180 protein-coding genes and 4 tRNA genes (2 of these 184 running past the window's edge) are annotated in these 230,686 nt (G+C 66.7%); 51 read left to right on the top strand and 133 right to left on the bottom strand.

What is annotated here, in order from left to right:
• From WFK36_RS02095 to WFK36_RS02005, 19 genes are all read right to left on the bottom strand, one after another.
• Positions 1-10,721, bottom strand: the 5' portion of a protein-coding gene (locus WFK36_RS02095; RefSeq protein ID WP_336789255.1) for a non-ribosomal peptide synthetase. Its footprint begins 2,794 nt before the window's first position; the window shows 10,721 of its 13,515 coding nt (coding positions 1-10,721); its start codon is at positions 10,719-10,721; its stop codon lies off the left edge, out of view.
• A gap of 14 nt (positions 10,722-10,735) precedes the next feature.
• Positions 10,736-50,614 (bottom strand): non-ribosomal peptide synthase/polyketide synthase, encoded by a 39,879-nt coding sequence (locus tag WFK36_RS02090; protein ID WP_336789253.1) that lies wholly within the window; start codon positions 50,612-50,614, stop codon positions 10,736-10,738.
• Positions 50,611-58,743 (bottom strand): amino acid adenylation domain-containing protein, encoded by an 8,133-nt coding sequence (locus tag WFK36_RS02085; protein WP_336789251.1) that lies wholly within the window; start codon positions 58,741-58,743, stop codon positions 50,611-50,613. Before WFK36_RS02085 ends, WFK36_RS02090 begins: the two co-directional genes overlap by 4 nt.
• Positions 58,744-58,914: 171 nt before the next feature.
• Entirely contained in the window at positions 58,915-59,736 is an 822-nt protein-coding gene (locus WFK36_RS02080) for an ABC transporter permease (RefSeq protein ID WP_008376007.1), read from the bottom strand.
• Positions 59,733-60,569 carry an ABC transporter permease gene (locus WFK36_RS02075; RefSeq protein WP_336789249.1) on the bottom strand — a complete coding sequence of 279 codons (837 nt, stop codon included), beginning with the start codon at positions 60,567-60,569 and terminating at the stop codon, positions 59,733-59,735. Before WFK36_RS02075 ends, WFK36_RS02080 begins: the two co-directional genes overlap by 4 nt.
• Entirely contained in the window at positions 60,566-61,990 is a 1,425-nt protein-coding gene (locus WFK36_RS02070) for an ATP-binding cassette domain-containing protein (protein ID WP_336789247.1), read from the bottom strand. The genes WFK36_RS02075 and WFK36_RS02070 overlap by 4 nt, the downstream gene beginning before the upstream one ends.
• A gap of 371 nt (positions 61,991-62,361) precedes the next feature.
• Positions 62,362-62,643 carry a 30S ribosomal protein S17 gene (rpsQ, locus tag WFK36_RS02065; RefSeq protein WP_008376011.1) on the bottom strand — a complete coding sequence of 94 codons (282 nt, stop codon included), beginning with the start codon at positions 62,641-62,643 and terminating at the stop codon, positions 62,362-62,364.
• Complete coding sequence (gene rpmC / locus WFK36_RS02060) at positions 62,640-62,873, bottom strand: 50S ribosomal protein L29 (protein WP_008376012.1); 234 nt, start codon at positions 62,871-62,873, stop codon at positions 62,640-62,642. The genes rpsQ and rpmC overlap by 4 nt, the downstream gene beginning before the upstream one ends.
• Positions 62,873-63,289, bottom strand: coding sequence for a 50S ribosomal protein L16 (gene rplP / locus WFK36_RS02055; RefSeq protein ID WP_008376013.1), 417 nt, complete (start codon positions 63,287-63,289; stop codon positions 62,873-62,875). The genes rpmC and rplP overlap by 1 nt, the downstream gene beginning before the upstream one ends.
• 3 nt (positions 63,290-63,292) lie before the next feature.
• Entirely contained in the window at positions 63,293-64,105 is an 813-nt protein-coding gene (gene rpsC, locus WFK36_RS02050; protein WP_008376015.1) for a 30S ribosomal protein S3, read from the bottom strand.
• Positions 64,106-64,108: 3 nt separating this feature from the next.
• On the bottom strand, positions 64,109-64,516 hold the full coding sequence (gene rplV / locus WFK36_RS02045; RefSeq protein ID WP_008376016.1) for a 50S ribosomal protein L22: 408 nt from the start codon (positions 64,514-64,516) through the stop codon (positions 64,109-64,111).
• A gap of 2 nt (positions 64,517-64,518) precedes the next feature.
• Positions 64,519-64,800 carry a 30S ribosomal protein S19 gene (gene rpsS / locus WFK36_RS02040; protein WP_006895647.1) on the bottom strand — a complete coding sequence of 94 codons (282 nt, stop codon included), beginning with the start codon at positions 64,798-64,800 and terminating at the stop codon, positions 64,519-64,521.
• A gap of 16 nt (positions 64,801-64,816) precedes the next feature.
• Positions 64,817-65,653 carry a 50S ribosomal protein L2 gene (gene rplB, locus WFK36_RS02035; protein WP_008376017.1) on the bottom strand — a complete coding sequence of 279 codons (837 nt, stop codon included), beginning with the start codon at positions 65,651-65,653 and terminating at the stop codon, positions 64,817-64,819.
• Between the two features lie 30 nt (positions 65,654-65,683).
• On the bottom strand, positions 65,684-65,989 hold the full coding sequence (rplW, locus tag WFK36_RS02030; RefSeq protein WP_008376018.1) for a 50S ribosomal protein L23: 306 nt from the start codon (positions 65,987-65,989) through the stop codon (positions 65,684-65,686).
• Positions 65,990-65,991: 2 nt separating this feature from the next.
• Positions 65,992-66,648 carry a 50S ribosomal protein L4 gene (rplD, locus tag WFK36_RS02025; RefSeq protein ID WP_008376019.1) on the bottom strand — a complete coding sequence of 219 codons (657 nt, stop codon included), beginning with the start codon at positions 66,646-66,648 and terminating at the stop codon, positions 65,992-65,994.
• Complete coding sequence (gene rplC / locus WFK36_RS02020; RefSeq protein WP_336789240.1) at positions 66,645-67,301, bottom strand: 50S ribosomal protein L3; 657 nt, start codon at positions 67,299-67,301, stop codon at positions 66,645-66,647. The genes rplD and rplC overlap by 4 nt, the downstream gene beginning before the upstream one ends.
• A 16-nt stretch (positions 67,302-67,317) precedes the next feature.
• A complete protein-coding gene (rpsJ, locus tag WFK36_RS02015) occupies positions 67,318-67,623 on the bottom strand; it encodes a 30S ribosomal protein S10 (protein WP_003938093.1) in 306 nt (101 codons plus the stop codon).
• Positions 67,624-68,101: 478 nt separating this feature from the next.
• Positions 68,102-69,094: a type IV toxin-antitoxin system AbiEi family antitoxin domain-containing protein gene (locus tag WFK36_RS02010; protein WP_336789237.1), complete on the bottom strand. Its 993-nt coding sequence runs from the start codon at positions 69,092-69,094 to the stop codon at positions 68,102-68,104.
• A gap of 83 nt (positions 69,095-69,177) precedes the next feature.
• Positions 69,178-69,912 carry an SAM-dependent methyltransferase gene (locus tag WFK36_RS02005; protein WP_336789235.1) on the bottom strand — a complete coding sequence of 245 codons (735 nt, stop codon included), beginning with the start codon at positions 69,910-69,912 and terminating at the stop codon, positions 69,178-69,180.
• A 208-nt stretch (positions 69,913-70,120) separates the two neighbouring features.
• On the opposite strand from WFK36_RS02005, the gene WFK36_RS02000 reads away from it, so the two are divergent.
• The 4 genes from WFK36_RS02000 to WFK36_RS01985 all read left to right on the top strand — a co-directional run bounded on the left by WFK36_RS02000 (position 70,121) and on the right by WFK36_RS01985 (position 72,943).
• Positions 70,121-70,618, top strand: coding sequence for a hotdog fold domain-containing protein (locus WFK36_RS02000; RefSeq protein WP_336789233.1), 498 nt, complete (start codon positions 70,121-70,123; stop codon positions 70,616-70,618).
• 20 nt (positions 70,619-70,638) lie between these two features.
• Positions 70,639-71,364 (top strand): DsbA family protein, encoded by a 726-nt coding sequence (locus WFK36_RS01995; RefSeq protein WP_336789231.1) that lies wholly within the window; start codon positions 70,639-70,641, stop codon positions 71,362-71,364.
• 153 nt (positions 71,365-71,517) lie between these two features.
• Positions 71,518-72,273 carry a DsbA family protein gene (locus WFK36_RS01990; protein ID WP_008376032.1) on the top strand — a complete coding sequence of 252 codons (756 nt, stop codon included), beginning with the start codon at positions 71,518-71,520 and terminating at the stop codon, positions 72,271-72,273.
• A 7-nt stretch (positions 72,274-72,280) separates the two neighbouring features.
• Positions 72,281-72,943: a vitamin K epoxide reductase family protein gene (locus tag WFK36_RS01985; protein ID WP_008376034.1), complete on the top strand. Its 663-nt coding sequence runs from the start codon at positions 72,281-72,283 to the stop codon at positions 72,941-72,943.
• 72 nt (positions 72,944-73,015) lie between these two features.
• Here the strand turns inward: WFK36_RS01985 and mftG are convergent, their stop codons facing one another.
• Genes mftG through mftE form a run of 3 tightly spaced genes read right to left on the bottom strand, consistent with a single transcriptional unit; the run spans position 73,016 to position 76,364 of the window.
• A complete protein-coding gene (mftG, locus tag WFK36_RS01980; RefSeq protein WP_336789228.1) occupies positions 73,016-74,230 on the bottom strand; it encodes a mycofactocin system GMC family oxidoreductase MftG in 1,215 nt (404 codons plus the stop codon).
• On the bottom strand, positions 74,227-75,654 hold the full coding sequence (gene mftF, locus WFK36_RS01975) for a mycofactocin biosynthesis glycosyltransferase MftF (protein ID WP_336789226.1): 1,428 nt from the start codon (positions 75,652-75,654) through the stop codon (positions 74,227-74,229). The genes mftG and mftF overlap by 4 nt, the downstream gene beginning before the upstream one ends.
• Entirely contained in the window at positions 75,651-76,364 is a 714-nt protein-coding gene (gene mftE / locus WFK36_RS01970) for a mycofactocin biosynthesis peptidyl-dipeptidase MftE (RefSeq protein ID WP_008376038.1), read from the bottom strand. The genes mftF and mftE overlap by 4 nt, the downstream gene beginning before the upstream one ends.
• 155 nt (positions 76,365-76,519) lie before the next feature.
• On the opposite strand from mftE, the gene WFK36_RS01965 reads away from it, so the two are divergent.
• Positions 76,520-77,635 (top strand): CaiB/BaiF CoA transferase family protein, encoded by a 1,116-nt coding sequence (locus tag WFK36_RS01965; RefSeq protein WP_008376039.1) that lies wholly within the window; start codon positions 76,520-76,522, stop codon positions 77,633-77,635.
• Between the two features lie 58 nt (positions 77,636-77,693).
• Here WFK36_RS01965 and WFK36_RS01960 read toward each other — a convergent pair whose 3' ends face one another.
• From WFK36_RS01960 to mftA, 7 genes are all read right to left on the bottom strand, one after another.
• A complete protein-coding gene (locus WFK36_RS01960; protein ID WP_336789222.1) occupies positions 77,694-78,494 on the bottom strand; it encodes a mycofactocin-coupled SDR family oxidoreductase in 801 nt (266 codons plus the stop codon).
• A gap of 150 nt (positions 78,495-78,644) precedes the next feature.
• Positions 78,645-79,748 (bottom strand): serine/threonine-protein kinase, encoded by a 1,104-nt coding sequence (locus WFK36_RS01955; RefSeq protein ID WP_336789220.1) that lies wholly within the window; start codon positions 79,746-79,748, stop codon positions 78,645-78,647.
• A gap of 15 nt (positions 79,749-79,763) precedes the next feature.
• Positions 79,764-81,185: a serine/threonine-protein kinase gene (locus tag WFK36_RS01950; RefSeq protein ID WP_336789217.1), complete on the bottom strand. Its 1,422-nt coding sequence runs from the start codon at positions 81,183-81,185 to the stop codon at positions 79,764-79,766.
• Positions 81,186-81,526: 341 nt separating this feature from the next.
• Complete coding sequence (gene mftD / locus WFK36_RS01945; protein ID WP_336789215.1) at positions 81,527-82,744, bottom strand: pre-mycofactocin synthase MftD; 1,218 nt, start codon at positions 82,742-82,744, stop codon at positions 81,527-81,529.
• Between the two features lie 108 nt (positions 82,745-82,852).
• On the bottom strand, positions 82,853-84,121 hold the full coding sequence (gene mftC, locus WFK36_RS01940) for a mycofactocin radical SAM maturase (RefSeq protein ID WP_419717266.1): 1,269 nt from the start codon (positions 84,119-84,121) through the stop codon (positions 82,853-82,855).
• On the bottom strand, positions 84,118-84,456 hold the full coding sequence (gene mftB, locus WFK36_RS01935; RefSeq protein WP_336789213.1) for a mycofactocin biosynthesis chaperone MftB: 339 nt from the start codon (positions 84,454-84,456) through the stop codon (positions 84,118-84,120). The genes mftC and mftB overlap by 4 nt, the downstream gene beginning before the upstream one ends.
• A complete protein-coding gene (mftA, locus tag WFK36_RS01930) occupies positions 84,456-84,548 on the bottom strand; it encodes a mycofactocin precursor MftA (protein ID WP_132992091.1) in 93 nt (30 codons plus the stop codon). The genes mftB and mftA overlap by 1 nt, the downstream gene beginning before the upstream one ends.
• Positions 84,549-84,689: 141 nt before the next feature.
• On the opposite strand from mftA, the gene mftR reads away from it, so the two are divergent.
• The 3 genes from mftR to WFK36_RS01915 all read left to right on the top strand — a co-directional run bounded on the left by mftR (position 84,690) and on the right by WFK36_RS01915 (position 86,946).
• Positions 84,690-85,322, top strand: coding sequence for a mycofactocin system transcriptional regulator (gene mftR, locus WFK36_RS01925; RefSeq protein ID WP_008376053.1), 633 nt, complete (start codon positions 84,690-84,692; stop codon positions 85,320-85,322).
• Between the two features lie 139 nt (positions 85,323-85,461).
• Positions 85,462-86,520, top strand: coding sequence for a ferredoxin--NADP reductase (locus WFK36_RS01920; protein WP_008376055.1), 1,059 nt, complete (start codon positions 85,462-85,464; stop codon positions 86,518-86,520).
• Between the two features lie 27 nt (positions 86,521-86,547).
• Positions 86,548-86,946: a DoxX family protein gene (locus WFK36_RS01915; RefSeq protein ID WP_336789208.1), complete on the top strand. Its 399-nt coding sequence runs from the start codon at positions 86,548-86,550 to the stop codon at positions 86,944-86,946.
• Between the two features lie 97 nt (positions 86,947-87,043).
• Here WFK36_RS01915 and WFK36_RS01910 read toward each other — a convergent pair whose 3' ends face one another.
• The 11 genes from WFK36_RS01910 to WFK36_RS01860 form a co-directional block, all read right to left on the bottom strand.
• Positions 87,044-87,772: a DNA alkylation repair protein gene (locus WFK36_RS01910; RefSeq protein WP_336789206.1), complete on the bottom strand. Its 729-nt coding sequence runs from the start codon at positions 87,770-87,772 to the stop codon at positions 87,044-87,046.
• Positions 87,769-88,965, bottom strand: a complete 1,197-nt coding sequence (locus WFK36_RS01905) for an NAD(P)/FAD-dependent oxidoreductase (RefSeq protein WP_336789204.1) — start codon at positions 88,963-88,965, stop codon at positions 87,769-87,771. The genes WFK36_RS01910 and WFK36_RS01905 overlap by 4 nt, the downstream gene beginning before the upstream one ends.
• A gap of 37 nt (positions 88,966-89,002) precedes the next feature.
• Entirely contained in the window at positions 89,003-89,521 is a 519-nt protein-coding gene (locus WFK36_RS01900) for a hypothetical protein (protein WP_336789202.1), read from the bottom strand.
• Positions 89,518-90,120 (bottom strand): hypothetical protein, encoded by a 603-nt coding sequence (locus tag WFK36_RS01895; RefSeq protein ID WP_336789200.1) that lies wholly within the window; start codon positions 90,118-90,120, stop codon positions 89,518-89,520. Before WFK36_RS01895 ends, WFK36_RS01900 begins: the two co-directional genes overlap by 4 nt.
• Positions 90,117-90,620, bottom strand: a complete 504-nt coding sequence (locus tag WFK36_RS01890; protein WP_336789198.1) for a hypothetical protein — start codon at positions 90,618-90,620, stop codon at positions 90,117-90,119. The genes WFK36_RS01895 and WFK36_RS01890 overlap by 4 nt, the downstream gene beginning before the upstream one ends.
• The gene (locus WFK36_RS01885) at positions 90,617-91,198 is read right to left on the bottom strand and encodes a hypothetical protein (protein ID WP_336789196.1); all 582 of its coding nucleotides are present in this window, start codon (positions 91,196-91,198) and stop codon (positions 90,617-90,619) included. The genes WFK36_RS01890 and WFK36_RS01885 overlap by 4 nt, the downstream gene beginning before the upstream one ends.
• Before the next feature lie 46 nt (positions 91,199-91,244).
• The gene (locus WFK36_RS01880; protein WP_008376064.1) at positions 91,245-92,135 is read right to left on the bottom strand and encodes an SDR family oxidoreductase; all 891 of its coding nucleotides are present in this window, start codon (positions 92,133-92,135) and stop codon (positions 91,245-91,247) included.
• A 22-nt stretch (positions 92,136-92,157) separates the two neighbouring features.
• On the bottom strand, positions 92,158-92,751 hold the full coding sequence (locus WFK36_RS01875; protein WP_008376066.1) for a TetR/AcrR family transcriptional regulator: 594 nt from the start codon (positions 92,749-92,751) through the stop codon (positions 92,158-92,160).
• Positions 92,751-94,091, bottom strand: a complete 1,341-nt coding sequence (locus tag WFK36_RS01870; protein WP_008376068.1) for a cytochrome P450 — start codon at positions 94,089-94,091, stop codon at positions 92,751-92,753. The genes WFK36_RS01875 and WFK36_RS01870 overlap by 1 nt, the downstream gene beginning before the upstream one ends.
• A 214-nt stretch (positions 94,092-94,305) precedes the next feature.
• Positions 94,306-95,361, bottom strand: coding sequence for an o-succinylbenzoate synthase (locus WFK36_RS01865; RefSeq protein ID WP_336789191.1), 1,056 nt, complete (start codon positions 95,359-95,361; stop codon positions 94,306-94,308).
• A 16-nt stretch (positions 95,362-95,377) separates the two neighbouring features.
• Positions 95,378-96,046, bottom strand: coding sequence for a hypothetical protein (locus WFK36_RS01860; RefSeq protein ID WP_336789189.1), 669 nt, complete (start codon positions 96,044-96,046; stop codon positions 95,378-95,380).
• Between the two features lie 360 nt (positions 96,047-96,406).
• On the opposite strand from WFK36_RS01860, the gene WFK36_RS01855 reads away from it, so the two are divergent.
• Entirely contained in the window at positions 96,407-97,324 is a 918-nt protein-coding gene (locus WFK36_RS01855) for an oxygenase MpaB family protein (protein ID WP_336789187.1), read from the top strand.
• 95 nt (positions 97,325-97,419) lie between these two features.
• On the opposite strand, the gene WFK36_RS01850 is transcribed toward WFK36_RS01855, so the two are convergent.
• From WFK36_RS01850 to WFK36_RS01835, 4 genes are all read right to left on the bottom strand, one after another.
• A complete protein-coding gene (locus tag WFK36_RS01850) occupies positions 97,420-97,650 on the bottom strand; it encodes a hypothetical protein (RefSeq protein WP_336789185.1) in 231 nt (76 codons plus the stop codon).
• Positions 97,651-97,770: 120 nt separating this feature from the next.
• On the bottom strand, positions 97,771-98,163 hold the full coding sequence (locus WFK36_RS01845) for a VOC family protein (RefSeq protein ID WP_336789183.1): 393 nt from the start codon (positions 98,161-98,163) through the stop codon (positions 97,771-97,773).
• A gap of 75 nt (positions 98,164-98,238) precedes the next feature.
• Positions 98,239-98,694 carry a flavodoxin domain-containing protein gene (locus tag WFK36_RS01840; RefSeq protein ID WP_336789181.1) on the bottom strand — a complete coding sequence of 152 codons (456 nt, stop codon included), beginning with the start codon at positions 98,692-98,694 and terminating at the stop codon, positions 98,239-98,241.
• Between the two features lie 38 nt (positions 98,695-98,732).
• The gene (locus tag WFK36_RS01835; RefSeq protein ID WP_336789179.1) at positions 98,733-99,485 is read right to left on the bottom strand and encodes an alpha/beta fold hydrolase; all 753 of its coding nucleotides are present in this window, start codon (positions 99,483-99,485) and stop codon (positions 98,733-98,735) included.
• Positions 99,486-99,540: 55 nt separating this feature from the next.
• Here WFK36_RS01835 and WFK36_RS01830 point away from each other — a divergent pair, with 55 nt between their 5' ends.
• Complete coding sequence (locus WFK36_RS01830) at positions 99,541-100,485, top strand: EamA family transporter (RefSeq protein ID WP_336789177.1); 945 nt, start codon at positions 99,541-99,543, stop codon at positions 100,483-100,485.
• On the opposite strand, the gene WFK36_RS01825 is transcribed toward WFK36_RS01830, so the two are convergent.
• The 6 genes from WFK36_RS01825 to WFK36_RS01800 all read right to left on the bottom strand — a co-directional run bounded on the left by WFK36_RS01825 (position 100,482) and on the right by WFK36_RS01800 (position 106,834).
• Complete coding sequence (locus WFK36_RS01825) at positions 100,482-101,294, bottom strand: SHOCT domain-containing protein (RefSeq protein WP_336789175.1); 813 nt, start codon at positions 101,292-101,294, stop codon at positions 100,482-100,484. The two genes, WFK36_RS01830 and WFK36_RS01825, sit on opposite strands and share 4 nt — an antisense overlap.
• An 84-nt stretch (positions 101,295-101,378) precedes the next feature.
• On the bottom strand, positions 101,379-102,569 hold the full coding sequence (gene tuf, locus WFK36_RS01820; protein ID WP_205329429.1) for an elongation factor Tu: 1,191 nt from the start codon (positions 102,567-102,569) through the stop codon (positions 101,379-101,381).
• A gap of 176 nt (positions 102,570-102,745) precedes the next feature.
• Positions 102,746-104,863 (bottom strand): elongation factor G, encoded by a 2,118-nt coding sequence (fusA, locus tag WFK36_RS01815; protein WP_336789171.1) that lies wholly within the window; start codon positions 104,861-104,863, stop codon positions 102,746-102,748.
• 103 nt (positions 104,864-104,966) lie between these two features.
• Entirely contained in the window at positions 104,967-105,437 is a 471-nt protein-coding gene (gene rpsG / locus WFK36_RS01810) for a 30S ribosomal protein S7 (protein WP_008376088.1), read from the bottom strand.
• Positions 105,438-105,440: 3 nt separating this feature from the next.
• On the bottom strand, positions 105,441-105,812 hold the full coding sequence (gene rpsL, locus WFK36_RS01805; RefSeq protein ID WP_008376090.1) for a 30S ribosomal protein S12: 372 nt from the start codon (positions 105,810-105,812) through the stop codon (positions 105,441-105,443).
• Positions 105,813-106,168: 356 nt separating this feature from the next.
• Positions 106,169-106,834 (bottom strand): FadR/GntR family transcriptional regulator, encoded by a 666-nt coding sequence (locus tag WFK36_RS01800; protein ID WP_336789166.1) that lies wholly within the window; start codon positions 106,832-106,834, stop codon positions 106,169-106,171.
• A 57-nt stretch (positions 106,835-106,891) separates the two neighbouring features.
• On the opposite strand from WFK36_RS01800, the gene WFK36_RS01795 reads away from it, so the two are divergent.
• Positions 106,892-108,136 (top strand): CynX/NimT family MFS transporter, encoded by a 1,245-nt coding sequence (locus WFK36_RS01795; protein ID WP_336789164.1) that lies wholly within the window; start codon positions 106,892-106,894, stop codon positions 108,134-108,136.
• 3 nt (positions 108,137-108,139) lie between these two features.
• On the opposite strand, the gene WFK36_RS01790 is transcribed toward WFK36_RS01795, so the two are convergent.
• From WFK36_RS01790 to WFK36_RS01760, 7 genes are all read right to left on the bottom strand, one after another.
• Positions 108,140-108,868, bottom strand: a complete 729-nt coding sequence (locus WFK36_RS01790) for an anti-sigma factor (RefSeq protein WP_336789162.1) — start codon at positions 108,866-108,868, stop codon at positions 108,140-108,142.
• Positions 108,861-109,424 carry an ECF RNA polymerase sigma factor SigK gene (gene sigK, locus WFK36_RS01785; RefSeq protein WP_223291407.1) on the bottom strand — a complete coding sequence of 188 codons (564 nt, stop codon included), beginning with the start codon at positions 109,422-109,424 and terminating at the stop codon, positions 108,861-108,863. The genes WFK36_RS01790 and sigK overlap by 8 nt, the downstream gene beginning before the upstream one ends.
• Before the next feature lie 91 nt (positions 109,425-109,515).
• Positions 109,516-110,796, bottom strand: coding sequence for a cyclopropane-fatty-acyl-phospholipid synthase family protein (locus tag WFK36_RS01780; protein ID WP_336789158.1), 1,281 nt, complete (start codon positions 110,794-110,796; stop codon positions 109,516-109,518).
• Positions 110,796-111,542 carry a DUF1365 domain-containing protein gene (locus WFK36_RS01775; protein WP_336789156.1) on the bottom strand — a complete coding sequence of 249 codons (747 nt, stop codon included), beginning with the start codon at positions 111,540-111,542 and terminating at the stop codon, positions 110,796-110,798. Before WFK36_RS01775 ends, WFK36_RS01780 begins: the two co-directional genes overlap by 1 nt.
• The gene (locus WFK36_RS01770) at positions 111,539-112,861 is read right to left on the bottom strand and encodes an NAD(P)/FAD-dependent oxidoreductase (RefSeq protein WP_419717258.1); all 1,323 of its coding nucleotides are present in this window, start codon (positions 112,859-112,861) and stop codon (positions 111,539-111,541) included. The genes WFK36_RS01775 and WFK36_RS01770 overlap by 4 nt, the downstream gene beginning before the upstream one ends.
• A 64-nt stretch (positions 112,862-112,925) precedes the next feature.
• Positions 112,926-114,269: a TIGR01777 family oxidoreductase gene (locus WFK36_RS01765; RefSeq protein WP_336789154.1), complete on the bottom strand. Its 1,344-nt coding sequence runs from the start codon at positions 114,267-114,269 to the stop codon at positions 112,926-112,928.
• A 46-nt stretch (positions 114,270-114,315) separates the two neighbouring features.
• The gene (locus WFK36_RS01760) at positions 114,316-114,987 is read right to left on the bottom strand and encodes a fasciclin domain-containing protein (protein ID WP_336789152.1); all 672 of its coding nucleotides are present in this window, start codon (positions 114,985-114,987) and stop codon (positions 114,316-114,318) included.
• Between the two features lie 138 nt (positions 114,988-115,125).
• On the opposite strand from WFK36_RS01760, the gene WFK36_RS01755 reads away from it, so the two are divergent.
• On the top strand, positions 115,126-116,862 hold the full coding sequence (locus tag WFK36_RS01755; protein WP_336790925.1) for a cytochrome c biogenesis protein DipZ: 1,737 nt from the start codon (positions 115,126-115,128) through the stop codon (positions 116,860-116,862).
• Here WFK36_RS01755 and WFK36_RS01750 read toward each other — a convergent pair whose 3' ends face one another.
• Positions 116,863-117,747 carry an exodeoxyribonuclease III gene (locus WFK36_RS01750; protein WP_336789150.1) on the bottom strand — a complete coding sequence of 295 codons (885 nt, stop codon included), beginning with the start codon at positions 117,745-117,747 and terminating at the stop codon, positions 116,863-116,865.
• Between the two features lie 98 nt (positions 117,748-117,845).
• Between WFK36_RS01750 and WFK36_RS01745 the strand changes: the two genes are divergently transcribed.
• From WFK36_RS01745 to WFK36_RS01735, 3 genes are all read left to right on the top strand, one after another.
• Positions 117,846-119,453, top strand: a complete 1,608-nt coding sequence (locus WFK36_RS01745) for a helix-turn-helix domain-containing protein (RefSeq protein WP_336789148.1) — start codon at positions 117,846-117,848, stop codon at positions 119,451-119,453.
• A gap of 148 nt (positions 119,454-119,601) precedes the next feature.
• A complete protein-coding gene (locus WFK36_RS01740; RefSeq protein WP_161893768.1) occupies positions 119,602-121,098 on the top strand; it encodes an aldehyde dehydrogenase family protein in 1,497 nt (498 codons plus the stop codon).
• A 29-nt stretch (positions 121,099-121,127) separates the two neighbouring features.
• Positions 121,128-122,240, top strand: coding sequence for an NDMA-dependent alcohol dehydrogenase (locus tag WFK36_RS01735; RefSeq protein WP_336789145.1), 1,113 nt, complete (start codon positions 121,128-121,130; stop codon positions 122,238-122,240).
• 434 nt (positions 122,241-122,674) lie between these two features.
• Here the strand turns inward: WFK36_RS01735 and WFK36_RS01730 are convergent, their stop codons facing one another.
• The 8 genes from WFK36_RS01730 to WFK36_RS01695 form a co-directional block, all read right to left on the bottom strand.
• Complete coding sequence (locus WFK36_RS01730; protein ID WP_336789143.1) at positions 122,675-123,298, bottom strand: TetR/AcrR family transcriptional regulator; 624 nt, start codon at positions 123,296-123,298, stop codon at positions 122,675-122,677.
• Positions 123,277-124,074 (bottom strand): enoyl-CoA hydratase family protein, encoded by a 798-nt coding sequence (locus tag WFK36_RS01725; RefSeq protein ID WP_336789141.1) that lies wholly within the window; start codon positions 124,072-124,074, stop codon positions 123,277-123,279. The genes WFK36_RS01730 and WFK36_RS01725 overlap by 22 nt, the downstream gene beginning before the upstream one ends.
• Before the next feature lies 1 nt (position 124,075).
• The gene (locus WFK36_RS01720) at positions 124,076-125,233 is read right to left on the bottom strand and encodes an acyl-CoA dehydrogenase family protein (RefSeq protein ID WP_336789139.1); all 1,158 of its coding nucleotides are present in this window, start codon (positions 125,231-125,233) and stop codon (positions 124,076-124,078) included.
• A gap of 20 nt (positions 125,234-125,253) precedes the next feature.
• Positions 125,254-127,251, bottom strand: coding sequence for an ATP-binding protein (locus tag WFK36_RS01715; RefSeq protein WP_336789137.1), 1,998 nt, complete (start codon positions 127,249-127,251; stop codon positions 125,254-125,256).
• An 8-nt stretch (positions 127,252-127,259) separates the two neighbouring features.
• Positions 127,260-128,855 carry an acyl-CoA carboxylase subunit beta gene (locus WFK36_RS01710; protein ID WP_008376124.1) on the bottom strand — a complete coding sequence of 532 codons (1,596 nt, stop codon included), beginning with the start codon at positions 128,853-128,855 and terminating at the stop codon, positions 127,260-127,262.
• 34 nt (positions 128,856-128,889) lie between these two features.
• Positions 128,890-130,050, bottom strand: a complete 1,161-nt coding sequence (locus WFK36_RS01705) for an acyl-CoA dehydrogenase family protein (protein ID WP_336789134.1) — start codon at positions 130,048-130,050, stop codon at positions 128,890-128,892.
• Between the two features lie 112 nt (positions 130,051-130,162).
• Positions 130,163-131,860: an acyclic terpene utilization AtuA family protein gene (locus tag WFK36_RS01700; RefSeq protein ID WP_336789132.1), complete on the bottom strand. Its 1,698-nt coding sequence runs from the start codon at positions 131,858-131,860 to the stop codon at positions 130,163-130,165.
• Position 131,861: 1 nt separating this feature from the next.
• On the bottom strand, positions 131,862-132,644 hold the full coding sequence (locus tag WFK36_RS01695) for a TIGR03084 family metal-binding protein (protein WP_336789130.1): 783 nt from the start codon (positions 132,642-132,644) through the stop codon (positions 131,862-131,864).
• Positions 132,645-132,740: 96 nt separating this feature from the next.
• Here WFK36_RS01695 and WFK36_RS01690 point away from each other — a divergent pair, with 96 nt between their 5' ends.
• Positions 132,741-133,625 carry a PaaI family thioesterase gene (locus WFK36_RS01690; protein ID WP_336789128.1) on the top strand — a complete coding sequence of 295 codons (885 nt, stop codon included), beginning with the start codon at positions 132,741-132,743 and terminating at the stop codon, positions 133,623-133,625.
• Positions 133,626-133,632: 7 nt separating this feature from the next.
• Here WFK36_RS01690 and WFK36_RS01685 read toward each other — a convergent pair whose 3' ends face one another.
• Entirely contained in the window at positions 133,633-134,436 is an 804-nt protein-coding gene (locus WFK36_RS01685; protein WP_008376132.1) for an SDR family oxidoreductase, read from the bottom strand.
• A 201-nt stretch (positions 134,437-134,637) separates the two neighbouring features.
• Here WFK36_RS01685 and WFK36_RS01680 point away from each other — a divergent pair, with 201 nt between their 5' ends.
• From WFK36_RS01680 to WFK36_RS01670, 3 genes are all read left to right on the top strand, one after another.
• On the top strand, positions 134,638-135,855 hold the full coding sequence (locus WFK36_RS01680) for an acetyl-CoA C-acetyltransferase (RefSeq protein WP_336789125.1): 1,218 nt from the start codon (positions 134,638-134,640) through the stop codon (positions 135,853-135,855).
• Positions 135,856-135,943: 88 nt separating this feature from the next.
• Positions 135,944-136,654: an SDR family oxidoreductase gene (locus tag WFK36_RS01675; protein WP_336789123.1), complete on the top strand. Its 711-nt coding sequence runs from the start codon at positions 135,944-135,946 to the stop codon at positions 136,652-136,654.
• Positions 136,651-137,709, top strand: coding sequence for an isochorismate synthase (locus tag WFK36_RS01670; RefSeq protein WP_336789121.1), 1,059 nt, complete (start codon positions 136,651-136,653; stop codon positions 137,707-137,709). Before WFK36_RS01675 ends, WFK36_RS01670 begins: the two co-directional genes overlap by 4 nt.
• Positions 137,710-137,732: 23 nt before the next feature.
• Here the strand turns inward: WFK36_RS01670 and WFK36_RS01665 are convergent, their stop codons facing one another.
• The 9 genes from WFK36_RS01665 to WFK36_RS01625 all read right to left on the bottom strand — a co-directional run bounded on the left by WFK36_RS01665 (position 137,733) and on the right by WFK36_RS01625 (position 144,789).
• The gene (locus tag WFK36_RS01665) at positions 137,733-138,029 is read right to left on the bottom strand and encodes an EthD family reductase (protein WP_008376139.1); all 297 of its coding nucleotides are present in this window, start codon (positions 138,027-138,029) and stop codon (positions 137,733-137,735) included.
• Positions 138,030-138,227: 198 nt separating this feature from the next.
• Positions 138,228-138,422, bottom strand: a complete 195-nt coding sequence (locus WFK36_RS01660; RefSeq protein WP_336789118.1) for a hypothetical protein — start codon at positions 138,420-138,422, stop codon at positions 138,228-138,230.
• A 334-nt stretch (positions 138,423-138,756) separates the two neighbouring features.
• Positions 138,757-140,013, bottom strand: a complete 1,257-nt coding sequence (locus tag WFK36_RS01655; RefSeq protein ID WP_336789116.1) for a hypothetical protein — start codon at positions 140,011-140,013, stop codon at positions 138,757-138,759.
• The gene (locus WFK36_RS01650) at positions 140,010-140,567 is read right to left on the bottom strand and encodes a nuclear transport factor 2 family protein (RefSeq protein ID WP_336789114.1); all 558 of its coding nucleotides are present in this window, start codon (positions 140,565-140,567) and stop codon (positions 140,010-140,012) included. Before WFK36_RS01650 ends, WFK36_RS01655 begins: the two co-directional genes overlap by 4 nt.
• A 1-nt stretch (position 140,568) precedes the next feature.
• On the bottom strand, positions 140,569-140,760 hold the full coding sequence (locus tag WFK36_RS01645; protein ID WP_008381700.1) for a ferredoxin: 192 nt from the start codon (positions 140,758-140,760) through the stop codon (positions 140,569-140,571).
• 3 nt (positions 140,761-140,763) lie between these two features.
• Entirely contained in the window at positions 140,764-142,167 is a 1,404-nt protein-coding gene (locus WFK36_RS01640) for a cytochrome P450 (protein ID WP_336789111.1), read from the bottom strand.
• Entirely contained in the window at positions 142,164-142,952 is a 789-nt protein-coding gene (locus WFK36_RS01635; RefSeq protein ID WP_336789109.1) for an SDR family oxidoreductase, read from the bottom strand. The genes WFK36_RS01640 and WFK36_RS01635 overlap by 4 nt, the downstream gene beginning before the upstream one ends.
• 5 nt (positions 142,953-142,957) lie before the next feature.
• On the bottom strand, positions 142,958-144,208 hold the full coding sequence (locus WFK36_RS01630) for a cytochrome P450 (protein WP_008381695.1): 1,251 nt from the start codon (positions 144,206-144,208) through the stop codon (positions 142,958-142,960).
• Entirely contained in the window at positions 144,205-144,789 is a 585-nt protein-coding gene (locus WFK36_RS01625; protein ID WP_040520776.1) for a TetR/AcrR family transcriptional regulator, read from the bottom strand. The genes WFK36_RS01630 and WFK36_RS01625 overlap by 4 nt, the downstream gene beginning before the upstream one ends.
• 153 nt (positions 144,790-144,942) lie before the next feature.
• On the opposite strand from WFK36_RS01625, the gene WFK36_RS01620 reads away from it, so the two are divergent.
• From WFK36_RS01620 to WFK36_RS01600, 5 genes are all read left to right on the top strand, one after another.
• Positions 144,943-146,406 (top strand): aldehyde dehydrogenase, encoded by a 1,464-nt coding sequence (locus WFK36_RS01620; protein ID WP_336789104.1) that lies wholly within the window; start codon positions 144,943-144,945, stop codon positions 146,404-146,406.
• Between the two features lie 204 nt (positions 146,407-146,610).
• Positions 146,611-147,354 carry an SDR family oxidoreductase gene (locus WFK36_RS01615; protein ID WP_008381690.1) on the top strand — a complete coding sequence of 248 codons (744 nt, stop codon included), beginning with the start codon at positions 146,611-146,613 and terminating at the stop codon, positions 147,352-147,354.
• On the top strand, positions 147,351-148,235 hold the full coding sequence (locus WFK36_RS01610) for an NAD(P)-dependent oxidoreductase (protein ID WP_336789101.1): 885 nt from the start codon (positions 147,351-147,353) through the stop codon (positions 148,233-148,235). The genes WFK36_RS01615 and WFK36_RS01610 overlap by 4 nt, the downstream gene beginning before the upstream one ends.
• Positions 148,232-148,618, top strand: a complete 387-nt coding sequence (locus WFK36_RS01605; protein ID WP_336789099.1) for a carboxymuconolactone decarboxylase family protein — start codon at positions 148,232-148,234, stop codon at positions 148,616-148,618. Before WFK36_RS01610 ends, WFK36_RS01605 begins: the two co-directional genes overlap by 4 nt.
• A gap of 10 nt (positions 148,619-148,628) precedes the next feature.
• Complete coding sequence (locus tag WFK36_RS01600; protein WP_336789097.1) at positions 148,629-149,294, top strand: PaaI family thioesterase; 666 nt, start codon at positions 148,629-148,631, stop codon at positions 149,292-149,294.
• 25 nt (positions 149,295-149,319) lie between these two features.
• On the opposite strand, the gene WFK36_RS01595 is transcribed toward WFK36_RS01600, so the two are convergent.
• Positions 149,320-149,997, bottom strand: a complete 678-nt coding sequence (locus WFK36_RS01595) for a GAP family protein (RefSeq protein ID WP_336789095.1) — start codon at positions 149,995-149,997, stop codon at positions 149,320-149,322.
• A gap of 61 nt (positions 149,998-150,058) precedes the next feature.
• On the opposite strand from WFK36_RS01595, the gene WFK36_RS01590 reads away from it, so the two are divergent.
• The gene (locus WFK36_RS01590) at positions 150,059-150,973 is read left to right on the top strand and encodes an amidohydrolase family protein (protein ID WP_336789093.1); all 915 of its coding nucleotides are present in this window, start codon (positions 150,059-150,061) and stop codon (positions 150,971-150,973) included.
• Between the two features lie 5 nt (positions 150,974-150,978).
• Positions 150,979-152,001: a TIGR03617 family F420-dependent LLM class oxidoreductase gene (locus tag WFK36_RS01585; protein ID WP_336790923.1), complete on the top strand. Its 1,023-nt coding sequence runs from the start codon at positions 150,979-150,981 to the stop codon at positions 151,999-152,001.
• 180 nt (positions 152,002-152,181) lie between these two features.
• Here the strand turns inward: WFK36_RS01585 and WFK36_RS01580 are convergent, their stop codons facing one another.
• From WFK36_RS01580 to WFK36_RS01570, 3 genes are read right to left on the bottom strand one after another with little or no spacing between them, the layout of a single operon-like run.
• Complete coding sequence (locus WFK36_RS01580; RefSeq protein ID WP_336789091.1) at positions 152,182-152,919, bottom strand: ABC transporter ATP-binding protein; 738 nt, start codon at positions 152,917-152,919, stop codon at positions 152,182-152,184.
• Positions 152,919-155,633 (bottom strand): branched-chain amino acid ABC transporter permease/ATP-binding protein, encoded by a 2,715-nt coding sequence (locus WFK36_RS01575; RefSeq protein ID WP_008381676.1) that lies wholly within the window; start codon positions 155,631-155,633, stop codon positions 152,919-152,921. The genes WFK36_RS01580 and WFK36_RS01575 overlap by 1 nt, the downstream gene beginning before the upstream one ends.
• A 58-nt stretch (positions 155,634-155,691) precedes the next feature.
• Entirely contained in the window at positions 155,692-156,936 is a 1,245-nt protein-coding gene (locus tag WFK36_RS01570; RefSeq protein WP_008381674.1) for an ABC transporter substrate-binding protein, read from the bottom strand.
• A 409-nt stretch (positions 156,937-157,345) separates the two neighbouring features.
• On the opposite strand from WFK36_RS01570, the gene WFK36_RS01565 reads away from it, so the two are divergent.
• The gene (locus WFK36_RS01565; protein ID WP_336789089.1) at positions 157,346-157,996 is read left to right on the top strand and encodes a hypothetical protein; all 651 of its coding nucleotides are present in this window, start codon (positions 157,346-157,348) and stop codon (positions 157,994-157,996) included.
• Between the two features lie 22 nt (positions 157,997-158,018).
• Here WFK36_RS01565 and WFK36_RS01560 read toward each other — a convergent pair whose 3' ends face one another.
• Complete coding sequence (locus WFK36_RS01560; RefSeq protein ID WP_336789087.1) at positions 158,019-158,987, bottom strand: NADPH:quinone oxidoreductase family protein; 969 nt, start codon at positions 158,985-158,987, stop codon at positions 158,019-158,021.
• 45 nt (positions 158,988-159,032) lie between these two features.
• Between WFK36_RS01560 and WFK36_RS01555 the strand changes: the two genes are divergently transcribed.
• Positions 159,033-159,689, top strand: coding sequence for a class I SAM-dependent methyltransferase (locus WFK36_RS01555; protein ID WP_008381669.1), 657 nt, complete (start codon positions 159,033-159,035; stop codon positions 159,687-159,689).
• A 259-nt stretch (positions 159,690-159,948) separates the two neighbouring features.
• Here WFK36_RS01555 and WFK36_RS01550 read toward each other — a convergent pair whose 3' ends face one another.
• From WFK36_RS01550 to WFK36_RS01530, 5 genes are all read right to left on the bottom strand, one after another.
• Positions 159,949-160,788 (bottom strand): LLM class F420-dependent oxidoreductase, encoded by an 840-nt coding sequence (locus WFK36_RS01550; protein ID WP_336789084.1) that lies wholly within the window; start codon positions 160,786-160,788, stop codon positions 159,949-159,951.
• Positions 160,789-160,855: 67 nt separating this feature from the next.
• Positions 160,856-161,914: a prenyltransferase gene (locus WFK36_RS01545; RefSeq protein WP_336789082.1), complete on the bottom strand. Its 1,059-nt coding sequence runs from the start codon at positions 161,912-161,914 to the stop codon at positions 160,856-160,858.
• A 3-nt stretch (positions 161,915-161,917) separates the two neighbouring features.
• Complete coding sequence (locus WFK36_RS01540) at positions 161,918-162,631, bottom strand: class I SAM-dependent methyltransferase (protein WP_336789080.1); 714 nt, start codon at positions 162,629-162,631, stop codon at positions 161,918-161,920.
• Positions 162,625-163,881 carry a glycosyltransferase family 4 protein gene (locus WFK36_RS01535; protein ID WP_336790920.1) on the bottom strand — a complete coding sequence of 419 codons (1,257 nt, stop codon included), beginning with the start codon at positions 163,879-163,881 and terminating at the stop codon, positions 162,625-162,627. Before WFK36_RS01535 ends, WFK36_RS01540 begins: the two co-directional genes overlap by 7 nt.
• A gap of 29 nt (positions 163,882-163,910) precedes the next feature.
• Positions 163,911-165,578: an FAD-dependent oxidoreductase gene (locus WFK36_RS01530; RefSeq protein ID WP_336789078.1), complete on the bottom strand. Its 1,668-nt coding sequence runs from the start codon at positions 165,576-165,578 to the stop codon at positions 163,911-163,913.
• 164 nt (positions 165,579-165,742) lie between these two features.
• Between WFK36_RS01530 and WFK36_RS01525 the strand changes: the two genes are divergently transcribed.
• Positions 165,743-166,552: an acyl-[acyl-carrier-protein] thioesterase gene (locus WFK36_RS01525; protein WP_336790918.1), complete on the top strand. Its 810-nt coding sequence runs from the start codon at positions 165,743-165,745 to the stop codon at positions 166,550-166,552.
• Positions 166,553-166,672: 120 nt separating this feature from the next.
• On the opposite strand, the gene WFK36_RS01520 is transcribed toward WFK36_RS01525, so the two are convergent.
• From WFK36_RS01520 to WFK36_RS01510, 3 genes are all read right to left on the bottom strand, one after another.
• Positions 166,673-167,227 carry a DUF3558 domain-containing protein gene (locus WFK36_RS01520; RefSeq protein ID WP_336789076.1) on the bottom strand — a complete coding sequence of 185 codons (555 nt, stop codon included), beginning with the start codon at positions 167,225-167,227 and terminating at the stop codon, positions 166,673-166,675.
• A complete protein-coding gene (locus WFK36_RS01515; RefSeq protein WP_336790916.1) occupies positions 167,224-168,084 on the bottom strand; it encodes a DUF3558 family protein in 861 nt (286 codons plus the stop codon). Before WFK36_RS01515 ends, WFK36_RS01520 begins: the two co-directional genes overlap by 4 nt.
• A 180-nt stretch (positions 168,085-168,264) precedes the next feature.
• Entirely contained in the window at positions 168,265-168,654 is a 390-nt protein-coding gene (locus WFK36_RS01510; protein WP_008381659.1) for an SHOCT domain-containing protein, read from the bottom strand.
• Between the two features lie 157 nt (positions 168,655-168,811).
• On the opposite strand from WFK36_RS01510, the gene WFK36_RS01505 reads away from it, so the two are divergent.
• Both WFK36_RS01505 and WFK36_RS01500 read left to right on the top strand, forming a co-directional pair.
• Positions 168,812-169,330, top strand: coding sequence for a DUF4333 domain-containing protein (locus WFK36_RS01505; protein ID WP_336789074.1), 519 nt, complete (start codon positions 168,812-168,814; stop codon positions 169,328-169,330).
• A gap of 106 nt (positions 169,331-169,436) precedes the next feature.
• The gene (locus WFK36_RS01500) at positions 169,437-169,889 is read left to right on the top strand and encodes a flavodoxin domain-containing protein (protein ID WP_008381657.1); all 453 of its coding nucleotides are present in this window, start codon (positions 169,437-169,439) and stop codon (positions 169,887-169,889) included.
• Between the two features lie 9 nt (positions 169,890-169,898).
• Here the strand turns inward: WFK36_RS01500 and WFK36_RS01495 are convergent, their stop codons facing one another.
• Positions 169,899-170,750 carry a DMT family transporter gene (locus tag WFK36_RS01495; RefSeq protein WP_336789071.1) on the bottom strand — a complete coding sequence of 284 codons (852 nt, stop codon included), beginning with the start codon at positions 170,748-170,750 and terminating at the stop codon, positions 169,899-169,901.
• Positions 170,751-170,822: 72 nt separating this feature from the next.
• Complete coding sequence (locus tag WFK36_RS01490; RefSeq protein WP_040520764.1) at positions 170,823-171,341, bottom strand: OsmC family protein; 519 nt, start codon at positions 171,339-171,341, stop codon at positions 170,823-170,825.
• 166 nt (positions 171,342-171,507) lie between these two features.
• Here WFK36_RS01490 and WFK36_RS01485 point away from each other — a divergent pair, with 166 nt between their 5' ends.
• The 4 genes from WFK36_RS01485 (at position 171,508) to WFK36_RS01470 (ending at position 173,601) form a co-directional block, all read left to right on the top strand.
• Complete coding sequence (locus WFK36_RS01485; protein ID WP_336789068.1) at positions 171,508-171,774, top strand: hypothetical protein; 267 nt, start codon at positions 171,508-171,510, stop codon at positions 171,772-171,774.
• On the top strand, positions 171,771-172,253 hold the full coding sequence (locus tag WFK36_RS01480; RefSeq protein ID WP_008381650.1) for a SixA phosphatase family protein: 483 nt from the start codon (positions 171,771-171,773) through the stop codon (positions 172,251-172,253). Before WFK36_RS01485 ends, WFK36_RS01480 begins: the two co-directional genes overlap by 4 nt.
• A gap of 74 nt (positions 172,254-172,327) precedes the next feature.
• Positions 172,328-172,813 (top strand): cytidine/deoxycytidylate deaminase family protein, encoded by a 486-nt coding sequence (locus WFK36_RS01475; RefSeq protein ID WP_336789065.1) that lies wholly within the window; start codon positions 172,328-172,330, stop codon positions 172,811-172,813.
• Positions 172,813-173,601 (top strand): ankyrin repeat domain-containing protein, encoded by a 789-nt coding sequence (locus WFK36_RS01470; RefSeq protein ID WP_336789063.1) that lies wholly within the window; start codon positions 172,813-172,815, stop codon positions 173,599-173,601. The genes WFK36_RS01475 and WFK36_RS01470 overlap by 1 nt, the downstream gene beginning before the upstream one ends.
• A gap of 63 nt (positions 173,602-173,664) precedes the next feature.
• Here WFK36_RS01470 and WFK36_RS01465 read toward each other — a convergent pair whose 3' ends face one another.
• Both WFK36_RS01465 and WFK36_RS01460 read right to left on the bottom strand, forming a co-directional pair.
• Positions 173,665-174,087, bottom strand: a complete 423-nt coding sequence (locus WFK36_RS01465; protein ID WP_336789061.1) for a DUF1801 domain-containing protein — start codon at positions 174,085-174,087, stop codon at positions 173,665-173,667.
• Positions 174,088-174,170: 83 nt separating this feature from the next.
• Complete coding sequence (locus WFK36_RS01460; protein ID WP_336789059.1) at positions 174,171-175,172, bottom strand: alpha/beta hydrolase; 1,002 nt, start codon at positions 175,170-175,172, stop codon at positions 174,171-174,173.
• Between the two features lie 92 nt (positions 175,173-175,264).
• Between WFK36_RS01460 and WFK36_RS01455 the strand changes: the two genes are divergently transcribed.
• Complete coding sequence (locus WFK36_RS01455) at positions 175,265-176,392, top strand: DNA polymerase IV (protein WP_336789057.1); 1,128 nt, start codon at positions 175,265-175,267, stop codon at positions 176,390-176,392.
• Between the two features lie 59 nt (positions 176,393-176,451).
• Positions 176,452-176,898: an SRPBCC domain-containing protein gene (locus WFK36_RS01450; protein ID WP_336789055.1), complete on the top strand. Its 447-nt coding sequence runs from the start codon at positions 176,452-176,454 to the stop codon at positions 176,896-176,898.
• Positions 176,899-176,989: 91 nt separating this feature from the next.
• On the opposite strand, the gene WFK36_RS01445 is transcribed toward WFK36_RS01450, so the two are convergent.
• The 16 genes from WFK36_RS01445 to rplJ form a co-directional block, all read right to left on the bottom strand.
• Entirely contained in the window at positions 176,990-177,211 is a 222-nt protein-coding gene (locus tag WFK36_RS01445) for a hypothetical protein (protein ID WP_336789053.1), read from the bottom strand.
• A gap of 316 nt (positions 177,212-177,527) precedes the next feature.
• On the bottom strand, positions 177,528-181,484 hold the full coding sequence (locus WFK36_RS01440) for a DNA-directed RNA polymerase subunit beta' (protein ID WP_336789051.1): 3,957 nt from the start codon (positions 181,482-181,484) through the stop codon (positions 177,528-177,530).
• A gap of 60 nt (positions 181,485-181,544) precedes the next feature.
• Entirely contained in the window at positions 181,545-185,045 is a 3,501-nt protein-coding gene (rpoB, locus tag WFK36_RS01435) for a DNA-directed RNA polymerase subunit beta (RefSeq protein WP_008377551.1), read from the bottom strand.
• A gap of 344 nt (positions 185,046-185,389) precedes the next feature.
• Positions 185,390-186,139, bottom strand: coding sequence for a hypothetical protein (locus WFK36_RS01430; RefSeq protein ID WP_336789049.1), 750 nt, complete (start codon positions 186,137-186,139; stop codon positions 185,390-185,392).
• A complete protein-coding gene (locus WFK36_RS01425) occupies positions 186,139-186,975 on the bottom strand; it encodes a hypothetical protein (protein WP_336789047.1) in 837 nt (278 codons plus the stop codon). The genes WFK36_RS01430 and WFK36_RS01425 overlap by 1 nt, the downstream gene beginning before the upstream one ends.
• 80 nt (positions 186,976-187,055) lie before the next feature.
• Positions 187,056-188,297: an MlaD family protein gene (locus WFK36_RS01420; protein WP_336789045.1), complete on the bottom strand. Its 1,242-nt coding sequence runs from the start codon at positions 188,295-188,297 to the stop codon at positions 187,056-187,058.
• Positions 188,294-189,628: an MCE family protein gene (locus WFK36_RS01415; protein WP_336789043.1), complete on the bottom strand. Its 1,335-nt coding sequence runs from the start codon at positions 189,626-189,628 to the stop codon at positions 188,294-188,296. Before WFK36_RS01415 ends, WFK36_RS01420 begins: the two co-directional genes overlap by 4 nt.
• Entirely contained in the window at positions 189,628-190,872 is a 1,245-nt protein-coding gene (locus tag WFK36_RS01410) for an MCE family protein (protein ID WP_008377546.1), read from the bottom strand. The genes WFK36_RS01415 and WFK36_RS01410 overlap by 1 nt, the downstream gene beginning before the upstream one ends.
• Positions 190,869-191,948 (bottom strand): MCE family protein, encoded by a 1,080-nt coding sequence (locus WFK36_RS01405; protein ID WP_336789040.1) that lies wholly within the window; start codon positions 191,946-191,948, stop codon positions 190,869-190,871. Before WFK36_RS01405 ends, WFK36_RS01410 begins: the two co-directional genes overlap by 4 nt.
• 1 nt (position 191,949) lies before the next feature.
• The gene (locus tag WFK36_RS01400) at positions 191,950-193,038 is read right to left on the bottom strand and encodes an MCE family protein (RefSeq protein ID WP_008377544.1); all 1,089 of its coding nucleotides are present in this window, start codon (positions 193,036-193,038) and stop codon (positions 191,950-191,952) included.
• Positions 193,035-194,351 (bottom strand): MCE family protein, encoded by a 1,317-nt coding sequence (locus WFK36_RS01395; RefSeq protein ID WP_008377543.1) that lies wholly within the window; start codon positions 194,349-194,351, stop codon positions 193,035-193,037. The genes WFK36_RS01400 and WFK36_RS01395 overlap by 4 nt, the downstream gene beginning before the upstream one ends.
• A gap of 6 nt (positions 194,352-194,357) precedes the next feature.
• Entirely contained in the window at positions 194,358-195,230 is an 873-nt protein-coding gene (locus WFK36_RS01390; RefSeq protein WP_008377542.1) for an MlaE family ABC transporter permease, read from the bottom strand.
• A gap of 2 nt (positions 195,231-195,232) precedes the next feature.
• Complete coding sequence (locus tag WFK36_RS01385) at positions 195,233-196,039, bottom strand: MlaE family ABC transporter permease (protein WP_008377541.1); 807 nt, start codon at positions 196,037-196,039, stop codon at positions 195,233-195,235.
• Positions 196,036-197,328, bottom strand: coding sequence for an ABC transporter ATP-binding protein (locus WFK36_RS01380; protein WP_336789036.1), 1,293 nt, complete (start codon positions 197,326-197,328; stop codon positions 196,036-196,038). Before WFK36_RS01380 ends, WFK36_RS01385 begins: the two co-directional genes overlap by 4 nt.
• Positions 197,329-197,726: 398 nt before the next feature.
• Entirely contained in the window at positions 197,727-198,113 is a 387-nt protein-coding gene (gene rplL, locus WFK36_RS01375) for a 50S ribosomal protein L7/L12 (RefSeq protein ID WP_008377539.1), read from the bottom strand.
• 107 nt (positions 198,114-198,220) lie between these two features.
• Positions 198,221-198,751: a 50S ribosomal protein L10 gene (gene rplJ, locus WFK36_RS01370; protein WP_008377538.1), complete on the bottom strand. Its 531-nt coding sequence runs from the start codon at positions 198,749-198,751 to the stop codon at positions 198,221-198,223.
• A 287-nt stretch (positions 198,752-199,038) separates the two neighbouring features.
• On the opposite strand from rplJ, the gene WFK36_RS01365 reads away from it, so the two are divergent.
• Together WFK36_RS01365 and WFK36_RS01360 are read left to right on the top strand one after the other, a co-directional pair.
• On the top strand, positions 199,039-200,205 hold the full coding sequence (locus WFK36_RS01365; RefSeq protein WP_336789031.1) for a glycoside hydrolase family 76 protein: 1,167 nt from the start codon (positions 199,039-199,041) through the stop codon (positions 200,203-200,205).
• An 88-nt stretch (positions 200,206-200,293) separates the two neighbouring features.
• Positions 200,294-202,315: a CocE/NonD family hydrolase gene (locus tag WFK36_RS01360; protein WP_419717466.1), complete on the top strand. Its 2,022-nt coding sequence runs from the start codon at positions 200,294-200,296 to the stop codon at positions 202,313-202,315.
• On the opposite strand, the gene WFK36_RS01355 is transcribed toward WFK36_RS01360, so the two are convergent.
• From WFK36_RS01355 to WFK36_RS01280, 16 genes are all read right to left on the bottom strand, one after another.
• Positions 202,293-202,784 (bottom strand): TIGR04338 family metallohydrolase, encoded by a 492-nt coding sequence (locus WFK36_RS01355; RefSeq protein ID WP_336789027.1) that lies wholly within the window; start codon positions 202,782-202,784, stop codon positions 202,293-202,295. The genes WFK36_RS01360 and WFK36_RS01355 overlap by 23 nt on opposite strands.
• Before the next feature lie 59 nt (positions 202,785-202,843).
• A complete protein-coding gene (locus WFK36_RS01350; protein WP_336789025.1) occupies positions 202,844-203,800 on the bottom strand; it encodes an L-lactate dehydrogenase in 957 nt (318 codons plus the stop codon).
• A 53-nt stretch (positions 203,801-203,853) separates the two neighbouring features.
• Entirely contained in the window at positions 203,854-204,690 is an 837-nt protein-coding gene (locus WFK36_RS01345; RefSeq protein ID WP_336789024.1) for a DUF2786 domain-containing protein, read from the bottom strand.
• A 62-nt stretch (positions 204,691-204,752) separates the two neighbouring features.
• The gene (locus WFK36_RS01340; RefSeq protein WP_336789022.1) at positions 204,753-206,036 is read right to left on the bottom strand and encodes a hypothetical protein; all 1,284 of its coding nucleotides are present in this window, start codon (positions 206,034-206,036) and stop codon (positions 204,753-204,755) included.
• Positions 206,033-207,394 carry a condensation domain-containing protein gene (locus tag WFK36_RS01335; protein ID WP_336789020.1) on the bottom strand — a complete coding sequence of 454 codons (1,362 nt, stop codon included), beginning with the start codon at positions 207,392-207,394 and terminating at the stop codon, positions 206,033-206,035. Before WFK36_RS01335 ends, WFK36_RS01340 begins: the two co-directional genes overlap by 4 nt.
• Positions 207,391-208,797 carry a condensation domain-containing protein gene (locus WFK36_RS01330; protein WP_336789018.1) on the bottom strand — a complete coding sequence of 469 codons (1,407 nt, stop codon included), beginning with the start codon at positions 208,795-208,797 and terminating at the stop codon, positions 207,391-207,393. The genes WFK36_RS01335 and WFK36_RS01330 overlap by 4 nt, the downstream gene beginning before the upstream one ends.
• A gap of 424 nt (positions 208,798-209,221) precedes the next feature.
• Positions 209,222-209,932, bottom strand: coding sequence for a 50S ribosomal protein L1 (rplA, locus tag WFK36_RS01325; protein WP_008377529.1), 711 nt, complete (start codon positions 209,930-209,932; stop codon positions 209,222-209,224).
• A 97-nt stretch (positions 209,933-210,029) separates the two neighbouring features.
• Positions 210,030-210,464 carry a 50S ribosomal protein L11 gene (gene rplK / locus WFK36_RS01320; RefSeq protein ID WP_008377528.1) on the bottom strand — a complete coding sequence of 145 codons (435 nt, stop codon included), beginning with the start codon at positions 210,462-210,464 and terminating at the stop codon, positions 210,030-210,032.
• Between the two features lie 77 nt (positions 210,465-210,541).
• A complete protein-coding gene (gene nusG / locus WFK36_RS01315) occupies positions 210,542-211,288 on the bottom strand; it encodes a transcription termination/antitermination protein NusG (protein ID WP_040519652.1) in 747 nt (248 codons plus the stop codon).
• Positions 211,289-211,389: 101 nt separating this feature from the next.
• Positions 211,390-211,761 carry a preprotein translocase subunit SecE gene (gene secE / locus WFK36_RS01310; protein ID WP_008377526.1) on the bottom strand — a complete coding sequence of 124 codons (372 nt, stop codon included), beginning with the start codon at positions 211,759-211,761 and terminating at the stop codon, positions 211,390-211,392.
• 38 nt (positions 211,762-211,799) lie between these two features.
• A tRNA-Trp gene (locus tag WFK36_RS01305) sits at positions 211,800-211,872 on the bottom strand.
• Between the two features lie 137 nt (positions 211,873-212,009).
• Positions 212,010-213,056, bottom strand: coding sequence for a fused (3R)-hydroxyacyl-ACP dehydratase subunits HadA/HadB (locus WFK36_RS01300; protein WP_008377525.1), 1,047 nt, complete (start codon positions 213,054-213,056; stop codon positions 212,010-212,012).
• Between the two features lie 231 nt (positions 213,057-213,287).
• The gene (gene rpmG, locus WFK36_RS01295; protein WP_008377524.1) at positions 213,288-213,455 is read right to left on the bottom strand and encodes a 50S ribosomal protein L33; all 168 of its coding nucleotides are present in this window, start codon (positions 213,453-213,455) and stop codon (positions 213,288-213,290) included.
• 90 nt (positions 213,456-213,545) lie between these two features.
• Positions 213,546-213,619 (bottom strand) — tRNA-Met (locus WFK36_RS01290).
• A gap of 35 nt (positions 213,620-213,654) precedes the next feature.
• Positions 213,655-213,727: transfer RNA gene (locus WFK36_RS01285), tRNA-Thr, on the bottom strand.
• 121 nt (positions 213,728-213,848) lie between these two features.
• Positions 213,849-213,929, bottom strand: a tRNA-Tyr gene (locus WFK36_RS01280).
• Between the two features lie 93 nt (positions 213,930-214,022).
• On the opposite strand from WFK36_RS01280, the gene WFK36_RS01275 reads away from it, so the two are divergent.
• Positions 214,023-214,514: a YajQ family cyclic di-GMP-binding protein gene (locus tag WFK36_RS01275; RefSeq protein WP_040519631.1), complete on the top strand. Its 492-nt coding sequence runs from the start codon at positions 214,023-214,025 to the stop codon at positions 214,512-214,514.
• Between the two features lie 168 nt (positions 214,515-214,682).
• Here WFK36_RS01275 and htpX read toward each other — a convergent pair whose 3' ends face one another.
• Together htpX and WFK36_RS01265 are read right to left on the bottom strand one after the other, a co-directional pair.
• Positions 214,683-215,552: a zinc metalloprotease HtpX gene (gene htpX / locus WFK36_RS01270; RefSeq protein WP_336789010.1), complete on the bottom strand. Its 870-nt coding sequence runs from the start codon at positions 215,550-215,552 to the stop codon at positions 214,683-214,685.
• Between the two features lie 94 nt (positions 215,553-215,646).
• Complete coding sequence (locus WFK36_RS01265) at positions 215,647-216,663, bottom strand: polyprenyl synthetase family protein (protein ID WP_008377521.1); 1,017 nt, start codon at positions 216,661-216,663, stop codon at positions 215,647-215,649.
• 103 nt (positions 216,664-216,766) lie between these two features.
• Here WFK36_RS01265 and WFK36_RS01260 point away from each other — a divergent pair, with 103 nt between their 5' ends.
• Positions 216,767-218,038: a geranylgeranyl reductase family protein gene (locus tag WFK36_RS01260; RefSeq protein WP_336789007.1), complete on the top strand. Its 1,272-nt coding sequence runs from the start codon at positions 216,767-216,769 to the stop codon at positions 218,036-218,038.
• Positions 218,039-218,359: 321 nt separating this feature from the next.
• Here WFK36_RS01260 and WFK36_RS01255 read toward each other — a convergent pair whose 3' ends face one another.
• From WFK36_RS01255 to menD, 3 genes are read right to left on the bottom strand one after another with little or no spacing between them, the layout of a single operon-like run.
• Positions 218,360-219,061, bottom strand: coding sequence for a demethylmenaquinone methyltransferase (locus WFK36_RS01255; protein WP_336789005.1), 702 nt, complete (start codon positions 219,059-219,061; stop codon positions 218,360-218,362).
• Between the two features lie 10 nt (positions 219,062-219,071).
• Positions 219,072-219,500 carry a hypothetical protein gene (locus tag WFK36_RS01250; protein WP_008377518.1) on the bottom strand — a complete coding sequence of 143 codons (429 nt, stop codon included), beginning with the start codon at positions 219,498-219,500 and terminating at the stop codon, positions 219,072-219,074.
• 11 nt (positions 219,501-219,511) lie between these two features.
• The gene (menD, locus tag WFK36_RS01245) at positions 219,512-221,182 is read right to left on the bottom strand and encodes a 2-succinyl-5-enolpyruvyl-6-hydroxy-3-cyclohexene-1-carboxylic-acid synthase (RefSeq protein WP_336789003.1); all 1,671 of its coding nucleotides are present in this window, start codon (positions 221,180-221,182) and stop codon (positions 219,512-219,514) included.
• A 26-nt stretch (positions 221,183-221,208) separates the two neighbouring features.
• On the opposite strand from menD, the gene WFK36_RS01240 reads away from it, so the two are divergent.
• The 3 genes from WFK36_RS01240 (at position 221,209) to WFK36_RS01230 (ending at position 223,769) form a co-directional block, all read left to right on the top strand.
• Complete coding sequence (locus WFK36_RS01240) at positions 221,209-221,826, top strand: class I SAM-dependent methyltransferase (protein WP_336789001.1); 618 nt, start codon at positions 221,209-221,211, stop codon at positions 221,824-221,826.
• Positions 221,827-221,961: 135 nt separating this feature from the next.
• Positions 221,962-223,212 (top strand): saccharopine dehydrogenase family protein, encoded by a 1,251-nt coding sequence (locus WFK36_RS01235; protein WP_336788998.1) that lies wholly within the window; start codon positions 221,962-221,964, stop codon positions 223,210-223,212.
• On the top strand, positions 223,212-223,769 hold the full coding sequence (locus WFK36_RS01230; protein WP_336788997.1) for a sugar O-acetyltransferase: 558 nt from the start codon (positions 223,212-223,214) through the stop codon (positions 223,767-223,769). The genes WFK36_RS01235 and WFK36_RS01230 overlap by 1 nt, the downstream gene beginning before the upstream one ends.
• Here the strand turns inward: WFK36_RS01230 and WFK36_RS01225 are convergent, their stop codons facing one another.
• A complete protein-coding gene (locus tag WFK36_RS01225; RefSeq protein WP_336788995.1) occupies positions 223,770-224,426 on the bottom strand; it encodes a PaaI family thioesterase in 657 nt (218 codons plus the stop codon).
• Positions 224,427-224,557: 131 nt separating this feature from the next.
• Between WFK36_RS01225 and WFK36_RS01220 the strand changes: the two genes are divergently transcribed.
• Together WFK36_RS01220 and WFK36_RS01215 are read left to right on the top strand one after the other, a co-directional pair.
• Positions 224,558-225,058 carry a hypothetical protein gene (locus WFK36_RS01220; RefSeq protein WP_336788993.1) on the top strand — a complete coding sequence of 167 codons (501 nt, stop codon included), beginning with the start codon at positions 224,558-224,560 and terminating at the stop codon, positions 225,056-225,058.
• A gap of 21 nt (positions 225,059-225,079) precedes the next feature.
• Positions 225,080-226,027, top strand: coding sequence for a 1,4-dihydroxy-2-naphthoyl-CoA synthase (locus WFK36_RS01215; RefSeq protein ID WP_336788991.1), 948 nt, complete (start codon positions 225,080-225,082; stop codon positions 226,025-226,027).
• Between the two features lie 106 nt (positions 226,028-226,133).
• On the opposite strand, the gene WFK36_RS01210 is transcribed toward WFK36_RS01215, so the two are convergent.
• Positions 226,134-226,319, bottom strand: a complete 186-nt coding sequence (locus WFK36_RS01210; RefSeq protein WP_336788989.1) for a hypothetical protein — start codon at positions 226,317-226,319, stop codon at positions 226,134-226,136.
• Positions 226,319-227,377 (bottom strand): LLM class F420-dependent oxidoreductase, encoded by a 1,059-nt coding sequence (locus WFK36_RS01205; RefSeq protein WP_336788987.1) that lies wholly within the window; start codon positions 227,375-227,377, stop codon positions 226,319-226,321. The genes WFK36_RS01210 and WFK36_RS01205 overlap by 1 nt, the downstream gene beginning before the upstream one ends.
• 259 nt (positions 227,378-227,636) lie before the next feature.
• On the opposite strand from WFK36_RS01205, the gene WFK36_RS01200 reads away from it, so the two are divergent.
• The 5 genes in view from WFK36_RS01200 to menE are tightly spaced (at most 38 nt apart) and all read left to right on the top strand, a layout consistent with a single transcriptional unit that may run on beyond the window.
• A complete protein-coding gene (locus WFK36_RS01200; protein ID WP_008377509.1) occupies positions 227,637-228,866 on the top strand; it encodes an inorganic phosphate transporter in 1,230 nt (409 codons plus the stop codon).
• A 32-nt stretch (positions 228,867-228,898) separates the two neighbouring features.
• The gene (locus WFK36_RS01195) at positions 228,899-229,171 is read left to right on the top strand and encodes a hypothetical protein (protein WP_008377508.1); all 273 of its coding nucleotides are present in this window, start codon (positions 228,899-228,901) and stop codon (positions 229,169-229,171) included.
• 12 nt (positions 229,172-229,183) lie between these two features.
• Positions 229,184-229,495, top strand: coding sequence for a DUF3349 domain-containing protein (locus WFK36_RS01190; protein WP_008377507.1), 312 nt, complete (start codon positions 229,184-229,186; stop codon positions 229,493-229,495).
• An 8-nt stretch (positions 229,496-229,503) separates the two neighbouring features.
• The gene (locus WFK36_RS01185) at positions 229,504-229,836 is read left to right on the top strand and encodes a DUF3349 domain-containing protein (RefSeq protein ID WP_336788983.1); all 333 of its coding nucleotides are present in this window, start codon (positions 229,504-229,506) and stop codon (positions 229,834-229,836) included.
• A 38-nt stretch (positions 229,837-229,874) separates the two neighbouring features.
• Positions 229,875-230,686 carry the 5' portion of an o-succinylbenzoate--CoA ligase gene (menE, locus tag WFK36_RS01180; protein WP_336788980.1) on the top strand. 319 nt of this gene lie beyond the right edge of the window, so the window shows 812 of its 1,131 coding nt (coding positions 1-812); its start codon is at positions 229,875-229,877; its stop codon lies beyond the right edge, outside the window.

Here is a 230,686-nt window from a genome sequence, read left to right as displayed (position 1 = left end):
GTCCAGTCGCCCGAGCCTGCCGCGAGCTCAAAAGCGAGGTCGAACTGGGCGGGCTTCTCCGGAGCGTCGACGGGTCGGACCGTCAAGTCTCCGAGCTCGACCGGGCCGCTGTCACCGCTGTCGCCGAACGACAGAATCACCTGGGCCAGCGGCGAGAACGCCTCCGACCGTGTCGGATTCACCGCCTCGACGATCGCCTCGAAGGGCACTGTCGCGTGAGCGAACGCGTCGACGTCGGCAGCCCGTGCACGCGTCAGAAGGCCGTCGAACGAGTCGTCGGGATCCATCGTCGTCCGCAGGACGAGCGTGTTCACGAACATGCCGACGAGAGGATCGATCTCACGCCGGCCTCGGCCCGCGGTGGGTGTCGCGATGGCGACGTCGCACTCTCCGGACAACCTCGCGAGCACCGCGGCCAGCGCGGTGTGAATGACCATGAACGGAGTGACCGACCGCTGGGCTGCGAAGTCGGCCACCCGCGCGGCGACGTCGGCGGGAACGCGCAGCGGGACCGTCGCGCCTCGATGAGACGCGACCTCGGGGCGAGGACGGTCGGTCGGGAGACGCAGCACATCGGGCAGGCCCGCGAGCCGATCGGTCCAGTACGCCAGTTCCCCGCCGAGAACCGAACGCGGATCGTCCGGGCTTCCCAGCACGCGGTGTTGCCACAGTGCGAAGTCGGCGTACTGCACGTCGAGCGGGACGAACACCGGGGCACGATTCTCCGACCGGGCCGCGTACGCCGAGATCAGGTCGGCGACGAGCGGCCGCACCGATTCGCCGTCGGCGGCGATGTGGTGTGCGACGAGCGCGAGCACGTGCTCGTCGTCTCCGGTGGTGAGGAGACGTCCACGGATCGGGAGACCTCGCGCGAGGTCGAACCCTGCGGTGACGACGCGCTCCACCTCGGAGGTGTCGGTGACGACCCTCCAGTCGAGCATCTCCTTCGCGGTCGCGATGTCGTGCACCTGCTGGAACGGCACCCCGTCGTCAGACGGGAACGAAGTCCGCAGCACTTCGTGTCGGCCGATCACGTCGAGCAGCGCAGCGTGCAGCGCCTCCGCGTCGAGCGGCCCCGACAGCGAGACCACGGCGGGCACGTTGTACGTCGCGGCATCCGGCTGAAGCTGGTTGATGAACCACATGCGCTGCTGCGCGAACGAGACCGGAATCCGCTCGGGTCGCGGATGGACGGCGGTGATCGCCTCGAGTGCGGCTCGGTTGCCCGATACCTCTGCCACCAGGTCGCGAACGCTCGGAGAGCCGAACACGTCGCGCACCGACACGTCGACGCCGAGAGCCTCCGACACCCGAGCGACCAGACGGGTCGCCGACAGCGAGTTGCCGCCGAGGTCGAAGAACGACGCGGTGACGCTCACCAGGTCGGTCCCGAGGACGTCGGCGAACACCGCGGCCACCGTCTCCTCGTCCGGTGTTGTCGGCGCGACGTACTCGGCGTCGGCGAACTCGGGTGCGGGGAGCGCACGACGGTCGAGCTTGCCGACGTTGTTGATCGGGATCTCGTCGATCACCATGATGCTCGCAGGCACCATGAACGCGGGCAGTCGATGACGTGCCGCCGTGCGCAGGTCGTCGACCGTCAGGTCGGCGCCCACAACATACGCGGCCAGTGCGTTCGCGGGCTCCCCGACACCCACGACCACCGCGGACACCACACCGGGCTGCTCACGCAGCACGGTCTCGATCTCCCCCAGCTCGATGCGCTGGCCCGCGATCTTCACCTGGAAGTCTGCGCGCCCCGCGAACTCGAGTTCGGCGGCGTCATTGATCCGCACGAGGTCGCCTGTCGCGTACATGCGGCCGCCGTCGCCTGCGAACGGATCGGCGACGAACCGCTCGGCGGTCAGTCCGTGTCGGCGCAGGTAACCCCGGCCGAGGCCGGCGGGCGCCGAGAGATAGAGCTCGCCGACGAACCCGTGCGGCACCGGCTGCAGGCGCGAGTCGAGGACGTACCCGGTGAACCCGCGCACGGAGGTGCCGATGTTCACCGGCTTGCCCGGCCGCAGGGTCGCCGTCGACGAGATGACGGTCGCCTCGGACGGCCCGTAGAAGTTGAACATGTTCTTGCCCGCCGACGTCCATTCGTCGGCGAGTTCCTGCGGGCACGCCTCTCCGCACACGATGAGGTTGCGAAGCTCGACGGCGTTCCCGACGTCCAAGGTGGCGAGCACCGACGGAGTCAACACGAGATCGGTGATCCGCTGCTCCCGCAGAATCGTGTCGAGTGCCGGGCCCGCGTAGTCGGACGCGGGTGAGACGACCATCGTGTGACCGGCGCCGAGTGCCCAGATCATCTCGAAGAACGAGGCGTCGAAGCTCGGCGACGACAGATGCAGGATCCGCGTGTGCTCGTGGTCGGTGCGTGTCCCGGTGATCTGAGCGAGCCGGTCGGCGAGAGTCGCCAGACCTCGGTTGATGTTCGAGGCGGCCTTCGGTCGGCCGGTCGTGCCCGATGTGAAGATCAGGTACGCGAGATCGTCTAGGTGGACGATTCCGTTGCGTTCGGCGTCGGTCACGTCGTCCTCGCCGACACCGGACGCGGCGAGGTCGTCGACGAGCAGCCACCGCGTGTCGAATCCCGACAACCGGTCGACGTGGCCGGGGACCGTGATACCGATCGGTGATCGGGTGTCGTCGAGCATGCCTGCGATGCGCTCGTCCGGGTGCGTCGGGTCGATCGCGACGAACGCCGCGCCGGTCTTGACCGCACCCCACACCGCAGTCACTGATTCGACGGACCTGTCGATGACAACGGCGACGACGTCGCCCGCGCCGACCCCCTCGGCGATGAGACGGCGCGCGACCCGGTTGGTGCGCGCCTCGAACTCGGCATAGGAGATCACCTCGTCGCCCGCGATGATCGCAGGATGTGCCGGGTCCAGGTCGCGGGCGGCGAGCATGTCGACGAACCGAGCCGGGCTCACCGCGTCCGCCGGCGGGGGCAGCACGGCGCCCGCCAGCGACTCATGCGCGACGAGCGGGATGTCGCCCACGCGGCGCTCGGGGTCGGCTGCGATCACCGTCAGGATCTGTCCGAGCGCGTCCGCGAACACCTGCGCCTGTCCGTCGCTGAACGCGGCAGGCATGTACTTGAGGGTCAGCAGGATGCCGTCGGCGGTCGGCGCCGCCCCCAGGTTCAGCGGGTAGTGCGTCGCGTCGGTGACCTCCGCGCCGCGGATCGTCAGGCCTGCGCCCATCGACTCGGTGTCGGCGCTCTCCAGGCTGTCGGTGTCGACGGGATACGACTCGTACACCGTCAACGTGTCGAACAGCGTCGGCAGTCCGGTGAGCGCGGTCAGCTCGGGCAGGCCGATGTGCTGGTGATCGAGGACCTTGACCTTGTCCGCTTGCAGCGCGGCGAGGACGTCGACGGCCTGAGCGTTCGGGTCGACGTCGACGACGGCGGGCAGCGTGTTGATGAACAGGCCGACCATCGACTCGACACCGTCGAGATCCGCGGGGCGGCCCGACACCGTCTCGCCGAACGTCACGATCCGGTTGCCCGTGTACCGCGAGACCAGCAGCGCCCAGGCGAACTGCAGGACGGTCGACACCGTCGCACCGCTGCGGCGTGACAGTCCTTCGATCGCCTCGGTGAGGTCGGCGCCCAGCGGTACCCGCAGGTCCCGCGGCATCGTGTCGGCAGTTGCCTCCACCTGTGCGGCGACGAGGGTCGGTTCGGCGATCGGTGCGAGCACGTCGCGCCACGCGTCGAGGCCGACTTCGTGGTCGGCCCTGCCGACCCGCCGGGCGTAATCGGCGAAGTCGTAGCCGGACGACCCGGCGAGACCGGTGTACGCCGCGCCCGTCGCATAGAGCGCGAGCAGATCCGCCATCACCAGTGGGCCCGACCAGCCGTCGAACAGGATGTGATGGTTCGTGATGACCACACTCGCGCCGTCCGGGTGGCCGACGAGCACCACCCGAAGCAGTGGTGCGACCGACATGTCGAACGGCACGAGCTTCTCGGCGGCGGCGATGTGCGCGGTCTGCGCCGAGTCGTCGACCTCGACCACTCGCCACGGGACGTCGACGCATTCTGGAACCACCGCCACGACGGCTCCGCTCGACGTCTGGACGAACGCCGACCGCAACGACCGGTGGTGCGCCAACAGATCGTTCGTCGCGCGGTGCAACCGATCGGTGTCCACGTCGCCGTCGAGATGCAGCACCGCCTGCGTCACGTACACGTCGACGGCGTCCGCCCCTGCCAGCTGCGACTGGAAGTAGAGTCCGCGCTGCAGCGGCGTGAGCGGCCAGATGTCACATCCGGGGTGTGCCGCGCTGATGGTGTCGAGGTCTGTCTGGGTGACACCGCTGCCGGGGACATCGGACGGAGAGAGCCCGACGTCAGTGCGGGAGGCCGCCACGATCTCGGCGAGCGTGCGCGTCCAGTTCTCGGTAATCTGCCTGACGTCGTCGCCGGACAGGATCGTCGGGCTGTACCGGAAGTCCGCCGACAGGGTGGGCCCGTCCGGGCCTGCGACGGTCGAGGCGTTGATGACCAGGGGCGCCATCGCTTCCAGCCCGCTGTCGATGACCGACGGGAGGAACGGCGCATCGGGGGCGGGCAGGAAGCCGACGTCCTGCGCCGACTCGGCGAGCTCGGGTCCGTCGACGACTGTTCCCGATCCGCCGAGGTAGTTGAACGCGATCGACGGGAGCGGCCGTGTCGACAGTTCAGTGGACGCTCGGTAGCGCAGCAGTCCGTACCCCACGCCGTGTCCCGGCTGGGCGAGTCGCTCCTCCTTGACCGCCTTCACCGCGTGCACCGGATCCAGTGCCGGGTCGACGAGGATCGGTGCGATCGTGGTGAACCATCCAACGGTGCGCGACAGGTCGGCCCGGGTCGGTTTCTCGGCGTCGGCGAGCACGTCCTCATACCGGCCGTGGCCCTCGGACAGGATCGCGACGGGACCGTCGTCGGAGATGCCGACGGCGGTCTGCCAGTCGCGGACCGCCGTCGCGAGCGCCGCCAGCAGCACGTCGGTCGTCGCGCCGCCGAAGGCGTCGGGGACCTCGGAGACCAGCGGTGCGGCGATGGCGGGCTCCACCCGGTGCACCAATGATTCGGTGGCCGAGTAGGCGCCCTTCTCGACGCCGCGGCCCGCTCCGCGAGCGGAGTCGAGCGGGTTCGCCGTGTGCGGGGAACGTGCCAGCCAGTAGTCGAGTTCGCCGGCGCGGTCTGCGGCGTGTGCGTCGAGGGCCGTCGCCCATGCACGAGCCGACGACACCTCGGAGCGGAGACTGACGGGCTGTGATGTGGAGTGCTGCGCCCATGCGGTGACGAGGTCCTCGATGAGGATCGGCCAGGACACGGCGTCGACGGCGAGGTGATGGACGGTGAGGACGACTCGGTCGCCGACGATGCTCGCCCGGACCATCGCCCCGGCGGACGGGTCGAGACGGGACGCGTCGGCTGCGTGCGCGGCCACGATGTCGTCGGCGGTGGACACCGCGGACGCGGGGTCGAACGGGCCTCCCGCGGTGAGGGTCCAGTGCCCGTCGACTCCGCGTTCGAGGACAGCCGACAGCATGGGGTGTGCGTCGACGACCGCGCCGAGCACTGCCGCCAGGCGGTCGACGGTGAGGCCGTCTGGCGCGGTCAGGACCATCGCCTGATTGAAGTCGTTCAAGTCTGTCGGTGTCGGTGACGCGTCGATCAGCCACGACACGATGGGCGGCAGCGGCATCGAGCCGGTCGGGGTGCCGCCCGGCTCGTCGATCATGGGGAGTCGGATCGCGCCTGCGGCTGCGGCACGTGCCATCCCGCGAACAGTCTTGTGTTCGAAGATCTCACGGGGCGTCAGCTCGATGCCTGCCGCTCGGGCTGCGGACGCGAGCTGGATCGACATGATCGAGTCGCCGCCCATGCCGAAGAACGAGTCGGTGACACCGACGCGGTCCCGTCCGAGCAGGCCCGAGACGATCGCCGCCAGCGCCTCTTCGGCAGCGGAGGCGGGGGCGACGATGTCGTTGTCGCCGCCGAGGACCCCGTCGAGTTCGTCGGGGGCGCGCACTGACAGCGCGCGACGGTCGAGCTTGCCGCCCGGGGTCAGAGGCAGTTCGTCGAGGACGACGGCCACGTGCGGAACCATGTGAGCGGCGAGCCGGTGTCCGGCCTCGGCGAGCACCGCGCCGGTGTCGATCGTCTGGCCTGCGGCCGGAACGAGGTAGGCGACGAGCCTGCTGCGGCCGGAGACGTCCTTCGCGCCGATGACGACTGTCGAGTCGACCGTCGGAAGCGACTGCAGGACCGCTTCGATCTCGCCGAGTTCAACACGTTGACCGTTGATCTTGACCTGGTGGTCGGCGCGGCCCGCGAACTCGACCTCTCCCCGGCTGTTCACGCGTACGAGGTCGCCGGTGGCGTACATCCGCGCACCCGGGGTGCTCGAGAACGGGTCGGCGACGAATGCGCCCGACGTCTGACCCGGTCGTCCGAGGTAGCCGCGAGCAAGAGAGTCGTCGGATGCGAGATACAGTTCCCCGACCACTCCGCGGGGCACCTGATGCAGGCGGTTGTCGAGGACGTACGCGGCGAACCCGCGGACCGGATGTCCGATGGTGACCGGCTGCCCCGGAACCGAGACACCGGTCAACGACCAGACCGTGGCCTCGGACGGGCCGTAGAAGTTGTACATGGTGCGGGTCGCGCCGGTCGGTGTGGTGCGGGTCGCGCCGGTCGGTGTGGTCCAGCGGTTGATGAGTTCGGGCGGGCACGCCTCACCGCCGGTCACCAGGTTGCGGATGGTTCGACCGCGCGCCGGGTCGACGGTGGCGAGGACCGTGGGAGTGATGAGGGTGTCCGTGACGGCGTCGCGGTCGAGGACGCGGCCGAGTGCGTCGCCGGCGTACTCGGAGGCGGGAGCGATCACCAGGGTGTGGCCGAGCCCGATCGACCACATCATCTCGAGTACCGATGCGTCGAAGCTGGGTGATGCGACGTGGAGGACACGTGTGTCGGGCGCGTCGGCGGGAGTCCCGCTGACCTCGCGGAACTGGTCGATGAAGTTCGCCATACCCCGGTGGCTCACGCCGACGGCTTTGGGTCGGCCCGTGGATCCGGACGTGTAGACGAGATAGGCGAGATTGTCGACGGAGACGGCCGTGACGGGAAGCGTCGCGGTCGCACTCGACGAGCCGGTTGCGAGGGAGTCGACGTCGATCCACTCGCAGTCGCCTTCCCCGAGGCGGGGGCGGGTAGCGGCGTCGGTGAGGCCGAGGCGCACACCGGAGTCGGAGACCATGTAGTCGATGCGATCCTGGGGGTACGCCGGGTCGATCGGCACATACGCGGCACCGGATTTGATGACGCCGAACACTGCGACGACGGAGGCGATCGAGCGTTCGAGGCCGACCGCGACAACGTCGTCGGGACGCACTCCCCGACCGATCAGGGTGCGCGCGACGGCGTCTGTGCGTTGATCGAACTCGCCGTACGAGACGGTCTGGCCGTCGCAGATCAGCGCCGGGTGGCTCGGATCGACATGACGTGCGGCGAGGCGGTCGGGAAGCGGTGCCGGCACGCTGGCGCCACCGTCGATCGCCGGAGTGGTGCCGCCGACGGAATTGCGCGACTTCACCACGCGAGGTGTTCCGACGAGGTCGATGTCGCCGGTCGCGATCGCCGCGTCGGTGATCATCGCCGCGATCACCTGTACCCAGGCGTCGGCGATCAGCGCGACGGTCGCTTCGTCGAAGAGCGTGGTGGCGTACAGGAAGTCGGCCCGCATCGGACGTTCCGCAGTCGCCTCGGACACCGCCACGGTGAGGTCGAACTTCGCGAACGCCTCTGCGGTGCTCAATGGGGACGCGGTCAGTCCGGGGAGTTCGATGGGGCCGAGATCGGCCCGATTGTTCGCGGCCGTGTGGGTGAACGCGATCTGCACGAGCGGCTGGTGCGAGGTGGACCGTTCCGGCGCCAGATCGTCGATGAGGTCGTCGAACTGGACGTCGGCGTTGGCGAAGGCGTCGAGGTCGACGCTGCGCACCTCGTCGAGGAAGTCGGCGACGGTCTGTGCGGAGTCGACTGGGGTGCGCAGGACGAGGGTGTTGACGAACATGCCGACGAGGTCGTCGAGGGCGGCGTCGGTGCGGCCGGCGATGGGTGAACCGATCACGACGTCCGTCGTGGAGGCGAGTCGGGCGACGGTGATGGCCAACGCTGCGTGCGTGACCATGAATCCGGTGGCGCCGTGCGCACGTGCGAGTCGGTCGACGCCTGCTGCGAGCGCCTCGTCGACGTCGACGCTCAGGACGGCGCCCGCCGTGTCGAGCACGGCCGGGCGGGAGCGGTCCATCGGGAGATCGGTGACGGCGGGCAGGTCGACGAGCTGTTCGCGCCAGTATGCCGTCTGCCTCCCCAACGGGGAGGTGACGTCGTCGGAGCTGCCGAGCACGTCGCGCTGCCAGAGCGCGAAGTCGGCGTACTGCACGTCCAACGGCGGCTGGGGCTCCGCAGCGGCACCGGTTCGCCGCAGGTAGGCCGCCAGGAGGTCACGGACGAACACCGGCGTCGACTCGCCGTCGAACGCGATGTGGTGCGCCGTGATCACCAAGTCGGCGCCGGTCTCGGTTTGCCGGAAGGCGCCGCGGATCGGGAGGTCGGCACTGACGTCGAAACCGCGTGACGCCGATTCGACGAGCCCGTCGAGGTCTGCGGACTCCGCCCACACGAATGCGGCGCGCGCCTGATCTGCGCCGAGCACCTGTTGGAACGGTCCATCGGTGTCGGACGGGTAGATCGTGCGCAACACCTCGTGGCGCTCCAGCACGTCGCCGAGTGCGTCACCGAGAGCGGGGAGATCGATCTCTCCGCTCAGTGCGAGTCCCATCGGGATGTTGTAGGCGGCGGAATCGGTGTCGAACTGGTTGATGAACCACATGCGCTGCTGCGCCGTCGACAGCGGTAGCCGTTGTGGGCGTTCGCGGGAGGTCAGTGCCTCCACGCTGCGCCCGCGACCGGAGAGCGCCGCTGCCAGCTCGCGGACGCTCGGTGCGTCGAAGACGTCGCGGACGGTCACATCGACGTCCAGAGCGGCTGCTATCCGTGCTGCGAGTCGAGTGGCGGCGAGCGAGTTTCCGCCGAGGTCGAAGAACGATTCGGCTGCGCTGACTCGATCCGCGCCGAGCACCGCCGCGTACACGAGGGCGATCTGTGTCTCGACGCCCTCGGCCGGTTCGACGTGTTCAGCGGCGACCAGCTCGGGTGCGGGCAGCTTCCGGCGGTTGACCTTGCCCGCACTGCCCAGTGGCATCTCGTCGAGGGTCATCCAGACGGTGGGACGCATGTACTCGGGCAGTCGCGCGGCGACGACGGCCTTGACCGCGTCGACGTCGACGGTTCGCGGAGCGAGGTACGCGACGAGTTGGTCGCCCGCGGGGAGTTTCGCGACAGACGCTGCGGCGTGCACCACCCCGGGCGCGGACGACACGACGGCCTCGATCTCGCCGAGTTCGAGTCGCTGGCCGCGAAGTTTCACCTGGAAGTCGGTGCGGCCGAGGTATTCGATCCGTCCCGCGGAGTTCCAGCGGACCAGATCGCCGGTTCGGTACAGGCGGTCGCCCGGCTCGCCGAACGGGTCGGCGACGAACCGTTCGGCGGTGAGGTCGGGTCGTGCCGCGTAACCACGTGCGAGCTGCACTCCGCCGAGGTACAGCTCACCGGGGACACCGCGCGGCACCAGCTGGAGCCGCGGGTCGAGGACGAATGTGCTGGTGTGCGGAACGGGAACGCCGATGGGGACGGTCGGGTCGTCGACGGTGACCTGCTGTGCGGTCACGTCGACGGCGGCCTCGGTCGGCCCGTACAGGTTGTGCAGTTCGAGCTGCGGGAGGGCCGTCAGCACGGCCCTGGAGACGGCTGTGGTGAGGGCTTCTCCCGAGGTGAACAGGACCCGAAGAGACGTGAGGTCGGTCAGCCTCTCGCCGAGCACATCGGCGAATGCCGAGAGCATCGACGGCACGAAGTGAATCGCGGTGACGCTCTTCGACTCGATCACGTCCGCGATGTACGAGGGATCGCCGTGGCGGTCGGGTTCGGCTACCACCAGTGTCGCGCCGACGGTGAACGGCAGGAACAGCTCCCACACCGACACGTCGAACGTGACCGGTGTCTTCTGCAGGAACACGTCGGTCGCGTCGAGGGAGTACCAGTCGCGCATCCATTCGAGGCGGTTGACGATCGCGCGATGCGAGACCGTCACGCCCTTGGGACGTCCCGTCGATCCCGAGGTGAACAGGGTGTACGCGGCGTGATCACCACGCAGCGGGCTGATGCGGTCGGCGTCGGTGACCGGTGCGGCGGTCGCCGAGTCGAGGTCGACGGCCGTGTCGGCATCCACCTCGACGAGTTGCACCGCCCCGAGGCCCGCGGGGAGCACGGCGCCCGCTTTGACCAGGGCGATCTTCGCCGCGGATGTGGACAGCATGTACTCCACGCGGTCGGCCGGCGCGTCGGTGTCGACCGGCATGTAGTGGCCGCCCGCTGCGGTGACCGCGTGGATGGCGACGAGGAGTTCCACTGAACGAGGCATCACGACGGCGACGGCCACGTCGGGCCCGACGCCCTCGGTGATCAGCTGACGTGCGAGCACGCTGACACGTCCGGCGAACTCGCGTTGCGACAGTCGCCGATCGCCGAAGACCAACGCCGTCCGGTTCAACGACGTTGCTGCGAGCCCTACCACGTTCGGCACCTGCTCTGTCTCCTTCACTTGTCGGTCTCGGTCGGTCGGTTGTCTGTCAGGCGGGGATCGATCATCGTGGCGAGGGTGACCTCCGGCCGCGCGCGCGACGGTGCTCCCGTCGACCAGTCGACGAGTTCGTCCGCCTCACCGTCGGCGAGGAGCGGCGCCGCGCCCACCGGGGCGTACGGCGACGCGGTCAACGCGTCGAGCAGCGCCACGAACCGTCGGGCGGTTGCCGTGACGGTGACCTCGTCGTACAGGTCGGTCGCGTAGACCAGGTTCAGCCGCCAGTCTCCTCCTGGTTCGGCTGCCACCGCGAACTGCAGGTCGAGTTGCGCGGCGACGGCGAGCGGTTCAAGAGGGGTCACCTCGATGTCGCCGCTGAACACGGGGCCGGTGGGGCCCGGTTGAACCATCGTCAGCATCACCTGGGCCAACGGCGAGAACGCCTGGGACCTCGTCGGGTTCACCCTCTCCACGACTGCCTCGAACGGCACGTCGGCGTGTGCGAACGCTTCCAGGTCGACGTCACGGACCTCGTCGAGCAGGTCGGCGAACGACATGCCCGGCTCGACTCCGGTGCGGAGCACCAGCGTCCCGGCGAACATGCCGACGAGATCGTCGAGCACCGATTGGCCGCGACCGGCGATCGGCGTGGCGACGGTGATGTCGTCGGTTGCCGACAACCTGGACATCAGCACTGCGAGCGCGGCGTGCACCACCATGAACGGGGTGACACCGTGATCGCGTGCGACGTCGGCGACCTTCGCACCGATGGGCGCGGAGATGTCGACGCTCACCATCTCCCCTCGCCCGGATGCCACCGCGGGCCGCGGGCGATCGGCGGGCAGGTCGATCACGTCGGGAACACCGGCGAGCCGGTCTGCCCACTGCTCGAGTTGACGGCCGATCACCGACCCCGTGTCGGACGGGTCGCCGAGTACCCGGTGCTGCCACATCGCGAAGTCGGCGAACTGGACGGGCAGGTCCGTGAACTGCGGCGTCTCACCTCGACTGCGCGAGAGGTACGCGGTCACCATGTCGGTGACCAGGGGCCGCATGGATTCACCGTCACCGAGGAGGTGATGCAGCACCGCGAGGAGGATCCACTCCCCGTTCGTGGACTGCAGGCGGACGCGGAACGGCACCGACCCGGACACGTCGAAACCGGTGGTGGCGGCCGCGAGGAGCTCCTCGTGGGTGTCGACGATCGCGATGTCGGGAACAGCGGCAGACGAATCGACCGGATGGATCCGTTGGTACGGTTCGCCCTCGTGTGCCGGGAACGACGTGCGGAGCACCTCGTGTCGCGCCACGACGTCGCCGATCGCGGTGCGCAATGCGTCGACGTCCAGGTCTCCTGTCAGTTTCAAGCCGATCGGGATGTTGTAGGTCGGCGCCTCGGGTTCGAGTTGACTGATGAACCAGATCCTCGACTGCGCGAACGACAGCGGAATCCGGTCGGGTCGGTCGACGATCGCGGTGACCGGGGCGAGTGCGGCGGCCCGATCGGCCACCGCGGCGGCGAGGTCGCGGGCCGACGGCGCCTCGAACACTTCGCGCACCGACACGTCCACGCCGAGTGCCTCCCCGACGCGGCCCGCCACGCGGGTCGCCGACAGGGAGTTGCCGCCGAGATCGAAGAACGATGCGGTGACACTCACGCCGTCGATCCCGAGCACGTCGGCGAACACCGCGGCGATCGCTGCTTCCGTGTCGTTCGCCGCGGCGACGGACTCCTCGACGACGACTTCCGGCTCGGGCAGAGCGCGCTTGTCCAGCTTGCCGACCGGAGTGAGGGGCAGCTCGTCGAGCAGCGTGATCGTCGACGGCACCATGTAGGCGGGCAGTCGGGTCGCGAGGTGGTCTCGCAGGTCGGCGACGGTGACGTCAGTGGAGGCCACGACATAGCCCGCCAACGCCGTCGCGACCGAACCGCCCGTGCTGACGACGATCGCCGTCTCGACCGACGGATGCGACGCCAGGACCGCTTCGATCTCGCCGAGTTCGATACGCAGACCACGCAGTTTGACCTGATCGTCGCTGCGACCCGAGTACTCGACCACGAGGGCGCCCGCACGATCGACGACCCACCGGACCACGTCACCGGTGCGGTACATGCGGTCGCCGGGCTCGCCGAACGGGTTCGCGACGAACCGTTCGGCGGTGAGGCCCGGGCGATCGAGGTAACCGCGCGACAGCGCACATCCGGCGACATACAGTTCGCCCGACACGCCGACGGGCGCCGGACGCAGGTTGGCGTCCAGCACCAGCAGGCCGACACCGCCGATCGGAGGTCCGAGGCGCACCGGCCGGCCCGCGGCCATCGGCTCGCTGATCGTGATGCCGATCGTGGTCTCGGTGGGTCCGTACAGGTTGCGGATCTCGGTGTGCGCCGACCACTGTTCGACGACGCCGTCCGGGACCGCTTCCCCACCGGCCGCGAGCGACACCAGATCGGGCAGCGTCGACGCGTCGACGGTCGACAGGACCGTCGGTGTGAGGAACGTGTGCGTGATCTTCTGCGCCGCCATGAACTCGCCGAGTGCGGGACCGCCGACGGCGTCTGCGGGGCGGTACACGAGGGTGCCGCCGTTCCGCACCGCGAGGAGGTACTCGAGGACGGACGCATCGAAACTCGGTGATGCGAAGCCGAGCACCACCGGTGCATCGCCTGCGCGCAGGCGGACCGACTCCTGGGCGCCGAAGTTCGCGAGACCGGAGTGCGTCACCGACACGCCCTTGGGCCTGCCGGTGGAGCCGGAGGTGTAGATGACGTACGCGGTGTTCGCGGTCCGGACCGGTCGCAGCAGTTCACTCGAGTCGATCGGGTCTCCGCCGAGCTCCGTGAGGTCGAAGCCCGACAGGTCGAACCAGTCGAAGCCCGTCGACGGCAACTGCCCCGACGCCGGTGTCCGCAGACCGAACGTGGCGCCGGAGTCCTCGACCATCGCGCGGACGCGGTCGGCCGGATAGTCCGGGTCGATGGGCACGTACCCGCCGCCGGTCTTCGCGACCGCCCATACCGCGGTGAACAGTTCAACGGACCGCGGAATGGCCAGTGCGATCAGCGTCTCCGCGCCCGCACCCTGACTGATCAGCGCTCGGGCCAGCCGGTTCGAGCGTTTGTCGAGTTGAGCGTAGGTGAGCGATCCGCCGTCGGCGTCCGTCACCGCGACCCGGTCCGGATGGGCTGCGGCCGCCCCGGAGAACATGTCGGCCAACAGGACCGGCTCGGTGCCGTCGCCTCCGCCGACCGGCGTGAGACCTGCGGCCTGCTCGTCGGTCAGCAAGCTGATCGATGATGTCAGCGCCTGCGGTTCGGCGACCATCGACGTGAGGATCCGAACGAACGCGGCCGACAGCATCGCCGCCTGCTCGTCGTCGAACGCCGACGGCAGGTACTTGAGCTTCAGCGCGAGCAGATCGCCGGACATCATCGTCGCGAGGTTCAGCGGGTAGTGCGTCGCATCGGTCGCATCGACGCCGAGGATCTCGAGTCCCCCGGTCATCGATGCGTCCGCGGTCGACAGCGACTCGTTGTCCACCGGGTACGACTCGTGGACGGTGAGCGTGTTGAACAGCGTCGGCATGCCGGTGAGCGCCGTGATCTGCGGGAGGCCGAGGTGCTGGTAGTCGAGCACCGACACCTTCGCCTGCTGGAGTCGCCCGAGCACCTGGGCGACGCTCGCGTGCGGATCCACGTCGACCACGGCCGGCAGCGTGTTGATGAACAGGCCGACGACCGACTCGACGCCGTCGAGGTCCGCCGGACGACCCGACACCGTCTCGCCGAAGGCGACGACACGGTTGCCGGTGAGCCGCGACAGCAGAACGGCCCAGGCCGCCTGCAGCACCGTCGACAAGGTGACGCCCTGAGCGCGCGCCAAGTGTTCAACCGCCTTGGTCGCCTCGGCGTCGAGGGTGGCGGTGAGGTCGCGAGGCATCGCGTCCGACGACGCTTCGGCCCCGACCGCGACGAGGGTCGCGTCGTCGAGCGGTGCGACGACCTGCGCCCACGCCGCGAGTCCGGCTTCCTCGTCGGTGTCCGCGATGTACCGGAGGTAGTCGCCGAAGCCGGTCCGCTGACCATCCGACGGGGTTCCGGCCGCTGCAGTGAACGGCGATCCGGTCACGTACAACGCGAGGACGTCGGCGAGGACCAGGGGGCCGGACCAGCCGTCGAGCAGGATGTGATGGTTCGTGACGACCAAGCTGTAGCTTCCCGCCTGACGGACCACGACGAACCGGATGAGCGGCGGCGTCTCGAGATCGAACGGGAGCAGACGCTGTCTGCGCGCGATGTCCTTCACGCGCTCGGCTGCGGCCTCGGCCGACTTCTCGTCGAGGTCGATCACCGACCACGGCAGGTCCACGTGACAGGGGACGACGGCGACGGTCTCCCCCGACTCGGTCCGAACGTATCCCGTCCGCAGCACCTGGTGGTGAGCGAGCAGGTCGGTCGCAGCACGTCGCAGCTTCTCGACGTCCAAGCTTCCGCCCAGCGTCAGGACCGCCTGCGTCACGTAGACATCGACCTGCGAAGAGGTGAGCTCGGACTGGAATGCGAGACCACGTTGCAGCGGCGTCAGCGGCCACACGGCCGCCCCGGGGAACCGGAGGTCGAGAGTGTCGAGGTCCGCCTGTGTCACGGCTACGCCGGGAACGTCCGACGGCGACAGTCCGGGACCGGACTCTGCGGCGTCGACGACTGCGGCGAGCTCGTGCTCCCAGCGTCGAGCGAGATCGGCGACGGCATCGGCGTCGAGCAGAGCCGACGGGAACGAGAAGTTCGCCGAGAGCACTCGCTGATTCCCGCTCGGATCCGAGACCACCGCGGTCCCGACGTTCACACTGAGTGCGTTCAGGACGGGCATGGTCCCGGTCGCGGACGGCGGGAACGACGGCGCGTCGACTGCTCCCGAGAACGCCAGCGGTTCGGGTGTCTCGTCAGACGACGATCCGGCGCGGCCTGCGCCGAAGAAGTTGAACCCGATGCTCGGCAACGGCCGCGCGCCCAGTTCAGAGCCCTCGGTGTAGCGCAGCAGACCGAATCCGACTCCGGCGTCCGGCTGTCCGAGACGTTCCTCCTTCGCCGCCTTCACCGCGTGCGCCGCATCGGCGCCGGGATCGACCGAGATCGGCGCGATCGTGGTGAACCAGCCGGCGGTTCGCGTCAGGTCGGCGCGGTGCGGATCACTGCTGCCTGCGACGATCGCCTCGTCGCGTCCGTGAGTCTCGACGAGGAACCCGACGGGCGCGTCGTCGACGATGCCGCGGTCGGCCTGCCACGACCGGACCGCGCGGGCCAGTGCACCGAGCATCGCGTCGTTGGCGCTGCCCTGGGCGCCGGGAGTCCCGAAGGCCTCGGGAACAGTGGTCAGCAGCGCTTCGGTGAGGGCCGGCGACACCCGGTGGATCACCGACTGCTCGGTGCCCATCGTGTCGCGTTCTGGGTCGAGGACGCCGCCGAGATCGGTGGCGGTCTCCGGGAGTCGGTCGAGCCAGTAGTCGGCCTCGACGAGCCGTTCGGTCTTCTGTGCGGCGATCGCACCGAACCACGCACGGCCCGACGTCACCTCTGGACGCAGCGCGATCGGAACGCCGGATGCCCGCTGCGCCCAGGCGGTCACGAAGTCTTCGATCAGAATCGGCCACGAGACGGCGTCGACGCCGAGATGGTGGATCACCACGACCACTCGACCGTCGCCGGTCGGGTCCATCACGGCGATCGCCGACACGAGCGATCCGCTCGTCGGGTCGAGTCGCCGCGACGCCGCGGCGAACGCATCGTGCAGAGCACTGGTGTACTCGTCCGATCCGACAGCGTGGTCGACGGAGACGAGGTCGGTGAAGGCCGCACCCGCTCCCGCGGTGAGCGTCCACGCCGGGGTGAGGCGCGCCGCCAGCATCGGGTGCGCGGCCACGACCGCGTCGACGACCTCGGCGAGACCGTCGCGGTCCAGACCCTTCGGTGCGGTCAACGTGGCCGATTGCGAGAGGTCGGCGTACGCGGAGACCGCGCTCGACGTGCCGCCCGTGAGCTCGATCATCCACGAGACGACAGACGGGATCGCCGAGTCGCCCGCACCGCCACCCGGCAGTTCCGCGAGCACAGGCAGCCGCGCGGAGTCGTCGGCGACGGCTGTCGCCATCGCCCGGACGGTGCGGTTCTCGAAGATCTCACGCGGCGACAGCTCCAGGCCCGCACCGCGTGCTGCCGACGCCAGCTGGATCGACATGATCGAGTCGCCGCCGAGTGCGAAGAAGCTCTCAGTGACGCTTACCCGCTCCAGCCCGAGCACACCGGCGACGATCGACGCCAGCGTCTCTTCGATCGTGGTCGCGGGTGGCACGTAATCGGAGACCGTGGTCGTGAAGTCGGGCTCGGGCAGCGCCTTGCGGTCGAGCTTGCCCGCCGAGCCGAGAACGACGTCGTCGATGAGCGACCACACCGACGGACGCATGTATTCCGGCAGTGCCGCGTCGACGACGTCGCGGACGGCGTCGAGGTCGACCGTCGACGGAGACAGGTACCCGACGAGATGCTCACCGCCGCCCGGCGCGGTGGCGACAGTCGCGGCTGCGTGAACCACTCCTGGTGCACTCGCCAGCACGGACTCGATCTCCCCCAGCTCGATGCGCTGACCGCGCAGCTTCACCTGGAAGTCGGTACGGCCGAGGTATTCGATGTTCCCGTCGAGGCCTCGCCGCACGAGGTCGCCGGTGCGGTAGAGGCGAGAGCCCGGCGCTCCGGACGGATCGGCGACGAAGCGTTCCGCGGTCAGGCCGGCCTGCGCCGCGTAGCCGCGCGCCACCTGAACGCCGCCGAGGTACAGCTCGCCGGGCACACCCACGGGTACCTGCTGCAGGCGGGAGTCGAGGATCACCATCGACGTGTTCCACACGGGTCGACCGATCGTCACCAGCGCAGGGACATCGGACACGTCGGCCCAGCCGACCTCGACGGCCGCTTCGGTGGGGCCGAACAGGTTGTGGATCTGCACGTGCGGCCACACGGCGTTGGTCGCGGCGACCGTCGCGGGCGGAAGTGCCTCGCCAGACGCGAACACCCATGTCAGCGACGTGAGACGGGACAGTCGCTCGGAGTCGACGACGTCGAGGAACACCGACAGCATCGACGGGACGAAGTGCACCGACGTCGCGGCCGTCTCCTCGATGAGGTCGGCGATGTACTCGGGGTCGGTGTGACCGCCCGGCTTCGCGATGACCACGGTGGCCCCGGTCAGGAGCGGTCCGAACAGTTCCGGCACCGACACGTCGAAGGTGTACGGCGTCTTCTGGATCACCCGGTCGCCGCCCGAGGTGTCGGACGGGCCGGCCCATGGGAACGCGTCGAGGCCCCACCACAGACGGTTGAGAACGGCGCGGTGCGACACGGTCACGCCCTTCGGCCGTCCTGTCGAACCGGACGTGAAGAGGGTGTACGCGGCGTCGTCTGCGGCGCACGACTCGGTGATCGGACCCGGATCAGCGGGAACAGGGCCGGAGGCATCGACGGAGATCACGGGCACGCCCGCCAGACCAGCGACCGGTGCGGGCGCCTCTCCCGTCGAGGTGAGGACAAGCGCGGCGCCTGCAGTCGACATCATGTACTCGACCCGATCGGCGGGGGCTGCCGTGTCGATGGGCACGTACTGTCCGCCCGCGGCGATCACCGCGTGGACGGCGACGACCATCTCGATCGACCGCGGCAGGCACACGCCCACGGCGACGTCGGGGCCGACTCCGGCCGTGGTCAGTTCCCGCGCCAGGGTGTTCACGCGGGCGCCGAGCTCCCCGTACGAGACCTCACGTCCGTCGAAGGCGAGCGCGACGGCGTCCGGTGTCGCCGCGATCTGCGCGGCGACGGCGTCGCCGATCGTCGCGAACGCCGGGACCTCGACGATCTCACCCCACGACGCGTCGGCGATGGCGCGCTGCTCATCGAGCGGGATCAGCGGGGCGTCGCCGATCGGCGACTCCGGGTCGGCCGTCAGTTCCGTGAGCAGTGCGACGAATCGGGTCGCGAACTCCTCGACCGTCGACGCGTCGAACAGATCGGTGGCATATGTGAACGACGCCGCCCAGTCCTCGCCGTCTTCGGCGACGGCCAGATTCACGGCGAGGTCGAGTTTCGCCGGCGGGACGATGTCTTCGACCGGCGCGATGCTCAGTCCGCCGAGGGCGCCGTCGGTGTCGTCGAACGACGGACCGCTGCCCTGGGCGAACGTCAGCATAACCTGCGCGAGCGGCGCGAACGCCTCACTGCGCACCGGATCGACCGCTTCGACGATCGTCTCGAACGGGACGTCGGCGTTTCCGAAGGCGTCGAGGTCACCGACGCGGACCTGGTCGAGCAGCTCGCTGAATGACTGTCGTTGGTCGACCACCGATCGCAGTACGAGGGTGTTCACGAACATGCCCACGAGCGGGTCGAGCGCCGCGTGCCCGCGGCCGGCGACAGGTGTCGACACCGCGATGTCCTCGGTGTCGGTCATCCGGGCGAGGAAAGCGGCGAGAGCCGAGTGCACCACCATGAAGGCGGTGGCCCCGGTGGTCGCGGACAGGTCGAACACTCGGTCGGCGACCTCGGCCGGCACGGTGAACTCGACGCTGCCGCCCTGTTCCGACGCCACCGCCGGACGCGGACGGTCGGACGGTAGTTCGAGCACGTCCGGCAGCCCGGCGAGACGCTCAGTCCAGTACGCGAGCTGACGGCCGAGCACCGAGTCCGCGTCGGCGGTGGAGCCGAGGACTTCACGCTGCCAGATCGCGTAGTCGGCGAACTGCACCTGCAACGGCGCGAATTCGGGGGCACGGCCGCCCACCCGTGCGAGGTAGGCGATCACGGCATCGGTGATCAACGGCGCCATCGACTCGCCGTCGGCCGCGATGTGGTGGGCGACCACTGCGAGGACGTGCTCGTTCTCCGCAGCCGCCCAGATCCGTGCCCTCAGCGGCAGGTCGACAGACACGTCGAATCCCGTCGAGACAGCCGCCTCGATGCCGTCACGACTGTCGACGACGGCCCAGTCGAGACCCGCACCGGCGGGGTGAATCTGCTGGTACGGCACACCGTCGAGGGCCGGGAAGGTAGTCCGCAACACCTCGTGACGATCGACGACGTCGGTGAACGCCGCGTGCAGTGCATCGACGTCGAGTGGTCCGGACAGTCGGAGGGCGATCGGAACGTTGTACGTCGGCAGGCTCGGGTCGAACTGGTTGATGAACCACATGCGCTGCTGCGCGTACGACAGGGGTACCTGTTCCGGTCGCGGGTCGACGACTGTCACCGGCGGCAATGCGGAACCGTGACCTGCGACGGCTGCGGCGAGTTCACGAGCGCTCGGTGCGTCGAACACGTCGCGGATCGACACCTCGACGTCGAGTGCGTCGGAGACGCGGGCCGCGACTCGCGTGGCCGACAGCGAGTTGCCGCCGAGGTCGAAGAAGCTCTCCGTGACCGACACCTGGTCGGTGCCGAGGAGGTCGGCGTACACGGCGGCGACCGCCCGTTCGGCGTCGGTCGCGGGTGCTACGTAGACGGCCGCCTCGATCACCGGCGCGGGCAGCGCCCGCTTGTCGAGCTTTCCGACCGGCGTCAACGGCAGTGCGTCGAGGACCGTGATCGATGCGGGCACCATGTGCGACGGGAGTCGTTCGGACAGGAAGTCCTTCAGCTCCGCGACATCAATCGTCTCGACTGCACTCGACGTTCGGGGGACGACGTACCCGGCGAGTGCGGTCGCGACCGAGCCTCCTACTCCGACGACTACTGCGGAGTCGACGGCCTGATGCGAGGCCATGACGGCCTCGATCTCGCCGAGCTCGATGCGCAGACCGCGCAGCTTCACCTGGTCGTCGCTGCGGCCCGAGTACTCGATGACCATCTGGCCGGTGTCACCCTTGCGCCACCGGACCACGTCGCCCGTGCGGTACATCCGGTCGCCGGGAACGCCGTAGGGGTTGGCGACGAACCGGACCGCGGTGAGGCCCGGATGGTCCAGGTAGCCGCGTGACACCGCGTTGCCGACCACGTACAGCTCGCCGGGTACCCCGACCGGGACCGGCTTGAGGCGGTTGTCGAGGATCAGCAGACCCACACCGTTGATCGGGCCGCCGAGGTAGACCGGAGTGCCCGGCTGCATCGGTTCGCTGATGGTGACACCGATGGTGGTCTCGGTGGGCCCGTACAGATTCTGGATCCGGCGCATCTGCGACCATTCGTCGCGCAGCGCCGCCGGGACGGCTTCACCGCCGGCGTACACCACGCGCAGCGCGGGCAGACCCGCCGATTCCAGTGTCGAGAGGACCGTCGGGGTCAGGAACGTGTGTGTGACGGCCTGCCTCATCATGAAGTCCTGCAGGACCGGTCCGCCGACGGCGTCGTCGGGCCGATAGATCAGGACGCCTCCGGAGACGGTGGCGAGCAGGTACTCGAGGACTGACGCGTCGAAGCTCGGCGACGCGAAGCCGAGGACTCGTGCGTATTCGTCGGCGCTCGAGCGGCGACGCTCCTCTTCCGCGAAGTTCGCCAGGCCCGCGTGGGTCACGGCGACGCCCTTCGGGCGGCCGGTGGATCCCGATGTGTAGATCACGTAGGCGGTGTTGTGAATCCGAACCGGCGCGATGGTCTCCGCGTCGGTGATCGATGCCGTGGACGCGCTGTCGATCGCGTCCGCGACCTCGGTGGAGTCGAGGCGCAGCCAGTCGAAGCCCGGGTCCGGAAGGTCACCGGACGCGGCGACTGCGAGCCCGAGCATCGCGCCGGAATCCTCGATCATCGCCTGCACACGATCGGCCGGATAGGTCGGATCGACGGGTACGTAACCGCCGCCGGTCTTGGCGACCGCCCAGATGGCGGTCAGCAGGTCGACGGACCGCGAGATGGCGAGTGCCACGAGCGATTCGGTGCCGACGCCCTTGCCGATCAGCCATCGCGCGAGCTGGTTCGATCGTGCATCGAGATCGGAGTAGGTGAGCACCGTCCCCGTCGCGTCCACGACGGCCTGTCGCGACGCGAACTCGGCTGCTGCACGCGCGAACATGTCGCGGAGCAGAACCGGCTCGGTGGAGAGGCCGCTGACGACCATCGGCCCCTTGACGCCGTTAGGGGCACCGGGTGCGCCGTCGAGCGGATCGGTCACCCGGTACTCGCGACCCGGGGTCGCCGTGACCGGCGTGACGGCGGACGGCACGGCACCGTGGTCGAGTTCCACCAGTGGCAGATCGCCGACCGGAAGACTCGGGTCGGCCAGTGCCGCGTCGAGGATGCCCACCAGGTAGTCGGCGAACTGCTGAACGGTCGACGCGTCGTACAGGTCGGTGGCATAGCGCATGGCGCCCTGCCATCCCTCACCGTCGGCGCCCTGTGCAATCGACACCAGGAGGTCGACGCGGGCCGGGTTCACCCCGGTGTCGACCGGTTCGACGGCGAGGCCGCCGATCTCACCGGCTGCGAGGTTCGCTCCCGCCATCTCCGGCAGGGTGGACTGGTCGAAGGTGAGCCACACCTGGCTGAACGCCGCGAAGGCGTCCGACCGCGCGGGGTTCACTGCGTCGACGATCGTCTCGAACGGGACGTCGGCGTTCGCGAACGCGTCCAGGTCGGCGTTCTTCGCCGCCGAAAGCAACTCGGCGAAGCTGCCGTTGCCTTCGACGAGTGTGCGCAGCACCAAGGTGTTGACGAACATGCCGATCAACGGGTCGAGTTCGGCGTGGCCGCGACCGGCGATCGGTGTCCCGATCGCGATGTCGTCCTGCGCGGTCAGCCGGGCGACCATCGCAGCGAGGGCGGCGTGCACCACCATGAACGGGGTCGCCCCGTGCTCGTGGGCACGTTCAGCGATCCTCGCGGCGACATCCGCCGGGATCTCGAATCGGACGTTGTCGCCGCGGCGGCTCGCCACCGCCGGACGTGGCCGGTCCGCGGGCAGCTCCACCAGGTCGGGCAGGCCCGCGAGGCGTCCCTGCCAGTGTGCGAGCTGCTGCCCGGCGACCGAGTTCGGATCGTCGGGTGAGCCGAGCTGATCCTGTTGCCAGAGCGCGTAATCCGCGTACTGGACGGCCAACGGAGCGAACTGCGGTTCGGCGTCCTCGACGCGCGCCAGGTAGGCGGTCACGAGGTCGGTGATCATCGGGGTCATCGACTCGCCGTCGGAGGCGATGTGGTGAGTGATCAGTGCGAGCACGTGCTCATCCGGAGCGATCTCCGACACCCTCACGCGAATCGGGAACTGGCGTGTCACGTCGAAACCGGTGGCCGCCGCCTCTTCGATCTCGGCGAGCGAGTCGACGATGCCCCAGTCCAGGCGGGCGGCCACTGCGGACGCCCGAGCGATCTTCTGTCGCGGTTCGCCGTCGACTGCCGGGAAGGTGGTCCGCAACGGCTCGTGCCGCGCCACCAGGTCGAGGACCGCGACGTGCAGGGTGTCCGGGTCGAACTCCCCGCGCACGCGCAGCACGGACGGCAGGTTGTAGGCAGGCGAGTCGGTGTCGAGCTGGTTGATGAACCACATCCGTCGCTGTGCGAACGACAGCGGGATCAAGTCGGGTCGCGGGTCCACCGCGACGATCGGCGCCAGCGCAGCCGACTTGCCGCCCGACGCGGCCACCAGTTCACGCACCGACGGGGCGTCGAACAGATCACGCACCGACAGTTCCACGCCGAGCGCCGCACCGGCCCGCGCCACCAGGCGCATCGCCGACAGCGAGTTGCCTCCGACGTCGAAGAAGTCGTCCGTCACCGACACCTTGTCCACACCGAGGACATCGGCGAACGCCTGCGCGACCGCGGCCTCCACGTCCGATGCTGGAGCGACATACTCGGTGTCCAGCGACCCGAACTCGGGTGCAGGCAGCGCCTTCCGATCGATTTTGCCCGCCGTGTTCAGCGTGATGTCGTCGAGCACCATCCACACTGTCGGCACCATGTACGCGGGCAGTGCCTTCGCCGCCGCAGCCTTGGCACCATCGACGTCCACATGCTGTCCCTGAGCACCCGCGACGTAAGCGACGAGATGCTCACCGCCACCCGGAGCCGCCGCGACCGTCACAGCCGCGTGCACCACTCCCGGCGCACCGGCCACCACGGCTTCGATCTCCCCAAGCTCGATGCGCTGACCCCGCAGCTTAACCTGGAAGTCCGTACGGCCCAGGTACTCGAGCCCACCGTCTGCCAACCGGCGCACGAGGTCGCCTGTGCGGTACAGGCGTGCACCCGGCTCACCGAACGGATCGGCGACAAAACGCTCCGCAGTCAACGCACCGCGCGCAGCGTACCCGCGGGCCAACTGAACGCCTCCGAGATACAACTCTCCCGGAACACCTGTCGGCACCCGCCGCAGACGCGAGTCCAGCACGACGGCCGACGAGTTCCACATCGGGACACCGATCGGGACCGTCGGGTCGTCCGCCGAGATCGCACCGATCTTCTCGTACGTGATCTCCACGGCTGCCTCGGTCGGCCCGTACAGGTTGTAGAAGTCGATGTCCGGCCAGATCTCGCGGACCTGCGCCGCCATCGACGGGGGAAGCGCCTCACCCGTGCAGGAGACGATCCGCACCGAATCCAACTCTCGAATCCGGTCGGCTCCGACAACCTCGAGGAACACCGACAGCATCGACGGAACAAAATGCACCATCGTCGCCCGCGTGCGAGCGATCTCCGACGCCACGTACTGCGGTTCCAGATGGCCCCCGGCCTTCAACACCACCAGCGTCGAGCCGGCGATCAACGGCGCGAACAGCTCCGGAACCGAACAGTCGAACGTGTACGGCGTCTTCTGCAGAATCCGATCGGTCTCGTCGATCGGCAGCTCGTCGAGTCCCCACCACAGGCGGTTCAACACCGCCTCGTGCGACAAGGTCACACCCTTCGGCATACCCGTCGAACCCGACGTGAACAACGTGTACGCAGCGGAATCACCACCGACCGATCGATAGACCGGTGGCGTCGACGCATCCACCGGCCCCGAAGCGTCCACCCGCACCAGCCGCACGCCACTCGACGCCGCGGCGAACACGACGTCCGACACGTCGGCCGGATCGGCGACGAGCAGCAGCTTGGCGTCGGCGGTGGTCAGCATGTACTCGGCACGATCACCCGGCACCGCCGTGTCGATCGGCACGTACTGGCCGCCCGCCGCGAGGATCGCGTGAATGGCGACCATCATCTCCACCGAACGCGGAATGCACAGTGCAACCGCCACATCCGGCCCGACACCTGCCGCGACAAGCTCAGCCGCCAAAGAGTTCACACGGTCGCCGAACTCTCGGTATGTCACCTCACGGTCTCCGAACACGAGTGCCGTGGCGTCCGGGGTCTGCGCGACCTGCGCTGCAACCGCCTCCGGAATCGACGCAATCGCGGGCAGTCCCCTCTCGGGACCCCACTCCCGTGCCGCCTCCGCAGCCAGATCCGCATCGGTCAGCAGCGACACGTCGCCCACGGCCGCGGCCGGTGCGGCGGTCAAGCCGTCGAGTGCGGCGACGAAGCGCCGATTGAACTGCTCGACCGTGGAAGTGTCGAACAGGTCCGTCGCAAAGGTGATCGATCCGGCCCAGTCACCGCCGTCGCGAGGCGAGACCGTGATGTACAGGTCGACCTGCGCCGGCAGGTGCTCGGTCTCGACCGGTTCGATGTCCAGGCCCGCGACCGACAGATCCACATCGGTGACGGATGCTCCCGGAGCGAACGACAGGATCACCTGTGCGAGCGGCGCGAACGCCTCGCTCCGGACCGGGTCGACCGCGTCGACGACCGATTCGAACGGGACGTCGGAGTGGGCGAATGCGTCGAGGTCGGACGCCCGAACCTGATCGACGAGTTCGTCGAACGACATCGCGGGGTCGACTGTCGCACGCAACACGAGAGTGTTGATGAACATCCCGACGAGCGCGTCGAGTTCACGCTGACCGCGTCCGGCGACGGGTGTCGCGACGGCGATGTCGTCGGTCGCCGACAGCCGCGCCAGAACTACCGCCAACGCTGCGTGCAGGACCATGAACGGCGTCGCACCGCGAGCCTTCGCCACTGCTTCCAGTCGCTCACCGATCGCCGCGGGGATCTCGAATCGAAGGTTGCGCCCGTCGTGGGTCGCGATCTGCGGCCGGGCCCTATCTGTCGGCAGGTCGAGCACGTCGGGCAGGCCGGCCAGTCGATCACGCCAGTAGTCGAGTTGACGGTAGACCACCGAGTCGCCGTCCTCGGGTGATCCGAGGACGGCGTGCTGCCACAGGGCGACGTCGGCGTACTGGACGGGCAGCGGCGCGAATGCCGGAGCCTCGTCGTCGACCCGTGCCAAGTACGCGGTCAACAGGTCGCTGACGAGCGGCAGCTGCGACTCGCCGTCAGACGCGATGTGATGGGTGATGACGGCGAGAACGAACTCGGTCGACGAGATCTCCCACACCCGGACACGGACCGGCCACTGTGCGACGAGGTCGAAGCCCTCCATCGCCGCCGTCTGGATCTCGGCCTGCGAATCTACGATCGCCCAGTCCAAACGCGCGGCGATCGCCGACTTGCGCGCGATGTCCTGACGTGGCACTCCGTCGACATCGGGGAAGGTCGTGCGGAGCACCTCGTGTCGGCCGACGACGTCGATCACCGCTGCGTACAGCGCGTCCACGTCCAGTGCTCCGCGAATGCGCAGCACAGCCGGCAGGTTGTACACCGGCGACTCCGGTTCGAGGCGGTTGATGAACCACATGCGAGTCTGCGCGAACGACAACGGAATCACATCCGGCCGCGGGACCACAGCGGTCACCGGCGGCAACGCAGCCACACGACCGGCGAGGGCGCCCACGAGCTCCCGCACCGTCGGCGTGTCGAACACGTCACGGACGGATACCTCGACGTCGAGCACCTCCTCGACACGCGCGGCGATCCGGGTCGCCGAAAGCGAGTTGCCACCGAGTTCGAAGAAGGACGACGTCACGCTGATCTCGGAGAGTCCGAGGATCTCCTCGAACAGTCTCGCGACCTTGCGTTCGGCGTCGGTCGACGGGGCGACCATCTCATCGGCTGTCGCGGCGAAGACCGGCTCCGGCAGAGCACGGCGGTCGAGTTTGCCCGCGGAGTTGAGGACCACGTCGTCGATCAGCATCCACACGGTGGGACGCATGTATTCGGGTAGTGCCGCAGCGATCTCCGCCTGGACCGCATGGAGGTCGACGGTCGATGGCGACGCGTACGCGACCAGGTGTTCACCGCCGCCCGGCGCGCTGGCGACTGTCGCCGCAGCGTGCACCACGCCGTCCGCTCCCGCGATGACCGACTCGATCTCGCCGAGTTCGATCCGCTGGCCGCGGAGTTTGACTTGGAAGTCGGTTCGCCCGAGGTACTCCACCTTGCCGTCGCTCGTACGACGCACGAGGTCACCCGTGCGGTAGAGGCGATCGCCCGGGTCGCCGAACGGGTCGGCGACGAACCGTTCCGCGGTGAGGTCCGGGCGGCCCGCGTATGCGCGAGCGAGCTGGCGTCCGCCCAGGTACAGCTCACCTGGCACACCCTGCGGGACCGGCCGAAGTCGCGCGTCGAGCACCAGCAGGGAGGTGTTCCACACGGGGTTGCCGATGGTGACGAGTGCCGGCGCATCGGATACGTCGTCCCAGCTCACCTCGACCGCAGCCTCAGTGGGGCCAAACAGGTTGTGGATCTCGACATGAGGAAGAAGTCGGTGTGCGGCGGCGACCGTCGCCGGGGGAAGCGCTTCTCCGGAAGCGAAGAGCCACTTGAGTGAGGTCAGCGAACCGAGCGTCGCCGCGTCGACGACGTCGAGGAACACCGACAGCATCGACGGCACGAAATGAACAGATGTGGCCGACGACGTCGCGATGAGCGACGCGATGTACCTCGGGTCAGCGTGACCGCCCGGCGACGCGACCACCACGGCCGAGCCTGCCATGAGCGGACCGAAGAGCTCGGGCACGGACACGTCGAACGTGTACGGCGTCTTCTGAACGATCCGATCTCCCGCCGTCCACGCGAACGCGGACAGACCCCAGCGCAGTCGGTTGAGCACGGCACTGTGGGAGACCGTCACGCCCTTGGGCTGCCCCGTGGAACCCGAGGTGAAGAGAGTGTAGAGCGCCGTGTCCGGCATGATCGTTCCGCGGCGCTCGGAGGCTGTGACGGGACTCGACGTGAGGACGGGGCCCGACGAGTCGACGCGGACCATCCGGATGCCCAGTTCAGCAGCGGCGGAGACCGCATCGACCGGTGACGCGGTCGAGTCGACCAGGAGCACTCGCGCAGCGGACGTTTCGAGCATGAACCGCACACGGTCGGTCGGTGCTTGGGTGTCGATCGGCACGTACTGTCCACCCGCCGTGACGACCGCATGCACGGCGACGATCATCTCGACGCTCCTGTCCATGCACACGCCGACTGCGACGTCGGGTCCCACGCCTAGGGCGATGAGGTCGCGGGCGAGGCTGTTGACGCGGTCGCCGAGTTCGGCGTACGAGACTTCCCGCTCCTCGAACATCACCGCGGTCGCGTCGGGAGTCTCGACGATCTGAGCTGCGACGGCGTCGGCAACCGACTCCTCAACGATGTCGACGACCGAGCCGCTCGCCGCGGCGATCAACGCATCCTTCTCATCCGCGGTGGTGAGATCGATATCGACGAGGTCCGCGTGCGGGTCTGCGGCAACATGGTGCAGCACACGGACCACTGCATCGACCAACGTCTGAGCCTGGTCGCGGTCGAACGCGGACGGAAGGTACTTGATCTTGACGACGTACCCGTCCTCGTAGGGCGCCGTCAACATCGTCAGCGGGTAGTGCGTCGCGTCGCTGAACTGTGCATGGCGGATATCCAGTCCGCCGGTCAGCGCCGCATCGGCCGTCGACAGCGAGTCGGCGTCGACGGGGTACGACTCGTGGACGGTGAGAGTGTCGAATCCGATCACGGCGTCGGCTGCAGCCGCAATCTCCGGAAGTCCCAGGTGCTGGTGATCGAGCACCGACACCTTGTCGTGCTGCAAGGCCGCGAGTGCGTCGCCGATCGACTTCGACGGATCGAGGTCCACGACGACTGGAAGCGTGTTGATGAACAGTCCGAGCATCGAATCGACACCGGCCAAGTCACTCGGCCGGCCTGACACCGTCTCACCGAAGGTGACGACCTGGTTTCCGGTGAGCCGTGACAGCAGGACGCCCCAGGCGAACTGGAGAACTGTCGCGAACGTGACACCGTGCTCACGAGCCGCCGCCTCGACGGCACCGGAGGCCTCGGCGTCGAGAACAACTCCGACCTCCTCCGGCTGACTGTCTGCCGTGACTTTGGCGTCGGTGGTGACGAGTGTCGGCCCCTCGACCGCGCTGAGGAGCTCCCGCCAGGCCTGGACGCCTGCCGCCCGGTCTCGCTCGGCGAGCAGTGCCAGGAAGTCCGCGAAGTCGCCAACCGTCCCGACCGACTGCTGAGCTGTGAACGTGTCCCCGGTGGCGTAGAGGGCGAGCAGATCCGCCATGGCGAGCGGGCCCGACCAGCCGTCGAGCAGGATGTGGTGATTGGTGACGACAAGCGTCGCGACGCCGCCGTGACGCACGAGCACAACACGCAGGAGAGGCGGTGATGCGAGGTCGAACGGCCGAAGACGTTCGGCGTCCCGGATCTCGTCGATGGCTGCGGCGACCGATTCGGGTGCGGCCTCGCCGAGGTCGATCTCGGTCCATCCCGGCTCGACGATCGGATCGACCACGGCCACGACTTCACCGCTCGGGACCGGCACGTAGCCGGATCGAAGAACTCGATGACGTGCGAGCAGCGCACGGGCCGCGTCGTGGAGCCTGTCGGTGTCGATCCGACCGCCGAGTTCGAGGACGGTCTGCACGACGTACACGTCGACGGCATCATCACTGGTGAACTGCGATTGGAAGTACAGGCCACGCTGCAGGGGCGCAAGCGACCAGATGTCCGCGCCGGGGTGGGCGGCGGAGAGCACATCGAGGTCGTGTTGGGTCAGTCGCGCACCCGGAACGTCGGACGGTGACAGGCCGAGGGCGGTGCCGTCGTCGACGATGGCGGCGGCCGCGGCGAGTTCGTTCTCCCAGCGGCGTGCGATGTTGCGTACGTCGTCCGCGTCGAGCACCGCGTTCGGGAAGCGGAAGTCGGCCCAGACGGCACGACCGTCCGCGCTCGACGACGTGCCCGCATTGATCGTCAACGCGGCCAGTGACACCATGCCGCCGCTGACAGTCGCGGGGAAGGCAGGCGAGTCGGTGCTCATGAAAGGCAGTTCGACCGCCGGCGCGGGAGAGCCTGCTGTGCCCGCGCCGAGGAAGTTGAACAGGATCGACGGCAGTGGACGCTGTGCGAGGTCGGTGTCGGCGAGGTAGCGGAGCAGACCGAACCCGACTCCGGCGTCGGGCCTTCCGAGACGTTCCTCCTTAGCCGCCTTCATCGCGTGGACGACGTCGGTGGACGGGTCGACGATCATCGGCGCGATCGTCGTGAACCAGCCGACGGTGCGTGACAGGTCGGCGCGATGGGGCCGCGGCCCGGTCGCGAGGAGTTCCTCGGTACGACCGTGCGCTTCGCGAAGCACTCCGACGGGCCCGTGGTCGGCGATTCCGCGGTCGTTCTGCCATCCGCGGACGGCACGCGCGAGCGCACCGAGCAGAACGTCGTCGACGCTGCCGCCGAGGGCCTCTGGCACTGCGCCGAGGATCTTCTCGGTGAGCTCGACAGGCAGGGTGTGAAGGACGTTCTCGGCGGTCGCCTCGCGGTCGCGCGTCCGATCGAGCGGACTTCCGAACGAGGTCGGCGCAGTGGGCACTCGATCGAGCCAGTACTCCACCTCGGAGTTCCGGTCATGGGCCTGGTCGGCGAGAGCCGCGGACCACGCACGGGCGGAGGTGCCCTCCGGGCGGAGATCGAACGACCCCGTCTCGGTGAACTGCGCCCACCCGGTGACGAGATCTTCGATGACGGACTGCCACGACACGGCGTCGACGCCCAGGTGGTGGATCACCAGGACCACCCGGCCCGCACCACTCGGATCCACGACGTGGACGGCCTGCACAAGTGCGCCGGCCGCCGGGTCCAGTCGCCCGGCTGCTCCCGCGTGCGCCCGCAGGAGCTCTGCGTTGTAGTCGGCCGTGCCGACCACCGCGTCGACCCGTTGCTGCGTCACCGCTGCGGACGGGGCGAACTCAGTGCCCGCTGTCAGCTCCCACATACCGGACGCATCGCTGAGCTGCGCAGACAACATCGGATGTGCGGTCACGACCGCATCGAGGAGTCGTTCGAGATCGGCCCGATCCAGATTCTCGGGTGCGGTGACGACGGCGGTCTGAGAGAAGTCCGCGAAGTCGCTCGGAGTCTCGGCGTGTTCGATCATCCACGACACGACGGGTGGGATCACGGCAGCGCCGCGGCCCGCACCGGGCAGTTCCGGAAGCATCGGGGCCACTGCTGCGCCGGCGCCGACTGCCACCGCCATGTCGCGGACGGTACGGTGCTCGAAGATCTCGCGGGGCGAGAGGTCGAGTCCCGCGGCACGCGCGGCGGACGCCAACTGAATCGACATGATCGAGTCGCCGCCGAGCGCGAAGAAGCTCTCGGTGACACTGACCTTCTCGAGTCCCATGACGCCTGCGACAACCGCGGCGAGACGTGTCTCGACATCGCCGACTGGGGCGACGTATTCGGCCTCGTCGACCGTGAAGTCGGGCTGCGGCAGAGCGCGGCGGTCGATCTTGCCCGCCGAGTTGAGAGCGATGTCCTCCAGAACCGTCCAGACAGACGGCCGCATGTACTCGGGCAGACGATGCGCGACGGCGTCGCGTACCGCATCGAGGTCGACGGTGGCCGGCGAGATGTAGGCGACGAGGTGCTCCGCACCGGTCGGCGCCGTCGCAACGGTGGCCGCAGCGTGGACCACGCCGGGCGCAGCCGCCAGCACGGATTCGATCTCCCCGAGCTCGATGCGCTGACCACGCAATTTCACCTGGAAGTCGGTGCGTCCGAGGTACTCGATGTCGCCGCCGGATGTCCTGCGCACCAGGTCGCCGGTTCGGTACAGGCGCGAGCCGGGCTCGCCGAGCGGATCTGCGACGAAGCGTTCGGCCGACAGTCCCGGCTGCGCGGCGTAGCCGCGCGCCACCTGGGCTCCGCCGAGGTACAGCTCACCGGGGACGCCTTCGGGCACAGGCCGCAGACGCGCGTCGAGGACGTGGGCGGACGTGTTCCACACGGGCCGACCGATCGTGACGAGCTCGGGCGCGTCGGTGACGTCTGCCCAGGTGACCTCGACTGCGGCTTCTGTCGGTCCGAACAGGTTGTGGATGCCGACGTTCGGCAGCGCGCGATGTGCGCGAGCAACAACGGCCGGAGGCAGTGCCTCACCGGAGGCGAACAGCCATTTCAGCGACGTGAGACGGTCGAGCCGCTCCTGTGCGGTCACGTCGAGGTACACGGCCAGCATCGACGGCACGAAGTGCACGGACGTCGCCGCGGACTGCTCGAGCAGGTCGGTGATGTAGTCGGGATCGGTGTGCCCGCCTGGGCGGGCGACGATCACTGTCGCGCCGGCGACCAGCGGTCCGAACAGTTCGGGCACCGACACGTCGAACGTGTACGGCGTCTTCTGGACCACTCGGTCGTCGTCCGACCATGCGAACTCCGCCAGGCCCCACCGCAGCCGGTTGAGGATTGCCCGGTGGGACACGGTGACGCCCTTCGGACGGCCCGTGGAGCCGGAGGTGAACAGCGTGTACGCCGCGTTGTCCGGCCGCAACGCCGACACGCGTTCGGAGTCTGAGACCGGTGGCGTCGAATCGTCGACGGGACCTCGCGCGTCCACCCTGATCAGGCGTGCGCCCGACTCCGCCGCGGCGAAGACGACGTCGGTGACCGGGTTGTCTGCCGCGACGAGGAGGACCCGGGCCTGTGACGTCTCGATCATGTACCGCGCGCGGTCGGTCGGCGCGGCGGTGTCGACGGGCACGTACTGGCCGCCCGCCGCGATCACCGCGTGGATCGCGACCATCATCTCGACGCCGCGGTCGATGCAGATCGCGACGGCGGTGTCCGGTCCGACGCCCGCTGTGATGAGGTCGCGCGCCAGGGTCGACACTCGTGAGCTGAGTTCGGCGTACGAGACACTCCGCCCCTCGAACTCGACGGCCGTCGCGTCCGGTGTCCGTTCGATCTGGGCTGCGACGGCGTCGGCGAGTGTCGAGTCCGCGACATCCACTGCCGGTCCGACGCCGCCGGCGACGGCGGTCGCCCGATCTGCGTCGTCGATGATCGGCGCATCGGCGATCGCCGCATCGGGATCGGCGCAGAGTCCGTCGAGGAGTCGGACGAACCGACTGCCGAACCGGTCCATCGTGGCGGCGTCGAAGAGATCTGTGGCGTATACCAGAGTTCCGACCCAGTCGGACTCGGGAGCCGCGGCGACGTGGACGGCGAGGTCCAGCTGTGCCGCGATCGACGGCGGGTCGACAGGTTCCACGGTCAGGCCGCCGGGCGCCTCGATGACGTCGCCGGCGCGCTGCTGGTCGAGACCGAGCATCACCTGGGCCAGCGGCGCGAACGCCTCGCTGCGGACGGGGTCGACGGCGTCGACGATCACTTCGAACGGCACGTCGGCGTTGCCGAACGCATCGAGATCGGTGACTCGGACCTGTGCGAGGAGCTCGGCGAACGACGCAGTCGGGTCGATGCGGGACCGCAGAACCAACGTGTTCACGAACATGCCGATCAGCGGATCGACAGCAGCTTGTCCACGACCGGCGACAGGGGTGGCGACGGCGATGTCGTCGGTCGCGGTGAGACGCGACACGAGCACGCTGAGCGCTGCGTGCAGAACCATGAACGGGGTGGTGCCCGTGGTCGACGCGATCGACTCGATGCGCGACGCGAGCTCCGCGGGCACAGTGAACGACGAATGAGCGCCCGACTGCGACGCGGTCTGCGGGCGTGGACGGTCCGCAGGCAGATCAAGGACGTCCGGAAGTCCCGCGAGCTGTGTCCGCCAGTAGTCGAGTTGTCGTCCGGCGACGCTCGTGGTGTCGGACGGGTCGCCGAGCGACTCGTGCTGCCAGATCGCGTAGTCGGCGAACTGCACGTCCAGCGGCGAGAACGGCGCACCCGCGTACGCGGTGAGGACGTCGGTGATCAGCGGTGCGGTCGATTCACCGTCTGCCGCGATGTGGTGTGCGACGACGGCGAGCACGCACTCGTCGGCGGAGACGTGCCAGATGCGCACACGCAGCGGCCAGTCGACGGTGACGTCGAATCCGGTTCCCACAGCGGCCTCGAGCTCCGCGCGGCTCGCGACGACCTCGAAATCGAGCTTCGCGGCGATGTCGCCGACCGGGTGGATCACCTGGGCGGGTGTTCCGTCGACGGACGGGAACGTGGTGCGCAGGATCTCGTGGCGTTCGACCAGCGCCACGAACGCGGCACGCAATGCCGTGTCGTCGAGGCGCCCTCGCAGCCGCATCACCGACGGGATGTTGTATGTCGCGACGTCCGGGTCGAACTGGTTGATGAACCACATGCGCTGCTGGGCGAACGACAGCGGGATGTGCGCGGGACGCGGCGACACGGCGGTGACCGGTGGAAGTGCGGGCGCCAGGCCCGCGACAGCGGTGGCCAGTTCTCTGACCGACGGCGCATCGAACACGTCACGGACTGAGACGTCGACGCCGAGCGCCTCCCCCACCCGCGCGGCGATCCGAGTCGCGGCGAGCGAGTTGCCGCCGAGATCGAAGAACGACGCGGTGACCGACACGGTCTCGAGGCCGAGGATCTCGGCGAACACCTGCGCGATGGTCGCCTCGTCCGCAGTGGCGGGCTCGACGGCGTCGACGGTCCCGAACTCGGGTTCGGGCAGTTCCCGGCGTGCGACCTTGCCTGCCGAGTTGAGCGGCATCGCGTCGATGCTCACCCAGTGCGTCGGGCGCATGTACTCGGGAAGCGCCTGGTCGACGGTGGCGATCACCGCGTCGAGATCAACGGTCGACGGTGCGATGTAGCCGACGAGCACCTGTCCTGCACCGGTGTTGACGACGGTCGCCGCAGCGTGGACGACACCCGGAGCCGATGCGACGACGGCCTCGACTTCGCCGAGTTCGAGGCGCTGGCCGCGCAGCTTCACCTGGAAGTCGGTGCGGCCCAGGTATTCGATACGGCCCGCGTCCCACCGGACCAGGTCGCCGGTGCGGTAGAGGCGGTCGCCGTCCTCGCTGAACGGATTCGCGACGAACCGCTCGGCGGTGAGGTCGGCGCGTGCGGCGTAGGCGCGCGCCAATTGGACGCCGCCGAGATACAGCTCTCCCGGAACACCTTCGGGGACCGCCTGAAGACGGTGGTCCAGGACCCATGTGGTGGTGTTCGCGACGGGTCGGCCGATCGGGACCACGTCGTCCGACGGTGCCACCCGGTGCGCCGTCACGTCGACGGCGGCCTCCGTAGGCCCGTAGAGGTTGTGCAGCTCCACGTTCGGCAACGCCGCGAACAGCGGCGCCGCGGCCGCCGCCGTCAACGCTTCGCCCGAGGTGAACACCAGGCGCAGCGACTCCAACGTGCTCAGCGACGCTCCGACGACGTCGTTGAACGCCGACAGCATGGACGGCACGAAGTGAACGACCGACGTGCCCGTCGACCGGATCAGGTCGGCGACGTAGTCGGGTTCACCGTGTCGCCCCGGCTCGGCGATCACGAGTTGTGCGCCCACTATCGCGGGCAGGAACAGCTCCCACACCGACACGTCGAACGTGATCGGCGTCTTCTGCAGGAACACGCTGTTGTGGTCGATCGGGTAGTCGTCGCGCATCCACACGAGGCGGTTGAGCGCCGCTCGGTGCGTCACCGTGACGCCCTTGGGGCGCCCGGTGGAGCCCGAGGTGAAGAGCGTGTACATGGCCGAGTCGGGGCGGATCGGGGCGCTCCGCTCGACGTCGGTGACCGGCGGAGTGTCCAGGTCTACGTCGGTGGTCTGCTCCACGCGGATCAGACGTGCGCCTGCCTCGGCGGCGCCGACGATCACATCGGAGACCTCTGCGGGGTCGCTCACCAGGAGGGTCGTGGCGCCCGCCGTCTCGAGCATGTAGCGCGCGCGTTCGGCCGGTGCGTTCGTGTCGATGGGCACGTACTGTCCGCCTGCCACCACGATCGCGTGGATGGCGGTGAGCATCTCGACACTGCGGTCGATGCACACGCCGACCGCGACGTCGGGACCGACGCCTTCGCCGATGAGGCGGCGCGCGAGCACGTTGACGCGGGCGCGGAACTCTGCAGACGAGACCTCACGGTCGCCGAAGACGACCGCGGGACGCGCGGCGTCGACGGCGAGTCCCGCCTCGACTGCCTCGGCGACGGACGCTCGGCCGTCCGCGGTGAGCAGACTGGCGACGTCGGGCTCGGATTCGACGATGCGCTGCACGTCCACGACGTGTCCCTCGGACGCGTCGGACAGCGTCCAGAGCTCGGCGTCGGTCACGAGGTCGACGTCGCCGACCGGACCGTTCACATCTCGGAGTGATTCGCGGAGGATCGTGGTGAGGCGGGCCACGAACAGTTCCACGGTCGCCGGGTCGAACAGGTCGCGCGCGTAGACGACCTGGCCATGCCAGTCGCCGACGCCGCGGTCGCTGACGGTGATCGTCAGGTCGCGCTGGGCGGGTAGGTCGGTCAGCATCACCGGCTCCACGGTGAGGCCGGGAAGCGACGTGGCGCCCGATGCTCCCGATACACCTTGTTCGAAGGTGAGCAAGACCTGGGCGAGCGGCGCGAACGCCTGCGATCGGGTCGGGTTCACCGCTTCGACGACGGCCTCGAACGGCACGTCGGCGTTCGCGAGCGCGTCGAGGTCGGCGGCGCGGACCTGGTCGAGCAGGTCGGCGAAGCCCCTCGCCGTGTCGACCGAGGTGCGGAGGATCAGCGTGTTCACGAACATGCCGACCAAGCCGTCCAACTCGGCCTGACCACGGCCGGCGACCGGTGTCGCCACAGCGATGTCGTCGGTGGCCGACAGTCGGGCGAGGAGCACGGCGAGCGCCGCGTGCAGGACCATGAACGGGGTGGCGCCGCGCTGCGCGGCGACGTCGGTGATCTGTTTCGCGAGGGCCTCGTCGATCGCGAAGTCGACCACGGACCCGACACCGGACGCGACGGCCGGACGGTGCCGGTCCGCGGGCAGTTCGAGCACGTCGGGAAGTCCGTCGAGCTGCTCGCGCCAGAACCCGAGCTGGTCGGAGACCACCGACGAGGGATCGGTGGCGGAGCCGAGCACGTCGTGCTGCCAGATCGCGACGTCGGCCATCTGCACCGGGAGCGGCGAGAAGACCGGCGCGACGCCCTGCGCCCGTGCCACGTAGGCGGCGAGCACGTCGGCGACGAGCGGCGGCATCGATTCGCCGTCTGTCGCGATGTGGTGCACGATGACGGCGAGGACGCCGTCCGCGGGTGACCATCGGACTCGCACCGGCCAGTCGGTCGTCACGTCAAAGCCGGACGTGATCGCCTGCTCCACGCCGTCCCGATCGACGATGGCGAAGTCGAGTCTCGCAGAGATCTCGGCGAGGTCGTGGACCTGCTGGCGCGGTTCACCGCGATGCGACGGATACGTGGTGCGAAGGGTCTCGTGGCGTGCGACGACGTCGGCGAGCGCAGCGCGCAACGCGTCGACGTCCAGGTCGCCGGTGATCGCCAGCAGCGCCGGGATGTTGTACGTCGCGGTGCCGGGTTCGAGCTGGTTGATGAACCACATGCGGGTCTGCGCGAACGACAGCGGGATCACGTCGGGACGCGGGACCACAGCGGTCACCGGCGGCAACGCTGCGGCATTGCCCGCCGTCGCGACGACCAGATCCCGCACCGTCGGAGCCGCGAACACATCACGCACCGACACCGCAGAGCCCAGCACGTCCGCCGACCGCGCCGCAAGACGCGTCGCAGACAACGAATTGCCGCCCAGATCGAAGAAACTCGTCGTCACACCGACCTGCTCGAGACCCAACACCTCCGCGAAGACAGCGGCGACCGCGGCCTCACGAGAATCAGCAGGTGCCACGAACTCCTCGTGCACGTCACCGACATCAGGCACCGGCAACCCCGCACGATCGAGCTTGCCGTTCCCCGTCAACGGCAATCCGTCGACGGCGACGACCAGGTCCGGAACCATATAGGCCGGGACAGCACGCCCCACACTCGCCCGAACGGCCGACGAATCCAGTTCCGCACCCTCACCGAGCACCACGTACCCGACGAGCTGCTCCCCGCGGCCCGCCATCTCCACCACCGATGCCGCAGCACCGGTCACGCCGGCCGCGGTCAGCATCGCGGCCTCGATCTCGCCGTACTCGATGCGATAGCCGCGCAACTGCACCTGCGAATCGCCGCGACCCAGATACACGACATCGTCGCCGACGCGCTTAGCGAGGTCACCGGTCCGGTACATCCGCGACCCGTCCGGGCCGAACGGATTCGCCACGAACCGCTCCGACGACAGCCCCGGCCGATTCAGATACCCCTGCGCCAGCTGACCACCGGTCACATACATCTCACCGACAACACCAGCCGGCACCGGCCGCAACCGCGAATCCAAGACGTGCAAGCCCAATGACGCCAACGGACGACCCACAAACGAAGGGTCGTCAGCACGAACAGTCGCCGGATCGAGCTCACGGAACGTCACATGCACCGTCGTCTCGGTGATGCCGTACATGTTCACAAGGACCGCCGGGTCGGCGGGGAAATCGTCGAACCAACGCCGGACGTACTCGAAGTTGAGCTCCTCGCCGCCGAAAACGACATACCGCAACGCCAGCTCCAGCGGGCCGGCCTCCCGACGAGCCTGCGCGAACTGGTAGAACGCCGACGGAGTCTGCGACAACACCGTCACACCCTCGTCCGCACACAACCGCAGGAACGCGACCGGATCCCGCGCCAGCAGACGATCCACGATCACCAGGGCGCCACCGGAGAGCAGCGGCCCCCACAGCTCCCACACCGAGAAATCGAACGCGTACGAATGGAACATCGTCCACACGTCAGACGACCGGAAATCGAAGTCGCCGGCCGCCGAGTCCATCAACGTCACGACGTCCCGGTGCGTCACCTCCACGCCCTTGGGCCGCCCCGTCGAACCGGACGTGTAGATCACGTACGCACGTGCGTCCGCCGAGACCGGCGCCGCGGCGAACGAGACACCTGTCCCCTGCGACACCAGGTCGTCGACCGAAACGACAACCACCTGCGGCGGAAGCGACAACCACAGATCCAGACCAGCCGTCTCACCGTCGACGATCACCGCTGACGGCAACGCATCCTCCACGATGAACCGCAGACGATCCTCCGGATTGGTCGTGTCCAGCGGCAGGTACCCCGCACCCGCCTTGAGGACACCCAGGATCGACGCCGCGAGGTCGACACCACGACCCGTCGCCACCGCGACGAGATCTCCCGGAAGGACACCGGTGGCCCGCAACGACGCTGCCACCGCCGACGACCGCGCATCCAACTCCGCGTAATCCACCGACACAGACCCGTCCGACACCGCACGATTCGCACCGAACGCGACAACCGAGTCGGCGAACAGATCCACCAGACTCCGACCCGCATTCACCGTCGACACCACCGGCGCAATCAACGAATCGACATAACCCGACTGATCAGCCAGACCAATCGACACGACGAGTGCATCGGGATCGGCCACCACAGCTGCCAGAATCCGACGCAACGCCTCCACGAAGACCTCCGCCTGCGCGTCGTCGAACGCCGACGGCAGATACTTCAGCTTCACCTCGATGGATGCGCCCGCCTCGCCGGTGACCAGAGTCAGCGGGTAGTGGGTCGCGTCGACCACGTCGACACCGTCGACGGTCAGCCCGCCGAGGTCTCGTCCGGTGAGCGACTCGGTGTTGACCGGGTACGACTCGTGCACGGCGAGCGTGTCGAACAACTGTCCGCCACCGGTCAGCGACAGCAGTTCAGGCAGACCGAGGTGCTGGTGGTCGAGCACCGAGACCTTCGCCGCCTGCAGACGGCTGATCACGTCGGCGATGGACGCGGTCGGGTCTACGTCGACGACGACCGGAAGCGTGTTGATGAACAGGCCGACGATCGATTCGACGCCGGAAAGGTCGGCGGGGCGTCCGGACACGGTCTCACCGAACGCGACGGTCTGCGTGCCGGTGATGCGCGACAGCAGCACTCCCCACGCGAACTGCAGGACCGTCGACGTGGTGACGCCGCGCCGGCGTGCGAACTCGCCGATCTCGGCGGTGAGCTCCTCGTCGAGCAGGACGGATCGATCCCGCGGGAGGTCAGCCGCGGTGGCCTGCCTGCCGGGAGCGACGAGAGTCGGGTTGGTCGCTCCCGCGAGCACGGGCGCCCAGGCCGCGAGGCCGTCTGCCTTGTCGGCCGTCGCAAGATAGGCCAGATAGTCGCCGAAGTCGGCAGTGACGCCGGTGGTCTCGGTGAACGTGCCACCGGTGGCATAGAGCGCAAGCATGTCGGCGAGCACCAACGGTCCCGACCAGCCGTCGAGCACGATGTGGTGGTTGGTGACGATGAGGTGCCGGCTGTCGGCGCCGTTCACCAGCACGAAGCGGATGAGCGGCGCATGCGACAGGTCGAACGGTTTCACCCGCTCGGCGGCGGCCAGCGCCTCGACGCTCTCGGGGCCGCCGTCGACCACGGTCCACGGCACGTCGACGGTCTCGGGGACCACCGCTGCGACGGCGCCGCTCGGAGTCCGGAGGTACGACGATCGCAGCACCGCGTGGCCCGCAAGCAGTCCGCGAGAGGCGTCCTGCAGCCGTTGCACGTCGACGTCGCCGCCGAGCGTGATGACGGACTGCGCGACGTACACGTCGACGGCGCCCTCATCGCGGCCTGCTTCGGCGAGCTCGGCCTGGAAGTGAAGGCCGTGTTGCAGCGCAGTCAGCGGCCAGATCGTCGCCCCCGGATGACGTTGCGCGACATGGTCGAGGTCGGCCTGCGTGAGCGCGGCACCGGGGACGTCGGACGGCGAGAGGCCGACGTCGCCGTCGGCGACCGCCTCGGTGATCGTGGTCAGCTCGGCGATCCACCGGTCGGCGAGGTCGGCGACGGCCGCCTCGTCGAGCACCGCGGTCGGGTGGGCGATCTCGATGGAGAACTCGCGACCGGCGGCGCCTGCGCCGGTTCCGACCGTGATGTTGAGGACCGACGACGTCGCCATGCCTCCGGAGACCGTGGCAGGCAGGCGTGGTGCGACGATGTCAGGCAGCAGATCGACTGCGCTGTCCCCCGCCGTGTCGCCGGCGACATTGCCGAGGTAATTGAACGACACGGCCGGAAGCGGGCGCTTCGCCAGCTCGGTGTGGTGCTGATAGCGGAGCACGCCGTACCCGATCCCGTGGTCTGGGCGGGCACGCAGCTCCTCCTTGACCGCCTTCACCGCGTGAACCGCGTCGTCGGCGTCCGGCAGACGGACGGGCGCGATGCTGGTGAACCAGCCGACGGTCCTTGAGAGATCCGCGCGTCGCGGGTCGGAACCGCGCTCGACGGTCTCCTCGTATCGGCCGTGTCCTTCGACGAGGACGGTGACGGGCGCATCGTCGGTGATGTCGCGCACGGACTGCCAGCCGCGGACAGCGCGGCCGAGCGCGGCGAGCAGGGCGTCGTCGACACCGGTGTGGAACGCTTCGGGAACGGTGGTGAGGAGCGCCTCGGTGACGGCTGACGGCACCGTGTGGACCTGCGACGCGGTGGTCGCGACACGGTCGCGTGCACGGTCGAGCGGAGTGCCGAAGTCGGTGGTCTGCTCGGGTGAACGTTCCAGCCAGAAGTCCAGTTCTGTGTGATGGCGGTCGGCGCGGTCGACGAGGGCCGTCGTCCAGGCCCGCGCGGAGGTGACCTCCGCGCGCAGATCGATCGGGCGGCCGTCGGCCTGCTGCGCACGTGCGGTGACGAGGTCTTCGATGATCGCGCGCCACGAGACGGCGTCCACGCCGAGGTGATGGATCACGACGACCAGGCGGCCCGCGCCGGAGGGGTCGGAGACGAGCGCGGCGCGGACGAGCCGACCGGTCTCCGGGTCGAGGTCGGCGCTCGCCTGTGTGAACGCCGCGGTGAGCGCGTCACCGAACGCAGAAGTGCCGACGGCGGCGTCGGTGGGATGGGCGGTGACGGCGGCGGCCGGATCGAATCCGCCTCCGGCCTTGAGCACCCAGTCGCCGAGCGCGTCGGTGTGCAGCGTCGACGACAGCATCGGGTGTGCGGCGACGACGGCGTCCAGCAGGACGGCGACCTCGTCGACGGTGATGCCCGCAGGAGCCCGCAGCACCATCGACTGCGAGAAGTCCGCGAAGTCGGATGCGGTGTCGGCGTGTTCGATCATCCACGCGGCGCCGACCGGCAGCGGAAGGAGTCCACGGCCGCCGCCGAGCGGCTCGTCGAGGGGTTCGAGTCCGGTGCCGTCGGCGACTGCCTCGGCCATCGCCCGGACTGTGCGGAGTTCGAAGATCTCCCTGGGCGACAGGTCCAGCCCGGCCGCACGGGCGCCGGATGCGAGCTGGATCGACATGATCGAGTCGCCGCCGAGTGCGAAGAAACTCTCGGTGACGCTGACCCGGTCGAGCCCCAGCAGACCCGCGACGATCGCCGCGAGCGTCCGCTCCGCGTCGCCGACCGGTTCGACGTATCCCTGCTGCATGCCCGCGAAGTCGGGCGCGGGCAGTGCCTTGCGGTCCACCTTGCCCGCCGTGCTCAGCGGCATCTCGTCGACGATCATCCACAGCGACGGCTGCATGTACGCCATCAGTTTCTCTGCGGCGTACGCCTCGAGCGCTGGTCGGTCGGTGTCGCCTGCGATGTACGCGACGAGGACGTCACCGCCGGTGGGAGTGGCGGCGACGGTGACCGCCGCGTGCAGCACGCCCGGTGCTGCGGCGAGGACCGCCTCGATCTCACCCGGCTCGATGCGCTGACCACGCAGTTTCACCTGGAAGTCGTTGCGGCCGAGGTATTCGATCTCGCCGTTCGGGTTCCACATCGCCTGGTCGCCGGTGCGGTACAGGCGCTCACCCGGTTCGCCGAACGGATCGGCGACGAACCTCTCGGCCGTCAATTCGGGACGTCGTGCATATCCGCGCGCCACGTGATCGCCACCGAGATACAGCTCGCCCTGCACACCGACGGGAACCGGTTGGAGGCGAGAGTCGAGGATGTGCCCGGTGGTGTGCCACGCCGGCACACCGATCGGCACCGTCGCCTCGCCCTGGCGGATGTTCGCGATCGTCGCGTAGATCGTGGCCTCAGTCGGCCCGTACTGGTTGAACAACTGCAGGTGAGGCCAGTTCGCGAAGACTGCTTCGGCTCCGGCGGGGCTGAGGGCCTCGCCACCGGTGTGCACGTAGCGAACACTCGACATCCAGTCGCCCGCACCGAGCTCTCGGACCATCGACGCGAGCATCGACGGGACGAGGACGATCGAGGTGACCCGGTGATCGACGATGTACTGCTGCAGTGCCCACGGGTCGCGGTGCTCGCCGGGCTTCATCATGATCATCCGACCGCCGTCGAAGGCCAGGCGGAAGAACTCGAGGACGGACGGGTCGAAGGTGTAGTCGAGGACCTGCAGGTACACGTCCGAGTTCTCGAACGAATAGAAGTCCTGGTCGAACGTCAGCTGTGACATCACCGATCGGTGCGACACCGTGACGCCCTTGGGCAGTCCGGTGGACCCCGATGTGAACAGCGTGTACGCCGCATTGTCGAGGCGCAGCGGCGCGAGGCGGTCGGTGTCGGTGATCGCTCCTCGGGCCGCACTCAGGGGCGCCGTCGCGCTGATCGCGATGCGCGTCAGTCCGGCGGCGTCCGCGGCGTCGTGCGCCGCCGGGATCGGCGTGTGGTCGGCGGTCAGCAGCACCGCGGCGCCGGAGACGTCGAGCATGTACCGGATCCGGTCGGCGGGAGCATCGACGGCGATGGGGACGTACTGACCGCCCGCGGTGGTCACCGCATAGATCGCGAGCACCATCTCGAGCGACCGCGGGGTGGCGATGCCGACCGCGACGTCCGGGCCGACACCGGCTGCGATCAGCTCGCGGGCCAACACGTTCACTCGGTCGAACAGCTCGGTGTACGTGAGGTCGCGGCCGTCGCCGACCACGGCGATCTCGTCGCCGAAGCGTTCGACTGCGCCGGGCAGCAGGTCTGCGAGTGTTCCGTCCACGCGTCGATCGGCGAGTTGCGGATCGGTCAGATCCACCACGTATCCCTGCGACATCTCGCTGATGACGGCGGCGTCGTCGTCGGTGAGGATCACCGCGTCGCCGACGGGACGATTCACGTCGGTCAGCAGACCGCCGAGCAGGTCGACGAGCCGCTCAGCGAAGACTCTGACTGTGAGTCCGTCGAAGAGGTCTTCGGCGAACGCGATCCAGCCGTGCCAGTCGTGGTCGGTCGGCGCGAGATCAACGCCGAACAGCAGGTCGACCTTGGCGGGTTCGGGAGCGGCCTCCAGCGGTTCGACGACGAGGCCGGCGACCTCGTGTCCGTCGAGGCGCGCGGCGGCATTCGACTCGTTGACCGACAACCACACCTGGGCGAGCGGCGCGAACGCCTGCGAGCGGATCGGGTCCAGGTGCTCGACGAGGACTTCGAAGGGCACGTCTGCGTTGTCGAACGCGGTGAGGTCGACGGTCCGCAGTTCCCCGAGGAGGTCGGCGAACGGCGTCGCCGGATCGATCTGCGCGCGAAGGACGAGCGTGTTGACGAACATGCCGATCACGTCGTCGAGCGCGGCGTCGCCGCGGCCCGCGACGGGCACTCCGATCGCGATGTCGTCGGTGGCCGACAACCTCGCCAGCAGGACCGAAAGGCCCGCATGGAGCACGATGAACGGCGTGACGCCGGACTGGTGCGCGACCTCACGGATCCGGTCGCCGAGCGCGGCGGGGATCGTGTAGTCGATCTGCCCGCCCCGCTGGGACGCCACCTGGGGTCGCGGGCGATCCGATGGCAGGTCGAGGACGTCGGGGAGATCGGCGAGGGCGGTCCGCCAGTAGTCGAGTTGACGGTGCAGCACCGAGCCCGGATCTGACGGATCGCCGAGAACCGTGTGCTGCCACAGCGCGGCGTCGGCCACCTGTACCGGCAGCGACCCGAGCTCGGGGACGGCGCCTTCGACGCGCGCCGCGTATGCGGCGAACAGATCGATCACCAACGGGCGCATCGACTCGCCGTCGGCCGCGATGTGGTGGAGGACCGTGAGGATGACGTGCTCGTCGTCGGTCACCCGCTGTACGCGGACGCGGATCGGGCGGTCGACGGACACGTCGAAGCCGGTGGCCGCGGCTGCGGCGAGTTGATCAGCGGTGTCGACGAGCGCGAAGTCGAGTTCGTCGAATGCAGTGGTCGCATCGCCGATCTGTTGGAGGGGCGCCCCGTCGACGGTGGTGAAGACGGTTCGGAGCACCTCGTGCCGCTCGATCACGTCCGCGAAGGCCCGACGCAGTGCGACGAGGTCGAGTCCACCGGTCACCCGCAGCGGGATCGGCATGTTGTACGCGGGCGACGTCGGGTCGAACTGGTTGATGAACCACATGCGCTGCTGCTGGAACGACAGCGGGATCGTCGCGGGACGCGGGTCGACGGCCGTCACCGCGGGCAGCGCACCGGCCGCCGACACGGCGACCGCGGCGAGATCGCGAACGCTCGGAGCGTCGAAGACGTCCCGGACCGACACTTGTGCCCCGAGTGCTTCCGAAACGCGCGACGCCAACCGCATCGCGGCGAGCGAATTGCCGCCGAGGTCGAAGAACGACTCGGTGACAGACACCGTCGCGACGCCGAGGAGTTCTGCGAAGACCGCGGCGACTGCCTCTTCCTGCGCGCCGTCGGCGGCGACGCTCTCCGCTGCCGACACCTCTGGCGCGGGCAGTGCGGATCGGTCGACCTTGCCGGAGGCGCCCAACGGCAGAGCGTCGAGGAGCGTCCACACGGTCGGGCGCATGTACACCGGCAATCGGTCGGCGGCGAACTCCTTGACCGACGACAGACCGGTGGCGTCGACACCGGTCAGATACGCGACGAGGTGGTCCCCCGCCGGGCCGCCGACGACGGCTGCAGCGCACTGAGCCACGCCCGGCGCACCGGCGATCGTGGCTTCGACGTCTTCGAGCTCGAGTCGCTGACCGTTGAGTTTCACTTGGAAGTCAGTGCGGCCGAGGTACTCGATCTCCCCGGACGCCGTCCAGCGCGCGAGGTCGCCGGTGCGGTACATCCGGGCCCCAGTGGTGAAAGGGTCCGCCACGAATCGGGCCGCGGTCAGTTCCGCTGCGGACGCGTATCCGCGCGCGAGCTGATCACCGGTCACGTACAGCTCGCCGCGGACGCCGGGCAGCGCCGGGCGCAGACGCGCATCGAGGATGAGCACACCGGAGCCGGGAGCGGGCGCACCGATCGTGACGACGTCCGCGGCTTCGCGGTACGTGCGTGTCGTCGAGTCGACCGCGGCCTCGGTGAGACCGTATTGGTTGACGACCGACGCGCCGGGCAGATTTGCCAGTGCGCGGTCAAGCAGAGCTGGGGTGAGGCTCTCACCGCCGGTGAACACGGTTCGCAGGGAGGAGACGTCTCCACTGCCGTCCTCGAGGAACACGGCGAGGACCGACGGGACGAATTGGACCGTTGTGGCGGACGTCTGCTCGACGAGGCGCCGCAGGTAGCCGGGGTCGCGATGGCCCTCCGGTCCGGCGACCACTGCGGTCGCGCCGGAGGTGAGCGGCCAGAACAGTTCCCACACGGACGCGTCGAACGTGAACGGTGTCTTGACGAGGACTCGCTCGTCGGCGGGGTCGCCGAGAGTGCCGCCGAACCACGTGAGGAGTGTCCCCAGCGCACGATGGGAGACGGTGACGCCCTTCGGCACGCCCGTTGATCCCGACGTGAACAGGGTGTACGCGGCATGCTCGGGGCGCAGCGGCGCCGTGCGGTCGTCGTCGGTCACCGGGCCCGGATCTGCCGGCGCGTCACCTGACGCGTCGACTCGGCGGGTGCTGACGTGCGACGGAAGCTGTGCCGCATCCGGTCCGACGAGAGCTGTCGTGACACCGGCGACGTCGACCATGTCTGCGACACGCGCGGCGGGAGTGTCCGGATCGATCGGGACGTACTGGCCGCCGGCCGCGATCACCGCGTGGACGGCGATCAGCTGTTCGGCCGACCGGCCGATGACAACACCGACGGCGGTGTCCGGACCCACCCCGGCGCCGATCAGTTCACGAGCCAGCGTGTTGACGCGCGCACCGAACTCGGCGTAGGTGAACGTCGAGTGCTCGGTGAGCACCGCGATCGCGGCGGAACTCTGTTCGACCGCTGCGGTGAGCAGCGTGTCGACGGTGTGCTCCACGCGGTCCTGCGCCGGACCGGCCGACCAGGAGTCGAGCTCGGCTCGCTCGTCGGAGCCTGTCGCGGACACACTGCCGACCGCAGCGCTCGGATCCGCGGTCAGGGCGTCGAGGACGCGTACGAAGCGGTCGGCGAAGAGCGCGGCGCCGGCCTGTTCGTACAGGTCGGTGGCGTACAGGAGATGCCCGCGCCAGCCGTCGCCGTGGTCGGTGATGCCGACGGTGAGGTCGACGCGCGCTGTGACCTCGTCGGGCTCGGCGACGGTGATCTGCAGACCGTCGATGTCGACAGTGCCCAGCCCTCCGCCCGCGAGTCCCGGAACGGACGTCTGGTCGAAGGACAGCCAGACCTGCGCGAGCGGAGCGAAGGCCTCCGACCGCACCGGGTCGACCCTGTCGACGACCGACTCGAACGGGACGTCAGCGTTCGCGAAGGCCCCGAGGTCCGTGCTGCGGACTCGCTCGATCAGATCGAGGAAGCTCTGATCCGGATCCACAGTGGTGCGCAGGACCAGCGTGTTCACGAACATGCCGATCATCGGGTCGAGGACCGACTGGCCGCGGCCCGCGATCGGCGTGCCGACCGCCACGTCGGCGTCGGCCGACAATTGAGCCAACAGAACGGTGAGTGCCGCGTGCGCGACCATGAACGGTGTCGAGTTGGTGGTGCGTGCCAGCTCGGCGACCCGACCCGAGATCGATTCGTCGACGTCGAAGTCCAGGCGGCCGCCGCGGTACGACGGGTGCGCGGGACGGGATTTGTCGGTCGGGAGCGTCGGCACACCTGCGAGACCGTCGAGCTGCCCCGACCAGTAGTCGAGCTGTGAGCCGATCATCGACTCGGGGTCGTCGGCGGCGCCGAGCACACCGCGCTGCCACAGCGCGTAGTCGGCGATCTGGACGGGCAGCGGTTCCAACAGCGCCGCGATCTCCGAACGCGCCTGTCCACCCGTCGACCGGGCACGGTACGCCTCGGTGAGGTCGGTGACCAGCGGTGCGAACGATTCGCCGTCGAACGCGATGTGATGAAGCACGAGCACCACGACGGTCTCGTCGGCGGTCGAGTGGAGTCGGACGCGGATCGGGAACGACGTCGCGAGGTCGAATCCGGTCGACGCGGCCGAGTACAGTCCGGCTTCGTCGGTCGCCGCCCAGTCGAGTCGGTCGAGCGCGTCCGCGGACGCGGCGATCACCTGCACGCCACTGCCGTCGACAGTCGTGTAGGTGGTGCGCAGCACCTCGTGTCGGCCGAGCACGTCGCCGACAGCGGTGCTCAACGCGTCGACGTCGAGGCCGCCCCGGATCCGGAGGACCAGCGGGATGTTGTAGGCCGCGGACTCGGGGTCGAAGCGGTTGATGAACCACATGCGCTGCTGCGCGAGTGACAGCGGGATCACGTCAGGGCGGACGGCGACGGCGTCGATCGGCGGGAGACCCTCAGTCTTTCCGCGGACGATCACCGCGAGTTCACGGACTGTCGGGGCCTCGAACAGGTCGCGGACCGTCACGTCGACGCCGAGCTCCTCCGACGCCTGTCCGACGATGCGCGCGGCAGCGAGCGAGTTGCCGCCGAGGTCGAACACCGAGGTGGTGACGCCGACCTCGTCGACGCCGAGCACGTCTGCGAAGATGCCTGCCAGCAGCACTTCGTCGGCTGTCTCCGGGGCGACGTACTCGGCTGCGAGGTCACGGTCGGGTTCGGGCAGCGCCGCGCGATCGAGCTTGCCGTTGACCGTCAGCGGCAGCGCCTCCATCACGACGATCGAGTCGGGGACCATGTAGCCGGGAACGGTCGCACCGGCCGCGGAACGGATCTGTGCCGGATCGAGCGTGACGCCTGCAGCGGGCACGACGTACCCGACCAGCATCTCGAGTCCTTCGCCGCCCGATTTGACGGTGGCGGCGGCGCCGTCGACGCCGTCGACGGCCAAGAGCGCGGACTCGACCTCTCCGAGTTCAACACGGAAGCCGCGGAGCTGCACCTGGTCGTCGGAGCGGCCGACGTACTCGAGGACGCCGTCCCGATAGATGCCGACGTCACCACTGCGGTACATGCGGTCACCTGGAACGCCGAGCGGATCGGCGACGAATCGCGAGAACGTCAGGTCTGGACGGCCGAGATAGCCGCGCGTCACCTGTGGGCCGCTCACATAGATCTCACCCGGCACCCCGTCGGGCACCGGCTGCAGGCGCGCGTCGAGGAGGCGAACAGTGAGGCCGGGCAGTCCCCCGCCGACATCGGAACCACGCGCGGCCGCCGCGATCTCCGGGTCGAGGACGCGGATCGTTGTGTGCACCGTCGTCTCGGTGATGCCGTACATGTTGACCAGCACGGGGCCGGGCGAGCTCGGGAAGTCCTCGTACCAGCGTCGGACGTATTCGAACCCGAGCGCCTCGCCGCCGAACACCAGGTATCGGAGTGCGAAGTCCAGGTCGGGTGCGCGACGCCGGGCGTCGGCGAACTGATAGAACGCCGACGGCGTCAACGACAGAACCGTGACGCCTTCGGTTGCGCAGAGCTGGACGAACTCGGCAGGCGCGCGCGCCACGTCGCGGTCGACTATGACGAGCCTGCCGCCCGACAGAAGCGGTCCCCACAACTCCCAGACGGAGAAGTCGAAGGCGTACGAGTGGAACATCGTCCACACGTCGTTCTCGTCGAAGTCGAACCCGAGCTGCGCCGACGACATCAGCGCCACCACATTGCGGTGCTCGACGACGACACCTTTGGGTCGACCGGTGGAGCCCGAGGTGAAGATCATGTAGGCGGCGGACGCCGGATCGATGGTCGGCAGTTCGGCGTCGACCGGTGCACTGAGGTCGGCGACAGTGGCCAGGCGAGTGTTGAGGAAACCGAGCGCTTCGTGTTGGTCGGCGTCGGCGACGATCAGGAGAGGTCGAGCCTCCCCGACCACGTATCCGAGGCGGTCGGCCGGGTGGGACACGTCGATCGGCAGGTACGCGGCACCGGCCTTGAGGACTCCCAGGATCGCGACCGCGACATCAGCGGTGCGCGCGGTGGCGAGTCCGACGACGCTTCCCGGGACGGCGCCCGCGGCGACGAGCGAGCGCGCGACGGCGTCGGACGCCGCATCGAGTTCGGTGTACGTGAGCGTGCGACCGGTGCCGTCAGTGACCGCGGGCCGCGAGCCGAACCGGTGAGCAGCCGACGCGAAGAGCCCGGGCAGAGTCGCGAGATCGTCAGTCCCGACGAGCGCCAGAGCAGCGGAACGAATCGTCGCGACCGCCGTCGCCATCGCATCCGCGATCTCAGTCGGGGCGAGTCCGGCGATGCCGAGGTGCGGGGTCACCGCGCCGCCGACGGCGGCCTCCGTGTCGATGCCCTGCGCTGCGAGCACACCCGCGGTCACGGAGACCTGTGCGTTCAGTGTCGCGAAGAGAACGGGACCGCCCGCCCCCTCGAACGCCACGGCCGCGGGCGCCAGGTGAGCGGCCGCCGCGACCAAGTCCGGTGTCGAAGGTCGTCCGCCCCAGGTTCGAGACAGGACTTCCATTCCCTTACCGCCCTCGGTCACGTGTGATCGCTCCGTTCCCTCGTGCCGACGGTGATCGATTCCGTCACCGATTCGGCGTTCCTACGTAGATTCTCCAGCACTGTTCCGAACACCTCGGGCCCCGCGGGCGCGACTGTCGGCAGCAGGCTCATCAATGCGGTGGTGAGCGCGGAATCGCGATCCGGCAGGGCCGCGGCCATCACCGCGGTCATCGCGCCGAGCGATTCGAACGTGACCGATATCCCGTCGTGAGTCACCGCCTCCGCAGAGGGCGCCGCAGCCGAAGCCCTCTCCACCAAGTCGGGCAATGCCTCTTGCACCGCGGGTTCGTCCTCGACCGGCTGGTTCTCCGACTCGGTCAGGATCGAGATGTCCGCGACGCGGATCTGAGCGTTGTCGGCGATCTGCTCGACAACGGCGACGAATCGTTCGGCGAACGTCTGAACCGTCGCCTCGTCGAACAGGTCCGTCGCATAGAGGAACTGACCGCCCATCGGAACGCCTGATTCGCTGCCCGGAGGCGACGGGAACAGGGTCAGCTGCAAGTCGGCCTTTGCGGGCAGGACCTGCTCGGACACCGGGCTCACTGTGAGTCCGGCGAGTTCGAGCGTCGGGAAGTAGAAGTTCTGATAAGCGAACAGCACCTGGTAGACCGGGTTGTACGACGCCGACGGTGTGGGGACCACCCGGCTTGCGACTGCGTCGAACGGCACGTCGGAGCGACCCATGTCCGCGAGGTCTTCGGTCCGCACACGCGACAGCATCTCGGAGAACTTCTCCTCGTCGTTCACCTGGGTGCGCAGGGCGAGGGTGTTGACGAACATTCCGATCACGTCGTCGAGTGCGCGGTCGCCGCGCCCGGCGACGGGTGTGCCGATGACGACGTCGCGCTGGGTGGTGAGACGCGACAGCAGCACGGCGAACGCCGACTGCAGCACCATGAACGGTGTCGCGTGGTGTGCACGCGCGACCGACTCGATGCGTTCGACGACGTCGGCGGCCAGTTCGAATCGCACGTCGGCGCCGTGGAAGCTCGGCGACTTCGGTCTGGGCCGGTCGGTCGGCAGGAACAGTTCCGCGGGCGCACCCGAGAGCCGCTCCGCCCAGTAGTCGAGCTGGATCTGTTCTTGGCTGCGACCGCCGTGCACCGACGCCAGCCAGTCGTTCTGCCACGTCGCGTAGTCGAGGTACTGCACTGCCGGGGGCGCCCAATCGGGTCGTGTTCCGCGGGCGCGGGCGTCGTAGGCCACCATCACATCTCGTGCCAACGGCAGCAGGGACGCTCCGTCGATCGCCACGTGGTGCACCACCACGACCAGCACGTGTGACGTCGGGCCGGATTCGAGGATGGTGAACCGAACCGGGGGTGCGGCGCTCACGTCGAATCCTCGACCGGTGATGCGTCCGATCGCTTGGTCGACGTCGCCGTCGATCGTCTGCTCGACGAACTCGAGAGTGCTGTAGGCCTCCGCCGTCGCGAGAACCTCCTGGCGCGCGTCGCCGTCGACGAACGGGTAGCGGGTGCGCAACGACTCGTGACGGTCGAGCAGATCACGGACGGCGGCACGCATCGCAGGCACGTCGAGCTCACCTTGGACGTCGAGAGCCATCGCGACGTTGGCGACGGCCGAGTCGGGATCCGCCCGATTGACCAACCACATTCCGCGCTGTGTCGCCGACAGCGGTCCTCGTCCGCCGTGTGGACGACCGGACAACGCCGGGCGAAGCTCGGCGTCGGGCAGACCGTCGACTGCGACGGCGAGCGCTGCCACGGAGGGCGACTCGAACACGACTGCGACGGGGATCTTCCGACCGAGTCGGCCCGATGCGCGTGCGGCCACCTTGGTCGCCGACAGGGAGTTTCCTCCGAGATCGAAGAACGATTCGACGACGCTGACCGGTTCGACGCCGAGGACGTCTGCGAACACCTCGGCCAGGATCTTCTCGGTGTCGGTGCGGGCGTCGACGTGACCATGACTGACCAGTGCAGGCGCAGGCAGCGCCTTGCGGTCGGCTTTGCCTGCACTGCCCAGCGGCATCGCCGCGAGCGGCATCCAGACGGTCGGTCTCATGTAGTCGGGCAACGCCTTCTCGGCGACCGCTCTGAGTTCGTCCGTCGGGACCGTGTCGGGCGCGTAGTAGCCGACGAGGTGATCTCCGCCGCCGATCGTCGCGACCGTGGCGACCGCGTGCACCACGCCCGGAGTGGATGCCAGAACGGCTTCGATCTCGCCGAGTTCGAGCCGCTGGCCGCGGAGTTTCACCTGGAAGTCGTTACGGCCCATGTACTCGAGCTCGCCGCTGTTGTTCCAGCGCGCCATGTCGCCGGTCCGATACAGGCGGCCGCCGGAGTCGGAGAACGGGTCGGCGATGAACCGTTCCGCGGTGAGCGCGCCTCGCGCCGCGTACCCGCGAGCCAGCTGGACTCCGCCGAGGTACAACTCGCCGGGCACGCCCTGGGGCACCGGACGAAGGCTCTCGTCGAGCACCCTGGTCTGGGTGTTCCACACCGGCCGACCGATCGGGACGACGGCCTCGCCTCGCGCCACCGGATGCCAGGTGACGTCGACAGCGGCTTCCGTCGGCCCGTAGAGGTTCGCGAGTTCGACGCCGGGGAGCACCCGGACCACCCGTTGAGCGACCGCCGGAGTGAGTGCCTCTCCAGACGTCACGATCAACCTCATCGAACTCAGCGCGGCGAGCCCGGCATCACCCAGCACATCGGCGAATGCGGCGAGCATCGACGGCACGAAGTGCGCGACCGTCACGTCCCCATCGTCGATCAGGTTCGACAGGTATTGCGGATCACCGTGGCGGCCCGGGTCGGCGATCGTGACACTGGCACCGGTCATCAACGGCCAGAACAGCTCCCAGACCGAGACGTCGAACGTGATCGGAGTCTTGTGCAGAACGACGTCGTCTGCGGTGAACCGGTGCTCGGACTGCGCCCACGCGAGACGATTGACGATCGCCGAATGGGCCACCGTCACACCCTTGGGTCGGCCCGTCGAACCGGACGTGAACAACGTGTACGCGGCGCCGGAGGGGTGGAGCGCGGCGAGCCGATCGGCGTCGGTGATCGGTGTGCTCTGCGCGTCTGCGACGGTGACGTCGGCGAGACTCTCGGCCGTCACAGTGATCGTGTCGACACCGGCGGACGGTAGTGACACCGCCTCCGCGCCGACGAGGACCAGGCGAGCGCCCGAGGTCTCCACCATGTACGCGATCCGGTCGGCGGGTGCGCCCGCGTCCAATGGGACGTACTGTCCGCCCGCGGCGACGACCGCGTGAATCGCGACGTACATGTCGATCGACCGAGGCACTGCGACCCCGACTGCGACGTCCGGCCCCACCCCGCGCGCAATGAGCCGCCGTGCAAGCGTGTTCACGCGAGCGCCGAACTCTGCGTAGGTGAGCCGCGCATCGATCGACTCGAGTGCGACCGCGTTCGGGGTCGCGGCGATCTGCCGTGCGATCTCATCGGCGAGGGTCGACTCGGGGACGTCGACGGTCTCTCCGAGCGCATACTCGGACACCTGTACGAGCTCGGCGTCGGTGAACTGAAGGAGCGTCGACATCGAGGTCGCCGCGCCTCCGTCGACGACGTCGCCGACGATGCGGAGGAAGTAGTCCGCGATCCGGACCACCGTCGCCTCGTCGAACAGGTCGGTGGCGTAGGCGAACTCGACGGACACCGCGTGGGGCCGCACCCCGTCCGGACCGAACTCGGTCACGGCGAGCGACAGGTCGTATTTGACCGCGGAGGTGCGAGCGTCGATGAGGCCGACGTCGTCGCCACCGGTGACGAGTGACGTGACCTCGTCCTGCTGCATCGCCAGCTCGACCTGGAACAGCGGCGAGTGGTCCGTGGACCGCGGGACGTCGAGCGCGTCGACGACCTGTTCGAATGAGACGTCGGCGTTGCCGAGCGCCCGGGCGCGGATGCGGTGCGCATCGTTGAGGAGCGTTCCGAAGTCGGTGGTCTCGTCGATGCGGTGACGAAGGACGACGGTGTTGACGAACATGCCGACCAGATCGGCGAGTCGCGGGTCGTCCCTGCCGAGCACTGCGGTGCCGAGCGCGACGTCGGTCGAGTCGGTGAGCCGGGCGATGACGGTCGCCGTGATCGCTTGGAACACGGTGAACAGGGTCACGCCCTGACTGGCGGCGATCGTGCGCAACGCTTCGGAGGTGTCCGCGTCGAGCCAGACGTCGAACCGGTCTCCGACGCCCGACTGCTGGGACGGGCGCGGGCGGTCGATCGGCAGGGCCGCGAGTTCTGGCAGGCCGTCGAGTTCAGCGCTCCAGAAATCGATCTGCCTGCGGATCAACGACGCCGGGTCGGACGGATCGCCGAGCACGTCGCGCTGCCACAGCGTGAAGTCGGCGTACTGCACCGGGAGCACGCTCCACTCGGGTTCAGTGCCTCGGACATTGGCCCCGTAGGCGTACATCACATCGCGGATCAGCGGCGCGATGGACGCCCCGTCGCCTGCGATGTGGTGCACGACTGCGACCAGGACGAACGACGTGACCTGCTCGTTGTCGTCCCGCACACGCAGCAGTTGGAAGCGGGCGGGCAGCTCGTGCTCGAGATCGAACCCGGCCGAACTGATCCGGGTGACGGCTTCGGTGAGCGCGTCCTCGGCGACGTCGATCACCTGGACGACACCGGACTCGACGGCCTCCTCGACCGACCGGACGTCCTGGATCGGCTCTTCGTCGCGCAGCGGGAACACGGTGCGGAGGGCTTCGTGGCGGCGAACGACGTCGCCGATGGCTCTCCGCATGGCGTCGACGTCGGTGTCGGCGGGCAGGTGCGCGGCCCCCGGGATGTTGTAGGCGGCGGTGCCGGGATCGATGCGGTTCAGGATCCACAGGCGTGTCTGGGGATACGAGAGCGGGATGATGTCGGGACGCGGAGTCACCGCGGTCACCGGCGGGACCGCCGGTCCGTTGCCCGCCGTCGCCGCGACGAGTGCGCGCACGGTGGGCGCTTCGAACACGTCGCGCACCGAGACCGCGGAGTCGAGAACGGCGGACACCCGCGACGCGAGGCGGGTCGCCGAGAGAGAGTTGCCTCCCAGGTCGAAGAAGCCCGTGGTCACGCCGACTCGGTCGAGACCGAGAACGTCCGCGAACACGGCCGCGACGGCGGCCTCGTGGTCGTCGGCGGGTTCCACGTACTCGTCCTGGACGTCGCCGAGCTCCGGCGCGGGAAGAGCCTTGCGGTCCAGTTTGCCGTTCGCCGTCAAAGGGAGTTCGTCGACGGCGACCACGAGGTCGGGGACCATGTAGCCGGGCACGGCCCGTCCGACGACACTCCGGGCCGCCTGAACGTCGAGTTCGGCGTCCGATTCGAGCACGACGTACCCGACGAGTTGCTCGCCGCGCGTCGCCAGGTCGACGACGGACGCCGCAGCACCCGCCACGCCGTCCAGACTCAGCAGTGCGGCCTCGATCTCGCCGTATTCGATCCGATAACCGCGCAACTGAACCTGCGAATCGCGTCGTCCCAGGTAGGCGATGTCGTCACCGGTTCGACGCGCGAGGTCACCGGTGCGGTACATGCGTGACCCGGACGGGCCGAACGGGTTCGCGACGAACCGCTCCGACGACAGGCCGGGGCGGTTCAGGTAGCCCTGCGCGAGCTGACCGCCGGTCACGTACATCTCCCCGACAACACCCGCAGGCACCGGGCGCAGGCGCGAATCGAGGATCAGCAGGCCGAGGCTCGCGAGCGGCCGTCCGACGAAGCTGGCGTCGTCGGCTCGCACCGACGCAGGATCGAGCTCGCGGAACGTGACGTGCACGGTGGTCTCGGTGATCCCGTACATGTTGACCAGGACCGGCCCCTGGCCTTCCCGACTCGGGGTGCCGGCCGGGAAGTCGTCGAACCAGCGACGCACGTACTCGAAGTTGAGTTCCTCGCCGCCGAACACGATGTACCGGAGCGCCAGTCGCACATCGCGGTCGTGGCGCCGCGCCTCGGCGAACTGGTAGAACGCCGACGGGGTCTGTGACAGGACGGTGACGCCTTCGTCGGCGCACAGTCGGACAAAACTCGACGGGTCGCGCGCGAGGAGGCGGTCCACCACATGAAGCCTGCCGCCGGTGAGCAGCGGGCCCCACAGCTCCCACACCGAGAAGTCGAACGCGTACGAGTGGAACATCGTCCACACGTCGTCCGACCGGAACTCGAAGTCGTTCGCGGCCGTGTCCATCAGGGTGACGACGTCTCGGTGCGTCACCTCGACGCCCTTCGGGCGGCCCGTCGAACCGGACGTGTAGATCACGTATGCCCGGCCATCGGCAGGCGTGTCGACATGCGAGAAGTCGACCCCCGCACCGCGGTCGGCGAGATCGGCGACGGTGTGGACGCCCACTTGTGGTGGCACCGACAGCCACAGGTCCAGCTGCCGCGTCGTGTCGTCGACGATAGCCGCCGACGGCATGGCGTCGGCGACGATGAACTGGAGGCGGTCGGCCGGGTTCGTGGTGTCGAGCGGCAGATAGGCCGCGCCGGCCTTCATCACTCCCAGAATCGAGGTGACCAAGTCGACCGATCTGTCCGTGGCTACCGCGACGAGGTCTCCGGGCAGGACCCCCGAGGCTGCCAGGCCGGCCGCCACCGCGTCCGACCGCGCGTCGAGCGAGGCGTAGTCGATGGTCCGTGTGCCGTCGGAGACCGCAGTGTTGTCTGCGTGTTCGGCGACACTCCGCGCGAACAGGTCGACAAGCGACGATCCCGCGTTGACGGTCGCCGTCACCACCTCGTCGACGCCCGACTGCGCGTCGACGACGTCGCGTTCGCCCGGCAGGAACAGGTCCACATCCGACACGGCGGCGTCGAGGTCGTCGATGAATCGACTGACGAACTGAATGAAGCGCCGATGGTGCAGGGTCAGCTCTTCGCGCGTGTAGGCGTGCGGATTCCCGTGCAGGTCGACGACGACCGGCGACGAGGCGCTCGCCTGGTACAGGTTGATCAGCAGGTCTTCGAGGATGCCGGACGACAGGATGCGGTACGAGATCTCCGCTCCGTCGACGTGGATCTGGTCATCGAAGAACACCATGTTGATGCTCGGCCCGAATGTCGTGGACCCGCCTGCGAGACCGGCGTCCCGGTGGATGTCCTCCGAGCGATACCGCTGGTGACGGAGTGCGCCGGTCAGCTCGAGAAGAGCTGCGTCGACCACATCACGCACCGTGCCGTGCAACACGCGCCGGAGTCGGATCGGCACCGCGTTCGACACCATCCCGCCGGAACGCTTGATCTTCGCTGTGGTGCGCGCGGCGACCGGGAGAGTGAGGACGACGTCGTCGGCGCCGTTCATCCGCGCCAGGAACGCGCCGAACGCCGCCGTGAGGAGGACTGCGATCGAACTGTTGGTCTCGCGGGCCAACTCCGCGAGTCGAGCCTGCTGCGCGGCGGGGAGTTCGTTGCTCACCAGGACGTTCTGGAACGACAGCGGTGCAGGCACCGCGCCGTGGGCCAACGTCGCGCGTTCGGGAAGGTCCGCCACCCGACCGGCCCAGTGCTCGCGGTCGGTCTGTTTCCTGCTGCTGTGCTGGTACGCGTCCTCGTAGGCGACGATCTCCTCCAGCGACGCGGACGGCTTGTCGGCGGGGACCTCCCCACGACGCAAAGCGTTGTACCTGGTGAAAGCCTGTTGTGACATCGCCATCGCGGCGTACCCGTCGAGGATGATGTGGTGTGCGCGCGTGTACCAGAGGGTGCACGTGTCGTCGATGCGGAGCACCGCGGATGCGATGAGCTCGTCGTTCACGAGGTCGAGCGGCCTGCGGTACTCGGCGAGCATCCACTCCATGGCGAGGCCGCGAGGGTCGTCGGAGTCGCGGAAGTCGACGAGCTGCATGTGCTGGTCGAACTCGAGATCGACTCGCTGCATCGGGATTCCGTCGATCTCGACCAGACGCGCGTACGGGGTCTCCATGGTCTTGCCGACGTGGACGCAGCAGGCCATGAACAGGTCGATGTCCAGACCGCCCGGCTCGTGGCGGAGCTCGAAGTATTGAGCTGTGTTGACCGAATACCCGTCGGACAATTTCTCGGCGAACCACATCCCTCGCTGCGCAGCGCTCAGCGGCAGCAGCCCGACATCCGGGTCGTCGTACTGCTCACTCATCGCTGTCGCCTTTCGCCTCGTGCGCATCTGCACCGCCTGGCGTGTCCCCTCGGACCCCGCCCGTAGGGGTTTCCACCCCTGCCATCACTCACCTACGAACCTATTGTCAGTGTCTGCCTGTCGGATCTCTTCCCGTCATCATCGTCGTTTGATCATATGAAAACCTCGGAATCATCTCGCCGTCGCCGCCTTCCGATACCCGGTCAGCGCCGGATAGATCGCGGCTGCCACGAAGATCGCCGCCCAGACGGCGACTGTGACAAGCGGTTCGACGATCGGCCCACCTGATGCGAGCGACCTCATCAGCTCGATTGCCGGACTCATCGGTTGATACTCGACGAACGGCTGCAACCACCCCGGGTACGCCTCGAGCGGTGAGAATCCCGAGTTGAAGAACATCAGGACGCTGATCAACAGGCCGAGGTACTGGACGATGGGAGCTCCGGGTGGCGCGTTGACCGCGAGCGCCAGCATCAGCACTGCGAACGACGCGCCGAAGACAACAGCGGTCACGACCATCCCGGCCGCGGCGAGCGGACCATTCGTGAACCGGAAACCGATCGCCATTCCGACTGCAAGGAGGACAGCCGTCGCAGCGATGATGCGAGCGATCTCCGACACGACCCGCGACGTCAGGTCCGCAGCACGATTGATCGGCAGAACATACAGTCGAGCGAGCAGTCCGGTCGAGCGCTCCTTGTTGAGGCGCACCGCCGACACCATCGATCCGCCCATCGCGCCGACGAGGATGATCAGCGGCACGGTGCCGTACAGGCTGTTCTTGCCCGTCGCCTGCCCGATCGCGTCTCCGAGCACCACCTTCATCAACACCAGCGAGATGCCCGGGATGATGATCGACTGCAGCAGGGTCGGCACGTCACGCACGTACACGAGGATCTGACGCCACGAGAGCACCGCGGTGTTGCTCGCCCACGCCCGGATCGAACCCTCCGCGGGCACGACGGTCGGCTGTGCACTTGCCATGACGCTCATCGGTGAGCCTTTCGCAGACCGGCGACGAGCACCACGACGGCGATCACTGCCAGCACGACCAGACAGATGACTGTGCCGGTCGAGTTCGCCAACGTGAGCGTGTCCGATGAGTCCATGGTGCGCATCGTCTCCACGAACTGCGAGATCGGCTGGTTGCGCGCGAATCCTCGGATCCACTCGGGGAAGCGCTCTTCGGGAACGAATCCCGTCGACACCATGCCCAGGATCATCACCGGAAAGCCCATCAACTGGCTGGTGGCCTCCGGCGAACCCGCGAGCATTCCGAAACCGTCGCACAGGGTCGCCAGCACGAGGCCGATCAGAAGGCCGAAGGCGAACAGGCCGATCGTGCCCACGACACCCCCGCCGGGCCGCCAGCCGATGAGGAGGCAGGCGATGGCACCGCAGCAGATCGACACTGTCAGCAGTACCGCGTTGGTGACCATCCGGGCGACGAGCGGCGCCCACGACGGGATCGGCATCACGCGGAAGCGGGCGTTGATGCCCTGACTCGAATCGAACGCCGATCGCATCGCCGCAGAGGTCGCGGCGAAGCTGATCGACTGAAAGATGATGATCGGCATGAGGAACGTGCCGTAGTCCATGCCCGGCGTCGAGTCCATGACCTTGCGCAGCGGCAGGTAGAAGCAGAGTGCGAGGAATGCGGGCGCGATGAAGGCATACACGAACTCGCCGTTGCGGAGGACCTTGAGCAGTCCTCGCGCCGTCAGCGTCCATGTCTGACGGAGCGCACGCGAACCGGCCCCGCCCGCCAGTGCGGCCTCGGAGGCGAGTGCTCCGGCCGACGCAGGGGCGTCCATCTGGGCCGTCACCGTTCGTCGTCTCCCGACTTGGCGGTCAACGCGAGGAACACCTCGTCGAGCGAAGGTCGGCGCAATGCGATGTCGGCGAGCGGGATCTTCGCGGCCTCGGTCCGTCGCATCACTTCGGCGAGCGTCTCCGGGCCGTTGGGTGCAGGCACCGACACGGTCCGCTCGTCGAGGTCGGAGTCGTCTACGTCGGTGGGGCCGATGAGGTCCCGCAGGCGTGCGCGCAGGCGCGGGAGGTACGCGGGGTGAGCCGGTGTCACTTCGCAGTACGCGGCTCCGGTCTCGGCCTTCAATTCATCGGACGTGCCCTCGGCGATCACTCGCCCCTTGTCGATGACGACGATGTTGTCCGACAGCATGTCGGCCTCTTCGAGGTACTGAGTGGTCAGCAGGATCGTGACGCCGCTGTCCCGGAGTTGCTCGACGAGCGTCCACACGTCCTGCCTGCTCCGCGGGTCGAGTCCGGTGGTCGGCTCGTCGAGGAACACCACTTCGGGGGCGGTGACGAGACCACACGCGATGTCGATGCGACGGCGCATGCCGCCGGAGTACTGGCCCACGCGGCGGCCGGACGCCTCGGTCAGGGAGAACTCTTCGAGCAGTTCGTCAGCACGAACCTGCGCCTTCTTCTTCGGCAGTCCGAGCAGCCTGCCGAACAGGATCAAGTTCTCCCGGCCGGTCAACGACTCGTCGAGTGCGGCGAACTGCCCGGTGAGCATGATCGAGGAGCGGACACCCGACGGGTCGTCCACCACGTCGTGCCCCGCGACGGTCGCGCTGCCGCCGTCCGGAGCCAGAAGGGTGCACAGCATGTTGACCGTGGTGGTCTTGCCTGCACCGTTCGGACCGAGGATCGCCACGATCGTGCCCTTGGGCACCTCGAAACTCACGTCATGGACCGCGGTGAAGTCGCCGAAGGTCTTCTTCAGGTTCGTGGCGACGATCGCGTTCGGAACATCGCGCGCGACGTCGAGTGCGGTCGGATCGATGGACGGGAACGCGACTGTCCGCTCGTTCGCCAGGCGAAGTTCGGCTGCCGACTCGATCGGTGCCGGCGGCGCCGCGGACATGACGTTCCATGCGGCGTGTCGTGCGCGCCGAGGGCGCGCCTGAGCCGGCGGTGCGACAGGGACGACCGGTGTCGGCGGTGTGTAGCCCGCGGGCGCGGAGACCGCGGAGTAGGCGAGGTTCGGAGCGTCTGTCCGGGGAGCCGATTCCGTGGAGTCACCGCTGTGCTCGGCCGGACTCGATTCCGACGCGTCAGGCTCACGGGTCGCGAGATCGTCGCGCCAGGCACGCAGTTGCCGCAGGATCGGATCGTCCTCGGGCACCCACGGCATCGTCTGCTCGAGAGGACCCGATTCCGGACGCGGCGCTGCCGAGCGATCGGCCCTCCCGGCCGGACGGCCGCCTGCGTCTGACATCGAGTGATCCCCTCCTGAAGAAGATTCTTAGTTCTTATGACCCTAGTAAAGATCCCTATGACTATCGCCGACGACCACGCCAGCGTTTCGTGGCTCCACAGGGCGAAACTGCACCCCAACCCCTGCCACGAACCCCAGATTCAAGCAAATTCATTGCAGCACAAACACATTCGCCTACGCGACACGCGCGAGACGCAACACGCCGATCCTATCGTGTGGACTAACGGGGTTCGCGTGATCGTCCGCATTGACACCGCATTGGAGAACATGGATCCAATTCACGGCGACCGATTGTCCGAAACATGAGAATCGCCCTTCCCCGAATTCGGGAAAGGGCGATTCTTCATGTCATCGCAGAGGATGAGAGAGGGCTACTTGGCCTTCTCCAGGACCTCGACCAGACGCCAGCGCTTGGTGGCCGACAGCGGGCGGGTCTCCATGATGCGAACGCGGTCGCCGACGCCGGCGGTCTCGTTCTCGTCATGCGCCTTGACCTTGCTGGTCGTGCGGATGATCTTGCCGTAGAGCTTGTGGCTCTTGCGATCCTCCAGCTCGACCGTGATGGTCTTGGTCATCTTGTCACTGACGACGTAGCCGATCCGCTCTTTGCGGCTGGCACGCTCTTCGACGTTCACGTTCTGGTCCTCACTCATGCGTCTTCACCTTCCGGTCCGGACGCCAAGCCCAGTTCACGCTCGCGCATGACGGTGTACACACGTGCGATCTCGCGACGCACGGTGCGCAGACGTCGATTGTTGTCGAGCTGGCCGGTTGCCATCTGGAAGCGAAGGTTGAAGAGCTCTTCCTTCGACTCCTTCAGGCGATCGACCAGATCGGTGTCACTGAGCTCGCGGAGCTCGGCAGCAGCGATTCCGAGTGCCATCAGAACTGCTCCTCTCTGGTCACGATCCGGGTCTTCATGGGGAGCTTGTGCTGTGCGCGGCGCAGGGCCTCGCGAGCGGTCTCCTCATTGGGGTAGGTCATCTCGAACAGCACGCGGCCCGGCTTGACCGGTGCCACCCACCACTCGGGCGAACCCTTACCGGAACCCATGCGGGTCTCGGCAGGCTTCTTCGTGATCGGGCGGTCCGGGAAGATGTTGATCCAGACCTTGCCGCCACGCTTGATGTGGCGGTTGATCGCGATACGAGCGGACTCGATCTGACGGTTGGTGATGTATGCACCTTCGAGCGCCTGGATGCCGTAGTCACCGAAGGTGACCTTGGTTCCGCCCGACGCCTGACCCTTCAGGCTGGGGTGGTGCTGCTTGCGGTGCTTGACCCGACGAGGGATCAACATGGGCTAGCCCTCCTGGTTCTCTGCCTGCGCAGGCGCAGGCGCGTCGGCAGCCGAAGCCTCGGCGGCCGCAGTGCGGCCGGCCTCGGTGCCGGTCGCCGTGGTGCCCGAGGCACCGCTGCGACGCGGGCGGCTGGGACGACGCGGACGACGGTCCTCTGCCGGAGCGGCCGCAGCCAGCTCACGACGACCACCGACGACGTCACCCTTGTAGATCCACACCTTCACGCCGATACGGCCGAAGGTGGTCTTGGCCTCGTAGAGTCCGTAGTCGATGTCGGCGCGCAGCGTATGCAGCGGCACGCGTCCCTCGCGGTAGAACTCCTTGCGGCTCATCTCAGCTCCGCCGAGGCGGCCCGAGCACTGGACACGGATGCCCTTGACGCCCGGCTGGCGCATGGCCGACTGAATGGCCTTGCGCATCGCGCGGCGGAACGCCACGCGGTTGCTGAGCTGCTCGGCGACGCCCTGCGCCACGAGCTGTGCGTCGGCCTCGGGGTTCTTGACCTCGAGGATGTTCAGCTGAACCTGCTTGCCGGTGAGCTTCTCCAGGTCGCCACGGATGCGATCGGCCTCGGCGCCGCGGCGACCGATGACGATGCCCGGACGGGCGGTGTGGATGTCGACGCGGACGCGGTCACGGGTGCGCTCGATCTCAACCTTCGAGATGCCTGCGCGCTCGAGGCCGGTGCTCAGCAGCTTGCGGATCGCGACGTCTTCCTTGACGTAATCCGCGTACTGCTTGTCGGCGTACCAACGCGAGCTCCAGTCGGTGGTGATGCCCAGCCGGAAGCCGTGCGGGTTGATCTTCTGGCCCACGGTTTAGGCTCCCTTCTTCTTCTGCTGGCGCGAACGAGCACGTCCGCCGTTCTCCGCTGCGGACACGACCACGGTGATGTGGCTGGTGCGCTTGCGGATGCGGAACGCACGGCCCTGGGCGCGCGGCTGGAACCGCTTCAGGGTCGGGCCCTCGTCGGCGAATGCCTCCGAGACGATCAGGGTGCGACGATCCTGGCCCTGGTTGTTCTCCGCGTTGGCGATCGCACTGGCGAGCACCTTGTACACGGGCTCGCTGGCAGCCTGCGGTGCGAACCGCAGGATGTCCAGAGCCTCGTCGACGTTCTTGCCGCGGACGAGGTCGATGACTCGACGAGCCTTCATCGGCGTGACGCGAACGAACTTCGCTGTCGCGCGAGCGGTCTGCACTGCGTTATCGGTTTCAGTAGTCATGATTACCGGCGCTTCGCTTTCCGGTCATCCTTGATGTGACCCTTGAAGGTACGGGTGGGGGCGAACTCGCCCAGCTTGTGACCGACCATCGAGTCCGACACGAACACGGGCACATGCTTGCGACCGTCGTGGACCGCAAAAGTGTGACCGATGAAGTCGGGGATGATGGTCGAGCGGCGCGACCAGGTCTTGATGACCTGCTTCGTGCCCTTCTCGTTCTGTGCATCCACCTTCTTCAGGAGGTGGTCGTCGACGAACGGGCCCTTCTTGAGGCTGCGTGGCATTTTTTACCTCCTCCTATTATCGCTTGTTCTTGCCGGTACGGCGGCGGCGGACGATCAGCTTGTCGCTGGCCTTGTTCTTGCGGGTACGGCCTTCCGGCTTGCCCCACGGGCTGACCGGGTGGCGACCACCGGAGGTCTTGCCCTCGCCACCACCATGCGGGTGGTCGACCGGGTTCATCACGACACCACGGACGGTGGGACGCTTGCCCTTCCAGCGCATACGGCCGGCCTTGCCCCAGTTGATGTTGCTCTGCTCGGCGTTGCCCACCTCGCCGACGGTTGCGCGGCAGCGCACGTCGACACGACGGATTTCACCGGACGGCATACGCAGCGTGGCGTAGGGGCCTTCCTTGCCGAGGAGCTGGATCGACGCACCGGCCGAACGTGCCATCTTGGCGCCACCGCCCGGACGCAGCTCCACGTTGTGGATCTGGGTACCGGTGGGGATGTTGCGCAGCGGCAGGTTGTTGCCGGGCTTGATGTCGGCGTTGGGGCCGGACTCGACGATGTCGCCCTGCTTCAGGTTCTTCGGGGCGATGATGTAGCGCTTCTCACCGTCGAGGTAGTGGAGCAGTGCGATCCGAGCCGTGCGGTTCGGGTCGTACTCGATGTGAGCGACCTTGGCGTTGATTCCGTCCTTGTCGTTACGACGGAAGTCGATCAGACGGTAGGCACGCTTGTGGCCGCCACCGCGGTGACGGGTGGTGATGCGACCGTGGGCGTTGCGGCCACCGGTGCTGTGGAGCGGACGCACCAGCGACTTCTCGGGGTGCGAACGCGTGACCTCGGAGAAGTCGGCGCCACTCGAGCCACGACGGCCCGGCGTTGTCGGCTTGTACTTACGAATTGCCATGAGTGTTAGTCCCTAATCCTTCTCGGGCGGTCAGCTGACCGCTCCTCCGAAGATCTCGATGGGCTTGCTGTCAGCGGACAGCGTCACGATGGCGCGCTTGGTGTTCTTGCGCTTGCCGAAGCCCGAGCGGGTGCGCTTGCGCTTGCCCTGTCGGTTCGCGGTGTTGACGCTGGAGACCTTGACGTCGAAGATCTGCTGGATAGCGATCTTGATCTGGGTCTTGTTCGAATCCGGGTGCACCAGGAAGGTGTACACGTTGTCTTCGATCAGCCCGTAGGCCTTCTCCGAGATCACCGGCGCCAGGATGATGTCACGCGGGTTTGCGTGCGTAGCCATGCCTAGGCCTCCTTCTTGTTCTTGTCGACGAACGCTTCCAGCGTCTCAACGCTGAACACGACCTCGTCAGAATCGAGGACGTCGTACGTGTTGAGCTGATCAGCAGTGATGCCCAGCACGTTCGGCAGGTTCGCGATGCTCTTCCAGCCGGCCTGATCCTCACGGGTCAGGACGACGAGGAACTTGCGTCGCTCGCTCAGCAGCTCGAGGAAGGCGCGTGCCGACTTGGTCGACGGCGTCTGTCCCGAGACGAGCTCGGTGATGACGTGGATGCGCTCGCTGCGAGCACGGTCCGACAGGGCGCCACGCAGAGCGGCGACCTTCATCTTCTTGTTGACCTTCTGCGTGTAGTCGCGCGGCTGCGGACCGTGGACGATGCCACCGCCTGCGAACTGCGGTGCACGGGTCGAGCCCTGGCGTGCGCGGCCGGTGCCCTTCTGGCGGTACGGCTTCGCGCCGCCGCCCGAGACCTGTGCGCGCGTCTTGGTCGCGTGCGTGCCCTGACGGCCTGCAGCCTGCTGTGCGACGACGACCTGGTGCATCAGTGCGATGTTGGCGGTCTGATCGAACAGCTCTGCGGGCAGCTCAGCGGTTCCGGCGACGGACCCGTCTGCTGCGCGGACGTCGAGCGTCAACTTGGTTGCGGTTTCGGTGCTCACTTGCTGCCACCCTTCACTGCCTCGCGGACCACCACGACGCCGCCCTTGCGGCCGGGGATCGCGCCCTTGATCAACAGCAGACCGGCTTCAGCGTCCACCTTGTGGACGGTGAGGTTCTGCGTCGTCACCTTGTCGCTACCCATGCGACCCGCCATGCGCATGCCCTTGAACACGCGACCGGGGGTGGCACAGCCGCCGATGGAGCCCGGCGAACGGTGCACGCGGTGCACACCGTGGCTGGCGCCCAGACCGGCGAAGCCGTGACGCTTCATGACACCGGCGAAGCCCTTGCCCTTCGAGGTTCCGGTCACGTCCACCTTGATGCCGTCGGCAAAGATGTCAGCGCCCAGTTCCTGGCCGACCTCGAACTCCGAGATGTCGTTGACACGAAGCTCGGCGAGGTGGCGGCGGGGGGTAACGCCGGCTTTGGCGAACTGGCCCGCGACGGGCTTGGTCACCTTGCGGGGGTCGATGGCGCCGTAGGCGAGCTGGACTGCCGTGTAGCCGTCGCGCTCCAGAGTGCGGAGCTGGGTGACGACATTGGAGCCGGTCGCGATAACGGTCACCGGGACGACCCGGTTGTTCTCGTCGAAAACCTGGGTCATGCCGAGCTTGGTGCCCAGGATGCCCTTGGTTGCGTTCTGCTTGCTCATTTTTTCCGATCCCCCGTCACTGGATGTTGACGTCGACGCTGGCCGGCAGGTCGATGCGCATCAGCGCGTCAACCGTCTTGGGCGTCGGGTCGAGGATGTCGATGAGTCGCTTGTGTGTACGCATCTCGAAGTGTTCGCGGCTGTCCTTGTACTTATGCGGCGAACGGATGACGCAGTACACGTTCTTTTCGGTGGGCAACGGCACCGGGCCGACGACGCGTGCACCCGTACGGGTCACGGTCTCCACGATCTTGCGCGCCGAAGCGTCGATCGCTTCGTGGTCGTAGGCCTTGAGCCTGATGCGGATCTTCTGTCCCGCCACGCTGTGTCCTCTTCCGTCTGGTTTCTCTCGACAGACGAACACCGCGCGGCTCACACCCGTGCATGCACGGGCGGCAACTGGGCCACATGACCACCCCCGATGAGATCGGGTGGATCGACGCTGTTCTTCTGTCGTTGTACGCTGCCGGACTATTTCGTCCAGCTGCCGACTTTCGTCGGCTTCGCCTCCGGTACCCCGCGGTCGGGCGTGTCGAGACCGTGTCAATCAGCAAATTGCACGCGTTACACAACCCAGCCCGCAGTTGCGGCCCTGGAAGTTTGTGCGCCCCAGCCGGGGCAACCTAAATAGTATGCAGCACCTCGGCCCTGATCTCAAATCGTTCCCGCAGGTCGCGCGCAGTGAGATGCGTCTCGTGGTCGTTGCCTGAGACGGCAGCGAGGTTCCCTTTCCGTCACCTCATGGGGTTGTTCGTTTCGACCTACCCGCCTCATCTCGCTCCTACCTGCCTCAATGCGTCCTACCTGCCTGAGCTCAGGCAGGCGAGTCCAGTTGAAGCAGGGAGGAGCGAGATGAGGCAGGTCAGTCGAGCCATCCCCGCAGGATCGCGGCGACCCTGTGGCGCTCCAGGTCGGCCCATACCCATCGGACCATCACCAGCCCGGTGGCCCTCCGCAGTCGGTCTTCCCTGCGCTTTTTCCCGGATGACAGCGCGAGCTGTCGTCTCCCCCGGGCGAAGCAGACGTCCGTATTTGTGAAGACCGTCGTACTCGGCCATCAAGCGGCCGTGCCACTCGTAGTCGACGACGAAGGTGTCGCCGTCAACAGCATGTTCCACCTGCAGATCCGGCAACGCGAGGCCGTCTTCGATCATCTGTGCGCGGCTCCACGACTCCCCGACCGACGCGGAACGGCCGTCAGCGACGACGATCGCCGCCCTCGCCTCGCGGGCACCCTTGGTACGACGACGACCGAGCTCGGACTCGAGGCTCGCGCGGTCTGCGCCCGCCCGCAATGCGGCGTCGAACACCGTCAAAGCCTGAGCAAATGAGCCGGCCTCGGCAACGTCGACGGCAGTCCGCACGACGTCGGTGACTCGAATGCCGTCGACGTCGACGATCTGAGTTTCGTCCAGGTGTCCACCGTGAACGTTTCGCCCACCGCGGATCAGTCCGCCGCCACGCGTCAACGAGGTCACGTGGATGTTCTCACGATTCGGCTTCAACGGAGGAAGACCGTGAACCGCGGCTGCGGATTGATGACTCAGCACCGTCGCACCTCCATCCCGCGCGTTGCTGACCGTTGCGATCGAGCGCAGGCGGTAGAGGCGATCTGCACCTTCGGGCCCGTCGAGGTCGACCTCAGCGATCGCATAAACGCCGATCGCGACTCGGATGAGTTCTCCCCGCCGAACCGCCGCGGACAGCATCGCATCGGTCCATCCGGCTTCAAGCGCGGCCGCGCGCCTGACCAGTCCGAATCGGTCTTGAGGCAACAGCAGTGCAATCGTCATGACGACCCCCCTCGTCTTTGCCCGACCATGATCGGACAAAGACGAGATTCACGCGACCATGTTGTCCACAGGCCGCCGCACGACTACCTCGGCTTCAGGACGTAAGCGGTGTAGCCGAAGTCGGAGGAGTTGCGGTGACGGACGCCGATCTCGGCTGCTGCCGCGTCGAGGACGTCGGGGTCGAAGCCGTCGGCGCGGAGGGAGTCGATTCGTGCGGCGAGGGGTGCGTAGTACTCGTCCCAGTCGGTGTCGGGGAGGACGTAGGTCGCGAGCACCCGATAGCCCGCCTCCCACGCCGCGGCGACGTTGCCAGGCGTCGACCGCATGCCCTCGTAGGCCGCCCAGAAGTCACGGGCCTCGTCGGACGGGGTGTCGGTGAGCCATTCGCATTCGGTCAGGACGAGGACGCCTCGTTCGGAGAGCAGCGGACGCCAGGCGCGGAGCGCCGCGTCGAAGCCCATGATGTAGGCAGAGCCCTCCGACCAGAGCAGGTCGACGGTCCCCGGTTCGACAGGGAGGTCGTCCATCGATGCGGCGACGCCGGTCACCCGATCAGCGACGCCCTCCCGCGCGGCTCGCTCTGCGAGTCCGGCGAGGAACGGCTCATGCAGATCGACTCCGGTCACCGTGCCGCCGGTCGCGACGGCCAACGGCACCGCCGCCGGGCCGGTGCCACAGCCCACGTCGAGGATCCGGGGTTGTCCAGGCAGGTCGCCCGCCAACTGCAAGAGGAGCCCGAGCGTCGCCTGCGACCCCGGAGCCTCCCGAGGAAGCCCGGAGTGGACGTGCATGAACTTCTCGAACTGATCGTCGGTCACACCGAGACTCTAGTGGCGTGCGTTGAAAGTTCCTAGACGGTTGGTGGTGTTCCGCTGTGCAGCTGGCAAGGCGGAGGAGGGAGGGATACCGGCAGGTATCACGACCGACGACAACGCCGCCAGGTGTGCAGCGGGGTGCCGCCAACCATTCAGGAACTTTCAACACACGACACTAGGAGACACAGAGCGTAAGCGGTAGCCTTCACACATGAGTGAGACGTCGAGTAACACACAACGCGGCAGCGCGACGTATGCGCTACGCCGCAAGCTGCCGGACAATCGACTCGGAGACGCACTGTTCTCCCTCGGCATGGTCGCGCGAGTGCCCTACTTCGGGACGATCCTCCCGCTCGTCGAGGAGATGGAACCCGGATACTGCCGGGTGACGGCACCGAAGTGGTTCGGCGTCCACAATCACATCGGCACGTTCCACGCCATCGCAGCCTGCAATCTCGCCGAGACGGCGATGGGCATGCTGATGGAGGCATCCGTACCGACGACCCACCGGTGGATCCCCAAGGCGATGAACACGCAGTACCTGACAAAGGCGAACACACGCCTCACCGCGCACGCCGAGTTCGCAGAACCCGTCGACTTCTCGACGATCACCGAGGGAACCGACGTCGTCGTGTCGATCCGCATCCTCGACAAGGAGTCGACCGAAGTGGTCCATTGCGACATCACGACGTGGGTCACGCCTGCCTGATCGTGGTTAAGATTCGGCCCATGGTCGGAAACTCTCGTGCAGCAATGGCCGTCACCCTCGCAACTGTCGGGTTGCTCAGTGCGTGCTCGATCGACGGCACTGCGGTCCGCGCGGCAAACGAGCCGCCCGTCGAGAACGTTCAGACGACGTCGGCGACTGATGCCCCGCGAGGCGACGAATCAACGACGACAGGCGAGGTCTTCCGGATCTTCGCCGGCACCGGAGCACCTAAGGTGACGGTGACGGTGATCGCCGACCTCGCGTGTCCGGCATGCAAGCTGTTCGAATCGACGTTCGGCCCGGTTCTGGACGCCTATCGCGGCGACCCCGACGTCGCCGTCGACTACCAGGTCATCTCATTCCTCGACCGGATGTCGTCCGACAACTACTCGTCGCGTGCCGCCAACGCCTCGCACTGCGTGTGGCATTCCGCCGAGACGACACCTGCGCACGCCCAGGACTGGCGGAAGTTCCAACGCCTCGCGTTCGAGAACCAACCGAACGAGGGAGGTCCGGGACTCCCCTCCACCGAACTCTCGCAGTTCGCCACCACCGCGGGCGTACCGTCCGCTGCTCGCTGCATCCTGGAGTCGCAACGCGCCACGGAGGTGTCCTCGTCGACCAGGGCGGTGACGAACGACCCGACTTTCCAGGGCACTCCGACAGTGAAGATCAACGGCGCCACATACACGCCGAGCACGCCCACCGCTCTGAAGTCGGCCATCGACCAGGCCAAGCGCGGTTGATGGCCGATCTGACCGACTCCTTGTCGACACCGAAATCTCCGCAACCTGTCATCAAGTTCTCAGGATGATGCAAGTACTCTGACTTCGAAGAACGCTACGTCGCGGACGACGGCCTACGCCCGGCGCGACACGACCCGTGAAGGACCGTCTGCCGTGACCCAGAATCGCCCCAAGATCGTCGATCCCCGTGAGGCCGAACGACGCCGTTCACTGATGTTCAAGATCGGCGCAGCCGTCGTCCTGATCGCCATTGCCGCGGGCATCGCAATCTGGGCGGTTGTGAGTAATCAGGAAGACTCGACGACCGGCGGATCTTCCGTCCCGTCTGTCGTCACCGACAATGGGTCCATCCGGATCTCGGCGGCCCCGAAGAACACAAAGCCGAAGGCAGTCTTGACGATCGTCGAAGACTTCCAGTGCCCTGCGTGCAAGGCATTTGAGAACGGCATGGGCGAAGCGATCGCAAGTTTCGCCGACAACCCCAATGTCGCCGTCGACTACCGCACGATCGCCTTCCTCGACAAGAACTTCGGCAATACCTACTCCGCGGAAGCGATGAACGCCTCTCTGTGTGTCGCCGAGTCGACAGGTAAGGACGGCGACTTCGGCCCGTGGAAGCGCTTCCACGACTCGATGTTCGCGAACCAGACCGAGGAGGGTGGTGCCGGGCTCGGGAACGACAAGATGATCTCGCTCGCCAAGGACGCCGGCGCCACGGGCGTCTCCAAGTGCATCACCGACAATCAGTTCGGCCAGTGGGTCGGAAAGCAGAGTTCCGACGTCATGAGCAGCAAGGACGTCGACGGCAAAGAGTTCAGCGGAACCCCGTGGGTCCAGCTGAACGGCAAGACCGTCCAGTTCGGATCGCCGGAGGAGCTCGTCGCCGCGGTCAACGCAGCTGCGAAGTAGCAGAGACATGGCCGATCAGGAGAACGTCGACGTCGTAGTCGCGCCAGAGCCCATTGCGACCCCGCCAGAAGACACCGACACAGAGCCGTCAGGAGCGTTGATCGAGCGGCTGTCGGTGTCGACCGTCGCCGCGTGGGCCCTGCTGGTCCTGGGCGTCCTCGGACTCGCCGCCGCGGCAATGCTGACGATCGAACGCATCGAGTTGCTGATCAACCCGCAAGCCGACCTGTCGTGCAACTTCAACCCGATCATCTCCTGCGGATCGGTGATGGAGACCGCCCAGGCACGATTCTTCGGGTTCCCCAACCCGATCCTCGGTCTGCCCGCGTTCGCCGTCATCATCACCACCGCGGTCCTGTCGATCGGCCGGGTGAAGCTGCCGCGCTGGTACTGGATCGGTCAGACGATCGGTGCGTCGCTCGGGTGGATCTTCGTCCACTACCTGATCTTCCAGAGCGCTTTCCGCATCGGCGCGCTGTGCCCGTACTGCATGGTGGTCTGGACGATCGTCCCGATCATCTGGGCGATCAGCCTGTCGCGTTCGCTTCCGGACTCCGCACTCGGACGTTCGGTCCGCGAGTGGCTCGCCGTGCTGTTGCCTGTCTGGTACGTCGGCGTCCTGTGTGTCATCGGAGTCAAGTTCTGGGACTACTGGAGCACGCTCTTCTGAGTTCCAGACACGACAGCTTCTCGCCCCGGCCACCCGATTCGTTCAGGTGTCCGGGGCGAGTTGCATTGTCGGTCAGTCCCAGCGAGACGCGATGAGGGCTGCGAGCATCAGGATCGTGGCATGCGGGCCGCTGGAGAGCGGGCCGGGCAGAATCGAACCGTCGATCACGCGGAGTCCACGCACCCCGTCGACGCGACCGTCCGCGTCGACTGCGGTGCCTGCGGGCAGCGTCCCCCACGCATGTTGAGACATCCCGACAGTGGGGTCGACCCGCACCGAGCCGGGCTCGACGAGGTCGACGAATTCTTCTGAACCGAGCATCCGCACCACCGTCTCGACGCCGACTTCCAGTCGTCCCGCTGAATCGGCGTCCGGTTCGCCGAGATCGACGACTCCGTCGGCCACCGCGCCCTGGGTTCCGGCCATGTCCGCCACTCCGATCGGGACACCAGTCTGGGCGAGCGAGGTGAACGAGGCGAAGTCGTCGGAGTACGGTCTGATCTCCAGACCCGTGGAGGTGTGGATCACCGTCTGCAGCAACGCGGTCGACACGAGGGCTCGACGAGGGGTGAACCGGACGATGCGCTCAGCGTGTTCGTGCAACGGCATCGGTCCGACGATCGGTGCCATCAACGACGCAGTGCCTGTCGTTCCAGCGCACACCACGACCTCGCCTGCGCTGATCGCCTCCCCGTCGCCTGTCTCGATCCCGATCGCGCGGCCTGCTCGGACCAACAGACGAGCGACCGGTGTTTCAGCGCGAACAAGGAGGTTGGGGCGGTCGACCGAAAGCACGTTCGCGGTCGTCCACCTGACACCGTCTACGCTGTTGGTCCGGACCCGGTTGACACCGACGCGAGGCCACTCGCCACCCGTTTGCGGCCCCGCCCATGTCTCGGTCGCCCGGGCCACGTCGCCCAGTTCCGCGTCGCTGAACCGATGGACTCGCATGATGCGCTCGACCTCGGTGAACGCCGCCTCGACCTCGTCGATGGGCCACGGCCAGCTGAAGTAGTCGGCTCGATGACCGCGGAGAAAGTAACCGCCGTTGATCGCCGACGACCCGCCGAGCCCGCGGCCGCGGACCATCGGCCGTCCTCGGCGCTCGGGGATCGGCGCCGCGCGCACCGGGTGGTCGATCGGAAGCCGGTCCAGGCGGGACTCGAACACCGCCCCCCGGCCTGCTTCCACCACCATCACCCGGCGGGACGAGTCGCGTGAGAGGAACTCGGCGACAAGACATCCCGCCGATCCGGCACCGACGACGAGTACGTCGGGCGGTGTCATCGGCGCGTGATCACCGGGCGTAGCGCACCGACGTCGCGGCGGACGATCACGCCCTGCCACAGGCCCGCCCCATACGCCAGATCGTCGAGACGACGGAACACCAAGTAGTGCATCGGACTCATCACCGGTGTCTCCGGATCGACCATCTGGTTCCGAACCCACATCACCAAGGCCTCGACTACTGCGACCCACACGAACCACCCCCGGAATCGGCGGCTCACCGCACACGCGAGGAAGGAGATCGGCCAGTAGTGCCGCAGCACCGCAGCCGCGAGCTGAAGTAGCCCGAATCCGAATGCCCGACCCGTGTTGACCGCCGCGATCTTCTCCCGTTGCGGAACATGCGCAACGGCTCGCATCGTGTTGCGGCAGACGATCGCCGCGATCACCGCCGCGACCAACATGCCGATGCGACTCCGTGTGGCGAGTGCGACGACACCCGCGGCGATCGGCGCGGTCATCACGAGAGGCGCGGCGAGTTCGCCGTGCCGGAGTGCGAGCTCGGCGGCACCGGTTCCGTAGAAGCGTCGCCGGTTCAGCATGCCCGACAACGACTCTCGGTGGTCGTGCGCCACCTCGGCAATCGGGTCATAGCGGATGCGCCACCCGGCGCGATGCGTCCGCCAGCAGAGGTCGACGTCTTCGGCGACACGAAGCGACTCGTCGAAAGAAAGGAAGCCGGTGCGGCGCACCACCATTGCCGCGCTCGGCACATAAGCGAGCGGCGTGCCGGGAGCGACCAGTGCCTCACGCGGGCCCATGTCGAGCGAGGAGAAGCGGTTGGCGTAATCGGCGACGAACGACGTCGAGTCGCTGCCCGCCGCCACCGTCTGCAGTCCCACTATCCGCGGCGCGACTATCGCGACGGTCGGATCGGCGAAGTGGCCGAGAAGCATCGTGAGCCAGTCGCCGGTCGGGACGGTGTCGGAGTCGAGGAAAGCGATGAACTCGGTCGATGTCGCAGCGACGCCTGCATTGCGGGCTGCCGCCGGACCACGATTCTCGTCGAAGCGGATCAGCCGTGCGCCGTCCGACACCCGGATCGGGATCTCTGATCCGTCGTCGACGACCACCACCGACACCTCGTGATCGGACAGTGCAGCGAGCAGCCGGTCGACTCCGGATTGATTGCCGCGCACCGGGATCACCACGGTCACATCGGCGACACAGGGCCCCGACATTGGACGAGGATGCGCGATTCCAGCATCGAGCAGGCGGCGGGCCAACACCTGGGTGCCGACATCGGCGACGGCGATCCGACCGTCCGCCGACGTCATGCCCAGGGCCGGGTCGGACAGTTTCATCACCCGCATCGGCGACCCGCCGACGAGGTAGCGGAGGTTTCCGCGACGTGCACACCGCGGATCGATCTGCACCTGGAAACCGCTCGGCAGCACGGTGCTCGTCGGTCCTGACGTCGTCACGCGAGCCGCCCGTCGTCGCCCACGACCCACGACTCCAGCGACGCGGCGAGATCCCGCGAGTTCTCATCGAGCAGCTGTTCGCCGCGGGCGGCGTCGGCGCCGGTGGGATCACCGAGCACTCCGTTCGGGCTCACCGCAGCGACCCCGCCGTCCCGCAGCGCGGGCATCAACGTGGCGATCGGCTCGGTGTTGCCTGGCGCGAGGGTGGACACCCGAACCTGGTCGGGGTCCGCGGCGAGCAGGATCGAGGTCTCGGTGTCACCGGCATGCGCATCCGCACCACGGAACGCGCATGGCCACCATGCGACGTCTCGTCCCTCGTATCGCAGGAGACGCACTGCGGTGGCCAACGCCATGGCGTTGCCGCCGTGTCCGTTCACGAACACGATTCGCTTGGCCCACCGACACGCACTGCGGCCGTACTCGACGATCAGTCGTTCCATCACGTCGGCGCCGATCGACACTGTCCCGGGGAATCCCTCGTGCTCACCGGAGGCCCCGTACGCGATCGAGGGTGCGGTCAGTGCATCGACGGGAGGCGCAGTCTGACCGAGCGCACGGGTCGCGACCTCGACGGCGATACGCCCGTCAGTGTCCATCGGGAGATGGGGTCCATGCTGCTCGACGGCCCCGACGGGGACGAGGATCGTCAGTTCCCTGTCGATCACGTCAGTCCACGTCGACGACCCCAATTCACGCACCGGCGTCATTCGGACAACCCTACCGACCACAACGCGTCTCGTCAGTACCCGAGTGCGACCGAATCGGTGACCGACGCCCAGACAAGTCCACTTATGCGGCGTGTGTAATGCTGAGTGAAACCAGGTGATTCACAGCACTCACCCGACTTCATCGGAGGCACTGCATGACCCCTACGACGAACCGCGCGCCCTCGGGCCGTTCCGGCCCGCTCGCGAACATTCGCGTCATCGAGTTCGCAGGCATCGGCCCCGGCCCCCACGCCGCCATGCTTCTCGCCGATCTCGGCGCCGACGTCGTCCGCGTCCAACGCCCCGGTGAACTGCCCGACCCCAACCGCAACGCCGACGCACTGCTCCGCGGACGTCGTGTCGTCGAGGCGAACCTGAAGAACCCCGCCGACCGGGAGACGATCCTCAACCTCGTCGCCAAGGCCGATGTCGTGATCGAGGGCTTCCGCCCCGGGGTCATGGAACGTCTCGGGTTCGGGCCGGACGACCTCGCGCAGGTCAACAGCAGCCTCGTCTACGGCCGCATGACCGGGTGGGGCCAGGAAGGCCCGCGGGCGAATCTCGCAGGTCACGACATGAACTACATCTCGCTCACCGGCATGCTCCACGCGATCGGCCGCCCGGACGAGAAGCCCACTCCCCCGCTGAATCTCGTCGGCGACTTCGGCGGCGGTTCGATGTTCCTCGTGATGGGCATCCTCGCAGCACTCGTCGAGCGCAGCGTCTCGGGCAAGGGTGAGGTGATCGACGCCGCGATGTGCGACGGCGCATCCGTCCTCGGCCAGATGATGTGGGCCTTCCGCGGCACCGGACTGTGGCAGGACCGCCGCGGCGTGAATCTCCTCGACACCGGCGCCCCGTTCTACGAGGTGTACGAGACCTCCGACGGCAAGTGGATGGCCGTCGGCGCGATCGAGCCGCAGTTCTACTCCGAGCTCATCAAGGGCCTGGGGCTCGACCCGGAGGCAATTCCCCACCAGATGGACTTCTCCAAGTGGCCCGAGCAGCGTGCGATCTTCGAGGAGACGTTCAAGACCAAGACCCGCGACGAGTGGGCCGCGATCTTCGAGGGCACCGACGCCTGCACGTCGCCGATCCTCGACTTCGTCGAAGCCCCGAACGACCCGCACCTCGCGGCCCGCGGCTCGCTCGTCGAGATCGACGGGGTGATGCAGGCTCAGGTCGCTCCCCGGTTCTCTCGCTCCAAGACGGTCACCCCGACCGGTCCGCAGCGCACCGCGACCGATCCCGCCACCCTCTGGCAGGACTGAACCCACGACGACTGCGGCCCACCGGATCACCGGTGGGCCGCAGTCGTCGGTTCAGTCGTCAGACCTTCGTGGCGCCCATGTCGATCTGGAACTCGGCACCGGTGACCGCAGCCGCCGTCGACAGGTACAGGACGGCATCGGTGAGGTCGTCGACGCTGGCGACCGGGTAGTGGTCCATCATCGACGGGAAGTGGCGGCCCCACTTCTCGAACGCGGCGAACGCCGACGGGTCCTCGAGGCCCATCGGGGTGTGGACCGCGTAGGGATGGACGGTGTTGACCCGGATCCGCTGGTCGCCGAGTTCCTTGGCCGCAGTCTGCGCGAGGCCGCGGAGGCCGAACTTCGACGCCGAGTACGACGCCTGGGCCGGCATCGCCTTGATGCCCGCGCACGACGAGACGATGACGATGCTGCCGCCGTTGCCTGCCGCGATCATCGCGGGAATCGACGCCTTGAGCGTCTTCCACGTGCCGACGAGGTTGACGTCGACGACGTCGGTGAACTGATCCTCGGTCATCTCCCACGTGAGACCCCAGGTGAGGATGCCCGCGTTGGCGACGACGTGGTCGAGGCGACCGAACTGCTCAACTCCGTCGGCGACGAGCTGCTGCTGGAACTCGAGATCGCGGGTGTCGCCTTGGCGAGCGAGGATCTTGCCGCCGGCCTCTTCGACGAGCCGGATGGTCTCGGCGAAGTCGTCTGCCGTTGCAGGCGGGTAGGTGGTGTGGTCGGCGACGCGATCGGCGATGTCCATCCCGATGATCGACGCGCCCTCCTTCGCGAATCGAATGGCGTGGTTACGCCCCTGACCACGGGCGATGCCCGTGATGTACACGACCTGACCGTCGAGATTCCCCATTGCCTTCACGCCTTCCTGAATACACGTACGAATGGCCGAACTGTAACACGTTCTAGTTACGCGTTCGGGCCTGAACCGGATCACCGGTGTGCACCACTCAGGTTCGTAGTCGGTTGGCTCTGATCCCACCGCGGCGGGAATCAGTCGTCATCAGCCTGCGGCCACGACGAGGACGAGCAAGAGGACGCAGAGCGCCAGACTTCCGACAACGACTGCGGCCCTCGACGAGAGCGGCTGATTCGGCGGCGGGAGCGGGACCGCAGTCACCGGCGGTCGACTCACCGCAGCGGCCACGACATCGGGATCGATGAGCGTCTTCTTGAGCACATCGGCGCTGTTCAGACGCGGCCGGCCCGCCTCTGGGACGCCGTGCCGGGACGGGACAGCCGGCCGGAGGCGACGGGTGAACGTCAGTGCAGCAGCGAGGTCGGCTGCGAAAGCACGACAGTCGCAGTAGCGGTCGACCGGATTCTTGCTCATCACCCGCCGCAGCACTTGATCGACGACGGGCGCCAGTTCGCGATTGTGCATCGTCGCCGACGGAACCGGGTGCGAAAGGTGCCCGGCGACGACATCAGGGAGATCGTCGAAGTCGTACGGCGGCCTGCCTGTGAGCAGGTGGTAAGCGGTGCAGCCGAGAGAATACTGGTCGGTCGCCGGCACCAGAGGTCCGTCCAGAAGCCGCTCAGGCGCGGTGTAGTCGACCGATCCGACGAGTGAGTCGACGGTGGTGATCCGCGTCGCGTCGTCGACGGGTCGGGCGATCCCGAGGTCGGTGATGTGAACCGACGTGATCGTTCCCTCCTCACCACCGAGAAGGATGTTGGCAGGCTTCACATCTCGGTGGATCACGCCCTCACCGTGCGCATAGTCGAGCGCACTCGCAACGATCTGAATGATCTGGGCGACGGCATCCGGGCGCAACGGTCCATGTTCACGCACCCGACGGAGCGCATCGTCACCGTCGACGTATCGCAGCGCGATCCATAGTCGCCCTCGGTCCTCTCCCCGATCGTGGACTCCGACGATCGCCGGATGCTCCAACCGCGCAGCCAGAGCGGCCTCTCGTTCGAATCTCCTTCGGAACTCCCGATTGTCGGCATGCTCGGGGCGTAGGACCTTGAGCGCGACGATCCTGGGTAGACGAGGGTGATGCGCCTGGTACACCTCGCCCATGCCTCCCCGTCCGACGATTCGCACGATCGTGTGTCCGGCGAACACGTCGTCGGGTGTCAGTTCCGTCGTCGAAGTCATTGCGGTGGGTCCTTCTCACTTGATGTAGTCGCCGACACAGAGTGTGTCGACGGAATGGCTCGGCAGCCCGGCCCGTTGCTCGGACTGCCCGATCGCCGCTTGCTGCGCTGAAGGTCGGTCGAAACTCGTAGCGGCGACATAACCCGGTGTCGCCGGATCGGGGGCGGTCGTGGGCGCCGCGATCGCCGCACAACCGGACGTGAACGAGACGAGAACCCACGACCGAGGGTCGTATCCCCAGCGGCTTTGTGCTGCGGCGGCGAGCGACGACGCAGTCCGATAGTCGCGAAATGCATAGCTTCGCCCTTGAGGGTCGATGGCGAGACCCCACGTCGAGCCGGTGTCTTCCGCCGCCCCTGAATCCGGTGACGTCATCTCGCGGCGGAAGGAGTCCCCGGTCGTCGTCCGGTCCTGCACGCTCCGCGCCAGATCATGCGCGACGAGGTACCCGACCCCCGCCGCAGCCAGGACCGCGGACACCGCGATCCCCGCAGCAACACGCCGCCGAATGTAGGTTCGCCGAAGCGGTCGGCGCTCCCGCTGGTTCCGGGACTGTTGGCGCTGCTGATCATGTCCGTCGACCCCGACGGCGAAATCGCCCGATCTTCTATGGGACGCCGGTCGCAAAGCCCTGGCCAGTGCCTGCGCGAACTCACCGCAGGACGGGTATCGGTCGCTAGGATTCTTGGCCAGCGCCCGAGCGAACACCGGGTCGGCGGCACGATATCGAGGATAGGTATCCGAAATACGAGGGATCGGCGCATTCGTGTGCGCGGCGATGAGTGCGGCCAATGTCGCGTGCGGAAAGGGGAGTTCGCCGGTGAGGAGTTCGAACATCGTGCACGCGAAGGAGTACTGGTCGACGACCGAATCGGCCGCGTCGCCGGCTATCGATTCGGGCGATGCGTATCCGAGAGTTCCCACGAACGAACTGATTTCCGTCAACCCGGTGGCGGAGATGACTTTGGCGACGCCGAAGTCGAGAATCGTGGCCTTTTCGATACGCCCGTCCCGCGCCGTCGCGATATGAATGTTCGCCGGTTTGACGTCACGGTGAATCACCCCCTGTGCGTGCGCGTAGTCGAGTGCCGCCCCCACATCGAGCGCGACCGTGCACAGGTCTACGATCGACAAGCGCTCGGCCTTGTCGAGGTCGGCCCCCGGCAGGTACTGCATGAGAAACCAACTGAGGCCGCCGTCTATCCCGGCTTCGTACACCGTCGCGATTCTCGGGTGATCGAGCGCCGCCATCACGGCGGCTTCTGCAGCGAATCGGTCAGCCGACACTGCGCCGGCGACAAACGGTGCGACTTTCAGCGCTTCCAAACGATTGAGATGCACATTGCGAACGAGGTAGACCTCCCCCATCCCACCCGATCCCAAAAGCTTGATGACCTCTCGACCAGCGAAGCTGGCCCCGATGCGCGCACTGAGCATGCCTTCCCAACGCCTCCTGTCGCAGCCGTGTTTGCCACTGCCGCAAGCGTAAGAGGGTGGGAAGCGCGCCTTTGGATTCGCAGTCGAAGGTGATCAAATGTCGTTGCCGAGACATAAAAGATATGCGCAACGCTGCGTTATCAGATCCAAATATCGACTGATTGGGGGATACCCATTCTCCGCAACGACGATAAAGGATCGTGAAACACCATCGAATCACCGGCGCACTCGGTACGCACACATGTCCGGGTTCAATCGCCGTCACGCGCGGGAAACCGGTAGAGAACAGCGAGCGGAGTCGAGAATTGCTCTCGACTCCGCTCGCTGAGATTCAGCTCGACTTACGCGCCGAACGTGCGCTCGAACCCTTCCGGAATGATCAGATCGTCGCGCGAGAGGTCAGCGACATCCGACTTGCCGAGGCCCATGAGCGATGAGTCGACGCCCATCCGCAGCAGGTCGAGGACATTCTCGACGCCGGTCTGACCGTTCGCGGCGAGCCCCCAGAGATAGGCGCGACCGATCATGACGGCCTTCGCACCGAACGCGAGCGCCTTCGTGACGTCGCTGCCGCGGCGAATGCCGCCGTCGAGAAGGACGTCGAGGTCGCCGCCTACTTCGTCGGCGATCGGACCGAGGACGCGGATCGTCGCAGGTGTCCCGTCGAGATTGTTGCCGCCGTGGTTCGAGACCGAGATCGCGGTCGCGCCGATGTCGCGCGCGCGCTTCGCATCGTCGATGCGGGTGATGCCCTTGACCATGAACTCACCGCCCCACTGCTCGCGCAGCCACTCCAGGTCTTCCCAGGTGGGCGGCGGTGTGTTCATCCAGGTGCCGTAGACGTCGAAGAACGTCGGGCCCGGCTCGCCCTTGTGCGCGATGTTCGGCGCGGACAGGTCGGGGATGGTCAGCTTTCCGCCCGAGAACCAGCTCATCGCGTAGGCGGGCTTGGTGACCATCTCGGGTGCCAGCTTGGCGACCGCGCGCAGATCGACCTGCTCGGGGATCTCCGGGCTGCCCCAGTCGCGGCCGACGTTGAACACCCAGTCGGTGGTGACGATCAGACCCTTGCAGCCGGCTTCCCGGGCGCGATTCGCGCGAGCGAGGATGTCTTCCTTGCTGCCCAGCCAGTAGATCTGGAAGAACACCTTGTCGTTGACTGCGGTGACCTCCTCGACGGGCTTGGAGGCGAAACTCGACAGCCCCATCGCGGTGCCGCGGTCGGCTGCGGCGCGTGCCACAGCCACTTCGCCGTCCGGGTTGACGGCCTGCACACCGGTCGGGCTGATCATCACGGGGAACGGCAGTTCCTGGCCCATCACCGTGGTCGACAGGTTGCGCTCCGGAGTCGCACCGACGACGTGCGGCGCGAAGCCGAGTTCGTTGAACGCCTCGACGTTGTCGTTGACGGTGATACCGGCCTGGGTTCCGGCCACCAGTGACGAGTAGACGGTCTTGGGCAGACGCTTCTGCGCGCGACGCTGGGCCTCACCGACGGTCTCGAACCAGGGGTTCCGACGCCAGGGGTTCTTCTCCATGAGTTCGGAGAACTTCGACATGCTTGTGGTTCTTTCTTCTATGTGTGAATGGCACGACGCTTCGACTCGCTGCGCGGGTCTTGAGCGAGCCTGCGAGCCGAAAGGCGCTCAACGAGCAGGGAGGCGGCGTCAGCAGGACGAGCAGCCGGTGGCTGTTGTCGGTGCAAAACCGGCGAGGGGATTCTCATCGCAGTCGCGCGACGGGGGCCGCGTCATCAGCGTCAACGGGACGCCGCGCGAGTGATCCTTGTTGGCTGTCGGCTTCGACCGCTCGCCCGCGAGCAGTTCTTCGCCGTAGCCCTGCACGCATTCCGGGTCCGGTCCGTCGAGCGGGAGTCCGGTGAAGAACTTGGCCGCCATGCAGCCACCGCGGCACGCGTCGAAATGCTGGCACTTGGTGCAGGCACCCGCGTTCTGCGGCTCGCGGAGCTCGGTGAACAGGTCGCTGCGCTGCCAGATCTCCTGGAACCCACCGTCGGTCGTGATGTTGCCTGCGAGGAAGTTCTCGTGGATCGCGAACGGGCACGCGTACACGTCGCCGACCGGATCGATGAGACAGACGACGCGTCCGGCGCCGCACAGGTTGAGCCCGGGCAGGCCGCTTCCGCCGGAACCGGCGAACGCCGAGAGGTGGAAGAACGAGTCTCCGGTGAGGACTCGATCGCCGTGCTCGACGAGCCAGTCGTACAGTTCACGCTGCTGCTCGGGCAACGGGTGCAGGTCGTCCCACACGTCCGCGCCACGACCGGACGGACGCAGGCGCGTGATGCGCAGAGTCGCGTCGTACTTGTCGGCGAGCGCTTTGAACTCGTCGAGCTGCGCCACGTTCTGGCGAGTCATGACAACGCTGATCTTCGCGTCTTTGAAACCCGCGTTCTTCAGGTTCTGGAGCGCCCGGACGGCCATGTCGAACGATCCCTTGCCGCGCACCGCGTCGTTGACTTCGGCGGTGGCACCGTCGAGGGAGATCTGGACGTCGACGTAGTCGGATGCGGCGAGTCGCTGCGCGACCTTCTCGTCGATCCGGAGTCCGTTGGTGGAGAACTTCACGCCCACCTGGTGGCTGGTCGCATAGTCGACGAGCTCCCAGAAGTCCGGGCGCACCGTCGGCTCGCCGCCGCCGATGTTCACGTAGAACACCTGCATACGCTGCAGTTCGTCGATGATCGCCTTGCACTGCTCGGTGTTCAGCTCGCGCGGGTCACGCTTGCCCGAACTCGACAGGCAGTGCACACACGACAGGTTGCACGCGTAGGTGAGCTCCCAGGTCAGGCAGATCGGGGCGTCGAGGCCCTTCTCGAACTGATCGACCAGGCGTCCGACCTTGGGCGTTGCGGGCGCGAGGTTCAGCGGCGGCGTCGTGGTCGGAAGAGTTGAGGGCCGTTCGATTGTGGTCACGGATTCACTCCTGGGGTGTGGCCTTCGATGATCATCCCCGACTCGGCGAGCGCGGAGAGTGCCTGAAGGTAGAGCGGACGGTCGGCGTCGGCGATGCCTGCGGCCTGCAGCGCGGCATCGGCGCTGGGATGCTCGGCGAGGCTTCGGACCAGGTCGACGACGGTCAGGTTCTTGAGGAACGACAGCTTGCGCGTTCCGAAGTGATACAGCAGGGCGCCGAACGGTTCGGGTCGCAGGGCGACCTTCGGGTTGAGCGTCCAGGCTGCTGCGGTGTCGAAGGCGGGACCGTTCCCGGCGGCAGCGCCGCCGGGAACAGTGGTCGTTGCGGTTGTCATCAGTAGACGCCGCACATCCCGTCGATGGACACTTCTTCCACCAGCGACTCGGCGACGAGCTCGTCGTGAGTCTGGGCTGCCTGTTCGGCCATGTGAACCAACCTCCTGAAGTAGTTCTGTGTGGTTCGCTTCACACCGTAATGGCACTGAGTGCAGAATTGCTAGTGGTTGCCGAGAATTTCTTCGGCGTACCATCGCGACCAGCGACGACACCGCCGGCGAAAGGCTCAGGAATGACGACAGGACGGCCAGGACCGCTCGGAGGTCGCCCCGCGGCGACCACCAGGGGACGCCTGAGCGCTGTCGCGATCGACCTGTTCACGACTCGCGGATTCGACGAGACGAGCGTCGACGACATCGCGTCGGCCGCAGGCATCGCGCGCCGAACGCTGTTCCGCTACTACCCGTCGAAGAACTCCCTCGCCTGGGGAGAGTTCGACGAACATCTCCAAGGCCTGCGCGCGCTCCTCGCGGCGACCCCCGTCGACACCCCGCTCGGCGAGAGCCTCATCAACGCCCTCGTTCAGTTCAACGAAGTACCCCACGACTTGCTCGAGCAGCACCGCAGTCGGATGGCGCTGCTGCTCGGCGTCCCAGCCCTCCAGGCGCACTCGATGATCATGTACGCCGACTGGCGACAGGTGATCGCCGAGCACTGCGCCTCCCGCCTGGACGTGGACGCCGACGGCCATCTACCCCAGACCATCGCCTGGATGACCCTCGGCACAGCGCTCGCCGCCTACGACCAGTGGCTGATCGACCCGACGTCGGACCTCACCGAACTCCTCCAGATCGGCGGCCGCGCGCTCGTCGACGGAGTCGGATCGCTGACGACGACCCGGTCACCCGAGCCGCTCCGTTCGTAGGCTCCTCCCGGACAGCCGATCAGATCACTCCCGCAGGCTGGAACAACGGCTATGACACACTTTCAACCGCTGATATTCTTTTGTAGAACACGTTCTAGTTCCGACTGCCGGTCGGACGTCTCCGCACAGAGAGCGCACCATGACCGATCTGACCCCGCACAGCACGCGCAGCGCGATCCTCACCGTCGCCGAAGTGATCGACGAGACCGCCGACGCGCGCAGCATCGTCTTCGACATCCCGGACGTGCATGCCGAGAAGTTCGCCGACTACCTGCCCGGCCAGTTCCTCACCCTCCGCGTCCCGTCTGATCAGACCGGATCGGTCGCGCGTTGCTACTCGCTGTCGTCCGCGCCGAAGCACGACCAGCTGCCGAAGGTGACCGTCAAACGCACCGTCGACGGATACGGGTCGAACTGGATCTGCGACAACCTCGCAGCAGGCGTCCAGATCGAAGCGCTTCCGCCCTCGGGCGTCTTCACGCCGTCCAACATCCATGCGCCGATGCTGCTGCTCGCTGCCGGATCAGGCGTCACCCCGGTGATGTCGATCCTCAAGACCGCCCTCGCCACCGGCACCGGTCCGATCACGTTCTTCTACGCCAACCGAAGCGAGAACGACGTCATCTTCGCCGCTGAACTGCGCGAACTGCAGGACAAGCATCCGGGCCGGCTCACCGTGATCCACTGGCTCGAGACGGTTCAAGGCCTTCCCTCGGAGAAGAAGCTCGCGACGCTGTTCGCACCGATGTCGCAGACGCACTCCGCGTACATGTGCGGCCCGGCACCGTTCATGGACGCAGTCCACCGAGGCCTCGCGAAGGCGAAGTTCGACCACCACAACGTCCATTCCGAGGTGTACAACTCACTGTCGGGCGACCCGTTCGTCGATGTCGAGCATGCAGAGGTCAGCGCCGAAGAGGCCGCCGACGCCGCGCAGGTCGAGGTGGAACTGGACGGTGAGACCCACGAACTCGCATGGCCACGCTCGCGCACACTCGTCGACGTCATGCTCGCGGCCGGGCTCGACGCGCCGTACTCCTGCCAGGAGGGCGAGTGCGGTTCCTGTGCCTGCACCCTGACCGAAGGCACCGTCGAGATGGAGGTCTCGGGCGCGCTCGATCCCGATGACATCGCCGACGGCTACATCCTGGGCTGCCAGGCCAAGCCGACCTCCGACCGGCTCCGCGTCGAGTTCTAGGCATGCACGGGGCATAGACTCGGGCGCATGATCCATGAACGGCTCACGCGTGTCCTGTCGGCGATCCTGCTTGTGCCCGGAGTACTTCACTTCCTGGCGCCGAAGCCGTTCGACGAGATCGTTCCCGACGAAGTGCCAGGCGACAAGCGGATGTGGACGTACGCGTCAGGTGTCGCCGAAGTCGGCCTCGGCGCGGCAGTCCTGATTCCGCGTACCCGCCGGACCGCAGCCGGTCTCGCGGCGGCGTTGTTCATCGCGGTGTTCCCGGCGAACGTCAACATGATCCGGCTCTGGGTGGACAAGAGCGCCTTCATGAAGTCGATCGCGTGGGCTCGGCTCCCCCTGCAGATCCCGCTGATCGTGCTCGCACTCCTCGTTCGCCGGGGCGCACCGACTCACTCGGCCGAGGCCGCCCCTGTCGACTGACCAGTGCCTCCCACAGCTCACGTGAAATGTGCACGTGAGCGGACACACACCGGCCTATCGAGCCGCGTCCATCGGCTCAGGTACACATTTCACAGCGTCACTTGAGCGAACGGTAGTGGGCTCGGTCTTCGGGCGAGAACTTCTCGACCGCGTACGAAAGCGCGGTCCGGCCCATCTCGGGGGCATGCACGTCCAGGTATCGAGTGAGGAGCTCGACGTCGATGCGTTCGCCGGTCTCACGAAGCATCCAGCCGAACGCCTTCTGGACGAGGTCGCGCCGGTCGCCGATGACAAGTGGCGCGACGTCTGACAGCGCGTCCGGTCGTCGAGCGCGGATGAACGCGTACGTTCCGATGATCCCGACGCGGCGTCGCCACAAGTCGTCCGACGCCGCCCAATCGAGCAGTTCACCGTGGTCCTCCGCCGCGACCAGCCACGCACCCAGGATGTCGGCAGCCGAGCAGTCGACAAGGTCCCAGTTGTTCACTCGGCCGGCCCGCACTGCGTCGCGATAGACCTGGACCCATGCCTCTCTGTCCGAACCGCGCGCAGTGAAGTTGTGCGTCATCGTGAACAGCGCGAGATGACGCACCTCGTGGATGCCGGAGGCGAGCAGATCGACTATCACCGGCGCCGGCAGGCCCCGCAACGTCCGGGACATCTTCCGCAGGTCAGGCACACGGACACCGACGAACTCGTCGCGCTCCCCGTACTCGCCGGGCCCCGTCTTGAAGAACCGTCGCGCCGACGCCGCCTTCTCGGCGTCACCCATCGAAGTGACGGCCGAGACGATCTCGGCAGCTGACGCGTCCGGGCCCAGGGTCATTCGCCGAGCAGTGCAGCGATGGGTGTGGGCGTCAGCAGGTGCGGACGGGTCTTCATGAGCTTTCCGACCCGTCCGGCTCCGACGACTCCCGTGAGGATTCCGCCGCGGCTGTAGTACGCGAGGAAGCGACGCCCGTCGTCGTCGACCACGTGGACGTCGTCGTCGTTCTGCGGCGCTCCGAGCATCTGGATCTTGAGCCCGTACTGGTCACTCCAGAAGTACGGCACGGCCTGATGAGTGATCGGATGGCCGAGGAGTGCGGATGCGACGATCGCCGCCTGATCGACGACGTGATTCCAATGTTCGACGCGCTTGTGGTCACCATGCGCATCGGTCCAGTTCGCGGCGTCGCCGAGCGCGTAGACGTCGTCGGCTGCGCGACCGACACCGTCGCAGGCGATGCCGCCGCCCGCTTCGCGCGGCGCGAGCTCAAGACCGGATCCGTCGAGGTAGTCGAGGTCGGGGTAACCGCCGATGCCGACGACCACCAGGTCGGCGTCGACCGTCGATCCATCGGACAGCACCACTCCGGACACCGCGCCGTCGGCGACGACCAGGTTGTCGACACCCGTTCCGACCCGAAGGTCGACGTCGGCTTCCCGATGCAGTCTGGTGATCATCTCGCCGATCGTCGCGCCAACGGCGACGGCGAGCGGTGTCGGCGCGGGCTCGATGAGTGTCACCGGGAGCTCCAGCTTCCGCAGGCTCGCAGCGACCTCGCAGCCGATGAAGCCTGCGCCGATCACCGCGGCGCGGGTGGCCGATGCCGCGTCGGCGCGCAGCGCGAGAGCGTCCTCGATCGTCCGGATCACGTGGATTCCGCGGACATCGTCGTCGATGCCGGGGAATCGGCGAGCGACCAGGCCGGTCGCCAGCACGAGCGTTCCGTACGAGACTGCACTCGTTTCGCCGTCGTGAACGACCGTCACGGTGTGAGCTTCGGGATCAACCGCGACGACGCGGGTTCCGGTGCGCAGGTCGATGTTCTTGTCGGCGTAGAACTCGCTGGGCTTGAGGTCCACGCGTTCGTCATCGCCGGTGACGACGGTCTTCGACAGCGGTGGGCGGTCGTACGGCGGGTGCGACTCCTGGCCCAGGAGCACCACGTCGCCGTCGTAGCCGCCGTTGCGGAGATTCTCGGCGAGCCGGATTCCACCGAGGCCTGCGCCGACGATCACGATCGGTTCGTTCATGGATTCACCTTCACACTTGTTGCGCCGCCCGGGACGATCATTGGGGTGTAACAGGTTCTAGTTTAGCCAGAAGCCACTGGTCACCCACACGCCTCATCCACGCCCATCGCGATACGCCCGCCTTCGACGGGATGTCCGCGCGCTTTCCGACGACGATCGTCTGATCGGCGAACACGAGCACCCGGGCCGAGCGGTCGCCCTGTGAGACCGTCGCCGCGTCGGTCACGTCCACGGTCATCGTCACCGCGGACTCGACAGCCGACGGGAACACGACATCGGGACCTCGCAGCACATAGTCGGCGGCCAGGACGCCGGTGAGCCTTGCTTCGACGTCGTCCCGCCGCTGCGGAGTGTCTGTCGGAGCGAAAGTCATCAACTCCGTCACCGCCGACGCAGCCGCCGAGGACACATTTCGATCAGGTTCGTCAGGCACCCGGTTCGCCCTGACTCCCAGGACTCCGATGACGATCGCCGCCACCAGGCCTGCGGTCACGACGGCGAGCCATGCGGAGACGCGACGCCGGTCCGACGTCGTGAGTTCAGTCCATCGAGTCACAGTCGCTCCGTGTCTGCGACACGCCAGTCGCCGTCGATTCTGACCATGGACACTCGAAGGGTGACCCGCTGCTGTCCATGCTGACCGCCGACGAGCGTCGGGTCGCTGGCCTGCGCGACGAGGAGCACGTCGACGTCGTCGCCGTCGCGTCCGGCGACGCCTGCCGACACGATTCGTCCCTCCGGTCGGACGGTGAGAGTGCGAACGTACTCTGCGATCGCGCCGTGGTTCTGGTCGAAGCGGGTCCGCTGCGCGCCCGCGCTGTCCCCCGTGACCGCGGCGAGGTAGCCGGTCGCATCCGCCGGATCCGGAGTCAGCATCGTGACGACGGCCTTCGATGCCGCGTCGACGGCGTCGTCCGTGGACACCGCGGTGTCACGGAGCGACGAGGCCGACAGCGTCGCCCACAGTCCGACGCTCGCGGCGACAAGCGTCACGATCAGCGCTGCGACCATCACGATCCGCAGCGCTGCGCGTTGCCGTCGCGCCCGCTCTCGCAGTGCGGGCGCCGCCGCGATGCGCGCACGACGGTCTTCGCGTACCGCGACGTCGAGGGCTTCACGTGCAGCGCGGACACGTTGTGGTTCGAGCGCGCTCATACGATGTCGTCCATTCCGGACAGTCGCCACTGGTCGTCGACGCGAACGAAGTCGGCGTGCACCGACTTCAGGGTCGACGTCGCAGCGCCCGACGTCGGTGTCACAGTCACTCGAACCGTCAGCAGCGCCGCCCCCGTGTCCCCGTCGACATCGACGACGGCGGTGGTCTCGGGCACCCACTCGACGCGCTCGACTCCGCGCGGCGGACCGTCGGCGAGCGCCGGTCGCAGCGTTGTCGCGAGCGGTTCGGCGAGCGCTGCGGAAGCGGCCTTCCGATCGTCGCGCCACGTCTCGCGGTGAACTGTGAACACGGCCGCGACCGCGGTCGGCGCCTGCGCGGCGAGGTCGACGCGCGATTCGCCGGTCGAGACCTCCGCCGACCGCGACCCGAGCGCGACGATGCACCAGGCGAACACGACGACGAGCACAACAACGGATGCGAGGACCGCGATCCCGGTGCGCCGGGTGATCGGCGCTTCCAGCCGTTCGACGAGGCTCACGACAGCACCTCGATTCCGGCGATCTTCAACTCGCCGTCCTCCGGAGCCATCTGCACGCGCATCCGAAACGCGGACGCCGCGTCGTCGGTCCCGTCCGCAGTGGTGATACGAACGCTGGCCGCGACCAACATCAACGCGGACTCACCGTCGCGTCGAGCGAGCGCGACGCCGTCGACCGCTCCAGATCCTCGAGTTCGCGCGGACTCGATGTACTGGCTGTACGCGTCGGCCGACTGGGCGAACGAATCGTGGAACTCACCTGTCGCGCCCGACAGGATTCGCCTGGCTCGCGTGGGATCAGAACTGTCCGCCTCCAGCAGCAGGGACACCCGCTGGGTGGTCGCGGCGACGAACTCATCGTCCGAATAGCGCACCGATGCGGTCGCGAAACGCCACGACGCGACGCCGACCAGTGCCGCCACGACAACGGTGATCACCACGATTGCGGCCATCTGGCGCCGTCCGAGCCCGATGCGACGACCGGCCGCGGCCTCCACGTCGATCAGGTCGTCACGGGCCTCGCGGACCGCGCGCCGTGTGGCGCGGAATCGGGCGAGCGGTCGGGCGTCGTCTGGCACGCTAGCCACCCTATGACACCGTCCCGCATCCACCGCACGTCACGGATCACTCTGCGTCGGACGAACCTTGTCCGATACGCGCGCTGTACTCGGCTCGGGCGGATTGGTCGGCGTGCAGGAACATGGTGTCGGTCTTCGTCAGACGGCTCATCCGCCGCTTGAACCCGATCGGCATGGCCGGGTTCGCGTCCACCCAGCCGAGCGAGCGAGGCGCCGTCACACGCACGCGCGGTGAAGCGATCGAGGCGAGGACCTCGCGTGCGACGACGTCGGTGTCGACCGACCGGACCATCGCGTTCGTCTGCAGCCCGTCGATGAGGCCGGTGTTGGTGAACGACGGGAGCACCGTCGACACTCGGACGCCTCGACCCATCAGTTCGGCGTCCGCGGTCTCGGAGAACTCGATGACTCCCGACTTCGCGCCGTTGTAGACCGACAGTCCCGGTGCGGCGAGGCGGCCGGCGACGGACGCGATGTTCAGGACCTGACCTCGCCCGCGTGCCACCATCCGGCGGCCGGCGGCGCGTGTGCCGAGGATGACACCGATCAGGTCGATCTCGACGGTGCGCCGGATCAACGCCTCGTCGTACTCGAGGAACGAACCGACGGGCATGATGCCCGCGTTGTTGATCAGCACGTCCACCGGCCCGAGGCGTTCCTCGACGGTGTCGAGGAACGCTTCGAACGATGCACTGTCGGTGACGTCGAGGGGGATGCCGTCCACTCCGAGATCGGCCGCGGCCTTGCCCACGGCGTCGACGTCGATGTCGCCGAGAGCCACGCGTCCACCGGCGGCGAGGACCTGACCTGCGATCTCGAAGCCGATGCCACGAGCGCCGCCGGTGATCGCGACGACCTTTCCGGCGACTCCGGCGCGCACCTGCGCGAGACGGTCGTCGGCGCGGGCACGACGAGAGAAGCGATTGAGTAGCGACATGAGGAACAGCTCCTGGAGGCGATCAGTAGATCATCGGGGCGAGGAATTTCGCGGCGAGATTCCGCGCGTACTCGGGTGTTCGGCGTTCGGGTTCGTCGACTGGGACCTCGAGGAACGACGTCACCAGCCGCACGTGCAGTTCGACGGCTTGGCGGAGGTCGTCGTCGGGCATGGTCGCCCCCGCTCGACGCAGCGTGGTCGCGACCCGGTCGGTGATCATCGCGATGAACAGCGAGCTGACAGTGGCGGTGATGCTGCGGATCTCGACGTCCTCGAAAACCACGCGGCGCAACAACGGATCGTTCTCGACCATGTCCGCGCCTGTCGCGAACGCCTCGATGACGGCGTCGGACGGTCCGAGACCCGCGACACCTCGCTCGATCCGCGCCATGCCGTTCTCGAATGTGCGGTTGGCGACGGCCAGCAGCAGGTTGTCCTTGTTGGGGAAGCGACGGTACAGCGTCGACCGGCTGACTCCGGCGACCCTCGCTACCTCGTCCATGTTGGCCCGGCGGACACCGACCGCCGTGAACTCGGCCGCGGCTGCTTCGAGGATCGCCTCCTCTTGGACGGACGGCGACGCGGTGACGCGGGGTTTACGCGTGGACTGGGCCATCAACGACGCCGCATCGTGACGGGCAGCTTGTCCTTCGGAACCGGGAGCGCGCTGTAGTCCATCGGCATGACGTAGTCGGCCGGAACGGACCACTCGTAGCCGCGGAGCAGGTGATGCATGATCGTCTTGATCTCCATCTGCCCGAAGTAGAGGCCGATGCACTTGTGGACGCCTCCGCCGAACGGCATCCACGCCATGCGATGCGCCTTGTCCTCGGCGCGATCGGCGGAGAACCGTTCGGGGTCGAACATGTCCGGGTGCGAGAAGATGTCGCGGCGGCGGTGGTTTGCCATCTGAGGGACGACGACCATCGTCCCCTTCGGGATGAAGAAGCCTTGCACCTGCGTGTCTTTGATCGCCATTCGCGGCTGCGCCGGGACGGGCGGACACATCCGCAGCGACTCCTTCATAATCAGGTCGATCGCCTCCATCGACGCGAGGTCGTCGTAGGTGAGGTGTTCGCCGAGCGCGAGGGACTCCTCCCTCGCGCGCTGTTGCCATTCCGGGTGCTTCGCCATGTGGTACGCCATCTGCGACATCGTGATGGTCGAGGTGTCGTGAGCGGCCATCAGGACGAAGATCATGTGATTGACGACGTCCTCGTCGGTGAACCGGTCCCCGTCGTCGCTCTCCGCGTGGCAGAGCACCGAGAACAGATCGGGCGTCTGCTCGGCCCGCTTGGCCGGGATGTGCTCGTAGAAGAAGTCTTCGAGGATCTTGCGGGACCGGACGCCCTTCCACCACCGGCCGCCGGGCACCGGTTTGCGGACGAATGCGACTCCGGCCCGGACGGTCTCGATGAACGCCTTGTTGAGGCGGTCCGCCTCCGGCTTGGGGAGTTCGAGTCCGAGGAACACTTCCAGCGCGACGTCGAGGGTCAACTGTTTGAACTCGCTGAGCATCAACACCTTGCCCGTCGGGAAGCGGGTCATCCGCTCGGCGATCATCGGCTGCATCTCGTCCATGTAGCCCTTGAGCACCTTCGGTGTGAAGGCCTGCTGCAGGATGTGGCGATGGTGCCGGTGCTCGTCGAAGTCGAGGAGCATGACGCCCCGATTGAAGAACGGGCCGATGAAGTAGCTCCACGCGGGCGCGTTGGCGAACGCACGGTCTTTGTTCATCAGGATCTCGTTCGCCGCTTCCGGTCCGCTGCACGTGACCATGCGGATGCCGAGCGCGTTCATGCCCGACACCTCACCGAATCGGAGCCGCTTCTCGTCGGCGAACGAGAACGGGTCGCGGCGCATCCGCAGGATCTCGAGCACTCCGTTGCGGTTGGTGACGGGCACGGGACGCAAGCCGCTGTCGACGTCGGGCTGCGCGAGAATCGGTGTCGCCATTGAGATCTCCTCCTACGGGCGCGTCGTCACCTGTGACTCCGCTCTCACCCATTGGAACAGATTCTTGAGATTGTTTCTAGTGTTCGTCTCATCGGTGTCCACCGAGCGCAGTCCCCCCCGCCCGTCGAGCGCAGTCCCCCTCCGCTCGTCGAGCGCAGTCGAGACGCCACGCCGTACACCCCTCGACTGCGCTCGGGGAACATAAACAGCGCTCCTAACGCATCAGTTCCGCGTGGCACCGACGAAGACGGTCGTGCCACCAGGCGGTGCGATCGGGCGAAGCGAGCGGCGCGTCGTCCGACGGCGCGACACTCCGCAGTTCGACGGCGCCCTCGTGGACTCGGAACGGAACTGCGACGTCGCGCGTGAACATCGCGCCGGTGCCGAGTCCGCATGCTCGGTGCAGGTTCGGCAACGCGGCGGCTGCGGCGACACCGGCGGACATCCCGACAGCCGTGTCGAGCGCGCTCGATACCACGACGTCCATCGGCAGCCGACCGGCCAGCTTGATCAGTGAACGCATCCCGCCGAGGGGCGCGACCTTGAGGACCGCGATGTCCGCCGCGCCCGCCTTCGCGACGCGCATCGGATCGGTCGACCGGCGGATCGACTCGTCAGCGGCGATCAACGCCTTGACCGACTTCCGCACCTGGGCGAGCTCCTCGACCGTCCGGCACGGCTGCTCGACGTATTCGACGTCGCCGATGGCGGCGATGGCCTCGACAGCCTCGTCGACGGTCCATGCCCCGTTCGCGTCGACGCGCACCGTGGAGACGAGTTCGCGTGCGGCCGCGACTCGGTCGACGTCGTCGGCGAGAGTCTGACCGGGCTCGGCGACCTTCACCTTCACCGTCGTCGCCCCGGGATAGCGTGCGATGATCGCGGCCACCTCATCGGCAGGCACCGCGGGCACTGTCGCGTTGACCGCCACGGTGTCGCGCAGCGGCTCGGGCGCCCCGAGGAAGGCCGCCTCGATTCCGGCCGCGAGCCACATCCTGGCCTCGGCGTCGTTGTACTCGGGGAACGGCGCGAACTCACCCCACCCCGCAGGGCCCTTGAACAGCAGCGCCTCGCGGACGGTGATGCCGCGGAACTTCGTCCGCATCGGCAGTGCGACCACACGTGCCGTGTCGATCAGGTCGTCGGCCGTCGGCATCGACGGCGGAGGCGTGTCTTTCGGCTTCAACCGGAACGTCGGTGTCGGGTTGCGCTTGTCGGACGAGCCGAACAACGACTCCTTGTTCTTCCCTGAGGGCTGCGAGAACACCATGCGCCCAGGGTATCGATCAATACCTCGGCTGCTGCGGCGCCGCGAGTTTGTCGATCCCGACGGCCAGCCAACAGAAGGCGACGGCGACCGCGATGTACGCGGCGGTGAATGTGAAGCAGGAGGCGAGCCAGTCCGCGAGCGACTCCAGATCGAAGTTGATGCTGTAGCCGACCAGATCGTTCACCCAATACATTGCGGCGCCGGCGAACGGGACGATGATCAGCCCGGCGAGGCTGCGCCGATGGCCGAAGATCCATCCGGCGACCAGCGCCGCAAACGTCGTGGCGAGCAAGATCCGATACACAGCGAGACTGCCGTCACTCATGTCGTACACGAAGCCAACGACCGCTTCGACGGTCAGGGCTGCAGAGTGGAATGCGGATACGACCACCGCGAGGGCCGCAGCGCCCGCTGCTGCGCCTCGCGACCGAACCGCCGGGTCCGCTGCGGCGACCAGCCCAACCGCAATCGCCACGACTGGAATCATCCACAACCAGGGAATCACTCGATGCAGGACCGAGTTGCCGATGGGGTCATCCGCGGCCTTAGAGAGGAAGAACGTCCCGACGCTCGTCAGCAGGTCGACGATCATGTACGCACCGAGCACTCCGATCGCAAAAGCCATCGCGCGGCCGAGGGAGCGGCCCGCGCTCGGCGACCGTTCAGCAGCGATCGGATATTGCACACCTGGAAACGGTTGGGGCTCCGACTGCAGGTCCGCCCGCGGGTAAGGGACGGGCGGATAGGGCGATTGCGGCGGGACCGCCGCGTGTCGATGCGTCGGGCGCGTAGCGGCCCACGGCTGCGGCGAGGTCGACTCGGAGGTACTCGCGTGTCGACCGGTACCACCCCGAGAGAACTGGACGCGGGTCTCAGATTCGGACGGCCGACCCGAATGCGGGTCCTGAGGGCTGGTCATGACCGAATCGTAGCGTCGCCCCCCTGGCATATCCGGCCGAAACGCACATTCGTGACCCTCCGGATGGCACCTGCCAGTTTGAAACGAACTCTAGAATTTGTGCCAAAGTCGCGTTACAGTCACGACATGACCTCAACCGACTTCGACACGCACGTCCGTGAAGCGGAGCCCGCGCCGGTCGACGACGTCGACATCGACACCCTCGATCTCCGACTCGGCGCGGACTCGCTGGTGTGGAAGTTCTACGGAGACGTTCGCGGCGTCCTCGGTTTCCAGCGACTCGCCGGCACCGAGAACTGCATCGAGCAGCTCGCCCAGGGCGTTGAGGACCACTCGGTGATCTTCAACGACTTCATCGGTCGCGCCCAGCGCAGCGGGCCGCCGATCATGCGGACCATCTACTCCGACGACCCGCACAAGTGGGGCCGGATGGTTCGCGACTTCCATCGAGACATCAAGGGGACGATCAGCGACGGCTCGCGTTATCACGCACTGAACCCGGAGTTGTTCTACTGGGCGCACGCGACATTCCTCGACCAGGCGCTGTTCATCACCGACACCTTCATCCGACGTCTCTCGTACGACGAGAAGGTGCAGATCTTCGAGGAGAGCAAGGTCTGGTACCAGCTGTACGGAGTGTCCGCGCGAAGCCAACCGCAGACATACGACGAGTTCGTCGAGTACTGGAACTCGATGCTCGACAAGTTCGTGCCGACTCGGACGATCGTCTACGCGACGGGATACATCCGGAAAGGCGTGCCCGGGCCGAAATGGATCCCGGCACCTGTGTGGCGGATCGCGAGCGCCCCGCTCAACGGGTTCATTCGGACAGTCGTCGTCGGAACACTCCCCCAGCAGATGCGGGACGTCTGCGAACTGGAGTGGAATGAGCGCAGGCAGCGCAACTTCGATCGCTTCGCAGGATTCATGCGGTCGATCAACCCCGTGATCAACCGGTTGCCGCGGAAGTGGCTGTACCTGTCGTGGGCCAACGAGGGCTGGGATCGAGTCGGCGTCGACCCACGCAAGCTTCACAACGGCTAGTCAGTCCAAAGATCGGTCCGCTCACCGAGCACCGACGACAATGTGTCGTCGAACATCGATGAACGGACCGATCTCAGGATCATTCGAGCGAAGCGTCAGCTGCAGCCGCCTCCATCACCGCCACCGGAGTCGCCACAGCTTCCGCCACCTCCGTCGCCGCCCCAGCCGCTGCCGCCGTCACCACCCCAGCCCCAACTGCTTCCGGAGTCGGGCCCCCGACGCGCCCCAGAGCCGAACGACCGCCGCGGCTCGGCACGCCCCGCAGCGCTGCCGACGATCGCCGCGAAGGCGAGGATCCCCATCACGACCAGAACCGAAACAAACATCACACACCTTGTTTCTCGACGCCGGAAACTCCAGTGGCTTCCGTCTGCCGTCATTGAATACGACGGACGGACCGCGACATCTGAGGCGAAGGTGTGAAAATCAAAACCCCAGTTCAGGGCTCAATTATCGCTGACCAACTGAATGAAGTTGCCGCACGTGTCATCGAGGACGGCCACCGTGACGGGCCCCGACTCCATCGGTTCGCTCACTACTGCAACCCCCGCCGCCACCAACTCGGCGCAGGCGACCCGAACGTCGTCGACCTTGAACGACGCACACGGGATCCCGTCCGCAACCAAGGCAGCCTGATACGCCTGCGCGGCCGGATGTTCGTTCGGTTCGAGAAGCAGCTCCGGACCGTCGGGAACGTCGCCACTGACCACCGTGAGCCACCGGAACGGGCCGGTGGGGACGTCGTTCTTGACGACGAAGCCGAGCTTTTCTGTGTAGAAGGCCTCAGCCTTGGCCTGATCGTCGACGAAGACGCTCGTGAGTTCGATGCGCGCTTTCATGTTGCTCCATTCGAGTTGATCGGCCAGCGCCGTGAGATGACGCCGAGCGGGGACGTGTCGAGAGTGTGGCGCACGTCAGGCGAGTCTCCGCGCGTACTCGCGAGCCGCGGCGAGGTCAGTTTCCGACGGATGCCCCTTGTTGACACCGCCGATCCAACCCAACGGCCCCATCGTGTCGAGGCCGCGGCAGTGGAACACGTCGTCGACCACCGAGAAGCCGCGACTGGCCAGCAGTGCACGCATGTTCGCCGTGTAGCGGCGCAGCGGAGTCTCCGGCATCCCGCTGGTCGCGAAGACGAACGCCCGACCGCGATCGCGCTCCGACAACGCTTCGACCCTGGCGACCAGTTCCGGCGCGAACGACATCCAGTAGATGCCCGATCCCCACCCCACCAGATCGGCCCGCTCGATGTCGGAGTCGGTGACCGTCTCAGGCGACACGACCCTCGCACCCAACACCGACGCCAGCTCGTCGGCGACGCGCATGGTGCTTCCGTTCGACTTGGACGTGCAGATGATGAGCGCAGTCATGGCTCGATCGTCGCATTCGAACAGCCGAACCGCCACCGTCAGACGTCGAGGTGCGCCACCGTCGCGCCGACGAACTCCCGAGGACGATCCCGATGAACACTGTGACCTGCATCGATCGTCATGAAATCACCGGCGGGGAGCGCGTAGGCGACGTCGCGAAGGTGCCGCGGCGGCAGGAAGCTTCGCTGACCACCGGAGACCACCAGAGTGGGTGCGGTCACCCGCGACAGGGCACACCACCAATCCGGTTCGACAACGGCGAACGCATCGGTCACCGGGCCACCGAGGGCGCGGTCGAATCGCAGGAAGGGCCCTGGGTTGCGAACCAGGGCTCCGACACCGCGAATCCGCTCCCCGAGAGTCGCCGACGGGGTGATCGCTTCTGCGAGATCGTGGTCGTCTCGCGGCATCGGCGGCACTTCCTCGAGCACCATCCGGCGCACTCGGTCCGGCTGCGACATCGCGTATCGAAGAGCCGTGTGTGCACCCAGCGAGTGGCCGACGAGGTCCACCTTCTGCGCTCCGAGGTGATCGACGACGGCACCGAGGTCATCTCGGAAGTCGTTGAGGAGATAGGAGTCGCTCCGGCCGGTCAGCCCGTGGCCACGGAGATCGAAGCTGGCAACCGTCCGTCCACGACCGCGCAGCTCGCGCGCGAGAGGCCTCCAGGTAGACCGATCCCCACCCATGCCGTGGACGAGGATCACCGGGACGGTCCCATCGAGCGGTCCGGACAGCGTCATCGCCAACGGCGGCCTACCGCGACCTGACACCTGATGATCCACACGCATTGCTCAAGCGTAGAACTCGTTCGGACGACACCGCACTTCGGCATATACTGAGTCAATGCTCAGTTCCACATCCCGCCTGACCGCGGGCCTGGCATTCGCCCTCGTGTCGGCCTGCTCGTTCGGGCTGTCGGGGGCGATGGCGCGCAGCCTGCTCGACATCGGCTGGACCGCAGGCGCGGCGGTGACTCTTCGAATCACGATCGGTGCACTGGCCCTGATGATCCCCGCGGCCATCTCGATGACAGGGCGATGGCACACGTTTCGCGAGCCACGCGTCATCGGATCCCTCGTCGGCTACGGCGTCCTGGCCGTCGCCGTTCCGCAACTCTGCTATTTCTATGCGGTCCAGACGCTTCAGGTCGGCGTCGCACTCCTGATCGAGTACACGGCGCCGGTCGTGGTGATTGCGTGGATGTGGATTCGCCATCGCCAACGACCGACTCTGCTCACCTTCGTCGGCGCCGTCGTCGCCGCGGCGGGACTGACACTCGTCCTCCAGATATTCGGATCGGTGTCTCTCGACGCTGCGGGCGTCGCGTGGGCTCTCGGCGCCATGGTCGGCGCCGCAGGGTACTTCGTCATGTCAGGGAACTCGGCGTCCGAGATTCCCGGCATTGCGATGGCAGCCGGAGGCTTGCTGTCGGCCGCTGTGATGCTCGGACTGTCCGGCGCGGTCGGAGTCCTGCCGATGTCGATGTCCACCGACGATGTCCAATTAGCAGGCAACACCACTCCGTGGTGGGTGCCGATGGCGATCCTTGGCTTGGTGACCGCGGCTCTCGCTTACGCGACCGGCATCGCCGCCACCCGACGTCTGGGTCCGCGTCTCGCATCCTTCGTCGCGCTCGCCGAAGTGCTCGCAGCGATCATCGCCGCCTGGATGTTCCTCGGCGAGGTCCCCGCGGCCATCCAACTGGCGGGCGGCGCGCTCATCGTCGCGGGTGTTGTGGTCGTGAAACTCGGCGAGCGGCCCGGTGAACCGGAGCCGGTTCCGGTCTAACCGCTGTCGATCGCCTTCGCTCGGAGGCGGCCGTACTCCTCGCGGGTGATGCGGCCGCCGGAGAAGAGCGCGTCGAGTTCGGTGAGGCGTTGGGTGAGGGTCCGGGTGTCGGCCTGCGGAGTCGACGACGACGGCGCGGCCGCAGGGGTATCGCCGTATCGGTGGACTATCGCCATCACTTCGTCGCGGACGGCAGGATTGCTTCGGACGTCGATCATCGAGTTCAACGCGATGCCGTTGCGTCGCAGCACGTCGACGATCTGCACCAGGGCTTCGGCGTTGCCGGTCAGATCGTATGTGCGTCCGTCTGCGCTCGATTCGAACTTCGCGGGCATCGTCCCCGTGTAGAGACCGGTCGCGTCCCAGTCGATCGATGCACTCGCACCGTCGTCGCCTACGAACACACCCAGCACTCCCTTTGCGATGGCACCCGATGCGATGACGGGCAGTGCCGACGACACCTCGGTCGTGAACTCGGAGACTCGGGGTCCGGTGACCCGCAGCGTGAACTTCACGACGCGGCGATCGTTGATCAACATCCCCGTCTCATGCATGCCGACGATGTGGCCGAGACCCGGGACACCGGACGTCTGTAAGACGCTGGTCCGCGCGGCGCCGTTCACCGTGAAACGCGCAAACGCGTACGCGGCGATGACGTCGACGGCCGTCCAACCGATGCCGTTCCACAGCATCCACGACGGCCCCTCATCACCCAGCAGGAAGTAGATGACCAGGAATGCGGGCCCGACGGCGCCTGCGACGAGCATGAACGCCAACGACTTGAGAAACACTTTCAGGAACGGCGACATCGTTGAAGTGTAGAGCAGCAGAAACCCCGCTCCGACCGAAGTCGGAGCGGGGTTTCGTGTTGCTGACGCTAGGTCAGAGCAAGATCACTTGACGATCTTGGTGACGCGGCCGGCACCAACGGTGCGGCCACCCTCGCGGATAGCGAAACGCAGGCCCTCGTCCATGGCGACCGGCTGGATGAGCACAACGCTCATCTCGGTGTTGTCGCCCGGCATGACCATCTCGGTGCCCTCGGGGAGGGTCACGACGCCGGTCACGTCCGTGGTGCGGAAGTAGAACTGCGGGCGGTAGTTGTTGAAGAACGGGGTGTGGCGGCCACCCTCGTCCTTCGACAGGATGTACGCCTGGCCCTCGAACTCGGTGTGCGGGGTCGTGGTGCCGGGAGCAACGATGACCTGGCCGCGCTCGACGTCCTCACGCTTCAGACCACGGAGCAGCAGACCGGCGTTGTCGCCAGCCTGTGCCGAGTCGAGGAGCTTGTGGAACATCTCGATGCCGGTGACGGTGGTCTTCTGCGACTTCTCGCGGATACCGACGATCTCGACCTCAGCGTTGACGTTGATCTCGCCACGCTCGACACGACCGGTGACGACGGTGCCACGACCGGTGATCGTGAAGACGTCCTCGACGGGCATGAGGAAGGGCTTCTCGGTCTCGCGGACGGGGTCCGGAACCGACTCGTCGACAGCAGCCATCAGGTCCTGGATCGACTTGACCCACTTCTCGTCGCCCTCGAGCGCCTTCAGCGCCGAGATCGGAACGACCGGTGCGTCCTCGTCGAACTCCTGAGCGGCCAGCAGTTCGCGGACCTCCATCTCGACGAGTTCCATGATCTCTTCGTCGTCGACCATGTCAGCCTTGTTCAGTGCGACGAGGATGTAAGGAACGCCGACCTGGCGGGCCAGGAGGACGTGCTCACGGGTCTGCGGCATCGGGCCGTCAGTGGCTGCCACGACCAGGATCGCGCCGTCCATCTGGGCAGCACCGGTGATCATGTTCTTGATGTAGTCGGCGTGACCCGGAGCGTCGACGTGAGCGTAGTGACGCTTCTCCGTCTGGTACTCGACGTGGGAGATGTTGATCGTGATACCACGAGCCTTCTCCTCAGGCGCCTTGTCGATCTGATCGAAAGCGAAGCTCTCGTTCAGGTCCGGGTACTGGTCCGCCAGAACCTTGGTGATGGCAGCCGTGGTGGTGGTCTTGCCGTGGTCGACGTGACCGATGGTGCCGATGTTCACGTGCGGCTTGGTCCGCTCGAACTTCGCCTTCGCCACTTTTTGTCCTCCTGGACTGTAAGAGTGCCGGGTGGTTCCCGACAGTCGTATGGGTTCTCCGCAGTGCGCGGAGAGGCTTTTACTTGTCCCCCACCGGCGACGACAGGGCGTCGCCGGCGGAGATTTCTAGATCTTTCACGCCGAGGCGTGGTTCCGCCGAGGTGGCAGACGAGTGGTTACTCGCCTGTCGCCTTGGCGATGATCTCCTTCGACACGTTCGCCGGAACTTCAGCGTACGAGTCGAAGACCATGGAGTAGTTTGCACGGCCCTGAGTCTTCGACCGAAGGTCTCCGATGTAGCCGAACATCTCCGACAGCGGAACCTGAGCCTTGACGACTCGAGCACCGCTGCGCTCCTCCATGGCCTGGATCTGACCACGGCGGGAGTTCAGGTCGCCGATGACGTCGCCCATGTAGTCCTCCGGAGTCGTGACCTCGACGGCCATGATCGGCTCCAGGATGACGGGCTGCGCCATGCGTGCGGCTTCTTTCAGAGCCTGCGCACCGGCGATCTTGAAGGCCATCTCAGACGAGTCGACGTCGTGGTACTGACCGTCGATGAGACTGAACTTCAGGTTGACCAGCGGGTAGCCGGCGAGAACGCCGTACTGCATCGCGTCCTGCGCACCGGCATCCACCGAAGGGATGTACTCACGCGGAACGCGGCCACCGGTAACAGCGTTGTTGAACTCGTAGGTCGCGCCGTCTTCGGCGTCGACCAGGGGCTCCAGCTTGACGATGACCTTTGCGAACTGGCCCGAGCCACCCGTCTGCTTCTTGTGGGTGTACTCGTGCTTCTCGACGGTCTTGCGGATCGTCTCGCGGTACGCGACCTGCGGCTTGCCGACGTTGGCCTCGACCTTGAACTCGCGCTTCATGCGATCCACGAGGATGTCGAGGTGAAGCTCGCCCATGCCGCCGATGACGGTCTGGCCGGTCTCCTCGTCGAGCTTGACCGAGAAGGTCGGGTCCTCTTCAGCGAGCTTCTGGATCGCGGTGCCCAGCTTCTCCTGGTCGGCCTTGGTCTTCGGCTCGATCGAGACGTTGATGACCGGGTCCGGGAAGGTCATGGACTCGAGAACGATCGGGTTCGCCGCATCACACAGGGTGTCGCCGGTCGTGGTGTCCTTGAGGCCGATCATCGCGTAGATGTGGCCGGCCACCGCGTCGTCGACGGGCATCTCCTTGTTGGCGTGCATCTGGAACAGCTTGCCGATGCGCTCCTTCTTGCCCTTGGTCGCATTGAGGACCTGGGTGCCCGGCTCGAGCTGGCCCGAGTAGACGCGGACGAAGGTGAGCTTGCCGAAGAACGGATGAGCCGCGATCTTGAAGGCGAGAGCCGAGAACGGCTCGTCCTTGCTGGGCTTGCGGATCAGCTCTTCTTCTTCATTGTTGACGGCGTGACCGTGCACCTCGCCGATGTCCAGCGGAGTCGGGAGGAAGTCGATCACAGCGTCGAGCATCGGCTGCACACCGCGGTTCTTGAACGCGGAGCCGCACAGCACCGGGTAGAGCTCGGAGTTGACGGTCATCTTGCGGATGGCGCCCTTGATCTCCTCGACGGAGAGCTCCTCGCCGCCGAAGAACTTCTCCATCAGCGCATCGTCGGACTCGGCGACGGTCTCGAGAAGCTTCTCGCGGTACTCGGCAGCCTTGTCGGCGAGATCCGCGGGGATCTCCTGCACCTCGTACGAGGCGCCCATCGTCACGTCGCCCTTGGCGTCGCCCGGCCAGACCAGTGCACGCATCTCGATGAGGTCGACGACACCGACGAAGTCGTCCTCGGCACCGATCGGGAGCTGGATGACCAGCGGCTTCGCGCCCAGACGATCGATGATCGTCTGCACGGTGAAGTAGAAGTCCGCGCCCATCTTGTCCATCTTGTTGACGAAGCAGATGCGGGGGACGTCGTACTTGGCGGCCTGACGCCAGACCTGCTCCGACTGCGGCTCGACGCCTTCCTTGCCGTCGAAGACGGCGACGGCGCCGTCGAGGACGCGCAGCGAACGCTCGACCTCGACGGTGAAGTCGACGTGGCCGGGGGTGTCGATGATGTTGATCTGGTTCTTGTTCCAGAAACAGGTGACCGCGGCGGACGTGATCGTGATGCCGCGTTCCTTCTCCTGCTCCATCCAGTCGGTGGTCGACGCACCGTCGTGGGTCTCACCGATCTTGTAGTTCACACCGGTGTAGAACAGGATTCGCTCGGTGGTGGTCGTCTTACCGGCGTCGATGTGCGCCATGATGCCGATGTTGCGGACCTTGTTGAGGTCGTTCAGCACTTCCTGTGCCATGTGGTTCCTTCGGAAGAGTTCGGACTAAAGACTGCGGGTGGTCTCCAGGATGCCCGACCGCCGGAGACAGTGAAGTCTCCGGCGGGCCGGCAGTCCTAGAAAGTCACCAACGGTAGTGAGCGAAGGCGCGGTTGGCTTCGGCCATCTTGTGAGTGTCCTCACGACGCTTCACCGAAGCGCCGAGACCGTTCGACGCGTCGAGGAGCTCGTTGGCGAGACGCTCGACCATGGTCTTCTCACGACGCTGACGGCTGAACGTCACCAGCCAGCGGAGCGCGAGGGTGTTGGCGCGACCGGGCTTGACCTCGATCGGCACCTGGTAGGTGGCGCCACCGACGCGGCGGCTCTTGACCTCGAGGGTGGGCTTGACGTTGTCGAGCGCACGCTTGAGGGTGACGACCGGATCGGTGCCGGTCTTCTCGCGAGCCTGCTCGAGGGCTTCGTACACGATGCGCTCGGCGGTCGACTTCTTGCCGTCCAGCAGGATCTTGTTGACGAGCTGGGTGACCAGGGGCGAACCGTAAACCGGGTCGTTGATCAGCGGGCGCTTGGGAGCGGGTCCTTTACGAGGCATGACTTAGCTTCCCTTCTTGGCGCCGTAGCGGCTGCGTGCCTGCTTGCGGTCCTTGACACCCTGGGTGTCGAGCGAGCCGCGGATGATGCGGTAACGAACACCCGGGAGGTCCTTCACACGACCGCCGCGGACGAGCACCATCGAGTGCTCCTGCAGGTTGTGGCCCTCACCCGGGATGTAGGCGGTGACCTCGACGCCACTCGTCAGGCGCACGCGGGCGACCTTACGAAGTGCGGAGTTCGGCTTCTTCGGGGTGGTGGTGTACACGCGAGTGCACACGCCGCGTCGCTGCGGGCTCCCCTTGAGGGCGGCGGTCTTCTTGATCGACGCCTTGTCCTTGCGGCCCTTGCGGACCAGCTGGTTAATCGTTGGCACTGAGTTCTTTTCTCCTTGTGGGCCGGCTCCCGCCGGTCCGATGTGTAGTCACGGTTGGTGCTCCGGGCACGTCAGTCGGTGTCGCATTTCTACGCTCCGAGCGATGTCCGCAACTCGCCCCACCGGCACGTTTGCGCCGGTCAACTATGGAATCGCTACCCCGAGGTCGGGCGTGTCAGACACGCTCGCGCGGATTCGCGACACCCTCGTTCGGTGTTGTCGTCGCCGACCCGATCGAGGGCAGCACCTACCGTGGGCAGGCACCGACGAAATACTTTACCGCCCGGGTTTACCGAGGTCAAAATCATTGACACAGCTCACCCAACGGCTCGTGAACGTCTGACGACAACGGGTGATCAGTCGAATTCCTCAACCCCGGCGAGCAGGTCACGCGCTGCGGCGCGGGCCGCGTTCTCGTCGCCTGCGATCACCGCGTCGACGACCGCGTCGTGCAGATCGGTGTACGACGGCCCGCTCGCGACATCACGCTGCGCCACCGACTGCCGGAGCGCCGGAAGCAGTGAGTCGTAGAACTCCAGATACACGTCGTTGTGACTGGCCGCGACGATGGCACGATGCAGTTGTGCGTCGGTGTCGACCGCGACGTCGGGGTCGACCACACCGGTCCATGCGCGGTTGCGCAGCTCCTGCGCCACACGCAGCGTGTTGATGTCGGCGTCGTCCCGACGCCGGGCCGCCAGACCCGCCGCCGTCACCTCAAGAGCCTCGCGCAGTTCCATGAGATCCTGCCGGCGCGCCGCCGCGAAGAAGTCGGTGAACGCGACCTCCTGCTCGTCGGTGGCGATCACGTAGGTGCCCGATCCCTGCCGTCGTTCGAGGAGGCCGGCATGAACCAGCGACTGCACTGCTTCGCGGACCGTGTTGCGGGCGGTCCCGGTCATGTCACAGAGCGCGGGCTCGGTCGGGATCCGGTCGCCCACCGACCAGCGCCCAGACGCGATCTCCGCACGCAGTTGGTCGGTCACCTGGGCGATGAGACTCTGTCGCTTGATGGTCTGCACACCCTGCAGCGTAAATCACTTTGCAGCAATTCGACCATTCATCCTATGATTTCTGGCATGACTGCGACTGCTTCCACAGCGACCGACGCGTCGACACCGCTCATGGGCGTCTGGCGGGGCCGCATCGTCACCCTGATCGCCATCGTGGTGTTCGCGTTCACCCTTCGGACAGCCGTGACGTCGTTGACTCCCCTCCTCGGTCGGATCTCTGACGACTTGGGATTCAGTGACACAGTCAGCGGTCTGCTCGGCATGCTGCCGACGTTGGCGTTCGGCATCGCCGGAGTCGTGTCGCCCGCACTCGGTCGTCGGTTCGGAATCGAGCAGGTGACTCTGGCCGCGGTGATCATCACCGGCATCGGCATCGGCACTCGCGCCCTCAGCGGCAGCGTTCCCGTCCTGGTCCTTCTGTCGTGCGTCGCGCTCTTCGGAATGGGCATCGGAAACATCCTGATCCCGCCGCTGGTGAAGCGGTACTTCTCCGACCGGATCGCTTCGATCAGCACCGCGTACATCGTGTTCGTGCAGATGGGCACGATGGTTCCGGCCGCCGTCGCGATCCCGCTGGCAGACGCGACGGACTGGCGGACGTCGCTCGCCGTCTGGGCGATCGTCCCGCTCGCCGCGCTCGGCCCGTGGATCTGGGTGGTCCGTGAGCGACGGGCCGCCGTGCGCCGTGCGGCGGAGGCCGACGGCGCACCCACGGAGGCCGCGAAGCTGCCCGTGTGGCGCACGCCCATGGCGTGGGGCCTGACGCTGATGTTCGGCATGACATCCGCCTGCACGTACGCCATGTTCACCTGGATGCCGAAGATCGTGACCGACGCAGGCGGAAGCGAATCGCTCGGCGGCGGAATGGTCGCGACATTCTCTGCGATCGGGCTCGCGGCGACGCTGATCGCTCCATGGCTCTGCACCCGGTTCGCGAATCCTTTCGGGTTCACCGTGCTGTTCGCGGCGTCATGGCTCGCAGGCTTCGCCGGACTGATGTGGGCGCCGCTCTCGGCGCCGTTGCTGTGGGCCCTGCTGTGCGGTCTCGGACCGACGACCTTTCCGATGGCGTTGACACTGATCAACGTCCGCACCCGGACGAGCTCCGGCTCGGCGTCGCTGTCCGGCTTCGGGCAGGGCGTCGGCTACCTGCTCGCCTGCGCGGGCCCGATGCTGTTCGGAGTGCTCCACGATGTCAGCAACGGATGGGGCGCACCGTTCCTGCTCCTCACCGCGATGACCGTCGTCATGCTGGGCGGCGCCTGGATTATCTGCCGTCCGCGGTACCTCGAAGACCAGCTGAACGCCTGAGCGTCAGCCGAGCGGCAGCCTCGCCACCGGGTCGGAGATCATCGTCTCGGGTCGCGCCGCATCGCCGACGGTGAACGCGATCGACGTGGCGTCGCCGAGGTCGTCGACGGTGGCTGTGGTCGACGGCGCGACGTCGTCGGGCGTCATGACGCCGCCGAGGCGAGCCCCGTTCGGTCCGACCAACCACAGCTGGTACACGGTGCCTGCGGCGGGTGGCGGGACGTCGTTCATCACCAGGACACCGGCGCCGGCCGATTCCGAGTACGTGACCGACGCCCGTCCACTGGCCAACGCGCCCGTGGTGGTTCGCACGTCGTCCGCGCCGAAGACCCGCTCGGCAGTCGTCTGCGACGGCGGCTCCTGCCGTGACGCTGCGTAGCCGATGATCCCGCCGCCGATCGCGACGACGACCGCCGCGGCTGCTGCGGCAGCGATCCACCGCGGCCGCCGGGAATCGAGGCGGCGTCCTCTCCCGAATTCGTGTGCTGCCCGATCGAGGACCTCGTCGCGGAGCCCGGCACGTGGCGACTGAGCTGTCGCCTCACTGAGGTCGGCGAGAACGTCGCGAACCGAGGCGACCTCGGCGCGGAACGCGTTGCGCACGGAAGCGTCGGCGGCCGCGACACGGGCCTCGACACGCGCCCTTCCGAGTTCGTCCAACGCATCAAGTGCATAGGGGACCGCCATGTCGAGCAGGTCGTCGTGCTCGTTCGACTCAGACATGTCAGTCATCCCCCAAACACCCCCTCAGTCGCTTCAGTCCATCTCTGATCCGACTCTTCACCGCGGGCAGACCCACGGCCAGCCGGTCGGCGACCTCGCTGTACGAGAGGCCGCCGTAGTAGGCGAGTCCGACCGCTTCGGCCTGCAGCGCGCTGAGCGTGGACAAGCACTGGCGCACCCGTCTTCCCGCCTCTCTCGCCTGAACCTCGTCGCTCACGTCGTCGACGATCGCGGTGATCTCTCGAGCGCCGTAGTCCGATTCGCGGCGGGATGCCGACGATTCCGATCTGACCCGGTCGACCGCTCGACGGTGCGCGATCGACAGAAGCCAGGCGACGGGCGCGCCCTCGGCCGCGTTGTACGTAGCCGCGCCGCGCCACACCTGCAGGTACACCTCCTGGGTGGTCTCCTCGGAGTAGCCGGGATCTCGGAGCACACGCAGCACCATCCCGTAGACGCGTGCGCTGGTCCGGTCGTACAGATCGGCGAACGCTTCGACATCGCCCGCGGCAGACCGCGACAGCAGGTCGGCGAGGAGGGTCGAGTCGGTGTCCGTGCCGGTCACGACGAGGTTCCAGAAGTCATCAGCGACCAGAGTAACCCCGCCGTCCGGTCTCCTGTCGACAGCCACACCGACCATCACTCACCATCCCGGGTCAATTCTTGTTCTTCACGAAACGCAGGTGCACCACATCCAGGTAGCGCGCGGCGAAGCCTGCCTCGGAGTAGGCGAGATAGAACGTCCACATCCGTCGGAAGGTCTCGTCGAAACCGAGATCGGCGATCAGCGGCCACTGCCCCTCGAACCGTTCCCGCCACAACTGCAACGTCCGCGCGTAGTGCATCCCGAACTCCTCGACGGCGTCGAACTGCAGGCCCGCGCTCGCCGCGGCGTCACGCATCGCCTCGCCAGACGGGATCTGCCCGCCGGGAAAGATGTACTTGTGGATCCACGTGTAGGTTCGCGCAGACGAGAGCATCCTGTCGTGCGGCATGGTGATCGCCTGAATCGCGGCACGTCCGCCGGGAGCGAGCAGCCTCTCGACGGTCTGGAAGTAGGTCGGCCAGTACGCCATGCCGACGGCCTCGATCATCTCGACGGAGACGACGGCGTCGTACTCGCCGTCTACGGCGCGGTAGTCCAGCAGATCGACCGTGATGCGGTCGCTCAGGTCTGCCTCGTGCGCCCGGTGCAGGGCGTGCGCGCGCTGCTCGGCTGAGAGTGTCACCGAGCGGACCGTCGCCCCGCGGGCCGCCGCGCGCAACGCGAGTTCGCCCCAGCCGGTGCCGATCTCGAGGACACGTGTGCCCGCGCCGACCTGTGCGTGGTCGAGGAGCCGATCGATCTTGGCGCGCTGCGCGTCGGCGAGTTCGTCCCATCCGGCGACTGCGGCCCGCTCGTCCGATCCGAAATGCGCACTCGAGTAGGTGAGCGTGTCGTCGAGGAATAGCGCGAACAGGTCGTTGGACAGATCGTAGTGACGGGAGATGTTCGACCGCGTGTTGTCGACGGAGTTCTCCTCGTCGGACGGTTGGATCGGGAGCAGCAGCCGTCGCAGTCGTTGCAGGGACCGTGGAACGAGTGTCCCGATTCGCTCGGCGAAGGGGACGAGCACACCGACGAGATCGTCTGCGGTCCACTCCCCCGCCATGTACGACTCGCCGAGACCGATCAGGCCGTCCGAGCCGATGCGACGGAAGAACGCGTCCGGTTCGGTGATCGTCATCGTCGGCAGATCTCCGCGGGCCCCGATGTCCGACGGCCCGTACTCGACGACGATCGGCAGTCGGCGTGCAACGCGCTCGAACAGGACACGCGCCGCGGCGCCCCGCAACCCTGAGGTCGCCGTCGCCGGCGCCTCCGGCAGGGTGAGTGCCGGCCGCCTGGTCCGGTCGGAGAGAACGGTGGACGGGCAGTCGTCTCGGTGGACGGTCATCAGGCGGCCTCTCGGTCGGTGGTTCGGGTTCTGTTTCGGGGGACGATCGGGAGTCCGGCCGCCCACAAGCGGATGCCGTGGATGCGGATGCGCACCGCGACCAGCCATGGGGCGAGCGGAGTGGACAGATTCGCTGTGAGGACGGCGGGGACGGTGGCGGGTCGGGCCCGTCCGGTCATCGTGGCGGTGAACGGCGGCGTCCCGGGACGCTCCAGCACCACCGCGACCGACACCCGCCCGTCCGCGGTGGGCACGGGCAGGCTCAGACGGTAGTCGCCGTCCACATCGTTGAACGGCGAGACGTAGAAGTCCTTGGCGACGCTCGCCCGACCCGCCTGGTCGGTGCGCACCACGTAGCTGTGGCGTTCGCCGTAGGTGTTGTGGACCTCCGCCACCACGTAGTCGAGCCGTCCCGCCCGGTCGTGGCACCAGTAGACGCTCAGCGGGTTGAACGTGTAGCCGGCCACGCGCGGGGACAGCAGTGCGATGACCCGTCCGGTCGGCGCGGGCACGCCCTGCGCGCGCACCGCGTCGTCGAGTTTGGCGCGCAGACTCTTCCCGGGTTCGCTCTCGCGGTCGAAGTGGTCGTCGGCAGCGAACCGGGCGAGTCCGCGCAACCCGAGCGGCAAGCGAGGCAGATCGTCGAGGTCGACGAGCCACTGCAGACTGCGGTGTGTGAACCGGTGATCCACCGGTGATCGGCGGATGTGCGAGATCCGCACCGGAACGATCTGTGCGCGGGTCATCGCACCGCTCCGGCGAGGAGATCGTCGCCTGCTCGGCCCCAGCGTCCACCGAACCGGACAGCAGCCGACGCTCCCGCCGACGCGCCGTCTTCGTGGAATCCCCAGCCGTGATACGCCCCGGCAAAGGCGATCCTCGGCGTGTCCACCTCCGCGAGTCGACGCTGTGCCGACACCGACTCGACATCGTAGATCGGGTGCTCGTACGTCATCTCCGCGACGACGGCGGACGGGTCGACGAGATCAGTTCGACCCATGGTGACCAGCGCCCGCTTAGGGGCGTCCGGCAGACGCATCAGACGGGTCAGGTCATAGGTCACGGCGACCTCGTCTCCGTCGGTCCGGATCTGATAGTTCCAGGACGCGCGAGCCCGTCGTGCCGTCGGGAGGAGACTCTGGTCGGTGTGCAGCACGGCGTGCTTCGACGCGTAGCGAATCGCACCGAGCACGGTGCGCTGCGCGTCCGACGGCTGCTCGAGCATCGCAAGCGCCTGATGCGGATGGGTCGCGACGATCACCGCGTCGTAGACGTCCGTGGAGGTCGCGGTCCGGACTACGACACCACCTGTGTCCTCACGCAGCGCGACGACCGGAGACGACGTGCGCACGGCTCCGCCGGACGCGGTGACGCCGCGAGCGACCGCCTGAACGTAGGTGTCCGAGCCGCCGACGACGGTCCGCCAGACGGGAGACCCGAAGACTGTGAGCATGCCGTGGTGATCGAGGAAGGCGAACAGGTAGCGGGCCGGGTAGTCGGCCGCGGTGGCAGAGTCGCACGACCAGACCGCCGCAACCAACGGGAGCAGGAAGTTGTCGACGAAGTAGTCCGACAGGCCTGCCGTCTGGACGAAACTGCTGAGCGGGACGTCGTCGGAGGGGTGATCGAGAACCTCGCGGGCGAGGGCGTGGAAACGCTTGACCTCCGCGAGCATCCGGATGTGCCGGATGCTCAGCGCGTTGCGGATGCTCGGGAAGAGACCTCCGACGCCGAGCGCGCCGGCGTATTCCAGGCCGGTGACCGCGGACGACACCGACATCGACATGTCGGTGTCCTGGGTGGGCACGCCGAGTTCGTCGAACAGCCGGAGCAGTGTCGGGTACGTCCGATCGTTGTGGACGATGAACCCGGTGTCCACATTGTGGACGCGGCCGTCGGAAGTGGGAAACTGCTGGGTGTGCGCGTGCCCGCCGAGCCGCCCGTCCGCTTCGATCAGCGTGACGACGTGCTCGCGGGAGAGGAGATGAGCCGAGGTCAGACCCGCGACGCCGCTGCCGATCACGGCGATGGAGGATCCTGGCGAGAGTGGTTTCGGAGTGTTCACGCCAGTCGTTCGGAGCCGGGCGGGAATCGGATGGGTCCGATGTCCGCCCGGCCGCTGAGCGCTTTCACCGTCCGAGTTGGTGACGCAACGCCCCCTCGAGGGCGGGGTGCCGGAATCGGTGTCCGACGTCGTCGAGCGCACGACTGTCGACGCGTTGGTCGGCGGCCGCCAGTTCACGAACGCCTTGCCGCCCCAGCAGCAGCGCGGGCCCGAACTCGGGGACGGGAAGCACCGCCGGACGACGCAGCACCCGCCCGAGCGTCTTCGCGTACTCCCTCCCCGTGACCGGCTCCGGAGCGACCCCATTGACCGGACCGTCGAGGCGATCGTCGAACAGGGCACGCAGGTAGACGTCGACGAGGTCGTCGAGGTCTATCCACGACAGCCACTGACCGCCGTCGCCGATGGGCCCGCCGAGGCCTGCGGCGAAGATCGGGCGCTGCAGGCGGAGCGTCCCGCCCGTCGGACTCTGCACGATGCCGGTCCGAACCTGCACGGTGCGCATGCCCGGCACCCGAGCTGCGCGCTCCCAGTCGTTGACGACGTCGGCGAGGAACCCGCCGCCCTTCGACGACGATTCTGTGAGCACTTCGTCCGGTCGGGCGTACCCGTAGAAACCGATCGCCGAAGCGGAGACGAAGGTTCGCACGGTGGACGAGGCAGCCGCCGCCTGTGCGAGCAGCCGTGTCGGCTCCACTCTGGAGTCGCGGATCTTCGCCTTGTGCGAGTCGGTGAACCGGCCGGCGATCGGCGCGCCGGCCAGATGGATCACCGCATCGACCCCGTCGAACAGGTCGGGCGCCGGTGCGGCTGGATCCCAGGCACGCACATAATCCCCCTGCCCGTCGTGCGCATGCCGGTCGAGTCGGATCACCCGATGTCCGCCGGTGGTGAGAAAGGCGCACAACGCGGAACCGACCATTCCGGACGCCCCGGACACCGCGATGACCGACGGCGCGAAACCGCTCTCCCGCGCGGTGCGGTGCGACGCGAGGTCGTCGGCCACCTGCCGGTGCCGGTACTCGAATGTCGACCGCAACAGGGCTTCGGGCACCGGTGTGTGGACTCGGTCGACCATCACTGTTCGTCCGTCCGCAGCCTCGCGGAAATCGTGCACGTGGCGCCACGATCCGGCGAGGGCCGGCGGGATGCTCGTCGCCCCGTCGACGACGCGCTCGTCGACGAACCGGTGCGGCGGTGAGTAGTCGGACCCGACGTGCTGCGCCTGCCAGCGCAGCCCGCCGGGCAGCCCGAGCACCGCCCGACCGTCCGCGAGCGACTCGGCTTCGCTGATCGCGTGCATCGGCTGCCACGGCGGCAGGAGCCGACGGAGCGCGCCGGGCCTTCCGAACCAGGCGAACACCTCATCGATAGGTGCGTCGACAGTGCTTGTGAACTCGATGCTCATGGACTCCAGCCTGCTCGTGGAACGGTGGGACCGCCACCGGTGGTGACTACTTCTTCGCCGGGGGCATGAGCACCTGGTCGATGAGGTAGACGGTCGCGTTGGCGGTGCGGACGCCGCCGCAGATCACGTTCGCGCCGTTCACCTTCAGATCGTCGCCGCTGCCGGTCACCTCGAGCGTGGACCCCTCAACGGTCTTGTGTTCTCCCGCGACCTTGGACGGCGAGGCCTGCCCGCTGACCACGTGGTAGGTCAGCAGCGACGTGAGACCGGCGTCGTCGGTCTTGAGCGCGTCGAGTGTGTCCGCGGGAACCTTCTTGAAAGCGTCGTCGACCGGCGCGAAGACGGTGAACTCGCCGCCGTTGAGGGTGTCGACGAGGTTGACGTCCGGGTTGAGCTTGCCGGACACCGCCGCCGTCAGGGTGGTCAGCAGCGGGTTGTTCGATGCTGCGACGGCGACGGGCTCGGTCGACATGCCGGTCACCGATCCCGGTCCCGTCGGAACCTTCTCTGCGTACGCGGCGCAGCCCGGGCCGACCAGGTCTGCGGCCGGATCCGCCATGGTCCCCGACGTCGACATCGCGCTGGTCGTCGTCGTAGCAGTTGTCGAGTCGGCCGCGTCGGACGAGTCGTCACTGGAGCACGCTGCCATGGTCGCCGTGAGTGCGATGGCGAAGCCCATCGCGGCGATCTTGGCTCCGGTCGTCTGCTTGATGCTCATCGGTTCTCCCTACGTCATTGATCCACGGCCCGTCGCCGAGATCAGTTGGTGTGACAGGAGCCATTCGGAACCGTCCGGAGATCGGATGGGTGCGGATTTCCGACCCATCCGCGACGAGGTCGGCACCGAATGCCGACCATGTACACAGTCGCGCTCATCGGATTCGTCGGAGGCCTGATCACCGGCATCTCTCCGTGCATCCTCCCGGTCCTCCCGGTCGTCTTCTTCTCCGGAGCGCAGAGTTCCCGAGACGAGGGCGACACCGACACCGACGCTCCGGACGAGCGTCCGAGGAAACGCTTCGCCGAGGCGTCCCGCCCGTACCGCGTCATAGCGGGCCTGGTGGTGAGCTTCGCGACCGTGACCCTGGTCGGTTCCAGCCTGCTGTCCCTGCTCCGACTTCCGCAGGACACGTTCCGGTGGGCAGGCCTGATCGTCCTGACGACCATCGGCGTGGGACTGATCTTCCCGGCGGTCGAGCGCCTTCTCGAGAAGCCGTTCTCACGACTGCCGATGCGACAGGTCGGGTCGAACAAGTCTGGTTTCGGTCTCGGGCTGGCGCTCGGGGTCCTGTACGTCCCGTGCGCCGGGCCCGTGTTGGCAGCCATCGTCGTCGCGGGGGCCACCGGAGAGATCGGACTGCAGACTGTCGCCCTGACCGTGTCGTTCGCGCTCGGCGCCGCGCTGCCGCTGCTGATCTTCGCGCTGGCCGGGCGGCGGATCGTCGAACGGGTGTCGGCGTTCCGACGCCGTCAGCGCGGAATCCGAATCGCGGGCGGGGTGATGATGATCGGGTTGGCCGTGGCCCTCGTCTTCGATGTCCCGGCAGCTCTGCAACGGGCGATACCCGACTACACGGGGTCGCTGCAGGACTCCGTCGGAGGCGCAGACGACTTGACCTCACGACTCCAGCTGGGCGGCATCGTCACCGATGAGAACCGAGAACTGTCGAACTGCGACGACGGCGCCGAACAGCTCCAGAACTGCGGCCGGGCGCCCGCACTCTCCGGGATCAGCGAATGGTTCAACACCCCGGGCGGTGCGCCACTCCGCCTCGACGACCTCCGCGGCAAGGTCGTGCTCATCGACTTCTGGGCGTACTCCTGCATCAACTGTCAACGGTCGATCCCGCATGTCGTCGACTGGTACAACCGCTACCGATCGAGCGGGCTCGAGGTGATCGGGGTGCACACACCGGAATACGCCTTCGAGAAGGTCCCGTCGAATGTGGCCGACGCGGCGAAGCGTCTGGACATCTCGTATCCGATCGCACTCGACCCGTCGTTCTCCACGTGGACGGCGTACCGGAACAGTTATTGGCCTGCCCAGTACCTGATCGACGCGTCGGGAACCGTCCGCCACATCGAGTTCGGGGAGGGAGGCTACGCGAACTCCGAACGCCTGATCCGCGAGCTGCTGACGCAGGGCCGACCGGGCGTCGCCCTCCCGGAGTCGTCCGAACGTGGCGACACCACACCGACCGATCCGACCACTCCGGAGACGTATCTCGGAGTCGGAAAGGTGGTCAACTTCGCGGGCGGCGGCTCGTACGAGGCGGGGACGGGCGACTTCACGGCATCGGCCGATCAGGCGGCCGACACGTTCGCATTGAACGGCCGGTGGACCCTCGATTACCAGGGTGCGACGGCGGTGGCCGACTCGTCCGTGTCGCTCCGCTACCGCGCGAAGAACGTGTTCATCGTCGTCGGCGGCACCGGCGACCTGCGCGTCACCCGGGACGGAGTCACTTCGACGGTCCTGATCGACGGTCCGCCGACTCTCCACCGGATCGTGTCCACGGACGACAACCGCAGTGGGCAGGTGAACGTCTCGGTTCCCGCCGGCGTGCAGGTGTTCTCGTTCACCTACGGGTGATCAGTCGGCCACCGTGTGAGGCAGCTTCACCGACCCGGCGGCGACTTTCGCCGGACGCGACGGCGGCGGGACGACGGGGCCGACGTCGCCGTCGGGTGCGGTGTCGAGGTCGGCGAACACGGGCGCGTGATCGCTCGGCTTGGTGCCCTTGCGTGCCTTCCGGTCCACCCACGAGGCCTGCACGCGTTCGGCGATCGGGGCTCCCGCGAGGATCAGATCGATTCGCATTCCGAGGTCCTTGTGGAACATCCCCGCGCGATAGTCCCAGTAGGTGTAGATGCGCTCGTCGGGCCAGCGGTCGCGCATCACGTCGTGCAGGCCGAGCGCCTCGAGCGCGGCGAGTGCGCCACGTTCGCGCGGAGTCACATGGGTATGGCCGACGAACGCCGACGGGTCGAACGCATCGGCGTCCGTGGGGATGATGTTGTAGTCACCGCAGATCATCGTCGTCTCGGCTTCGTCGGCGATGCTCGCGCGGAGCGCTTCGAGCCAGTTCAGCTTGTACTCGTAGTGATCCGAGTCGACCTCGCGGCCGTTCGGCACGTACAGGGAGTGGACGCGGACGCCCGAACACACCGCGGAGATCGCGCGCCCTTCGGGGTCTCCTGCCGGATCGGGGAAACCCGGCGCACCGGGAAACGCGACGCGCACGTCGTCGAGTCCCACCTTGCTGAGCAGGGCGACACCGTTCCACTGCCCCTGGCCCGCATGTGCGAACTCGTATCCGCGCGAGGCCAACTCGTCACCGAGTTCGGCGGCGAACGCCTCGTCGGACACCTTGGTCTCCTGCAAGCAGACGACATCGGGTTTCCGCTCGTCGAGCCACGGCAACAGCCGAGGCACTCGCTGCTTCACCGAGTTCACATTCCAAGTCGCAACACGCATGCCGACCACCGTAGTCGTCGGTCCGACGGCACCCGTGCACGCGACGTCGAGACCGGCGAACCTTCCACGTCGGGTGTAATCCATGCCACAGTGGACACGTGCCGACCGCCCTGCCACACCGTGACGTGATCGCCGCCTCGTGGCGGCGGGTCCAGTCGTCCGGGTTGCTCCCCGACGACCGCCCCGAGCCCGTCCTGTCGGACATCGCGTCCGCCGATCCCCTGCTCGACGCCGCCCGCCCAGTGCTGGCTCGCGCAGCCGAGGTGCTCAGCGGGACGTCCACCGCGCTGCTGCTCGTCGACAGTCAGAGCCGGATGGTGGCACGCGTGTCGTCGGACTCGACGCTCGAACGGAGTCTCGAGGACATCGGGGCGATCGACGGCGCGTCGTTCCACGAAGAGGCGATGGGAACCACTGCACTCGGTACCACCGCCGAAGTCCGGGGCGACGTCATCATCAACAGCGGCGAGCACTACCTGGAGCAGTTCCGGTCTCTGAGCTGCTTTGGCAGACCGATCATCCATCCCGCGACCCGTCGCGTGGCAGGCATCATCTGCATGACTGAGGTCGCCGACCGGATCAACCCGCTGTCAGTCCCACTCGTGCGCGGACTGGTCGACGACATCGCCGACCGACTCCTCAGCCGTTCGCACGCCGAGCACCGCACGGTGATCGCCGCATTCGAACAGGCGTCTGCCCGACGCGACTACGCCGTGGCGGCCGTCGGCGACGATCTCCAGCTCACCAACGCTCTGGCTGCGGGGCTGCTCGCCCCTGCCGACTTCGGCACCCTTCGTCTCCTGCTCCACGATCGCCTCACGCCGTCCACGATCACCCTCGTCTCCGGTGCGGTGGCCCAGATAGCGATCGACCGGATTCCCGGTGTAGCGCACGCAGCCGTGTTCCGTCTGCGCCCGGAGGTCGGATCGGCGCCCGCGGTGTCCCTCACGGTGCCGGTCGCCGTCGGGGCGACCACTGCTGTCTGCGGCGAGCCGGGGACGGGCCGATCGACGCGAGCTCGCGCCTGCCTGCCCGACGATCGGGCGACCATCGTCGACGTCGCCGCGACGATCCTCGACGGCTCACCGGTCGATGTGACGGCCGTCCTGCGCCAGGCTCGGTTGTCGGGCAACGGGGTGATCTTCGACGGGGCCGACCTTCTCGACGAGAGGTCTCTGCGACTGATGCACTCGGTCGTGGCGTCGAACAGCCCGTCTGATCCCCCGATCGTCGTCGTCACCGGCCCCCCGGAATCACTCGCTCCGACTGTCGCCGCGTTGACTGCGTGTTGCGGGCGGCGGATCGTTCTGTCCCCGCTCCGCGACCGGCCCACGGAACTAGCGGCACTCGGGCAAGAGGCTCTCGCTCGGATCGACCCGCGCCTCGATCTCGGGTCCGACGCCGCCGATGCTCTCGTGTGCCAGGAATGGCCGGGGAATCTCACCGAACTGACCAACGTCCTGAGACGGGCAGCCGACGCGTCGACTGCACGCGGCTCGCGCACCGTCGGTTCGATCGACCTTCCCGTCGGGTATCGGGCGTCGACTCGGGCGTCCAAGTTGATGGGACTCGAGCAGGCCGAACGGCAAGCCATCGTGGCGGCGCTGGCTTCTGCCGACGGCAACAAGAGCACCGCGGCCAAGGCTCTCGGCATCAGTCGGACTACGTTGTACGCCCGCATACGGGCCCTTGGAATCACCGGCTGACCTGCTTCGACAGCCGTTCGGACTCGGCGACGAAGCGCCTGTTCAGTCGGAGTGTTCAGTTTCCGTACACGGCGGGTCCCCAGCCTCGTGCGAGAAATGATGTGCGTCACAGTGGCGCGCTTCACATACTCTCGCCAGGAGGTCTCCGATGACCACGACCACGATTCCGGGATTGCTTCCCGCCGTCGCCGACTTCGTCTCCACTGATCGCAAGATGCTGATCGGCGGCCAGTGGGTCGATGCGGCATCAGGACGCACGTTCGCCACCAACGACCCGGCCACCGGCCGCGTCATCACCAACGTCGCCCAGGGCGAGGCCGCCGACATCGATCGTGCCGTCGCGGCCGCCCGCGCAGCGTACGAAGGCCCGTGGTCGCGGATGAAGCCGAACGAGCGGGAACGTCTCATCTGGCGAGTCGGCGACATCCTCTCCGAGCGAGCCGAGATCTTCGGTCAGCTCGAGGCGCTCGACAACGGCAAGTCGGTGGCCATCGCCACCGCTGTCGACGTCGGATGGTCCGCCGACGTCTGGCGGTACAACGCCGGTCTGGCCACCAAGATCACCGGATCGTCGGTCACGCCGTCGATGCCGTTCGCTCCCGACCAGCAGTTCCACGCATACACCCGACGCGAGTCGATCGGCGTCTGCGGCCAGATCATCCCGTGGAACTTCCCCATCCTGATGGCGACGTGGAAGCTGGCACCAGCGCTCGCCGCAGGCAACACCGTTGTACTGAAGCCGGCCGAGCAGACTCCGCTCAGCGCGCTGATGCTCGGCGAGGTGTTCGAGGAGGCCGGATTCCCGCCCGGCGTGGTCAACATCGTGCCCGGCTTCGGTGACGCCGGCGCCGCACTGTCCGCGCACATGGACGTCGACAAGGTCGCGTTCACCGGTTCCACCGAGGTCGGAAAGAAGATCGTTCACGCAGCCACCGGAAACCTCAAGAAGGTCACTCTCGAACTCGGCGGCAAGAGCCCGAACATCGTGTACAACGACGCCGATCTGGACGCCGCCGTCGCGGGTTCGGTCGCCGCGTGGATGTTCAACCACGGTCAGTGCTGCGTCGCGGGCACCCGCATGTTCGTGCAGCGGGACATCTTCGACGACTTCACGCAGGCCGTCGCGAACGCAGCGTCGCAGGCGAAGATCGGTCCGGGGCTCGACCCGACGACCGAGCTGGGGCCGTTGGTGTCACAGGAGCAGTTCGATCGTGTGAGCGGCTACATCCAGCAGGGACTCGCCGACGGCGCCCGGGCGCTGACCGGCGGCGGCCGGTGGGGCGATGAGGGCTACTTCGTCGAACCCACCGTGTTCGTCGACGTGAAGCCCGAGTTCTCGATCGTCGAGGAGGAGATCTTCGGCCCCGTGGTGGTCGCGCTGCCGTTCGACGACGAAGAGGACGTCGCTCGCGCCGCCAACGACTCGATCTACGGTCTCGCCGCAGGCATCTGGACCAAAGACGTCTCGAAGGCCCACCGCACGGCCGCCAAACTGCAGGCCGGCTCGGTCTGGGTGAACCAGTACAACGGCTTCGACACCGCCCTGCCGTTCGGCGGTTTCAAGCAGTCCGGCTGGGGCCGCGAACTCGGCGACTCCGCCGTCGATCACTACACGCAGACCAAGTCCGTCAACATCGCGCTCTGACCCCACCCCACCACCAAGAAGGACACCCCATGAAGACCAAGGCAGCTGTACTCCTCGAAGCAGGCAAGCCGTTCGAGATCATGGAACTCGAACTCGACGGCCCCGGCCCTGGCGAAGTGCTGATCAAGTACACGGCCGCGGGCCTGTGCCACTCGGATCTGCACCTCACCGACGGCGACCTCCCGCCCCGCTACCCGATCGTCGGAGGCCACGAGGGCTCGGGAATCATCCAGGAGGTGGGCCCCGGTGTGACGAAGGTCAAGGCGGGCGACCACGTGGTGTGCAGCTTCATCCCGAACTGCGGCACCTGCCGCTACTGTTCGACGGGCCGCCAGAACCTCTGTGACATGGGCGCCACCATCCTGGAGGGATCGATGCCCGACGGCACGTTCCGGTTCCACGGCAACGGCGTCGACTTCGGCGCGATGTGCATGCTGGGCACGTTCTCCGAGTACGCGACGATCTCGCAGCACTCGGTGGTCAAGGTGGACGACTGGCTTCCGCTGGAGACCGCCGTCCTGGTGGGCTGCGGCGTCCCCTCCGGCTGGGGTACCGCGGTCAATGCGGGCAACCTCCGCGCGGGCGACACCGCCGTGATCTACGGCATCGGCGGCCTCGGCATCAACGCCGTTCAGGGTGCCGTCGCTGCAGGCTGCAAGTATGTCGTCGCCGTCGACCCGATCGCGATGAAGCGCGACCAGGCGCTCCAGTTCGGCGCGACCCACGCCTTCGCGACCGCGGAAGAGGCTCAGGAGAAGGTCACCGAGCTCACGTGGGGCCAGGGCGCCGACGCCGCGCTCATCCTCGTCGGCACCGTCGACGTGCCCGTGGTTCAAGCCGCGACCGCGGCGATCGGCAAGGGCGGACGGGTCGTGATCACCGGCCTGGCCGACCCGACCAAGCTCACCGTCCAGGTGTCGGGCACCGATCTGACCCTGAATCAGAAGACGATCATGGGTTCGCTGTTCGGTTCGATGAACCCGCAGTACGACATCGTCCGCCTGCTTCGCCTGTACGACGCGGGAGAGCTCAAGCTCGACGAGTTGGTCACCAAGCGCTACTCACTCGAAGACGTCAACCAGGGATACGAGGACCTTCGCAACGGTCTGAACGTCCGCGGTGTCATCGACCACGCGTCCTAGACCAGAAACCGAGTGAGCGGGTGCCGCTGATCATCAGATCGGCGGCACCCGCTCTCGCGGTTGTGGGTTCAGAAACGGTGCGACCGACTGACAAAACGGTGAAGGTCGGCATCCGGCGGCGCGTCGCGCAGTCTCTCACTCGCCACGACCATCCGATCGAACAGCGGCAGCCTTGTCGAAACCGCGACGACAGGCGTGTTGTCGACACACCGCATCAGGAACGGCACATCCGAACGCGTCGGTTCGACGACTCGATCGTCGAGTTGGTGACCGGGAGGCTCATGTACTCGACGCTAGCCGCCACGGCCGCGACTGTCGACCGTTTGACCGACAACGTGTGTCGTGGGCACGAGATCCGCTGAGATCCAGGCAATGAGAACACGGCTGCCCCGCGGGCCCCATTCCCGTGCCTGTCTCACACCTCCCTGCTTCGCTCAACCGCTCAGCGTCAGGGCCGTCGTCAGCTGCTCGGTCCAGGTGTCGACCACTTGGGCGCGGCGTTTGGAGTCGTCGGTGAGAGTGTCGGCCAGCCCAAGACCTCGCGCGAGGTCGAGGGTGGCCTGGGCGAGTCGGAAGGCGCGCGGATCGGTTCCATCGGGGTCGAAACCGTTGAGCGTCATGCGGTGCGCGGCACGCGCGAACTTCGCCTCGAGCGGTGTGATCTGTTCACGAAGCAGTTCGTCGGACGCCGCGGCTGCCCACACCTGCAGGGCGGCTTTGAACTCGCGACCGGTGTAGATGTCGACGGCACGGTCGACGACGAGCCGGATCCGTTCGGGCCCAGCCGGCAGTTCGGCGCGGGACTCCGCCATCGAGGTGAGCTGCGTGAACATCTCCTCCAGCGCCGCGGTGATCAACGCTTCCTTTGTCGGGAAGTGATGCTGCGCAGCCCCGCGCGACACTCCGGCCTCCTCAGCGACCCGCGCGACCGTGGCCGACGCCCACCCGTGCTCGGCGAGGATGTCGAGGGTCGAGGACAGGAGCCGCTCCCGGGTGATCCGGGAGCGGTCCTGCTGTGGTTCCCGCGACGGCTGGGTCACGACGAACTCGCGTCCCACGCGGCTTTCCGCTTGGTCAGGAACGCCGTCATCCCCTCGCGCGCCTCGTCGGAGGCGAACAGCGCCGCCGACTCAGATGCCCGCGCGGATGCGCTCTCGCGGAAGTCTGCGAGGAGCGCGGCCGTTGTGAGACGCTTCGACGCCGCCAGCCCCTGCGGCGACGCCTTTCGGATGCCCTCGCAGATCGCGTGCAGTTCGTCCGACACCTCGTCGGTTGATCCGAGGGCCTTGCTGACCAGGCCGAACGACTCCGCCTGCTGCGGGGTGAACGTCTCACCGGTCAAGAAGTAACGTCCAGCCGCACGCGACGTCATCTTCGGCAGCAGCACGATCGAGATCATCGACGGCGCGAGACCCAGCCGCGACTCGGTGAGCGCGAAGGTGGCGGCAGGACCTGCGAGCGCGATGTCGGCCGCTCCGAGGAGTCCGAACCCGCCCGCGCGAACGTGCCCGTTCACAACGGCGATCACCGGTTTGGTGATCTCGAGCATCGCGCTCATCAAACCGATCATCGCCTCGGCGCCTTCGGCGGTGGCCTCCTCGGGACTGAGTCCCCGACCCAGTGCCTCGCGCAGGTCGCCTCCCGCGCAGAACGTTCCACCCGTGTGGGTGAGCACAACCGCGCGAATGTCCTCGTCTGCGGCAGCATCGGCCAAGGCCGACCGCAGTTGGGACACGAGCACCGAGCTCAACGCGTTCCGATTGCCTGGCGAGTCGAGGGTGATCACGGCGACCGCCGCGTCCACCTCGCTCCGGACCAGAATGTCGTCGCCCATCTCAGTACGACTTCGGGAGACCGAGGCACGTCTGCGAGACGAAGTTGAGGATCATCTCGCGGCTCACCGGCGCGATCCGCGTCAGTCGAGACAGCGGAAGCATCGCGGCGAGGCCGTACTCGACTGTCAGCCCGTTTCCGCCGAGCGTCTGCACTGCCTGATCGACGATCTTCGCGGTCGCCTCGCCTGCAGCGTACTTCGCCATGTTGGCCGGCACCGCCGCACCCCAGTCGTCGCCCGCGTCGTACAGCGTCGCGGCCTTCTGCATCATCAGCTTCGCCATCTCGAGCTCGATCTTGCCCTGCGCGAGCGGGTGGGCGATCGCCTGGTGCGCGCCGATCGGCGTCTTCCACACACTCCGCTCGTTGGCGTATTCGACGGCACGTTCGAGTGCGTAGCGCCCCATGCCGACGGCCGACGCCGACGCCATGATTCGCTCCGGGTTGAGGCCCGCAAACAGCTGCGACAGCGCAGCATCCTCGGAACCGACAAGAGCATCAGACGGCAGACGGACATCGTCGAGGAAGAGGGTGAACTGCTTCTCCGGGTTGATGATGTCCATCTCGATCACCTGGGCTTCGAACCCAGGTGCGTCGGTCGGCACGATGAACAGCGCCGGCTTGAGGCGACCCGTCTTCGAGTCCTCGGTACGGGCGACGATCAGGACTGCTTCGGCCTGGTCGACACCGGAGATGAACACCTTCCGACCGGACAGCAGCCAGTCGTCCCCGTCGCGCCGGGCTGTTGTCGTGATCTGATGCGAGTTGGAGCCCGCATCGGGTTCGGTGATGCCGAACGCCATGGTGATCGAGCCGTCTGCCAGCCCCGGGATCCACTTCTGCTTCTGCTCATCGGTGCCGAACCGAGCGATGATGTTGCCGCAGATCGCAGGCGACACGACCATCATCAGAAGGCCGCTGCCACCAGCCGCCATCTCTTCCATGACGATCGCGAGCTCGTACATGCCCGCACCGCCGCCGCCGTACTCCTCCGGCAGGTTGACGCCGATGAAGCCGAGCTCGCCTGCCTCCTTCCAGAGTTCGTCAGTCTTGCGACCGGCGCGCGCACAGTCGATGAAGTACTGGTGGTCGTACTTCTTGACCAGCCCGGCAACGGCCTCTCGCAGGGCAGCGCGTTCTTCTGTCTCGATAAAGCTCATGGGTGTTGTTCCCCTACTCTTCAGTCGTCGGATTCGGACGAGATCACGGCGAGCACATCGCCGACGGACAGTTGACGGCCCACTTCCACCGCGAGCACCGACACGATGCCGTCGGCGGGTGCACTGATGGTGTGCTCCATCTTCATGGCTTCAAGCCATAGCAGCGGTTGCCCCGCGGTGACACGATCACCCTCGCTGACCGCAACACGGATCACGGCGCCGGGCATCGGGGCGAGCAGTGATCCCGGGCGCTCCTGCGCGGCCGGGTCGACGTAGCGCGGGACCCGCGTCAACGACACCGACGCTCCGGGCCAGTCGACGTGTACCGCGTCGCCGACGACAGTGACCCGGTACCGGCGCGTCACGCCCGCCGTTGACAGGACCGCCTCGGTCGGAGCGATCGACACGACGGCGGTGTCGGCGAGGTCGGGCACCTCTGTTGTGGTCCGCCCGATCCGATACCGTGCGACGATCTCGTCGCCCGCAGCGGTCGTGTAGCTCTTCGACTGGAAGTCGGAGGCGATGTTGCGCCATCCCGACGGGAGCGAACCGAGCATGCGGGCCGACGAACGGTTGGCAGCCGACTGAGCGAGAGCGGCTGCCACGGCGGCGACTCGCGTGGCGTCGTCGGAGGCCAGCGGTGCGGACAGGACGTCGAGTCCGACGGTGTCGAGGTACGCGGTGTCGGTGTTCCCGGATAGGAACGTCGCGTCGCGCAGAGTGTTGACGAGCATGTCGCGGTTGGTGACGAGGCCGTGGATCTTCGCGTCCGACAGTGCCCTCGCGAGCATGGCCGCCGCGCGATCGCGGGTTGGCGCGACCGAGATGACTTTGGCGAGCATCGGGTCGTAGAACGTCGAGATCTCACTGCCGTCGGCGATGCCGGAGTCGACCCGCACGCCGGGCCGGTCGAGGAGTTCAAAACGGGCGTCGGCGGGCAGGTCGATCGTGGTGATCGTGCCCGACTGCGGCTGCCAATCGTTCGCCGGGTCCTCCGCGTAGAGACGGACCTCGATGGAGTGACCCGATGTGGTCGGCTCCTGCGCGGGCAGCGCTTCGCCCTCGGCGACGCGGATCTGCCATTCGACGAGGTCGGTGCCGGTGGTCAGTTCGGTGACCGGATGTTCCACCTGGAGACGCGTGTTGGTCTCCAGGAAGAAGAACTTCCCGTTCTCATCGGCGAGGAACTCCACCGTGCCCGCACCTCGGTAGCCGATGGACTCGACGGCCGTGCGCGCCGCGGCGTACAGGCGCTCTCGCATGTCGCCACCGATCCGCTCGACGAGCGGTGCAGGCGCCTCCTCCACCACCTTCTGATGGCGACGCTGGATGGAGCATTCACGCTCGCCGACCGCCCAGACCGTGCCGTGCGCGTCGGCCATCACCTGGACTTCGATGTGGTGCCCACGCTCGATGTACGGCTCGCAGAACACTGTCGGGTCGCCGAATGCCGATTCGGCTTCTCGGCGTGCGCCGGCGACCTGGTCGGCGAGTTCGGACAGGCCGCGGACGACACGCATTCCGCGTCCGCCGCCGCCCGCGGAGGCCTTGATGAGCAGCGGAAGATCGTCGGCGGTGACGTTCTCCGGGTCGATGTCGGTCAGCACGGGGACTCCCGCGGCCGCCATCAGTTCTTTGGCGTTCACCTTGGACCCCATCGCAGTGATCGCGCCCGCGGGCGGACCGATCCAGGTGAGCCCGGCGGCGACGACTGCCTCGGCGAACTCGGCGTTCTCCGACAGGAATCCGTAGCCGGGGTGGATCGCGTCGGCGCCCGCCGCCTGCGCGGCGGCGATGATCTGCTCCGACCGCAGATAGGTCTCGGCCGATGTCGAGCCCGGCAGGTGAACGGCGGCGTCGGCCTGCCGGACGTGCGGGGCGTCGGCGTCGGGATCGGAGTAGACGGCCACGGTCCGCAGGCCGAGCGCCTTCGCGGTGGTGAACACGCGGCACGCGATCTCACCGCGGTTCGCGACGAGGACTGACGTGATCGGCGTCGGGGTGATCGGGTTGGTCATCTGATGCCTCACATCCGGAAGACGCCGAAGTTGCTGGTGCCCTCGACCGGGGCGGTAGCAATGGCGGACAGGGTCTGGCCGAGAATCGTTCGGGTGTCGCGCGGGTCGATCACACCGTCGTCGTAGAGCATTCCGGACAGGAACGTCGGGACCGACTCGATCTCGATCTGAGCTTCGATCATGGCGCGCATGCCTGCGTCCGCCTCTTCGTCGACGACGCCGCCGCGGGCCTCGGTGGCCGCACGGGAGACGATCGAGATGACACCCGCGAGCTGTGCCGCGCCCATGACGGCACTCTTGGCGCTCGGCCACGCGAACAGGAACCGCGGATCGTAGGCGCGGCCGCACATGCCGTAGTGGCCTGCGCCGTAGCTGGCGCCCATCAGGATCGAGATGTGCGGGACCGTCGAGTTCGACACCGCGTTGATCATCATCGCGCCGTGCTTGATGATGCCGCCCTGTTCGTACTCCTTGCCCACCATGTAGCCGGTGGTGTTGTGCAGGAAGAGCAGCGGAGTGTCACTGCGGTTGGCGAGTTGGATGAACTGAGTCGCCTTCTGAGCTTCCTGGGAGAAGAGGACTCCCTGTGCGTTGGCGAGGATGCCGACCGGGTACCCGTGGACGGTGGCCCACCCGGTCACCAGCGATGTGCCGTACTCGGGTTTGAACTCGTCGAAGTCGCTTCCGTCGACGATGCGCGCGATCACCTCGTGCGGATCGAACGGGATCTTGAGGTCCGACGGAACGATGCCCAAGAGATCCTCGGCGTCGTACTGGGGCTCGACGACCGCTGAGGGCGTCGGTCCCTGCTTGCGCCAATTGAGGCGTGCGACGATCCGACGTCCGATGCGGACCGCGTCCTGCTCGTCGGCGGCGAGGTAGTCGCCGAGACCCGACACCCGAGCGTGCATCTTGGCGCCGCCGAGTTCTTCGTCGTCGCTCTCCTCGCCGGTTGCCATCTTGACCAGCGGCGGACCTCCGAGGAACACCTTCGAGCGATCGTCGATCATCACGACGTGATCACTCATGCCGGGGATGTACGCGCCGCCGGCCGTCGAATTGCCGAAGACGAGGGCGATCGTCGGGATGCCTGCCGCCGACAGTCGGGTGAGGTCGCGGAACATGCGTCCGCCGGGGACGAACACTTCCTTCTGCGTCGGGAGGTCGGCGCCTCCGGACTCGACCATCGAGATCACCGGCAGACGGTTCTGCATCGCGATGTCGTTGGCGCGCAGCACCTTGCGCAGAGTCCACGGGTTCGACGTGCCGCCCTTGACCGTCGGGTCGTTCGCGACGACCAGGCACTCGACACCCTCGACCACGCCGATGCCGACCACGACGGAGGCACCGACGGTGAACTGCGATCCGTGTGCGGCGAGCGCACACAGTTCGAGGAACGGCGAGTCCTCGTCGATCAGCAGCTCGATACGCTCACGCGCCGTCAGCTTCCCGCGCTTGCGGTGTCGCTCCACGTACTTCTCACCACCGCCGACGAGCACCTTGCGGAACTCGACGTCGAGTTCGGCGAGTTTGGCGTTCATCGCCTCGACGTTCGCGACGAACTCGTCGGACGTGGTGTCGATCTTGCTTCTCAGAACAGTCATCGTGTGCCCTTTCCCTTCGCCCGTGCGGTCGTGCTCATCCCTGGTACCCCAGCACCTTGGCCGCGAGACCCGTGAGGATCTCGTTGGTTCCGCCGCCGATTCCGATGATGCGGATGTCGCGGTACTGGCGCTCGATCTCCGACTCCCGCATGTAGCCCATGCCGCCGTGCAGCTGGACCCCCTTGTCGATGACCCATTCGGCTGCTTCGACGGCGGTGTTCTTGGCGAAGCAGATCTCCGCGAGCATCGGATCGCCGTTCATCATGTGCCGGTCGACGACAGACCGCGTGTAGGTGCGTGCGACGTCGACCTTGCGGGCCATCTCGGTGACCGTGTCCTGCACCGACTGGCGCTTGATCAACGGCTTGCCGAACGTGTCGCGGTTGCGTACCCATTCCAGGGTCAGGTCCAGCGACCGCTGGGCCTGCGCGTACGCCTGCACGGCGAGCGCGGCCCGCTCGGACACGAAGGCCTGCGCGATCTGCGCGAAGCCCGAGTTCTCCGGGCCGATGAGGTTCTCCACCGGCACCCGACAGTCGACGAACGACAGTTCGCCGGTGTCGGACGCCAACCACCCCATCTTCTCGAGCTTGCGGTCGACGTTGAAGCCGGGTGTCCCCTTCTCGATCACGAGGAGGGACACGCCTGCCGCGCCGTCTCCGCCGGTGCGGACTGCGGCCACGATGTGGTCGGCGCGCACCGCCGAGGTGATGAACGTCTTGGCGCCGTTGACGATGAAGTGGTCGCCGTCGCGCTTCGCCGTGGTGCGCAGGTGGCCGACGTCGCTGCCGCCGCTGGGCTCGGTGATCGCGAGGCTGCTGATCTTGTCGCCGGCGAGGACCGGCGCGACCCACTTCGCGAGCTGTTCCGGGGTCCCGTTGTTCGCGATGTGCGGCGTGGAGATGCCGCACGTGAACAGGCTCGCGAACACACCGCCGGACACACCGCGGTAGTGCAGTTCCTCGCAGACGATGAGCGCGTCGATCCCGTCGCCGCCGCTTCCGCCCTTCTCCTCGGGTGTGCCGAGACCGAGGAGGCCGAGCTCACCCGCCTGCTTGTGGAGTTCTCGCGGGATCAGTCCGTCGCGTTCCCACTGGTCCTGGAACGGCAGGATGTGTTTGGTCGCGAAGTCTGCGGCCAGACTGCGCAGGTCACGACGTTGTTCGGAATCCCAAATGTCACTGGGGATGGGCATGAATTTCCTCTCCCGCTCCACGAGCGAGCTTGTTCCTGCTCCTGGGCGAGTTTTCCCTGCTCCTTGAGCGAGCGTCTTCCCCGCTCCTTGAGCGAGCTTGCGAGTCGAAAGGTCAGCGACCGAACCGCTCAGGCACGTCGACGACGCGGGAGCGGAGCCATTCGCCGAGCCCCTTGGCCTGTGGGTCGAAGCGGACGTTCTCGGCGACACCGCGCCCGAGGACGCCTTCGATGACGAAGTTGAGGGCGCGAATCTTGGGCAGTCGGTATCGATGGACGGTCAGGGCCGCGATCTCCGGGAGGAGTTCCTTGATCCGGTCCACGGTGAGCGTCTGATCGAGCCAGGCGAACTCGTCGTCCGACCTGACCCAGACCCCGATGTTCGCGCTCCCGCCCTTGTCGCCGCTCCGCGCGCCGACGATCTCACCGATCGGAGCACGTCGGGTCGGGCCCCAGTCGCCGATCGGTCCGGAGTCGGGCACGCTCACGTCACGCGTCGGTTCGGTCCGCATTGGCGACGGTTCGATGAGGACGGAGACTCCGTCCGGCTGGGTCACCCGATGCTCCACCACGCCTGCGTCGACGTAGCCGGGGACGAACACGCCGTACGGTGCGCCGTTCCCGGGCGGGGCGGTGAGGGTGAAGCCCGGGTAACTGGCCAACGCCAGTTCAACGGCGGTCGCGCTGAAGGCGCGGCCGACTGCGTTCGGGTCGGTGTCGCGAGCGACGCACCGGAGCAGTGCACTGGCCTGTTCCTCGGTGTCTGCGTCCGGCCGGTCCAGGCGCGACAGTTCCCAGGTGAGTTCGGCGGGCGACGTCGGCAGTGCGGCCTCGAACTGCTCCTGGAACAGCGCGGCCTTGTCTTCGATGTCGAGCCCGGTGAGGACCACGTCGATCTGGTTGCGGATGCCTGCGAGGTGATTCAGCGACACCTTCAGCTCTGACGGCGGGGCCTCGCCCCGGATGCCGCTGACGCCGACGCGGTCGGGCCCTTCTTGCGTCACCTCGATGGTGTCCAGGAGTGCGGTCGCATCGGGGTTGTAGTACCGCGGGCCTTGGATCTCGTACAGCAGCTGCGCCGTGACGGTCCCGACGGTGACCGCCCCACCGGTTCCTTCGTGCTTGGTGATGACCGACGACCCGTCGGCGGCCACCTCCGCGATCGGGAATCCGAGGCGGCCCATCGGAATCTCCTTGAAGAAGGAGAAATTGCCGCCGGTGGCCTGGGTGCCGCATTCAATGATGTGGCCGGCCACGATCGCACCCGCGATCGCGTCGAGGTCCTTGTAGCCCCACCCGAAGGCCGAGGCCGCAGCTCCCACGGTGAGCGACGCGTCCGTCACCCGGCCGGTGACCACAACGTCGGCACCACGATCGAGAGCGGACTTGATCCCGAACCCACCGAGGTAGGCGTTGGCCGTGATCGGGGTTCCGAGACCGAGTTCAGCCGCGCGCGGCTGCAGGTCGTCGCCGTTGACGAAGGCGATCTGTGCATCCACGCTCAGCTTCTCCGACAGCTCACGAAGCGCGACGGCGAGGCCGTGCGGGTTGAGTCCGCCAGCGTTGACGACGATCTTGACACCCTTGTCGACGGCCAGTCCGAGGCTCGTCTCCATCTGCCGAAGGAAGGTCTTGGCGTATCCGCGCGACGGGTCCTTGAGACGGTCGCGACCGAGGATCAGCATCGTGAGCTCGGCGAGGTAGTCGCCGGTCAGATAGTCGAGGTGACCGCCTTCGAGCATCTCGTGCACGGCGGTGAGCCGGTCGCCGTAGAAACCGGACGCGTTGCCGATGCGGACGGCGTTCGTCATGTCAGTTGCCTTCCGTGGAGGGTGCGCGGCCGGTTCCGGGCGGACCGGCGAAGCATTGAGCGATGCGCGACCAGGCGCGCGCATCGTCGCCGATCAGTTCGAGATCGAGGTCGGCCACCGCACGCCTCTGGGTGACCAGTTCGCAGAAGTCCACGGCGCTGCCGCGCACGATGTTCGATGCGTCCTCAGGGCCCCACGTCCAGACCGCGCCGCTGGGACCGGTCATTTCGTAGCGGAACGGTTCGGCGGGCGCGTTCTGTCCGTTCACCATGTACGCGAAGTCGCGGGTGCGGACACCGATGTGCGCGACGTTCCGTATCCGGTCGGTCGGCGTGCGCTGGACACCGAGAGCGTCGGCGACGTCGAGTCCGTGCGCCCACGTCTCCATGATGCGCGCCGTCATCATCGACGGCGCCGACATCGGAGGACCGAACCACGGGAGCTTCACCCCGTCTTCGACGGCTGCGAGCGCGATCAGCAACTGCTCGCGAGTGCGTCGCCAGTCGGCGAGGAGTTCAGCTGGAGTCCGCTGCGCCTCTGCCTCCGCCGCAGCGTCGACGAAGCCGAGCGGATCCTGACCTGCTTCAGCGAGCTGCGCCGCGAACTCGTCCGGATCAGTGGCCGCCAGCAACGAGACGCGATCAGTCCACACGATGTGCCCGATCTGATGAGCGATGGTCCATCCCTCCGCGGGCGTGAGCGTGGCCCACTGGTCGTCGGTCAGTTCCGCGACCAGACCGTCCAACGACTCGTATTCGTCCCGCAGGTCCTCTGCAATCGACATGCGTCGAGCGTCACACAGCCGCCACAATAAATCAAGCACGCCTGATTGTTTCTTCACCGAGTAAGCGTTCGCTCAGGAATGTGCTAAACACGAGACATGACCTTCACGCCCACAGACGCTTTCCACGCCTTCGCCGTCGGGCGTGAAGACGACAGTCCGATGGTCCAGATGACGCAGGCCCTCGGCACGCGGATGACTGACCACCGCGGCCTCATTGACCTGCCCGCTCTCGCGGTGCTGTTCGACGACCTCGGCGGCCACCCGTTCTGGGTCGCCGACCAGAGCGCCACCACGATGCAGGCACGACTGTCCATGTCGATGCTCGACCGACCCGACGTGACCGAGCGGCTGACCGCAGTCGCCGATCTGCGCCTGCACAACAAGCTGTACGGGTCGACGACCGTCGACATCACCGGCGACGCCGGACGACTTCTGTGCATCGGCAATGCCCGCAACGTGCGCGTTCAGCGGGAGTTGGTCGTCGCGGGCGACGGCGTCCCTCACCTGCCGGCACCCGTGACGCCGAACGAGGCGGCGATCGTCGGCGCACCCGACCCCGACCTGTCCGGACGCGCCGTCATCGACCGGATCGTGGCAGGAGACGCGCCGATCGGTCCACTCAGCGAGTTGCTCAACGGGTCGATCACCGCGGTCGCCGATGACGGCCTGACGTTCAGCTGCGTCGGCGAGCAGTGGATGGGCAACGTGATGGGCACCATGCACGGCGGAGTCATCGGCGCGATAGTCGCACAGGGCTGCTCATTCGCCGCCCAGTCCGCGATGCGGCCGGGCGGCCAGTATCAACTCGTCGACTTCACCGTCGCCTTCCTTCGCTCACCAGAGGTCGACGGACGGAGCGTTCACGTCCGCGCCACGCCGGTCAAGCTCGGCCGAAGGCTCTCGATCTTCGACGCCGAACTCCGCGACGACGAGGGGACACTCCTGGCCCGTGCCACCGCGGACGTCCGCTTCGACCTCTGAGCGAGAATCACTCTCCCTGCAGCACCTTCTGGAAACGGCGCATGCCGCGGATCCAGCGGTCGTAGTCCGAACCCTTGTGGCGGTACATCTCGAGCACCTCGGCGTGCGGAAGGATCAGGAACCGCTCCTCGTCCATCGCGGCGAGCACGGCGTCGGCGACGTCGGCGGGTTCGAGGACCGCGCCGGCCGACGTGACTGCCTTGGCCGCGGTTGTCGACAGCGCCGCGTCGTCGGTGAGGAGTTTCGTGTTGACGCCCATCGGGCACAGGCAGCTGACTCGGACGCCTTGATCGCCGTACGTGACCGACAGCCATTCGGCGAACCCGACGGCGGCGTGCTTGGTGACCGCGTACGGAGCCGAGCCGATCTGGGTGAGCAGACCCGCCGCCGAGGCCGTGCTGACGAAGTAGCCCTCGCCGCGCTCCACCCACCCGGGGACCAGCAACTGCGCCGCACGGATGTGGCCGCGCAGATTCACGTCGATCACCAGGTCCCACACGGCGTCGTCCTGCTCGAGTCCGTCGCCCGCCCCGATCCCCGCGTTGGCGAAGTAGAGATCCACGGGCCCGAATCGCTCTTCGGCACGGGCGATGACATCGGCGATGTCGGCCGCCGAGGATGCATCGGCACGCACGGCGACGGCGGCGCCCGGAGCCTGGGACTCGATCCCGGCGATCACCTCGCCCATGCCGACCTCGTCGAGGTCGGAGAGGACGACTCGCGCTCCGTCGGCCACGAGCCTCCGGGCGATGGCGGCACCGATTCCGCTGCCCGCTCCGGTGACGACGGCGACTTTTCCCGAGACCTTCATAACTCCTCCTCCAACGACTGATCCGATGACCGACCGCTCACTCGGCAGCCGTTCCCGCAGCGTGCCACATTCGATCAGCGCAGGTCAATGGCTACAAAACCAATCCTTGACAAACGCGTCAACCGTCTGACTAGATATATGCACCAGCATAGAAACTATGCGTATGCATATTCCACTAGTTGCTCTATCCCAGGAGTCACCATGCCCGAGGCCGTCATCGTTTCCATCGCCCGCTCCCCCATCGGCCGCGCCATGAAGGGATCACTCGTCGGGATGCGGCCCGACGATCTGGCCGCCCAGATGGTGCAGGCCGCACTCGACAAGGTCCCGTCCCTCGACCCGAACGACGTCAATGACCTCATTCTCGGATGCGGCCTCCCCGGCGGCGAGCAGGGTTTCAACTTGGGCCGCAACGTCGCCATCGAACTGGGCTACGACTCCATCCCCGGCACCACCGTCACGCGCTACTGCTCGTCGTCACTCCAGACCACACGAATGGCGATGCACGCGATCAAGGCAGGCGAAGGCGACGTGTTCATCTCGGCAGGCGTCGAGACGGTGTCGCGTTTCGTGAAGGGCAACTCCGACTCCCTCCCCGACACCCAGAATCCGCTCTACGACGACGCGCAAGCCCACACCAAGGAACTCGCCACGGGCGGCCAGGAGTGGACCGATCCGCGCGAGTCTGGCAACGTCCCCGACGCATACATCGCAATGGGCCAGACGGCCGAGAACGTCGCCCAGATCACCGGGATCACCCGTGAAGAGCAGGACCGCTGGGCGGTCAGCTCGCAGAACCGGGCCGAAGCGGCGATTGCGGCAGGATTCTTCGATCGGGAGATCACGCCGGTGACGCTGCCCGACGGCACCGTCGTCTCCACCGACGACGGCCCGCGCGCAGGCACGACATACGAAGGCATCAGCGGACTCAAGCCCGTCTTCCGCCCGGACGGCACGGTCACCGCAGGCAACGCCTGTCCGCTGAACGACGGCGCTGCCGCACTCGTGATCATGTCGGACACGAAGGCGAAGGAACTCGGCCTGACGCCATTGGCGCGCATCGTGTCGACCGGCGTGTCCGGCCTGTCGCCGGAGATCATGGGCCTCGGCCCGATCGAGGCGTCCAAGCGCGCCCTTGCGATCGCAGGGCTCGGCATCGACGACATCGACCTGGTCGAGATCAACGAGGCTTTCGCCGTGCAGGTCATCGGCTCCGCACGCGAGCTGAAGATCGACGAGGATCGACTGAACGTGTCCGGAGGCGCAATCGCCCTCGGTCACCCCTTCGGCATGACCGGTGCGCGCATCACCGCAACTCTCCTCAACAACCTCCGCACGCACGACAAGCAGTACGGTCTCGAGACCATGTGCGTCGGCGGCGGCCAGGGCATGGCGATGGTCCTGGAGCGGCTCAGCTGACCTCCAGCAGCTGACAGCTGACGGCCTCGGCCTCTTCCCGCAGCACCCGGCCACCCCCACCGGCAACATTTAGGCTAGGCTCACCTTTGTGAGCAGAACCGTTGTCGTGACCGGAGCCGCAGGAGGGATCGGGGCCGCGTGCGTCTCCACCCTCAACGACAGAGGCTGGACGGTGATCGGGCTCGACGTCGACGACAGCGACACCTCGTGGGCGTGCGACGTGACGTCGCTGACCGACGTGGAGCGGGTCGCCGCACGCGTCGCCGATCTGGGCGGATGCTCCGCCCTGGTCAATGTGGCAGGCATCCTCCGGCCTTCCCGTGTCGCCGACATCTCCGCCGGCGACATCCGCGCCATGCTCGACGTCAACGTGCTCGGAGTACTCCACGCCCTGCAGGGGTTCGCCGAACAACTCGTCGACAATCGAGGCGCAGTGGTGACTGTTGCGTCAAACGCTGCAGGAACACCGCGCATGTCATTGGGCGCCTACGGCGCGACAAAGGCCGCCGCCACCATGCTCACTCACTCGTTCGCGCTGGAGAACGCGGCGTCGGGCGTCCGAGGCAACGTCGTTCAGCCGGGTTCCACACGAACGCCGATGCTCGAGAGCCTGTGGTCGTCGCCTGCTGACGAACAAGCGACACTTCGCGGCGACCTCGCCGCTCATCGGCTCGGCATCCCACTCGGCCGGATCGCCGAACCGACAGACATCGCAGCCACCGTGGCGTTCCTGATCAGCGACGACGCCCGCCACATCACCCTTCAGGAGCTGTACGTGGACGGAGGTGCAACGCTATGACGGCGGCGATGCGATGGAGGTCGGCGAGCGTCGACCTGTCGGCGAGCGCCCTGCTCAGCGAAGGACCGGCCGCACTCGATCACACCCGGTTCGCACAATCAATGCAGGCCGCGGCCGCCGACGCCCACCGCGGGCGGGTGTTCGCCGCACTTCCCTTCCGTCGTGATCAGGCGTCGACGATTGTTCTCCCGATCGGTCCTGAACCGGAGCGCCGGGCGATCGAGGAATCGGAGTTTCGCGATGGAGGCCAGTCGTCGCCGGACGACTACCGTGACGGTGTCCGCCTGCTGCTCGAGGCTTTCGCCGACGGAGACGTCGAGAAGGCGGTGCTCGCACGGTATCGCGATCTGTCGTGCACCGAGCCTTGCGATCCGCTGGCGATCGCTGGACGTCTGGCCGCCGACAATCCTGCAGCATATGTCTTCGCGTTGCCCGTGGCCGACGGCCGACATCTCGTCGGCGCCAGCCCCGAACTGTTGATCGCCAAATCCGGAACGAGCGTCCGTTCTCATCCGTTGGCCGGCTCAGCGCGACGCTCTCCGGATGCGGCGACCGACCGCGCCCGTGCAGACGCGCTCACGGCGTCCGAGAAGGACCGCCGCGAACACGCGTACGTGGTCGACGCCATCTGCGACGTGCTCGCCCCGTACTGCGCGCGTCTGAGCGCTCCCGAACCGGGATTGCTCGGCACCGACAGCATGTGGCACCTCGGCACCGAGATCACCGCGGAACTCCGAGATCCGGAGTTGCCCGTGGGCGAACTCGCCGCACTGCTGCACCCGACACCCGCCGTCTGCGGCACCCCGCGAATGGCGGCATACGACCTGATCAGCGAGGCCGAATCATTCGACCGCGGCTTCTTCGCCGGTGCCGTCGGATGGTCCGACGCCCACGGCGACGGCGAGTGGGCCGTCAGCATCCGGTGCGGCGACGTGTGGTCGGACCGGATCCGCGCCTACGCGGGCGCCGGGATCGTCGTCGGCTCAGAACCTGACGCCGAACTCGCCGAGACGTCCGGAAAGCTGTCGACGTTCCTCGCCGCTGTCTCGACCTGAACTGGGACGACCCCATTCACCGGTCACCCGGGCAGGAACGCCATCTGCACCCCGCCGGTGGCGAAGTTGGCCACGTCCGCGCCCGCCGCTCGCCCCTCCGGGGACCCGAGGCCCGCAGCCGCCGCTTCGCGCGACTCGAACTGCAACTCGGTGATGATGTAGAACGCGGGTTCACTGCCGTCGAGCGTCTCGCACTTGGTGACCGTCGCGCCCTGCAGTCCGGGCATCTTCTGCGCGATCGGCATGTGGGTGTCGTGGTAGTACTCGTCGAAAGCCGCCGCGTCGGTGGGCTGGCCGTAGATGACTGCGACTCGATACATGGGCGCTCCTGAGTTGTTCGCGTGCGGGCCGGTCAATGCGTGTGCGCGCCGTCGCGCTGCTCCGACCGAAGGGTTCCGACGTCTGCGACGTAGTCGCGGCCGGTCGCCTCCAGCATGAACGGCTGCAGCACACTTCGCTGACTGTCGGTGAATCCCAGCATTCCGAAGCCGAGATGGAGACTGGGACGATTCGCTGGACTACCAGACCATCGCCAGCAGCTGATCGAGGCCGATGAGAACCGCGATGAACACGATCATCGTCAGGATCCGATCCCACCAAGGATGCTCCAGTCTCCAACCCTCATAGCGTCGGACCAACTGTGACGGCCCGGCACCCCCGACCCGGTGCCGCCCGCCGCCGGTCGTGGAACGTTCCGCTGAACTCGAATCCAATTGATACTCCCCCTCAGGATCTGCCCTGCTCGTCGCGACCTTCCCCTGCACGTCGCACGAGCTCCCCCGCTCGTCGTGCGAGATTCCCCCTGCACATCGCACAAGTTCCCCACAGCACGTCGCGCGACGTTTCCTCTGCTCCTTGAGCGAGCTTGCGAGTCGAAAGGTCTCGCCTCACCACGACGGCAGGAAGACTACTACGCCCAAGCCAGTGCCGGGCGCGGACGCCTTTCGACTCGCAAGCTCGCTCAAGGAGCAGAGGGCGAAGCTCCCTCGAGAACCATGGGGAAGCTCGCGCGAGGAGCAGGGGACGCGGGCCCGAGAGCGGGGACCGCTACACGACCGAGAGCGGAAGTGGTCGCGATGGTCCGCGATCGGTGAAGGTGAACGACGATCCCGCCGAGAAGCGGACGATCGCCACCTCACCGCATTCACGCTGCGCTTCGCCACGACCGATCCGGACGACGGTCTCCTCGCTCCCATCGACCTCCGCCTCGATCGACTCCCCGACCACCCACGTCGGGTCGATCGCAGTCGCCGCGGCCTGCAGCGACGCGAGGCGTCCGGATACCAGCAACCGCATCCACCCACCGTCCTCGAGTGCCGCCGACGTGTGCGGGATGTGCACCTCGACGTGCTCGTCGTCGATCAGTTCGGCGCGGAAACCCGTGTACTGGACCGGCCCGAAGACCGGATTCAGGTTGAGCGCGTCGACAAGCGCCGCCGCGTCGGTCTTGCTGTCCAGCACTGCCGCGGCGACCCGTTCGGCGGCGATCCCCGCGATGCCGGTGAGCTGTTTGTCGAAGATGTCGTCGGCTGTGGCCTCGTCGGTCCGTCGACGCACCGAGTCCAAGAAGCCGAGCGCCAGCAGTTGATGCTGCAGTGTCACTTCTTCGACGATCCGAACGAGCGCCGACGTGGACCACTCATCGAACGCCAGGTCGTCCACGACCGGCCCCCGATAGTCGACGAGCCCGTCGGTCGCGTCGGCGTCGATCTGGCTGAGCTCGATGGTCGCGGCCCGCGTGGCGAGCATCGGCTTGGTCACCTCCGGCAGCGGCAGTTCATCGCGATCGGGCTCGATCGTGATGGTCCACTCGCAGTGCGGCGAACGATCCACGGGCACGCGGGGCGGGCGATGGACCGGCCGGATCCGGGCACGACGGTTGGTCGCGATGGCCGTCGCATCGAATGTCGGGTCCTCGATGGTGTGACACATCGTGGTCACGTACTCGTCGCCCATCGGCTCCACGTCGAGCAGCGCACCGCAGTGGTCGAGGACAAACGACCCGTGATACTCGTCGTCGATCCGGTAGCGGAAGTCCATGAACTGCGGAGGAGCCCCGATGTCGAGTTGCAGGCACTTGATCATGTCGGCGACGCCGTCGCCGTCGATCCCCAGCGCCGCCCTGATCCGGCCGGTGTAGACCGGGCTCGCCGCCATCCATTCCTCGATCGCGACCTCGCCCATCCCGTCCCGGCCGAACGCCGCGATCAGATGGGCCATCCCGCTGCGGTCGATGAGCTGGCCGGTCAGGAGCAGTTCAGGGACGATGGTCGCGAGCTGATCGTGCGTCAGGCGGTTCGTCACCGGTTTTGATCCCACAGTTCGACGGGAGCGTCGCCCCGCGGGTACCACCCCGGCAGATCGCCCGGCGCGGACTTCTCGATCCGCTTGAGCATCCCGTCGCTGCACGCCTTGTTCGTCAGCATCTCCAGGAACAGCGCCGAGACGTTGCCGAAGTCGAAGAAGTCGCGCTGCCAGCGGAACTGGAAGTTCCCGCCGTACTTGAACCAGCTGCCGCCCAGACCGTGAACTGCGTAGTGCGACCCGTCTTCACGCGTGCCTTCATTGATCTGCCGCCACAGGCCGATCATGTCGCCGGTCTGCTCGTCGATCACCCACGCTTGATACGGGTACTCCCAGCCCTCGAGGCCCTCCATCTCCTGGCCGAGTGCGATCTCCCGGATCTCGTCACGGCCGACTGCCATGAAGTCCTTCTCCGGACCGTAATTCCAGCCGTAGGTGGCGTCCTCGGTGTAGAACTCCGCGAGCGGGCGCCAGTCGCCTGCCTTCTCCGCCGCGATGTTGGCGTCGAGCCAACGCTGCTTCATCTCGTCCAGTTCACTGCGTTCGAACGGCATGTCAATCCTCCACGATCTTCAGGGCTTGGGTCGGGCAGTATCGGACGGCGGCCTCACATTCGGCGCGCCTCGACTCGTCGGGCGTCTCGTCGAGCAGGTCGACGCTGTCGCGACCGGCCTCGAAGACGTCAGGGGCTTCCAGCTCGCACATCCCGTGCCCCTGGCACAGGTCCAGATCCACGACGACGCGCATCGCTCAGTTCCCTCCGGACGTGGCAGCGCGACGCTGATCGGATTCGGCCCGCTCGCTGCGCTCCCGGCGCCGGTACGCCACGCGGCAGGGCTGTTGAAGTTGGACGACCATCTTCGAGTGGTCGTTTCGGTAGGTGTCCGGATCCTGTGCGAGCGAGAACTCGTAGTTGCGAAGCAGGACCGAGAAGATGGCTTTGAGCTGCATCATCGCGAACTGTGCACCGACGCAGCGATGGCGTCCCGCGCCGAACGGAATCCAGGTCCATCGATTCACCAGGTCTTCCTGGCGGCCGTCGGCGTAACGGTCGGGGTCGAACACGTCCGGATCGGGGAAGTCGTCAGGCAGGCGGTTCGACACCGCGGGCGACACCGCGATGGACTGTCCCTTGGCGACCGTCACTCCACCGACGTCGAACGCCTCCTGGACCACGCGCATCAGGATGATCAGCGGCGGATGCAGGCGCAGCGCTTCTTTGAGCGCGCCTTCGAGTTTCGGGATCTGACGCATAGCTGCAAACGAGTACTCGGTTCCATCGGCATAGATGCCATCCAGCTCGTCGGTGACCTGAGCCAGGTACTCGGGGTGCTTGAGCAGTTCGATCAGCGTCCACGCGGCGGTGCCCGACGTCGTGTGGTGACCGGCGAACATCATCGAGATGAAGATGCCGGTGACGGTGTCGGCGCTGAACATGTACGTGCCGTCGTCGTTCTTCAACGACACCAGTACATCGAGCAGGTCCCGATCGTCCTTGTCGGTGGGCGGGTTCGCGATGCGGCGTTCCATCACGCCGCCGATGAACTCGACGAGTTCCGCACGCGCGGCGTCGCGGCGGCGGAAGCTCTCGATGTCGGCGTGCATGTCCACGTACGCGATCGGGTCGGTGCCCTTCTCGAGCTCGTGGTACAGGTGTGCGATGTGACCGGACAGCTCCTCGCGGAACTTGCGTCCGATCAGGCAGGACGACGACGTGTACAGCGTCAGTTCGGCGAAGAACTCCAGCAGGTCGATCTCACCTTCGTCGCCCCAGTCGGCGATGATTCGTTCCACCTCGTTCGGGATGGTGACGGCGTGCTGCTTCATGTGCGCGCCCTTGAGCGCCTGGTTGTGCAGCATCTCCGACCGGCGTTCCGGGCTGGTGTCGAAGACGACGCCCTCGCCGAAGATCGGGGTCATGAACGGGTACGCGGCACCCTGGTCGAGAACCTCGTCCGGGGCCCGGAAGAACTCTTCGTTGGCCGCGGCGCCCGACACGAGCACCACGTCGCGGTCGGCGAGTTGGAAGTAGCCGACGTCGCCGCATTCGTCGAGGACGCGCCGGAACAGGCCGATCGGATCACTCGCGAGTTCATCGAGATGCCCGTGCTCCCCCGTTCCGCCGGACACGCGCTTGGCGGTCACGCTGTTCATGAGTTCTCCTTCGATCGAGTGAGCTTGCCCTCGGCCTCCACGTCGACGGCCTTCATGTGCGCCCCCGGAGGGAGCGTGACCATGGAGACCACCGCGTGAGCGAGGTTCTCGGGGCTGAGGAAGTGGCCGTGTCGAGCGAGGCCGAACGCGATCCAGTCGTTCAGCATCCCTTCGGTGGCCTGCTGGTCGAGGTTCATGCCCATTCCGGTGAGCGTCTGACCGGGCCGGACGAGACCGGCACGGACGCCGGTCCCCTCGAGTTCCATATGGGCGGTCGCGACGAGTCCCTCCACGCCGTACTTGGCGGCGACGTACGCGGACGACCACGGTCGCGGATGAGCGACGACGTCGGAACTGATGAACACGAAGTCGCCGCGTCGACGTTCGATCATCGACGGCACCGCGGCACGATAGAGGCGGTAGGCGCCTACGAGGTGGATGTCGATCTGCGACGCCCACTCGTCGACCGGCATCTCGTGAGCCCGCCCGATCTGCAGGTCTCCGGCGCCCGCGACGACGATCTCGATGTCGCCCAGGGCCTCAGTGGCCTCGTCGAACGCCGCGACGACGGAGTTGTTGTCGGTGACGTCGAGTGCGACGGCGACCGCTTCACCGCCCGCGTCGACGATCTCCGCGGCGGTCTGCGCACACTTCTCGACGCGGCGCGCGCCGAGCGCCACCGGGTATCCGAGCGCGCCGAGGGCTCGGGCCGTCGCTTCGCCGATCCCCGACGACGCTCCAGCGACCAGTACCGGGCGACGTTCTGGATGTGGCTTGAAACCCATCGCGATCACCGAGCCTTCACGGTCATGGGGAGATCTGCGAAGCCGCGGACGTTCACCGAATGGACACGGACTGACCGTTCGACGTCGACGTCGAACGAGCGGACAGTGCGGGCGATCTGAGCCAGTCCGATCTCGGTCTCGAGTCGCGCCAGATGTGCGCCGAGACAGAAATGGGTGCCGAGGCCGAAGCTGAGGATGGTTCGCGAGCTCTCGCGACCGATCCGATACTGGTCGGCGTCGGGTCCGAACACCTCTTCGTCGCGGTTCGCCGAACCGACGAGCAACAGCACACGATCGCCCGCGGGGATCGTCTTGCCGCCGTACTCCACATCCTCGAGCACCCGGCGCAACAGCATCTGCGTCGACGTGTCGTACCGCAGCGTCTCCTGCACCCAGGGTGCGACGGCGTCTAGTGCGTCGTCGTGCGACGTCGACGCGGCGATCACCGACGCCACCTGGTCGGGGCTCTGCGCACCCCAGAAGATCGAGTTGGCGAGCAGCTTCGTGGTGGTCTCGTTGCCCGCGACCACCATGAGCATCATGAAACCGATGATCTCCTGGTCCGTCAGTGCGGTCCGCTCTCCGCCCTCCACCAGTTCGGCGGCAGTGAGGGCGGAGATCAGATCGTCGCCGGGGTTCTTTCGTCTCTCGGCGAGCAACGACGTGTAGAACCCGTGGAGATCGAGGTACGCATGGATCGCGGCCGGCGGGACGTCGGTGACGCCTTCCTCCCGGTGGATCAACAGGTCGGACTGCTTGCGAAGATGGGCTCGATCGGCCTCCCCGACGCCGAGAAGCTCGGAGACGACGTCCATCGGAAGCAATCCGGCGAAGTCGTGGACGAAGTCGAACTCACCCATCTGCAGGCACCGGTCCCAGTGCTTCGCAGTGAGTTCGGTGATGCGCGGCGCGAGCTCAGACACCCGCCGCGGCGTGAAGCCCTTCGAGACGAGCTTCCGAAGCCGGAGATGACGCGGATCGTCCATCGCGAGGAAGCTCATCGCGTACTCGGCGTTCGGGTTGTACGACGCCGGGTCCATCGAGACGCCCCAGCTGTTGGACAGGCGAACGTTGTCACGGAACGCGTCCGCGACGTCCTCGTGTCGGGCGAGCGCCCAGAAGTCGCCGTCGGTGTTGCGGTAGACGGGGGCCTCGGCGCGCAGACGCGCATACGTTGGATAGGGATCCTCGTGAAAGTCGTAGTCGTACGGGTCGAACGGGATGCTGTTCTGCATCCCCGAGGTGAGGACGGTCATTTCTGTCCCATCAGTAGGTGAGCGGCCGCGACGAGCCGCTCAGAGGTGGCTTCATAGCTGAGGTGGCCCATGCCCGCGGTGACCAGGCCACCCGCATAGAGCATCTGCAGGGCGTCGATCACCTGCGCGGAGTTGTCCAGTTCGTCGCCGACGGCTGCGGCGAGGCGATCGTGGATAAACCCGCCGATGCGCCAACGGAGGTGCTCCGACTCGGGGTCCCCGCCGAGGAGAGCCACCGTGACCGCGGCACCGAGCTGCCCATCGCCCGCCACGACCATCGCGACGCCACGGAGCACTTCGGCGACCCGGTCGTGCGGAGATGCAGACGGATCGGGTTCGGGCACGCCCACTGCGAGCCTGCGCCAGAACACCTCGGCGACGAGGTGGCTCTTCGAGCTGAAGTAGGTGTAAGCCGTCGCAGGCGCGACACCGGCGCGTTTGGCGACGTCTCGCACCGACAGCTTCTCGTAGCCTTCGACGGAGAGGATCTCGATCGCGGCGTCAGCCATTTTGGAGATCTTCTCGGCCTGCTGCGGTGTGAGGCGGCGACGGGTTGATTCGCTCTCGACGGATGCGGTCATGTCGATCACCGTACCCGCAAACTGAAACCACGTCTAGACACGTGTCCAGAATGATTTCCATGCCGACAGAGGGCGACCCGTAGACACGATCGAATCCATGCCGTAGCTTCACTGGAACAACGGTTAGACACCTGTCCAGATTGGATTCCAACAATGGCTCTGCGCCCGGAAACCGCCTCCCACCTGCTCATCGACGGCGAACTGCGCACCGGCGGACGCGGCACGTTCGACGTCGTCAATCCCGCGACCGAAGAGGTGATCGGCCAAGCAGCCGACGCGTCCGACGACGACATGGACGCTGCGATCGCCGCAGCCCGTCGCGCGTTCGACACCACCGACTGGTCGAGAGACCACGCCTTCCGCGCACGGTGTCTGCGCCAGCTCCGAGACGCTCTCCTCGCTCACACCGACGAACTCCGCGACCTCACCGTCGCCGAAGTCGGCTGTCCGGTGTTCCTCACCCACGGTCCGCAACTCGTCGGACCCGTCACCGACCTCGGCTACTTCGCCGACCTCGCGGAGAGCTACGAATGGCGCCGCGACCTCGGAGAGGCGTCGCCGATGGGGATCAAGAACGCCCGTGAACTGCGCTCCGAAGCAGTAGGCGTGGTCGGCGCCATCACACCGTGGAACTTTCCGCACCAGATCAACTTCGCCAAGATCGGGCCGGCGCTCGCCGCAGGCTGCACCGTCGTCCTCAAACCCGCGCCCGACACCCCGTGGTGTGCGGCGCTGGTCGGCAAGGTGATCGCCGAGGAGACCGATTTCCCCGCAGGCGTGATCAACATCGTGACCGGGACCGACCACCGGCTCGGCGCCCGGCTCTCCACCGATCCACGCGTCGACCTCGTGTCGTTCACGGGCTCCACCGCCACCGGCCGCGCGGTGATGGCCGACGCCGCCCCCACGCTCAAGAAGGTGTTCCTCGAACTCGGCGGCAAGTCCGCGTTTCTCGTCCTCGACGACGCCGACCTTCAAGCCGCCTGCTCGATGGCCGCTTTCTCGGTCGTCACCCACGCAGGCCAGGGCTGCGCCATCACCACCCGCCTCGTGGTTCCCCGCGCACAACTCGCCGAGGCCACCGAACTCACCCGCACCGCGATGGCCGGACTCGCCGCAGACGACCCGACCAAGCCCGGAACCATCTGCGGACCGGTCATCTCGGCACGCCAACGCGACCGCGTCGAGGGCTACGTGCAGCTCGCACGAGACGAGGGCGGCACCGTCGAGATCGGCGGGGAGCGCCCCGACCGCCCCGGCTTCTTCGTCGCACCGACTCTCGTCTCGGGCCTGGACAACAGTGCCCGCGTGGCGCAGGAGGAGATCTTCGGCCCGGTGCTCGTGATCCTCCCCCACGACGGAGACCAAGATGCGATCGACATCGCCAACGACTCCCCGTACGGACTGTCCGGCGCCGTCTGGGGTTCCGACCCCGCTCGCATCGACGCCGTCGTCGACGGTGTCCGCACCGGAACCATGGGTGTCAACGGTGGCATCTGGTACTCCGCCGACGTCCCCTTCGGCGGCTACAAGCAGTCGGGAATCGGCCGTGAGATGGGGGTGGCCGGGTTCGAGGAGTACCTCGAAACCAAAGCCGTCGCCACCCCGGTTGGTTGAATCCCCAGCTGCTCATGAACGCCGTACCGGCTGAGCGTGGTGGGGCGGGGAATCGCTTCGTCGGCAGTCCTCGCCCCGCCACGATCTGCCTCGTTTCACCGGCACGTCCCACTGCTCGTTGAGCGCCTTTCGTCTCGCAAGCTCGCTCAAGACCCTCGAAGCGAGTCGAAGCGTCTACCCCTCAAACCCAGCTAGGAGAAGCAAATGACTGATCGAAACAACCGATTCACCGACAAGATCGCGATCGTGACCGGCGCGGCGGGCGGCATCGGCGAAGCCTATGCGCGGGCCCTCGCGGCCGAAGGCGCGACGGTGATCATCGCCGACGTCAACGACGAGGCAGGCCAGGCCGTCGCCGAGTCGATCGGCGGGACCTACGTGCACACCGACGTGTCCGATCCCGACTCCGCGGCGAACCTCGCCATGACCGTCGTCGACGCCCACGGCCGCATCGACGCGCTGGTCAACAACGCCGCGATCTACGGCGGGATGAAACTCGACTTCCTGACCACCGTGCCGTGGGACTACTACAAGAAGTTCATGAGCGTGAACCTCGACGGGGCGCTCAACGTGACCCGCGCCTGCTACCAGCACATGAGGCACGGCGGGGCGATCGTCAACCAGTCGTCGACGGCGGCATGGGTGTACAGCGGCTTCTACGGCCTCGCGAAAGTGGGCGTCAACGGTCTCACTCAGCAGCTCGCGGTTGAGCTCGGCGGGCAGCGCGTGCGGATCAACGCGATCGCTCCCGGCCCCATCGACACCGAAGCGACCCGCAACAGCACGCCGGACGCCATTGTGAAAGACATGGTCTCCAAGCTCCCGATCGGCCGCATGGGCACCCCGGACGATCTCGTCGGGATGTGCCTGTTCCTCCTCTCCGACGAGGCGTCCTGGATCACCGGCCAGATCTTCAACGTCGACGGAGGGCAGGTCATCCGCTCGTGAGCGCAGACGATCAGACTCTCCGCCTCGGCTACGTCGGACTCGGCAACATCGGCCGGCCGATGGCGACCCGATTCGTCGACGCACCCTGTGGCCTGACCGTGTTCGACGTCGATCACCTCGCCGTCGCCGAGCTCGTCGACGCCGGTGCATCCGCCGCCGACTCCCTGTCCAGTCTCGGCAAGGCGTGCGATCTCGTCAGCATCTGCGTGCGAGACGACGCGCAGGTGCGCGACGTCGTCGACGGCCTGCTCCCGACGCTGTCTGAGGGGTCGATGGTCGTCGTGCACTCGACGGTCTCACCCGAGACCGCAGCCGACCTCGCGTCCGTCTGCAGTGCATCGGGCGTGACTCTCCTCGATGCGCCGATCTCCGGCGGCGCCGTCGGCGCGAAGGAAGGCAGACTCGCGATCATGGTCGGCGGCGACCGCGCCGCATACGACCGCGCCAAGCCGGCTCTCGCCCTGGCCGGTGACATGATCGTCCACGCAGGCGATCACGCAGGTGACGGCACACGGATGAAGCTCGCTCGCAACCTGCTGCACTTCGTGTCGTTCACCGCGACCACGGAGGCCGCTCGTCTCGCCGAAGCGGCAGGCATCGACATCGGGAAACTCGGCCGCGTCGTCCGGCACACCGATGCCATCACCGGTGGCGCCGGCGCGATCATGCTGCGAGACACGACCGCACCGATCGCCCCGGACGACTTCTGGTTCGGCGTCTTCACCCACGTCCGCGACCTCGGCGAGAAGGACCTCGGCCTGGCCCTCGCACTCGCCGACGACCTCGGCGTCGACCTCCCGCTCGGTCGACTCGCCCTGCGCGACCTCGCCGCCGGGCTGGGCGTACCCACTACCGACTCGTCTGACCAAGGAGAATCATGACTGAACCGACCGAACTCACCGATCAGCGCCGCAAGGGCCTGGCGATGATGACCGAGGTGTACGGCTGGGAGATGTCCGACGGCCCGGGCGACTTCTTCGCTCACACCGCGGACCAAGTCTTCGGCGAAGTGTGGAGCCGCGAAGGGCTCAGCCACCGCGATCGACGGCTGATCCTGCTCGGGGCACTCGCCGCCAACGGGATGACCGACGTCGCCGAGATCCAGGCGGGAGCCGCCCTCGGCAACGGCGAACTGACCCCAGACGAGCTCAACGAGATCGGGTTGTTCCTCTGCTACTACGTCGGCTGGCCGCTCGGAACCAAGATGACCATGATGTTCGGCGAGGTGATCAAGAAGCACCGACGCTCCCAACGTTCGGAATAAGGTGAGCCCCATGGACTTTCGTTTGGAAGACATCGACGACGCCGAAGTGGAGCGTCGCTTGTCGATTGTCGAGCCTCTCACCGACGCCGTGCGCGAGCTCGTCGACGCCGTCATCCGCACCGAAGTCGACGACGCCGAACTCGTCGCGGCGCGGGAGCAGATCGAGACGATCGTCGCTCGTCTACGCGCACAGCAGAAGGACAAGGGTTACGGAGTCTCGTTCACTCGCGACTTCACCGGCATGCCGTGGGGCAACGCCGCGACCGGCGCGCGCAACGCCGTCGCGCCCCCGTTGCGCATCAAGAAGGTCGACGGTGTGACGCGCGCCGACGTCGTCCTCGGCGCAGCGTACGAAGGTCCCGGCGGGCACGTGCACGGCGGCATCGCGGCGCTGCTCCTCGACCAGTTGGTCGGCGAGACCGCGGCCGCCGACCACATGCCCAGCTTCACCGGGACGCTGACGGTGCGCTACCTGCGCCCGACGCCGCTCGGGCCGGTCACCCTCGAAGGGCGGGTCACCGGCACCGACGGGCGAAAGACGTTTGTGCACGGCGAGTTGTCCGACGCCGACGGCGTGACCGTCGAGGCCGAGGCGATCATGATTCAACCGAAGCACTTCCCGGCACGCGACGCGATCATCTCCACGATCGCGAAGCTGGAGAATGAACGATCCTGACGCTTGCGGCTCCGATTCCAGCCGCTCACGCGGCCTGAACGAACCAGAGGAGACCACCGAATCCTTTGACCCCCAAGGCGACGCCGATCACGAGGACCAGAATCGCGACCATCGTGGTGCTGTGCGCCTCCAGCCAGGCTTTCGCCGCGACGAGTCTGGGCACCATCACTGCGGGCGCGATGAGGAACGCGATTGTCGGGACCAAGACGGACGACCCCGCGAACACCGTGTAGATCATGAGCGCGGTCGTCGTCTGCGGACCGTCTAAGTCCGCTGCCCCGACCGCCGCCCCCGCCGCGGCGAACAGCACCAAGTTCTTGGGATTGGCGATCGTGATGGCAAGTCCCGTCCCGAGGGCTTTGAGCATCGACATGTCGTCGACGGAGGCCAACCACGACGGCGGCTCAGACGTCTTGTTCCGCGTACGCCACGTCCGAACGCCGACGACGAGAAGGGCGAGACCGGCGGCCGCGTCGACCCAGTACATGAAAGTCGGCCGCGACGAGCCGGAGTCCGCGGCGTCGCCGATCACCGTGAAGAGTGTCGTGGCGCTGGCGATCAGTGCCGTGCAGCCCACCGCGAACGCGAGGCTAGCACTCCTTGGCCGCCTACTGAGCAGCATCAACACCACTGCGATGATCGGGAGCGGCGATACGGCCACGCCAACCGCCAACAGCACAACCTCTCCGACCACCGGCCCCATCAGCTCTCCTTGAGTACGCCCGCCCCTCACTGAGTATGCCTCTGTGGGTAGCGTCGATCACATGTGTGACGATCACGATGTCCAGCCGTTCACGACCGCCGAGGTCGACGCCGTCCGCAAAGTCTGGCAGGGCATCGGGCTACCAGGCATCATCGACGTCCACACGCACTTCATGCCGGGCCGCGTCATGGACAAGGTGTGGGCGTACTTCGACTCCGCGGGCCCGATGCTCGGACGCGAATGGCCCATCGCGTACCGCGCCGACGAGGAGGTACGAGTCTCGACCCTGCGTTCCTTCGGGGCTCTCGCCTACTCGTCGATGATCTATCCGCACAAGCCCTCCATGGCCCAGTGGCTGAACGCGTGGGGCGTCGAGTTCGCGGCCACGCACCCGGACTGCCTTCAGACCGCGACGTTCTATCCAGAGCCGGGCGCAGGCGAATACGTCGGCGAGGCGATCGAGTCCGGCGCGCGAGTCTTCAAGTCGCACATCCAAGTCGGGGCGTACTCTCCGATCGATCCGCTGCTCGACGAGGTCTGGGGCCGCATCGACGATGCACAGGTACCAGTTGTGATCCACTGCGGATCAGGTCCGGCCCCAGGAGAGTTCACCGGCCCGGACCGCATCAAGACCCTGTTGTCCCGGTTCCCCACCCTCCCGCTGATCGTCGCGCACATGGGAACACCCGAATACGCGCCCTTCCTCGACCTGGCCGAGCAGTTCGAGAACGTGCATCTCGACACGACGATGTCGTTCACCGACTTCTCAGAAGAGGGCGCGCCGTATCCGCGCGACTTGATGCCGCGGGTCGAGGCCCTCGGTTCGAAGATCCTGTTCGGCTCCGACTTCCCGAACATTCCCTACGGGTACAAGCACGCACTCGACGCCATCATCCGACTCGACCTCGGTGACGACTGGGTCCGCGGCGTCCTCCACGACAACGCCGCACGGCTCTTCGACGTGCAGCCGGTGTGACGCGGGTGTTCGTCGACACGACAATCACGTGCCCGCTGTCGGAGATGGGCGCATCCGCGGCCGCGGCAGAGGAGTCCGGGTACAACGCGGTCTGGACATTCGAGGGCGCCCACGATCCGTTTCTTCCACTGCTGCTGGCCGCCGAGCACACGGATCGTGTGACGCTGGGAACGTCGATCGCAGTCGCATTCGGCCGCAATCCGCTACTGCTGGCGACACTCGGATGGGACCTTCAGGCGTATTCGCGGGGGCGTTTCGTCCTCGGCCTCGGCACCCAGATCCGGCCACACATAGCCCGCCGGTACTCGATGCCGTGGAGCCGGCCTGCAGACCGGATGCTCGACATGGTGACAGCGATCCGTGCCATCTGGGACTCCTGGACGACCGGTGGAAGGCTCGATCATCACGGCGACTTCTACGAGCACACATTGATGCCGCCGTTGTTCCGTCCGAACCCGTCCGACATCGACGGTTTCGGACCACCGCCGGTATGGCTGGCGGGCGTCGGACCTCGTATGACACGCGTCGCGGGCGAGGTGGCTGACGGTTTCCTCTCCCATCCGCTGTGCACGCCGGAGTTTCTCCGCGACACCACTGTGCCGTCGCTGGCGCAGGGCGCGGCGGTGTCGGGCCGGGGACGAACGGCCGTCCATCATTCGGCGATGGTGATCATCGGCGACTCCGATCAAGAGATGGAGGCAGCTCGGGCAGCCGTCCGGACGCAGATCGCCTTCTACGGCTCGACGCCCGCGTATCAGCCGATCCTCGCATCGGTCGGCTTCGCCGACCTCCACCCGACGCTGCACACGATGTCGAAGTCGGGCGACTGGCAGGCGATGGGTCGGCAGGTTCCCGACGAACTCGTCGATTCGATCGCCGTCACCATCGACGATCCGCACGACGGAGCGGTCGAGCTGCTCCGCCGCTACGGCCCGTACGTCGACCGTCTCGGTTTCAACACTCCGTACGCGGCCGACCCGAGTCTTCTCGCGCGGCTCGCCGCCGAAGTCCGCCGCTCCCCCGCCTGACCCCCTGCTCGATAAGCGGGCAAAACCCGTATCCTTTCCGCTTGTTGAGCGCCTTTCGTCTCGCAAGCTCGCTCAAGATCCGCACAACGATCCCACTGCTCGTTGAGCGAGCAGGGGAAGGCCGTTCGGCGAGCAGGAAAAGGCCCGAAGAGCAGGAATGCAGAAGGGCGCTCGCTGTGGTCAGCCGCCGAGGTACGCCTTTTCGAGGCGGCCAGGATCGGCGGCGAGCGACGCCGCCGACTCGTCGATGACGATGTCGCCGTGGACGAGGACAAGCGCTCGGTCGGCGACGTCGAGCGCCAGCCGGACGTGCTGCTCGACGAGCACCACCGCGGTGCCGTCCGACGCCGCGACCTCGCGCAGCACCGGGAGAATCGATTCGACGATCACCGGTGCCAGTCCCATGCTCAGCTCGTCGATCAGCAGGACCTTCGGCCGCTGCAGCAATGCCCGCGAGATCGCGAGCATCTGCTGTTCGCCGCCCGACAGCTGGCCTGCCTTCACTGTGAGCCGCTTCTCCAGCGCCGGGAATCGGCTCACGGTCTGCGCCACCCCCTCGGCGACGCTCCGTCGGTTCGACACCAATCCGCCGATGGTCCGTTGTGGCACGGCGAGCGCCAGGTTCTGCTCGGTGGTGAGGTTCTTGAACAGGGCTCGGTCGTCAGGGACGAGCACCATTCCGGCCCGCACCGCGCGCCTCGCGTCTCCGGATCTCACCGGGGTCCCGGTGACCGAGACCGTCCCGCCGATCCGCGGAACCAGTCCGGCGAGCGTTTCCAGAAGGGTGGTCTTACCCGCACCGTTCGGCCCCAGGAGCGCAACCACCTCACCTTCGTCGATCGTCAGGTCGACGCCACGCACGCACGGATTGTCCTGGAAGTATCCGCAGTCGAGGCTTTCACACGCCAACACCGTCATCACTGAGCCTCCTGGTCGGCGCCGGCCGGGGCGCCCAGATATGCCTGCACCACACGCTGGTCGTTGCGAATCTCGTCCGGCGTTCCGGACGCGATCACCCGGCCGAGGTCGAGAACGATGATCCGATCGCACAGCGACAAGACGAGGTCCATGTCGTGATCGATCAGCAGCATCGAACCACCGTTCGCCCTGACCGCCGACAATCTCTCCCCGAGCCAACGACTCTCCGTGCTGTCCAGCCCGGCGGCTGGCTCATCGAGCAGAGCAACCCGCGGAGACGCGACGAGAACACGCGCGACGGACACGAGTTGTCGTTGTCCTTGAGACAGGTCCGCGGCCGGGCGATCCGCGAGGTCCGTGATCTCGAGGAGCGCCAACGTTCGCGCGATGGCGGCATCGGTGTTCTCTCGTGGCGCGGCGACGAGCACGTTCTCCGCGACCGACAGTTCGTCGTACAGTTCGATGTCCTGGAACGTCCTGCCCAGCCCGGCCCGGCCGCGGCGATGCGGCGCCATCCCGGCGAGGTCGGTCCCGTCGAGAGTGACCGCCCCTGTCGAAGCGGCGAATCCGCTGATCGCGTCGACGAGCGTCGTCTTTCCCGCACCGTTCGGTCCGATCAGTCCGACGATCTCGCCTTGTCGAACGTCGAACGACACCGCGTCGACTGCCCGCACCGGCCCGTAACTGACTCCGACGTCGGTCACGGTGAGAAGCACCTCGCCGACACCATGCTCGTCGGGCGGCGGGTCGAGCTCCACCGCCGGTATTGTTCGCCCGGCAGCCTTCGTCAGGGATGCGGGCAGGTGGATCCGTTGCAGGGCTCCGGCGATGCCGTCCGGGTTGAGGATCACCGTGACGACGAGGAGCGCGCCGCTGACGAGCATGTAATAGTCGCCGAGCGAGAGGTAGCGGTCGACGACGAAGAACACGAGCCCACCAGGTGCCAGGAAGCCCGCGAGAATGCCTCCGGTCAATGACGTGACACCTGCGATGTAGACGACGGCGAACAGCCCGATACCGGCGAAGACTGAATACGTTCCCGCGTTGGCGAGTGTCTGTTGATACGCGATCAACGCACCGCCGAGGCCGACGATGAACGACGAGATCCCGAACGCCGCGAGCTTCGTGACACCGACGTTGATTCCACTCGCCGCCGCCGACCGCTCGTTTGCACGGACCGCGAGCATCGCCGCTCCGAGTCGACTACGGCGCAGGCACGCGACTCCGATGGACACCAGAAGCAGCACCACCAGGCAGAGGACACTGAAGCCCATCCGCGGATAGCCCTCGCCCGCACCGATCTCCATGTTCAACCCGAACATCGTCGCCGGTTCGATCGGCGCTCCCACCATGCCGCCGTTGAGAGAGGGATTCCGGAACCAGAACGCCTCGAGGAACACGGCCAGGGCGAGAGTCGCGACCATCAGCGGCAGCCCCCGCACTCGGAGAGCAGGCAGACCGACGACAACACCGATTGCGGCCGCGACCACCGCGGCGAGGATCGGAGCGAACGGGAAGGGGATCCCGAGGTCGCCGCCGAATCGGCTCAATGCGAACGCGCTGGCGCCGGCCAGGGTCAGCTGAGCGAGCGACACTTGGCCCGCGTAGCCGGTGACGACCACCTGCGAGAGGGCGACCACCGCGAAGATCATCGACGACACGAGGGCGAGCCGCACACTCCCCTCTGTGAGGAACAGCGCTGCCAGCATGATCACGCCGCCGACGACCGTGGGAACGAGAATCCGGTTCGGCCGGGGCGCTCGTCCGAGGTCGCTGCGGATCACCGCGCCGCGGCCCGGCATCGGTTCACCGCGCACGAGCAGGAACACCACGATCAAGAGGAGCGGCACCGCTTCCGCGACACCTGCATCTGGCATCGCGTCTATCGTCACCTGCAGGTACGTCGCTTCCGACGACAGCATCCCGATCACCAGGCCTGCGCCGACGGTGGCCGCGACGCTCGCGAAGTTGCCGACGAGAGCAGCGGCCAGGGCAGGCACGATGAACATCGTGTACGCGACCGGGTTGAGCGGGACGATCGGCGAGATGACAACACCGCCGACTGCCGCTGTCATCGACGACAGCCCCCAGTTGGTGACTGCGATCCGGTCCGGCGAGAGGCCCGTCACCAGAGCACCCTTCTCCGACTCCGCCGCGGCCTCGGTCGCGATCCCGAAGCGGGTGTACTTGAGGACAAGACCCGCGACCACAGCCAGACCGACGATCACGACGGCGAGCCACAGGCGGTCAGTCGGAATCACCGCATCGCCGATCGAGAACGTTCCCTCCGGGAAGATCGGCTTCACCGACGGAGCGTTCTCACCGACCTGCATCGCCAGCAGAGCCTGCAGAATCAGCATGATCCCGATCGACGCGACGGCCTTCGCGAGTACCGGCGCATTCCTCATCGGCCGGAAGACCGCCAGGTAGAGAAGCACTCCGAGGACGCCTGCGAGGAGCACCGCCACGATGAACGCGGGGGCGACACCCCACTTGCCACCGACGTCGACCGTCGGTTCCAGCCCCGGAATGGGGACGAGGAGTTCACCCTTCCGAAGGAACGCGTACGTGTAGGCGGCGTACAGGGCGACGGCTCCGGTCGCGAAGTTCACGACTCCGGAACTCTTGAAGGTCATCACCAGGGCGAGACCCAGTGCCGCGTAGACGGCGCCGTTGCCGAGGCCGAGGACGAAGTTGGCGAGATGAGATGTCATGGGCTCCCTCACATGAGTCCGGGGGCCGCATCGCTGCGGCCCCCGGAGTTCACGATGCTTACTTGTTCTCTACGACGGTGTTCTCGAAGGCCATGTCGGCCCCGATGTCGCTCACCAGGATCGACTTTCCACACAGGGTCGGCATCTGCGGAACCTGCTTGCCGTCACAGGTGAAGGTCAGGCCGGGAGCCGCCGGAACCGGGAGGTCCTTGGCGCCCTTCAGAGTGCCGTGAATCTGCTCGGCCGTGACCGGGCCCGCCGGGAGAGCCTTGCCCGCCTCGGCGATCGACATGATCGGCTGGTAGCCGAGGTACGCGAGGCCGCGGATGTCGGTCGAGGGCGAGTACTTCGCGAGCACGCTGCGGAACAGGTTCACTGTCGGATCGTCGGTCATCGGATTCACTGTCGTGAACGCGACCGAACCCTCGATCGCCTCCTCGCCTGTCGCATCGGTGACGTTGGTGTCGAGGCAACTGGTGATCAGGTACTTCTTGGTGTCGGGCGCCACGGTCTCGAGGGCCTTGATCGCGGTGATGCACTGCTTGGCGTCACCGAGGATCGACACTGCGTCCGGCTTGTCCGCCAGGCCCGCGGTGATGACGGGCACGACGTCGGCCGTGGACGTCGGCACAGTGACGACCTTGAACTCGACACCGACCTGCTTGAAGATCATCCCGCCGAGCTTGCCGATCGACGCCGCTGCGTCGCCGGTGTCGCCGATGATCACGGTGACCTTCTTGTACTTGTTCTTCGCCGCATGCGCGGCCTGGCCTGCGAGCACCGCGTAGCCGCCACCGGAGAGCATGTAGGCACCGGGCAGTCCGTATTCGATCGCCGACACGGGGGCCTGCGAGATGTACGGGATCTTCGCTCCCGCAATGATCGGTCCGATGACGGCGCCCATCGAACTGAACGGGCTGATCACTGCCGCGACTTTCTTCTCGACCATCTCGTTCGCACAGGCGGTCGCCGACGCCGCTTCCTCGTGCTGCTTGCAGACCACCAGGTCGATCTTGTGACCGTTGATGCCGCCCGCGTTGTCGTTCAGGTAGCGAACCGCGGCTTCTGCCGCCTCACGCGGAGCCGGAGCCGACACCGGTCCGCCTTCTGAGCTGATGACACCGATCTTGATCGCTTCACCGGTGGCGGCCTTCTCGGTCAGTTCGATGGTCGGCCCGCTGCTCGCTGCGCTGTTGTCGGAGTCGGACGAGCACGCGGTGAGTCCGCCGGCGACGAGAGCGCCGACGGCAGTGATGACGGCAGCGGATCGGAGTGTTCGCCGAAACGTACGTGGTGAGTTCAAAACGAGCCCCTTCAAAGGTGGGAGGTCGACCTGAACCGCGAGGGGTCTCGCGGTTCGTCGAAGCCGCCTGGAGGCTGCGTGCGACGCGCCTTCCGTTCGACTTAGAGACGGACAGTATCGTGAGGCCCATCACATTCCCCGGGGTATGGGAATATTGGCGGCAGTATCCGACCTGCGTGGCACAAATTCGTCCATCGGCCGGACAGTGCGGCCCTGGCGATTGTTCTCCCGACCTGGTCAGTCCTCGTCCGTCACCGCCCCTGCGACCAGGACGACTGGGGGCCCATCGCGCCGATTCTGATGGCACAGTTCCGACCTGCGGCGCAGTTCGTCTCGACGACGACTGTCTCGGTCGGCCGAATGACGAGGCCCGTGCACCCTCAACACCGACTGCCGTTACTGTCGGCACGTGAGTTACGACCTCTGGTTGATTCCCGCAGGCGAATGCCCGACTCCGACGGCCGCGTTGGCATACGGCGAGGCGGCCATCGCGACGACCGGCGCCGATACTGCACCGCTCGCGACGCAGTTGGCAGCGGCGATCAACGCGGCGGACGATGCCCTCGACGGCGACGGCGTACTGTCCGTCAAGCCCATCACCGCGCAGGGTGACTGCGTGTTCGTGCCGTCGCCGTTCTCGCTCATTCACGAGGCAAGAGACCTCGTCCTCCCGCTCGCGTTCGCCGCAGGCTTTATGGTGTGCGATCCGCAGAACGGGATCGTCCTCGATCCCCGGACATCGGTACCGGCAGCGGTCACAGTGAACGGGGACAGCAGGTATCCGGTGGTCAGTCCCGACCTCGTCGACCACGTCGTGTCCCGCCTCGCGGTGGACGACTTCGTCATCGTCGAGACCGCACCGGAGTTCTATGTCCAGACCCAGCGCCTGGGGCCGGAATCATTCGCGCTCGAGTACCGGGCCGGGTCGGCCGACGAACACTACGGGACCGAAGTCTCATCATCGGCGCAGGTCGCCGACGCGATCTACGGGTGGATCGCAGGCGACGACGCCTCCTACCGCGACCTGACGTGGGAGAAGCTCGACCTCAACTTTCCCTGACGTCTCGCGGAGACAAGACCTGCTACTCCGAGATCCGGATGACGGCCTTGCCCTTCACGCGACCTTCGGCGAGATCGGTGAGGGCGGTCGGCAGGTCCTCCAACGAGTAGAGATGATTCACCGGCGGCCGCATCCCGGCCTCGATCATCTCGACGAGCTCGTCGTGGAGCAGCCCCGGGACGTCCGGGTGAGTGCGGATGTACTCGCCCCACGCCGCTCCGACCACGGAGATGTTGCGAAACAGGACCCGATTCAGTTTGACGGTCGGGATTCCGCCCGCCGCGAAGCCGATGACCACGTAACGGCCGTCTGGGCCCACGGTGCGCAGCGCCTCGTCGAACACCTCCCCGCCGACCGGGTCGATCAGGACGTCGACACCTCCGTCGGACAGTCCGAGGACCTTGTCCTTCCACCCGTCGGTCAGTTGGACCACGTCGTCGGCGCCGAGCGCACGAAGCATCTCTTCTTGGCCGGTGCGATGCACGACCGCGATCACCCTGGCGCCCATCGCCTTCGCGACGAGGATCGACGCGACGCCGACCCCGCCTGCTGATCCGAGGACGGCGACGACTTCGCCGGGCGCGGTCTGCGTGCGGAGCTTGAGTGCGAACAGCGCCGTCTGGAAGTTGATGCCGAGGGCGGCGCCCTCGTCAAACGACAGCACGTCGGGCAGCGGATACAGCTGCTGTTCGACTACCGCGACCTGTTCGCCGAAGCCGCCGAGCATCGACGCGACGACCACTCGGTCGCCCACCTGGTACGAACCGCCGTCGGGCGCGCTTGTGACGGCACCGGCCACCTCGGTGCCGGGAGTGAACGGCAGCGGTGGACGGAGCTGGTACTTGCCCTGGCTCATCAGGAGATCGGGGAAGCACACTCCGCACGACCGGACGTCGACGAGGTACTGTCCCGGAGCCGCCTGCGGGGCCGCCACGTCCTGGAGTTCGAGTCCGGCCGGACCGGTCTCGCTGACAATCACTTGAGCCTTCATGGGTTTCACGGTAGCTGTTATCCGCGCCACCCGTACGATCGATTCATGTCTTCACCCACACGGCCTTCCACGCTGCCCGACGACCGGCGCACCGTCGCCGACGACGCGCCGGGGTTCATGCCGGCCGACGAGGCCGACGCACTGCACTCTGTGGCGGATCATTATCTGTCCCAACCGGATTCGGTCGGGCTGGGCATCGAGATCGGAACATACTGTGGAAAGTCGACCGTCTATCTGGGTGACGCCGCGGAGCGTCACGGCGCGCTGGTCGTGACGGTCGATCACCATCGCGGATCTGAGGAGCACCAGCCGGGTTGGGAGTACCACGACACCGCACTGGTCGACGCTCACGCAGGGCTCCTCGACACGGCGGCCCGCTTCCGCCGGACCATGTTCGACGCGAAGCTGGAGCAGACAGTGCTCGGATTGGTGGCGCCGTCGACCGCGGCGGCGCGCGTGTGGGGCCGCGAGGCCGACTTCGTGTTCATCGACGGCGGACACTCGATGGAGGCGGCACAGAACGACTACGACGGCTGGGCGCGCTGGGTACGTTCCGGCGGCGCGCTGCTCATCCACGACGTGTTCCCCGATCCCGCCGACGGCGGCCGTCCTCCGTACGAGATCTACCGCCAGGCCCTCGACTCCGGCCTCTTCACCGAAGTCGCCGTCCACGGCTCCCTCCGCGTCCTCCAGCGCGCCTGAACTATTGTCTACTGCCCGGTGAGCAAGTACGCGTCCACTGCCGATTCAGCGAAAGCGCGCCCTCTGCTCGTTGACAGGCGCGCGTCCTACTGCTCGTTGAGCGAGCGGAGCGAGTCGAAGCGTCCGCAGATCACGCCGTCACAGTCGACAGCGGAATTGTCACGTCGCTTCGACTCGCTCCGCTCGCTCAACGAGCAGTGGGCGCGACCTCGGGAAATCAGCAGGCGAGACGTTCGGATCGCTCAACGACCGAGGGAGGTCAGAGGGCTAGTTTGCCTGCCAGTTTCTGCAGGTAGGCGCGGGCGGTGTCGGTGTCTTTGTCGGGCAGGCCGTACAGGACGCGGGTGACGCCGAGGTCACGCCAGCGCGCGAGACGGTCGGCGTCGGGACGCATGTCGAGCGCCACCACCTGCGGTTGTCCGTCGCGGCCTGCATCCGCCCAGATCCGGTGCAGGAGGCGGATGGAGTCGTCGATATCGGTCTCGCCGGGTGTGGTGATCCAGCCGTCGGCGCTGCGAGCGATCCACTTGAAGTTCTTCTCGTTGCCCGCCGCGCCGACTGTGACGTCGATCCTGCGCGACGGCTTCGGGAACGCCCAGCTCGGGCCGAATTCGACGAACTCGCCGTGGTACTCGGCCTCATCCTGCGTCCACAGCGCGCGCATGGCTTCGAGGTACTCGCGGAGCATCGTCCGGCGGCGACCTGCTGGAACGTGGTGGTCGGACAGTTCGTCGAGGTTCCATCCGAATCCGACGCCCAGGGCGATGCGACCACCCGAGAGGTGATCGAGCGTGGCGATGGTCTTGGCGAGGGTCAACGGGTCGGACTGCACCGGCAGCGCGACGGCGGTCGACAGTTCGATGCGCGACGTCACCGCGGCGGCCGAGGCCAGCGACGTCCACGGGTCGAGGGTGCGCGTGTACCGCTCGTCCGGCAGCGTCTCGTCGCCGGTGCGCGGGTGCGCAGCCTCCCGTTTGGTCGGAATGTGACTGTGCTCGGGAACGTAGTAGGCGTCGAAGCCCGCCTCTTCGATGAGCGGCGCGAGTTCGTGGGGCCGGAGGCCACGGTCGCTGGTGAACTGCACGATTCCGAAGTCCACGGATTCTCCTTACGTGATGATGCCCGACGCCACTCTGGACGACAGACTAGACACTTGTCCAATACCTCTATCGTAGTCGCGGGACACCTGAAACGACACCCCCACGAACGATGTCGCGGAAGATCCCGCTGCCCGGCGTCGCACGACTGATGGCATCTGCTGCCAGCACCACCGCGGCCGATGTCCAGCAGCTCTGCTCCACCGGCCACCGCTTTCCATCGGAGAACACGAGCCCGGTCCAGTACGAACCGTCGTCGTCACGCAGATGCTGCATCGACTCCACCAGACGCGCCGCACAGTCCACGTCGCCGAGCGATTCGACTGCCATCGCCAGCTCGCAGGTCTCCGCGCCGGTGACCCACGGATGATCGTCCACACAACGCGCACCGAGGCCGTCGACCACGAAGTCGGACCATCGATCGTCGATCAACGCGCGACCCGAATCGCCACGGACCACTCCGCCGAGGACCGGGTAATACCAGTCCATCGAATGGTTGGACGCCGCATCGAGTACCGATCGGTCGACCACCCACCGGTCGAACACGGCGGCCAGTTGGTCGGCGGCACGGACCCAGTGCTCCGCGGGTTCGTCGAGGATCCGCGCGATCTCGACGGCGGATCTCAGCGAGGAGTGGATGCTGGCGTTGCCGGTGATCAGCACGTTGTCGAACATGTCCCCCGTCCGGTGGTCCGCGGCCCACCGGAAGGCGCCGTCGTCGCGGGCGAAACGCATCGCGCGGTCCACGCCTGCACGAACTGTCGGCCACATCCGCCGCAGAAACGCGGCGTCGTCGACGATCAGGAAGTGATGCCACACGCCGACCGCGAGGTAGGCGCAGAAATTGCTGTCGACGCCGGGATCCACGATGTCGCCGCCCCGCAACTCCATCGGCCATGACCCGTCGCTGCGTTGTGTTCGGCGCGACCACTCGTAGGCGTGCTCCGCTTCGGCACGAAACCCGGTGGCGGAGAGCGCCATCGCCGACTCGACGTGGTCCCACGGGTCGGTCTTGCCACCGGGAAACCACGGAAGGGCGCCGGACGATTCCTGCATCGCCGCGATCGCCGCGCCGGTCGCTCGGACCGCGCGCGAGTCGAGGACGCCGTCGACGAACGGAACGCCCATGGCCTATGCGGGTTTGCGCAGGTAGATGGCCACAGACTTGCCGACGATCGGATTGAGCACCTGCTCGCCGACGCGGGTGACCCACGGCTTGCTCATCATGTCCCAGACCAGCATCTTGTGATAGCCCCGGACCAGCGGATTCTCGTCGTTGTCCACTCCGACTGCACATTTGAGCCACCAGTACGGCGCGTGCAGCGCATGCGCGTGCCCGCTGCCCGTCACCTCGAGCCCCGCGGCCGCCAGTTTGTCGGCGAGCTCGGACTCCCGGTAGATCCGGACATGACCACCCTCGACTTCGTGATACTCGTCCGACAGCGCCCAACAGATCTTCTCTGGCCAGAACCGGGGAACGGTCACGGCCGCCAGGCCGCCCGGCTTCAGGATGCGGACCATCTCGGCGATCGCGGCCTCATCGTCGGGAATGTGTTCGAGGATCTCCGACATCAGGACCACGTCGAACGACGCGTCGGCGTACGGAAGGCCGAGCGCGTCGCCGACCTGCGTCGTCGCGTTCCCCGAGTCAGGGACCTCGCCAGCAGCGACAAGAGCGCCGAACATCTCCGAGACGTCGGACATGTCCTTCTCGTTCTGGTCGAACGCGATCACGTCGGCGCCGCGTCGCAGCATCTCGTACGAATGACGTCCCTGCCCTGCACCGATGTCGATGGCGCGGACACCTGGGCCCACCTTGAGTCGATCGAAGTCGACGGTCAGCATGGCAATTCTCCCTGCGTGGATCGGATCGCGGCGCGGTACCGCTCGGCGGTGGCGGCGGCGACTGCGGACCAACTGAACTGTGCGCGAACGCGCTCGCGCCCACCTGCGCCGAGGCGTGCACGCAGGTCTGCGTCGTCCAACAGTCGAGTGAACGCCTCGGCGAGCGCTCCCGCGTCGCCCGGTTCGACGAGGATCGCGGCCTCTTCGTTCTCGCCGACCACCTCCGGGATCGCTCCCGCACGGGTGGCGACCAACGGGGTGCCGCAGCTCATGTGCTCGACAGCGGGCAACGAGAACCCTTCGTACAGCGACGGCACGCACGCGACCTGCGCGCTGGCGAGCAGTGCGGCGAGTTCGTCGTCGTCGATGCCCGACACCACGGACACTCGGTCGGTGATCGCCAGATCGTCGATGAGTCGCGCGGACGGTCCGTCCGGGTCGAGCCTGGACACCAGGGTCAATTCCACGTCCCGTTCGGCCGCTACCTTGGCGACCGCTTCGAGCAGGAACGACACGCCCTTGAGCGGAGCGTCGGCGCTCGCGATGCACACGATCCGGCCGGGAACTCGCTCGCCTCGGGGCGCGAACACCGCGGTGTCGACGCCGAGCGGAATCGTGGCGATCGCACCGTCGGCGACCTTGAAGGCGTGCCTGATGTCCTGGTCACTGCTGCGCGAGACCGTCAACAGCGATGGGATCCGACGCGCGACGCGGCCCTGCATCGCCAGGAACGAATGCCACCGCCATGCACTGATCTTCTTCAGTCCCTTCGCGGCGCGGACCGCTAGGGCCCGGTCCTGCGTGATCGGGTGGTGAATGGTCGCGACCAGCGGGAACCCGGCGCGTTTGACCGACAGAAGCCCGTAACCGAGGCACTGATTGTCGTGCACGACGTCGAAGTCGGCTCGTCGTGCGCGAAGCAGTCGGGCGGCTCGAAGACTGAAGGTGAGCGGTTCGCCGAACGCCGCGGTCCACATGGCCGCCACTTCGATCCAGTCGATCCAGTCGCGGAACGCCCTCAGCTTCGGCGTCCGAAACGGGTCGGGCTCGCCGTACAGGTCGAGGCTCGGCACTTTCGTCAGCGTGACTCCGGCGTCGAGCGCCGCCTGATCGAGTTCGGGGTACGGCTGACCGGAGAAGATCTCGACGTCGTGACCGAGCAGCGCCAGTTCTCGCGACAGATGCCGGACGTACACTCCCTGCCCTCCGCAGTGCGGCTTGCTGCGATACGACAGGAGCGCGATGCGCAGGACGTCGCTGTTGCGAGCGGGCTCGCCGGTCACGAGTCGGCGGAGACGTGCGCCGCGGCCTCGAGTGCTTCCACGGTCACCAGTTTCACCCGTCGACGGCCGGCCTGCTTGCCGGCGTCACGTTCGACGGCATCGATGGCCTTCCATCCGTCGAGGTCGACACGATGCGCACCCCGCGAGGTGACGAGTTCGATCACATCGGACGCGTCGAGGTCCGGGTTGGCGACGGTCCCGTCGGCGAAGTCGGCGATGATCGCTTTCGCCGCCTCCTCGCCGCAGTACCGGTTGCGGCCGATGCCGCCCGTCGGCCCGCGCTTGATCCAGCCCGCGACGTACAGCCCGGGAACCACAGTGCCGTCGGGTCCGTCGAGCACGCGGCTGTCGGCGTTCGGGACCACCGCGCGGTCGTCGTCGAACGGCAGTCCGGGGACCGGGCGGCCTCGGTAGCCGACCGAACGGACCACCATCCCGGCATCGATCTCGCCGGTCTCGTCGGTGGCCTCGATCTTGCCGTCGCCGATGTAGCGGTTGCGCACGAATGCGACCTTCTCGACGCCGTCGGAGCCGACGATCGACGTCGGCGAGGTGAGGAACTCGAAGACGATGCGGCGGTCGCCACCGCGGGGTCGGCCGGCGAACTCGCGAGCCAGGCGCACCTTCGTGGCGATCACCGAATCGAGCGACCCGTCGGCCTCGGCGGCCGCGGCCTCGGCGGACAGGACCAGCTGGTCCGGCATGACGATGTCGACGCCGTCGAGTTCGGTCAACGACAGGAACTCGCTGTTGGTGAATGCGCCGTGTTCGATGCCGCGGCGCCCCATGACGACGACTTCCCGGACCGACGAAGCACGCAGCGCCTCGAGCGCGTGGTCGGCGATGTCGGTGCGAGCCAACTGGTCCGGGTCACTGACGAGGATGCGCGCGACGTCGAGCGCGACGTTGCCGTTCCCGATCACGACGGCGCGTTCGGCCGAAAGGTCGAACGTGTGGTCCGTGTAGTCGGGGTGACCGTTGTACCAGGCGACGAAGTCGGTGGCCGCGATCGATCCGTCGAGGTACTCGCCTTCGATGCCCAGACGACGATCGTGCGGTGCTCCGACCGCGTACAGAACCGCGCCGTAGCGCTCGCGGAGCTCGTCGCCGGTGATGTGCGTGCCGACCTCGACGTTGAGGTGGTAGGTGAAGTTCCGCTTCTTCTCCACTGTGCCGAACGTCGATTCGACCCCCTTGGTCTTCGCGTGGTCCGGCGCGACACCGGCTCGGACGAGACCGTACGGGGTGGGCAGGCGATCGAACATGTCGACATGGATCTGGCGCTTCTTGACCAGTTCCTCTGCGGCGTAGAACGCTGCGGGGCCTGCACCGACGATCGCGACGCGCAGTTCCTGACCTTCTGGCAGCTGTGGAGGCTTCGGATGCCGGACAAGACCGCCCTCGACGTCGTGGTCCTTGTAGTAGTCGGCGTTGATCTGCAGGTACGGCTCGTCTTTTGCTTCGAGCTGATCGTCGGGGAAGATCGCGTTCACGGGGCATTCGTCCACACATGCGCCGCAGTCGATGCACGTGTCCGGGTCGATGTAGAGCATCTCCGCAGTGAGGAAGTCCGGTTCGTCCGGCGTCGGATGAATGCAGTTGACCGGGCAGACTGCTACGCAGGTACCGTCATTACAGCAGGGGCGGGTGATTACGTGCGCCATCGGTCTTCCTCCGTCGGCCGGGTAGCTGCAAGCCACAGGTGAACGTGTTCTAGTTTTGCCTTGAGCCTAGCCTAGCCGCCCACCGGTAGAGCGACCACCGTCACACGCCCGCCCGCGACACGAGGGGGACCCGGCCAGTGAGCACACCATACGAGTACGAGCCGATGACGGTCCGCAAGGACGGCGCGCAGTTCTACGCCGCCGACTACCGTGTCCGGACCGGCGACATCGATCAGGAGATGCGTGTCCGGCTCGATGGCGTCGCCCGCTACCTGCAGGACGTCGCGAACGACAACATCGCGATCACCGACTTCGCGGACACCGACCCCTTCTGGATCATCCGCCGCACTGTCATCGACGTGATCGAGCCGCTGACCTGGCCGTCCGACTTCGAAGTGGAACGCTGGTGCGGCGCACTGTCGACCCGGTGGACCGATATGCGAGTGAGCATCCACGGGACGTCGCAGACCAACCGCTTCAATCCCGATCCCCGTCCGAACGGGCACATCGAGACGAACGCGTTCTGGATCAACATGACCGAGTCGGGCATGCCCGCCCGGATCAGCGACACCGCGATGACGACGCTGACGGCGATGACCGACGAGCACCGTCTCCGATGGAAGGCGATGAATCCAGGCGTGGCGCCGGAGGCGTCTGAGGTCGCACTCCCCGATCGTGAACACGTCTTGCGGATCACCGACTTCGATCCGTTTCGCCATCTCAACAACGCCGCGTACTTCGAAGCGGTCGAGGACGAACTCGTCGATCACCCCGATCTGCTCGACGGCCCGCACCGTGCGGTCATCGAATACCTGCGGCCCGTCACACCCGGCACACCGATCACGGTCCGCCGGACCCGCGACGGCGACTGCCTTCTGATGTGGCTGCTGATCCCCGCCGACGACGGCTCTCTGGTGACCGCCGCCGCCGTCTCAGTCGCAAAGATCCCGCCCACCCCTGCTCCCTGCAGTTGAGTCGAAGCGTGTTGCCGTACACATCCGCGCGACGACGCTTCGACTCGCTTCGCTCGCTCAACGAGCAGTAAAGCGCCACGGAGTTCCCCTGCTCCTTGAGCGAGCTTGCGAGTCGAAAGGTCAGTACGCACCGCTGAGGATGAGTTCCATCAGCTTGATCGGGGCAGCACAGGCGTCGCCGGACGGCGCGCCTTCGGGCTCAACCCACCAGGTGTAGATGCCGCTGCTCGGAGCCTTCGCCGTCACTCCACAGACGCCCGGACGTTTCGGATCGCGAGCGGTGAATGCGGCGGTGCTTCGGACCTGGATGTTCTCGGTGGTGAAGTCGAGCCGTTTTGCAGTGTCCTTCTCCTGAGCGAAGGAGCCCCACTCGAACCAGTTGAACATCACGTTCACGACGCCGCTCTTCGACGCGACCAGCCACCGGCAGTTGGCGCCGTAGAAGCCTGGTTGCGCAGTGCCTCCTCCGACTGCTTTCCCGATCTGCACCGCGGACAGGATGTCGCATTCTTCGAGGAGCCTCTCGAACTTGTCGGTGTCGACACGACCGGTGTCGGTTCCGACGTCACGACCGGGCCGGACCGGCGTTCCCTCGACCGTGCACGAGGCCGCCCCGAGAACTGTCGCGATCGCCAGCGCCGCGGCTGCGGTCGCCCGCCGCAGTGTGCTTGTCATTGCGCCCCCTTCACGACAAAGGTGGCGAGCGCCTTGGTCCCCTCGCACACCTTGTCCGACGGCAGGATGGACTGGCCGTTCGCCGACGGACCGGCGAAGGATATCTCGATGAAGTCGGCTTCCCAGCCGATCCCGATCTCGCAGATACTGCCCGAGTGCGCGATGAACCCGGACTGCCCCGCGATCGTGATGTCCTGGGTCAGGTCACGCGACAACTGCTCGGTACCGCGTTCACGGCCGATCGGCGATCCTCGGTACCAGTTGAACGAAACCGTCGGATTGCGCGTCGAGTCGATCCGCCATTCGCAGGTCGACGGGTTCTCCACATGGAGTTTCAAGCCTTGCACCGTGGTCAGCCGGACGACGTCTTCCGTTGTCAGGCCGCCGCAGCGGTCGAAATCGGGCCCGGTTCCGGTCTTCGGCTCCGGAGTGCTCTCGGCACTGGACGACGAGTCGCTGCTGCAGGCGCTCAACACCAGTGCGCAGACCGCGGCTACGACGGCGAGCAACGTCCCCGTGCGGAACTGATCGAGTTGACGGCGTTCCCGCTTGGTCGGCCTGCCTGCGCCCGCGTCACGACGCGGAACGGCCGCGATCACTTCCTTCGGGGGCGGCGGCGGGCTGTGATCGATGTAGTTCTCGGCTGCGAGAGGCGCGGAGACCCTCTTACTGATCAGGCCGGTCACCTCGACGATCCGTTCGCGCCCTCCTGCGCGATACGTCACGCGGTCGCCGATGGCAACCTGCGCCGACGGCTTAGCAGTTGCACCGTTCAAACGCACATGGCCTGCGCGGCACGCCGCACCTGCGGCCGAACGAGTCTTCGTCAGCCGGATCGCCCATATCCAGCTGTCGATTCACGTCGCCAATGCCGTCCCCTCCCACGAGCCCAGGTATGTGAGTCGATGGGTCAAGACTAGCCGCCCCCGCCGCCTGTCGGACGTTGCGCGACATGTGGTTGAACGACGCGCCCGGCTAATGCAGAACGGCGATCCCCGCAGTGCGGGAATCGCCGTTCGTGCGAGAAGATTCTCAGATCAGGACGCGAGAGCCTTCGCCTTGAGCGACTCGTACTCCTCCTGCGAGACGACGCCCGCATCGAGCAGCGACTTCGCAGTCGCGATCTGCTCGGCAGGCGACGCCTTGCCTGCGGCGTTGCGGATGTACTCCTGATTCGCGCGGTCGACGGCGACGGCCGTCGCACGGCTGCGCTCGGTCATCCCCTTGCCGCGTGCGATCACGTACACGAACGCCGTCAGGTACGGCAGGACGACCAGGCCGATGATCCACAGGACCTTGTAGCCGGCACTCAGCGTGTGGTCGCGGAACAGGTCGGTCAGAACCTGGAACAGAACGATCAGGTAAGCGACGAATGCAAAAACCAAGATGGTGTACCACAGCACACCCCAGAACGAACTCCAGTCCACTTCCGTGCACCTTTCCATTTATAGGGAATCTCAGCTTAGCCTCTGAAAAGCGGCACCGCGTCACTCGGCTCGGACCGGAAGTGAGGGCGTCGTTCGATCAGGTGATGCTTTCGCGGATAGCAGCCCGGCTGCGTGCCGAGACTTCTACCGTCGACGTATGAACAAGATGCGAGCTCTCGCCCTGTCGGCGCTGGTCGCCGCGCCATTCATCGTCTCGTGCAGCGTGTCCGTCGGAGGATCGACTATCGACCAGGACAAACTGAAGAGCGAGATCACCAAGACGCTGGACGCGCAGTACACGACTTTCGGCCAGAAAGTCGACTCGATCACGTGTGACGACCCCGGGGACGACCCAGCCGTCGACTCCACATTCCAGTGCATCGCGAAGGTGTCCGATGCCGACGTTCGCGTCGAGGTCACCGTCACCAGCGACTCGGGAGACGTCAAATACGTCACGTTGGACCGTCTCGTCTCGCTGCCGATCATGTCGAAGGAACTGACGTCGTCCGTGAGCGAGAAGGTCGGCCCGGTGACTGTTGAGTGCGGCACCGGAGTGAAGGCGCAACCCACGAACTCCCAGTTCGACTGCGAAGCGACCGACGACACCGGCCAGACCGGGCGCGTCACCTACTTCGTGACCGACAAGCCCGAGAACGACCACTGGAAGCTCAACTGACGCCCACAGCCCGGGGCTAAAGTCCCAGGTCGGGGATTCGACCGAGAGGGTTGGTTACGCTACCGTATTCTGCGTCGTTCCCCACCAACTCCAGGAGATCCCGACCATGGCAGCTGTCATCCTCTACGGCACCGAGACCGGTACCGGCGAACTCGTCGCCGACGCGATCGCTGACGTACTGGCCGCCGACCACGATCCGGCGATCTACGACATGGCCGAGTACTCGGCGGAGGATCTCGATCCCGCAGACTTCCTCGTCGTCGTCTGCTCGACGTACGGCGAAGGCGAACTGCCGTCGAGCGCGCTCCCGTTCGCCGACGAGCTCGATGAAGACAAGCCTGATCTCGCCGGGATGCGCTTCTCGGTGTTCGGCCTCGGCGACACCGTGTACGACGACACGTTCAACCGGGGTGGCGAGATCATGGCCGAGAAGTTGGTCGCACTCGGCGCTGTCGAGGTCGGCGAGCACTACCGACATGACGCGTCGAGCGCGGAGAAGCCCGCGAAGGCCGCCGAGGCCTGGGCCGAGAACCTGAAGGCCGTCATCGACGCGGGCTGATCGGCCCTCTCACACCATCGAATCCGCGGTGACCGACACACGTTGGTCACCGCGGATTGCTGCATGCTTGGCCAGTTTCACGACAGCCACCACCGACAGGGCGAGGATCAGACCGAGCGCGATCGTGGCGGGCACGCCGACGGTGATGTTCTCCCCGAGCAGCACAACGCCCAGGATCATCGCGACGGCCGGTTCCATCACGTTCATCGCCGGGAAGGACGTCTGCAGGTCGCCGGAACCGAATCCGCGTTGTTGAGCGACCACGGCGAGGACGATCACCGGGACAAGCAGGTACACCTCGTACTTGGTGAACACCGACAGCGGATCGTCGATGATCCGGAACGTCACCGCTTTGATCAGCACCGCCGACACTCCGAACAGCGCCCCGGAGGCCAGTCCGTAGTAAAGCGCCCGGTGGTGCCTGTTGCAGCTGCGCTCAGCGACTGCGACCAAGGCGATGAGGCCCGCGATGATCGCGCCGATCGTGATGCCCATGATCACCACCTGAGGGCGACGGTCCGTGGCGACTGGCCGGGCGATGACGAGAAACGCCACAACGCAGGACACGAGCACCGCACCCCACATCCACTCGTTGGCATGCGGATGTCGGTGGTCGGCCCATGCCTCCAGCGGAAGCGCGAAAAGCACGGCGAGCACGACGAGCGGTTGGACCAGCAGGATCGACCCGAGACCGAGTGCGCTGGCCTGCAGACCGAAGCCTGCCAGCGCGATCCCCGCGCCCATCCACCAGCCGCGGGTGATCGCGCCGCTCGACGCCGAGGACCGCTGCCTCAGCACGGTGCCTCCGGCGATCAGCAGTGCCGCGGCGATCGCCAACAGCGCGGGGGCCCAAGTATGCATCCCCTCAAGCGTATCGGTCAGCGGTCCCCGCTCGCGCCGTGCAACCGGATCACAGCGACGCGGGTCACCGAATCAGGCACTGGCGATTCGCAATTCCGTGGCAACCGGTGTGCTGCGCTGAGTGAGATCAAGGACGGGGCAATGCTTGTCGACGACGTCCTGCAGCTCCCGGTACCGTTCGGGGGCGTCGGGGCCCGCGACGTCGACGGTCACGCGCACCTGTGTGAATCCCGGTCGAACGTCGTCGTCGAGTCCGAAGAAGCCTCGTACGTCCAGATCGCCTTCGGCATGCAGTGTGAGCGAGCTGAGTTCGACGCCGAGACGTTCCGCCCAGAATCGGTACGTCACGACCTGGCAGGACAGCAACGACGCGAGGTAGAACTCCACGGGATTCGGCGCGGTGTCACCGCCACCGAGCACCGGCGGCTCGTCGACGGAGATGCTGAACGAGCGGATCCCGACGTCGCTCGACACCCCGTCTCCGGCCGTCGCCGACGCCGCGAACACGGCGACTGCGTTGGCCGAGTTGGCTGCGACGGCGTTCGCCGTCTGCGCCGCGATCGTGTTGAGCTTGGTGCCGGTCGCCGGGATGCTGTGCGTGGGGCGGATCTCTGTAGTGGTCATGTCGTCGACCGTAGGTCCGGAAGGTCGGGCCGGGTACGGATGCGCCCACGATGATTTCAACGCGCGGTCCGTCGTACGACCGACTCGGCCGCGCCTGGCCGAAAATGTCGGAGGTCGGTTCTACCGTGAGGTCATGTACCACGACGATCTGGAACGTCTGATGACGCTGAGCACCGCCGACATCGCCGACGCCTGCCGTGGCGACCGGCTGCAGGGGTTGATCACCCAGTGCTACGACGAGCACCTCGAGTTGGCCGAACTGGCCGATGACGCCGCCGAGGGCGACCTCGACGCCCACGGCTTCTACTCGCAGGAGAGTGCCGCCTGGCGTGCGACGGCCCAGATCCTGCGGACCATGGCCGCCGATCCCTTGCCGCACCGCACTGCGGGCGCGGCATGAGTCGGACGCTGGTCCTGCTTCGGCACGGAAAGAGCGACTACCCGCTCGGTGTACCGGATCACGAACGCCCGCTCAACAACCGGGGTCGCCGCCAGGCGGCGCTTGCGGGCGACTGGATTCGTGATGACGGCCTCACCGTCGACGCCGTGCTCTGCTCGACTGCTGAACGCACCCGGCAGACCCTCGAGCGGACCGACATCGACGCACCGACCGAGTACGTCTCCGCCATCTACGGGTGCACTCCGGACGAGTTGTTCGAGACGATCCGGGTGTATGCACCGCACGATGCCTCGACCCTGCTCGTCGTCGGGCATTTCCCTGGCATGCCGGACACCGCGTTGACCCTCGATCCGGCGGGCTCGATCGACGAGTTCCCCACGTCGGCGTATGCCGTCGTGAAGGTCGGCGTCGAGTGGGATCGCATCGGCCTGGACGTCGACCCCGACGCATCCCTGACCTCCCTTCGCATCCCCCGATAGCCGGGTCGGACCGGGTGCGCTCCCCCGTCACAACGTGCTGAATCCACTCAGGCTCGGTCGATAGACTCCCCGGCATGGCTCTGACTTCCGCAGATCTCTCGTATCTCCGACGCTGCGTCGACCTGGCTGAAGAAGCTGTCGAAGCCGGCGACGAGGCTTTCGGATCCCTACTCGTGAGCGCCGACGGGGATGTCGTGTTCGAGGACCGAAATCGGGTGTCGGGAGGCGACTCCACGAGGCACCCCGAGCTGACCCTGGTCGAGTGGGCCGTGGCGAACATGACACCGGAGCAGCGTGCCGCATCGGTCACCTACACCTCAGGCGAGCACTGCGCGATGTGCGCCGCCGCGCACGCTTGGGTCGGTCTCGGCCGGATCGTGTATGCGGGAAGCACTGCACAGCTCACCGCCTGGCGCGCCGAGTGGAACCTGCCGGCGTCGCCGGTAGCGCCGCTGTCGATCACCGACGTCGCACCGGGCGTCGAGGTCGCCGGCCCAGCCCTCGAACTCGCCGACAGCCTGCGTGCACTGCACGCGCGTGCGGCGGGAGCAACCCTGTGATGACCCCGCCGCGCTCCGCGCGATTGTCAGTCGCTGCGGCAGCAGCGGTCGCCGTGACCGCTCTGGCCGGGTGCGCCGGATCGGACGAGACGACATCCGATTCCGCGACCGCGACTGTTCCCTCTGTCTCCGCGTCGTCGAGCACTCCGACATCGAACGCTGCGCCTCGCACGTCCACGCGCGTCAACCCCGCGGCGACTGCGCGACTGCATGTCGCTGCGTCGAGCGGCGACGTGGCCGAGGTGCGCAGGGCCATCGCCGACGGCGCGGACCTCGAGTCGCGAGGCGCAGAGGGGCGGACGCCGCTCGTCGCCGCGACCAAGAACCAGGACGCGGCGAGTGCACTCGCGCTGCTCGACGCGGGGGCCGACCCGAACGCCAAGGACGACCTCCAGGACTCCGCATTCTTGTACGCGGGGGCAGAGGGCTTCGACACGATCCTGCACGGGACACTCCGGCACGGGGCCGACGTGACCAGCCTCAACCGGTACGGGGGAACGGCGTTGATCCCGGCCGCCGAGCACGCGCACACCTCGGCGATCTCGATCCTGATCAATGCAGGGGTCCCGCTCGACGTCGTCAACAAGTCGGGGTGGACCGCTCTGTTGGAGGCCGTGGTCCTCGGCGACGGCGACGCCGCCCACGTCGATGCGGTCCGGCAGCTCCTCGACGCCGGAGCAGATCCGTCGATCGGGGATTTCGACGGTGTGACGCCACGGCAGCATGCGGTCGATCGCGGCCAGACCGCGGTCGTCGCCGAATTCGACCGTCCCCGCCCGAAGCGGTAGTCGGCGCGCCACTCCTGCTCGTTGAGCGCCTTCGCTCAGGACCCGCGAAGCGAGTCGAAGCGTCTACACCGGGTCGTCCGACCTCGACCACGCAATGGCGATGAGCCTGCGAAGCACCGCCAGGTCGATGTCATCGAGCTTCTTCACGTACACACAACCTGCGCCTTCGGTGAAGACACCGAGTTCCGGAAGCAAGGCGGCGCCGTCGGGCAGATCCTTGAGCCCGTAGAGCGACAGGCTCGCCTTGCGAGGAGAGAAGGCCACCTTCGGCCAGTCGCCTCGTGTCCGCGGGTTAGCAGGCGAGACGTAGCGATAGCTGCCGTACCCGATCATCGACGGGCCCCACATGACCGGCGCGACACCTGTCACTTCCGCGAAGATCTCGGCAAGGGCAAGCCCGTCCGTACGTCTGCGGACGGGGGTCACAGCGTCGAGAAACGCGTCGACACTCGCATCAGTCGGTCTCGTCTTCGGTTCGTTGCCCACGCCCGCACTGTATCCGCAGACTCCCATCCTCAGGCAACGACCACTTCACGCACCCGCGGCGGTTCTCTGGCTGATCTCCGATGTCAGCGGACACCCAGCGCGCGAGCGATCAGCGGCCAGGAGTTGACGAGGTCGGCGTGGAACAGACCCCAGGTGTGGACGCCGTCGGGGCGGTGGACGAACGTGCGAGGGATACCGAGAGAGGCGAGCCGGTTCGCCATCGTCGTGGTGCAGCTCAGCGCGATCGCCTCCATGACGTTTCCGCCGACGAGACCGCTGCCGTTGATCAGCGGATTGCCGTCGACGGGCCCGGGCACGCCGGATCCGGCGGACAGGTAGATCGCCTTGCCGCGGAGCTTGGATGCGTTGACGACGGGATCGTGGCGGAACCACTCCGAGCTGCCCGGCGGCCCCCACATGTTGGCGACGTTGCCGCCGCCGCGCGTGACGATCGCCGTGTTCGCGACCTGTGCGAGGGGGCTCGTCGTCCCGGGACAGCCCGAGTACGCCGCCACCGCGCGGTAGCGCCATGGTGCGTGAGTGACGATGTCGAGTGCGGGACCGGCGGACATCGACACCCCGGACAATGCGTTCGCTCCGTTGGTGCGGTACGCCTTGTCGATCGCCGACGGGAGTTCGTCGTTGATGTATGTCTCCCACTTGTTGCGCCCGAGGACGGGATCGGGTGTGTTCCAGTCGGTCCACATCGAGAATCGACCGCCGATCGGCAGGATCACGTTCACCCGCTTTCCCGCGAAGAAGCGCGGAGCACCACCGTTGTTGAACCATGAGATCCCGTCCTCCGCACCGCCCGCACCCGGCAGCATGTAGAAGGAGGGCAGCCCGGCGGGGCTTCCGGCTGGATGCAGAACGTGGTTGCGGACCACTCGACGCATCGACGGCGAGTACACCGACACGAGATCGGTCGTGGGATTCAGGTGCGTGACGCCGACGATTCTCGCGGCATCGGCCGCCGGAAGCGACGGAGCCAGGCCGAGCCCGACCAGCGCCGCTGTCACAGCAGTCAGAACGCGCCAACGCCTCGACAGCCTCTTCGTAGCACTGACTGTTGGATTCCAGGACATGAACTCCACCGTAACCGGACATAGACGGCCCGCAATGGTCGTGACCAGCCCGTTGCCCGATCGATGCTCCCCTGCCGCCGTACAGTTGAGGGGTGGCCGAGCAACCATCGACGACTCGCTTCAGGCGTCTGCTCCACATCGACCTCGACCAGTTCCAGGTGTCGGTGGAGCGCCTGCGCCGGCCCGCCCTCGTCGGTGTGCCCGTGATCGTCGGTGGCGACGGAGATCCGTCGCGACCTCGGCAGGTCGTGACGTGCGCGTCCTATGAAGCACGTGCCCTGGGTGCGCGAGCCGGACTCCCGCTGCCCGCTGCCCGACGCAAGTGTCCCGACGCTGTGTTCCTCCCCCTCGACATGCCGCACTACGAAGCGGTGTCATCACAGGTCATGGACGTGATCCGCAGCTTCGGCCATCCTCTCGAGGTGTGGGGTTGGGACGAGGGCTACATCGGCGTCGACCCACTCGATCGCGAACCGACCCTCGACGACTCAGACGTCGTCGAGCTCGCACACCGAATCCGGGGAGCAGTGCTCGAGCAGACGGGGATCAACTGCTGCCTCGGAGTCTCCGACAACAAACAGCGAGCCAAGATGGCAGCGGGGTTCGCCAAGGCCTCGGTACGCGACCCCGAGGCGACCCCGGATCGACGAGTGTTCACGTTGGACGACGCCAATTGGCCGACGCTCATGGGCCCACGCCCGTGCCGAGACCTGTGGAGTGTGGGGCCGAAGACGGCGTCGAAACTCGCCGAGCGTGGAGTGGACACCGTGGATCAGCTCGTCACGGTAGACCGAGACGACCTCGTGTCGATCTTCGGCCCCAGTCAGGGGAACTGGTTGTACGTCCTCTGCCGTGGTGGAGGCGACGATTCGATCGCGACATCGCCGTGGATCGCGAAGTCCCATTCCAAGTCTCGTACCTATCCGAGCGATCTCACGGACCTCGGCGATCTTCACGACGCCGTCGTGGACCTCACGCGCGACGTCCTCAACCAGTCGATCACCGAAGGTCGCACGCCGTTCCGCGTCGGCCTGACCGTCCGGACGTCCACCTTCTACACCCGCACCAAGATGCGCAAGCTCCCCGAGCCGACGACGTCGTTCGACGAGATCGTGGCCGTCGCTCGGGGACTGCTCGACGCGTTTCACGATCAGGAACCGCTCGGACCGGATCGCCCGGTCCGCCTGCTCGCCGTCCGTCTCGAGCTCCTCGACCCGTGACTCTCCCGATCATCGAGCAGACAGGCACCTCGATCTAGAACCTGTTCTAGAATGCCCTCATGCCATTGGTCACCGACAGTTCCCTCACCATCAATGCTCCCGCCGATGTGGTGTGGCGGGTCCTCACCGACTTCGACGCGTACGGCGAGTGGAATCCGTTCCAAGTGGAGTGCTCGTCGACGCTGGTCCCGGGCGCACCCATCGACATGCGGTTCGAGCTGGGCCCCGGTGGTTTGAAGCACAAGCGGGAGTACATCGTCGACGTCACACCGGGATCGACGTTCGCCTACTCGATGAAGCCCGCACCACTGGGCACAGTGCGCAGCCTGCGCCGGCACACCGTCGTCGACCTGGGCGACGGGCGCAGCCGCTACGACTCGCACTTCGAGATCACCGGCCCGGTCTCCGGTTTGGTCAAGCTCATGTTCGGCAAGGAACTCATCGAGAAGTTCGCTGCGGTCACCGCGGCGATCGGTCCGCGCGCCGAAGCCCTCGCGCGGGGCTGACAGCGGGCTGCATCCTCCCAGACCGTAGAACGACATCGGACCTCTGCCTCTCGCGAAGCAGGGGTCCGATGTCGTGACAGGCGACGTGCGATCAGCTCGCTGAAGCAGCGTCGACCTCGGAGCCCGGCTCAGGAGCCCCCACGTCGGCAGAAGGCTCCGCAGCGGGTTGCTCGACGGGTTCCTCAGACGGTCTCGACGGCTCAGTGACCGTCGTGTCGTCGGCGCCGGACTCGTCTGCGCCGGCCACCATCGTCGTAACCTCTGCTTCCGGCGCCTCAGAGTCGTCGGTCGCGTCGGTGGAACCGTCGACCACAGGCGTCTCCGTATCCGTCTCACGCCGGTGGCGGGCTCGTCGACCTTCGGTTTCGCGGTCACCGCACCGACGATGTCACCGACGCCCTTGAGGTCGTCGACGATAGTCACCGACTTGAAGTAGTCACTGAGCATCCCGATCGGGTCGAACGCACCAACGTCGTCCGGTCTGTCGATTCTGTTACCCAACGTCGGATTCCGGCTGGCACAGATTTGCCGACTCCAAGGTTGCATGCACAAATATGTGCCAGAGCCGACTGCCGAGACGAAAGAACCCCCGTCCGACGAATCGGGCGGGGGTTCTTCGTGAACTCAGGTCAGCGGAAGTCGCTGCCGAAGCCGTAGTCGTCCAGCGGAACGGCGGCACCGCTCGGAGCGCCGAAGGGGCTGTCCGGGCTGTAGTAGGTGTCGTCGTACGTAGGCAGCGCGTACGCGGCGGCACGAGCTTCCTCGGTCGGCTGAACCTGGATGTTCCGGTACCGGTCGATGCCGGTGCCGGCCGGGATCAGCTTACCGATGATCACGTTCTCCTTGAGGCCCACGAGCTTGTCGCTGCGGCTGTTGATGGCCGCATCGGTGAGCACGCGAGTGGTCTCCTGGAACGACGCCGCCGACAGCCACGAGTCCGTCGCGAGCGACGCCTTCGTGATGCCCATGAGGACGGGGCGACCCGATGCGGGCTCGCCGCCCTCGGCGACGACACCGCGGTTGGCGGCCTCGAACTCGGCGCGCTCGGTGAGCGAACCGGGCAGGAACTCGGTGGCGCCGGAGTCGATGATCGTCACGCGACGCAGCATCTGGCGGACGATCGTCTCGACGTGCTTGTCGTGGATCGACACACCCTGGCTCCGGTACACCTCCTGGACCTCGTTGACGAGGTGGATCTGCACCTGACGGGGACCCATCACACGCAGAACCTCGTGCGGATCGGCGGCGCCCTCCATGAGCTGCTGGCCGACCTCGACGTGATCGCCGTGGGCGAGCAGACGCTCGGTGCCGTCCTCGTGCTTGAAGACGCGCATGCGCTGACGCTTCGAGATCTTGTCGTAGACGACCTCGTCGCTGCCGTCGTCGGGAACGATGGTGATCTTGTAGAAACGATCGTCGTCCTCGATGTTGACGCGGCCGGACACCTCGGCGATCGGAGCCTTGCCCTTGGGGACGCGGGCCTCGAACAGCTCGGTGACGCGCGGAAGACCACCGGTGATGTCGTCACCGACGCCACCCTGGTGGAAGGTGCGCATCGTCAGCTGCGTGCCGGGCTCACCGATCGACTGAGCCGCGATGATGCCGACGGCCTCGCCGATGTCGACGAGCTTGCCGGTGGCCATCGAACGGCCGTAGCAGTGAGCACACACGCCGGTGCCGGTGGCACAGGTGAGGACCGAACGGACCTTCACCTCGGTGACGCCTGCGGCGAGGAGTGCCTCGATCGCCGGGTCGCCCAGGTCGTGGCCCTTCTCGATGACGACGTTGCCTGCAGCGTCCAGCGCGTCGACCGCGAGCGTACGAGCGTACGCCGAGGTCTCGACGTGGGCGTCGCGGATGATCGAGCCGTCGGCCGACTTCTCAGCCAGCGGGACCAGGATGCCGCGCTCGGTGCCACAGTCGGTCTCACGGACGATGACGTCCTGCGACACGTCGACGAGACGACGGGTCAGGTAGCCCGAGTCTGCGGTACGCAGAGCCGTGTCGGCCAGACCCTTACGAGCACCGTGCGTGTTGATGAAGTACTCGGCGACGGTCAGACCCTCACGGAACGACGACTTGATCGGACGCGGGATGAACTCACCCTTCGGGTTCGTCACCAGGCCCTTCATGCCCGAGAGGTTACGCACCTGGGTCATGTTGCCCGTTGCGCCCGACTTCGGGATCATCGTGATCGGGTTGTCCTCGGGGTAGTAGTCCTCGAGTGCCTTACCGACCTCTTCAGTCGCCTGCTTCCAGATCTCGACCAGAGCGTCACGACGCTCGTCGGAGGTCAGACCACCGCGCTGGAACTTGCGCTCCAGGCCGTCGGCACGCTCCTCGTAACGCTCGAGGATCTCGGCCTTGGCCGGCGGCACGAGGACGTCCGACATCGAGACGGTCACGCCCGAACGGGTCGCCCAGTAGAAGCCGACGTCCTTCATCTTGTCGACGGTCTGTGCGACGACGATCATCGGGTAGCGCTCGGCGAGATCGTTGATGATCACGGCCTGACGCTTCTTCGGCATCTGCTCGTCGATGAACGGGTAGTCGTGCGGGAGCAGTTCGTTGAACAGCACGCGACCCAGGGTGGTGGTGGTCTCCCACGCACTTCCGCGACGCCAGCCCTCGGGGAACAGCTCCGCCTCGACGTCCGCGGACGGACGCTGATCGGTCAGGCGGATCTTGATCGTCGCCTGGATGCTCAGCGCACCGCGGTCGACTGCCATGATCGCCTCGGCCGGGCTGGAGTACACACCGCGCTCGACGTCGTCCGCCGAACCCTCGGTGTACTCGCCGACCTGGCCCGGCTTCTGGGTGGTCAGGTAGTACAGGCCGGTCACCATGTCCAGACGCGGCATGGCGAGCGGACGGCCCGACGCAGGCGACAGGATGTTGTTCGACGACAGCATCAGGATGCGTGCCTCGGCCTGCGCCTCCGCGGACAGCGGGAGGTGCACGGCCATCTGGTCACCGTCGAAGTCGGCGTTGAACGCCTCACAGACGAGCGGGTGCAGCTGGATGGCCTTGCCCTCCACGAGCTGCGGCTCGAACGCCTGAATGCCCAGACGGTGCAGCGTGGGAGCACGGTTCAGCAGCACGGGATGCTCGGCGATGACCTCTTCGAGGACGTCCCACACGGCGGGGCGCTGACGCTCCACCATGCGCTTGGCCGACTTGATGTTCTGCGCCTGGTTCAGGTCGACGAGACGCTTCATCACGAACGGCTTGAACAGTTCGAGTGCCATCAGCTTCGGCAGACCGCACTGGTGCAGCTTGAGCTGCGGGCCGACGACGATGACCGAACGGCCCGAGTAGTCGACACGCTTGCCGAGGAGGTTCTGACGGAAACGACCCTGCTTGCCCTTGAGCAGGTCGCTCAGGGACTTCAGCGGACGATTGCCCGGTCCGGTGACCGGGCGGCCGCGACGACCGTTGTCGAACAGTGCGTCGACCGACTCCTGCAGCATGCGCTTCTCGTTGTTCACGATGATCTCGGGTGCACCGAGATCGATGAGGCGCTTGAGGCGGTTGTTGCGGTTGATCACGCGGCGGTACAGGTCGTTCAGGTCGGACGTGGCGAAGCGGCCACCGTCGAGCTGGACCATCGGACGCAGCTCCGGCGGGATCACCGGAACGGCCTCGAGGACCATCGCCTGCGGCGAGTTGCCCGAACGCTGGAACGCTGCGACGACCTTCAGTCGCTTGAGCGCGCGCAGCTTCTTCTGGCCCTTGCCCGAACGGATCGTCTCGCGCAGCGACTCTGCCTCTGCGTCGATGTCGAACGTCTCGAGCAGCTTCTTGATGGCCTCGGCGCCCATCGAGCCTGCGAAGTACTCGCCGAAGCGGTCTTCGAGCTCGCGGTACAGACGCTCGTCGACGATCAGCTCGCCGGGCGACAGCTTGACGAACTTGTCCCAGATCTCGTCGAGTGCCTCGACCTCGCGGTTCGCGTGGTCGCGCATGCGCTTGAGCTCACGCTCGCCCGCGTCGCGGACCTTGCGCTTGGCGTCGGCCTTGGCGCCCTCGGCCTCCAGCTCGGCCAGGTCGGCTTCGAGCTTGCTCTGGCGCTCGGCCAGTGCCACCTCGAGGTCGTCCATGATGGCCTTGCGCTCGACGCCGATCTCGGCCTCGCGAGTCGACAGTTCTGCGTGACGCAGTTCGTCGTCCACCGAGGTGATGACGTACGCGGCGAAGTAGATGATCTTCTCGAGATCCTTCGGCGCGAGGTCGAGCAGGTAGCCGAGACGGCTCGGCACACCCTTGAAGTACCAGATGTGCGTGACCGGAGCGGCCAGCTCGATGTGGCCCATGCGCTCACGGCGCACCTTGGCCTTGGTCACCTCGACGCCGCAGCGTTCACAGATGATGCCCTTGAAGCGGACGCGCTTGTACTTGCCGCAGTAGCACTCCCAGTCCCGGGTGGGGCCGAAGATCTTCTCGCAGAAGAGTCCGTCCTTCTCGGGCTTCAGGGTGCGGTAGTTGATGGTCTCCGGCTTCTTGACCTCACCGTACGACCAGTTGTGGATGTCGTCGGCCGTGGCCAGACCGATCTTCAGTTCGTCGAAAAAGTTGACGTCGAGCACGTGTTACCTTTCAGAGCTCTCTGGGTTCACCGGGGTGAACCCCGTCGTAAGTGGTGAGGGTCAGTTGGCGAGATCGTCGACAGTGGCGTTCTCGTTGCGCGACAGGTTGATGCCGAGGTTGGCAGCAGCGCGCTCGAGATCCTCGTCGTCCGAGTCGGCCATCTCGATGGCGGCGCCGTCCGACGACAGCACCTCCACGTTCAGGCACAGCGACTGGAGCTCCTTGAGGAGCACCTTGAACGACTCGGGGATGCCCGGCTCCGGGATGTTCTCGCCCTTGACGATCGCCTCGTAGACCTTCACGCGGCCGACGACGTCGTCCGACTTGATGGTCAGCAGTTCCTGCAGGGTGTATGCGGCGCCGTACGCCTGCATCGCCCAGCACTCCATCTCACCGAAGCGCTGTCCACCGAACTGCGCCTTACCACCGAGCGGCTGCTGCGTGATCATCGAGTACGGACCGGTCGAACGAGCGTGGATCTTGTCGTCGACCAGGTGGTGCAGCTTGATGATGTACATGTAGCCGACCGACACGGGGTACGGGAACGGCTCGCCGGAACGACCGTCGAACAGCGTCGCCTTGCCGTCGGGGCCGACCATGACGTCGCCGTCGCGGTTCGGGAGCGTCGAGCCGAGCAGACCTGCCAGCTCGTCGTCCTTGGCGCCGTCGAACACCGGGGTCGCGGTGTTCGTGTTCGGCTCGGCCGAGAGCATGTCGGCGGGCAGGCGCTTGGCCCACTCCTCCTCCAGCTGCGCCGTGTCGATGTTCCAGCCGGCCTTTGCGACCCACCCGAGGTGCGTCTCCAGGATCTGGCCGATGTTCATACGACGCGGAACACCGTGGGTGTTCAGGATGATGTCGACAGGCGTGCCGTCGGGCAGGAACGGCATGTCCTCCTGGGGGAGGATCTTGCCGATGACGCCCTTGTTGCCGTGGCGGCCTGCGAGCTTGTCGCCGTCCTGGATCTTGCGCTTCTGCGCGACGTAGACACGAACGAGCTCGTTGACGCCGGGCGCCAGATCGTCGTCGTCGTCGCGGCTGAAGACGCGGACGCCGATGACCTTGCCGGTCTCACCGTGGGGCACCTTGAGGGACGTGTCGCGGACCTCGCGGGCCTTCTCACCGAAGATCGCGCGGAGCAGACGCTCCTCCGGGGTCAGCTCGGTCTCGCCCTTCGGCGTGACCTTGCCGACCAGCACGTCGCCGTCGCGGACCTCGGCGCCGATGCGCACGATGCCACGCTCGTCCAGGTCGGCGAGGACCTCGTCGGAGACGTTCGGGATGTCACGAGTGATCTCCTCGGCACCGAGCTTGGTGTCGCGGGCGTCGATCTCATGCTCCTCGATGTGGATCGAGGTGAGAGTGTCCTCTTCCACGAGGCGCTGCGACAGGATGATCGCGTCCTCGTAGTTGTGGCCCTCCCACGGCATGATCGCCACGAGCAGGTTCTTGCCGAGCGCCATCTCGCCCTGATCGGTGCAGGGACCGTCGGCGAGGACCTGGCCGGCCTCGACACGCTGGCCTTCGTCCACGATCGGGACCTGGTTGGCGCAGGTGCCGTGGTTCGAACGCTCGAACTTGCGCAGACGGAAGCTGTCACGCGTGCCGTCGTCGGCCATCACGGTGATGAAGTCGGCCGAGACCTCCTCCACCACACCGGTCTTGCCGGTGACGATGACATCGCCTGCGTCGACGGCGGCACGGAGTTCCATGCCGGTGCCGACCAGCGGCGACTCGCTGCGAACCAGCGGCACCGCCTGACGCTGCATGTTGGCGCCCATCAGGGCACGGTTCGCGTCGTCGTGCTCGAGGAACGGAATCATCGCGGTTGCGACGGAGACCATCTGACGAGGCGAGACGTCGAGCAGCTCGACCGAACCGGCCGGCACGAACTCGACCTCGGCGCCCTTGAGGCGAACGAGAACACGCTCGTCGGTGATGCGACCGTCGGCGTCGTAGTTCGTGTTCGCCTGACCGATGAGGTAACGATCCTCTTCGTCAGCGGTCATGTAGGCGATCTCGTCGGTGACGACACCGTCGACGACCTTGCGGTACGGCGTCTCGATGAAACCGAACGGGTTCACGCGGGCGTACACCGACAGCGAACCGATCAGGCCGATGTTCGGGCCTTCCGGGGTCTCGATCGGGCACATGCGGCCGTAGTGCGACGGGTGGACGTCTCGGACTTCGAGGCCTGCGCGCTCACGCGACAGACCGCCGGGGCCCAGTGCCGACAGGCGACGCTTGTGCGTCAGACCCGACAGCGGGTTGTTCTGGTCCATGAACTGCGACAGCTGGCTGGTTCCGAAGAACTCCTTGATCGCCGCCACGACGGGGCGGATGTTGATCAGGGTCTGCGGGGTGATCGCCTCGGCGTCCTGGGTGGTCATGCGCTCACGCACAACACGCTCCATACGCGACAGGCCCACGCGGATCTGGTTCTGGATCAGCTCGCCGACCGTGCGGAGACGACGGTTGCCGAAGTGGTCGATGTCGTCGACCTCGACGGGAACCTCGACGCCGCCGGGGACGGTCATGTTCGAGATGTGGTTCGGATCGGCCTCGTGCAGGCGCACCAGGTACTCGACCGTCGCGATGATGTCTTCGCGGGTCAGGACCGACTCGCCGAACATCGGGTTCGCGGTGAGGCCGAGCTTCTTGTTGATCTTGTAACGGCCGACGCGTGCGAGGTCGTAGCGCTTCTCGCGGAAGAACAGGTTCTCCAGCAGGCTCTCCGCGGACTCCTTGGTCGGCGGCTCGCCCGGGCGCAGCTTGCGGTACACCTCGAGAAGCGCTTCGTCCTGGTTGGACGTGGAGTCCTTCTCGAGCGTCGACATGAGGATCTCGGAGAAGCCGAAGCGCTCGGTGATCTCCTCACGCGTCATGCCCAGGGCCTGCAGCAGCACGGTGACGGGCTGGCGGCGCTTGCGGTCGATGCGGACACCCACGGTGTCGCGCTTGTCGACGTCGAACTCGAGCCAGGCGCCACGGCCCGGGATGACCTTCACGGAGTGAAGGGTCTTCTCGGTGGCCTTGTCGATGCTGGCGTCGAAGTACACGCCGGGGCTGCGGACCAGCTGGCTGACCACGACACGCTCGGTGCCGTTGATGACGAAGCTGCCCTTGTCGGTCATGATCGGGAAGTCGCCCATGAAGACGGTCTGCGACTTGATCTCGCCCGTGTTGTTGTTGATGAACTCAGCGGTGACGAAGAGCGGCGCCGCGTAGGTCATGTCCTTGTCTTTGCACTCGTCGACCGAGGCCTTGACCTCGTCGAAGTGCGGATCAGAGAAGGACAGCGACATCGAGGACGAGAAGTCCTCGATGGGCGAGAGTTCGCGGAGGACTTCCTCGAGTCCGCCGACCGGGTTCTCTTCCCCGCGGGCGATCGCCTTGGCGCGCCATTCAGGCGTACCGACGAGCCAATCGAACGAGTCGAGCTGGACGTCCAGCAGACCCGGAACCTCCAGAGGCTCGTCGATCTTGGCGAATGAGGCGCGGTGCGGTGCGCCCGGGATGATACCCGCTGTGGTTGAGGTGGACTGGCGGTCGAGAGCCAAGATGCGTCCTTCCAACACGAAGTTTCTCGGTGCGTGGCGTAGTAGCCATTGGCCGTGGGGCCACGTGCGTGGCGAAACAACCTGAAGAAAGAACGTGTGACCAGGACGATCACCATGGTGATCGGCGGATCAACGAACAGCAGACAGGAGGCAGCCAGCGCAACGTCCAACTGTATCAGAAGATGTCCAGGGCTTGTCAACCCGGAAAGGGACCGAATTCCAGCGGGCTGCCACCTGCGTGCATTCGGATGGTCACAGAGTGGACCGTGCAGGGGTGTCCCGTCAAGCGAACGCGCGGATTCATCTGGGAAAAACCCGGTGTGATCCGCGCGTCCGCGTGCCGATCAGTAGTTCTGAATCTCGCTGATCTGCCAATCATCGTGTCCGTGATCGGGGTCCCGAACCAGCGCAAATCGCACGTGCGGCATCACCGACTGGTCGATGGCGCCGCCCTTTGTGGTGCTCACGATCAACTTCGCCACTACAACGGCATTGTGATTGTCGAGCTCGGCAAGGCCCATCACGTCCACCCGACAATCGGAACTCGCCTGAGTCTGAGCGGCGAGCTTCTTCGACGTGGGCAGATACTGACGGAAGGCGTCGAGCGCAGCGCCCGTCAGCTGAGTCTCCGCTTCGGACACCCACTTGTCCATCTTCCGGTAGTCGAACTGGAAGGGCGCACACGCTCCGTCTCGGGCGGCGGCCAGAACCCGGTCGCTCTCACCTTGCGCGACGAAAGCCCGGTTGTCGCTGAGCTCTGCGCCCGGATGGAACGCAAGAATGGTCGCGATCACGCCGATCACGACGGCTACCGCCGCGATGATCGCCGCTAGACGGTAGGTACCCGCCGTATCGTTCACTCCCGGCTCCACGTCAGCGGCGGCTTTCGCCCGCTCGGACGCGCTGCGTACTTCGTCCGCTCGTCGCCGCTTTCGCTCGACACCCGAGATGGCGGTCGTCGCCTCTACAGCGGCCGCTGGTTCAACGCTCGCGTCCCGGCGAGCAGTGGCATCCGACGAGATCTCGACACGCGCAGTGCTTCGACCCGCGACACGCGGCGTTCGACGCGACTTGTTGGAACGTTCGGCAGCCATCAGTTTCCACCTTCCTGGCTGGGGCCGGGCACAGGTGTCGAGTCCGAATCGGAGTAGGCGATCTCCGACAACGGGACGATGTCGGAGGCCTTCCACACCCCGTCTTCCTTCACCATCGTCATCAGATACGACAGTCCTGTCGGCTGCTGCGGGGCACTCGACGCAGTCGCCTCCGACAGGACGAACACCTTCGCTGTACCCTCGTCCGCGTTCACCTCGGTCGCGGCGCTCGTGATGATCCGCACCTTGATCGAGTTGGCCTTGTTCTTCGCGTCCTCGACCTGCTGGATGAGCTCCTGGGCCGACTGGTCGACAGCCTGCTTCAGGGCGTTCCCTGTCAAGGACGACGACAGGCGCTTCTGCCATGCGTCCATGTGCGCGGGGTCGACGGTGAACGTGTTGAGGACCGCTTGTTCGGCACCGTCGACCGCACCGATCCTGGCCTGATCCCGCGCAGAGTCGACAGCGTAAGCGCGAATGCCCGTGTAGCCGAAGTAGGCGAGGCAGACGACTGCCACCACGAGCGCAGCCGATGCGCCCGCGAGCGCGAGCGAGGCCAACCAGTGCCTGCTCGACCCGTCGGACGTCGACCCTCCGCCGGCCGACTTCGCCTTCGACTCCGTGGGCGTGTCGGACTCGCTGTCGGACACATCGTCGTCGGAGTCTTCGCCGCCGCCGACCGGATCGGTCTTGGCGAGAGTCACCTCGTCGGCGGCACTCGTGTCAACGACTTCCGTGTCGGCGTCGGACTTCGTCGGACTCATCGTCGGTTCGTCGACAGAGTCGTCAGCGCCGACGTCGTCGGGGTCGGTCCCGTTGTTCTCGTCAGATTTCATCGTGCGCCACTGTACCTTTCCGCAGCAACGAGAACGGCCCGCCGACGCCTGTGATGACTGTCGGCGAGCCGCTTCGCGAACTACTTGGCATGCACTCCCATGAGCCCGGCCAGCTGGGTGGCCAGCGGGTTCAGGTTCAACTTGTCGGGATCCTTCTTCGGCTTGTTGTCCCACGGCTGCGGGAAGTCCGGGTTGGCGAGCGCCGCACGGTTCGCGCTGCGAACACCAGTCGGGTTTCCCACCGGGACGTCACACGTCGCCTTGGTGTTCATCGGGAAATCGTCGTAGTTGATGTCGAAGTCGGGGTTCCGCTTCTTCATCTCCGCGATGATCGCGTCGGTGCCCTCGTAACCGACAAGGCAGCTCGGCGGGTTCTCGGTCTCCAGGACGATGCCGAAGTGGATCTGGCCGTCGCCCGGAGCGGGCGAATGACTGCCTGCGGCGAGCGCCGACAGCAATGCGAACGTGATTCCAGTGGTGAACGCCGCGGGCTCCGTGTAGTGGACAGTCGCGCCCAACTGGTGGATCAGCTTGCTCGCGTCGTCGCCGTTGCTCTGGATGAAGTGCGAGAGCGACGACGCAGCGCGCGGACCGTTCGACAAGATGCGGCGGATCGCCGGATCGGATCCGGCCAGCGTCGCGGTCACCAGCTCGAGGTTGCGCGACCAGGTCAGGATCTCGTCCGACTGCTCGGCCTGCGTGCCGAGGACCACGTTCGAGTTCTTGATCAGCGAGATCGTGTCGTCCAAGTTCTCGACGCCACTCTGAGACAGTTTGTCGAGGGAGTCGACAAGACGGGTCAGATTCTCACCCTGGCCATTGAACGCCTTGCCGAGTTCGGTCACGACGGTCTTGAGATCGTCCACGGGGACGGTCTTCGTGAGGCTGATCGCGTCGGAGATGACGTTCTGCAGCTTCGGCGGCAGCGCGTACTCCTTGATCGTGTCACCGTCCTTGAGGACGGGACCGTCCGCAGACGTCGGCTGCAGGTCGATGAACTGCTCACCGATCGCGGAACGGTTCGTGACGACAGCCTTCGCGGACGCGGGCACATCGGCTGCGCTCGAGTTCATGTTGAGCGTGACCTCGACACCGTCGTTGGTCATCTGCATGTCGCCGACGAGTCCGACGGGCACACCGCGGTACGTGACCTCTGCGTTCGGGAAGATGCCTCCGGCGTCCTCCATCGGCAGAGTCACGTGGTAGGTCGACAATCCGGCGAGTTTGTCCAGTCGCGCGTACTTGCCGCCGACATAGACGATCGCGAGGACGCCGACAACGGCGAACACGATCAACTGGATCTTGACGAGACGGCTGATCATGCGTCGTCACCCTCCACGAGTGCGATGGTTCCGGCCATGAAGTCCGTCTGCGACGGCAGCGTCGCGTACTGGTTCGACGTCCGCTTCTTCTTCTTCGACGTCGGCTTCTTCACGCCGTTCGCGCTAGCCGGGTAAGTACCCCCGGACGGCGGAGTGTTCGGTCCGCGCTTGGAGTTGAGATCCGGCGGCAGCAGCGAGATCGTGGGCCAACCCCAACGCGGGCCGTTGCCGTTGATGTACGGGTTGTTCGGGTCCACCTTCGGCGGATTGACCTTCGGCGGGCTGTACTTCGGGGTGCCCTGACCGACGCCGAGCGCTTCCAACTGATTCAGCAGTCGCAGGTCGAGTGTCATGAACAGGTTCGTCGCATTGCCCTGGACCGCAGGCAGGAGGTCGTCCGGGAACGGGTGCGTCAGCATCAGCGGAACGGCCGTGATCGCGTCCTGGGCCGACTTCGACAGCTCGGTCAGGATCGGGCGAAGCGCCTTGAGGTCGTTGATGATCTCGTCGTGCGCCTTGCCCAGGATGTCCGTGCCGACCTTGCCGAGGTCATCGAGCTTCGTCAGCAGGTCGACGAACTGCGGGCGCTGCTCCTCGAGCACCTGCACACCGGCGGGCAACTCATCGAGGATTCGTTCGATCTGCGTCGTCTGGTTGTTGGCACGCTCCGAGAGCCTGCTGACGCCGTCGATCGCTCGGACGATGTCGTCGCGCTGCGCGTTCAGACCGGTGATCAAGGTCTCCGTCTGGCGAAGCAACGAAGCGAATCGGCTCGGATCCGATCCGATCGACTCGTTGATCGAGGTCACGATCGGCTCAAGCTGATTGATGCCGCCACCGTTGAGGAGCATCGACAGAGCGCCGAGCAGTTGCTCGATATCCGTTGTCGTGCGTGTACGCCCGTTATCCGACTTGATCATCTGCGACTCCGGCTGACGCGGAGTCGACGACGTCACGCCGTCCGGCTCGGACAGCGAGACGAACTTCTCACCGAGGAGGTTCGTCTGCTGGATGGCCGCATGCGACTTGTCCGAGAGGTCCACCGAGTTCTTCACCTTGACGGTGACCACGGCCTCCCACGAGTCCTCGGGCACCTCGATCTTGGTCACCTGACCGACCGGGATGCCGTCCATCTTGACCATCGACTGAGGAACCAGGTCGAGAATGTTCGCGAACTGGATTCGGTACTCACGCGGGTTGTCGCCCACGTCGACGCCGCCGGGAAGCGGCACCGACTGGATGCCTGCACACGCGGACGTCACCGAGACGACAACCGCCATGACGGCTCCGACGGCTGCGGCGCGCGAACGCTTACTCAGCGTCACCTTCATCACTTGCCTCCGGGGAGTCGCGGATCCGGGTTGCCCGAGTTCGTGCCGGGGGCCGGATTCTGCTGCTGCTTCTTCGCGCTGAGGATGCCGAACGGAAGGATCGGCAGCATCGGTTCGAGCACACCGCTGGTGATCTGCTTCGACAGATCCTTACAGCCGTTGATCAGCGGAGCCATCTTCTTGCTGAAGTCGATCGCCAGCGGATTGCCCGGCATCAGATTCTTCAGGTCGAGGAAGCGACACTGCGCTGCGAGCGGATCCTGCAGGTCCGTGAGGTTCAGTCGCATCGCCAGGGTTCCCGACTCCGCGTCGTACGCGTTGATCAGGTTGGAGATGGTGACCGGCAGAACAGTGAAGATCTCCAGCAGGTGATCCTTGTTGTCCAGCAGTGCCTGGCCTGTCGGCTGAAGGCCGCGGATCGCCTTTCCGAGTCGGTCGTTGTTGTCCGAGATGAACGTGGCGACGTCGCCGAGTGCGTACGACAGCGTGTCCAACGCCTTTCCGAGCTGATTGCGCTCGCCGGCCATGAACTGGTTGAACGACGCCATCTGTGTGTTGAACTGCCGCACCTGAGAGTCGTTCTCGCGCAGGGCGCCGACGAAGACGTTCAGGTTCGAGATCGTCGACGACAAGTCGCCTCGACCGTCGGACAGCGTGGTCGCGGCCTTCGACAGATTCGTGATCGCCTCGCCGAGCTTGGCGCCGTTGCCGTCGAGGTTCTTGGCCGCAGTCGACACGAAGTCCGTGACTGCGCCGTTCTTGTTGGCACCGTCCGGCCCGAGCGAGACAGACAACTTCTGAAGGTTCTTGTAGATCGCATCGATCTCGACAGGCACTCGCGTCTTGTCAGTGCCCAGACGAATCTCGCTGTCCGCCTCTGCACCACCGTCGAACGCCGGCGTCAACTGAATGTAGCGGTCGGCGACGATGGACGGGATGATCTGAACCGCGCCGACGTCCTTCGGCAGTTGAACGCCGCGGTTCACCCGCATGTCGACGTCGACGACGTCGCCGTTCGGTGTCACCTTGGTGACTTTGCCGACGTCGACTCCGAGGACACGCACGTTGCTTCCCTCGTAGATGCCGACTGCGCTGCTGAACGTGGCGTGCACGGTGGTGGTGCCGACCAGCGTCGAGGCCCACCAGCCTGCTGTGCCCAGGATCAGCACGAGGATGGTGCCGAGTGCGCCGAAGACGATGTTCCGCTTGTTGAACACCCCGGACTCGTTGTCTGCCGTGGTCATCGGCCCCCCGTTCCGCCGTTGTTGAGGTTCTTCTGCATATTGGGCGGACGAGTGGTGTTCTGCTGCGGCAGTGCGGGCGGCAGCAGGTTGGTGACCGCGGACTCGAACCAGCGACCGTTGCCGAGCACGTTCGCGTACAGGCGGTAGAAGGGCGCCATGTACGTGATCGTGTCGCGCACGTTCTGATTCTGGCGGGTCAGCATGTCCGTGACTCCCTCGAGGGAGGCCAAGGCCGGTCCGATCTGAGCTTCGTTGTCACGAACGATTCCCGTCAGCGCACGACTGAGGGTCGTGGTGCTCGCCAGCAGAGCGGAGATGTTCCGCTGACGGTTGTTGAGTTCTTCCAGCAGCGTGCCGGCGCCCGCGATGAGGCGGGTGAACTCTTCGTTGCGATCGGCCAGGATCTTCGACGAATCCTTTGTCGCGCGCAGCAGTCGCTGCACCTCCTGGTCTCGACTGGCGATGGTGTTCGAGAGCCGCGAGATCCCCTCGAGCGACGGGCCGATGTCGCCCGATGTCCCGGAGAAGGCGTTCGCGAGCGTCCGGAGGCTCTTCGCCACATTGTCGGTGTTGACGTTCTCGATCTGATCCGCCGCATCGCCGAACGCCTCGATGACGTCGTACGGAGCGACCGTGTCGGTGAACGTGACATCCGGGTCTGCGAGCTTGCTGCCACGGGGGTTCAAAGCCAGGTACTTCTGACCGAGGACGGTCTTGATCTGGATGGAAGCCTGGGTCTGATCGCCGATCCACGTGTTGTTCGCGCGGAAGTGGACGTCGACCTTGTTCCCGTTGAGCTCCACTCCGGTGACCTCGCCGACCTTGACACCCGCGACGCGGACCTCATTGCCGGGCTTGAGGCCGGCGGCTTCGGAGAACGCTGCCGTGTACTGTGCGCCCGCACCGAGGAGCGGGAGGTCCTTCAGGTAGAAGGACGACACCGAGATCATGATCAGAATCAGCAGACCGAGGCCGCCGATGCCCGTTGCACTGCGACGGCCGGCGAACCGCCTGCTCTTCTGCGGCGCCGGGGCCTCCTGGTCGGAGGCGTCGGGTGTGTTCGGCTGTGTCGTCATGTCACTCCCCCGGTCGCTTGTTGTCCTTCCAGCACCGCGTTGCGGCACTGGTGTACAGGACGTGGTTGATGTCAGGAAGGCCGACCAGCGGCTGCGTCAGCAGCGTCGACTTGCCGTTGCCCGCGACGACGTCGATGCCGCACAGGTAGAACTGGAACCAGGAGCCGAACGTGGCCGCACGACCGATCTTCTGCAGCTTGACCGGAAGGTTCGTGAGAGCCTTCTCGACCTCGTCGCTGCGATCGTTGAGCTGGTCGGACAGCGACTTGATGCCTGCGATGTCGCCCTGAATCGCAGGACGAGTCTTCGACAGGATCGAGCCCATGACCGTCGTCAGGTTCGAGACGGACGCGACCGCCGAACCGACCGAGCCACGCTGTGCGGCGAGACCCGTGACGAGCTTCTCCGTGTTGTCGAGCAAGCTCGTGAACTGGTCGTCATTGCGGTTCACGGTGTCGAGGACCTTCGTCAGGTTCGTGATCATGTCGCCGATCACCTGGTCCTTGTCGGCCAGCGCGTTCGTCAGCTCCGACGTCTGGGTGATCAACTGACTGATCGTCGTGTCCATGTCGCCTTGGAAGACCTTGATGACGGTCTCGGCGAGCTTGTTCATGTCATCCGGGGTGATCTGCTTGAACAGCGGACGGAAGCCGTTGAACAGTTCCGTGAGGTTCACGGCTGGATGCGTGTTCTGCACCTTCGGATCCGTACCGAACGTGAAGTCCTTGCCGACCGTCTGGGTCGCATCGCCGACGCCCTTCTCCAGAGCGACATACCGGAGTCCAGTGAGGTTGCGGTAACGGATGTACACGTTGGTACTGGCAGGCAGCGAGTCGCGGTCGACGTTGAAGGTCACGAGCGCCTGATTGCGGTTCGTGATCTCCACGCTCTCGACCTGACCGACACGCACACCGGCGATGCGGACGTCGTCACCTGCATTGAGCATCGCAGCGTCGTTGAAGACTGCCTTGAAGCCCGTTCGGCCGCCGCCGCCGGCGTTGGCGATGGTCAGTCCGAGCATGGCGGTCGCGATCGCAGTGATCACCGCGAACACAACCAGCTTGATGAGGGGTGCTGTCAACGATCTCACTTGATCGCCACCTCGGTTCCCTGCACTGCTCCTCCACCGATGTAAGTGACCCACGTCGGGACGTCTGCAGGCTGCACGCCGCTCGAGGCGCCGTACACGATCTGCATCTGCTTGACGTAGTCGGGGTCGTCGTAGACGGTTCCGGACGGGCTGCTGCTGAACTGCGGCTGGGGCAGTTCAGGCCACGTCGTCGGACCTGCGTTGCGCGACGGCGGCTGGTACGAGCCGTCCGGCACGCCACCGCCCGGGTACTGCGGGAACGGGCGACCGTTGGTCGCGGGCTCGTAGCAGCGGGCTGGCGGGTCGCGCCACAGCAGACGCGGCTCGTCCTGATTAGGCAGGTAGCGTCCACGCGGGTTCACAAACTGCAGGTTCACGCGGACACCGGGATTGTCGGTGCCCTTGCCGACGATGTCGCCGACCTTCGGGACGATCGTCGCGAAGTTGTGGAACATGCAGGTGAACGTCGGGGACTGCCGTGCGAGCGGGACCAAGAACTTCTCCGAGTCGATCGCCAGGTTCAACAGGTCGCGACGGTTCTTCCGCAGGAACTTCGTGGTGTCCGTCGCCGCGACGCCGAGAGTCGAGATCAGCGTGCTGAAGTCGCCCTGGCGCTCCACCAGCGTGTTGCCGGTGACGCGAAGCGAATCGAGCGCGTCGATCACGTCGGGAAGCGCCTCGGAGTAGGTCTGCGAGAACGAGGCGAGGCCGCGCAGCGTGCCCTGCAGGTCGTCCATGTTCGCGTTGACGCGCTTGAAGATCGTGTTCAGCCGGTCGATGGTGCCGCCGAGCTGCTTGCCCTTGCCGCCGATGGCCTGCGAGATCGATGTCAGCGTCACGTTCAGGTCCTGCGGCGGAATCGCCTTCAGGACCGGCATGAGCGCGTCGAACAGATCCTCGACCTCTGCGGCGCTGCCACGGGGGTCAGTCTTGATCGTCTCACCGTCGGTGAGCGATCCGTGGCCGTTGGTCGGCACTGTCAGCGAGACGAAGCGCTCACCGAACAGCGTCTTCGGCAGCACTCGGCCCGTGGTGCCCTGCGGCAGTTCCTTGGCCTTGTCGGGATCGAGCCCGAGTTCGACGAGTGCCTTGCCGCCCGGCTGCACCTTGATGCTTCGGACGGTGCCGACGATGACGCCGCGCGCCTTGACGTCGGAGTTCTCCGCGAGAGCGTTGCCCGCGTTGTCGGTCTGCAGGGTGACCGTCGTGTACTTGTCGAACGTTCCCTGGAACTTCAGAATCGACGCCGCCAGCAGTCCGAAGACCACGACGAAGAACACCAGACCCAGCAGCCTGCGTTTTGCAGTCGCCACGTTTTCCTAACCTCCGACTCGGACCGACGTGGTGGTTCCCCAGATCGCCAGGCCCAGGAAGAAGTCCATGACCGCGATCAGCACCAGAGCTGCGCGCACCGCGTGTCCCACGGCCACGCCGACGCCTGCGGGACCACCGCTCGCGTAGTAGCCGTAGTAGCAGTGCACCAGGATGATGACGAACGCGAACACCAGCACCTTGCCGAATGACCACAGCACGTCGGCCGGTGGCAGGAACAGGTTGAAGTAATGGTCGTACGAACCGGTCGACTGACCGTTGAAGACCGTGTTGATGGTGCGCGAGGCGAGGTACGCGGCCATCAGGCCGAGCACGTACAGCGGGATGACGGCGACGAAGCCCGCGATCACGCGCGTGCTGACGAGGAACGGGATGGACGGGACCGCCATGACCTCGAGGGCGTCGATCTCCTCGGAGATGCGCATGGCGCCGAGCTGGGCGGTGAAACCGCAGCCGACCGTCGCCGACAGTGCCAGGCCCGCCACCAGGGGCGCGACCTCACGCGTGTTGACGTACGCCGACAAGAAGCCGGTCAGTGCCTGCGAACCGATCTGATCGAGGGCCGCGTAGCCCTGCATGCCGACCACGACACCGGTGAAGCCCGACATCAGGACCATCACGCCGACGGTGCCGCCGATGACCGCGAGGCCACCCGAGCCGAATGCGACCTCAGCCAGGAGGCGCATCACCTCGCGGGTGTAGTGAATGAGCGTCTTCGGAATCCACGCGAGCGTGCGCCCGTAGAACGACATCTGTTCGCCGGCGCCGTCGAGGATCTTCAACGGCTTGCCGAGCTGCTTGCGCGCCTCGTACAGGTAGTACTCCGGGCGGCTCTTGGAGACTGTCACACCACGTGTCATGGCTAACTCACCTTCGCCGGGACGATCTGGAGGAACACGGCCGTGATGATCAGGTTCGCGAAGAACAGGAGCAGGAACGTCACGACGACGCTCTGGTTCACCGCGTCGCCGACGCCCTTCGGGCCGCCCTTGGGGTTGAGGCCCTTATATGCGGCGATGACACCGGCGATGACACCGAAGATCGCGGCCTTCAGCGTCGAGATGTAGAGGTCCGGCAGCTGCGCGAGCGCGCCGAACGAGGCCAGATACGCACCGGGCGTTCCGCCCTGCACGATCACGTTGAAGAAGTAGCCGCCGCCGATGCCGACGACTGCGACGAGTCCGTTGAGGAGGACGGCCACCAGGACCATAGCCAACACGCGTGGCACGACGAGGCGCTGGACGGGATTGATTCCGAGCACCTCCATCGCGTCGATCTCTTCGCGAATGGTTCGCGAACCGAGGTCGGCCGCAACGGCCGATCCTGCGGCGCCAGCGACAAGCAGCGACGTCACCAGGGGCGAACCCTGCTGGACGACGACGAGCACGCTCGCCGCGCCCGTGTACGCCTCAGCGCCGAGTTGCTTGATCAGCGAGCCGGTCTGCAGCGACACGATCGCACCGAACGGGATCGCGATGAGCGCCGTCGGCAGAATCGTGACGCTGGCGATGAACCAGGCCTGCTGAATGAACTCGCGCAGCTGGAACGGCCGCACGAAGAGCTGGCGGGCGACGTCGACGAACAGCTGAACGATGTTGCCGGTCTGGGTGAGAGCACCCTCCCCGGCCTTCGCGAGCTTGTCGACGCCACGCGTGGTGGCACTCGTCATGCCTGGTTACTCCCCTGTCCCTTGGACTGGTCGATGATCGCCGTCTCGATGGCCGAGGTGTCGATCGGCTGCGTGAACGCGTCGTCGCCCGCGGGCTGAGCGACGGCGGTCTTCGCCAGATCCGGGCGAGTGACGACGTCGGTCGCCTGGTTCGCCTGAGCGTTGCCGTGCACGTCGGTCGGAGCGACGTACACGCCCTCCGGGCCGCCCGGGAGTCCGGTGTAGACGGCGTTCGGATCACTGAAGTCGGTCTGCGACAGCGCGACCAGCGTGGTCGACGTCTCAGGCGACTCCGCTGCACGACGGTCCTCTTCGGCGATCGAGTTGCGGATCGCGTGCTGCGCATTCTCCGGGAGGGTGTGCAGCATGTTGAGGACGTTGGCGCGGTGGCGGATGGCGGCCTTGCGGACGGGCATGCCCGGGTTCGGCTGCACCTGCGGGATGATCTCGGAGAAGTCGTCCGAGGTACCGCCACCGGAGATGCCTGCGGCCTGCATCGCGGCCTCTGCGGCTGCGACCGACTCGTCCTTCTCCTCGGACATGCCGATGGGACCGAAACGGTCGCCGGAGAGGAACTGCTTCACAACCGGCTGCTCCGAGGTGAGGAGCTGCTCGCGCGGACCGAACATGACGAGTTCCTTGCGGAACAGCATGCCGATGTTGTCCGGGATGGTGCGGGCGATGTTGATGTTGTGCGTGACGATGAGGATCGTCGCGTCGATCTCCGCATTGATGTCGATCAGCAGCTGCGAGATGTACGCGGTGCGGACCGGGTCGAGACCCGAGTCGGGCTCGTCGCAGAGGATGATCTGCGGGTCGAGCACGAGGGCGCGGGCCAGGCCGGCACGCTTGCGCATACCGCCGGAGATCTCGCCGGGGAGCTTGTCTTCGGCGCCCGCCAGACCGACCAGCTCGACCTTCTCCATGACGATCTTGCGGACTTCGTCTTCCTTCTTCTTCGTGTGCTCACGAAGCGGGAAGGCGATGTTGTCGTACAGACTCATCGAGCCGAAGAGCGCGCCGTCCTGGAACAGGACGCCGAACAGCTTGCGGATCTCGTACAGCTCCTTGGCAGAACACTGGGTGATATCGGTGCCGTCGATGATGACGGAGCCCTGCTCGGGATGCAGGAGGCCGATGAGCGTCTTCAGGAAGACCGACTTACCGGTACCGGACGGACCCAGGAGAGCGTTGACCTCGCCCGCAGGCAGCGTCAGGCTGACATCTCGCCAAATGTTCTGTGAGCCGAACGACTTGGTGAGTCCCTCGACTGTGACCTCAACTCCCACTGCGTCCCTCCAGACGTTTCAGATACCGAATGGCTTCTGTTGTGCCCATCCGTGGACACGAAACCTGCGAGCTTTAGCCCCCGCTCACTCCGGTGTGCCGTTTGTGGCTGCGGTCACTGTAACCCACCGCGTGGTATGACACACCTTCGGATCACTGTGGTGACCAGCCCTGCGATGCCATTACTCAGCGGTAACTTTTGTTTTGTGAGCTGAGAATACTCGAAGAAGCGGGTTAGGCCAAAGTGAACGCGGTCCGATCCGACACGCCGATGTGGCCTGCTTCACATAGGTGGATTTACGGACACCGAATACGACGAAAAGGGCCCGCAGGGAAGTCCCTGCGGGCCCGATTCGAAGCCGCCTAGGCGGCCTCAGCGCCGTCGTACGACGGCATCAGATCACTTGAGCGAGATCTTGGCGCCGGCCTCTTCGAGCTTGGCCTTGGCAGCCTCGGCGTCGTCCTTGCTGACCTTCTCCAGGAGAGCCTTCGGAGCACCCTCGACGAGATCCTTGGCTTCCTTCAGGCCCAGACCCGAGACGACCTCACGGACGACCTTGATGACCTGGATCTTCTTGTCGCCGGCCGACTCGAGCACGACGTCGAACTCGTCCTGCTCAGCAGCGGCGTCGGCGCCGGCAGCCGGAGCACCGGCAGCAGCGACGGCGACCGGAGCAGCAGCGGTGACCTCGAAGACCTCTTCGAACTTCTTCACGAAATCGCTGAGCTCCAGCAGGGTCAGTTCCTTGAACTGCTCGATGAGCTCGTCAGCGGTGAGCTTCGCCATGGTGGCGTCCTTCCGTAATTCCCCGCCGGTGCGGGGGCGCCTGCGATGCAGGCCCGATCATGGGTGTTCGACCAGCTCGCGCCGGTCTGGGTGGAGAGCGTGAGGTCTCAGGCGGCGTCGCCCGAGGCCTCCTGCTTCTCCTGCAGAGCCGCGGCGAGACGCGCGACCTGCGACGCAGGCTGGTTGAACAGCCCTGCAGCCTTTGCCAAGTTGCCCTTCATGGCACCGGCGAGCTTTGCCAGCAGAACCTCGCGGGACTCGAGATCGGCGATACGCTCGACCTCGTCCACGGACAGCACACGGCCGTCCATGTAGCCACCCTTGATGATGAGGTTCTTGTTCTCCTTGGCGAACGTCTTCATCGCCTTGGCAGCTTCGGGAAGCTCGCCTTCGATGAATGCGATCGCTGTCGGACCGGTGAACAGCTCGTCGAGGCCCTCCACGCCCGCCTCTGCGGCGGCACGCTTGACGAGGGTGTTCTTGGCGACGGAGTAGGTTGCACCTTCACCGAGCGTGCGACGCAGGGTTCCCAGCTGGGTGACGGACAGACCACGGAATTCCGTGATGACCGCCGCGTTGGAGCCCTTGAACTGCTCGGTGATCTCTGCGACTGCAGAAACCTTTTCGGCCTTAGCCATACTTCGCCTCCTCTCGTGTCACTTCACGTCGACCCGGTTCCACCGAGTCGAATCGGACCCAGATTCCGTTGGTTCGCAAGAAAGCGAAAACGCCCCGGGCACAGGAGGCACGGGGCGTACAGAAGCCAACTCGAGAGTGTGGCGGCGGTATTCCTCGTTCATCCTGCGTGGGTCGCCGGCCGGAGCCGGACCTTCGATCGGGACTCTCGTCCACGATGACCAACGGTCTCTGGTTGAACTTTGATGCACCGAGCGGACTCGGTGCGTCGCCCAATAGGCTAACGGCTATGACCGACGATGTCGAATCGACGCGGGCCGCCGCCGCACAGGAGGCCCTTCGGGCCCGCCACCTCCGCAGACTCGGCGGCTGGGTTCCGTTCACCAGGATCGGCGTCGTCGCATGGCCGCCCGCTGGTCGGCCCCTGTCCAAACAGCGCATCACGTCGTCCTGGAACTACTGGTGGCAGGCACACCTGGTGGACACCCTCGTCGACGGCGCGGTCCTGCGCGATGACGAACGGTGCGGCGCCGACGCGGTCCGACTCCTGCGCGGCATCCGGATCCGCAACGTCGGACGCTGGACCAACAACTACTACGACGACATGGCGTGGCTCGGCCTCGCGATGGAACGCCTCGACCGGCATCTGCCGGGCCGCACCGGCACGGGTCATCTTCGTGGGCTCCGCACCCTTCGGGACGTCATGTACGACGGCTGGTCTCCCGAGCTCGGCGGCGGGATCCCCTGGCGGACCACCGATCACTTCTTCAATGCGCCTGCGAACGGACCGGCCGCGATCCTTCTCGCGCGCGCCGGACGTCCCGAGCGCGCGATCGAGATGGCGAATTGGCTGCACGAGAACCTCACTCTCCCGTCCGGTCTGATCGGCGACGGCCTGTGGCGACGGGCCGACGGCACCCGCGAGTTCGACGACGCAGTCTTCACCTACTGCCAGGGCGTCGTCCTCGGCGCCGACGTCGAGGCCTATCGACTGAGCGGCGATCCCCTCCATCTGTCACGCATCGACACGCTGCTCCACGCGGTGTCCGACCGCATGACCGTCGACGGCGTCATCCGCGGTGCCGGCGGAGGCGACGGCGGACTGTTCGGCGGAATCCTCGCCCGCTACCTCGCTTTGGTGGCGACTGATCTTCCAGACACCGCATCGGACGTCCGCGCCCGCGCCGCAGCGATCGTCACTGCGAGCGCCGACGCCGCGTGGACTCACCGCGCCGAGGTCGACGGGCTCCCGATTTTCGGCCCCGACTGGTCCACACAGGCCGTTGTGCCGTCCACCGAAGGGCCGACGGCACAGAAATTCGGCGGCGCGGTCGCATCGTCGAGGACCCCCGAGAGAGACATGTCTGTGCAGGTCGGAGCCACGATGCTCCTCGAAGCCGCAGCACGCGTAACGAACCGGTCACCGGAGCACAACGGTTACGCCACTCCCGATTAGGCATCTGGAATGCCTTCGTTTTTAATGGAATGACGTTCGCGAGTGATGTGGGACACAGACGAGAGGGTGATCGAGCGTGACTCTGGAGTTGAGCGCCGGCCACGGCGAGTTCGCCGGGCTCCACCGCAACGGTGTTCCCGCCTACCGCGACGCCGACGGCGGAACCGCTGCGCGCGAATGGCGAGCGGCAGTCGAAGGTCGTCAGCCGTACCCGCGGGTCCACATCGACCGCAGCATCACGCTCGACATGAGCGACGGCACTCGCCTGCGCGCCACCGTCGTCCGGCCGGCGAACGTCCTCGGCACACCGGTCAAGACGCCGTTCCCCGCCGTACTCAACGTGAACCCGTACAACCGCGCGGTGCTCGACGCGATCGACCACGGTCTTCACGCACCGGTCATCGGCAACGCCGTTCGGACCGCGAGCAACGCGATGACCGCCGACTCCGGCGCCCTCGGCGGCGTGTCCCGGATCGGCAGGACATTCGGCACCGGGCTGTGGGACGTGTTCGGCATCAACCGGAATCTGGTCCGCTCGGGCTATGTGCAGGTGATCGTCGACGTCCGCGGCACCGGCTCGTCGCACGGCAAGTGGGAGATCCTCTCGCCTCGAGAGCAACAGGACTCCATCGAGGTCATCGACTGGATCAGCAAGCGGTCATGGTGCGACGGAAACGTCGGCATGACCGGATGGTCGTACTCGGCGATCAACTCACTGCAGGCCGCCAGCCATCGCCCGCCCGCCCTCAAGGCGGTGTTCGCGGTCGAAGGCAGCGAAGACGTGGTCCGGGACGTCTACATCACGGGTGGAATGCCATCGGCATTCATCCCACTGTGGTTGGCGCTCGTCAACGGCCTCAAGTGGCTGCCGAATCCGGCGACCGGCGTGGCCGACCTGCTGCGCGGCGACGCCTATCGGTGGCTCCGAGATCGCGTGAAGTCACCGGCGTCTGAGATGCCGTCCCTGATGTGGGGCTTCCTGACGGCACGCGACGACCGCATCTTCGACGACCCGTATTTCACCGAACGCAATCCGATCATCGAGAACATCGAGTGCCCCACGTTCACGATCGGCGGATGGCACGACCTCTTCGGCCGCAGCGCGACCCGCGTCTACCAGAAGCTGCAGATGGCGCCCGGTCGCAAGCAGATGCTCGTCGCCGACGGCTATCACCTCGATCCGGGATGCGATCACGGTGCACCGCACCGTCCGCCTCGCCTCGACGTGCTCGAGCGCGCGTGGTTCGACAAGTGGCTCAAGGGCATCGACAACAGCGTCGAGGACTACGGCCCGGTCACTATGGAGCAGCAGGGCGGCATGTGGTCGTGCGGCACCGCGTTCCCTCGTTCAGAAGTGACCCCGCGCAGACTGTTCCTCACCGAGGACTCGTCCGGAACCGCAGCGCACACCCGCCACGACGGAGGGCTGTCCGCCGAACCCGCTCATCGCCGTCGCGCCCTGCACGTACGCCCGGATCTTCGCGGATTCCGGTCCCGAGACCTGGCACAGGTCACTGCCGGAGCCGCGATCGTCCTCGGCGACGATTTCTCCGTCGACGCCCGCTATCAGGAGCACGGCGCACTGTCGTTCACCAGCGAGGCCGTCGACGAGCCGACCCAACTGTCCGGCGAGATGAACCTTCGTCTCAACGTCGCCACCACCGCGCACGAAGGCATCTGGGCGGTCACCGTGAACGACGTGGCGCCGGACGGCACGTCCCGCGTGTTGACCAATGGAGCGTTGACCTCGTCGAATCGTGCTCTCGATCCTTCGCGGTCCACGTACACGCCCGACGGTGTGCTTCTCGACGCCGTGCACTACCTCTCCAGAGAGCGGCGTCTTCCGGTCCCGGCGAACGAGCCGGTCCGCATCGACATAGATCTTGTCCCGACCGACGCCGTGCTCGCGCCTGGGCATCGCCTGCGGGTGGACGTCTACGCCGCCAGCCTGCCCCGTTACCTGACGATCGTGCCGGACCTGATCAAGGCGCGCGGCCGTCGTCAGCAGTTGGTGCTCGACCCGAACAAGCCGAGCTACCTGACCTTCCAGACCGACGGCGCTCTCGGAGCCGATCCGGTTCCGGTCGTCAGTGCACTCCGGCCTCTGTGAACAGGATCCGGTAGACCAGACCCACCTCCGGTCCGAGGACCAGTCCGACGAGGTCGATGAGCGTGTCGACGAACGACACTCCGTGCATCTGACCGTCGTCCCTCGGATCCAGGTGATGCGCCACTTCGTGCAGCACCACGAGTTCACGCAGGGCCCAGGTCCCCTCCGCGGAGTCGGGGACTGCGATCACGTTTCCTGACGCTTCGTAGTGCGCTGCGCGGCTGCCCCTTCTGCGACGGACCCGTACCGGCGTGGCCGCGTTCACGAAGCGCTCGCGGACCGGACGGAGAGCAAGGACGCCGTCGACGTACCGGGCTACCGCGTCGACGTCGCCGAACTTGGCTTCCGCGGGGACCGTGAGCGTTGTGCCCGCGATCTGGACCGTATGCGCTTCCCCACCGGGACGGTCCATCAGGCGATGCGCGATCCGCTCCGTCTCGTACACCCTCCCCCGGTTCGCATCTCGCACCCGCTCACCCTACCGACGGCCCCTCGGATTCCGAGCGCGAGTCCACCCCGGGGCGATCGTCACAAGTCGAAGTGCGCTTGTGTCCGGTGCAGGGTGTCAGCGGACGCACGGAGTCCGGCGGCCTCATCGTCTGAGAGCGACACCGCCAGCCGCTCGCCTGCACCTCGCGCGTCCACGATCGTGGGCAGGGAGAGACAGACGTCATCGATACCTTCGGGGCCGTCGGCGATCAGCGTCGAAACCGGCAGCACGCGGTGTTCGTCCCCGAAGATCGCCTCCGTGATTCGGACGGCGGCGAGCCCGATCGCATAGTTTGTGGCGCCCTTGCCTGCGATGATCCGGTACGCCGACTCGACGACATCACGTCGGATCTGCTCGCGGACTGCGGCGTCGAGCGGGTCTCGTCCCTCCAACGGTCGCCACTGGTCCAGCGGGACCGCGCCGATGGTGGCGGTCGACCACAGCGGTATCTCGCTGTCTCCGTGCTCGCCGGCGATGTACGCGTGGACGTTCTGGACCGCGACACCGCAGTGGATCGCCAGCAAGTGCCGGAGCCGCGACGTGTCGAGTACCGTTCCCGACCCGAACAAGCGGTTCGGCGGGAGACCGGTGAACTTCAACGCCGCGTACGTGACGACGTCGACGGGATTGGTGACCATGATGAACACGGCGTCGGGCGCCGCCGCCACGATCGGCGGAAGTGCGCGACGAGTCAATTCGATGGTCGCCTCAGCGAGTTCGAGACGGGACTGCCCCGGCTTCTGTTTTGCACCGGCCGTGAAGATCACGACGTTCGAGTCGGACGCCACCGAGGGGTCGCTGCCACCGATCACCGTGGCGCCGGGCACGAATTCGAGGCCGTGCCGCAAGTCGAGCACTTCCGCTTCGACCTTCGCCTCGTTCACGTCGAGCAACGCAACGGTCCGGGCGACTCCCCTGATCAGCGCCGCGTACGCGATCGCGGTTCCGACTGCACCTGCTCCGACAACAGTGAGTTTCAGCCTGCTGACCTCCATGCTCAGACGGTAGCCGCGATGAGACCGCTTGGCACGAGTTACCGCCGAACCCCTCAGCGTTCGATCCTGCGGCGACCGCTCGGCAACGTCGGTTCGCCGGGGCCCAACCGCGCCCTGCGACCGGCCCGATCGCCCGCCTGCCGAGCCGCCGACGAGTAACCCGAGCGCGCCGACGTCGGACGCCAGGTGCCGCGCGCCGTCGTCGCCTGTGAATAGAAGTCCTTGACCTCCAGTTCTTTGTTCCGCAAAGCGAGCGCCGTGGATCCCGATCTCTCGTCTGCGACTGCCGACTCCACGGACATCGCCTCGGCGCGCTGTTCGTCCCGTGCTTCCTGAAGCCGACGTCCGATCCGTTCCGCGAACGCCGACTGGAAGTTGAGCCGGGCGGTGATCGGCGAGAGCGGCTTCTCTTCGACAGCTTTCCGACGGAAGTACCCGGAACCGACGGTGACCACCTGCCGAGCCGTCTGCCCTTTGTATCCACCGGACTTCAGGTACGCGTCGCTGGCCGCGACCATCTGAATCACCAGCGACGAGTACAGCGCCTCGGTCGCGTCGATGTCGGCCTCGAACCCGTACGCGATGACATATGTCGAGTTCGACGCCACGTCGCACGTCAGGTCGTTGGCACGGGCTATCTGCACGAACAGTTGGACGTAGGTCTTCAGTCCGCGTTTCCCGGCTTCGCCGATCGTGATCTGTCGGGTCAGTGGGACAGCGGCCGCTCGTGCCGCCGGGTCGTGTGCCCGCGCCAACGCGAGGTCGATCGACGACGCCGTCGCCAACCGCTGAGCGGCGGCCATGAAGGCCTCGGCCTCATGCTCATTATCGGTTCCCTCCGCCTGCCGTAGCAGTCCGGCGATGCGGGTGAGCAGCTTGTCGTCGCGCATGTCCCACAGGTTATCGACGTCCCCCGACACCGTCGATCGCTCTGTCCACAGGTCCGCACATCTCAGTCCAACCACACCTGCGCGGGCAGGTCCCAGCGCTCGAGTTCGCCGAGAACCAGATCCGTGAGGCGCTGTCGATCCGGAATCGCCAGCGGATCAAGGCCGGCGAAGCACAGGGTGACGACGCCGGGCGTCCGGGACGACCACGCGCTGACGCCGCCGCCCGCCGCCGCCAACTGCGCGGCCGACGCGCCGACAGTCGTCGAGCGCATCGCCACCGGCCCCGTCGTCGCGCCGCCGAGTGTCGCGAACGACGACGGCAGGTCGCCCAATGCCGACGCGAGACACAGCGGAGTCCCCGCACCCGCGGCGAGCCGCCGGACGACTGCGTCCGGCAGCGCTTGGGCGACGACGACCGTCGAAACGAACGGGTCGACGTCTCGTTCTCTGCGGACGTACGCCTCTTTGCACGATGCCCGCAGCTCACAGAGATCGTCATATCGGTCGTCGGACACCGTCACATCCGCGGTCGCGGCCGACGACGCGTTCGACCGCAGGTCGTCCTCGCCTCGAGTCGACACCGGCAGATTGATCTGCACGGCGTCACCGGTCGCCACGCGCCCCGACCGCTCGAGCACACCGAGCACAAGCGCCACGAACAGCGTGTTCGGTGTACCGTCCGCTCCCCGTGCGGTCGCGTCGAATAGATCCGAATCCACGGTGACGGCGATCGTTGGACACGTGAACGGTACGTCGTCGGCCATCGGCCTGGGTTCCCGCGCCGCGCTCGCCCCCCTGTTCCGGAACAGTTCGCGTGCGGCCGAGACCGTTGCTCGGCTCAGGCTCAGCGCGTCGGCGACAGGACGTCCACCGTCGACATCCAGGGGCCGCGGACGTCCACGAACAGCCTCGTCGACCGCGGCGAGGATCGCACCCCCGTCCGCGACGACATGGGAGAACACCAGCGAGACCAGCACCCGACCGTCACTGGTCGGCGCCGCAGTCAGCCTCCACGACGGCCCGGCGACGCTGTCGACGGGCGCCTCGAGCTGTGTCCGTGCCCAGTCGCCCTCTCCACCCGGGCGGACCTGAAGTTCCGACGTCGCGACGACTCCCGCGTCGGGCGTGAATCTCCAGAGATCGCGCGTCGGGCCTGCGGTCCGCACCGCCAGCCTCGACAGTCTTCCTGCGCGCAGGCCGTCGCCGAGCCGATTCACCAGGTCGGCGTCTACGTCGGACTCGAGGCGCCACACCACCTGGTTGACAACCGGGAGGTCGACTACGCGTTCCATCACCAAGAACAGGTTGTCGTCGGCGGTCAATCGCCCCGCAGCGGCTCCGGTCACCGCTGGTCCACCGACGCCAGCACGTCGCCGAGTGTGTCGAAGTACTTCGCGACAGACGCCTCGGCGATCGGATTGTCCGGCCGCTGGGTGGCCGCGAACAGCCCGTCGTCGGTCCGACTGATCCAGATGGACGCGTGGTCGGTGACGCCCTCCCCGGTGAAGATCAATGCTTCCCGCAGGCGGTCGGCCGCCGGGAACCACCGGAAGTCGAGGTACGAGACCATCTGGGGGTTGGTGATCACCGACGGGTCCAGGACCCCCTTGCCGATCAGCACTCCGAGAGCGCCGTGGACTGGGTCAGCGGACATCTCCTTCGCCACCGCCAGTCCACGCGCCGCGTCTGGAAGGACGTCGGCGAGATCGTCGGTACGGACGTCGAATGCGACCGGGACGAAATTGATGTACCACCCCTGCGCGGCGACGTGATCACCATGTCGTGTGCTCAGCACGGTCGCCGTCAGATAGCGCTCTCGCCCCACCAGCCTCCGCTCGGTGACGCCGAGTGCCGCGAACACGAGCGCCGACAGCCCGCTGCCTGACGCCTTCGCCCAGCCGGAGAGTCGCTCGGCGAGATCTGCGTCGGCGATCCGGACCTGATCGATCCGCACCGGCTCCGCCCGCCCGTCGACGATGCCGAGATCGAGGGGGAACGGCGGTATCGCCGGGGTGGCCCCGCCGAGGATCGACTCCCAGCGTTGAACCGACTCCGTCTCGGTCGTCATCCCTGCGGCACGGGCGTATTCGGACGCAGTGTGCTCGATGTGGCTCGCGCCGACGACGGGCCGTGGTCCGTCGTCTCCGTGATACCGCGACAGGATCTCGGCGAGGCCGATCGCCTGCGAGCTGGCGTCGCCGAACGCGTGATCTATCGCGAAGTAGAAGTCGAACGAATCGTCGTGTGCCACCGCTCCGAATGCGACTGCGGGGAACACGTCGAACACGGCTGTTGCGGGCAGGCGCCGGTGCAGGTGATCGATCGGATCGGTGCCCTGCGGCAACAGATGCGGCGCCACTTCGATGTCGGATGCGTCGACCAGTCCGCGCTTCACGTCATCGCCGTCGAAACGAAACGTCGATCGCCACCCGTCGTGATCTCGGAGAAACCCGTTCAGGGCCGCCGTCATCCGGTCGAGATCGAGGACTTCGGGGACCGGGACCGTCGCGCAGGTGAAGGCGTGATGCTCTCGGCCTGCCAGGCGGTCGGCTCGAACGGCGACGATGTGGTCCCGTTGCAGGAACGACGGGCCCACCGGGTGCGGATGAGCTGCCCGGCCCGCGTCCACGGTGGCGTCGGTCGGCGTCCAGTCGACGACAGTTCCCGTGGCCGGTCGCCATTCCCGTCCGGCTGCGATCCTCACTGGACGATCCGGACGGGACGACCGAGCGCTGCATCGCCGGTCTCGACGACTTCGCTGAGGACGGCGGCGAACTCGGCGACGAAGGCGTGGACCGACGACGCGGCGATCTCGTTGTTCGGGTACCGCATCGACAGGTTGAGTCCGCCCGCAGCGCGGTTGATCCACAGGTACACCTCGGAGCCGCTGCGGACACGGCTTCGGAGGGCTCGCTCGTGTTCGGTCCAGGCGTCGGCGCCCGGGACCGCGCGTCCGTCGACGAAGGAGACCACGAACTCCGGCGCTCCCGGGACGTCGAGAATGCTTGTCACCCGTGGAAGCGAGAAGGGGACGACATCCCGGTTGGCGCGGATCGCGGCCGACGTGCCCCCGATCGTCTCGCCGAACGACGCTGCATGTCCGATCGGGTCGTCGACGGGCATCACACCGACGAACCAGCCTGCCGCGACGGCGAACTCGGGAGCATTGCGCGTGTGCATCGGCATGATGAACCGCAGCCCGTCTGCGCCGAGCCGACCGAGCGCGGTCTTGACCGCGCTGAGGAATCCACTGGTCTGCGAACCGCCGAATCCCTTCGCCGCAGCGACGAACGCCTCAGTTGCGTCGTCGTCTAGCAGCCACCTCGACAGGCTCGCCTGGAAGTCGGGGGCCGTGTCCCCAGTAGGACGGCTGACCGGGAGCGGGAACGCAGGAAGTCTGCGGTCTGCACCGAGGAACCCCGCCCACCGCTGGACCACAGGGTGATCATGGTCGAGTGCGTCGTCGACCGCGCGTTCGAAGGCGCTGAAGTCGACGTACGACCCCACCGGCGGCAGGAGCGGCGCACGGCCCTGGACCCGGGCCCGGTAGAGCTCGGTGAGCTCGGCGATCGCGATGACCTGCGTGTACGCGTCCATCACGGCGTGATCTGCGGCGAACACCACGGTGAACCAGGGCGATGCGGGGGCTGGTTCGACGGTGACGACCGCCAGGTGGGGCCACCGGACGGCGGACACGACATCGGCGAAGAAGGTCTCGATCCGGCTGCAGATCTCGGCGCTTCCACGCGGCTCCGGTGCGCGCCGCGCCTCAACGGCGATCGCGTCTGCGGGCACTGTGGCGCGCGTGAAACCGCGACCGCCGACGGCGGGGACCGCGGTGGTGCGGTAGGCCTCGTGACGAGCGATCCACTCACCGATCACCGCCCCGAAGGCATCCGTGTCGAGGGGTTCCTCAACGCGGAAGGCGGTGCCGATCCACGAGCCCGCAGCCGCCTCGGGAGCATTGGTCGCGCACGCCACATGTGCCTCATGGTCTGTCGAGAGCGGCCGGTGATCGTTTCGCCATGCGTCGGCGTGCGCTGTCGGCACCCAGCCGATCGTCTGACCGCCGTGCAGCGGGTAGTCGGCGAGTTCGCTGTACTCCATTGTGTCCCCCTCGTGAGTCTGGCCCGGATCTAGAGAGATTCGCGAGTTCTCGCGGCCCCCTGAGAAAGGATCTACTCCTCGACGAAGCGTCGTTTCAAGACTCGTGACAGGCGTCATCGGGCCGCCGAAGAAGTCCTGGAGATCACAGTCGGTGCGCCCTCGCGACGGCCTTCCGCGACGTGTGCACACGTCACCGGAGGCGGCCATCGGAGCAGGTGAACGGCCCGGAGCATCGTCTGATCAGACGACATTCGGCGCGGCGACTGTTCTGCTCGCCGCGCGCAGAACGGGCCAGCTCGGCGACCGAGGTGCTCGGTGGCCATGTCCCGTTAACAAAGAATTATCGGTACTCGGCACACAAAAAGGCGCCTCCCGCTTCACGCGGGAGGCGCCTTATGCAGCTACTGCTCGAACCAGACCTGGATCAGGCCTCGTCGAGGAAGTTGCGCGACACGGCCGGGTCGACGGGCACACCGGGGCCGGTGTTGGTCGAGACGGTGACCTTCTTGATGTAGCGGCCCTTGGCTGCCGACGGCTTCGCACGCATGATCTCGTCGTATGCGGCGCCGTAGTTCTCGGCGAGCTTGGCAGCGTCGAACGACGCCTTGCCGATGACGAAGTGCAGGTTCGCTGCCTTGTCGACGCGGAAGTTGATCTTGCCGCCCTTGATGTCGTTGACGGCCTTGGTCACGTCGTTGGTGACGGTGCCCGTCTTCGGGTTCGGCATCAGGCCACGCGGTCCGAGGACACGCGCGATACGGCCGACCTTGGCCATCTGGTCCGGCGTCGCGATCGCGGCGTCGAAGTCGAGCCAGCCGCCCTGGATCTTCTCGATCAGGTCCTCTGCGCCGACCTCGTCTGCGCCTGCAGCGGCGGCCTCGGTGGCCTTGTCGCCTGCGGCGAACACGATGACGCGCGCGGTCTTACCGGTGCCGTGCGGCAAGTTGACGGTGCCGCGGACCATCTGGTCGGCCTTGCGGGGATCGACGCCGAGACGGACGGCGACCTCGACGGTGGCGTCGGTGTTCTTCGACGACGTCTCCTGTGCGAGCTTCACAGCCTCCAGCGGACTGTAAAGGTTGTCGCGATCGATCTTCTCAGCTGCGGCCACATAGGCCTTGCTCTTCTTGCTCATGCTCTGTTCCTTCTCCCCGCACGGGGCGGGAGTTAGTGGTTAATGGGCCGAGCACGGCCCTCCCACGGATGTTCTGGTGGTGCGATCCGAGTCGGGATCAGCCTTCGACGACGATGCCCATCGAGCGGGCGGTGCCTGCGATGATCTTCGCTGCTGCGTCGATGTCGTTGGCGTTCAGATCCTCAGCCTTGGTCTTCGCGATCTCGCGGACCTGGTCCATCGACACCTTGCCGACCTTGTCGGTGTGCGGCACGCCCGAGCCCTTCTGGAGGCCTGCGGCCTTCAGCAGCAGCTTGGCTGCCGGCGGGGTCTTGAGCTTGAAGTCGAACGAACGGTCTTCGTACACGAAGATCTCGACCGGGATGACGTTTCCACGCTGGGATTCCGTCGCGGCGTTGTACGCCTTGCAGAACTCCATGATGTTGACGCCGTGCTGACCGAGAGCCGGACCCACGGGCGGTGCCGGGTTGGCCTGGCCCGCCTGGATCTGGAGCTTGATGATCCCGGAGATCTTCTTCTTCTTGGGAGGCATATCCTCTTGTCCTTTTTCCTACAGATCCGCGCACGCTGGATACGCGGAAGTCATTGCACGCTTGGCGGTGAGGCCTGTCAGATCTTCTCGACCTGGTTGAAGCCGAGCTCGACCGGAGTCTCGCGGCCGAAGATCGACACCAGGACCTTCACCTTGCGCTGTTCGGTGTTGACCTCGCTGATGGAGGCCGGCAGGGTCGCGAACGGGCCGTCCATGACGGTCACCGACTCGCCGACCTCGAAGTCGACCTCGACGAGGTTCGACGCGGCGGCTGCGGCAGCCTCGACGCTTTCGCCCGCCTCTGCGGCGGCCTTCGCGGCCTGCGCCTTGCGGACCTCGGCTCGCGGAAGCAGGAACTGAAGGACTTCCTTCAGCGACAGCGGCGACGGACGCGAGGTCATGCCGACGAAACCGGTGACACCCGGGGTGTTGCGCACTGCGCTCCACGACTCGTCGTTGAGTTCCATGCGGACCAGGATGTAGCCGGGAAGGACCTTGCGGTTGACCTTCTTCTGCTGGCCGTTCTTGATCTCGGTGACCTCTTCGGTCGGAACTTCGACCTGGAAGATGTAGTCGCCGACGTCGAGGTTCTGAACACGGGTCTCGAGGTTGGTCTTGACCTTGTTCTCGTAGCCCGCGTACGAGTGGATGACGTACCACTCGCCGGGCGCGCGGCGCAGTTCAGCCTTGAGCTGGGCGACAGGGTCGATGTCGGCTTCCGGCTCCGGCGTTGCGGCGGTCTCGGGCGTGGCGTCCTGCGTGGTCTCGTCAGGCGTCACGTCACCGACCTCCGGCGATTCGATGTCGTTCTCCGGGGTGCTCACTGCGCCCAACTCCTTCATTGCTCACCCGGGCCGTCGGCCCGTCAGTACTACGGGGTGTGCCCCCGCAGTGTCGCGGGCGCAAACGCCCGCTCTCGCACGTGTCAGCCGAATACGAGAAGCGCGAGCTTCGCGAATCCGATGTCCAACCCGGCGATGATCGCTGTCACGACCACCAGGAACGCGAGGACGGCGATCGAGTAGTTGACCATCTCGCTGCGCGTCGGCCACACGACCTTGCGCATTTCGCTGATGACCTGCTTGAGGAACGCCCAGATGCGCACAAACGGGTTGCGGCTCGTCGACGCACCGGTGTCGGTGCTGCGAGACGAAGTCGCGACCGTCGTCGATGCGGCTTCCGCGCGACGTCCACGTGCCGAACGCTTACCGCTCGGACGAAGCTCGTCGTCGGCCCGGATGTCGTCGACCTCGATCGCGTCGTCGACGTCGCCAGCCTTGCGATCCCGCTTGGCCACCTTCTCACCGATCCCTTCGTATGCAAACTGCCCGAGGGCAGGGGCGACAGGACTTGAACCTGCAACCTGCGGTTTTGGAGACCGCTGCTCTGCCAGTTGAGCTACGCCCCTTTGTACCGGACTCAGGCCCGATACGGTCGTCGCTTACAAAACCAACGCGCCACCCTCAGGGCAGCGCGGAAGTCTGTGAAAGCTCAGACTCACTTAGTGTAGAGCAAACCTGCGGTCGGCCCCAACTCGGCTGTCGATCAAGCGAACTGAACGAGCGCCTGCGCGCGTCCGAAGATCTTTCGGTCGCCCTGTTTCGCGACGAGTGCGATCACTCCGCGACGTGTCTCAGGATCGAGGGACCGGACCTTTCCGGTGAACTCGACCTCGGCGTATCCGACCGGCGGAACGTACACGGGGCTGGTGAAGCGGACGTTGAATTCGTAGATGGCGGCCGGGTCTCCGACGAAGGAGCTGACGACGCCGGCAGCCAGCCCCATCGTCTGCATGCCGTGCGCCACCGGCTGTTCGAGATCGATCGCACCTGCCACCTCGGGCGAGAAGTGAATCGGGTTCGGATCACTGGCGACGCCGGCGTAATTGACCAGGTTGCCGAGGGTCAGCACCTTCGTCACCGCGGGAAGCTCCTGCCCGACGGTCAACGAGTCGAAGTCGACGGCCCCGTACGGCTTCGGTTCGACCTGCGGGTCCGGGTCGGAGTACCTCGCGAACGGCCCGAACACCGTCTGTGCCGTGCGCGGTTCGTTGTCGACCTTCATCATCACGTGCTCGAGCTTGTCGAGCATCGCCGGGTCCGCTTCGACCGACGGTCGCGCCACCACCGAGGTGAACGTGGTCATCACCGGCTCATCGTGCTGGTTCCAGACGATGTTCTTCGTGACCATCATGTCGGTGCCCATCGACTGCCGGAACGACTCCAACGACACGTCGCAGATCAACCTGTCGCCGACCTTGATCGGCTGATGGAACACCAGTCGTTGGTCGGTCTGCATCACTTGCCACACGTCGTACCCGGTGACCACCTCTTCGAAGAGACGTCGCTGAGCGATGATGCCGAGCACGGAGATAAAGGTCGGAGCCGCGATGAGCGAATCGTGGCCGAGCTCGGCAGCCTTCAGCTCGTCCCAGTGCACAGGGTGGTCGTCCTGCACTGCACGCGCGTGCTTGCGGATCTCCTCACGGCCGACCTCGTAGTAGTCGTCGACCGTATAGCTGTAGCCGACGACCGACTTGGAGTGCGCCGCGATCTCCTCCGGCGTCATCTTGGTCGCGATCTGCTGCGTCATCTGGTGAACACTCCTCACACGGCCCCCCGCGGGCCGTCTCACAACACCGCGGCCTTCGGGCTGGGCCTGCGGCGGACACAAGGTCTCATCTCACAAACGGATCGATACTCGATCGTTATATACGATTGTCACTCCCCCATGGAGTGCAAACAAAATCAAGCGGGCCACCTCACATGGAGGTGGCCCGCTTGAAGGGGTCTGTATCACGTCACGCGCAGGCGCGACGAAGAGTCAGCGCGACTCCTTGTGAGCCTCGTGCTTGCCGCAGTTCGGGCAGAACTTCTTCAGCTCGAGACGATCGGGGTCGTTGCGACGATTCTTCTTGGTGATGTAGTTGCGGTGCTTGCACACCTCGCATGCCAAGGTGATCTTCGGCCGCACATCGGTTGAGGAAGCCACTTTGTTTGCCTACTTTCGCGTCTAGCTTGTAATCGGGCCCGTATCGCGACCCAGGCTCTGGGCCGGGGCGTGCACCGGGTGTTCGATGTGTAGCGGTGGGGGGACTCGATCCCCCGACCTCACGATTATGAGTCGTGCGCTCTAACCAGCTGAGCTACACCGCCCTGTCGGTCCCACAACTCGCGAAGCGAAACCAGCGAGCCCCCTGACGGAATCGAACCGTCGACCTTTTCCTTACCATGGAAACGCTCTACCGACTGAGCTAAGGGGGCGTGCCTCACTACCCGACGACATGTCGTCGCCGTGACGTAAGAGCCTCAACGAGGTTACACACAAGCAGGTCCGATAACCAAAACCGCTGGTCAACTGTCCTGCATGCGGGTACCGCGTCAGTGGCAGATACAGGATTCGAACCTGTGTAGCTTGCGCGACGGATTTACAATCCGCTCCCTTTGGCCGCTCGGGCAATCTGCCATGCTGCTGCCCGAAGGCAACGGGAGAAAGAATACAACGAACCTCCCACCACCACACAAACGTGCAGTTCAGAGACGGTGTAGTGTGCCCAGCATGGCTGATTCTTCGTTTGACGTCGTGAGCAAGGTCGACCGCCAGGAGGTCGACAACGCACTGAACACCGCAGGCAAGGAGCTCTCGCAGCGATACGACTTCCGCGGCACCAACACCACCATCGCCTGGTCCGGCGAGGAGAAGATCGTGATCACCTCCGACACCGAGGAGCGGGCCCTCGCGGGTCTCGAGGTGTTCAAGGAGAAGCTGATCCGCCGGGACATCTCCCTCAAGGCGTTCGACGCCGGCGAGCCCGTCGGCTCCGGCAAGACGTTCAAGATCTCCGGCGACATCGTCCAGGGCATCGACTCCGAGCACGCCAAGAAGATCTCCAAGAAGATCCGCGACGAAGGCCCGAAGGGTGTCAAAGCGCAGATCCAGGGTGACGAACTCCGCGTCTCGTCCAAGAAGCGCGACGACCTTCAGGCGATCATCGCCCTCCTCAAGGGCGAGGACTTCGGCATCGCTCTCCAGTTCGTCAACTACCGCTAGTCCGCCCGTGACGCCGCGCTGAAGCGTGGGCGGGGATTCTCACTCCTCGGCAGTCCTCGCGGGCTCGCCTAGCGGCTCGCGCGCTGTGGAGGGCTCGTCGTGACAATCCCCGCCCACGCTTCAGTGCTCGCTTCACCGCGAGTGCCCTCGGCTACCCAGGATTGACGATCAGAACGACTGCCCTTGATCGCGGGCCATCTGCTCCAGTCGGGCGATGCGCTCGGCGGTGGGTGGGTGCGTGGAGAAGAGACGTGAGAGCTTCTCACCGGCCCGGAACGGGCTCTCGATCATCAGATGCGACTGCGACGTCAGATCGGGCGTCGGCGGCAGCGGAGCCGACGCGATCCCGCCCGAGATCTTGCCGAGCGCCGAGGCCAGCGCCAGCGGGTCGTTGGTCAGTTCCGCGCCCGAGGCGTCGGCTTGGAACTCCCGAGACCGTGACACGGACATCTGGATGACGCTCGCGGCGATCGGTCCCAGCAACGAGACCAGAATCATGGCGAGCGGGTTCGGACCGTTGTCCCGGTTGCCGCCGAACATGCCCATCCACATCGCCATGTTCGCCAGTCCGGTGATGACGGCTGCCATCGCGCCCGCCACAGAGCTGATCAGGATGTCGCGGTTGTAGACGTGCGACAGTTCGTGACCGAGCACCGCGCGGAGCTCCCGTTCGGTGAGGAGGTCCATGATGCCGCTCGTGCAGCAGACGGCGGCGTTCTTCGGATTGCGTCCGGTCGCAAACGCGTTCGGTGATTCCGTCGGGCTGATGTAGAGCGCGGGCATCGGTTGATGTGCCTGCGTGGCGAGCTCACGGACGATCCGATACAGCGCGGGGGCCTGCACCTCGGTGACGGGCTGCGCGTGCATGGCTTTCAACGACAGCTTAGCGCTGTTGAAGTAGGCGTACGCGTTCGTTCCGACCGCCAACAGCACCGACACGAACAGGATCGTCGTGTTCTGGAAAGCAGCACCGATACCGACGATGATCGCCGACATCAGACCCATCAACGCAGCAGTCTTGAGCCCGTTGAAATGCACGCCAGCCTCCTATGGTTCCTTTGAGACGTTCATACACTCAAACGCTCAAGCGACGGAGAAAAGTTCCAGACGCAACCATCGACGGCGTCCGACGTCAGCCGATCCGTTCCACGGTGTACCGCACCAGCGATGCGAAGGCGTTGTTGGCATCACCGGCGGGCAGGGTGGCGAGAAGGCCGTTCGCCTCGTCAGCCATCTCCTGCAGCTTGGCGCGCGCCGCGACCATGCCGTCGGACGCCACCAGCAGGTGAAGCGCCTCGGTCACCTCGGCGTCGTCGGTCAGCGGACGGGCGGCGCCTGTGTCGGCGTCGACCAGCAGTTCGCGCAGACGGACCGAGTCCGGCCCGTCGCCCTGCAGCGCGTAGATGACCGGCAGCGTGTGGACACCCTCCCGGAGGTCGGTGCCGGGTGTCTTGCCAGAGTCGCCGGTGACCGACGCGATGTCGATGACGTCGTCGGACACCTGAAACGCCGTGCCGATGATGTCGCCTAGACGCTGCAGAGTGGCTGCGCGCTCCGAGTCGGCGCCCGCGGACATGGCGCCGAAGCGACCCGCGGATGCGATCAACGACCCCGTCTTCTCCCACACCACCCGCAGGTAGTGCTCCACCGGATCTCGGCCCTGAGCGCCGACAGTCTCGCGCATCTGGCCGGTCACCAGTTCGGCGAACGTGTCGGCGATGATCCGCACCGCGTCCGGGCCGAGCGTCGACACGAGGTGCGACGCGCGAGCGAACAGGAAGTCGCCCGCGAGGATCGCGACCGAGTTCGACCACCGGGCATTCGCGGACTGCGCACCTCGGCGCAGCGGAGCCTCGTCCATCACGTCGTCGTGGTACAGCGTCGCCAAGTGCGTCATCTCGATGACGGTGGCCGACGTGATGACGTCGTTGTTCTCCGGGTCGGGTCCGAAGTGCGATGAGAGGATCGCGAACATGGGACGGAAACGTTTGCCGCCCGCTTTGGCGAGGTGAGTCGCGGCCTCGGTGAGGATCTCGTCGCCCGACGAGAGTTCACTCAGCAACAGATCCTCGACGCGGGCCAGTGATGTCTGCACCTGCGTTGCGAACTCGTCTGCGCCGAGGTCCAGTCCGGCGAATGTGGACTTCACGGGTGTCGTGCCCCATCTCGTCTTCTCGGGTCGCCGCGTGTTCGGCGAGAGGTCGATGACACCGCCCACCCTATCGTCCGACTCCGCCCGACATACTGGTCGGGTGACGAGCGCAACCCCCGGTGACCACCACGGCCCCAGCGGTCTCCCCTCCGACGCCGACCTCCTTGTCGTCGGCGCAGGTCCCGCAGGCGCGGCGGCGGCGGCACATGCGGCTCGACGTGGACTCGACGTCGTCCTGTTGGACGCCGCCACGTTCCCCCGCGACAAGACCTGCGGCGACGGCCTCACGCCGCGCGCCTATTCGGCGATGCAGCATCTCGGCATGGGCGATTTCCTCGCCGATCGCCCGGTGATCCGCGGCCTCGAGCTGAACGGCTGGGGCCGACGCCAGCAGGTCGCCTGGCCGTCGTCGACTTTCGGCCCGGTCGGAAGCGCCGTGTCGCGGTGGGAGCTCGACGACGCGATCCGACGGTTCGCCGTCGCACGGGGCGCCCGAATGGTGGAGGGCACGAAGGCGGTCGGCGTCCAGATCACCGGCGGCCGGATCGAGTCGGTGACCGTCGAACGCGGTGGCGAGCGCTCGGCGATCGCGGTGCGAAACGTGATCGTCGCCGACGGCGTCCGATCGGGGCTCGGCAAGTCCCTCGGCCGCGAGTGGCATCGGGACACCGCATACGGGGTCGCTGCGCGCTCGTATGTCGCATCGGACCGGTCCGACGCGGAATGGATGGGTTCTCACCTGGAACTGCGCGGACCCGACCGCGAACTGCTGCCCGGGTACGGCTGGGTGTTTCCGCTCGGCGACGGAACCGTCAACGTCGGCGTCGGGGCACTCGCGACCGGAAAGCGTCCGGCGTCGATGGCGCTGAGGCCAGTCCTCGAACACTATGCGCGGATGGTGTCCGACGAATGGGTGCTGACGGGCACGCCGGAACGCATCGCATCCGCGTTGCTTCCGATGGGCGGTGCGGTCAGCGGCGTGGCAGGCGCGAACTGGATGCTGATCGGCGACGCCGCGGCATGTGTGAATCCCCTGAACGGCGAGGGCATCGACTACGCGTTGGAGACAGCGGAGCTCGCAGTCGCGATGCTCGACGACGAAGCCGACTTCACCGCTGCCTGGCCGGAGTTGCTCCGTCGTGAGTACGGTCCAGTTTTCGCGGCCGCCCGGCGTGCGGCGGGCCTGCTGACCATGCCGAAGACGGTTCCCGTCCTCGGGCGTCCCGGGATCCGGTCGGCGGCCTTGATGTCGACCGTGGTCAGGGTGATGGGGAACCTGCTGACCGCCGACGACTCCGACCTCATCGCACGCGCCTGGCGCGGCGCGGGGATCGCCGCGTCACGATTCGAGTCGCGCCCGCCGTTCTCCTGAGCCTGAGCCGTACCTCCACGCACTCGCGGACTTCGATGACGAACGCTGCATCCGACGACGCAGACCGACGCCTCGTTCGCAGCCGCGGCCTTCGTGAAGGCCGCGTCTGTAAATGGAGGTCGCGGCGGCGCCCTCCCTGCGGGAGCCGCCCAAAGGCGCCATGACCAGATCGAACTGGCCGATTCACGCTCAACCGGCCACCTCCCGTCGTCCCAAGCACCTTTTCGCCAGACCCACCCACAACGACACCGCACAACATCCTCGCGACCCTCACTGACAGACGCGTTGACCAGCGACAAACCGGCCGATTCCGTTGCCCGCCTACGACGGGCGAATCGCGTGATGGATGGCGGCGATGCCGCCGGTCTGGTCGATCCAGCCGACGTCGGCGAAGCCCGCGGAGGAGATCAGCGACGCCAGGCCGTCCTGGTTCGGCCACTCGCGGATCGACTCCGCGAGATACACATAGGCGTCCGGATTGCTCGACACCTTGGTGGCGACGGCAGGGAGCGCCTTCATCAGGTACTCCATGTAGACGGTCCGGAACGGCCGCCAGGTCGGCGTCGAGAACTCGCAGATCACCAGTCGTCCGCCGGGCTTGAGCACGCGCTTGAGCTCCGACAGCGCGAGCGGGACGTCGTTGACGTTGCGGAGGCCGAACGAGATCGTCGCGGCGTCGAACGACGCATCGGCGAACGGGAGATGCAGCGCGTCGGCCGCGACCTTCGGCACGGCGCGTCGGACACCTGCCCGGAGCATTCCGAGGGAGAAGTCCGCCGCGACGACGGTGGCCCCTGACGCGGCGAGTTCCGTCGTCGACACGGCGGTTCCGGCGGCGAGGTCGAGGACCACGTCGCGAGGGCGCAACGCGAGAGCACGGCGTGTGTTGCGACGCCAGAGACGGTCCTGGCCGAACGAGAGCACCGTGTTGGTGATGTCGTAGCGGCGAGCGACTCCGTCGAACATCTCGGCGACGTCGGCGGGCTGCTTGTCGAGACCGGCGCGGTGGGGACCAGTAGTCATGCCACCGAGACTATCCGCGGCGAGTGCGCCGTCCCACTTCGGCCACGGCGAGCATGAGCATGATCACGACGATCCATCCCGCGGCGACGATCGACACGGCCGGTTTGATCGACAGGTCGGCGCCGCGACCCGCAGGCCTGGCGAGGGTGTCGGGATCGGTGGAGTCGTAGTCGACGAGGATCCGCTGCCCTGTCGACAGTTGGGTCGGGTACAGGAGCCCGAGTTTCGGGTTCCGCAGCACGCCGTCGGGGGTCACGAAGTTGACCGCCGCGTGGAGCCGATCGGCGGCGATCACCTCGGCGACCGCGGTCGCCTTGTTCGCATCGATCTTCGCGTCGTTGCGATAGGCGCCGGCGACGATGACCGCCCCGATGAGCGTCACGACGACGCCGAGCGCGGCGAGCGTGATCTGCACGCGCCTGACAAGGATCGGGGTCATGGGGTGAGAGATTACCCCGCCAGTCGAGCGAGGATGCGGTCGTGGACCGGTCGCAGACCTTCGCGGCTGGTCGCAACTTCGATCACTTCGATGCCGCCGTCGGGCGCGGGTTCGTCGAGCATCGCCCCGAGGTCGGAGAGGTTCGCGCGACGATGACCGATGTGGAAGCCTGCGCACAACGCAGCGAGGTCCGTGCGGTGCGGCGTGCCGAAGATCCGGTCGTACACACCCGTGTAGTCACCGGTGTCGAACCGCGGATCACCCTGTTCGAGGAGGCTGAAGATCCCTCCACCGTCGTCGTTGGCGACCACGATGCGGAGGTTGTGCGGGCGTGGTTCAGCAGGTCCGATGACAAGGCCGGTCGCATCGTGGATGAATGTGAGGTCGCCCATCAGGGCGATGGTCCGGGCGTCGGCGTCAGCGGTGAGCGCTACGCCGATGGCGGTCGCGTTGGTGCCGTCGATGCCGGCGACGCCCCGGTTCGACATGACTGCCACACCGTCGACCACCCGGCCGGTGAGCGCGACGTCGCGTACCGGATTCGACGCTCCGACCACCAGCCGGTCCCCTGAACGCAGGGCCGATGCCACGGTGCGGGCGACGTGCAGGCCGGTGGTGACGTCGGTGGCGTCGAGTTCGGCGTCCACCGCCGCAACGACACGGTCGTGGATCTCGGCAGCCTGCGCCAACCAGTCGGCGCGTGGCGCGCCGGCAGGTTCGGCGCGGGTACCCGTCGCCCGGACGTTCCCAGACACGTCGGGCCACCGCGGACCTGTCGTGAGTGCGTAGACGTCCACGCCGGGGTCGGCGAGCAGTTTCGACACCGAACGGTGCAGTGTGGGCCGCCCGCAGATGATGGCCTGCTGTGGTTTCAGTTCGCGCAGGGCCAGCGGGTGAAGCGGATTGGCGGGACGCGGCGCGGTCGGCTCCGCAACGGTCGGGAGGGCGGCGAGCTCGGGATGGACTCCGGATCCGTGCCCCGACACGACGACGGTGTCGCGCGTCAGGTCGATGTCGAGCGGGATCTCTAGTCGTCCGCCTGGCGAGTACGTCCACGGCTCACCGTCGGGACGGCCAGCGAACTTCCCGCCTGCCGCATCGGCCAGATCCGCCGTCGGATCGTCCGACGCATCGGGGACGAGCGGCTCGCGGAGGGGGATGTCGAACTGGACGGGCCCGGGGTTGCCTGTGCGTGCACCCCTCGCGGCCGCGACCACACGTCCGACCGCGGAACGCCACTGTGAGTTGGTGTCGAGGTCTTCCTCTGCGAGGCCGAGGCTGATCGCAGCTCGGACCTGGGTGCCGAAGATTCCGAACTGTTCGATCGTCTGGTTGGCGCCCGACCCGAGCAGCTCGTACGGCCGGTTGGCGCTCACGACGATCAACGGCACACGGGCGTAGTTCGCCTCGAACACGGCGGGGCTCATGTTGGCGACGGCGGTCCCGCTCGTCATGACGACGGGCACCGGCCTGCGGGACGCGACCGCAAGCCCGACCGCGAGGTATCCGGCAGACCGTTCGTCGATCCGCACATGCAGTCGGAGTCGTCCCTGCTGGTGGGCAGCGTGCAGAGCGAAGGCGAGCGGCGCGTTGCGCGAACCGGGACACAGGACCGCTTCGTCGATGCCGCTGCGGATCATCTCGTCGACGATCACGCGAGCCTGCAGAGTGGACGGATTCATAGCGTGAACCCTATTACCGTGAGCCCATGGGCCTTTATTCGGAGCGGGTGCTGCCGCGGATCATCACCAAGACCTGCGGGATGCCCGCGATGGACAAACTGCGTCGAGCCACATGCGAACCGCTGTCCGGCCACGTCGTGGAGATCGGGTTCGGCTCGGGGTTCAACGTCGGCCAGTATCCGGATTCGGTGCGGCGGGTCTCGGCGATCGAGCCCAGCGATGGCGGGTGGGCGTTGGCCCACGACCGCGTCGCGTCGTCATCGATTCCGATCGACCGCGCGGGACTCGACGGTCAGCGTCTCCCCTTCGACGACGACACGTTCGACTCCGCTCTCTCCACGTTCACCCTCTGCACGATCCCCGACCTGGCCTCGGCGCTCGCCGAGTTGCGCCGCGTGGTCCGGCCGGGAGGGGTGTTCGCGTTCCTCGAGCACGGGACCGCGCCCGACGACGGAGTCCGCCGCTGGCAGCGCCGACTCGAACCCGTTCAGAAGAAGCTCGGCGGAGGTTGTCACCTGACCCGCGACATCCCTTCGGCGATCGCTGACGCGGGCTGGGACATCACCACCGTCGATGCGTTCTACGCCAAGGCCTCACCGAAACCGTTCGGCGCGTTTGTGATCGGCGCCGCCAGTAACCCCTGATCCGTGTGGCGTGACGTCCCCCTGCCCCTTGAGCGAGCGACGCGAGTCGAAAGGTCACGCCCACAACCGAACCGCGCAGTGGCGGGCAGAATTGCCTCGTACCCTTCGTCACACATGTCGACTAACCTCGTTTCCATGAGTCGCGAATTCGACGTCGTCGTCTTCGGAGCCACGGGCTTCGTCGGCGAGCTGACCGCCCGGTACCTCGCCCAGCACGCCCCGGCCGGCACGCGCGTCGCGCTGGCCGGACGTTCGGAGACCAAGCTCGCCGCGGTCCGACGCAGGCTCGGCGAGAACGCGGCGGGTTGGCCTCTGATCGTCGCCGACTCTCAGTCCCCGTCGTCGCTCGACACGATGTGCGCCCGCACCCAGGTGGTGTGCACCACGGTCGGCCCGTACCTGAAGTACGGCGAGAATCTGGTGATCGCCGCCGCCACAGCGGGCACCGACTACGTCGACCTCACCGGCGAGGTTCCGTTTGTGCGTTTCGCCATCGACAAAGCCGACGACACCGCTCGCGGAACCGGCGCGCGCATCGTCAACGCGTGCGGCTTCGACTCCATCCCGTCGGACATCGGCGCCTATCTCCTTCACCGCCAGATCACCGAAGACGGCGAGGGCGAGATGACGGACACGACGATGGTTCTGACGTCGATGCGCGGCGCCGCATCCGGGGGCACGATCGATTCGGTGCGTGTGATCACCGATCAGGCGAAGGATGCACAGACCCGTCGACTGCTCCTCAATCCGCAGGCCCTGTCGGGCGGCCCCGGGGAGACTCCACGGGCAGGCATCAACTCCGAGCCGAGCGACATCTCGCCGGTGGACGCCCGCAAGGTCGACAAGTCGCTCCGCGGGACTTTGGCGCCGTTCTTCATGGCGTCGTTCAACACTCGCATCGTGCGCCGGTCCAACGCGTTGCGCGACGGCGCCTACGGCGACGCCTTCCGCTACCAGGAGACGATGGCCGTCGGCAGCATCCCGGGACTGTCCGCGGTTCTCGCGGGAGCCGTGTCCGTGGGAACCGGCCTGTTCCTCGGTGCGATGAGTTTGCGGCCCACCCGCAAGGTCCTCGACTGGGTGCTCCCCAAGCCCGGGGAGGGACCGGACGAGAAGTCGCGCGAGGCCGGTCACTTCGTGACCCAGACGTTCACACAGACCACGACGGGACGCCGGTACCGGTCGCAGATGCGGGCGCACGGCGACCCCGGTTACAAGGCCACCGCCGTCATGCTCGGCGAAAGCGCATTGGCGCTCGCCCTCGACCGTGACAAACTGCCGGACCGTGCCGGCGTCCTCACGCCGAGCGTCGCCATGGGCGACGTCCTCATCGAGCGACTGCGCGCCGCAGGCTTCGTCGTCGAGGCTCACGCACTCGACGACTGATGGACGTCGCCTCGCTCGTCTCCGGCGAGTGGTACTTGGACAGTCCAGCGCTGCGCGCGCTGCGTGACGAGTGCGGAACTGCGATGGACGCGTTCAACGCGCTCGGCGCAGCGGACCACGCCGGCCGAGTCGCGGTGCTGCGCTCGGTGTTCGCCGAGTTCGGCGACGACGCCGAGATCGTTCCGCGACTCCGCTGCAGCTACGGGTTCAACATCCGCGTCGGACGGGGAGCGTTCGTCAACGCGGACGCCTTCTTGATGGACGACGGCCCGATCACGCTCGGAGATCACGTCCGCATCGGCCCCTCCGCTGTGCTCGCCACTGCACTTCACCCGATCGACGACCACCGGCTCCGTCGAGAGGGCTGGGAGCGGACAGCTCCGATCATCATCGGCGACAACTGCTGGCTCGGCTCCAACGTGACCGTCGGCGCGGGCGTCACGATCGGCCGGAACACTGTCGTCGGTGCGGGCAGCGTTGTGGTGCGCGACCTGCCGGACCACGTCGTGGCCGTCGGATCGCCTGCCGTCCCTATCCGGGACCTGCCCACAGAGTGATCAGGCCTGACCCGGCTTCAGTTCGATGAAGAGTGCGTCCATGTCGGCGCAGAGCCGGTCGCCGTCGTGCAAGGTGCCCTTGACGAACAGTTTGCGGCCGTCGCGGCGCTCGACCCAAGTACGCAGTGACAGTGCCGTCTCCAGCGGAGTGAGCGAGCGGTAATTGACCGTAAGGTACGCAGTCCGGGAGACGCCGCCGATCTTCAGGGCCGCCGCCATGCCGCCGAGGTCGTCGAACGCGACTGCGACGTGACCGCCGTGCGCGACTCCGTTGCCACCGAGGTGGAATCGACGGAAGGTGACGGTCGCGTCGACGCTGTCGGGGCCGCCCGCACTGATCTCGTACGGCGGCAACGTGATGTTGCCGCGCGAGGGAAGGTCGATGCGGGTGCCCGACGGGCTCGTCCACTCGTCGACGAGCATCGTGTCGAGCTTCGCGTTGAGCTTGACGAGGTCTTCGATCACCTCGTCGGCCAACGCGTGGGTCGGGCTCGCGTATCGGACCTTGTCCATGAAGCTGCGAACCTGTTCGATCATGTCGCCGTACGTCGGTCCGCCGCGCTCTGTGGTGACCTGCAGGTCGGCGCGGAATCCGCCCTCGTGGGGCGAATCCTCCTTCGCCGGCACGTTCCAGTCCTGCTTCGAGATGTCCGTCATCGTCTCACCGTATCCGCACGACTGGACGCCCTCGCCGTCGGCCGGTCGTCGCGTCCCCACGAATCGGGCACATGAGACGCCTGGTGAGGCATAGTCTGTGCACCACAACAACTCTGGACGAAGGCTATGACATGTCGATCAAGAACATTCTCAGTGAATCCGACTACCGACTCGTCCTGTCGACCGAAGACGATCAGATCTCAGGTCTGTCGGAGGAGAAACTCCTCAAACTCCATCGTCGCACTCGTCGGGCACGTAACAAGCACGTCGGTCAGTATCGCCGCGAAGGCGCGGCAAAGGTGTCGAAGAAGGGCGCCCGGGGCCAGGCCAAGAAGGCGAACGTCAAGCGAGCCGAACGCGCCGAGGTGTTCGAAGAGGCCTTGAGTCGGGTCAGTCGTCAGCTCGGCGTCGTCGCGCACGAGGCGGCCGAAGCACTCAAGGCCGAACGTCTCGCCGCAGCTGCGGGCGGATCCGCCGGTCCCGGCAAGGACGGAAGGAAGGGATCGGGAAAGGTCTCTTCGAAGGGCAAGGCCAAGGTCGACGACACCCGTGACAAGTCGGGCCGAAAGAAGTACGAGGCGTCGTCGATCGCACAGGGCAAGCGCCGCCAGGCCAAGCGCGACAAGCGGTGACCCCGCACTAATCTGGACCACATGACTTCGAACCCGTTCGACCCGACGCAGTGGAAGCCGGTCCCCGGCTTCTCCGACCTCACCGACATCACGTATCACCGCCACATCGGTGAGGGACGGGCGAACGGGATCGTCCGCATCGCCTTCGACCGACCCGAGGTCCGCAATGCGTTCCGCCCCCACACCGTCGACGAACTGTTCCGGACGTTCGACCACGCTCGCCGCTCCCCCGACGTCGGCACGGTCCTGCTGACCGGCAACGGCCCGTCGAGCAAGGACGGCGGATGGGCGTTCTGCAGCGGCGGAGACCAGCGCATCCGAGGTCGCAGCGGCTACCAGTACGCAGCCAGCCACGACTCCGACGTCGCCGCCGCGACTGTCGACGGTGTCGACGAGGCTCGGGTGAAGGCCGAGGGCGGGCGTCTGCACATCCTCGAGGTCCAGCGGTTGATCCGCACCATGCCCAAGGTCGTCATCGCCGTGGTCAACGGCTGGGCAGCGGGCGGCGGTCATTCACTGCACGTGGTCGCCGACCTGACACTGGCGTCGCGCGAGCACGCTCGCTTCAAGCAGACCGACGCCGATGTGGGCAGCTTCGACGCCGGCTACGGCAGCGCGTACCTCGCCAAGCAGGTCGGGCAGAAGTTCGCCCGCGAGATCTTCTTCCTCGGCGAGGCGTACGACGCGGAGACGATGCACAAGATGGGTGCCGTGAACCGCGTCGTCGACCACGCAGACTTGGAGAACACCGCGATCGAGTGGGCGCGCGCAATCAACTCGAAGTCGCCGACCGCCCAGCGCATGCTGAAGTTCGCGTTCAACCTCACCGACGACGGCCTGATGGGTCAGCAGGTGTTCGCCGGCGAAGCGACCCGCCTCGCATACATGACCGACGAGGCCGTCGAAGGGCGCGACGCCTTCCTCGAGAAGCGGCCCCCGAACTGGGACGACTACCCGTATTACTACTAGAACCCCGAGTCGAACCTGCATCCGCTCACTTCGTCGACATCTGCTCACCTCTGGAGGTGAGCAGATGTCGATCAGGTGAGCAGATGGTCGGCGAAGTGAGCGGGTGTCAGAACCACGGGATCTTGGCGAAGAGTCGACCGATCCAATCTAGGACGCCGAAGAGTATGCGGCCCGGACGTGTGGACCGCAGACGATCTTCGTTCAGATAGACCAGACACAGGCCGCCGACAAGAACGACGACCCCTGCGATGACCGCACCCGCGATCACCAACGCGAGGACGGTGCTCGACATCAGCCGATGATCTCGGCGAGTTCCCGCATGCTCTCGACGCGCTCGGGGTGCGTGTGGGCCGCGGGCGACGCGAGGAGGACTCCGACGTCGGCGCCACGGAACGCCTCGACACGCTCCTGCACATACGAACGCGGACCGATCAAACTCATCTTGCGGATCAGGTCGTCGGGCACCGCTGCGGCCGCTTCGTCCTTGCGGCCGTCCAAGTAGAGGTCCTGGATGAGCTTGGCTTCGTCGACGTAGCCGTAGCGCTGCACCAGCGAGTTGTAGAAGTTCTTGCCGCGCGCGCCCATGCCGCCGATGTAGAGCGCGGCGTGATGGCGGACGCCGTTGAGCGCGTTCTCCGCAGCGTCCTTGTCCTCGGTGATGAGCGTCGACGTCTGGACGACGATCGAAAGGTCGCCCAACGACGGGTCACGCTTGGCCTTGCCCGCCGCGAGTGCCGGGCCGAAGGCTTCTTGGACGTACTCGGGGTGGAAGAGGAAGGGCTGGAACTCCTCGAACAGTTCCGCGGCCAGCTCGACGTTCTTCGGGCCGATCGCTGCGAGCAGCATCGGGATCTTCTCCCGAACCGGGTGGTTGATGATCTTCAACGGCTTGCCGAGGCCCGAGCCGCCGTCTTCCTGCGTCAACGGCAGTTGGTAGTGCTTGCCGCGGTACTCGAGGCGTTCGCGACGCCACACCTTGCGGCAGATCTCCGCGTTCTCCCGAGCGCGCCCGAGCGGGTAGTCGTACTTGACGCCGTGGAAGCCTTCGATCACCTGCGGCCCCGACGCGCCGATACCGAGGATGGCGCGACCACCGCTGATGTAGTCCAATCCGGCGGCAGTCATCGCGAGGTTGGTCGGAGTGCGCGAGTACATCGGCAGGATGCCGGTCTGCAGTTCCATCGTCTCGGTGCGAGCCGCGATGTACCCGAGTTGGCTGACCGCGTCGAAGCTGTACGCCTCCGGCACCGTCACCCGTCGCACACCGACCGATTCGAAGTCGCGGAGATTCTCGATCGTCTCCCGGAAGTCGCCCGCGTAATTGATGGGCATGCCCAGCTTCAGCGTCATGCCGCGATTCTTGCACACCGCGTCCAGACCCGATCGGAGACGGGAGCGGCCACCCGACTCGGCAACTCGTTAACCCGCGCGACACCTTGGAGAAAGCTGAGCGTCAGTCAAGAAGTTCACCGTTGGTGAAGCACTCGGATCACGACGGTGAACTTTACGTGAATAGGCTGATGATTTTCGGAAACCCCCAGGTCAGACGCCACAAATCGGGTTGCTGCGAGTTGACGGGGTGTACCGTTCGTCGCCCATAGTTATGCCCATGACCGCAGAGATGATCATTCTTGTGCTGTTGATCGTCACAGCCCTGGGCTTCGACTTCACCAACGGCTTCCACGACACCGGCAATGCCATGGCAACGTCCATCGCAACCGGCGCACTCAAGCCGAAGGTGGCCGTCGGCCTCTCGGCGATCCTGAACCTCGTCGGAGCGTTCCTCTCCGTCGAGGTGGCGGCGACCATCACGAAGGACGTCCTCAAGATCCAGACGACGTCCGGTGACGCGAAGGGCGCCCTCATCGAAGGGCTCGACGCCAACAAGGCGTTGATCATCATCTTCGCGGGCCTCATCGGCGCCATCCTCTGGAACCTCTTCACGTGGCTGTTCGGCCTTCCGTCCAGCTCGTCCCACGCACTGTTCGGCGGTCTGATCGGTTCGGGTCTCGCAGCACTGGGCACCACCGGAATCAACTGGCACGGCATCCTGGGCAAGATCATCGTCCCGGCACTGTTCGCGCCGCTGATCGCCTGCGTCGTCGCCGCGGTCGGCACACTCCTCATCTACGCGATCACCAATGGAATGTCCGAAGCCAAGAAGGAGACGGGCTTCCGTCGCGGTCAGGTCGCATCCGCATCGCTGGTGTCCCTCGCACACGGCACCGGTGACGCACAGAAGACGATGGGTGTCATCGCCCTCGCGCTCATCGCCACCGGCCACCTCGACGCCGCATCGGTCTCGCACGGACTCCCGATCTGGGTCGTCGTCACCTGCGCCTCGGCCATCGCACTGGGCACCTGGCTCGGCGGCTGGCGAATCATCCGCACCCTCGGCAAGGGCCTCGTCGAGATCAAGGCGCCTCAGGGCATGGCCGCCGAGGCCTCGTCAGCCGCGATCATCCTGACCAGCTCGGCTGCCGGCATGGCCCTGTCGACCACCCACGTCGCCACCGGCTCGATCCTCGGTTCGGGCCTGGGCAAGAAGGGCGCCGAAGTCCGATGGGGCGTCGCAGGCCGCATGGCCGTCGCCTGGGTCACCACCCTTCCCGCCGCAGCACTCGTCGGCGCGATCTGCTTCTGGATCGCCCACCTCATCGGCGGCGCACCGGGCGCGATCGTCATCTTCCTGATCCTCGCAGCGCTCTCGGGCTACATGTACTGGCGCGCACAGCAGCAGAAGGTGGACCACAGCAACGTCAACGCCGAGTGGGACACGGAGACCAACTCTCCGGTTCCTTCTGCGGACGACGCTCCGACGACCACCAACCAGGCCTGAGCGGCCCAGAAGTCTAGAAAAGGCTGCACCTCATGGACATCATCTCCTCCATCACCAAGGTCCTCGCCGTCGGACTCATCCTCGGCGCAGGCCTCCCGGCCCTGTTCGCACTCGGCATGCGCGCCGAAGCCGCCGGAGACGGGACTCTCGAGCGACCGGCGAACCCGGCCCTGAAGTACCTCGGCTACATCCTGATCGGCCTGACGGCCATCGTCATCGTCGTCGGCATCCTGTGGATCACCCGCCAGACGCTGAACTACTACTTCGACCTCAAGATCTTCCCCGACTTCGCGTACAAGAAGTGAGCTGACACCACCATGGCACCCACACTGTTCGAGAACGTCGTCAACTGGATCCGCGCGGGCTACCCCGACGGAGTTCCCGCTGCCGACTACCCACCCCTCCTCGCCCTGCTCACGCCGGTCTTGACCGAGTCGGAGATCACCGACATCGTGCTCAAGCTCGCCCTCGAACACGGCGCCGAGAGCCCGGCCACCCCGGAACGCATCAAGGATGCGATCCACGCCGTCACCGAGCAGGCGCCGTCCGCGGAAGAGCTGCGTCAGGTCTCGGCCCGTCTGGCCGCGGCCGGGTGGCCGCTCGCCGTCTCCGTTCCGGCAAGCGAATAATCGTCGCCATGGAACGCCATTCGTTTCTCTCCACGATCCGGACCTGGCTGCGCGCCGGGTACCCGGAAGGCGTGCCGCAGAGCGATTACGTTCCACTCTTCGCGCTGCTGCGTCGTCAGTTGAGCGAGGAGGAGATCCGGCAGGTGGCGATCGACATGATCGCCGACAGCGAGGTCGAGACGATCAACCGTGTCGACGTCGGAGTCGAGATCTCCAAAGTCACCGACGAACTCCCGCGAGACGAAGACGTCGCTCGGGTCCGCACCACACTCGAAGCGGCGGGCTGGCCGTTCGACGACGACCCGTTCTCATCGGATGACACTCCGGAGGACCAGCCCTGAGACTCCTCGAACCGCTGGTTCTTCCCTCGAATCCCGCCGTGCTTCACGCCCGGCGGGATTTGTCGGCTCTGCTCGCCGGCGACGCCGCGTATCTGCCGTTGCCCGACCTCGACTCGAACGAGTCGTCACGGCTCCGCGCTCACCTCGGCGTCGGCGAGCCGGTCGACGACAGGTGCTGCCTCGTCGTGTCGACATCGGGCACCACCGGTGTTCCCAAAGGCGCCGTGCACACCCGCGACACGCTGCGCGCATCCGCACAAGCCACCGCCGAGGCTCTCGGCGGGCCGGGAGTGTGGTTGCAGACGCTGCCGCCGCACCACATCGCCGGCCTGCAGGTGATGCTCCGATCACTCGCCGCGGGCTTCGACCCAGTGATTCTCGATCTGACCGACGGATTCGACGTCTCGGTCCTCCCCGCCGCCGTCGACGCGCTCACCGGACCGCGCCGGTACACCTCACTCGTGCCCGTACAGCTGCGCAAGGTTCTCGGAGACCCGGCCGCGACCGCCGCGATGCGGGCGTTCGACGCGATTCTCGTCGGCGGTGCCGCCACTCCCCCGTCGCTCCAACAGTCGGCACGCGACGCCGGACTGCAGATCGTCACCACCTACGGAATGAGCGAGACCGCAGGTGGGTGCGTCTACAACGGCGTCCCCCTCACCGGCACCACGATCCGCATCGACGACCCCGACCCGGACGGTGTCGGACGAGTCGTCCTCGGCGGATCGACCGTCGCACTCGGCTACCGAAACCTCCCCGAGCACCCTGCATTCGTCGAGCCCGGATGGTTCCGCACCGACGACCTCGGTGTCGTGGCCGACGGCGTGCTGCGTATCGTCGGCCGCGCTGA

Source organism: Gordonia malaquae (genome assembly GCF_037148075.1).
GTDB lineage: Bacteria > Actinomycetota > Actinomycetes > Mycobacteriales > Mycobacteriaceae > Gordonia > Gordonia malaquae.
Note: the sequence above shows the minus strand (reverse complement) of the source record. Positions and strands in the feature narration are given on the sequence as shown.

Bases quoted from the DNA above. Each gene is read 5' to 3' on its own strand.
- rplP (WP_008376013.1), bottom strand. From the start codon at position 63,289: ATGTTGATCCCTCGTCGGGTCAAGCACCGCAAGCAGCACCACCCCAGC.
- WFK36_RS01665 (WP_008376139.1), bottom strand. From the start codon at position 138,029: ATGTATCGAGTCGCAGTCATCTACGGCCAGCCCACCGACGCGGCGGCT.
- WFK36_RS01845 (WP_336789183.1), bottom strand. From the start codon at position 98,163: ATGAAAGCGCGCATCGAACTCACGAGCGTCTTCGTCGACGATCAGGCC.
- WFK36_RS01220 (WP_336788993.1), top strand. From the start codon at position 224,558: ATGTCGATCAAGAACATTCTCAGTGAATCCGACTACCGACTCGTCCTG.
- WFK36_RS01210 (WP_336788989.1), bottom strand. From the start codon at position 226,319: ATGTCGAGCACCGTCCTCGCGTTGGTGATCGCGGGTGCGGTCATCGCA.
- mftA (WP_132992091.1), bottom strand. From the start codon at position 84,548: ATGGCCGAACAGGCAGCCCAGACTCACGACGAGCTCGTCGCCGAGTCG.
- rplB (WP_008376017.1), bottom strand. From the start codon at position 65,653: ATGGCAATTCGTAAGTACAAGCCGACAACGCCGGGCCGTCGTGGCTCG.
- WFK36_RS01540 (WP_336789080.1), bottom strand. From the start codon at position 162,631: ATGCTGACCGTCGACTTCGATCGACTCAAGGTGGGCCCAGGTGTCCGC.
- WFK36_RS01185 (WP_336788983.1), top strand. From the start codon at position 229,504: ATGGAACGCCATTCGTTTCTCTCCACGATCCGGACCTGGCTGCGCGCC.
- WFK36_RS01835 (WP_336789179.1), bottom strand. From the start codon at position 99,485: ATGCGTGTGGATCATCAGGTGTCAGGTCGCGGTAGGCCGCCGTTGGCG.
- WFK36_RS01495 (WP_336789071.1), bottom strand. From the start codon at position 170,750: ATGCATACTTGGGCCCCCGCGCTGTTGGCGATCGCCGCGGCACTGCTG.
- WFK36_RS01960 (WP_336789222.1), bottom strand. From the start codon at position 78,494: ATGGGGAATCTCGACGGTCAGGTCGTGTACATCACGGGCATCGCCCGT.
- WFK36_RS01870 (WP_008376068.1), bottom strand. From the start codon at position 94,091: ATGGCGACACCGATTCTCGCGCAGCCCGACGTCGACAGCGGCTTGCGT.
- WFK36_RS01300 (WP_008377525.1), bottom strand. From the start codon at position 213,056: ATGACGCAGCAGATCGCGACCAAGATGACGCCGGAGGAGATCGCGGCG.
- WFK36_RS01255 (WP_336789005.1), bottom strand. From the start codon at position 219,061: ATGACTACTGGTCCCCACCGCGCCGGTCTCGACAAGCAGCCCGCCGAC.
- rplL (WP_008377539.1), bottom strand. From the start codon at position 198,113: ATGGCGAAGCTCACCGCTGACGAGCTCATCGAGCAGTTCAAGGAACTG.
- WFK36_RS01645 (WP_008381700.1), bottom strand. From the start codon at position 140,760: ATGCGCGTCGTCGTGGATCTGGACCTGTGCCAGGGGCACGGGATGTGC.
- rpsQ (WP_008376011.1), bottom strand. From the start codon at position 62,643: ATGAGTGAGGACCAGAACGTGAACGTCGAAGAGCGTGCCAGCCGCAAA.
- rplC (WP_336789240.1), bottom strand. From the start codon at position 67,301: ATGAGCAAGCAGAACGCAACCAAGGGCATCCTGGGCACCAAGCTCGGC.
- WFK36_RS01640 (WP_336789111.1), bottom strand. From the start codon at position 142,167: ATGAACAGCGTGACCGCCAAGCGCGTGTCCGGCGGAACGGGGGAGCAC.
- mftB (WP_336789213.1), bottom strand. From the start codon at position 84,456: ATGACAACCGCAACGACCACTGTTCCCGGCGGCGCTGCCGCCGGGAAC.
- WFK36_RS01615 (WP_008381690.1), top strand. From the start codon at position 146,611: ATGACTGATCGAAACAACCGATTCACCGACAAGATCGCGATCGTGACC.
- WFK36_RS01605 (WP_336789099.1), top strand. From the start codon at position 148,232: ATGACTGAACCGACCGAACTCACCGATCAGCGCCGCAAGGGCCTGGCG.
- WFK36_RS01520 (WP_336789076.1), bottom strand. From the start codon at position 167,227: ATGACAAGCACACTGCGGCGGGCGACCGCAGCCGCGGCGCTGGCGATC.
- WFK36_RS01680 (WP_336789125.1), top strand. From the start codon at position 134,638: ATGCCCGAGGCCGTCATCGTTTCCATCGCCCGCTCCCCCATCGGCCGC.
- rpsG (WP_008376088.1), bottom strand. From the start codon at position 105,437: ATGCCTCGTAAAGGACCCGCTCCCAAGCGCCCGCTGATCAACGACCCG.
- WFK36_RS02070 (WP_336789247.1), bottom strand. From the start codon at position 61,990: ATGTCAGACGCAGGCGGCCGTCCGGCCGGGAGGGCCGATCGCTCGGCA.
- WFK36_RS01915 (WP_336789208.1), top strand. From the start codon at position 86,548: ATGATCCATGAACGGCTCACGCGTGTCCTGTCGGCGATCCTGCTTGTG.
- WFK36_RS01450 (WP_336789055.1), top strand. From the start codon at position 176,452: ATGCCATTGGTCACCGACAGTTCCCTCACCATCAATGCTCCCGCCGAT.
- rplJ (WP_008377538.1), bottom strand. From the start codon at position 198,751: ATGGCTAAGGCCGAAAAGGTTTCTGCAGTCGCAGAGATCACCGAGCAG.
- WFK36_RS01830 (WP_336789177.1), top strand. From the start codon at position 99,541: ATGCTCAGTTCCACATCCCGCCTGACCGCGGGCCTGGCATTCGCCCTC.
- WFK36_RS01560 (WP_336789087.1), bottom strand. From the start codon at position 158,987: ATGAAGGCTCAAGTGATTGTCAGCGAGACCGGTCCGGCCGGACTCGAA.
- WFK36_RS01600 (WP_336789097.1), top strand. From the start codon at position 148,629: ATGGACTTTCGTTTGGAAGACATCGACGACGCCGAAGTGGAGCGTCGC.
- mftR (WP_008376053.1), top strand. From the start codon at position 84,690: ATGACGACAGGACGGCCAGGACCGCTCGGAGGTCGCCCCGCGGCGACC.
- WFK36_RS01475 (WP_336789065.1), top strand. From the start codon at position 172,328: ATGGCTCTGACTTCCGCAGATCTCTCGTATCTCCGACGCTGCGTCGAC.
- WFK36_RS01760 (WP_336789152.1), bottom strand. From the start codon at position 114,987: ATGAGCATCAAGCAGACGACCGGAGCCAAGATCGCCGCGATGGGCTTC.
- WFK36_RS01715 (WP_336789137.1), bottom strand. From the start codon at position 127,251: ATGACCAACCCGATCACCCCGACGCCGATCACGTCAGTCCTCGTCGCG.
- WFK36_RS01575 (WP_008381676.1), bottom strand. From the start codon at position 155,633: ATGACATCTCATCTCGCCAACTTCGTCCTCGGCCTCGGCAACGGCGCC.
- WFK36_RS01995 (WP_336789231.1), top strand. From the start codon at position 70,639: ATGGTCGGAAACTCTCGTGCAGCAATGGCCGTCACCCTCGCAACTGTC.
- WFK36_RS01195 (WP_008377508.1), top strand. From the start codon at position 228,899: ATGGACATCATCTCCTCCATCACCAAGGTCCTCGCCGTCGGACTCATC.
- WFK36_RS01765 (WP_336789154.1), bottom strand. From the start codon at position 114,269: ATGAGCATCGAGTTCACAAGCACTGTCGACGCACCTATCGATGAGGTG.
- WFK36_RS01235 (WP_336788998.1), top strand. From the start codon at position 221,962: ATGAGTCGCGAATTCGACGTCGTCGTCTTCGGAGCCACGGGCTTCGTC.
- WFK36_RS01420 (WP_336789045.1), bottom strand. From the start codon at position 188,297: ATGATCAGCCGTCTCGTCAAGATCCAGTTGATCGTGTTCGCCGTTGTC.
- WFK36_RS01595 (WP_336789095.1), bottom strand. From the start codon at position 149,997: ATGGGGCCGGTGGTCGGAGAGGTTGTGCTGTTGGCGGTTGGCGTGGCC.
- WFK36_RS01755 (WP_336790925.1), top strand. From the start codon at position 115,126: ATGTACACAGTCGCGCTCATCGGATTCGTCGGAGGCCTGATCACCGGC.
- WFK36_RS01545 (WP_336789082.1), bottom strand. From the start codon at position 161,914: ATGGGCGTTCCGTTCGTCGACGGCGTCCTCGACTCGCGCGCGGTCCGA.
- WFK36_RS01225 (WP_336788995.1), bottom strand. From the start codon at position 224,426: ATGACGGACATCTCGAAGCAGGACTGGAACGTGCCGGCGAAGGAGGAT.
- WFK36_RS01695 (WP_336789130.1), bottom strand. From the start codon at position 132,644: ATGTCGATTGCAGAGGACCTGCGGGACGAATACGAGTCGTTGGACGGT.
- WFK36_RS01825 (WP_336789175.1), bottom strand. From the start codon at position 101,294: ATGTCGCCGTTCCTGAAAGTGTTTCTCAAGTCGTTGGCGTTCATGCTC.
- WFK36_RS01705 (WP_336789134.1), bottom strand. From the start codon at position 130,050: ATGCCCATCCCCAGTGACATTTGGGATTCCGAACAACGTCGTGACCTG.
- WFK36_RS01410 (WP_008377546.1), bottom strand. From the start codon at position 190,872: ATGACCACGGCAGACAACGAGTCCGGGGTGTTCAACAAGCGGAACATC.
- WFK36_RS01470 (WP_336789063.1), top strand. From the start codon at position 172,813: ATGACCCCGCCGCGCTCCGCGCGATTGTCAGTCGCTGCGGCAGCAGCG.
- WFK36_RS01525 (WP_336790918.1), top strand. From the start codon at position 165,743: ATGACGGTCCGCAAGGACGGCGCGCAGTTCTACGCCGCCGACTACCGT.
- WFK36_RS01865 (WP_336789191.1), bottom strand. From the start codon at position 95,361: ATGGTGTTCTCGCAGCCCTCAGGGAAGAACAAGGAGTCGTTGTTCGGC.
- WFK36_RS01530 (WP_336789078.1), bottom strand. From the start codon at position 165,578: ATGGCGCACGTAATCACCCGCCCCTGCTGTAATGACGGTACCTGCGTA.
- WFK36_RS01780 (WP_336789158.1), bottom strand. From the start codon at position 110,796: ATGACCGTCCACCGAGACGACTGCCCGTCCACCGTTCTCTCCGACCGG.
- WFK36_RS01910 (WP_336789206.1), bottom strand. From the start codon at position 87,772: ATGACCCTGGGCCCGGACGCGTCAGCTGCCGAGATCGTCTCGGCCGTC.
- WFK36_RS01685 (WP_008376132.1), bottom strand. From the start codon at position 134,436: ATGAAGGTCTCGGGAAAAGTCGCCGTCGTCACCGGAGCGGGCAGCGGA.
- WFK36_RS01920 (WP_008376055.1), top strand. From the start codon at position 85,462: ATGACCGATCTGACCCCGCACAGCACGCGCAGCGCGATCCTCACCGTC.
- WFK36_RS01205 (WP_336788987.1), bottom strand. From the start codon at position 227,377: ATGACGCTGAAGCTGGGCATGCCCATCAATTACGCGGGCGACTTCCGG.
- WFK36_RS01690 (WP_336789128.1), top strand. From the start codon at position 132,741: ATGACCTTCACGCCCACAGACGCTTTCCACGCCTTCGCCGTCGGGCGT.
- WFK36_RS01720 (WP_336789139.1), bottom strand. From the start codon at position 125,233: ATGAGCTTTATCGAGACAGAAGAACGCGCTGCCCTGCGAGAGGCCGTT.
- WFK36_RS01735 (WP_336789145.1), top strand. From the start codon at position 121,128: ATGAAGACCAAGGCAGCTGTACTCCTCGAAGCAGGCAAGCCGTTCGAG.
- WFK36_RS01405 (WP_336789040.1), bottom strand. From the start codon at position 191,948: ATGACGACACAGCCGAACACACCCGACGCCTCCGACCAGGAGGCCCCG.
- WFK36_RS01840 (WP_336789181.1), bottom strand. From the start codon at position 98,694: ATGACTGCGCTCATCATCTGCACGTCCAAGTCGAACGGAAGCACCATG.
- WFK36_RS01190 (WP_008377507.1), top strand. From the start codon at position 229,184: ATGGCACCCACACTGTTCGAGAACGTCGTCAACTGGATCCGCGCGGGC.
- WFK36_RS01230 (WP_336788997.1), top strand. From the start codon at position 223,212: ATGGACGTCGCCTCGCTCGTCTCCGGCGAGTGGTACTTGGACAGTCCA.
- WFK36_RS01850 (WP_336789185.1), bottom strand. From the start codon at position 97,650: ATGTTTGTTTCGGTTCTGGTCGTGATGGGGATCCTCGCCTTCGCGGCG.
- WFK36_RS01350 (WP_336789025.1), bottom strand. From the start codon at position 203,800: ATGGAGGTCAGCAGGCTGAAACTCACTGTTGTCGGAGCAGGTGCAGTC.
- WFK36_RS01480 (WP_008381650.1), top strand. From the start codon at position 171,771: ATGAGTCGGACGCTGGTCCTGCTTCGGCACGGAAAGAGCGACTACCCG.
- WFK36_RS01725 (WP_336789141.1), bottom strand. From the start codon at position 124,074: ATGGGCGACGACATTCTGGTCCGGAGCGAGGTGGACGCGGCGGTCGCC.
- WFK36_RS01905 (WP_336789204.1), bottom strand. From the start codon at position 88,965: ATGAACGAACCGATCGTGATCGTCGGCGCAGGCCTCGGTGGAATCCGG.
- mftD (WP_336789215.1), bottom strand. From the start codon at position 82,744: ATGTCGAAGTTCTCCGAACTCATGGAGAAGAACCCCTGGCGTCGGAAC.
- WFK36_RS02010 (WP_336789237.1), bottom strand. From the start codon at position 69,094: ATGACGATTGCACTGCTGTTGCCTCAAGACCGATTCGGACTGGTCAGG.
- WFK36_RS01955 (WP_336789220.1), bottom strand. From the start codon at position 79,748: ATGACTTCGACGACGGAACTGACACCCGACGACGTGTTCGCCGGACAC.
- WFK36_RS01635 (WP_336789109.1), bottom strand. From the start codon at position 142,952: ATGGGTTTCAAGCCACATCCAGAACGTCGCCCGGTACTGGTCGCTGGA.
- WFK36_RS01215 (WP_336788991.1), top strand. From the start codon at position 225,080: ATGACTTCGAACCCGTTCGACCCGACGCAGTGGAAGCCGGTCCCCGGC.
- WFK36_RS01385 (WP_008377541.1), bottom strand. From the start codon at position 196,039: ATGACGAGTGCCACCACGCGTGGCGTCGACAAGCTCGCGAAGGCCGGG.
- WFK36_RS01875 (WP_008376066.1), bottom strand. From the start codon at position 92,751: ATGGCCCAGTCCACGCGTAAACCCCGCGTCACCGCGTCGCCGTCCGTC.
- WFK36_RS01710 (WP_008376124.1), bottom strand. From the start codon at position 128,855: ATGACTGTTCTGAGAAGCAAGATCGACACCACGTCCGACGAGTTCGTC.
- rpmC (WP_008376012.1), bottom strand. From the start codon at position 62,873: ATGGCACTCGGAATCGCTGCTGCCGAGCTCCGCGAGCTCAGTGACACC.
- rplW (WP_008376018.1), bottom strand. From the start codon at position 65,989: ATGGCTACGCACGCAAACCCGCGTGACATCATCCTGGCGCCGGTGATC.
- WFK36_RS01425 (WP_336789047.1), bottom strand. From the start codon at position 186,975: ATGAAATCTGACGAGAACAACGGGACCGACCCCGACGACGTCGGCGCT.
- WFK36_RS01365 (WP_336789031.1), top strand. From the start codon at position 199,039: ATGACCGACGATGTCGAATCGACGCGGGCCGCCGCCGCACAGGAGGCC.
- fusA (WP_336789171.1), bottom strand. From the start codon at position 104,863: ATGGCACAGGAAGTGCTGAACGACCTCAACAAGGTCCGCAACATCGGC.
- WFK36_RS01590 (WP_336789093.1), top strand. From the start codon at position 150,059: ATGTGTGACGATCACGATGTCCAGCCGTTCACGACCGCCGAGGTCGAC.
- WFK36_RS01950 (WP_336789217.1), bottom strand. From the start codon at position 81,185: ATGCTCAGTGCGCGCATCGGGGCCAGCTTCGCTGGTCGAGAGGTCATC.
- WFK36_RS01775 (WP_336789156.1), bottom strand. From the start codon at position 111,542: ATGACCCGCGCACAGATCGTTCCGGTGCGGATCTCGCACATCCGCCGA.
- WFK36_RS01240 (WP_336789001.1), top strand. From the start codon at position 221,209: ATGGGCCTTTATTCGGAGCGGGTGCTGCCGCGGATCATCACCAAGACC.
- WFK36_RS01965 (WP_008376039.1), top strand. From the start codon at position 76,520: ATGACCCCTACGACGAACCGCGCGCCCTCGGGCCGTTCCGGCCCGCTC.
- WFK36_RS01985 (WP_008376034.1), top strand. From the start codon at position 72,281: ATGGCCGATCAGGAGAACGTCGACGTCGTAGTCGCGCCAGAGCCCATT.
- WFK36_RS01895 (WP_336789200.1), bottom strand. From the start codon at position 90,120: ATGAGCGCGCTCGAACCACAACGTGTCCGCGCTGCACGTGAAGCCCTC.
- WFK36_RS01625 (WP_040520776.1), bottom strand. From the start codon at position 144,789: ATGACCGCATCCGTCGAGAGCGAATCAACCCGTCGCCGCCTCACACCG.
- WFK36_RS01390 (WP_008377542.1), bottom strand. From the start codon at position 195,230: ATGACACGTGGTGTGACAGTCTCCAAGAGCCGCCCGGAGTACTACCTG.
- WFK36_RS01555 (WP_008381669.1), top strand. From the start codon at position 159,033: ATGTCTTCACCCACACGGCCTTCCACGCTGCCCGACGACCGGCGCACC.
- rplV (WP_008376016.1), bottom strand. From the start codon at position 64,516: ATGACTACTGAAACCGATAACGCAGTGCAGACCGCTCGCGCGACAGCG.
- WFK36_RS01790 (WP_336789162.1), bottom strand. From the start codon at position 108,868: ATGACTGACATGTCTGAGTCGAACGAGCACGACGACCTGCTCGACATG.
- WFK36_RS02080 (WP_008376007.1), bottom strand. From the start codon at position 59,736: ATGAGCGTCATGGCAAGTGCACAGCCGACCGTCGTGCCCGCGGAGGGT.
- rplK (WP_008377528.1), bottom strand. From the start codon at position 210,464: ATGCCTCCCAAGAAGAAGAAGATCTCCGGGATCATCAAGCTCCAGATC.
- WFK36_RS01430 (WP_336789049.1), bottom strand. From the start codon at position 186,139: ATGGCTGCCGAACGTTCCAACAAGTCGCGTCGAACGCCGCGTGTCGCG.
- WFK36_RS01580 (WP_336789091.1), bottom strand. From the start codon at position 152,919: ATGACGGTGTTGGCGTGTGAAAGCCTCGACTGCGGATACTTCCAGGAC.
- WFK36_RS01750 (WP_336789150.1), bottom strand. From the start codon at position 117,747: ATGCGTGTTGCGACTTGGAATGTGAACTCGGTGAAGCAGCGAGTGCCT.
- WFK36_RS01650 (WP_336789114.1), bottom strand. From the start codon at position 140,567: ATGCCGTTCGAACGCAGTGAACTGGACGAGATGAAGCAGCGTTGGCTC.
- rplA (WP_008377529.1), bottom strand. From the start codon at position 209,932: ATGAGCAAGAAGAGCAAGGCCTATGTGGCCGCAGCTGAGAAGATCGAT.
- WFK36_RS02000 (WP_336789233.1), top strand. From the start codon at position 70,121: ATGAGTGAGACGTCGAGTAACACACAACGCGGCAGCGCGACGTATGCG.
- rpsS (WP_006895647.1), bottom strand. From the start codon at position 64,800: ATGCCACGCAGCCTCAAGAAGGGCCCGTTCGTCGACGACCACCTCCTG.
- WFK36_RS01485 (WP_336789068.1), top strand. From the start codon at position 171,508: ATGTACCACGACGATCTGGAACGTCTGATGACGCTGAGCACCGCCGAC.
- WFK36_RS01670 (WP_336789121.1), top strand. From the start codon at position 136,651: ATGACGGCGGCGATGCGATGGAGGTCGGCGAGCGTCGACCTGTCGGCG.
- WFK36_RS01275 (WP_040519631.1), top strand. From the start codon at position 214,023: ATGGCTGATTCTTCGTTTGACGTCGTGAGCAAGGTCGACCGCCAGGAG.
- WFK36_RS01345 (WP_336789024.1), bottom strand. From the start codon at position 204,690: ATGCGCGACGACAAGCTGCTCACCCGCATCGCCGGACTGCTACGGCAG.
- WFK36_RS01700 (WP_336789132.1), bottom strand. From the start codon at position 131,860: ATGACGAACGCCGTCCGCATCGGCAACGCGTCCGGTTTCTACGGCGAC.
- WFK36_RS01500 (WP_008381657.1), top strand. From the start codon at position 169,437: ATGGCAGCTGTCATCCTCTACGGCACCGAGACCGGTACCGGCGAACTC.
- mftE (WP_008376038.1), bottom strand. From the start codon at position 76,364: ATGACGCCGGTGCGTGAATTGGGGTCGTCGACGTGGACTGACGTGATC.
- WFK36_RS01740 (WP_161893768.1), top strand. From the start codon at position 119,602: ATGACCACGACCACGATTCCGGGATTGCTTCCCGCCGTCGCCGACTTC.
- menD (WP_336789003.1), bottom strand. From the start codon at position 221,182: ATGAATCCGTCCACTCTGCAGGCTCGCGTGATCGTCGACGAGATGATC.
- WFK36_RS01630 (WP_008381695.1), bottom strand. From the start codon at position 144,208: ATGACCGTCCTCACCTCGGGGATGCAGAACAGCATCCCGTTCGACCCG.
- WFK36_RS01795 (WP_336789164.1), top strand. From the start codon at position 106,892: ATGACTGCGACTGCTTCCACAGCGACCGACGCGTCGACACCGCTCATG.
- WFK36_RS01855 (WP_336789187.1), top strand. From the start codon at position 96,407: ATGACCTCAACCGACTTCGACACGCACGTCCGTGAAGCGGAGCCCGCG.
- WFK36_RS01460 (WP_336789059.1), bottom strand. From the start codon at position 175,172: ATGTCCTGGAATCCAACAGTCAGTGCTACGAAGAGGCTGTCGAGGCGT.
- WFK36_RS01505 (WP_336789074.1), top strand. From the start codon at position 168,812: ATGAACAAGATGCGAGCTCTCGCCCTGTCGGCGCTGGTCGCCGCGCCA.
- WFK36_RS01415 (WP_336789043.1), bottom strand. From the start codon at position 189,628: ATGAAGGTGACGCTGAGTAAGCGTTCGCGCGCCGCAGCCGTCGGAGCC.
- WFK36_RS02085 (WP_336789251.1), bottom strand. From the start codon at position 58,743: ATGAGTGAGCAGTACGACGACCCGGATGTCGGGCTGCTGCCGCTGAGC.
- WFK36_RS01880 (WP_008376064.1), bottom strand. From the start codon at position 92,135: ATGTCGCTACTCAATCGCTTCTCTCGTCGTGCCCGCGCCGACGACCGT.
- WFK36_RS01620 (WP_336789104.1), top strand. From the start codon at position 144,943: ATGGCTCTGCGCCCGGAAACCGCCTCCCACCTGCTCATCGACGGCGAA.
- WFK36_RS01200 (WP_008377509.1), top strand. From the start codon at position 227,637: ATGACCGCAGAGATGATCATTCTTGTGCTGTTGATCGTCACAGCCCTG.
- WFK36_RS01250 (WP_008377518.1), bottom strand. From the start codon at position 219,500: ATGACCCCGATCCTTGTCAGGCGCGTGCAGATCACGCTCGCCGCGCTC.
- WFK36_RS01330 (WP_336789018.1), bottom strand. From the start codon at position 208,797: ATGGAGTACAGCGAACTCGCCGACTACCCGCTGCACGGCGGTCAGACG.
- mftG (WP_336789228.1), bottom strand. From the start codon at position 74,230: ATGACACCGCCCGACGTACTCGTCGTCGGTGCCGGATCGGCGGGATGT.